Annotated in this window: 205 protein-coding genes, 4 tRNA genes, 3 rRNA genes, 1 other RNA gene and 1 pseudogene (2 of these 214 running past the window's edge); 94 read left to right on the forward strand and 120 right to left on the reverse strand. The window is 50.3% G+C overall.

What is annotated here, in order from left to right; genetic code table 11:
• From ACZ44I_RS04815 to istB, 5 genes are all read left to right on the forward strand, one after another.
• A protein-coding gene (locus tag ACZ44I_RS04815) for an IS1634 family transposase (protein ID WP_464548250.1) crosses the window boundary here: on the forward strand, positions 1 to 1,565 show its 3' portion. It extends 16 nt beyond the left edge of the window; the window shows 1,565 of its 1,581 coding nt (coding positions 17-1,581); its start codon lies beyond the left edge, outside the window; it ends in the stop codon at positions 1,563 to 1,565.
• Positions 1,562 to 3,658, forward strand: a complete 2,097-nt coding sequence (locus ACZ44I_RS04820; RefSeq protein WP_464548248.1) for a hypothetical protein — start codon at positions 1,562 to 1,564, stop codon at positions 3,656 to 3,658. Before ACZ44I_RS04815 ends, ACZ44I_RS04820 begins: the two co-directional genes overlap by 4 nt.
• A gap of 33 nt (positions 3,659 to 3,691) precedes the next feature.
• Positions 3,692 to 4,288, forward strand: a complete 597-nt coding sequence (locus tag ACZ44I_RS04825; protein WP_464548246.1) for a 3'-5' exonuclease — start codon at positions 3,692 to 3,694, stop codon at positions 4,286 to 4,288.
• Positions 4,289 to 4,558: 270 nt separating this feature from the next.
• On the forward strand, positions 4,559 to 6,043 hold the full coding sequence (gene istA / locus ACZ44I_RS04830; protein WP_464548244.1) for an IS21 family transposase: 1,485 nt from the start codon (positions 4,559 to 4,561) through the stop codon (positions 6,041 to 6,043).
• Positions 6,040 to 6,750 carry an IS21-like element helper ATPase IstB gene (istB, locus tag ACZ44I_RS04835; RefSeq protein WP_464548242.1) on the forward strand — a complete coding sequence of 237 codons (711 nt, stop codon included), beginning with the start codon at positions 6,040 to 6,042 and terminating at the stop codon, positions 6,748 to 6,750. The genes istA and istB overlap by 4 nt, the downstream gene beginning before the upstream one ends.
• A 67-nt stretch (positions 6,751 to 6,817) precedes the next feature.
• On the opposite strand, the gene ACZ44I_RS04840 is transcribed toward istB, so the two are convergent.
• The 3 genes from ACZ44I_RS04840 to ACZ44I_RS04850 form a co-directional block, all read right to left on the reverse strand.
• On the reverse strand, positions 6,818 to 7,045 hold the full coding sequence (locus ACZ44I_RS04840) for a hypothetical protein (RefSeq protein WP_464548240.1): 228 nt from the start codon (positions 7,043 to 7,045) through the stop codon (positions 6,818 to 6,820).
• Between the two features lie 42 nt (positions 7,046 to 7,087).
• Positions 7,088 to 7,255, reverse strand: coding sequence for a hypothetical protein (locus ACZ44I_RS04845; RefSeq protein ID WP_464548238.1), 168 nt, complete (start codon positions 7,253 to 7,255; stop codon positions 7,088 to 7,090).
• Between the two features lie 525 nt (positions 7,256 to 7,780).
• On the reverse strand, positions 7,781 to 8,164 hold the full coding sequence (locus tag ACZ44I_RS04850; RefSeq protein ID WP_464548237.1) for a hypothetical protein: 384 nt from the start codon (positions 8,162 to 8,164) through the stop codon (positions 7,781 to 7,783).
• A gap of 572 nt (positions 8,165 to 8,736) precedes the next feature.
• Here ACZ44I_RS04850 and ACZ44I_RS04855 point away from each other — a divergent pair.
• Entirely contained in the window at positions 8,737 to 9,804 is a 1,068-nt protein-coding gene (locus ACZ44I_RS04855) for a hypothetical protein (RefSeq protein WP_464548235.1), read from the forward strand.
• 220 nt (positions 9,805 to 10,024) lie between these two features.
• Here ACZ44I_RS04855 and ACZ44I_RS04860 read toward each other — a convergent pair whose 3' ends face one another.
• Positions 10,025 to 10,747, reverse strand: a complete 723-nt coding sequence (locus ACZ44I_RS04860; RefSeq protein WP_464576603.1) for an HFX_2341 family transcriptional regulator domain-containing protein — start codon at positions 10,745 to 10,747, stop codon at positions 10,025 to 10,027.
• A gap of 173 nt (positions 10,748 to 10,920) precedes the next feature.
• Here ACZ44I_RS04860 and ACZ44I_RS04865 point away from each other — a divergent pair, with 173 nt between their 5' ends.
• Genes ACZ44I_RS04865 through ACZ44I_RS04880 form a run of 4 tightly spaced genes read left to right on the forward strand, consistent with a single transcriptional unit; the run spans position 10,921 to position 13,775 of the window.
• A complete protein-coding gene (locus ACZ44I_RS04865; RefSeq protein ID WP_464548231.1) occupies positions 10,921 to 11,889 on the forward strand; it encodes a hypothetical protein in 969 nt (322 codons plus the stop codon).
• A 12-nt stretch (positions 11,890 to 11,901) separates the two neighbouring features.
• Complete coding sequence (locus tag ACZ44I_RS04870) at positions 11,902 to 12,411, forward strand: TIR domain-containing protein (RefSeq protein WP_464548229.1); 510 nt, start codon at positions 11,902 to 11,904, stop codon at positions 12,409 to 12,411.
• A gap of 4 nt (positions 12,412 to 12,415) precedes the next feature.
• The gene (locus ACZ44I_RS04875; RefSeq protein WP_464548227.1) at positions 12,416 to 12,820 is read left to right on the forward strand and encodes a TIR domain-containing protein; all 405 of its coding nucleotides are present in this window, start codon (positions 12,416 to 12,418) and stop codon (positions 12,818 to 12,820) included.
• A 1-nt stretch (position 12,821) separates the two neighbouring features.
• On the forward strand, positions 12,822 to 13,775 hold the full coding sequence (locus tag ACZ44I_RS04880; protein ID WP_464548226.1) for a caspase family protein: 954 nt from the start codon (positions 12,822 to 12,824) through the stop codon (positions 13,773 to 13,775).
• Between the two features lie 75 nt (positions 13,776 to 13,850).
• On the opposite strand, the gene ACZ44I_RS04885 is transcribed toward ACZ44I_RS04880, so the two are convergent.
• Complete coding sequence (locus ACZ44I_RS04885) at positions 13,851 to 15,473, reverse strand: IS1634 family transposase (RefSeq protein ID WP_464548224.1); 1,623 nt, start codon at positions 15,471 to 15,473, stop codon at positions 13,851 to 13,853.
• 476 nt (positions 15,474 to 15,949) lie between these two features.
• Here ACZ44I_RS04885 and ACZ44I_RS04890 point away from each other — a divergent pair, with 476 nt between their 5' ends.
• Positions 15,950 to 17,377 carry an IS1634 family transposase gene (locus ACZ44I_RS04890; protein WP_464576605.1) on the forward strand — a complete coding sequence of 476 codons (1,428 nt, stop codon included), beginning with the start codon at positions 15,950 to 15,952 and terminating at the stop codon, positions 17,375 to 17,377.
• Between the two features lie 114 nt (positions 17,378 to 17,491).
• Here the strand turns inward: ACZ44I_RS04890 and ACZ44I_RS04895 are convergent, their stop codons facing one another.
• The 6 genes from ACZ44I_RS04895 to ACZ44I_RS04920 form a co-directional block, all read right to left on the reverse strand.
• Positions 17,492 to 18,541, reverse strand: coding sequence for a restriction endonuclease subunit S (locus ACZ44I_RS04895; protein ID WP_464548220.1), 1,050 nt, complete (start codon positions 18,539 to 18,541; stop codon positions 17,492 to 17,494).
• Positions 18,525 to 19,232, reverse strand: coding sequence for an HsdM family class I SAM-dependent methyltransferase (locus tag ACZ44I_RS04900; RefSeq protein WP_464548218.1), 708 nt, complete (start codon positions 19,230 to 19,232; stop codon positions 18,525 to 18,527). The genes ACZ44I_RS04895 and ACZ44I_RS04900 overlap by 17 nt, the downstream gene beginning before the upstream one ends.
• Before the next feature lie 34 nt (positions 19,233 to 19,266).
• Positions 19,267 to 19,950 (reverse strand): class I SAM-dependent DNA methyltransferase, encoded by a 684-nt coding sequence (locus tag ACZ44I_RS04905; protein WP_464548216.1) that lies wholly within the window; start codon positions 19,948 to 19,950, stop codon positions 19,267 to 19,269.
• 105 nt (positions 19,951 to 20,055) lie between these two features.
• Positions 20,056 to 22,620 carry a type I restriction endonuclease subunit R gene (locus tag ACZ44I_RS04910; protein ID WP_464548214.1) on the reverse strand — a complete coding sequence of 855 codons (2,565 nt, stop codon included), beginning with the start codon at positions 22,618 to 22,620 and terminating at the stop codon, positions 20,056 to 20,058.
• 219 nt (positions 22,621 to 22,839) lie between these two features.
• Positions 22,840 to 23,367: an NYN domain-containing protein gene (locus ACZ44I_RS04915; RefSeq protein WP_464548213.1), complete on the reverse strand. Its 528-nt coding sequence runs from the start codon at positions 23,365 to 23,367 to the stop codon at positions 22,840 to 22,842.
• 247 nt (positions 23,368 to 23,614) lie between these two features.
• A complete protein-coding gene (locus ACZ44I_RS04920) occupies positions 23,615 to 23,794 on the reverse strand; it encodes a type II toxin-antitoxin system HicB family antitoxin (RefSeq protein ID WP_464548211.1) in 180 nt (59 codons plus the stop codon).
• Between the two features lie 367 nt (positions 23,795 to 24,161).
• Between ACZ44I_RS04920 and ACZ44I_RS04925 the strand changes: the two genes are divergently transcribed.
• Both ACZ44I_RS04925 and ACZ44I_RS04930 read left to right on the forward strand, forming a co-directional pair.
• Complete coding sequence (locus ACZ44I_RS04925; RefSeq protein ID WP_464548209.1) at positions 24,162 to 27,359, forward strand: DEAD/DEAH box helicase; 3,198 nt, start codon at positions 24,162 to 24,164, stop codon at positions 27,357 to 27,359.
• A 306-nt stretch (positions 27,360 to 27,665) separates the two neighbouring features.
• Positions 27,666 to 27,860 carry a hypothetical protein gene (locus tag ACZ44I_RS04930; protein ID WP_464576607.1) on the forward strand — a complete coding sequence of 65 codons (195 nt, stop codon included), beginning with the start codon at positions 27,666 to 27,668 and terminating at the stop codon, positions 27,858 to 27,860.
• 416 nt (positions 27,861 to 28,276) lie between these two features.
• Here ACZ44I_RS04930 and ACZ44I_RS04935 read toward each other — a convergent pair whose 3' ends face one another.
• The 4 genes from ACZ44I_RS04935 to ACZ44I_RS04950 all read right to left on the reverse strand — a co-directional run bounded on the left by ACZ44I_RS04935 (position 28,277) and on the right by ACZ44I_RS04950 (position 32,322).
• The gene (locus tag ACZ44I_RS04935; protein WP_464548206.1) at positions 28,277 to 30,490 is read right to left on the reverse strand and encodes a heavy metal translocating P-type ATPase; all 2,214 of its coding nucleotides are present in this window, start codon (positions 30,488 to 30,490) and stop codon (positions 28,277 to 28,279) included.
• Positions 30,491 to 30,954: 464 nt separating this feature from the next.
• Positions 30,955 to 31,356 carry a DUF3467 domain-containing protein gene (locus ACZ44I_RS04940; RefSeq protein WP_464548204.1) on the reverse strand — a complete coding sequence of 134 codons (402 nt, stop codon included), beginning with the start codon at positions 31,354 to 31,356 and terminating at the stop codon, positions 30,955 to 30,957.
• Positions 31,357 to 31,393: 37 nt separating this feature from the next.
• Positions 31,394 to 31,942 (reverse strand): helix-turn-helix domain-containing protein, encoded by a 549-nt coding sequence (locus ACZ44I_RS04945; RefSeq protein ID WP_464548202.1) that lies wholly within the window; start codon positions 31,940 to 31,942, stop codon positions 31,394 to 31,396.
• Between the two features lie 80 nt (positions 31,943 to 32,022).
• Positions 32,023 to 32,322, reverse strand: coding sequence for a hypothetical protein (locus ACZ44I_RS04950; protein WP_464548200.1), 300 nt, complete (start codon positions 32,320 to 32,322; stop codon positions 32,023 to 32,025).
• A gap of 196 nt (positions 32,323 to 32,518) precedes the next feature.
• Between ACZ44I_RS04950 and ACZ44I_RS04955 the strand changes: the two genes are divergently transcribed.
• From ACZ44I_RS04955 to ACZ44I_RS04975, 5 genes are all read left to right on the forward strand, one after another.
• Positions 32,519 to 33,220 carry a LiaF transmembrane domain-containing protein gene (locus tag ACZ44I_RS04955; RefSeq protein WP_464548198.1) on the forward strand — a complete coding sequence of 234 codons (702 nt, stop codon included), beginning with the start codon at positions 32,519 to 32,521 and terminating at the stop codon, positions 33,218 to 33,220.
• A gap of 381 nt (positions 33,221 to 33,601) precedes the next feature.
• Positions 33,602 to 33,739, forward strand: a complete 138-nt coding sequence (locus ACZ44I_RS04960; protein WP_464576609.1) for a hypothetical protein — start codon at positions 33,602 to 33,604, stop codon at positions 33,737 to 33,739.
• Positions 33,740 to 34,020: 281 nt separating this feature from the next.
• Positions 34,021 to 35,433 (forward strand): ATP-binding protein, encoded by a 1,413-nt coding sequence (locus tag ACZ44I_RS04965; protein WP_464548197.1) that lies wholly within the window; start codon positions 34,021 to 34,023, stop codon positions 35,431 to 35,433.
• Positions 35,434 to 35,770: 337 nt separating this feature from the next.
• A complete protein-coding gene (locus ACZ44I_RS04970) occupies positions 35,771 to 36,481 on the forward strand; it encodes a hypothetical protein (protein ID WP_464548195.1) in 711 nt (236 codons plus the stop codon).
• 16 nt (positions 36,482 to 36,497) lie between these two features.
• On the forward strand, positions 36,498 to 36,773 hold the full coding sequence (locus ACZ44I_RS04975; protein ID WP_464548193.1) for a winged helix-turn-helix domain-containing protein: 276 nt from the start codon (positions 36,498 to 36,500) through the stop codon (positions 36,771 to 36,773).
• An 11-nt stretch (positions 36,774 to 36,784) separates the two neighbouring features.
• On the opposite strand, the gene ACZ44I_RS04980 is transcribed toward ACZ44I_RS04975, so the two are convergent.
• From ACZ44I_RS04980 to ACZ44I_RS04995, 4 genes are all read right to left on the reverse strand, one after another.
• Positions 36,785 to 37,915: an ORC1-type DNA replication protein gene (locus ACZ44I_RS04980; protein WP_464548191.1), complete on the reverse strand. Its 1,131-nt coding sequence runs from the start codon at positions 37,913 to 37,915 to the stop codon at positions 36,785 to 36,787.
• A 101-nt stretch (positions 37,916 to 38,016) separates the two neighbouring features.
• The gene (locus ACZ44I_RS04985; RefSeq protein ID WP_464548189.1) at positions 38,017 to 38,196 is read right to left on the reverse strand and encodes a hypothetical protein; all 180 of its coding nucleotides are present in this window, start codon (positions 38,194 to 38,196) and stop codon (positions 38,017 to 38,019) included.
• A gap of 152 nt (positions 38,197 to 38,348) precedes the next feature.
• Positions 38,349 to 39,020 (reverse strand): metal-dependent hydrolase, encoded by a 672-nt coding sequence (locus ACZ44I_RS04990; protein ID WP_464548188.1) that lies wholly within the window; start codon positions 39,018 to 39,020, stop codon positions 38,349 to 38,351.
• A gap of 132 nt (positions 39,021 to 39,152) precedes the next feature.
• Positions 39,153 to 39,638, reverse strand: coding sequence for a hypothetical protein (locus tag ACZ44I_RS04995; RefSeq protein ID WP_464548186.1), 486 nt, complete (start codon positions 39,636 to 39,638; stop codon positions 39,153 to 39,155).
• Positions 39,639 to 39,794: 156 nt separating this feature from the next.
• Here ACZ44I_RS04995 and ACZ44I_RS05000 point away from each other — a divergent pair, with 156 nt between their 5' ends.
• The gene (locus ACZ44I_RS05000) at positions 39,795 to 41,282 is read left to right on the forward strand and encodes an MFS transporter (RefSeq protein ID WP_464548184.1); all 1,488 of its coding nucleotides are present in this window, start codon (positions 39,795 to 39,797) and stop codon (positions 41,280 to 41,282) included.
• A 108-nt stretch (positions 41,283 to 41,390) separates the two neighbouring features.
• Here ACZ44I_RS05000 and ACZ44I_RS05005 read toward each other — a convergent pair whose 3' ends face one another.
• The gene (locus tag ACZ44I_RS05005; protein WP_464548182.1) at positions 41,391 to 42,704 is read right to left on the reverse strand and encodes a hypothetical protein; all 1,314 of its coding nucleotides are present in this window, start codon (positions 42,702 to 42,704) and stop codon (positions 41,391 to 41,393) included.
• Between the two features lie 131 nt (positions 42,705 to 42,835).
• Here ACZ44I_RS05005 and ACZ44I_RS05010 point away from each other — a divergent pair, with 131 nt between their 5' ends.
• Complete coding sequence (locus tag ACZ44I_RS05010) at positions 42,836 to 47,023, forward strand: HEAT repeat domain-containing protein (RefSeq protein WP_464548181.1); 4,188 nt, start codon at positions 42,836 to 42,838, stop codon at positions 47,021 to 47,023.
• A 19-nt stretch (positions 47,024 to 47,042) separates the two neighbouring features.
• On the opposite strand, the gene ACZ44I_RS05015 is transcribed toward ACZ44I_RS05010, so the two are convergent.
• The 3 genes from ACZ44I_RS05015 to ACZ44I_RS05025 are packed head-to-tail and all read right to left on the reverse strand — an operon-like array spanning position 47,043 to position 50,846.
• The gene (locus tag ACZ44I_RS05015; protein ID WP_464548179.1) at positions 47,043 to 48,551 is read right to left on the reverse strand and encodes a BCCT family transporter; all 1,509 of its coding nucleotides are present in this window, start codon (positions 48,549 to 48,551) and stop codon (positions 47,043 to 47,045) included.
• A 12-nt stretch (positions 48,552 to 48,563) separates the two neighbouring features.
• The gene (locus ACZ44I_RS05020) at positions 48,564 to 49,373 is read right to left on the reverse strand and encodes a universal stress protein (protein ID WP_464548177.1); all 810 of its coding nucleotides are present in this window, start codon (positions 49,371 to 49,373) and stop codon (positions 48,564 to 48,566) included.
• Positions 49,374 to 49,415: 42 nt separating this feature from the next.
• Positions 49,416 to 50,846, reverse strand: coding sequence for a PAS domain-containing protein (locus tag ACZ44I_RS05025; protein WP_464548175.1), 1,431 nt, complete (start codon positions 50,844 to 50,846; stop codon positions 49,416 to 49,418).
• A gap of 165 nt (positions 50,847 to 51,011) precedes the next feature.
• Here ACZ44I_RS05025 and acs point away from each other — a divergent pair, with 165 nt between their 5' ends.
• The 4 genes from acs (at position 51,012) to ACZ44I_RS05045 (ending at position 56,184) form a co-directional block, all read left to right on the forward strand.
• The gene (acs, locus tag ACZ44I_RS05030) at positions 51,012 to 52,904 is read left to right on the forward strand and encodes an acetate--CoA ligase (protein WP_464548173.1); all 1,893 of its coding nucleotides are present in this window, start codon (positions 51,012 to 51,014) and stop codon (positions 52,902 to 52,904) included.
• Between the two features lie 41 nt (positions 52,905 to 52,945).
• Positions 52,946 to 54,193, forward strand: coding sequence for an L-lactate MFS transporter (locus ACZ44I_RS05035; RefSeq protein WP_464548172.1), 1,248 nt, complete (start codon positions 52,946 to 52,948; stop codon positions 54,191 to 54,193).
• Between the two features lie 123 nt (positions 54,194 to 54,316).
• On the forward strand, positions 54,317 to 55,897 hold the full coding sequence (locus tag ACZ44I_RS05040) for a DEAD/DEAH box helicase (protein ID WP_464548170.1): 1,581 nt from the start codon (positions 54,317 to 54,319) through the stop codon (positions 55,895 to 55,897).
• A 113-nt stretch (positions 55,898 to 56,010) separates the two neighbouring features.
• Positions 56,011 to 56,184 (forward strand): hypothetical protein, encoded by a 174-nt coding sequence (locus ACZ44I_RS05045; RefSeq protein WP_464548168.1) that lies wholly within the window; start codon positions 56,011 to 56,013, stop codon positions 56,182 to 56,184.
• A gap of 87 nt (positions 56,185 to 56,271) precedes the next feature.
• On the opposite strand, the gene ACZ44I_RS05050 is transcribed toward ACZ44I_RS05045, so the two are convergent.
• Genes ACZ44I_RS05050 through ACZ44I_RS05060 form a run of 3 tightly spaced genes read right to left on the reverse strand, consistent with a single transcriptional unit; the run spans position 56,272 to position 57,696 of the window.
• On the reverse strand, positions 56,272 to 56,859 hold the full coding sequence (locus ACZ44I_RS05050) for a DUF2156 domain-containing protein (RefSeq protein WP_464551653.1): 588 nt from the start codon (positions 56,857 to 56,859) through the stop codon (positions 56,272 to 56,274).
• Positions 56,775 to 57,194 carry a hypothetical protein gene (locus ACZ44I_RS05055; RefSeq protein ID WP_464548166.1) on the reverse strand — a complete coding sequence of 140 codons (420 nt, stop codon included), beginning with the start codon at positions 57,192 to 57,194 and terminating at the stop codon, positions 56,775 to 56,777. Before ACZ44I_RS05055 ends, ACZ44I_RS05050 begins: the two co-directional genes overlap by 85 nt.
• Entirely contained in the window at positions 57,178 to 57,696 is a 519-nt protein-coding gene (locus tag ACZ44I_RS05060; RefSeq protein ID WP_464548164.1) for a GNAT family N-acetyltransferase, read from the reverse strand. Before ACZ44I_RS05060 ends, ACZ44I_RS05055 begins: the two co-directional genes overlap by 17 nt.
• Before the next feature lie 731 nt (positions 57,697 to 58,427).
• Between ACZ44I_RS05060 and ACZ44I_RS05065 the strand changes: the two genes are divergently transcribed.
• The 5 genes from ACZ44I_RS05065 to rrf all read left to right on the forward strand — a co-directional run bounded on the left by ACZ44I_RS05065 (position 58,428) and on the right by rrf (position 63,428).
• Positions 58,428 to 59,894, forward strand: a 16S ribosomal RNA gene (locus ACZ44I_RS05065).
• A gap of 69 nt (positions 59,895 to 59,963) precedes the next feature.
• A tRNA-Ala gene (locus ACZ44I_RS05070) sits at positions 59,964 to 60,036 on the forward strand.
• 160 nt (positions 60,037 to 60,196) lie between these two features.
• Positions 60,197 to 63,134: ribosomal RNA gene (locus ACZ44I_RS05075) — 23S ribosomal RNA — on the forward strand.
• Between the two features lie 94 nt (positions 63,135 to 63,228).
• Positions 63,229 to 63,300: transfer RNA gene (locus tag ACZ44I_RS05080), tRNA-Cys, on the forward strand.
• Positions 63,301 to 63,306: 6 nt separating this feature from the next.
• Positions 63,307 to 63,428, forward strand: a 5S ribosomal RNA gene (gene rrf, locus ACZ44I_RS05085).
• Together the 16S, 23S and 5S rRNA genes with 2 tRNA genes alongside form the textbook arrangement of a ribosomal RNA operon.
• Positions 63,429 to 63,648: 220 nt before the next feature.
• Here the strand turns inward: rrf and ACZ44I_RS05090 are convergent.
• From ACZ44I_RS05090 to ACZ44I_RS05110, 5 genes are all read right to left on the reverse strand, one after another.
• Positions 63,649 to 64,782, reverse strand: a complete 1,134-nt coding sequence (locus ACZ44I_RS05090) for a hypothetical protein (RefSeq protein WP_464548163.1) — start codon at positions 64,780 to 64,782, stop codon at positions 63,649 to 63,651.
• Between the two features lie 185 nt (positions 64,783 to 64,967).
• Positions 64,968 to 65,924: a methyltransferase domain-containing protein gene (locus tag ACZ44I_RS05095; RefSeq protein ID WP_464548161.1), complete on the reverse strand. Its 957-nt coding sequence runs from the start codon at positions 65,922 to 65,924 to the stop codon at positions 64,968 to 64,970.
• A gap of 81 nt (positions 65,925 to 66,005) precedes the next feature.
• On the reverse strand, positions 66,006 to 67,139 hold the full coding sequence (gene dnaJ / locus ACZ44I_RS05100; RefSeq protein ID WP_464548159.1) for a molecular chaperone DnaJ: 1,134 nt from the start codon (positions 67,137 to 67,139) through the stop codon (positions 66,006 to 66,008).
• A 5-nt stretch (positions 67,140 to 67,144) separates the two neighbouring features.
• Entirely contained in the window at positions 67,145 to 68,974 is a 1,830-nt protein-coding gene (gene dnaK, locus ACZ44I_RS05105) for a molecular chaperone DnaK (protein WP_464548157.1), read from the reverse strand.
• A gap of 5 nt (positions 68,975 to 68,979) precedes the next feature.
• Positions 68,980 to 69,501: a nucleotide exchange factor GrpE gene (locus ACZ44I_RS05110; RefSeq protein ID WP_464548155.1), complete on the reverse strand. Its 522-nt coding sequence runs from the start codon at positions 69,499 to 69,501 to the stop codon at positions 68,980 to 68,982.
• A gap of 339 nt (positions 69,502 to 69,840) precedes the next feature.
• On the opposite strand from ACZ44I_RS05110, the gene purH reads away from it, so the two are divergent.
• A complete protein-coding gene (gene purH, locus ACZ44I_RS05115; protein ID WP_464548153.1) occupies positions 69,841 to 71,325 on the forward strand; it encodes a bifunctional phosphoribosylaminoimidazolecarboxamide formyltransferase/IMP cyclohydrolase in 1,485 nt (494 codons plus the stop codon).
• 142 nt (positions 71,326 to 71,467) lie between these two features.
• Here the strand turns inward: purH and ACZ44I_RS05120 are convergent, their stop codons facing one another.
• Positions 71,468 to 72,535 (reverse strand): DUF4352 domain-containing protein, encoded by a 1,068-nt coding sequence (locus tag ACZ44I_RS05120; protein WP_464548152.1) that lies wholly within the window; start codon positions 72,533 to 72,535, stop codon positions 71,468 to 71,470.
• A gap of 108 nt (positions 72,536 to 72,643) precedes the next feature.
• On the opposite strand from ACZ44I_RS05120, the gene ACZ44I_RS05125 reads away from it, so the two are divergent.
• The 9 genes from ACZ44I_RS05125 to ACZ44I_RS05165 all read left to right on the forward strand — a co-directional run bounded on the left by ACZ44I_RS05125 (position 72,644) and on the right by ACZ44I_RS05165 (position 84,964).
• On the forward strand, positions 72,644 to 72,784 hold the full coding sequence (locus tag ACZ44I_RS05125) for a hypothetical protein (RefSeq protein ID WP_464551686.1): 141 nt from the start codon (positions 72,644 to 72,646) through the stop codon (positions 72,782 to 72,784).
• Between the two features lie 303 nt (positions 72,785 to 73,087).
• The gene (locus tag ACZ44I_RS05130; RefSeq protein ID WP_464548150.1) at positions 73,088 to 73,789 is read left to right on the forward strand and encodes a DUF4013 domain-containing protein; all 702 of its coding nucleotides are present in this window, start codon (positions 73,088 to 73,090) and stop codon (positions 73,787 to 73,789) included.
• Between the two features lie 241 nt (positions 73,790 to 74,030).
• On the forward strand, positions 74,031 to 75,641 hold the full coding sequence (locus ACZ44I_RS05135) for an IS1634 family transposase (protein WP_464548148.1): 1,611 nt from the start codon (positions 74,031 to 74,033) through the stop codon (positions 75,639 to 75,641).
• A 323-nt stretch (positions 75,642 to 75,964) separates the two neighbouring features.
• Positions 75,965 to 77,455: a 2-isopropylmalate synthase gene (locus tag ACZ44I_RS05140; protein WP_464548146.1), complete on the forward strand. Its 1,491-nt coding sequence runs from the start codon at positions 75,965 to 75,967 to the stop codon at positions 77,453 to 77,455.
• Positions 77,452 to 79,125, forward strand: coding sequence for a biosynthetic-type acetolactate synthase large subunit (gene ilvB, locus ACZ44I_RS05145; RefSeq protein ID WP_464548144.1), 1,674 nt, complete (start codon positions 77,452 to 77,454; stop codon positions 79,123 to 79,125). Before ACZ44I_RS05140 ends, ilvB begins: the two co-directional genes overlap by 4 nt.
• Positions 79,122 to 79,622 carry an acetolactate synthase small subunit gene (gene ilvN, locus ACZ44I_RS05150; RefSeq protein ID WP_464548142.1) on the forward strand — a complete coding sequence of 167 codons (501 nt, stop codon included), beginning with the start codon at positions 79,122 to 79,124 and terminating at the stop codon, positions 79,620 to 79,622. The genes ilvB and ilvN overlap by 4 nt, the downstream gene beginning before the upstream one ends.
• 314 nt (positions 79,623 to 79,936) lie before the next feature.
• Positions 79,937 to 81,457 (forward strand): sodium:solute symporter family protein, encoded by a 1,521-nt coding sequence (locus ACZ44I_RS05155; protein ID WP_464548140.1) that lies wholly within the window; start codon positions 79,937 to 79,939, stop codon positions 81,455 to 81,457.
• Positions 81,458 to 81,763: 306 nt separating this feature from the next.
• Entirely contained in the window at positions 81,764 to 83,023 is a 1,260-nt protein-coding gene (locus tag ACZ44I_RS05160) for an IS110 family RNA-guided transposase (RefSeq protein ID WP_464548138.1), read from the forward strand.
• Between the two features lie 81 nt (positions 83,024 to 83,104).
• Positions 83,105 to 84,964 carry an ATP-binding protein gene (locus ACZ44I_RS05165; protein ID WP_464576611.1) on the forward strand — a complete coding sequence of 620 codons (1,860 nt, stop codon included), beginning with the start codon at positions 83,105 to 83,107 and terminating at the stop codon, positions 84,962 to 84,964.
• Between the two features lie 3 nt (positions 84,965 to 84,967).
• Here ACZ44I_RS05165 and ACZ44I_RS05170 read toward each other — a convergent pair whose 3' ends face one another.
• On the reverse strand, positions 84,968 to 86,392 hold the full coding sequence (locus ACZ44I_RS05170; RefSeq protein WP_464548134.1) for an aldehyde dehydrogenase family protein: 1,425 nt from the start codon (positions 86,390 to 86,392) through the stop codon (positions 84,968 to 84,970).
• 90 nt (positions 86,393 to 86,482) lie between these two features.
• On the opposite strand from ACZ44I_RS05170, the gene ACZ44I_RS05175 reads away from it, so the two are divergent.
• Genes ACZ44I_RS05175 through ACZ44I_RS05185 form a run of 3 tightly spaced genes read left to right on the forward strand, consistent with a single transcriptional unit; the run spans position 86,483 to position 88,576 of the window.
• Positions 86,483 to 88,000 carry an MBL fold metallo-hydrolase gene (locus tag ACZ44I_RS05175; RefSeq protein ID WP_464548132.1) on the forward strand — a complete coding sequence of 506 codons (1,518 nt, stop codon included), beginning with the start codon at positions 86,483 to 86,485 and terminating at the stop codon, positions 87,998 to 88,000.
• A gap of 33 nt (positions 88,001 to 88,033) precedes the next feature.
• On the forward strand, positions 88,034 to 88,243 hold the full coding sequence (locus ACZ44I_RS05180; protein ID WP_464548130.1) for a hypothetical protein: 210 nt from the start codon (positions 88,034 to 88,036) through the stop codon (positions 88,241 to 88,243).
• Positions 88,244 to 88,246: 3 nt separating this feature from the next.
• Positions 88,247 to 88,576: a DUF3784 domain-containing protein gene (locus ACZ44I_RS05185; RefSeq protein WP_464548128.1), complete on the forward strand. Its 330-nt coding sequence runs from the start codon at positions 88,247 to 88,249 to the stop codon at positions 88,574 to 88,576.
• A 1-nt stretch (position 88,577) separates the two neighbouring features.
• Here ACZ44I_RS05185 and ACZ44I_RS05190 read toward each other — a convergent pair whose 3' ends face one another.
• Positions 88,578 to 90,221: an AMP-binding protein gene (locus ACZ44I_RS05190; protein WP_464548126.1), complete on the reverse strand. Its 1,644-nt coding sequence runs from the start codon at positions 90,219 to 90,221 to the stop codon at positions 88,578 to 88,580.
• A 273-nt stretch (positions 90,222 to 90,494) separates the two neighbouring features.
• Here ACZ44I_RS05190 and mutS point away from each other — a divergent pair, with 273 nt between their 5' ends.
• From mutS to ACZ44I_RS05215, 5 genes are read left to right on the forward strand one after another with little or no spacing between them, the layout of a single operon-like run.
• Positions 90,495 to 93,119, forward strand: a complete 2,625-nt coding sequence (gene mutS, locus ACZ44I_RS05195; RefSeq protein ID WP_464548124.1) for a DNA mismatch repair protein MutS — start codon at positions 90,495 to 90,497, stop codon at positions 93,117 to 93,119.
• Positions 93,120 to 94,892, forward strand: coding sequence for a DNA mismatch repair endonuclease MutL (mutL, locus tag ACZ44I_RS05200; RefSeq protein ID WP_464548122.1), 1,773 nt, complete (start codon positions 93,120 to 93,122; stop codon positions 94,890 to 94,892). It begins immediately after the preceding gene.
• A 47-nt stretch (positions 94,893 to 94,939) separates the two neighbouring features.
• Complete coding sequence (locus tag ACZ44I_RS05205) at positions 94,940 to 96,253, forward strand: protoporphyrinogen/coproporphyrinogen oxidase (RefSeq protein WP_464548120.1); 1,314 nt, start codon at positions 94,940 to 94,942, stop codon at positions 96,251 to 96,253.
• The gene (locus ACZ44I_RS05210) at positions 96,250 to 97,230 is read left to right on the forward strand and encodes a glycosyltransferase family 4 protein (protein WP_464548118.1); all 981 of its coding nucleotides are present in this window, start codon (positions 96,250 to 96,252) and stop codon (positions 97,228 to 97,230) included. Before ACZ44I_RS05205 ends, ACZ44I_RS05210 begins: the two co-directional genes overlap by 4 nt.
• A complete protein-coding gene (locus ACZ44I_RS05215) occupies positions 97,227 to 97,925 on the forward strand; it encodes a glycosyltransferase family 2 protein (RefSeq protein WP_464548116.1) in 699 nt (232 codons plus the stop codon). Before ACZ44I_RS05210 ends, ACZ44I_RS05215 begins: the two co-directional genes overlap by 4 nt.
• Here the strand turns inward: ACZ44I_RS05215 and ACZ44I_RS05220 are convergent.
• Entirely contained in the window at positions 97,873 to 98,958 is a 1,086-nt protein-coding gene (locus tag ACZ44I_RS05220; protein WP_464548114.1) for a radical SAM protein, read from the reverse strand. The genes ACZ44I_RS05215 and ACZ44I_RS05220 overlap by 53 nt on opposite strands.
• A 121-nt stretch (positions 98,959 to 99,079) precedes the next feature.
• Here ACZ44I_RS05220 and ACZ44I_RS05225 point away from each other — a divergent pair, with 121 nt between their 5' ends.
• Positions 99,080 to 100,156 (forward strand): GHMP kinase, encoded by a 1,077-nt coding sequence (locus ACZ44I_RS05225; RefSeq protein ID WP_464548112.1) that lies wholly within the window; start codon positions 99,080 to 99,082, stop codon positions 100,154 to 100,156.
• A 478-nt stretch (positions 100,157 to 100,634) separates the two neighbouring features.
• Positions 100,635 to 101,879, forward strand: coding sequence for a GNAT family N-acetyltransferase (locus ACZ44I_RS05230; RefSeq protein WP_464548110.1), 1,245 nt, complete (start codon positions 100,635 to 100,637; stop codon positions 101,877 to 101,879).
• On the opposite strand, the gene ACZ44I_RS05235 is transcribed toward ACZ44I_RS05230, so the two are convergent.
• Positions 101,874 to 103,493, reverse strand: a complete 1,620-nt coding sequence (locus ACZ44I_RS05235; protein ID WP_464548108.1) for a putative manganese-dependent inorganic diphosphatase — start codon at positions 103,491 to 103,493, stop codon at positions 101,874 to 101,876. The genes ACZ44I_RS05230 and ACZ44I_RS05235 overlap by 6 nt on opposite strands.
• Positions 103,494 to 103,655: 162 nt before the next feature.
• On the opposite strand from ACZ44I_RS05235, the gene ACZ44I_RS05240 reads away from it, so the two are divergent.
• Positions 103,656 to 104,705 (forward strand): hypothetical protein, encoded by a 1,050-nt coding sequence (locus ACZ44I_RS05240; RefSeq protein WP_464548106.1) that lies wholly within the window; start codon positions 103,656 to 103,658, stop codon positions 104,703 to 104,705.
• Positions 104,706 to 104,710: 5 nt separating this feature from the next.
• Complete coding sequence (locus tag ACZ44I_RS05245) at positions 104,711 to 105,571, forward strand: mechanosensitive ion channel family protein (RefSeq protein ID WP_464548104.1); 861 nt, start codon at positions 104,711 to 104,713, stop codon at positions 105,569 to 105,571.
• Positions 105,572 to 105,618: 47 nt separating this feature from the next.
• Here ACZ44I_RS05245 and gltA read toward each other — a convergent pair whose 3' ends face one another.
• Genes gltA through ACZ44I_RS05270 form a run of 5 tightly spaced genes read right to left on the reverse strand, consistent with a single transcriptional unit; the run spans position 105,619 to position 111,483 of the window.
• On the reverse strand, positions 105,619 to 106,962 hold the full coding sequence (gltA, locus tag ACZ44I_RS05250) for an NADPH-dependent glutamate synthase (RefSeq protein WP_464548102.1): 1,344 nt from the start codon (positions 106,960 to 106,962) through the stop codon (positions 105,619 to 105,621).
• Entirely contained in the window at positions 106,962 to 107,801 is an 840-nt protein-coding gene (locus tag ACZ44I_RS05255) for a sulfide/dihydroorotate dehydrogenase-like FAD/NAD-binding protein (protein WP_464548100.1), read from the reverse strand. The genes gltA and ACZ44I_RS05255 overlap by 1 nt, the downstream gene beginning before the upstream one ends.
• A gap of 45 nt (positions 107,802 to 107,846) precedes the next feature.
• Positions 107,847 to 109,481 carry an archaeosine synthase subunit alpha gene (arcS, locus tag ACZ44I_RS05260; protein WP_464548098.1) on the reverse strand — a complete coding sequence of 545 codons (1,635 nt, stop codon included), beginning with the start codon at positions 109,479 to 109,481 and terminating at the stop codon, positions 107,847 to 107,849.
• On the reverse strand, positions 109,478 to 110,923 hold the full coding sequence (gene tgtA, locus ACZ44I_RS05265; protein ID WP_464548096.1) for a tRNA guanosine(15) transglycosylase TgtA: 1,446 nt from the start codon (positions 110,921 to 110,923) through the stop codon (positions 109,478 to 109,480). The genes arcS and tgtA overlap by 4 nt, the downstream gene beginning before the upstream one ends.
• A 2-nt stretch (positions 110,924 to 110,925) precedes the next feature.
• Positions 110,926 to 111,483 (reverse strand): TIGR00296 family protein, encoded by a 558-nt coding sequence (locus tag ACZ44I_RS05270; protein ID WP_464548094.1) that lies wholly within the window; start codon positions 111,481 to 111,483, stop codon positions 110,926 to 110,928.
• A 117-nt stretch (positions 111,484 to 111,600) separates the two neighbouring features.
• On the opposite strand from ACZ44I_RS05270, the gene rnpB reads away from it, so the two are divergent.
• Together rnpB and ACZ44I_RS05280 are read left to right on the forward strand one after the other, a co-directional pair.
• Positions 111,601 to 111,949: RNase P RNA component (rnpB, locus tag ACZ44I_RS05275), an RNA gene on the forward strand.
• Between the two features lie 46 nt (positions 111,950 to 111,995).
• Entirely contained in the window at positions 111,996 to 112,553 is a 558-nt protein-coding gene (locus ACZ44I_RS05280) for an XRE family transcriptional regulator (protein WP_464548092.1), read from the forward strand.
• A gap of 1 nt (position 112,554) precedes the next feature.
• Here ACZ44I_RS05280 and tpiA read toward each other — a convergent pair whose 3' ends face one another.
• Both tpiA and ACZ44I_RS05290 read right to left on the reverse strand, forming a co-directional pair.
• Entirely contained in the window at positions 112,555 to 113,223 is a 669-nt protein-coding gene (gene tpiA, locus ACZ44I_RS05285; RefSeq protein ID WP_464548091.1) for a triose-phosphate isomerase, read from the reverse strand.
• Position 113,224: 1 nt separating this feature from the next.
• Positions 113,225 to 113,746 (reverse strand): multiprotein bridging factor aMBF1, encoded by a 522-nt coding sequence (locus ACZ44I_RS05290; RefSeq protein WP_464548090.1) that lies wholly within the window; start codon positions 113,744 to 113,746, stop codon positions 113,225 to 113,227.
• A 54-nt stretch (positions 113,747 to 113,800) separates the two neighbouring features.
• On the opposite strand from ACZ44I_RS05290, the gene ACZ44I_RS05295 reads away from it, so the two are divergent.
• Positions 113,801 to 115,045, forward strand: coding sequence for a proteasome-activating nucleotidase (locus ACZ44I_RS05295; RefSeq protein WP_464548088.1), 1,245 nt, complete (start codon positions 113,801 to 113,803; stop codon positions 115,043 to 115,045).
• A 3-nt stretch (positions 115,046 to 115,048) separates the two neighbouring features.
• Here the strand turns inward: ACZ44I_RS05295 and ACZ44I_RS05300 are convergent, their stop codons facing one another.
• Entirely contained in the window at positions 115,049 to 115,522 is a 474-nt protein-coding gene (locus tag ACZ44I_RS05300; RefSeq protein ID WP_464548086.1) for a DUF5804 family protein, read from the reverse strand.
• Between the two features lie 14 nt (positions 115,523 to 115,536).
• Positions 115,537 to 116,718 carry a proteasome-activating nucleotidase gene (locus ACZ44I_RS05305; RefSeq protein WP_464548085.1) on the reverse strand — a complete coding sequence of 394 codons (1,182 nt, stop codon included), beginning with the start codon at positions 116,716 to 116,718 and terminating at the stop codon, positions 115,537 to 115,539.
• 44 nt (positions 116,719 to 116,762) lie between these two features.
• Between ACZ44I_RS05305 and ACZ44I_RS05310 the strand changes: the two genes are divergently transcribed.
• From ACZ44I_RS05310 to ACZ44I_RS05320, 3 genes are read left to right on the forward strand one after another with little or no spacing between them, the layout of a single operon-like run.
• Positions 116,763 to 117,173 (forward strand): DUF126 domain-containing protein, encoded by a 411-nt coding sequence (locus ACZ44I_RS05310; protein ID WP_464548083.1) that lies wholly within the window; start codon positions 116,763 to 116,765, stop codon positions 117,171 to 117,173.
• Positions 117,174 to 118,301 carry a TIGR04013 family B12-binding domain/radical SAM domain-containing protein gene (locus ACZ44I_RS05315; protein ID WP_464548081.1) on the forward strand — a complete coding sequence of 376 codons (1,128 nt, stop codon included), beginning with the start codon at positions 117,174 to 117,176 and terminating at the stop codon, positions 118,299 to 118,301.
• Positions 118,298 to 118,966, forward strand: coding sequence for a metallophosphoesterase family protein (locus tag ACZ44I_RS05320; RefSeq protein ID WP_464548079.1), 669 nt, complete (start codon positions 118,298 to 118,300; stop codon positions 118,964 to 118,966). Before ACZ44I_RS05315 ends, ACZ44I_RS05320 begins: the two co-directional genes overlap by 4 nt.
• On the opposite strand, the gene cyaB is transcribed toward ACZ44I_RS05320, so the two are convergent.
• Positions 118,929 to 119,459, reverse strand: a complete 531-nt coding sequence (gene cyaB, locus ACZ44I_RS05325; protein ID WP_464548078.1) for a class IV adenylate cyclase — start codon at positions 119,457 to 119,459, stop codon at positions 118,929 to 118,931. The genes ACZ44I_RS05320 and cyaB overlap by 38 nt on opposite strands.
• A gap of 56 nt (positions 119,460 to 119,515) precedes the next feature.
• Here cyaB and ACZ44I_RS05330 point away from each other — a divergent pair, with 56 nt between their 5' ends.
• Entirely contained in the window at positions 119,516 to 120,232 is a 717-nt protein-coding gene (locus tag ACZ44I_RS05330) for an FKBP-type peptidyl-prolyl cis-trans isomerase (RefSeq protein ID WP_464548077.1), read from the forward strand.
• Positions 120,233 to 120,295: 63 nt separating this feature from the next.
• Here ACZ44I_RS05330 and ACZ44I_RS05335 read toward each other — a convergent pair whose 3' ends face one another.
• Complete coding sequence (locus ACZ44I_RS05335) at positions 120,296 to 121,321, reverse strand: mRNA surveillance protein pelota (protein WP_464548076.1); 1,026 nt, start codon at positions 121,319 to 121,321, stop codon at positions 120,296 to 120,298.
• Positions 121,318 to 123,219 (reverse strand): ribosome rescue protein RqcH, encoded by a 1,902-nt coding sequence (gene rqcH / locus ACZ44I_RS05340; protein ID WP_464548074.1) that lies wholly within the window; start codon positions 123,217 to 123,219, stop codon positions 121,318 to 121,320. Before rqcH ends, ACZ44I_RS05335 begins: the two co-directional genes overlap by 4 nt.
• A gap of 56 nt (positions 123,220 to 123,275) precedes the next feature.
• Between rqcH and ACZ44I_RS05345 the strand changes: the two genes are divergently transcribed.
• Together ACZ44I_RS05345 and ACZ44I_RS05350 are read left to right on the forward strand one after the other, a co-directional pair.
• Positions 123,276 to 123,608: an EMC6-like membrane protein gene (locus tag ACZ44I_RS05345; protein WP_464548073.1), complete on the forward strand. Its 333-nt coding sequence runs from the start codon at positions 123,276 to 123,278 to the stop codon at positions 123,606 to 123,608.
• A 6-nt stretch (positions 123,609 to 123,614) separates the two neighbouring features.
• Entirely contained in the window at positions 123,615 to 125,396 is a 1,782-nt protein-coding gene (locus ACZ44I_RS05350; protein WP_464548072.1) for a ribosome biogenesis/translation initiation ATPase RLI, read from the forward strand.
• 21 nt (positions 125,397 to 125,417) lie between these two features.
• On the opposite strand, the gene ACZ44I_RS05355 is transcribed toward ACZ44I_RS05350, so the two are convergent.
• The 15 genes and pseudogenes from ACZ44I_RS05355 to ACZ44I_RS05425 all read right to left on the reverse strand — a co-directional run bounded on the left by ACZ44I_RS05355 (position 125,418) and on the right by ACZ44I_RS05425 (position 139,794).
• Positions 125,418 to 125,912, reverse strand: coding sequence for a chemotaxis protein CheD (locus tag ACZ44I_RS05355; protein WP_464548071.1), 495 nt, complete (start codon positions 125,910 to 125,912; stop codon positions 125,418 to 125,420).
• A gap of 19 nt (positions 125,913 to 125,931) precedes the next feature.
• Positions 125,932 to 126,552 (reverse strand): chemotaxis protein CheC, encoded by a 621-nt coding sequence (locus ACZ44I_RS05360; RefSeq protein ID WP_464548070.1) that lies wholly within the window; start codon positions 126,550 to 126,552, stop codon positions 125,932 to 125,934.
• A gap of 3 nt (positions 126,553 to 126,555) precedes the next feature.
• Positions 126,556 to 128,787, reverse strand: coding sequence for a chemotaxis protein CheW (locus ACZ44I_RS05365; protein ID WP_464548067.1), 2,232 nt, complete (start codon positions 128,785 to 128,787; stop codon positions 126,556 to 126,558).
• Position 128,788: 1 nt separating this feature from the next.
• On the reverse strand, positions 128,789 to 129,841 hold the full coding sequence (gene cheB / locus ACZ44I_RS05370; protein ID WP_464548065.1) for a chemotaxis-specific protein-glutamate methyltransferase CheB: 1,053 nt from the start codon (positions 129,839 to 129,841) through the stop codon (positions 128,789 to 128,791).
• Between the two features lie 3 nt (positions 129,842 to 129,844).
• Positions 129,845 to 130,207, reverse strand: coding sequence for a response regulator (locus ACZ44I_RS05375; protein WP_464548063.1), 363 nt, complete (start codon positions 130,205 to 130,207; stop codon positions 129,845 to 129,847).
• A 70-nt stretch (positions 130,208 to 130,277) separates the two neighbouring features.
• The gene (locus ACZ44I_RS05380) at positions 130,278 to 131,084 is read right to left on the reverse strand and encodes a CheF family chemotaxis protein (protein ID WP_464548061.1); all 807 of its coding nucleotides are present in this window, start codon (positions 131,082 to 131,084) and stop codon (positions 130,278 to 130,280) included.
• Between the two features lie 40 nt (positions 131,085 to 131,124).
• Positions 131,125 to 132,225: a hypothetical protein gene (locus ACZ44I_RS05385; protein WP_464548059.1), complete on the reverse strand. Its 1,101-nt coding sequence runs from the start codon at positions 132,223 to 132,225 to the stop codon at positions 131,125 to 131,127.
• The gene (flaJ, locus tag ACZ44I_RS05390; RefSeq protein ID WP_464548058.1) at positions 132,222 to 133,832 is read right to left on the reverse strand and encodes an archaellar assembly protein FlaJ; all 1,611 of its coding nucleotides are present in this window, start codon (positions 133,830 to 133,832) and stop codon (positions 132,222 to 132,224) included. Before flaJ ends, ACZ44I_RS05385 begins: the two co-directional genes overlap by 4 nt.
• 29 nt (positions 133,833 to 133,861) lie before the next feature.
• Positions 133,862 to 135,712: pseudogene (locus ACZ44I_RS05395) on the reverse strand (type II/IV secretion system ATPase subunit); the annotation flags it as partial.
• 3 nt (positions 135,713 to 135,715) lie between these two features.
• Positions 135,716 to 136,480 (reverse strand): archaellum protein ArlH, encoded by a 765-nt coding sequence (gene arlH / locus ACZ44I_RS05400; RefSeq protein WP_464548056.1) that lies wholly within the window; start codon positions 136,478 to 136,480, stop codon positions 135,716 to 135,718.
• Between the two features lie 10 nt (positions 136,481 to 136,490).
• Positions 136,491 to 136,943: a hypothetical protein gene (locus ACZ44I_RS05405; protein WP_464548054.1), complete on the reverse strand. Its 453-nt coding sequence runs from the start codon at positions 136,941 to 136,943 to the stop codon at positions 136,491 to 136,493.
• A gap of 12 nt (positions 136,944 to 136,955) precedes the next feature.
• Positions 136,956 to 137,456: a flagellin gene (locus ACZ44I_RS05410; RefSeq protein WP_464548052.1), complete on the reverse strand. Its 501-nt coding sequence runs from the start codon at positions 137,454 to 137,456 to the stop codon at positions 136,956 to 136,958.
• A gap of 52 nt (positions 137,457 to 137,508) precedes the next feature.
• Positions 137,509 to 138,378, reverse strand: a complete 870-nt coding sequence (locus tag ACZ44I_RS05415; RefSeq protein WP_464548050.1) for a hypothetical protein — start codon at positions 138,376 to 138,378, stop codon at positions 137,509 to 137,511.
• Between the two features lie 229 nt (positions 138,379 to 138,607).
• Positions 138,608 to 139,198, reverse strand: a complete 591-nt coding sequence (locus ACZ44I_RS05420) for an archaellin/type IV pilin N-terminal domain-containing protein (protein ID WP_464548048.1) — start codon at positions 139,196 to 139,198, stop codon at positions 138,608 to 138,610.
• Between the two features lie 11 nt (positions 139,199 to 139,209).
• Positions 139,210 to 139,794, reverse strand: coding sequence for an archaellin/type IV pilin N-terminal domain-containing protein (locus ACZ44I_RS05425; RefSeq protein ID WP_464548047.1), 585 nt, complete (start codon positions 139,792 to 139,794; stop codon positions 139,210 to 139,212).
• Positions 139,795 to 140,223: 429 nt separating this feature from the next.
• Between ACZ44I_RS05425 and ACZ44I_RS05430 the strand changes: the two genes are divergently transcribed.
• Complete coding sequence (locus ACZ44I_RS05430) at positions 140,224 to 141,006, forward strand: hypothetical protein (protein ID WP_464548045.1); 783 nt, start codon at positions 140,224 to 140,226, stop codon at positions 141,004 to 141,006.
• A 10-nt stretch (positions 141,007 to 141,016) separates the two neighbouring features.
• Here the strand turns inward: ACZ44I_RS05430 and ACZ44I_RS05435 are convergent, their stop codons facing one another.
• Both ACZ44I_RS05435 and ACZ44I_RS05440 read right to left on the reverse strand, forming a co-directional pair.
• On the reverse strand, positions 141,017 to 141,649 hold the full coding sequence (locus tag ACZ44I_RS05435; RefSeq protein ID WP_464548043.1) for an ornithine cyclodeaminase family protein: 633 nt from the start codon (positions 141,647 to 141,649) through the stop codon (positions 141,017 to 141,019).
• A complete protein-coding gene (locus ACZ44I_RS05440; RefSeq protein ID WP_464548041.1) occupies positions 141,627 to 141,887 on the reverse strand; it encodes a hypothetical protein in 261 nt (86 codons plus the stop codon). The genes ACZ44I_RS05435 and ACZ44I_RS05440 overlap by 23 nt, the downstream gene beginning before the upstream one ends.
• A 140-nt stretch (positions 141,888 to 142,027) precedes the next feature.
• Here ACZ44I_RS05440 and ACZ44I_RS05445 point away from each other — a divergent pair, with 140 nt between their 5' ends.
• From ACZ44I_RS05445 to ACZ44I_RS05455, 3 genes are all read left to right on the forward strand, one after another.
• Positions 142,028 to 144,889 carry a DUF3458 domain-containing protein gene (locus tag ACZ44I_RS05445; RefSeq protein ID WP_464548039.1) on the forward strand — a complete coding sequence of 954 codons (2,862 nt, stop codon included), beginning with the start codon at positions 142,028 to 142,030 and terminating at the stop codon, positions 144,887 to 144,889.
• A gap of 313 nt (positions 144,890 to 145,202) precedes the next feature.
• The gene (gene speD / locus ACZ44I_RS05450) at positions 145,203 to 145,625 is read left to right on the forward strand and encodes an S-adenosylmethionine decarboxylase (RefSeq protein ID WP_464548037.1); all 423 of its coding nucleotides are present in this window, start codon (positions 145,203 to 145,205) and stop codon (positions 145,623 to 145,625) included.
• Positions 145,626 to 145,667: 42 nt separating this feature from the next.
• On the forward strand, positions 145,668 to 146,312 hold the full coding sequence (locus ACZ44I_RS05455; RefSeq protein WP_464548035.1) for a small multi-drug export protein: 645 nt from the start codon (positions 145,668 to 145,670) through the stop codon (positions 146,310 to 146,312).
• Here ACZ44I_RS05455 and ACZ44I_RS05460 read toward each other — a convergent pair.
• Together ACZ44I_RS05460 and ACZ44I_RS05465 are read right to left on the reverse strand one after the other, a co-directional pair.
• Complete coding sequence (locus tag ACZ44I_RS05460; RefSeq protein ID WP_464548033.1) at positions 146,307 to 148,712, reverse strand: DNA-directed DNA polymerase; 2,406 nt, start codon at positions 148,710 to 148,712, stop codon at positions 146,307 to 146,309. The genes ACZ44I_RS05455 and ACZ44I_RS05460 overlap by 6 nt on opposite strands.
• Entirely contained in the window at positions 148,705 to 149,598 is an 894-nt protein-coding gene (locus tag ACZ44I_RS05465) for a malate dehydrogenase (protein WP_464548031.1), read from the reverse strand. The genes ACZ44I_RS05460 and ACZ44I_RS05465 overlap by 8 nt, the downstream gene beginning before the upstream one ends.
• Positions 149,599 to 149,624: 26 nt before the next feature.
• Here ACZ44I_RS05465 and ACZ44I_RS05470 point away from each other — a divergent pair, with 26 nt between their 5' ends.
• Both ACZ44I_RS05470 and ACZ44I_RS05475 read left to right on the forward strand, forming a co-directional pair.
• Positions 149,625 to 150,512 (forward strand): dihydroorotate dehydrogenase, encoded by an 888-nt coding sequence (locus tag ACZ44I_RS05470; protein ID WP_464548029.1) that lies wholly within the window; start codon positions 149,625 to 149,627, stop codon positions 150,510 to 150,512.
• Positions 150,505 to 151,272, forward strand: a complete 768-nt coding sequence (locus ACZ44I_RS05475) for a dihydroorotate dehydrogenase electron transfer subunit (protein WP_464548027.1) — start codon at positions 150,505 to 150,507, stop codon at positions 151,270 to 151,272. Before ACZ44I_RS05470 ends, ACZ44I_RS05475 begins: the two co-directional genes overlap by 8 nt.
• 2 nt (positions 151,273 to 151,274) lie before the next feature.
• On the opposite strand, the gene mobA is transcribed toward ACZ44I_RS05475, so the two are convergent.
• From mobA to ACZ44I_RS05490, 3 genes are read right to left on the reverse strand one after another with little or no spacing between them, the layout of a single operon-like run.
• Complete coding sequence (gene mobA / locus ACZ44I_RS05480; RefSeq protein WP_464548025.1) at positions 151,275 to 151,874, reverse strand: molybdenum cofactor guanylyltransferase; 600 nt, start codon at positions 151,872 to 151,874, stop codon at positions 151,275 to 151,277.
• 14 nt (positions 151,875 to 151,888) lie between these two features.
• Complete coding sequence (locus ACZ44I_RS05485) at positions 151,889 to 152,353, reverse strand: methylated-DNA--[protein]-cysteine S-methyltransferase (RefSeq protein WP_464548023.1); 465 nt, start codon at positions 152,351 to 152,353, stop codon at positions 151,889 to 151,891.
• Positions 152,344 to 154,341 carry an ATP-dependent DNA helicase gene (locus ACZ44I_RS05490; protein WP_464548022.1) on the reverse strand — a complete coding sequence of 666 codons (1,998 nt, stop codon included), beginning with the start codon at positions 154,339 to 154,341 and terminating at the stop codon, positions 152,344 to 152,346. Before ACZ44I_RS05490 ends, ACZ44I_RS05485 begins: the two co-directional genes overlap by 10 nt.
• A gap of 215 nt (positions 154,342 to 154,556) precedes the next feature.
• Between ACZ44I_RS05490 and purB the strand changes: the two genes are divergently transcribed.
• Positions 154,557 to 155,897, forward strand: coding sequence for an adenylosuccinate lyase (gene purB, locus ACZ44I_RS05495; RefSeq protein WP_464548020.1), 1,341 nt, complete (start codon positions 154,557 to 154,559; stop codon positions 155,895 to 155,897).
• Between the two features lie 26 nt (positions 155,898 to 155,923).
• Here the strand turns inward: purB and ACZ44I_RS05500 are convergent, their stop codons facing one another.
• From ACZ44I_RS05500 to ACZ44I_RS05520, 5 genes are all read right to left on the reverse strand, one after another.
• Complete coding sequence (locus tag ACZ44I_RS05500; protein WP_464548018.1) at positions 155,924 to 156,334, reverse strand: nuclear transport factor 2 family protein; 411 nt, start codon at positions 156,332 to 156,334, stop codon at positions 155,924 to 155,926.
• A gap of 85 nt (positions 156,335 to 156,419) precedes the next feature.
• Positions 156,420 to 157,589 carry an ABC transporter permease gene (locus ACZ44I_RS05505; protein ID WP_464548016.1) on the reverse strand — a complete coding sequence of 390 codons (1,170 nt, stop codon included), beginning with the start codon at positions 157,587 to 157,589 and terminating at the stop codon, positions 156,420 to 156,422.
• Positions 157,586 to 158,266: an ABC transporter ATP-binding protein gene (locus ACZ44I_RS05510; RefSeq protein WP_464548014.1), complete on the reverse strand. Its 681-nt coding sequence runs from the start codon at positions 158,264 to 158,266 to the stop codon at positions 157,586 to 157,588. The genes ACZ44I_RS05505 and ACZ44I_RS05510 overlap by 4 nt, the downstream gene beginning before the upstream one ends.
• Before the next feature lie 69 nt (positions 158,267 to 158,335).
• On the reverse strand, positions 158,336 to 158,545 hold the full coding sequence (locus tag ACZ44I_RS05515) for a helix-turn-helix transcriptional regulator (RefSeq protein WP_464548012.1): 210 nt from the start codon (positions 158,543 to 158,545) through the stop codon (positions 158,336 to 158,338).
• Between the two features lie 3 nt (positions 158,546 to 158,548).
• Positions 158,549 to 158,935 (reverse strand): DUF2178 domain-containing protein, encoded by a 387-nt coding sequence (locus tag ACZ44I_RS05520; RefSeq protein ID WP_464548010.1) that lies wholly within the window; start codon positions 158,933 to 158,935, stop codon positions 158,549 to 158,551.
• Between the two features lie 416 nt (positions 158,936 to 159,351).
• Between ACZ44I_RS05520 and ACZ44I_RS05525 the strand changes: the two genes are divergently transcribed.
• On the forward strand, positions 159,352 to 160,950 hold the full coding sequence (locus tag ACZ44I_RS05525) for a tetratricopeptide repeat protein (RefSeq protein ID WP_464548008.1): 1,599 nt from the start codon (positions 159,352 to 159,354) through the stop codon (positions 160,948 to 160,950).
• A 73-nt stretch (positions 160,951 to 161,023) separates the two neighbouring features.
• On the opposite strand, the gene ACZ44I_RS05530 is transcribed toward ACZ44I_RS05525, so the two are convergent.
• From ACZ44I_RS05530 to cfbA, 7 genes are all read right to left on the reverse strand, one after another.
• The gene (locus ACZ44I_RS05530; RefSeq protein ID WP_464548006.1) at positions 161,024 to 162,364 is read right to left on the reverse strand and encodes an ATP-binding protein; all 1,341 of its coding nucleotides are present in this window, start codon (positions 162,362 to 162,364) and stop codon (positions 161,024 to 161,026) included.
• A gap of 158 nt (positions 162,365 to 162,522) precedes the next feature.
• A tRNA-Glu gene (locus ACZ44I_RS05535) sits at positions 162,523 to 162,595 on the reverse strand.
• Between the two features lie 101 nt (positions 162,596 to 162,696).
• Entirely contained in the window at positions 162,697 to 163,560 is an 864-nt protein-coding gene (ilvE, locus tag ACZ44I_RS05540) for a branched-chain-amino-acid transaminase (protein WP_464548004.1), read from the reverse strand.
• Positions 163,561 to 163,589: 29 nt separating this feature from the next.
• Entirely contained in the window at positions 163,590 to 164,975 is a 1,386-nt protein-coding gene (cfbB, locus tag ACZ44I_RS05545) for a Ni-sirohydrochlorin a,c-diamide synthase (protein WP_464548003.1), read from the reverse strand.
• Positions 164,960 to 166,036, reverse strand: a complete 1,077-nt coding sequence (gene cfbD / locus ACZ44I_RS05550) for a Ni-sirohydrochlorin a,c-diamide reductive cyclase catalytic subunit (protein WP_464548001.1) — start codon at positions 166,034 to 166,036, stop codon at positions 164,960 to 164,962. The genes cfbB and cfbD overlap by 16 nt, the downstream gene beginning before the upstream one ends.
• 7 nt (positions 166,037 to 166,043) lie before the next feature.
• Positions 166,044 to 167,270: a coenzyme F430 synthase gene (gene cfbE / locus ACZ44I_RS05555; protein WP_464548000.1), complete on the reverse strand. Its 1,227-nt coding sequence runs from the start codon at positions 167,268 to 167,270 to the stop codon at positions 166,044 to 166,046.
• Positions 167,248 to 167,652 carry a sirohydrochlorin nickelochelatase gene (cfbA, locus tag ACZ44I_RS05560; RefSeq protein WP_464547998.1) on the reverse strand — a complete coding sequence of 135 codons (405 nt, stop codon included), beginning with the start codon at positions 167,650 to 167,652 and terminating at the stop codon, positions 167,248 to 167,250. The genes cfbE and cfbA overlap by 23 nt, the downstream gene beginning before the upstream one ends.
• A 103-nt stretch (positions 167,653 to 167,755) precedes the next feature.
• Between cfbA and ACZ44I_RS05565 the strand changes: the two genes are divergently transcribed.
• Genes ACZ44I_RS05565 through ACZ44I_RS05575 form a run of 3 tightly spaced genes read left to right on the forward strand, consistent with a single transcriptional unit; the run spans position 167,756 to position 170,284 of the window.
• Complete coding sequence (locus ACZ44I_RS05565) at positions 167,756 to 168,889, forward strand: methanogenesis marker 9 domain-containing protein (RefSeq protein ID WP_464547996.1); 1,134 nt, start codon at positions 167,756 to 167,758, stop codon at positions 168,887 to 168,889.
• A complete protein-coding gene (locus ACZ44I_RS05570) occupies positions 168,861 to 169,682 on the forward strand; it encodes a triphosphoribosyl-dephospho-CoA synthase (protein WP_464547994.1) in 822 nt (273 codons plus the stop codon). The genes ACZ44I_RS05565 and ACZ44I_RS05570 overlap by 29 nt, the downstream gene beginning before the upstream one ends.
• Complete coding sequence (locus ACZ44I_RS05575; protein WP_464547992.1) at positions 169,670 to 170,284, forward strand: DUF447 domain-containing protein; 615 nt, start codon at positions 169,670 to 169,672, stop codon at positions 170,282 to 170,284. The genes ACZ44I_RS05570 and ACZ44I_RS05575 overlap by 13 nt, the downstream gene beginning before the upstream one ends.
• A gap of 12 nt (positions 170,285 to 170,296) precedes the next feature.
• Here the strand turns inward: ACZ44I_RS05575 and ACZ44I_RS05580 are convergent, their stop codons facing one another.
• From ACZ44I_RS05580 to thiD, 5 genes are all read right to left on the reverse strand, one after another.
• Complete coding sequence (locus tag ACZ44I_RS05580) at positions 170,297 to 170,722, reverse strand: type IV pilin domain-containing protein (RefSeq protein WP_464547990.1); 426 nt, start codon at positions 170,720 to 170,722, stop codon at positions 170,297 to 170,299.
• 168 nt (positions 170,723 to 170,890) lie between these two features.
• Entirely contained in the window at positions 170,891 to 171,319 is a 429-nt protein-coding gene (locus tag ACZ44I_RS05585) for a hypothetical protein (RefSeq protein ID WP_464547988.1), read from the reverse strand.
• A gap of 40 nt (positions 171,320 to 171,359) precedes the next feature.
• Positions 171,360 to 171,635, reverse strand: coding sequence for a hypothetical protein (locus tag ACZ44I_RS05590; RefSeq protein ID WP_464547986.1), 276 nt, complete (start codon positions 171,633 to 171,635; stop codon positions 171,360 to 171,362).
• 23 nt (positions 171,636 to 171,658) lie between these two features.
• The gene (locus tag ACZ44I_RS05595) at positions 171,659 to 172,099 is read right to left on the reverse strand and encodes an Lrp/AsnC family transcriptional regulator (RefSeq protein WP_464547984.1); all 441 of its coding nucleotides are present in this window, start codon (positions 172,097 to 172,099) and stop codon (positions 171,659 to 171,661) included.
• Positions 172,100 to 172,122: 23 nt separating this feature from the next.
• Positions 172,123 to 172,950: a bifunctional hydroxymethylpyrimidine kinase/phosphomethylpyrimidine kinase gene (gene thiD / locus ACZ44I_RS05600; RefSeq protein ID WP_464547982.1), complete on the reverse strand. Its 828-nt coding sequence runs from the start codon at positions 172,948 to 172,950 to the stop codon at positions 172,123 to 172,125.
• 144 nt (positions 172,951 to 173,094) lie between these two features.
• Here thiD and ACZ44I_RS05605 point away from each other — a divergent pair, with 144 nt between their 5' ends.
• Positions 173,095 to 174,411, forward strand: coding sequence for an AIR synthase-related protein (locus tag ACZ44I_RS05605; RefSeq protein ID WP_464547980.1), 1,317 nt, complete (start codon positions 173,095 to 173,097; stop codon positions 174,409 to 174,411).
• A gap of 5 nt (positions 174,412 to 174,416) precedes the next feature.
• Here the strand turns inward: ACZ44I_RS05605 and ACZ44I_RS05610 are convergent, their stop codons facing one another.
• From ACZ44I_RS05610 to ACZ44I_RS05665, 12 genes are read right to left on the reverse strand one after another with little or no spacing between them, the layout of a single operon-like run.
• The gene (locus tag ACZ44I_RS05610) at positions 174,417 to 175,133 is read right to left on the reverse strand and encodes a class I SAM-dependent methyltransferase (protein WP_464547978.1); all 717 of its coding nucleotides are present in this window, start codon (positions 175,131 to 175,133) and stop codon (positions 174,417 to 174,419) included.
• Positions 175,130 to 176,122 (reverse strand): AAA family ATPase, encoded by a 993-nt coding sequence (locus ACZ44I_RS05615; RefSeq protein ID WP_464547976.1) that lies wholly within the window; start codon positions 176,120 to 176,122, stop codon positions 175,130 to 175,132. The genes ACZ44I_RS05610 and ACZ44I_RS05615 overlap by 4 nt, the downstream gene beginning before the upstream one ends.
• On the reverse strand, positions 176,122 to 176,841 hold the full coding sequence (locus ACZ44I_RS05620) for a phosphopantothenate/pantothenate synthetase (RefSeq protein WP_464547974.1): 720 nt from the start codon (positions 176,839 to 176,841) through the stop codon (positions 176,122 to 176,124). The genes ACZ44I_RS05615 and ACZ44I_RS05620 overlap by 1 nt, the downstream gene beginning before the upstream one ends.
• The gene (locus ACZ44I_RS05625; protein ID WP_464547972.1) at positions 176,838 to 177,632 is read right to left on the reverse strand and encodes a GHMP family kinase ATP-binding protein; all 795 of its coding nucleotides are present in this window, start codon (positions 177,630 to 177,632) and stop codon (positions 176,838 to 176,840) included. The genes ACZ44I_RS05620 and ACZ44I_RS05625 overlap by 4 nt, the downstream gene beginning before the upstream one ends.
• Positions 177,633 to 177,667: 35 nt before the next feature.
• Complete coding sequence (gene coaBC, locus ACZ44I_RS05630) at positions 177,668 to 178,792, reverse strand: bifunctional phosphopantothenoylcysteine decarboxylase/phosphopantothenate--cysteine ligase CoaBC (protein WP_464547970.1); 1,125 nt, start codon at positions 178,790 to 178,792, stop codon at positions 177,668 to 177,670.
• On the reverse strand, positions 178,789 to 179,664 hold the full coding sequence (locus ACZ44I_RS05635) for a class I SAM-dependent methyltransferase (RefSeq protein ID WP_464547968.1): 876 nt from the start codon (positions 179,662 to 179,664) through the stop codon (positions 178,789 to 178,791). Before ACZ44I_RS05635 ends, coaBC begins: the two co-directional genes overlap by 4 nt.
• Entirely contained in the window at positions 179,664 to 180,704 is a 1,041-nt protein-coding gene (locus tag ACZ44I_RS05640) for a 60S ribosomal export protein NMD3 (RefSeq protein WP_464547966.1), read from the reverse strand. The genes ACZ44I_RS05635 and ACZ44I_RS05640 overlap by 1 nt, the downstream gene beginning before the upstream one ends.
• Positions 180,705 to 180,710: 6 nt before the next feature.
• Positions 180,711 to 181,001, reverse strand: coding sequence for a DUF424 domain-containing protein (locus ACZ44I_RS05645; RefSeq protein WP_464576416.1), 291 nt, complete (start codon positions 180,999 to 181,001; stop codon positions 180,711 to 180,713).
• Positions 181,002 to 181,043: 42 nt separating this feature from the next.
• Positions 181,044 to 181,871: a TatD family hydrolase gene (locus ACZ44I_RS05650; RefSeq protein WP_464547962.1), complete on the reverse strand. Its 828-nt coding sequence runs from the start codon at positions 181,869 to 181,871 to the stop codon at positions 181,044 to 181,046.
• A 1-nt stretch (position 181,872) separates the two neighbouring features.
• Positions 181,873 to 182,196 carry a dihydroneopterin aldolase family protein gene (locus ACZ44I_RS05655; RefSeq protein WP_464547960.1) on the reverse strand — a complete coding sequence of 108 codons (324 nt, stop codon included), beginning with the start codon at positions 182,194 to 182,196 and terminating at the stop codon, positions 181,873 to 181,875.
• A gap of 9 nt (positions 182,197 to 182,205) precedes the next feature.
• A complete protein-coding gene (locus ACZ44I_RS05660; protein ID WP_464547958.1) occupies positions 182,206 to 184,326 on the reverse strand; it encodes a minichromosome maintenance protein MCM in 2,121 nt (706 codons plus the stop codon).
• Positions 184,323 to 185,306 (reverse strand): replication factor C small subunit, encoded by a 984-nt coding sequence (locus tag ACZ44I_RS05665; protein ID WP_464547957.1) that lies wholly within the window; start codon positions 185,304 to 185,306, stop codon positions 184,323 to 184,325. Before ACZ44I_RS05665 ends, ACZ44I_RS05660 begins: the two co-directional genes overlap by 4 nt.
• A gap of 83 nt (positions 185,307 to 185,389) precedes the next feature.
• Between ACZ44I_RS05665 and ACZ44I_RS05670 the strand changes: the two genes are divergently transcribed.
• Genes ACZ44I_RS05670 through ACZ44I_RS05680 form a run of 3 tightly spaced genes read left to right on the forward strand, consistent with a single transcriptional unit; the run spans position 185,390 to position 189,523 of the window.
• Positions 185,390 to 186,094 carry a hypothetical protein gene (locus ACZ44I_RS05670; protein ID WP_464547955.1) on the forward strand — a complete coding sequence of 235 codons (705 nt, stop codon included), beginning with the start codon at positions 185,390 to 185,392 and terminating at the stop codon, positions 186,092 to 186,094.
• Positions 186,091 to 186,855: a metallophosphoesterase gene (locus ACZ44I_RS05675; RefSeq protein ID WP_464547954.1), complete on the forward strand. Its 765-nt coding sequence runs from the start codon at positions 186,091 to 186,093 to the stop codon at positions 186,853 to 186,855. The genes ACZ44I_RS05670 and ACZ44I_RS05675 overlap by 4 nt, the downstream gene beginning before the upstream one ends.
• Positions 186,791 to 189,523 carry a DEAD/DEAH box helicase gene (locus tag ACZ44I_RS05680; protein ID WP_464547952.1) on the forward strand — a complete coding sequence of 911 codons (2,733 nt, stop codon included), beginning with the start codon at positions 186,791 to 186,793 and terminating at the stop codon, positions 189,521 to 189,523. The genes ACZ44I_RS05675 and ACZ44I_RS05680 overlap by 65 nt, the downstream gene beginning before the upstream one ends.
• A 21-nt stretch (positions 189,524 to 189,544) precedes the next feature.
• Here the strand turns inward: ACZ44I_RS05680 and ACZ44I_RS05685 are convergent, their stop codons facing one another.
• The gene (locus tag ACZ44I_RS05685; RefSeq protein WP_300333590.1) at positions 189,545 to 190,099 is read right to left on the reverse strand and encodes a TATA-box-binding protein; all 555 of its coding nucleotides are present in this window, start codon (positions 190,097 to 190,099) and stop codon (positions 189,545 to 189,547) included.
• Positions 190,100 to 190,323: 224 nt separating this feature from the next.
• On the opposite strand from ACZ44I_RS05685, the gene ACZ44I_RS05690 reads away from it, so the two are divergent.
• The 6 genes from ACZ44I_RS05690 (at position 190,324) to ACZ44I_RS05715 (ending at position 194,013) form a co-directional block, all read left to right on the forward strand.
• Positions 190,324 to 192,054: an AMP-binding protein gene (locus ACZ44I_RS05690; RefSeq protein ID WP_464547950.1), complete on the forward strand. Its 1,731-nt coding sequence runs from the start codon at positions 190,324 to 190,326 to the stop codon at positions 192,052 to 192,054.
• 239 nt (positions 192,055 to 192,293) lie between these two features.
• Positions 192,294 to 192,378: transfer RNA gene (locus ACZ44I_RS05695), tRNA-Leu, on the forward strand.
• Positions 192,379 to 192,583: 205 nt separating this feature from the next.
• The gene (locus ACZ44I_RS05700; RefSeq protein WP_464547949.1) at positions 192,584 to 192,790 is read left to right on the forward strand and encodes a type II toxin-antitoxin system HicB family antitoxin; all 207 of its coding nucleotides are present in this window, start codon (positions 192,584 to 192,586) and stop codon (positions 192,788 to 192,790) included.
• A gap of 148 nt (positions 192,791 to 192,938) precedes the next feature.
• Entirely contained in the window at positions 192,939 to 193,136 is a 198-nt protein-coding gene (locus tag ACZ44I_RS05705) for a hypothetical protein (protein ID WP_464547946.1), read from the forward strand.
• Positions 193,137 to 193,196: 60 nt separating this feature from the next.
• A complete protein-coding gene (locus tag ACZ44I_RS05710; RefSeq protein ID WP_464547944.1) occupies positions 193,197 to 193,451 on the forward strand; it encodes a hypothetical protein in 255 nt (84 codons plus the stop codon).
• A 79-nt stretch (positions 193,452 to 193,530) separates the two neighbouring features.
• Positions 193,531 to 194,013, forward strand: coding sequence for a hypothetical protein (locus ACZ44I_RS05715; RefSeq protein ID WP_464547942.1), 483 nt, complete (start codon positions 193,531 to 193,533; stop codon positions 194,011 to 194,013).
• A gap of 21 nt (positions 194,014 to 194,034) precedes the next feature.
• Here the strand turns inward: ACZ44I_RS05715 and ACZ44I_RS05720 are convergent, their stop codons facing one another.
• Together ACZ44I_RS05720 and ACZ44I_RS05725 are read right to left on the reverse strand one after the other, a co-directional pair.
• A complete protein-coding gene (locus tag ACZ44I_RS05720) occupies positions 194,035 to 194,355 on the reverse strand; it encodes a DUF998 domain-containing protein (RefSeq protein WP_464547941.1) in 321 nt (106 codons plus the stop codon).
• A 323-nt stretch (positions 194,356 to 194,678) separates the two neighbouring features.
• A complete protein-coding gene (locus tag ACZ44I_RS05725; RefSeq protein ID WP_464547939.1) occupies positions 194,679 to 195,281 on the reverse strand; it encodes a DUF2238 domain-containing protein in 603 nt (200 codons plus the stop codon).
• A gap of 136 nt (positions 195,282 to 195,417) precedes the next feature.
• Between ACZ44I_RS05725 and ACZ44I_RS05730 the strand changes: the two genes are divergently transcribed.
• Positions 195,418 to 196,287: a cupin domain-containing protein gene (locus tag ACZ44I_RS05730; protein ID WP_464547937.1), complete on the forward strand. Its 870-nt coding sequence runs from the start codon at positions 195,418 to 195,420 to the stop codon at positions 196,285 to 196,287.
• 61 nt (positions 196,288 to 196,348) lie between these two features.
• Here ACZ44I_RS05730 and ACZ44I_RS05735 read toward each other — a convergent pair whose 3' ends face one another.
• Positions 196,349 to 196,633 carry a DUF1294 domain-containing protein gene (locus tag ACZ44I_RS05735; RefSeq protein WP_464547936.1) on the reverse strand — a complete coding sequence of 95 codons (285 nt, stop codon included), beginning with the start codon at positions 196,631 to 196,633 and terminating at the stop codon, positions 196,349 to 196,351.
• Positions 196,634 to 196,685: 52 nt separating this feature from the next.
• Positions 196,686 to 197,654 carry a hypothetical protein gene (locus ACZ44I_RS05740; RefSeq protein ID WP_464576418.1) on the reverse strand — a complete coding sequence of 323 codons (969 nt, stop codon included), beginning with the start codon at positions 197,652 to 197,654 and terminating at the stop codon, positions 196,686 to 196,688.
• 247 nt (positions 197,655 to 197,901) lie between these two features.
• Between ACZ44I_RS05740 and ACZ44I_RS05745 the strand changes: the two genes are divergently transcribed.
• From ACZ44I_RS05745 to ACZ44I_RS05760, 4 genes are all read left to right on the forward strand, one after another.
• Positions 197,902 to 198,618 carry a DUF166 family protein gene (locus ACZ44I_RS05745; RefSeq protein WP_464547932.1) on the forward strand — a complete coding sequence of 239 codons (717 nt, stop codon included), beginning with the start codon at positions 197,902 to 197,904 and terminating at the stop codon, positions 198,616 to 198,618.
• 101 nt (positions 198,619 to 198,719) lie between these two features.
• On the forward strand, positions 198,720 to 198,986 hold the full coding sequence (gene hgcC / locus ACZ44I_RS05750; RefSeq protein ID WP_464547930.1) for an HgcAB-associated protein HgcC: 267 nt from the start codon (positions 198,720 to 198,722) through the stop codon (positions 198,984 to 198,986).
• A 30-nt stretch (positions 198,987 to 199,016) separates the two neighbouring features.
• Positions 199,017 to 199,856: an arsenite methyltransferase gene (locus ACZ44I_RS05755; protein ID WP_464547929.1), complete on the forward strand. Its 840-nt coding sequence runs from the start codon at positions 199,017 to 199,019 to the stop codon at positions 199,854 to 199,856.
• Positions 199,857 to 200,325: 469 nt separating this feature from the next.
• Positions 200,326 to 201,636: a hypothetical protein gene (locus ACZ44I_RS05760; RefSeq protein WP_464547927.1), complete on the forward strand. Its 1,311-nt coding sequence runs from the start codon at positions 200,326 to 200,328 to the stop codon at positions 201,634 to 201,636.
• A 54-nt stretch (positions 201,637 to 201,690) separates the two neighbouring features.
• On the opposite strand, the gene ACZ44I_RS05765 is transcribed toward ACZ44I_RS05760, so the two are convergent.
• From ACZ44I_RS05765 to ACZ44I_RS05780, 4 genes are all read right to left on the reverse strand, one after another.
• The gene (locus tag ACZ44I_RS05765; protein WP_464547925.1) at positions 201,691 to 202,716 is read right to left on the reverse strand and encodes a HEAT repeat domain-containing protein; all 1,026 of its coding nucleotides are present in this window, start codon (positions 202,714 to 202,716) and stop codon (positions 201,691 to 201,693) included.
• A 51-nt stretch (positions 202,717 to 202,767) separates the two neighbouring features.
• Positions 202,768 to 204,588 carry a DUF2207 family protein gene (locus tag ACZ44I_RS05770; protein ID WP_464547923.1) on the reverse strand — a complete coding sequence of 607 codons (1,821 nt, stop codon included), beginning with the start codon at positions 204,586 to 204,588 and terminating at the stop codon, positions 202,768 to 202,770.
• A 9-nt stretch (positions 204,589 to 204,597) separates the two neighbouring features.
• Positions 204,598 to 205,158, reverse strand: coding sequence for a LemA family protein (locus ACZ44I_RS05775; RefSeq protein ID WP_464547921.1), 561 nt, complete (start codon positions 205,156 to 205,158; stop codon positions 204,598 to 204,600).
• Positions 205,159 to 205,289: 131 nt separating this feature from the next.
• Positions 205,290 to 205,850: a hypothetical protein gene (locus ACZ44I_RS05780; protein ID WP_464547919.1), complete on the reverse strand. Its 561-nt coding sequence runs from the start codon at positions 205,848 to 205,850 to the stop codon at positions 205,290 to 205,292.
• Positions 205,851 to 206,034: 184 nt separating this feature from the next.
• Here ACZ44I_RS05780 and ACZ44I_RS05785 point away from each other — a divergent pair, with 184 nt between their 5' ends.
• Positions 206,035 to 207,255 (forward strand): FprA family A-type flavoprotein, encoded by a 1,221-nt coding sequence (locus ACZ44I_RS05785; RefSeq protein WP_464547917.1) that lies wholly within the window; start codon positions 206,035 to 206,037, stop codon positions 207,253 to 207,255.
• A 115-nt stretch (positions 207,256 to 207,370) separates the two neighbouring features.
• On the forward strand, positions 207,371 to 208,795 hold the full coding sequence (locus ACZ44I_RS05790; protein WP_464547916.1) for a dihydropteroate synthase-like protein: 1,425 nt from the start codon (positions 207,371 to 207,373) through the stop codon (positions 208,793 to 208,795).
• 17 nt (positions 208,796 to 208,812) lie between these two features.
• On the opposite strand, the gene ACZ44I_RS05795 is transcribed toward ACZ44I_RS05790, so the two are convergent.
• A complete protein-coding gene (locus ACZ44I_RS05795; protein WP_464547914.1) occupies positions 208,813 to 209,163 on the reverse strand; it encodes a hypothetical protein in 351 nt (116 codons plus the stop codon).
• Between the two features lie 156 nt (positions 209,164 to 209,319).
• On the opposite strand from ACZ44I_RS05795, the gene ACZ44I_RS05800 reads away from it, so the two are divergent.
• From ACZ44I_RS05800 to ACZ44I_RS05810, 3 genes are read left to right on the forward strand one after another with little or no spacing between them, the layout of a single operon-like run.
• Entirely contained in the window at positions 209,320 to 210,219 is a 900-nt protein-coding gene (locus ACZ44I_RS05800) for a PPK2 family polyphosphate kinase (protein WP_464547912.1), read from the forward strand.
• A 38-nt stretch (positions 210,220 to 210,257) separates the two neighbouring features.
• Positions 210,258 to 210,455 carry a hypothetical protein gene (locus ACZ44I_RS05805; protein WP_464547910.1) on the forward strand — a complete coding sequence of 66 codons (198 nt, stop codon included), beginning with the start codon at positions 210,258 to 210,260 and terminating at the stop codon, positions 210,453 to 210,455.
• Complete coding sequence (locus ACZ44I_RS05810) at positions 210,434 to 210,592, forward strand: hypothetical protein (protein ID WP_464547908.1); 159 nt, start codon at positions 210,434 to 210,436, stop codon at positions 210,590 to 210,592. Before ACZ44I_RS05805 ends, ACZ44I_RS05810 begins: the two co-directional genes overlap by 22 nt.
• A gap of 34 nt (positions 210,593 to 210,626) precedes the next feature.
• On the opposite strand, the gene ACZ44I_RS05815 is transcribed toward ACZ44I_RS05810, so the two are convergent.
• Entirely contained in the window at positions 210,627 to 216,890 is a 6,264-nt protein-coding gene (locus tag ACZ44I_RS05815; RefSeq protein ID WP_464547906.1) for a tetratricopeptide repeat protein, read from the reverse strand.
• A gap of 272 nt (positions 216,891 to 217,162) precedes the next feature.
• Here ACZ44I_RS05815 and ACZ44I_RS05820 point away from each other — a divergent pair, with 272 nt between their 5' ends.
• On the forward strand, positions 217,163 to 218,329 hold the full coding sequence (locus ACZ44I_RS05820; protein WP_464547904.1) for an aminotransferase-like domain-containing protein: 1,167 nt from the start codon (positions 217,163 to 217,165) through the stop codon (positions 218,327 to 218,329).
• 23 nt (positions 218,330 to 218,352) lie between these two features.
• Here ACZ44I_RS05820 and ACZ44I_RS05825 read toward each other — a convergent pair whose 3' ends face one another.
• Entirely contained in the window at positions 218,353 to 219,708 is a 1,356-nt protein-coding gene (locus ACZ44I_RS05825; protein ID WP_464547902.1) for an MFS transporter, read from the reverse strand.
• A 26-nt stretch (positions 219,709 to 219,734) separates the two neighbouring features.
• On the opposite strand from ACZ44I_RS05825, the gene ACZ44I_RS05830 reads away from it, so the two are divergent.
• Positions 219,735 to 220,352 carry a class I SAM-dependent methyltransferase gene (locus tag ACZ44I_RS05830; RefSeq protein ID WP_464547900.1) on the forward strand — a complete coding sequence of 206 codons (618 nt, stop codon included), beginning with the start codon at positions 219,735 to 219,737 and terminating at the stop codon, positions 220,350 to 220,352.
• Positions 220,353 to 220,501: 149 nt separating this feature from the next.
• Complete coding sequence (locus tag ACZ44I_RS05835) at positions 220,502 to 220,999, forward strand: cache domain-containing protein (protein WP_464547899.1); 498 nt, start codon at positions 220,502 to 220,504, stop codon at positions 220,997 to 220,999.
• A 51-nt stretch (positions 221,000 to 221,050) separates the two neighbouring features.
• Here ACZ44I_RS05835 and ACZ44I_RS05840 read toward each other — a convergent pair whose 3' ends face one another.
• From ACZ44I_RS05840 to ACZ44I_RS05880, 9 genes are all read right to left on the reverse strand, one after another.
• Positions 221,051 to 221,788 (reverse strand): PP2C family protein-serine/threonine phosphatase, encoded by a 738-nt coding sequence (locus ACZ44I_RS05840; protein ID WP_464547897.1) that lies wholly within the window; start codon positions 221,786 to 221,788, stop codon positions 221,051 to 221,053.
• Between the two features lie 68 nt (positions 221,789 to 221,856).
• Positions 221,857 to 222,303, reverse strand: a complete 447-nt coding sequence (locus ACZ44I_RS05845) for a ribonuclease III domain-containing protein (RefSeq protein ID WP_464547895.1) — start codon at positions 222,301 to 222,303, stop codon at positions 221,857 to 221,859.
• Positions 222,300 to 223,532, reverse strand: coding sequence for a methyl coenzyme M reductase-arginine methyltransferase Mmp10 (gene mmp10, locus ACZ44I_RS05850; protein WP_464547894.1), 1,233 nt, complete (start codon positions 223,530 to 223,532; stop codon positions 222,300 to 222,302). The genes ACZ44I_RS05845 and mmp10 overlap by 4 nt, the downstream gene beginning before the upstream one ends.
• 29 nt (positions 223,533 to 223,561) lie before the next feature.
• A complete protein-coding gene (locus ACZ44I_RS05855) occupies positions 223,562 to 224,725 on the reverse strand; it encodes a DUF362 domain-containing protein (RefSeq protein ID WP_464547893.1) in 1,164 nt (387 codons plus the stop codon).
• An 18-nt stretch (positions 224,726 to 224,743) separates the two neighbouring features.
• Positions 224,744 to 226,573 (reverse strand): threonine--tRNA ligase, encoded by a 1,830-nt coding sequence (locus ACZ44I_RS05860; protein ID WP_464547890.1) that lies wholly within the window; start codon positions 226,571 to 226,573, stop codon positions 224,744 to 224,746.
• A gap of 53 nt (positions 226,574 to 226,626) precedes the next feature.
• Positions 226,627 to 227,184, reverse strand: coding sequence for a dCTP deaminase (gene dcd / locus ACZ44I_RS05865; protein ID WP_464547888.1), 558 nt, complete (start codon positions 227,182 to 227,184; stop codon positions 226,627 to 226,629).
• Positions 227,171 to 227,917, reverse strand: a complete 747-nt coding sequence (locus ACZ44I_RS05870; protein WP_464547886.1) for an RNA methyltransferase — start codon at positions 227,915 to 227,917, stop codon at positions 227,171 to 227,173. The genes dcd and ACZ44I_RS05870 overlap by 14 nt, the downstream gene beginning before the upstream one ends.
• 3 nt (positions 227,918 to 227,920) lie before the next feature.
• Positions 227,921 to 228,601, reverse strand: a complete 681-nt coding sequence (locus ACZ44I_RS05875; protein ID WP_464547884.1) for a phosphoglycerol geranylgeranyltransferase — start codon at positions 228,599 to 228,601, stop codon at positions 227,921 to 227,923.
• Positions 228,598 to 230,686, reverse strand: partial view of a DNA topoisomerase I gene (locus ACZ44I_RS05880; RefSeq protein ID WP_464547882.1) — the 3' portion only. It continues 701 nt past the right edge of the window; only the last 2,089 of its 2,790 coding nucleotides appear in the window; its start codon lies beyond the right edge, outside the window; its stop codon occupies positions 228,598 to 228,600. The genes ACZ44I_RS05875 and ACZ44I_RS05880 overlap by 4 nt, the downstream gene beginning before the upstream one ends.

A 230,686-nucleotide genomic window follows, 5' to 3' on the forward strand; every position in this document is an offset into this window, starting at 1 on the left:
GGATCAAAAAGTCTGGCGACAGAGAATACTGGTACGAAGAAACACCCTATTACGACCCGGTATCAAAACAGACTCGATATAAAAACTCCAAATATCTTGGACGAAATATTGACGGAAAGCCCGTTCGTATGCGGGATGCACCACCAGAAGTCAGGGAAAAGATCAGGAAAAATACCAAAACCGTAGCTGTCCGTTCTGCCTACGACCATGGATCAGTCATGCTCCTCACGCAGATCATGCATGACCTGAAACTGGATCAATATCTGCATGAGATTCTTAATGACTCAGATGCTGCAATGGTAACTGCACTTGCACTCAACCGGATTATCAGACCACTGGCAATGAAAGATGTCGGGACATGGTACGCCGGAACCACTCTCGCTCTTGATTCGCCACAGATTACTCTTACCGGACAGAGAATCAGTGAACTGCTTGCTCGAATCGGGTCCAGCACTGTTCCCCAACAACTGATGACGAGACTCCTGGAAGAGAACAGGACGAAACGGACACTGATTTATGATATCACCAGTCTCTCCAGTCATTCTTCTCTGATGAACCTTCTTGAATATGGATATAACAGGGATGGCGTGTCACTTCCCCAGATTAATCTCTCACTCATCATGGACAAGGAACTTGGTATCCCGGTGATGTACGATCTCTATCCAGGGAGTATTACCGATGTCACAACGCTCACCGGTACACTGAAGAAAATTGCCGCATATGGCGTGAAAGAGTATACCGCCATTATGGATCGTGGGTTTTTCAGCCAGCATAACCTTCTGGAGATGCTTGATCAGCAGATTTCGTTCATTATCGCTGCAACGTTCCAGCTGAAGGATGTGAAACTCCTCCTCACCGAGGCGCAACGGGATATCACCAATGTTGAATACTTACAGAAGTTCAAAGACAAGACGATCTACGCAAAACCAGTGACACTGTCACTTGAGTCATATCAATTGAAGGGGTATCTCTTCTATGATCCAAAACGGGAACTTGAGGAGAAAGAATCACTCACCAGCCGTCTGGTTGATATCAGGGATAAACTGGCCACTGTGAGACTGAAGAAGGAAAAACCTGCATTTATCCGGTTTTATGAGATCGCAGGCAAGCTCAAGAATTTTTTCGATTGGAAAGCGGTTGATGATCGGATTGAAGCAACAATTCGGCAGAATGCTGTTGCACAACGGATGAACAGAATGGGGAAGTTCATGGTGTTTTATTCAGGAGATGTTGACTGGTTGACTGCTCTGTCTCTGTACAGGGAACGTGATGAGATCGAGAAGGAGATAGAGATGATGAAGTCGGATCTGGATTTACTCCCACTGAATACGCATAAGGACAGTACCACAAGCGGTTTCATCTTTGTTGTGTTTGTGGCTTTGATTATCCGGGCTAGGTTGTTACGGATGATGACGGAAGCAGAGTTGCTGAAACACTATTCGGTAAAGAGCCTCTTGCTTGAGCTCGATAAGCTCAAAAAGATCACTCTTGCAGATGGGCAGGTGATGATGACTGAGATGACGAAGAAACAGCGGCTCATCCTTGAGGCACTTGAGATCATGTGACTACGTTTTCCGGGAGTTCAGGTTATATTATTGATGACTTTATTGAAAAGTATTTCCTAAAAACATCTTTATTAAAAAAGCAAGAAAAAAATGGTAATAAATATTATTGTCTATGTTGTGATGAAAATCTCTGTATGCAGCAAGATAAATTATTTTTACATTATTATTCTTCCGATCAATCTCATGCTGTATTAAAAAAATTTAAACAGAAAATCATGGAAAATTCAAGTGCTTTTTCTTTGTTACCTCAGGATGAATTAGATCTTTATATAGAAAATGCTGCGTACAATTTGAATTATTTTGGTTCTACTAATAAATTTCGTAGTATTATAGGATTTGAAGAGAATCTGACTGAATTTTCAATAAAATTATCGAAAATCAATCAAACTGTAAAGCAATGTGATTTAGAAAAAGACATTTTAAAACAAATGTCTGATCAAATATTTAAATTCTACAATGGTTCAAATTTCATAAACTTTTGTCGAACTTGGGAGAAATATTTCACCTTCTTGATAATTAGTGGACAGTATTCGGACTGTGCAAAATTTTATTATACAATACAAAGCGTCATTTGCAAGATCTCTCAATTCAGACCCGAAGTTGAGAAAGAATGTGATATAGAAAAGTCTATTTTGATTCTTAGCAGGCAAAGAGAAGACTTAAAAAGATATCTCGATATCTCGTTATCAATGGCTCTTTCAATACTTGGTTCAGATATCCAATCATATGTTTTTTATCATAAAAATGAGGGGAGGAAAAAAACAATTTCTTCAAAAGGTCTAAATGCTAAAATTAGGGAATTGAAAAATATTGCTTCTTTATTAAGAGGATCGAATCTAACAAGACATTCTAATATAATTTATCCATTAATTAACTATACTGATTATGAAGGATCATTCATTGATTTTGATAAAGTTGAAAAATATTTAACTACAGTATCAATAAATTTTGATGAAGATAATAAAAAAATTAAATATTCACCTCGTTTCATTCACTATGATGAGTTTTATCTTTTTAATTTTATTCAACAACAAATCCAAAATGGCAATATTAATATGGTTGATATAAAAAATAAATATATTAATATTTCACATCTCCATGATGACACCATCCCAATCTATATTAATCAAAGAGAATTTGGTTTATATAAGCCGGAATTAAAAGAAACTTCAGAGGATAAAAACTCTAAAATTCTATCGTACCATATTGTTATTTCCAGGAATGATTCAAATAATCATAAAAATGATGAGACTATAAGAATTGGAATAGCGAATATCAAAGTTAAAGACGATTATATAAGCTCTAGTTATAAGCCATCAAAAAAACCGATGATGGTCATCGAAAGGCAGAATGAATTGTTCCAATTATTAAACCTCGCGAAAAATGAATCATGTGATTTATTTATTCTTCCAGAATTATCCATACCTCACCGTTGGTTGCCCTTTATGGTTCAATATGCACGCAATCATCAAATAGGATTGATTTTTGGAATGGAATATTGGAAAAATCAAACTGATAATTCGGCATATAATTTTATTGTAGCGGCTCTTCCAATTATTTCAGAAGATAAATATAAAACATGTTTCCCAATTATTCGTTGTAAAAATCATTACTCTCCTCATGAGAAAATTGAATTAATACGTTCTCATTTAAAAATACCTGAAATTAATCAATATCGATATGATCTAATTAAGTGGAAAAATACCCAATTTTCAATTTATAATTGCTATGAACTAGCAGATATAAACCATCGATCACTTTTCAAGTCAGAACTAGATTTCCTAGTTGCATGTGTTTTAAACAGAGATATATTATATTTCTCTTCAATTATTGAATCTGTTGTGAAAGATCTTCACTGTTATGCAATACAAGTGAATTGTTCAGATTATGGCGATTCTCGTGTTGTACAGCCAACAAATAGTGAAAATCTTAATCTGATTAGAGTGACTGGTGGAGATAATAGTACTATACTAACAACAAATCTTAAAATACAAGAATTGCGAGACTTCCAATGTCTTGGTTACTCTGAAACCGATAAACATTACAAACCAACACCTCCGGGTTATGATCATTCTAAGGCTGGAAAGCGATAATTAATGGTGATAAATTATCATTCAGGGTGATTTATGTATCTATTCTTTGATTTAGAAACAAATGGTTTAGCAAAATCTATGAATGCTCCACCAAGCCAAATAGAAAACTGGCCAAATATTGTTCAAATCGCTTGGTCGATATTTGATTGCGATGGTGTTGAGATTAAAATGGTATCTTCAATAATATTTCCGAAAGATTTCACTATCACTAAGACGTCCTCAAGTGTTCACGGGATAACTACCGAGATGGCAAAAAAGGAAGGAAAAAGTATTGATAGCATCCTTTCATTATTCAATGAAGATATAGTGGATATATCTCTTATTGTCTCACATAATTTGGATTTTGACCTTCTAACTTTGAATGCAGAATTTTTACGAAATCAAATGAAAACTGATCTGCTCAATATTAAAAGATATTGCACAATGAAGTCTCCGCAAGTTGTGGATTATTGTAAAATCCCAAATCCATTTAGACCTGGGTATAAATGGCCTTCATTATCCGAGTTACATATGAAACTATTCGGTAGCTCATTTGATAATGTACATAATGCCTCTGCTGATGTTAATGCATGTGCTAGATGCTTCTTTGAACTTAAAAAAAGAGGGGTGATTATTGATAGGACTGTCTAGACATATACAAATGACTATATATGTCGCTCCCCCTCCCCCCCCCCAAAAAAAAACACTTTCACGACGCACGGTTCATCCATTATTACCTGGACAGCGTTCTTTATGGTATGAAATCAGAAAGCAGTTCGCAGATTGTCTCACGTATGTTTTCGCCGATTCCTTTTGATCCCCCCTTTATATAGGTGCGCCGATCCAAATTGATCCCCCTTTTTGCCAAAAACCGCCACTTCCCTTTAAATAGGGTATGAGGTGGCACAAAGGGTGAAAGAAATGGTAGAAATCAAAGAGATCCTCGACTGTTATGAGAAATATGGGAGTATCAAAAAGACCGCACAACGCCTTGATGTGTCCATCAATACCGTGAGACGCTATCTTCGCCAGATGAAACAGATGGAGAATGGAGAACTCCCTGACTTTCTCACAGCCAATCCTGTGGTAATCCAACCTTCCCGCGTCCTCACCGATGAGGTAAAAGAGAAGATCCATGGATACCTCGAATCGAGTGAGTGTAATCGTGGGAAACAACGTATCACTGCAAAACGCATCCATCAGCTCCTCACAACGCGAGATGGTTACTCGATCGGCTATACTACCGTCAAAGATGAGGTCCGTCGCTGGAAAAGAGAACACTCGTTCCGTGAGACATTCATTGAACAGGAACCTCCAGTAGGATGGCGTGGCGAATTCGACTTTGCAGACGTTGTGCTGTGTATTGGGCGTGAAGAGTGCACATTCTCCTGTGGAGGAATGGTCTTACCCTTCTCTCTGTATCGATTTGGCCGTTTATTCCGGCATTCAGGACATCTGGAAGTAGTCCAGACCCATATCGACTTTTTCAATGAAATTGGAGCCGTTCCAGAGACCATCTTCTATGATCGGCTCGGTGTCGTCTATAATTCCCGGTTGAAACGGCTGAATGACAATTTCCTTCGTTTTGCAGTACATTATGGGTTTACACCTCATGTATGCAATGCTGCCTCACCTCAGGAAAAAGGCACAGATGAAGAGACTGTTGGCTATATCCGGAGATATGCGTTCGGTGAACGTGACTCATTTGACACGTTCCAGGAGGCGTGCCAGTGGTTCTCCACCTGTATTGATGAGATCAACCATCTTCCGGCATACCGCCGTGACCTGACACCGGCTGAGGGGCTGGAGGTTGAACGTACACACATGAAACCCCTTCCTTCACTTGAATATACAAACTGTCACACCAGAAGAGCCACCCTGAACAAATATTCCATGGTTCGATACGAGAACACCTTCTATTCCGTTCCGACAACCTATCGTGGCAGGAAAATCACCATGCAGGCGTATGTTGACACCGTCCGCCTGATCGATGGTGAACAGGTCATTGCCACTCATCCCCGCCGTTCAAACAGCCCGGAGCCGGTCTCGGATATCCGTCATTACATCAAGACGTTCCACCGAAAACCAAGAGCGCTTGCCAATTCAAAAGTATTCAACCAATGTGATCCACGACTCAAGCATCTCTTCACCCATCAGTGTCGAGGTGATCCAAAAGAGTTCCTCCCCATCCTTGATCTGGTCAATGACACTTCAGAAGAGGCGTTCTGTGGAGTTCTGGATCTGCTGAGTGAAGAGAATATGCCCATCACCTATGATACACTCAGATTCTTCCTCTTCCAGAATCCAGTCCAGATGATTGAACCTTTTGATTTTCAGGATGCCTTCTCTGTACCCAAACCAGATCTGGATACCTATGACGACCTCCTCAGGAGGCGGAGAGAATGAGTCTCGATTTCCTCTGCAAAGAGCTCCGTATTGGTGGCGTTCATTCGTATATCCTGGAGAATTATCCTGACAGACCTGATATTGAGGAGATATTTATCTCGGCACTCGAGGCTGAACAGGAGAAACGAAAGGTGAATCGCCAGATGCGTGCTCTGAGACAGGCAGGATTTCCAACGATGAAGAGATTTGAGGATCTGGTTGGAGAGCACCTTCCCGAGGATGGGAAACATGCGGTGCCTGGATTGAGGAATCTTGGTTTCATCCCCGAGAGAAGGAACGTGATCCTCATTGGAAATGCCGGGACTGGCAAGACGCATATGGCGATCAGTACAGGTGTTCTGGCCTGTGAAGCCGGGTATCGTGTGCTCTTTCGGACCGCTGCAGGACTGATCAACGAGATGATCGAGGCACGGCATGAGAACCGGTTGACACTCTATCTCCGCCAGTTCAAGAAGATTGATCTGCTGATTCTGGATGAACTTGGGTATGTGAGTTTTGATCTTGCTGCTGCAGAACTGTTGTTTCAGCTGCTTGCAACTCGATATGAAACGATGTCAACGATCATCACCTCGAATCTCAGTTTTTCCGAGTGGGTGAAAGTGTTTCATGATCCGGCACTGACCGGTGCGATTCTGGATCGGATCACTCAGAACGCGATTATCCTGAACATGAACGGGAAGAGTTACCGAAGAGAGAAGAAAGCATAATCATTAAATATGATTATCCAAGAGTGAGTATTTAAAGGGGGGATCAGTTCGGATCGGCGTTAGGGGATCAATTTGGATCGGCCAATACACACGTAACTTCACCTTTTCCGATAAACCGCTCTTTAAGGGCGCCGATATCCTCGAATGCGATCAAATCCCCGATCAGGTGCTCTTCCGCGATGCCGAGTTCGAGGAGATGGCATTCCTGATCAGGCCGGGGCTCCGTTGCCAGCGTCCGGCGAACATCCTCTGCCGGGGGCTCCCCGTCACCGGGAAGACAACCTGTATCCACCATCTCCTATACCTCCTTCTACGAGCAGCTCAGGTCGCTTGCCACCTATGCCCTCATCCGGATCTCGGTCCGGCAGGCGAAGGGGAGGACGAGTGAGATCACGCTCCGGTACCCGGCAGCAGATGTGAAGAGGATTTGTGAGGGGAAGTGAGGGGGGGTGGATTCAGAGGGGATATGAATTGTCTGAAGGAAAACAAATAGTTGGATTTCCAAACCTTCAACTCCCCCAATCACGATTCTTTTTCTTGTGCCTGGCCCGGAGGTATGACGAGGCTATCGAAGCTTTTGATAGGGCGCTTGCGATTGATCCTGATGATGAAGTGGTGCGCTATCACCGGAATGCTGTTATTCAGAGGCAGGATTTACAAGAGATGGCGTTTCCGGTGGGGGATGATTGGTGGGGTTGTAGTTGTGGGATATGTAGGGTATATGGTGTGGAAGCGGCGTTGTAGATCGCCGTGAGGGTGTTTGAGAATGTTTGTAGGGGATAATCGACAGTAACAAGACAGCAATACAGAATATGACGAGTGAAAGGAAAAGAAAAACGGCAGATTGATCATTGTAAAAAGCAAAATTCGCTAAGTAGCAGTTTTTTTTTATTTTCATAGTGTTACCGGTTCTCACTATAACCATCAATTCATTATTTTGTTCATCGACAATTTTATCAGGAAAAAAGTAAAAGTTCGTGCCCAGACTTTTGGGAATGTCATATGATAAACAGGAACTGACTTCACAATATTATGATATCACACACGAAAGTTCATAATAACTGCCATTCCATTCGACAAGCTTCTTATAATTACTTGAAAAAGGATCTTCTTGGCAATATTCTTCTTTAATTATTTTCTGTTCCTTACAGCTGACTCCCCGTGGATCTCGTATTAAAATTCTTGATAACGGTTTATCTCCGGTAATAATCTCCCTTAATACAGGATGTTTATTGAAATCTTCTTCTGAAAGATGAATTATTACATCTGTTCCAAAATCGATTTGATCTTTGTCAGTTATATCAGCATAAATAAAACAATTGGGCTGACTTAACAGGATAATAAGATATACTGCAAATATTATTATTAGAGCAATGAAGATTCCGATTATAATTTTTTTACCATTCGTGTTCATTACTTCTCCTTTAAGAAAAAATGGGATTGGTATAAAACTCTATGCATAACCCGCAGTAGTAGATTTTTGTATACGCAGAGCTCTCGCATTATCATGCGTCGAATCTCCATCCTTTTTTCATTTTCATCTTTTCGTCTCCATTTTTCATGCCCCTGGAGACTGGATTATCTAAGGTTTCAAGTAGTTTTTGAACCCAACTACATTATGCTCCCGGGCACGCAGGGGTCTGGCTGTTCCTGATCGTCGGGCACAGACCTCCTGCAACATCTTTTCGATGCTACATGGATAACTTACCGTTTTGCATGATATATAGATTATGTCCAGATCATGCAACTGAACACTTTCAGTTTGACGATTTGGACATAAAACCTAAATATCGTCTTTTTCCAACAGATTTATCCTAGAAATCAGGAGAGTGATTTTATGTTAAAACAGATTGCGATTGCTGCATAAATCCCGTTCTGCTACGTTTCATTTGTATCAGGCGCGGCTAACGAAGAGAAACCAGGTATGGATTTTATAAACAAATTGGGGGACTACACTATATCACCGGCATTCCGCTCAGGCGGCTGATGGATGCCATCGCAAAGGCGCTTCAATCCAGGAGGCAATCCGAGAGATCTGTTCTCCTGGTCTGCCTTGACGATATCCATCACCTGATCCATGAAGGAACCGACACCCAGATCCTCTCCTCACTCCTGCGGATCTACCTCGACTATCCCGGGTGCCGTGCCTCGGTCATGCTTGTTGAGAGCGATCTCGCACTCGATATCTCCCGCAGGCTGGATCGATCGGTCTTCTCAAGCCTCTGCATGGAAGAGGTCTTCTTCGCTCCCTATTCAGCCGCCCAGATCCGGGGCATCCTGAGGGAGAGAGCACGGCAGGCGGTCTATCCGGCGGTGATCTCACCTGAGATCCTCGACCTGATCACTGACATGACGGCATCAACAGTGCCGGGCGATCTCAGGGTCGGGATCGATCTCCTGAAAAGCTCCATCCTCAGAGCAGAGCGAACCGGGCGGCCGGCCGTCACCGAAGAGGATGTTGCCGCCGCCTTTGGGGATGCCCGCACAACCCACCTCCGGGGCCTCGTTTCGGTCCTCACGGAGAAGGAGCGGAGGCTCCTCTCAGTGATTGCCGGGATGGTGGAGGAGGGAGAAGAGGCTGGCAGGAAGGAGTATGGGGGGCATGGAGAGTATGGGGAGCCGGTGCCCCCGACCTCGGGAAGGCTCTATTCCCGGCTCCTGGAGGTGATGGCAGCCGAGAAATCGGAAAAGCAAAAGCGAGCCATGGAGCAGGGAGCGATGGGGCAGGTAGTCATGGAGCAGCGAGCCGTTGAGCCGCAAGCCGGAGAGCCAATGGCATGTGCCGAGCCCGAACCGGGATACTCCACTGACAAAGGCCCGGAAGGAAAGGTTGGAAAGGATGGAAAGGATGGCCGGAGGCAGGATGAACTCCATCATCCCGGGCCCCGGCTTCCCGCACTCACCATCTCCTATACCTCCTTCTACGAGCAGCTCAGATCGCTTGCCACCTATGCCCTGATCCGGATCTCGCTTAGGCAGGCAAAGGGGAGGACGAGCGAGATCACCCTCCGGTACCCGGCAGCAGATGTGAAGAGGATCTGTGAGGTGAGGTGAGGGAGGGTTTGTAGGAGGGTATGATTATTCCGATCGTTTTGGGGAGTCAATTTGTGTAATTATCTTAAATCTGGTGTGTGGTGCTGTTGAACTCCGATATCATTCGGTACAGAGGATTATCATTTTCTTTATCGAATGCTGGTGGGGGTCGGGGAGGGAATGGGTTTGATGGAGTTGTCTGTTTACAGAAAGAAAGGTATGTTATCATTTATGAAGATATTCATCCTAAAAACTTTAGGATATTCCTTCCTTCGTCTGTTAACATAATTGTTCTATATCTTGAAGTACCGCCAATGGAAATAAATTTCCAGTCTAGAAGGGGCTCGATAAATTTTCTGTCTAATGCACGATATTTTGCTGATTTCTCATCTTGTTCTCGTCTATTGGATTTCGATTGTAATTCCAATAAATTGAATTTATCAAGAATCTCAATTAGTTCTTTCTTTGTTATTTGCTTATCATTTACTGTCTCTTCATTAATTATTTTCAGGACTTTGATTAATTCTTCACGTGGTCGTTCAATTTTGTAACTGGGAATTGGATGAATTTGTTTGCATCCTTTAACTAAGGGTCGACCATCCTCGGCCTTTTCATCATAACTTTCTGGTACAACATAATATGGGGTTATGTCTTTGTATTTCTCCTGAAAAATCATTGATATAAGCATCCCAGCAATTGATTGTATTTTTGAGCCAGTTGATACATTGATAAAAATTAAGTTGCCTGCCTCTTTTTCCAGAATCTCTCGGTAAACCCGAAGTGTGTCAAATAAATCCCGATTAATCAAGTCACATGTCTCAATTTTTATTTCACATTTTGGCAATTTATTTTCTAAAAATTCCTCAATATCTCTAAAATATAGCCTTCCCTTATCTTTATCTTCATTTTGCTCCTTGACTAACCAAACTCTATCTGCAGCCATTTTTTCAAGTGGTATAGTCACTCGATCTGTATCATAACCGATTGGTGCAATATGGACTCTCAGGGGTGTATTGATCATAACAATCCAATATCTATTATCCTTATATACGATATTAACTTTATTAACGATAATTAAATTTATCCTTATATGGCCCAAACAACAATGTATGGCAGTCTAAGGGTGATATTTTGATAATGGACGAAATATATAAATATAATTTATCTTGCGATTTCTCTTCAAAGAATAGCTTTCAATATCCTTATTCTAATAACAATACGAATAAACCGATTTATCCAATAATCAAATTGGGTGAGAGGCTAACATATAATCCAGACCAATATATTGATTGTTCCAATGTAATTGTCAAAGCTCAACCTCTTCTCTCAATAGATGGACGATCAACTACCGGTCTTTTCAAACAAATACATGACGATGGAGGTATTCATAATCATCTTGATTATAATGGCAGTGTCATTCTATCGTCTATAATGCCTGATCGTGCAATTGCGGGATTAAGTGGTGAAAAATATGCGGAATTGATTGACGAGTTAGGTGTAGATTCTTACATTACTCCAGATGGTGAAACGTACCTTGGTGAGGTCAACCTATCTGCATGTGAACTATCTCGTATAATTTATCAGACAGAAATAATTCAACATCTATGCCCAAAACAAATTCCGATTGGTCTTGTAAAGGGGTGTACAGTTGAACAGATGCAGGGGCATATAACCTATCTTCAATCTTGTGGCGTTGAAACCTATTGTTTCCATGCAGGAGATTATTTTCGTGGATCAGAATATATTTCTCAAATCGGCTTGAGACATGCCTTTGCGATTCGAACAATGGTACCAAAATTAATGATCTACGGTGTTGGCTCTAAAAAGCATATAAATTCTTTTAGATTTGCAGATGGGTTTGCAACGCACTCACATTATGTCAGAGCATTCAGGGGTTTCAAAAATAATGGAGTAAAATGGGTTAAATGTGAAAATTCAACGGTCACAAAGGAGGTTATAATGAATAATCTATGTTTAATAAATCAATTTATAAATGATCTTTCATGGCAACAAGAATTATTGTTCCCTTACTATATTGAGCATTATGAGGCTCAAGGAACTAATGTAACGCAAATTAAACAAATTATAAATAATTCATGTACTTAGGAGGTGTTTGTAGTGGGTGGTGGAATCAGAGGAGAAAGGAAGATTTACTCAATAGCTAGTTATCAAAATGATGAAAATAAAACGCAAAAAAGAATTCAGGACTACTCAGAGGGAAGGAAAAAACCAAGAGTATTCATTAGCTTTCATATTGATGATGAAGCACAGGTGAATTTTCTTCGATACCAGGCAAAGAACTCAGATAAACTTGAATTTACTGATTATTCGGTAAAAGAGCCTTTTGATGACAAATGGAAGACACGATGTACCGAACGGATTCGGCAATCTACGGTTGTTGTTATCGCAATAGGTGAAAATACTCATGAACGTGAGGCAGTATTGTGGGAAATCAGGAAAGCTCATGAACTTGGCAAACCAGTTATCGGGATGAGAATTCATGGTGATAAAAATCATAAAATTCCTGCTCCAATGAAGGAGCATGGGGATACAGTAATCTCATGGAATCTAACCATTCTTCAAAATGAGATCAATCGAGAAATCAATAATAAAGAGAATAGGGGGTAAAAATATGTCTAAACAGTACCATTTATTTATTAGTCATTCTTGGACGTATAGCGATGCTTATGACAAGTTGAGTTCATTGCTACGGAATAAACCATATTTTACATATTCTGATTATTCTGTACCAAAGAACGATCCAATACACACAAAAGGGACTGATAATGAGCTAAATGAGGCAATTCAAAGGCAAATAAGTGCTTGTGGTGTCATTATCATATTGGCAGGGGTTTATTCAACATATAGCAAGTGGATCAATAAAGAAATTGAGATTGCAAAGAAATTGAGAAAACCCATAATTGCTGTTGAGCCATGGGGTTCAGAAAGAACTTCAGTTGTAGTTAAAAAATCAGCAGATAAAATTGTTAAATGGAATTCTGATTCTATCATTGCCGCAATTAAGGAGCTTGATTAATATGATGAGAAAAGCCCTTGTCGTAGGTATTGATTGCTACCAACATTTCAGTTCTCTTAATGGATGTGTTAATGATGCAAATTCAATTAAGGCTGTTCTTGATAGAAACAGCGATGGAACAATCAACTTTGATGTAAAATTATTAACTGCGACATCATCAAGTACAGTGACGAAAAAAATTTTAAAAGAATCTGTAATGGAATTATTTAAAGATAATAATGATGATATTGCATTATTTTATTTTGCAGGTCATGGTCATGTGGAAAGTACTGGCGGATATCTTATAACTTCAGAAAACACGGATGCAGATGCCGGATTTCCGATGAGTGAGTTAATAAAAATTGCAAATGATTCTTCTGCAAAAAATAAAATCATTGTCCTAGATTGTTGTCATTCAGGAGAATGTGGAAATAGCTCCTATGATGATGCAGCCATCCTAAAAGAAGGAACAACGATATTAACTGCATCAAGTCTGGTTCAATATGCCTCTGAAGAAAACGGGTCAGGTGTGTTTACAAAATTATTTGTTGATGCAATGAATGGAAGCGCATCAAATTTGGTTGGGGATATAACGCCTGGAAGTATATATGCTCATATTGATCAATCACTCGGACCTTGGGAACAAAGACCGATCTTTAAGACAAATGTTAAGGAATTTGTTAAATTAAGAAAAGTACAACCTCCAATCTCACTTTCCGAACTCCAAATGATAACAACTCTTTTTCCCACATCAGGGTATGAATATCCCCTTGATCCAGAATATGAGCCTGCAGAAAAACATGGAGATCTTGAAAAGGAGCAAATATTTAGAGTATTACAGAATTATAATCGTGTAAATTTGGTTGTTCCTGTTGGGGAAGATCATATGTATTATGCGGCTATTAATTCAAAATCATGTAAATTAACGATATTGGGTGAGCACTACTGGAAATTAGTTGAGAAAAATAGAATTTAAATATCGTAATATGGTGTCTCACTTTTATTTTAAATGGGAATATATTGATTAAACCCACATTCGGCAGATAATTTTTCATGCATAATATTTTTCCACTCCCTGCCCGAACAGCCGCGTTATATCCTGTAATTCGTCTGTATAATTGAGAATCCGGCACTCAACCCCTGTATCAGTTACTTCTTCTATCTGTCGAACCCGCCTGAAGAGGTGGTAGATCCGTTTTGTCGTCGGTTTGTCGGTCTGTTTCTTGACATCACGGATCGTCTTCTTCTGCTCCCTGAGGATCTCCCGGATCTGCCACTGGGTCACCGTGTATACCATCAGACTGAGGACCATCAGCATCGAGACTGCGGCTATTCTATTCGGGTTTTTCAGAAATATCTCAGAGATATGGAAGCTGTTATCCTTCAAAAACCGAAATCCGCGTTCAACGGCACCCTGCTCCTTATACCAGTCAAGAAGTGTATCAGGATCAATCTCACAATCGTTCGTTGCCAGAATGAACCGCCCAAGTCGCTCTTTCTCCCGCCGTATCTCTTCATCATTGTACATCAGCGCACAGGAGACAAAATAGATTGTCTTCATCTCTTCTCCATCCTTTGGTCGACCTTTTTTTCCGTCTACACGCCGGTTCTTTGTTGTCACCTGAATGTTGACAGGAAGGTAGCGCGGGTGTTTTCCAAACCATCGATTAAGTGCCGCACGTGCGTCTGGTTCACACGCATATTCATGCTTAAATGTCTTTTTCAGAGCGGTTACATCTTTTTTCCATTGCTTTTTGATTCGTGATGCAAATGTCTTTTCAGATTTGGTCTGCTGGTCACGGGAATGGTACAATATCCATTTCTGGGGGATCCCGGCATACTCAGAAGTGAGTTCATACGAGTGATACCGCTCATCAGTACAGGGTTGCCAAGGAACGTCTTCCTGGTGAATGAGTGTTTTTGCCTCCTTGATCGTGTTTGGGACATGAGAGATCCAGTAACACTGTGTTCCCAGGGTTTGGAGGTTTAATTTCGTATAAAACGCTGAATCTGCGATATGGTAGATTCGTTGATCGGTCACCAGATTATTCCGGACAGCCTGAATTGACCTGAGAAGGGATTTCTTATCCGAGGCATTCCCGGAGAGGGGTTCCATGAAGACGGGAATGCCATGCTGGTTGGTGACCAGGGTTATGACGAATTGGTTGAGATCGTTTCGGTGATCTTTGGAGTGGCCACGGACAATCTGAATTAGTCGTGTCCCAAAATCACTGTCATACTCTCCTGTTACCTTAAAAGAGCTTGTATCATGATGAAGTCGGGGAGAGTCCTGAGGTTTGGGAGGTTCGGGTGTGAGCTTTTTCATCATGGTGAGGCTGATTGCAGTGAAGAGCTGGGTCGGGTTAAACCGTGCAATTGCATCCAGCGTCTCACCAAAGAGAGATTCATTGAGATGATCAGGATGAATTCCCGGACCAAGGAGCCGTTCTGTTGCAATATCATCGAAGTAATCCGGCAGGATATAGAGCCGCCGCTCCACAAAGCCAAGAGAGTTGAGGAGAAGTGCTTTGACAGCGGTGCCATGGGAGACGATGTGATGCCGTTTCTTGGGTATGAGTTCGTCAATGAGATCCCCGATCCCAAGCGAGTCATACACACCGGCAACAAGCCCAAGATGGGATATTGTGACATTCGAGCCATCTACAAGAGCCATAGTAGAACAATTGAATATTAAACATGTACTCTCATATAAAACTATGTACGCAAATGTTTGATAGTTGGATCTTTACTGCCGAAGACCGGATTAAATCACTTTTTGATTTTTTGAAAATTTTCCAATGATCTCATACTTCATTTTATCATGGACTTAGGATATTTCTCCTCCTCTCTCCTTCCTCACCAACCGCCCTGAGAACGCCTGTTCCAGAATAGACTGTCGGAGCTGCTCGGTGCGTTCCTGTGCAGCAGCAACACGGGCTTCGATCTGATCTGCAAAAGCAAGGAGGCTGTCGACCCGGCGGACGATTTCGTGTTGTTCGGGGAGAGGGGGAGGGGGACTGAAAAATTTCCTACTTTTGAAATGCTAAGTGTGTATAAGCCCGATGTTGAGCTTGATACATTTGTTATCATCCCAACTTTGCCATTAACAAGAAATATATGTGTTCTTAGTGATGTTTGAATTGAACCAAAATGCAAACAAAACTAAGAACTAATCAGATTGAACCGAATGAGAATATATCCTTTCCTATCGGTACCCTTCTTCTCGTTGAAAGGCTGTATGAAACCCTGAATTTATCCTCTGTTTTCGGGAAACACAAGACAAGAGGTATCGACATCAATAATCTGCTTCAAGCTCTTGTCAGCTACAAAATGACGGATAACTTCAGCATAAAGCGGTCTCACGAATGGATCAACCGGCCTGAAGTGCTTACCGAATTCTCTCTCCCTGCATTCAGCGAAAGAACGCTCTACCGTGTCCTTGAAACCCTTGGTGCCAACCGTGAAGAGATCATCTCCGATATCCAGGACATCCTGTTTGAGAGGTATGAATTTGAGCATACAAACATCAACATGGACTGGACCAGCATTGTTCTTCATGGTACCAAGGCTCCGCTTGGAAAGTATGGCTACAGTCGTGATCATCGGCCAGATAAAAAACAGATCACCGTTGGTGTCACAGAACTTGCCGACCCGATCAATGTCCCGATTGGGCTGACAATCGAACCCGGCAATCTCAATGATCAGATCCACTTCAAGAAGACCTATCAGCAATCAAGCGGCAGTCTCAGAGAGGGTTCTCTGGTAATATTTGATAAAGGAGCGAACAGTGTCGCCAATACCCAGATGATCCGGGCAGATAATATGCAGTACATCACCGGAAAGAAGCTCAACAAGAGCGACGACAAGATAATCGCCAAATTTGAGACATATAATCCTCAGATGGTTGATGAGGAATCTGGGACCCGCGGGATTAAAATCGAGAAACCGAACAGTATCAATTATCTCTACTTCTCAGAAAAACTGCAGAAAGAGCAGCTGGAATCCAGAGCCCGAAAAGTTGTGCGAGAGATAAAAGAAGCGAAAGCCATTCAGGAGAGTATTGACAAGAATAAGGGTCTTCCAAAGCGATTCCGGATAAACAATCTTCTTGTTGATGTGGATTACTCCATCCAGACAAAGCTGATTGAACTCTCCGAAGATGATGCCGTCAGGCTTCTTGAAGATAAGTTCATCACCGGCAGAGAGGGATTCTTCTGCCTGAAATCGAGTAAGAATTTGACACTTACTGAAGCCCTTCTGACCTATCGAAAAAAGGACTCGATCGAGAAGATATTCAACTCTCTCAAGAACGAGATCGAGATAAAACCATTGCGCGTATGGACTGATAACAGCATTTACGGTGCTTTAATCATTGGGTTTCTTGCACAGTTATTCATCTCACTGGTCCGATTTGAGATCCCGGAACTAAAGCATACGTCAACGAAATTCATCAAAAAGGCGCTATCGAATTTGACAGTTACGGTTGATTCGTGGATGAGGAAGACAAAAAGGTTCATTCACTCCAATTTTGATGCCATCAACACGATGATTTTACGGCATAATTGGACGGTTACATGAAGTTTTGATGGGAAAATCGTCAACTGTCAAATACAGTTTCCCGATGAAATTCTGGAAAAATTAGATCACGATAGCGGATGCTCTCATTGGGTGGCTGAACCCAAAGTGGCAAACTTAGGTTATCATCTCTCTTCCTTGAGATGAAAGAAGCCATATTGTAACAAATTGGCGATTAATATCTTGATTTAGCCTGATTCTAATTATATGGTTCTGATGAAGGCATGGATCTACACTTCCATCCCATTGTGCAACCCTTCCAATTTGTTCTTTACTTCCATTACCTTCAACAACCAGCAAATCCCCTTGTTTGAGTAAATATCGATCCACTTCTGCTTCTCTGACACCTATTGTCTTAATTTCGGAGAGATCTAACTTATTAGAATACACATTTGCTACACGGAGGTAGGGCATTTTTAGTTCAAACTGATTTCGTGTGCTATTTTTTGTTAATCCGCCTGATACTTCTCCAATTTCAGAAATCTTAGTCCAAATCCATTTTTGTGGAAGATCAAATTGGTGGTAATCATGATGTTCTTCATAAGGTGATTGAAGTAAACCCGGATCATCTCGATCAATTATTCCTGTAAAAAAGAGCTCCCGCCAATCCTCCGTCAGCCTCCCCTCACACGCAGCGGCGAGCACCGACTGCCGGAACCGCTTCATGATCTCAGGCACCCGTGCCAGGCGGGCTTCAGTCGCATCCAGCCGGGCAAAGAGGGCTTCGATGGCGCCGACGATTCGGTGCTGTTCAGCGAGGGGTGGGAGAGGGATAACTAATGATTTTATAATTTTTTGTGTTATTAGTGGCTGTGAACTACCTGTTCTCAGAGATAACCAGTCTACTGTTCTGAAAAAGAGTATTAACCACTTGAGCATTTCACTTTGTATTGGCTTTACAACGAGTGTGTTATCAGTTACCCAAGCGTTTGTGTGATATACGTTTAGAGAACCTGCCGCCCCAACCCGGCCAAGAGCAACTATGGGTGGATTAAAGTTGTATTTATCAGTCCACCCAATTGGTCCTCCTGCACCTGCAACGGGATATGGTTTCTTAGGTTCCTTATCATAATCGGTTGCTTTTATGAATTTACCACTGGATATTGTGATAATATCCTTTAATTCCTTTGAAACCCACCCCTCCGGCAGCTCACTCCTCTGTTGCATAGCCATTTCCTATCATGTCGAGGATCGCCTTCAGCTCTTCCACTGCTTCCTCCAGCTCGTCTATCGCCTCGGCGGCGAGTTCCTCGGGGAGGGGGAGGGCCTCGCCGGTGCCGAGGGAGTCGTCACGGAGCCACTTGAGGGAGTCGATCTTGTAGTTGAGCTCCTTCAGCTCGGTGATGTGGAATGACCGCCAGCGATCCTCGGCGGAGTCGCCGGGGTCGCGGGGGGCCCGGCCATTCGGATCGGGGCCATAGCACTGCTCGAAAGCGGCGAAATAGCCGGGGGTGAGTGCCCGGTCCTTCTTGGTGATCTTTGGGACATTTGTCCGGGCATCATAGACCCAGGTCGTTTCGGTCGGGAAGCCCTTTGTAAAGAAGATGACGTTCGTCTTCGTGCCGGGGGAGTACGGGGTGAAGGTGCCGTCGGGGAGCCTGAGGACGGTGTGGAGATCATTGTCTTCGCAGAGGAGCTCGAATACCTCCCCTGCCTTATCGGCGAAGAGGACATTGTCCGGCACCACAATCGCCGCCCTCCCGCCGGGCTTTAAGATCGTCATCACGTGCTGGATGAAGTTCAGCTGCTTGTTGCTCGTCTCGATGACGAAATCCTCACGCTCCGGCGATTGGGCCGCCCCCTTTGTCCCGAAGGGGGGATTGGTCAGGACAAGATCGAACCGCCGGGAGTCCGGCACCTGGTAGATGGAATCGCCGAGCTTGATCTCGGGTTCAAGTCCGGTGGAGGAAGAGGTTCATCAGGGCGAGCCGCCGGGGCCGTTCCACAAGCTCCTGCCCATAATAGGTACTAAACTTGATCCGCTTGACAAGATCGCGGTCAAGTGCCCCGCCCTCGGTCTGTGCTTTCAGCCATTCATACGCACAGACGAGAAAGCCGCCGGTTCCGCAGGCCGGGTCGATGATGGTGAACTCCCGGTGGTTCCGGGGGTCCGGCTTCATGCATCTGACGATCGCCTGGATCAGAATCCTCGGCGTGAAGTACTGGCCGGCTCCCTTCTTCCCCTCGCTTGCCGCCTTCTGGAGGAGCCCTTCGAATGCAGCCGCCTTCACATCGACATCGAGGGCCGTCCATTCGGTCTCGTCGATTAAGCCGATCAGCTTCTTGAGGGCGACTGGGTTATTGAACCGGGAGAGTGCACCGGCGAAGATATCGCCGAGGAGGCCGTCTGCTTTCCCAAGCTGCCTGAGCAGATCGAGATAGTGTTCGGTGAGCTCGGTGCCGGACTTCTCCTTGAGGGTGTTCCAGTCACAGCCATCCGGCATCTCGACCTCGCGTTCCGTTGCCATCTTGAGGAAGAGCAGGTACGTTATCTGCTCGATATAGTCGCCATAATCGATACCTTCGTGCCTCAGCGTATGGCAAAAGCCCCAGAGTTTTTGAACAACGTCACTCATGCTGCAACTGCCTCATTAAATTCCTTCAGAAGTCCGGCCAGTTCATATTCAAATATCCGGTCGGCCGGCCTCCATCCCCCGTGATCTGCAAAGACCGGGATGATATCAAAAGTCCTCTTTATCTATGGAGAGGTTTGCGGTTAAATGTGCCCGGATGCGATCCAGCCAGACCTGCTGTTCAGTAGTGAAGGTCTTCCCCGCAGCCACCTTCTCAAAGGCACGGGAAACCCGCTCTTCTGCCGTCAGCAGCTCCTCTTCTTCATGGGCGGCATGTTTCACCATCGAGATGATATCCACAAGCGCCTTCTGATACCGAACCGAGTGCGCCCGCTGGAGATTTTCGAGGGTGAACCGCTGCGGTGTCGTCTCAAGCTTCTGTTTCAGCTCAGAGAGTGCATCGGTTCCCCATTCCTGAGGGCGGTCGAGGAGGATGCCAATCGCCGCAATTTTTTCAGGGTTCTCCTTCACAAACTGCGAGAACTGGGCGAGATAATCCCCCGGCTTCAACTCATTGCCGGAGGCATCCCGGACCACCCAGGTGGAGGTGACAGTATCCTGGGTGGTGTAATCAACGATGAAGGTCTTCCTCGGGCGGGGATAGTCCTGAAGCAGCTCCTGGAATTTCGGATCCCGCAGAATTCTCATCGTGGCGGTGAACTCCTCTGCAAGCCGTCGATCAAGAGATACTGCGAACTTCGCAAGATCACCACCTTCTATATACGCACTGAAGAGATCGCGGGCCTCGCCTGACATCTCCTTGTCGATCCTATGCAGCCGCTTCACAAGAATCCGGGTGTTGTATGCCCGATCCTGGTTGTTCCAGATCTCCTCGATGATCCGGGTGATCGGCTTCGTCTCCCGCTCAGGAAGCTCTGCGGTGATCCCGGTGACGGTATTGAAGTAGGCGAGGAGCGATCCCCCGAAACAGTCGAAGACGACGAAATGCGATTTGTCCGGGTGATGTTCCCCTTTGCGGGTGCCCCGCCCGAGCATCTGTTCGAAGAGGATACGGGATTTCACGGCCCTGAGGAAGACGATATACTCAAGATCAGGGATATCGACCCCGGTTGAGAGGAGGTCAACCGTCACCACGATACCGGGCATCTTCCGGTTTCTGAAGAGGCGGATCTGCTGGAGCGGGCGATCCACTTTCCCGGTGATCTTCTGGACAAAGGAATCGCCTCTCCCGAAGGTATCACGGGCGAGATCCACCAGCTGGTCGGCATGGGAGATATGCGGGATATCCTGTGCAGCAAAGATGAGGGTCTTTGGGAACCTGCCATACCGTTCCTCGTGTTCCAGTGCAAGGGTCTTGATCTCTTCAAGGATCTTTCTGTTCGAGTCTATTGAGGTGATCTTTCGTTCTATCGTATCGACATCAAATTCCCGCTCGTCTTCGAGTACATCGATGATTCGGCTGCCGGTTTCAGGATCGATCTGATCGATCGTCTCGCCTTCTCTCAGGAAGATCCCTTTCATCCGCACATCGGATTCGATGGCGACAATATCGTAATCGACAAGATAGCCATCCAGAACAGCCTGCTTATACCCGTATTCGTAGATCTTCTCCTTGAAGTACCCCATCGTGTGTGCTGCCGGTGTGGCGGTGAGGCCGACCTTGACCGCATCAAAATGATTGAGGGTATTTCTCCAGATCGAGAGCTCCTGCGAGGAATAGCCCCGGTGGCATTCGTCTGCGATGATCAGATCGAATGCATGGATAGGAATGTTGAGGGTGTCGGCATCACCGTCTTCATCATCCACACAGGAGAGGGCGGCAGATCTGCCGAAGAGGTTGATGATCATCCGCTGGATCGTCGAGACATACACAAAACTATGGGCGGGCTTGGGATCGGTCAAGTAGGAGTTCGGAAGCAGATTTGATGAAAACGCCTCCTTCTCATCAAAATCCTCCTTCTGGAACTGCTGGCTGTAGACCTCATAGGTCTTATCAAACTTCAGGCCCTGCTCAGTCTCAAACGAGGCAAAGGCCCGCACCGCCTGTGCAGCCAGTGCCCGGCGATCGACAAGGAAAAGCACCCGTTTCGCAACCCCGGCCTTCATCAGCCGGTAGACAAGGTTCACCATCGTGTAGGTCTTCCCGGTGCCGGTCGCCATTGCAAGGAGCATCACCTGCTTCCGGTCTTTGATTGCCCGGCCGATCGCATCGCAGGCCTCCCGCTGGTATGGCCGCATCATGGCATTGTCCGGGGTCTCGAAGAATCTGGATACTGCCTCATTGAAACGCCCTCCAAGGAACTCCTTCAATGCATCAGGTGTATGGAAGGTAGCTATCTGCCGGGAACGGTTCAGAGAATGCCGGATATCGTGGTACCAGATCACCTCGCCGTTTGTCGAATAGAGGAACGGAACCTTGAGGCCATTGAAGTTAAATGGACTTCCGGAAACCCCGGCAGCATACCGCTCTGCCTGGGTGAGCACGTTCTGCGGCCCGAGTGTCAGCTTCTTCGCCTCGACAATCCCGAGGATCACGCCATCAAGGACGAGAGCATAATCGGCAGGGCCGTTTGTGGTCGGAAACTCCTCAATGGCACACCGTGTGTACTGGCTGAGGGGCGTTCCCTCCCTGTATGGCACCACATCCCACCCGGCAGCACGCAAAAGGGGGTCGATCCGCTGCTTCCGGGTCTGGCGTTCGGTAAGATCCATGGTGGGTGTCCTCTATCGTTATCGGTATTCTGGTCGGGGGGGGAGGCGAGGTGATATCTCTGAGGTTGCTTTGCTGATTGCTTCGCTTTATTGTTAAGTAGGAGTGGCGGTTACGATAAAGATTGTGAAAAGGGGTTGAGGGGGGAAGGTGTAGTTTTGGAGAAGAAGAGGTTTTGAGTGTGAGATGAGTGAATTTCAAGAGGTGTTGGGGTCTTGTCCTTATCTTTTTACAGTATCAAAGAAATTCTGATTCATCTCAAATCTCTCGTCAACAGATGCAAGAAGCTCATCGTGGATGGATTTTTTTGAATAAACCAATCTAGTTATGACACCGGCATCCTTGGCAGCTTCGATAGCTGGAACAAAATCACTATCTCCAGCGATAATCACCGCATAACCAATCTGATGAGACCAACTTAATCGGACTAATTCGACGGCCATTAGGATATCAACTCTTTTCTGTCTGAATGATCCATCGTCAGTTCTTTGCAACTTCCCAAATCTCATCTGAAATCGAGGAAGGCCTTCTATAATGTCTCTAAACTTACAATAATTGCTATATCTCTCTTTTTCTTCTACAGTAGGATGGTTGCTTTGATATGGCATACAATCATAGAAATATGTCCGTAGTCTTTCGTTCCCATCACTAACCTTATCTGAAAATAATTCGAAATTTATCTTCAAGCCATTTGGAACGATTTTAGATAGATAGCCATTATCAATAAAAATAGCGCACCTATTTGTCATAATAGTAAAAGGAGCAATAATAAGAAGAAACTATCGTCCCAATAAAGGAACGATAGCGCATATAACAATACACAGTACTCTCTCAAAACTTAAATAACTTCTCCTAAGTCAGATTGAGGTGTCGATTCAATATCTACAGGTGATTCCGTGGAAGAAGGGTTTTAGAAATCAAGGCAGTTCCCGGTTTTTGAGGCTCATGTTCTAAGGGAAATGATGAGTGTAACCTGGTGGACGAATAGATCCCATATCAATCAGAATTGGCGGCACAATCCTCAAGATACAACTCAATGGCTTCTCGTGCCATCGTTATGGCCTCCTCAATGGTCTCCCCGAAGGTGACGCAGCCGGGAAGCGTCGGCACGGTGACGGTATACCCGCCTTCCGGCTCTCTTCGGAGGTGGATACGATAATTCAGGCTTCTCATCATAATGCACCCTTGCATGTGATGGTACAATATCGATTGTACCGATGATGTATAAAGGGTATCCGTGAGGGTGTCATCCTGTTTTCGCTCACCCAAAACTGATCCACTTCTCCACACCTCAATTCACCTTCAAACCGCCACAGGTGAGCCATTTGTTCCCGGCATTGACAGGTGTGATCTTGTGTGTGAAGCAATAGTAAAACGGGACTATCGTCCCAATAAAGGAACAATAGCGCATATAATACTCCAAAATAATTCTTGAAAGGATGTTCACCACTCCTTTCCTTTGTTCCACCTATTTCTTCCCGCACTCTCCTCTTCTCACCTCCAACACCAACAACCTTTTCGTGATTTCCAGTCATGTTCTAATATGGCTCTCCCCTCCTCCCTCCCTCCGGGCATCTATGAGCAGCTCATCCATGAATATCTCTCATCCAAACTCAATCTCCTCGATAGAGATCGAATTGACATCCAAAAGGAAAAACTCGAAAAATATGATCCACAGGTGATCCTCTCTCGGTATCTTCATTCATTAATCCTGAAGATGCTCAGGATCGCTGATGAGAAACATACATCTCTCGACAAACAAATTCTCATCTGTAACGAGATCATCCAGCTTGTTTCATCTCAGATGGATTTTGCACCTGCTGAACTCTGCAAAATAACGAGAGATGCTGAGCTCCTCCTTGCTATCAAAGAGAGGGAACAGACTGGTGTTCATTCTGAGGGGATCTCTCCCATTGGAGATTGGGGGGTTGATCGGCCACGAACCTCGATAGCACAGACCAGTCTCTTTACCGGATCCCCAAATGAGCCAAGTCTGGCAAGTGAATTCAAACACGAGATCCAGTCATCTGACAGGATTGATCTCCTCATCTCATTTATCAAGTGGAGTGGAATCAGGTTAATCATCGATGATCTGAGAGACTTTGTGAGCCGGGGGAATAAACTCAGGATTATCACAACCTCATATACCGGAGCAACTGATCTCAAAGCCATCGAAGAACTCACAAAACTCCCAAATACAGAGGTGAAGATCTCCTATGATACCGATCGTACCCGTCTCCATGCGAAGACCTATTTATTCCACAGAAATACTGGTTTTTCAACTGCCTATATCGGATCTGCCAATATCTCAAATCCCGCAATAACAAGCGGCCTTGAATGGAATGTCAAAGTAACCGAACAGGATTCATTGGATATCATACGGAAGATTGAGGCTACATTTGACTCATATTGGGATAATCCGGAGTTTATCCTGTATCGGCATGAAGATCAGGATCGATTGAGACGGGCTCTTTCAAAAGAAAGGCCAAAATATGATGAACTGGTGCCCGTCTTTGATATCCAACCCTACTATTTTCAGAAGGAGATACTTGAGAAACTTCAGGCTGAACGACAAATCCATAACAATTACCGAAATCTGGTTGTTGCCGCCACCGGGACAGGGAAGACGGTTATCTCTGCATTTGATTACAAGAGCCAGATCGCCCGACCAAGGCAGTACCCACGCCTCCTCTTTGTTGCACATAGGGAAGAGATCCTCAAGCAGAGCCTGTCTGTTTTCCGGGGGATCTTACGAGATCCGAATTTTGGTGATCTTATGGTTGGAGGACATAAACCCTCACAGATTGATCACCTCTTCATCTCCATTCAGAGCCTGAATAGTGCCGATCTCCCTGCTCGTACTACCCCTGATTACTATGATATGATCATCGTGGATGAATTCCACCATGCTGCTGCTCCATCGTACCAGAAACTCCTCACCTATTATATGCCACAGATCCTCCTTGGTCTGACTGCAACTCCCGAACGGATGGACGACCTTGATATTCTGGAGTACTTTGATGGGAAGATCAGTGCAGAAATTCGATTGCCAGAAGCGATTAACCGGAAACTCCTCGCCCCGTTTCACTATTTCGGAGTAACAGACATCATTGATCTATCGGGTGTCTCGTGGAAACAGGGGAAGTACGACATAAGGGAGCTCTCACAGATCTTTATCGCATCTACGCAACGGGATCAGAGAGTAGATCAGATCATTCTGGCAATTGAGCAATATACCACAGATATTCATGATATCATTGGCCTTGGATTCTGTGTCACTATTGATCATGCGGAGTTCATGGCAGCATCATTCAATAAAGCTGGTATCGCTTCTGCTGCTCTCCATGCAAACAGCTCAAGAGAAGAGAGAGATACGGTTCAGGGCCGGTTGAAATCCCGGGAGATTCACTTCATCTTCATCGTTGATCTTTACAATGAAGGCGTTGATATCCCAGAAGTCAATACCATTCTTTTCCTCCGGCCAACTGAGAGTCTCACCGTCTTCCTCCAGCAGCTTGGCCGTGACCTTCGCCTCCATGAAGGAAAGGAGTGCCTGACTGTCCTTGATTTTGTTGGCAGACATAATACACGGTATAGATTTGGTGAAAAGCTCATGGCCCTCCTTGCACCGGGTGGGAAGAACCTTTATGACCAGATTAAGAGGAATGACTATGTACTCCCGAAGGGATGCCATATCCATCTCGAAAAAGTAGCTCGGGAGAATATCTTAGAAAATATCAAGGCAAATCTGACGAATAAACGGTATCTGATCAAACGAATAAAGGCATTTGAAAGAGAGACCGGAAAACAACTGTCCTTTAAAAACTTCCTTGATCATCATGCACTCAAACCACTCGATGTCTATCTGATAGGAACATTTACTGACCTTGCCTCTGAGGCAGGTGTCTATCCAGAGAAATATCAGAGAGAGAAACTCTTTTCTAAAAAATCTGCTCAACGCTTATCTTTTATTGACTCCCCCTTCGCAATCACATGCATCCAGTCATTCCTGCATGATCCAAGAACGTTCTCCTCCCGCTCACTTTCCCCACAGGAGGAGCAGATCATCTCTCTCTTCTATTATTCTCTCTATGATGAAGCACTACATGAACAGGCTATGATAGGAGATGGTCGCCATCTGGAACGTGCCTTTGCCGATATCCTTCAAAACAGTGAGATCAGGGATGAAATAGTTGATCTCCTAAGCTACAACTATGAACATATCGATTTCATCCCAAAACCAATCGATCTTGGGTATGAAACGCCCCTTGAACTCCATTGTACCTACACCCGCGATCAGATCTTTGCCGCTCTCGGCCACCATACTCTGACAAAACGAGCGAGTGCAGGAATGCGTGAGGGTGTCGTCTATCTTGCCGATAAGAAGACGGATGTCTTCTTTATCACCCTGAACAAGACTGAGGAAGCCTACTCTCCCTCAACAATGTATGATGATTATGCAGTGACTGACACTCTCTTCCATTGGCAATCCCAGAGCACCACATCTTCATCATCGGGGACCGGCCGCCGGTACATTGAACATCAACGATTGGGAACAACAGTCCTCTTCTTTGTCCGGGAATACAAGAAGGTAGGCGGCATAACTCAGCCATATATCTTCCTTGGTCCGGGCCGCTACATCTCTCATGAGGGAAGCCGGCCCATGAGCATCATCTGGGAATTGGACTCACCAATGCCGCCAGCCCTCTTTGCAAAGGCGAACAAGGCAGTGGGAGGATGAATAACAATTTTTCCCAAAAAAACTATCTGCACATGTCGTCACTTAACCTTCTCCTCTCTGTTTCAACAGATGGGAACTAAACGAGGCACATATTTATCTGGGTTGATTAATCGTTTCAGGTAGGCCTCTGATAATTATGGACATAGTATGGACATAGTATGGACATGTCCATAACTTTCGTTTCAGTTATGGCTATGCTTATATGTCCATTTTCATTTCTTTCTTTTCTCCCTCTCCATTCCTCCGCCCCCTCCTCTAATGCAACACTGTTAATATAATAACTACTCCAATACCTGTATGGCTGCGATGAAAAGGATCCCAGTATCGGAAGAGGTCTGGGCCGCAATCTCCGATCTGAAGCAACCCGGCCAGACCTTCGACGACCTCCTCTCCTCCATGGCAGAGCAGGAGAAGAAGCGCCGATTTATTGACGATATGGATCGAATCGAGGTCAACCGGGATTTTGTGGAGCTGGACTTTGACGCTCCTGGTACTGATTGACAAGAAGACCCTTGCGAGTATCCAAAGCCTCAGTGAAAAGAGCCAGCGTATAGTTGTGATCCGCCCATTTGATTGTGCTTCATCTGGCTCAACCAAACATGTTCCGCCCTCTCCCCCTCCTCTCCTCTCCAAACCCAAATTATCACTGATACCTTTATATGCTATCACTGAAATGTGATAGCCCTCCCCTCCCCGCCATATTCATTTCTCACGATAGTTGATCTCCACGAATCACAATCTTCCCTTCTCTCCCTCCCCTCAACGCCCCCGTCCTGCTCATCTGAGGAATATACATCTCCCTCCTTCCTCCAGAATGGATCTTCTCAAAGATCTCCTGGATTGCTGATCCGCGTTTATGTGAAGCCGGATCCGACATATAAGATCCGGGTGCCTTTGATCGGCACCCTCTCTCCTCATCACAACCCATAATCCTCCCGGAGATTCACCCGCCGGAGCAGCTGGGCATTTGCCGCGACGATGATGGTACTTGCCGACATCAGGACGGCACCAACCGCCGGGGATAGCATGATGCCAACAGGTGCAAGGATGCCTGCGGCAAGCGGCAGTGTAATCACATTATATCCGGCGGCCCAGACCAGGTTCTCCTGCATCTTGCGATAGCTTCTCCTGCTTAAGTGAATGAGGGCGACCACATCACGGGGGTCATTTTCCATTAATATGACATCCGCAGACTCGATCGCGACATCAGTCCCAGAACCGATCGCAATACCAACATCGGCACGGATCAGTGCGGGGGCATCGTTGACACCGTCGCCGACCATCGCCACAAACCGCCCCTGCTCCTGCAGTTCGCGGATCTTTTTATCCTTGTCTTCGGGCAGCACTTCGGCAAAGACGATCTCAACACCCAGTTCTTCTGCAACCTTCTCTGCAACGGCACGGGAATCTCCCGTCAGGATGGCAACCGTGATCCCCATCTTCCGGAGTGAGGTGACCGCCTCATAACTCTCCGGCCGAACAATATCGGCAAGTGCTGCTGCTCCGATCACCATACCATCCACGATCAGATACATGACTCCCTCTCCTCGTGATGCTGCCGCATCAGAGAATGCCCGGATCTCTGCATTCGGTGTCAGTTCAAGATGGCTGAGAAGATTGGGACCCCCGACATAGACTGTGGACCCCTCCGCCGCTTTTGCATGTTTATCATCTCCCCGCTCTCCTGCACCTGCGCTGAGTGTCGCACGGATACCTCTGCCTTTCAGCGTTTCAAATCCAAATACAGCCGGGATTGAAACTCCCCGGCGGCTGGCTTCGTTGCGTATAGCCCGGGAGATCGCATGTTCGGAATCCCCTTCAGCCGCCGCCATAAGGGCAATAACATCATCTTCGGTCTTTGAACCATCTGATACAAGATCCACCACACCCTGTTCACCACGGGTGAGGGTACCTGTTTTATCAAAGACAATGGTATCCAGTCTCCGTGCCTCTTCCATTGCAATACGGTTCCGGATCAGCATACCGTTGCTTGCTGCAAGTGAGGTATTGATCGCAACCACAAGCGGAATTGCAAGACCAAGAGCATGGGGGCATGCAATCACAAGAACCGTGACGACCCGTTCAATAACGATAATACCAAATCCAAGAGCGATCGTCCAGGCAACAGCGGTAATCACTGCAACAGCGATTGCCGCATAAAAGAGCCAACCTGCGGCCCGGTCTGCAAGTATCTGTGTATGGGATCTGCTCTGTTGCGCTTCATATACCAGTCGCATGATCCCCGATAACGTGGTCTCGTCACCTGTTGCGGTGATCCGAACACGGAGGCTTCCGTCCTGGTTGATGGTACCGCCGATGACCCGATCCCCGGACTCCTTCCTGACAGGTATTGACTCACCCGTAATCATTGCTTCATTGACATCGGACTCCCCTTCCTGGACAATGCCATCTGCCGGAATGTGGGCTCCCGGTCTGATGAGAACCAGATCATCAGTCATCAGGTCGTCAACGAGGATTTCTTCGGTCTCGCCTGAATCGGTCAGGCGCTCTGCGGTAGATGGGATGAGCCTGGCCAGTTCATCAAGTGCCCCGGATGCCCGCCGGATACTCCGCATCTCAATCCAGTGCCCGAGCTGGAAAATGACAATCAGTGTGACAAGTTCCCAGAAGAGTGGCTCTCCGATACCAAAAAACGCTGCTCCAAGGCTGTAGACAAATGCAACAATGATTGCAAGTGAGATCAAAAGCATCATCCCGGGCTTGCGGTTCTCTGCCTCAACCGCACCCATCCTGAGGAAAGGAACACCTCCATAGAGGAATATGATTGTTCCAAGCACTGGCGCCAGATATACACTTCCAGAAAAAGCAGGTGCGGTATAGAAGAACCACTCCTGCAACATAGGGCTGTAATAGAGGACAGGCAGAGAGAGGAGAAGAGAGACGAAGAAACGACGCTTAAACATCTCCTCATGACCGGAGTGATCGATATGTGAACCATGGTGTTTATCTCCGGTATGTGAACCCCGGAATCGCGGTTTTTGATCTGCAATGGCCCCCTTGTTCCCTTCACAGATCCTGCATCCCGGGCAGTGACAGCTGGTGGGTTCTCTCCCCCGGGACTGCTCTTCTCCTGGCTGGTTATGAGTATGATCGTGCTGCTTTTCGCTCATCTCTTCATCCTCCGGATTATGGAATGAGACTGGCTTGGTGCAGATTCATAAAAAAGTATCTCCTGCATCAACGATCATGGAGCCGGTGCCTCCTCCTCACAAAGGATACGCAGGGGACTGATGAAATGATTCAGTATGCCCGCTCCGGCAATCGGCGGCGGCATCGGGGATGGAGAGGACGAATCCCAATCATTCTGAAAGGAATGAGGGTATAAAGCAGCTGTATAATCCGGATTGATACGCACAACCTCGATATGCTGCCTGATAGCCTCATGTGCCAATGCATATGAAAGGGGGATGGTTCCCGGAAGCTGGCACAGCAGGGAGGAAGAGTACAATGGGGGTATACCTGCCTAAAGCCCTCTTCTGATGAGAGAATGATAAATTCAGGAGATTCTTTCTCCAGATCAAAATCTCCATTCTGCAATGGATTCGGCTCGTATTTCTCTTGTCCCTCTCTCCTCTCAACGCTCCCCATCCTGTTCCTTATGAGGAGTATATGCCTCCATTCTTCCTTCAGAATGGAGCTTTTCAAGGATCTCCGAGATTGCTGATGCGAGTTTCTGTGCAGCCGAGTGCGACATAAAGATCCGGGTGCCTTTGATCTTCATTCTGCCATCCTCTCCCCTGATTCCGGGCATCTGCAGGAAATCTATTGAGATATCTCTGTGGCTGGCCTGAACATAGGCTAGATTTGAATATGCAGTTGATGAGATATCGATACCCGGATCCTCCTGATTGAATGTGTAGAGCCTGCTGAGATCGAGTGTTGTTCCGCCATCACTGGTATGTCTTTTATCTTCTTTCAGGGTCTCCCCGTTTACCCTCTCCCCTCTCAATTCTTCTCTTCTCTTCTTCTCAGTCATCTCTTCCTCCTGCCGAATCTGCTTTCCTCTCTGGCTATCATACAATCACGGAGATGAGAGTATGTCTCCTTCTCCTCTCCTCAGAATCATCGTCTGTGATGATGCCCTGCCCTGTTTTCCACCCATCTGAGGTGGCAATCGCCTTTGGCTCGTACTCTTCCCTGAGCCTTGAGTTGTAATAATCGGCAACTGCCATATCCATGCAGCCTGTTCCATCCCGATCATCCAGCATTGCATATGCAAGGAAGGAGAGTGCGGCAAACTTCTTCGACTCCACCCGTACTCTGTAGACTGGATGCTTCCCCTCGACACTCTTCTCGATGAGCCCGAGTTTCATCAGCTTTTTGAGGATAAGATAGATCGATGCCTCGGACTTCCCGGTGATATCAGCGAGATATTTTGGCCGGTAATCCATTGTTGGATCGGCAACCAGCTCTTCGACTACCTTTGCGATGGCAGTATCTCCAAACAGTCCGCCATAGGGCTCATCAAGATATATCTCATCATCCTGTGAGAGTATCGGGGGGCTATTATTTGTATTCCCGGCAGCCTCTTCCAATGTATCGGTTTTCTTCACTCTCTCCATCGTATTTCTCCCTCCTCTCCCGTCTTTTGTATATAGTGTAGATTGTTTGCAATAAATAATTATTGGTAACCCTTAAAATTTTAAAGTTTCTTCCAGTGCCTGTGGTGAGGGACCTCCACATCATAGTACGTCATCCATCGATCCGCCCATGGAGTATCAACCAGTTTTATCACTTTCCTGCCATTTCCCATCTCTCCAATGCGAATCCTCTCAACTCCCATACTTTTGATGAACGCCTTTGCAGTGAAGCCATTCTCTTCGCATTTTCGCTCACAGTCTGAAATCCTTCGAATAGCTCCACGCTTCTTCAGCCATCCAAGAAAAATAGCTCCGGCAAGCCCGGGATCCGGTCCCTGTGGATAATTATCAGATCGGTTCAATGTGTACAATTAGTTCTTTTGGAGAATTATCTGCTTTGTTTTCGTTCCGTGAGAAGCAAATGAACATTCTCATGATTACCCTACGCCTTCATGGAATTGCTCCTTCACATACAGCACCTCCCACCCGCATGTTTTTATCCTCCCGCTCCTACAATCCTCTTGAATAGCTACAGAGCAGATACTTCAGGTGATATCCATGAAATGCATCTCCTACCAGATCATCATCGGCACAATCCTCCTCATACTGGGTGTGCTCCTCCTCCTCAGGGCAGCAGGCATCTATGACACCGGTCAGCTCCTCGTCTATGCCCCCTCGCTTATCGTCCTCTTCGCACTTATCGCACTCATCAAAAGCGGCTTTCGCTCAGTATCAGGCCCCCTCATCCTGATTGTGATCTTCGGCACAATCCAGCTCGTTCTCCTCGGGCATGCCTCGCCTGACGTAATCCTCCCGGTGATCATAATTGCTGTTGGGCTTGGCTTCATCTTCAACCGGATCAGGCGCCCGTCTATCCGGGAGCGGGTGACAGACAAGGTTGAGATGATGGCAATCCTCGGCGGCGTCGAGAGCCGGAACTCCTCAAAATCATTCAGGGGCGGGGAGATGCTCGCCTTCTTAGGCGGTGCCGAACTCGATCTCCGGGACGCACAGGTCGATGATCCGCCCGCCGAGATCCAGGTCTTCACCCTCTTTGGCGGAACCGAGATCAGGGTACCTGAAGGCTGGAATGTCCGGATGACCGTGCTCCCGGTCCTCGGCGGTGCAGAAGATGAGCGGCGGCGGCCGCGTGCCGGGGGAGACGGGGCAGCAGGCGGCTCATTCCAGGGCACCTCAGGCCAGCCGGATCTCATCATCACCGGTTTTGTCGCATTCGGCGGAGTTACGGTGAAGGATTAACATCTACCCTCCTGGTTTTCAAGCTCTGAGCACCCACTCTCTCTATTACGATCATAACAGCAGAAAGCCCATGACTTTAGTCGTGGGATGAATGCGCCTAAGATTATATATAATTTAATTTCTAATATAGATATATGCTATCGTACAGTTAGTATACACTAAGCTGCGTAGCATTTAAGTACTCCATATAAAGAGAGTACGTTATCTGCATAGATGTAGATACTGCATTTGATATTGTATATACATCGTGAGTGCGGTTAATCGTATGCAGAAAGAGATGTGTACGAAGGGAGCACTGATACCCCACGACGCAATACTTGAAAAATGCCAAGTAACGTCAGAACCCCACATACTTTAGTAGTGGGAGTATGTCAGATCTGGATGATCCCTGAGAAGAACGGGATCTATCATAAATCAGCCTACTTTAAACTGATTGAGGGGAGTGATACCAATCAGTATATTGTCATCAGCGGACTGTATACTGCGAACCCCAATCCTGCCCACCAGGATCGGGATTGAATAAAAAGAAGAATATTCTGGGAGTGTATTTCCCTCCATATAATCCTTTTATATGAAAAAGCATGGGAACACCCCATCATTTTCATCTTGTATCCCTGTTACGATGTCAGTCTTGGTGGCATCATAAGCGTTTTTCTCCCTTCCACATGGTATGCAGGGTTATACTCCTGCACAAAACCGATCATTTGCATGAGTATAACCATTCAAAATAAGTACTTTTTGAAGGATTACAATCCATCAAAAACATACCTTTATGCATGAGTATAACCATTCAAAATATCATGGTACCTCTCCCTCCACCACGCTCTGGCTCCCCCGGTTCCTCCACTAACTCCGGGTATGATGGATCTCCCGGCTCCTCTTTACCTTCCAACTTCCCTCCTCTCCTTGATATCCTTACAGCCCATAACCCCTGGTGGAACGATCGGGATTTTTCAGCCATGGCAGGTGTCTGCCGTGGCCGCTACTTCAAAAAGATCCGGGCATATTACGACTCCGGCGAGATCATTGTTCTCAATGGGGTGCGGCGCTCCGGCAAGACCACCCTCCTCATGCAGATGATCCAGGATCTGATCAATGAGAGGGGGGCAGATCCACGCTCGATACTCTTTGTCAACTGTGATGAGCCTGCAATTGCCCAGCTTACAAACCCGCTTGAAATGGTGCTGGATACCTATAGGAAAGAGGTATACAGCCAGGAGGGGGCAACACTTGTCTTTGATGAGATTCAGACAATCTCCGGATGGGAGCGATGGATCAAGGCTATCTATGATCGAAAACAGTTCCGGTTGGCTATATCGGGCTCATCCTCCTATCTTCTCGACTCACAGGTCTCACAGTTGATCAGTGGCAGATACCTCTCTCTCCAGGTTTACCCACTTGATTTCTCAGAGTATCTCCACTTTCATGGAATAACCGGGATAGCCGATCCCGTCACACTCGCCAGTAAAAAATATGAGATTCTTGAATTATTCCATCGATATCTCTACGAAGGTGGGTTTCCACAGGCAGTCCTCCAGAAAGATGAATTGGTAAGGGTGGATCAGCTCAGTGCATATTATGACAGTATTGTCTACCGTGATATCGTTAAGGGGAACAATGTGAGGAACCAGCGGGCATTGGGTGATCTTATTGCGTATATGATGGCGAATATTACCTCCCCATATTCGTACCGTAAACTGGTTGATCTGCTCGGAATTGACACAGCTACGATAAAAGAGTACATCCGGTATGCAGAGATGGCACAGATCCTCTTTGAGGTTTTGCATTTCAGCTACTCGCTGAAGGTACAGGCAAGAAACGATAAAAAGATATATTGTATCGATAATGGACTCAGGAACGCAGTTTCGTTCTCATTCTCAAAAGATACAGGACGTTGTGCCGAGAATCTTGTCTATATCGAACTGCGGAGGCGCGGGTATACGCCCTATTACTGGAAGAAAAATGGTGAGGTGGATTTTATCCTGAAGATGCGTGACTCCAGCTTAATGGCGATCAATGTAACCTACACCGATCAGATACACAGACGGGAGACAGACGCCCTGCGTGAGTTCGCAGAAGAGTTTGGATCGAAGGTGAGCCGGTGCCTCCTCCTCACAAAGGATACACAGGGGACTGATGGAATGATTCAGTATATCCCGCTCTGGAGATGGCTGCTCCCTGGGAATGGAGAGGACGGATCCCAATCACTCTGAAAGGAATGGGGGTATAAAGCAGCAGTATAATCAGTATTGATACGCACATCCTCGATATGCTGCCTGACAGCCTCATGTGCCAATGCATCTGGTGGGGGGGGGGTGGTTCCTGGAAATTGGCACAGCAGGGAGGAACAGTACAATGGGGGTATGCCTGCCTACAGCCTTCTTCTGATGAGAGAAGGATAAACTCAGGAGCTTCTTTCTCCAGATCAAAATCTCCATTCTGCAACGCGTCCGGGTATCTCTTCCCCCCCCCCTCTTTCTGATACGTATCTTAGTTTCATGCCTTTTATTTGAAGACCGCCCATATACCAATAAGCTGGTGAATGCCACAATGGAACAAACAGCATTCAAACGGTTCAAAAGCGAAGTCGGACACTTCTTCCGCGTATCGGTCTTGAACATCGCCTTTGCCGCACTCCTGATGGCCTTTGGGCTGACGGTTGTTGTAATGGAGGTGGTCTCGATCTATGAGACATTCACAACTGATCTGTACCTGATCTACTCCCCGGTTGTCCTCTTTGTTGCCGTCTCTGCGATGCTCATCGGATTCTCATGGATAATTGCAAGTGCGAGAATCCTTGAGGGTGTCGAGGAGATACAGGATGATCTCAGGAAGCTCGAAAAGGAGAAGAGAAAGGAGCGAAAAACAAACGCACATCTCCGGGATGTACCTCTGGAACCTGACATCCCGGACGAGGATCTCACCCGCCTCATCGTCAGGATGCTCTCACATTACCGGGATAATCATGCAACCATCAACCGGATGATCTATGTCTGCATGCTCGGCAGCGCCAGCATCTTCCTGCTTGGAACCCTTGCGAGCCTTGAGTTCTTCAAGCTCACCTCAACCAGCCTCACCTTCACAATCGGCCCGGGGATCCTGCTCCTGCCTTCCCTCCTCATAACAACAGCAATAGCGATTGTCAGCCTGATCTCCTCGATCTACTTCCACCGGTTCGCAAAAGTCTGGGATGAGCGGATCGGCGAGATCGATCACTCGGCAGCTCTCCTGAAACAAACACTGGAGAATGATGGACAATGATCCAGGAGGCCTCAGAATGACGGGACGGCGGACAGCGTACGAGATCTACTGGGAGATCCTGGTCTTCTGCAGAAAGCCGCAGTCATTCACCGGCATCATCAACCGGTGTGACCTGAACTCAAAGACCGGACAGGAGCATCTGGCATTTCTCATGGAGAAGAGCTACATCACCGAGGAACATGATGGGGATAAGCGGCGGTACCTCTCCACCGACAGGGCAGAAGAGTATATCTCGCTCTTCAACTCGCTCTACCGGAAGCTCTTTGATTCTGCTCCGGCTTTCAAGCTGTGAATACCTCACCCTCAGAATTTGCAGATCCCCTCCACCTCCTCCCTGCTGTACCTCGGCAGGATCACGTCTGTTCTCCCCTTCGCCTGCCTGACCCTGAGATCGATAAGCCCGAGATCTGCCAGATTTTCAAGACGATCCATGAAGATCGAATATGGAATCTCCTCTTCTTCAATCAGATTGCCATACAGCTCACCTGAGATCAGGGCTTCGCCGCCGGTCTCTTCCAACAGGTGGATCCGCAGGAGGATGGAGCGTTCCTCTTCAGAAAGCCTCTGTACCGCCTTCTTCAGGTGCAGCAGCCGGAAATTGCCATAGGCAAGGAGAATATCCTCCCTGAGCACCGCCCCTCTCCCCTCGTGTTCAGCTCTCAAAACCGACCTTTTCAGGAGATCGAGGCCGACCCTGAGATCGCCTGCCATCTCCGTCTTCCTGACGATCTGATCCAGCACACCTGATGAGATCACGCCGGGGAGAACCCCCTCACTCACCCGGAGAGAGAGGATCTCATGGATCTCCTCTGCCGTGTAGGGGGAAAAGAAAATCTCCTCGGAGCAGAGGGTTGAAGAGACAACCAGATCAACTATCCGCGAAAAGTCCAGCTGCATATCGCTCGTGGTCGTGATCACAGTGATTTTGCACTCCGGGAAGTCCAGGTGCATCCTGAAAAGCGAAGACAGGACCTCACCCACAGCATCATGCTGTACGAGGTGCTGGACATCATCAAGACAGATGAGAAGGATTCTGGTTCTGTCAGGAACAGCCTGTGCGATCGCACTCACAAGCTTTTCTGCCTGAATACCCGTTCTGGGTGGCTTCTTCCCGAACAACCGGGCATAGATTCCTGAATAGATAGCAAACGGTGTCTGATCGGTCTGGCAGTTCAGGTAGATCGGCACGATTCCATCTGTCTCCTCCTCAATCTCCCTGAAGAGATGCTTCACACTTGTTGTCTTCCCGCTTCCGGGCGGCCCCCGGCAGATAACATGTACCAAAGACGCCTCCTCCTGTCCCTGGCGGATCCGAAAAGCGAGCTCCGCAAGCTGGCTCTCCCTGAAGAGCACCTGATCCGGCATATAGTCAAACTCGAAGAGCTCAGGGTTTGTAAAGAGGGTCTGGTCGGAGAAGATAAAGTGCGGTACCATCTGGATCAAGGATGGTGAAACAGGCATAAGAATTGAAAGGGGTGGAGGGCGAAAGTGAAACGCAGATCACCCTGCCCGAAACGATACCGGAAGATCCCGGATCACCGGATCTGGCAGAGATGCCAGTGTGCAATGATCACACTGACGATGGTGAGCAGAATGGCGAGGATAACCACTCCTGTCCAGTCGACGGATCCGATAAAGCCATAGGTAACCAATGCCCAGAGCATGCCGCCGAGTATGCCGATGATGCAACCTTTACACCTGACCGGCTTTCGCATGTGGCTACATTCCGTCTCCGTATATATATATATCTCCTTGCCATCTTTTGATACACCAGTTAACGGTGATTCAACAAGATGACAGAATCAGCCAGTATTGGAGGTTATCACTCTCGGGCAGCGGATGAGACCACCCTCTGCCGTTCACCTGCCTACACCCGTGAGAGCCTCAGGATCAGCACCCAGATGATCAGAAAGAGGCAGAGGGAGATGGCGATAAGTACTGGGTGGCTGATCGCATACGTGATCCCGGCAACAACCACCCCCGCAGCAACAAAGATCAAAACCGTTGCATAGAACCCCGGCCGTATATCAATCCTGCTCCCGGTATTGATGCTGCCTGCATATTTTTTATCACTGAATGGCTTGAATGGCATCAGCCCGCTCCGGGTGCAGCAGTCTTCAAGGAGATGGAAGATCCCCCCGGCAAAGAGTCCGGGGAAGAAGAAACCGATGATGATGTTCCAGAATCCCATGAGATAGAGGACGGATCCGATCAGGAGGGTGATGATCAGAGTATATACGATAACGCCGAACAGCGTATGCATCGACCCACGGTGAGCGGGGTTGAAGGGTTTTTCGAGAACCCTGTACACCAGCTTTGTTATCGGGATTATGATCGGCCGCATGATGAGGCTGAAGATGCGTGCAATACCATCCATGTAGTGGAGTTTTGAATCTGCTGCATCGGTATCGGGGAGGAGTGATCCGATGATCACCCCTGCGGTGAAGATCGCTACTGCCACCGGATGGATGAGCAGCCATGGAGCGGCAAGAAGGAGGGCACTCCCTGTACTGATGGCGATATGGTCTTTTCCACGCATTCGTATACCAGAATGCTCTTGTATTTAATAAGGGTGCACGCCCGGAGGGTGAAAGTATTCCGATCAGATAGAAAAGAAGGAACCTGGCTGTTCCTCACAGGAAAACCCGGCTCATGCGATCATCTTTCTCCACTACTTCTGTCCGAGGGCACCGTGCAGGAACCGGGATATTTTGTCAAAGATTGAAGGCTGCGGTTCGGTATGGGTTATAGCCTCATTCTTCTGCACCACATTCTCTTTTGGGGTGCTCTGCGTGGCCGGTCTATCTGCTGTGTGCATGTAGGAAACATGCACAGGAGCCTGTTTCCCAAAATCTCCACCCCTCACATACTCACGGCTATAGATGTCGGGTTTTCCTGTTCCACGAAAGCTCAATTGAGATCCTGATTTTCCATATTCACGGCTGTAGATATCCTGTTTTGGGGTGCTCTGCATGGCCGGTCTATCTGCTTTGTGTGTGTAGGGAATATGCACAGGAGCCTGTTTTCCAGATCCTCTGCTCATCACATACTCCCGGCTATAGATATCCGGCTTACCGCTTCCACGAAAGCTCAATTGAGATCCTGATTTTCCATATTCACGGCTGTAGATATCCTGTTGTGATCCGCTCTTGCTCATACGTGTTACTGGACTTCATTATTTATAAATATTATGCGATATCTTATCAAAATGCTGTTCACGTATTAATAAAAATAGATGTATCGTCTCAGAAGGTAATTGTGGAGATGTGGGTTTTTCAGAATGATTATCTCCGGTGAATAGCAAGAAATGGGTATGCAGATCAGGACCAAAGATGCATCAGTACCAAACTATACCCTCCTTCTCATCTCCATCTCCCTTGCAACGTTCATGTCGGCTCTTGACGGCACCATCGTCAATATCGCCCTTCCGACGATCTCAGAGATCTTCTCTCTTCCGATGACGTCAGTGAGCTGGGTCGCAACGATCTACCTCCTCGTCCTGACGGGTTGTGTCCTGATCTTTGGAAAACTCGCAGATCGGATAGGCTTTAAGATCGTCTTCATCACCGGATTTTTCATCTTTACCATCGGATCGTTCGCCTGCGGTTTCTTCCCCGAACTCTTCAACTCATATGGCATCCTGATCGGATCCCGCATCATACAGGCAATCGGGGGGGCAATGATCGTATCGATTGCCCCGGCACTTGTTGCAACATTCTTCCCGATGAAGATGAAAGGAAAGGCCCTTGGGCTGATCACGATGTTTGCTGCACTCGGGGCAGCAGTCGGTCCTGTCATGGGTGGGATGCTGACCCAGTACCTCTCCTGGAACTGGATCTTTTATATCAATCTCCCGGTAGGATGCCTCGCGATCCTGCTTGGCATGTATTCAATCCCGGCAACACCTCCTGCACAAAAGACGCTCTCTGCCTTTGACCGCCTCGGTGCAGTCCTGGTCTTTATCGGGATCGGCTTTTTGATCTATGCCGTAAGCCAGGGGGCATCGGTTGGGTGGACCAATCCAAATATCCTCGGTGCAGCAGCTATTTCGGCAATAGCCCTGATTTCTCTCCTCTTCCATGAACTCAGGATACCAGATCCCCTCATTGATTTTGGGCTCTTCACAAAACGCAACTTCCTCATTGCCAACCTGATGCTTGCCCTGACATATTTCCTCTTTGCGGGCGTCAACTACATCCTTCCGTTCTTCCTTGAGATCGTCCGCGGCCTCGATCCATCCCGGAGCGGGATCATCCTCACTGCACTCTCAGGTGCGTTGATGGTAAGCGGCATCCTCTCGGGGATATTGATCAACAGGTATGGCAACCGGAGACTCTGTATCATCGGGGCCTTCATCGTCTCTCTGGGTTACATGATGTTCGTCCTTTTCTCAACCGAAACCTCGATCACATATATTGCCCTCTCGCTGGCTTTCCTTGGATTTGGGCTTGGATTTGTGGTATCTCCGGGAACAAACATGATTATGGGCATGGCATCCCGGGACAGGCACGGCATGGTCTCAAGCCTCCTCAATGTCGAGCGGTTCGGCCCGATGACCCTTGGGATCTCCTTTGTCAGCATGCTCTTCATCCAGGCGATCGTGTCAGTCGGGAAATACCGCCATGTCACCACCACCTCTCCAAAGGATCTCGTTATCGATGCCGTTTCCACGGGCTTTGATCTCGTCTTCCTGGTGATCTTCCTGGTATCACTTGCAATACTCGCACTCGCCATCCTGAGCAGGGATGAGGTTCACCCTGATAACGTGGATAGCGACGAACCGGTCATCGTCGGGGTCTGAACTTCCCCTCCCTTCCCCGACGATTCCTGTCGGTGCTTTTGGCATCTCCCCTAAAGCCGTCTGGTGTTTAGGGTGTACGTGAGTAAAAGGTTTACAGGGCGAAAACCGTCAATCGGCAGCAGACCGTATCTCTTCAACATCTCCAGCCTGGTCCCTGTCCCGCAGGCTGATATTCGCTGCAAGCAGGCTGAGAAAGAGGGATCCGGTGATCCAATCGTCATCCATCTCTCCATTTGCTGCCATTGAGAGATCCCTCTCCATCAGCTCGCGGATCATGGCAACCGATGGGTGTATCCGATCCATGAAGGAGGCGAGATCATAGATCTCCTCAGGCTCCATTATCAGAGAACTCACAATCAGCCTCCTGCCTGCCCGTCTCAACTGGCTTCTCCGGGTGGGACGATCGATCAATCCCATTTCAGCAGCAGAATTGATCTCTTCTGTTTCTTCGCCAGCAGATCTGACATCCTTGAAGAGATATGTCATCAAACCGCCGGTCTCCTCAGATCCGGATAAGATGAGGCGATCTCCCCGGATAAAATGATCGGTGAGATAGATGGGTGTGTCATACCTACTGCTCTCATAGGGCAGCGGATAAATAAATGGTAATCCACTCTCCTGCAACGGGTCGAGCCCATCACAATCAGCATCCCCACAACCGCCCATCTGCATCATCTCCTCAGGGTTGATGAGGAGGATGATCTCGTGCGGCTCCTCTTCACGCATCGCCACTGAAAGCACTGTCAGCCCAACCATGGATAAATCACAGGGCGGTTTTGGCAATCTCTGTACCATAATGGGGATGCCTGAATCTTCCTCGATGATGAGGATCGCTCCATGTATCCTGAGTGGATCAGTGGGAGTGCCTGCCAGAGTAAATGGATAGGCGATCCGGCGGGCACCTGTTGAGAGAAAAGAAAAGATCGCCTGCTGCCCGCCGGTATTGCTGCCGATGAGCGAACGTGCCCGGATGCCCTCTCCGGAAGATTCGGTTTTGCTCGTAACCGGGGGTTTATGGCCAGTTATTGGAATGAGTGCTGCATAGATCTCCTGCCCGCATTCCGGGAACGCTTCTTTCAGGCTTAAAAGAAGCGCTTCTTCTTCCTGAAGTGGCTCATGTGGTGGTGCAGCATCCGGGTAACCCTCGTCTGCTTCCAAGGGGATGTGCTGAATGGGAGCATCTGAAGGTTCCACGATCCACGTTACTGCCTTCCTCTTCTTCGAACCTTTTGGGATCAGGCCCTCATCCTCGGTCAGTCTCCCGATATAGCTGCTCACTTTCCGGGGGGATTTGGTGGTGCGATCATATCTGCTTGTTGAATGGTAGACATAGGGTTTACCTGAGATATACTTGATCTCAAGGCATTTGACTCCCTTCTCCCGCTCTCTTCTGAGCCAGGCAGATACCCATTCATCCATCATCCTCTCTTTAGGGATTATGTGTATATAGATCTTTCCTCGTCCACGCAGGGGGGCCTGCATCCGGTATCTCTGTGAAAATATAACGATTGAGGAGGATTTCCCCATCCCTCCTGCAAAAACCGGGAGCAATCATGGGAGTTTCTTCTCAATCCCCATCGGGCATCTATGTATATATCAATGATGAGGATCAACTGTACCGTGAAGGCATCCCGGGGAGCAGCTCACATATGGTATTCAACCGCCTTTTTGGAGTAAATATTCAGAACCTCGCGGAAAGGGGAAAATTCGATCGGATCTCCGCAATGATCAATCAGGATGATCCCGAAATAAAACTGGAAGCTGTCTCAGTCCTTGCAGCCTTTGGAGGCGAAGCGTACGAACACCTCGCTGTCGCCCTCTCGGAACTCATATCTCCAACCGAACAGACGCAGCTCGTGCGTGAAGTCTACTTCATGCTTGCAGACGATCCCGAGGCGATTGTCAGGTTCATCCTGGTCTCCCCTGAAAATGTCCGGACTATACTGAGGAAATATATCATATCCGAAGGGAAACCTGACCTCTTCACCATCTATTCACTCTCAAGGAGAAAAGATCCGGATCTCAGGCGGGCGGCTATTGCCACCGCCGACACCCTTGGAAAGGAGGGGTTCGATATTATCTTATCCGGGCTCTTTGACCGTGACCCGGATGTTGCAGCTGAATCTGCATCCATTCTTGAACGTCGCGATCTTGTCCCTGATACTCCAAAAGAAAGGGCACAGTACCTCTATGTCAGGAAGAAGTGGAATGAACTGGTCCATATCGGGAAGGCCGGCACACCAATCCTCCTCCGTACACTCAAAGATGGGGATCAGCTGACCAGGCGTGCTGTCATCAAGGCCCTTGGAAAAGGGCATAACCCTGAGATGTTGCTTGTCCTCCATCGGTATCTTGGCGATCCGGATCCCCTGATCGTCGGTGATGTTGTTGCGGCAATAGCAGAGATTGGCGGTCCTGAGGCTGAAAGTACACTTGAAAAGTGCCTCAATGCCCGTTATCCACTTATCCGTATGGAGGCGAGCTGGGGTCTCCAGCGGATGGGCTGGAAACCAAAGAACGATCAGCAGCGGGTCCTGTCTCTCCTCGCACGTGAGGACTGGGCCGGGCTTGCTGCTATGGGAAAGAACGCAATTCCGGCACTGATCAATGCACTCAGGGAGACTCACTCTGCGGTTCGTGCAGGTGCAACCGAGACTCTCAGGAATATCGGCCCGGTAGCTATCCAGGCACTCCGCCAGGTGGCAGCCTCATCTGATCCAAACCTCGCAAAAGTTGCACGGAATGCACTGGCAGAGATTGAGAAGAAGAACCAGCAGTTGATGGCAGATTCACATGCAAAGCCGGTCGACAACAGGAAGTACCATGATGAACTTGCCGCCTCCCTCAAGGCACGTGAAAGCTTCAACAAGGTGCGAAAAAAGTCTGGGCAACCCCAACCGGCAGTGCGTGAGGAGGCAGTCAAACCTCCGGCACCGGATCTCTCAAAGAAAAAGTATGCCGAAGAACTCGCGGCATCGGTAAAAGCGCAGGAAGAGTTCAGGAAACAGGTTCCGCAGAAGCCGTTTCAGGTTGCCGAAAAGCCGGCTCCTGTTCCGGAAGAGGCCAAAAAGGATCTCGAAGTCAATGATATCATCCTCAAAGGCCTCAATGAGGCGCTCAGGAAGATGTATGGGGATATTGGTCCCCGCATCCCGACGGGTGATGAGGATGAGCTCAAACCAAAGAAGAAGGTCGACGATGATGTTGCCCTGACAGAGAGTTCGATCAAAGCTGACCCCGCTCCGGTACCTCTTCCCATTCCAAAGAAGGAAGAAGAGGAGGAAGAGCCCGAAGAGATGGATAATTTTGAGAAGCTTGTCGCCTCTCTCTCTGATCGCGATACCAATATCCGTATCTCTGCCTGTTATGCCCTGCGGCTCTACCGGGAGCGGGCGGTTCCCCCGCTCATCCGGGCTCTCCACGATCCCATTGCCTCGGTGAAGGTTGCCGCGATCGAATCTCTGGGAGAGATTGCCGATCCCGAAGCCAAAGAATCCCTGATGGGTTGTATCAGGGATGATGAGCCTGATGTCCAGATTGCCGCTGTAACAGCTCTTGGTGGCTATATGGATGATGACGTCATCCGCATGCTCGTCTCTCTTCTGGGACACAATCACTACCGCATCATTACCGCAGCCTCCGATGCCCTGGTGAAGATCCGGTATCCGGCTCTCCCGGCTCTCGCTGGCGCATTGAATCATACCTTCATGCGGATCCGCACCAATGCCGCAGCCACCCTTGGGAAGATGGAAGATCAGGATGTCGTCCCGATCCTGATGAAATTCCTTGAGGATCCCTCTGAGGAGATGCGGATTGCCGTTGCAAAAGCGCTTGCACGTATCGGGTACCCCGCACTCCGTCCCCTTGCCGGGATGGTCGTTGGCGGCTCCCGCCTCCAGAAGCTTACAGCCCTCGATACACTCGGCAGGATGAGCGAGGATGAAGCAACTGCTGCTATCCGGCCGGCACTTGGAGACCCCGATCAGGGTATCAGGATCTTTGCACTCCAGATGATCCGTAAACGGGAATCACTTGCTCTCTGGAGGAGTGCATGGGCAGAACAGCTTGGAGGGGCGGTGCCAAAGCCAAAAGGCATCCCCAGGCTGAAGAAAGATGACAAAGAGCTGTATGAACAGAGCGGTGGAGAGCAGGATGTCCACACTCTCATTCAGGGGCTGAAAGACAGCAACCGGAATGTCCAGTTTGCAGCAGCAATGAAGCTCACGGTTATGGGGAGGCCCGCAATCGAGGAGCTCTTAAAAGCAGTCAAAGGTGAATCTCCGGAGATCAGGGCCCTTGCAGAAGAGGTGATCGGTGAGATGCGGGATGTTGCAGTTGAACCGCTCCTTGATGCATTATATGATGAGAGCTCGGTTGTCCGTGCGATAGCAGCACGGAATCTTGGGCGTATCGGTGCAAAGAAAGGTTTTGACAGTCTCCAGAGGGCATTTGAGACTGAACAGGATACCGAGGTCCGGGCGATCATCGTTGAGGCACTCGGCTATATCGGCACCGGTGAGGTGGTGCCGACACTGAAGCGGGCACTGCATGATCGGGATGAGGAGGTGAGGCTGGTTGCAGCACGTGCACTCGGATACATCAATGACAGCTCTGCTGTGGAAGCACTCATGAGCGCTCTTGATGATACCGACACCCGTATCGCTGATGCTGCACTCACCGCCCTGAAAGATCCGGATGGCACCCCTCAGGAGCACCTTGTCAATGCGATGAGGGATGCTGGTGGTTTCCGGAACAAGAGCATCTCAAGTGCGCTTACATCGATCGGATGGGAACCTGAAACGAAGGAGGAGGAGGTCTGGTTCCTCATCTCCGAGAACCGCTGGTTTGATATTGAGAAGATGGGTTCATCTGCCATCCAGCCGATTGTGGATACTCTTCAGGGAGGGACACTTGAGGAGCGGATCGAGGCGATCAAGACGATCTCCCATATTGGCGGCGCCGAAGCCGTCAGTGCACTTATCCCCCTCCTCTCTGACGAGCATATCATGGTTCGGAAGAAGGCCGAGTACGCACTGGTTGATCTTGGTGAACTCTCAGTTGAGCCCCTGAATGCCTTAATCGGCGAGGAGAAGGGCCCTCTTGATAAAACCATTCAGAGGATTCAGAAACAGATCGAGTCAAGGCGCCTTACTGAGGGTGGCATTGCTGGTATCGGCGAGACAGACTTCGATATTGCAGAAACAGGAACAATCGAATCTATCCTGTCAGGCACTCCTGTCTCCGAAGAATCATACCCTGAGCCCGGCTCATCTGATGAGGCTGCCCCCGGGTATGCTGATGCCGAAACTCCTGAAATCCAGGGTGATATGTCCGACGAAACTCACAGAATCGCTCCTGAAGAAATGTCCATATCTGCTCTTGATCTCCCGCCTGAAGCGGACGACTCATTTGAATCGTCTCCTGACGATGCCGCCAGAGAAACCCCGGAGATCACTCCCTTCGAAGATGACGATGGCATCCCCTCTGTTGACGACATCTCCTTTGAGATGGATGAACCTCTTGAACTCTTTGACACCCCCTCTGCCGGGGAGGGCTATGATCCCCTGAGTCCGGAATCACCTGAACGCGACACTCCTATTTCCACTCCGGATGAGTTCTCTTTTGCGATGGATGAAACTCCTGACGCCTCCAAACCTTCTCCTGAGTCAGAAAAACCCTCTATCGGAGTTCCTGAAGGGAAGAGAAAGAGTTCTCCTGAAAATGAACGCGAAGAGGAATGAGTGAGGGGTAAGGCCCCTCTTACCTCTCCTCTTCTTGTATCGACTCCTCCTGCGAAAGCCCGATCCAGAGCGTATAGCAGAGGATGATCATCACTATCATGAAGGGGAAGGCGGCGGTGATCGCCATCTTCTGGAGGGCATCAAGTCCCCCTGTCAGGAGGAGGATGATCGCAACCGCAGAGAGCGAGAGTCCCCAGATAACTTTCTTATAGAGGGGCACTGCCAGGCTCCCGCCGGTGGTGAGGGAGCCCAGGACAACCGTTGCCGAGTCCGCCGAGGTGACAAAGAAGATCGAGAGGAGCAGAATAGCAATCAGGGAGAGGACTCCGGCAAGCGGGTAGTGTTCAAAGAAGACAAAGAGTGCAAGCGACACATCCTCTCCGGCAACTGATGCAAGATCGACGCCTCTGTTCAGCTGAAGGTAGAGGGCTGATCCTCCAAAGACAGAGAACCAGATGAAGGTAAAAAGGGTTGGCACCGTCAGCACCGTCAGGACAAACTCCCGGATCGTCCGGCCCCGTGAGATCCGGGCTATAAAGAGCCCGACAAACGGCGACCAGGAGATCCACCATGCCCAGTAGAAGACCGTCCAGTCGCGGCTCCACTGATATCCTGCGAACGGATAGGCCTGGAGGCTCAGGTCGATGACATTGTTGATGTATCCGCCGAGTGTTGAGGAGAAGATATTCAGGATATAAGGGGTTGATCCGAGGAGGAGGATGAAGCTGAGAAGCACGATCGCAAGGAGAATATTGAATTTTGAGAGTACCTGAACGCCCTTTTCCACCCCGAGGATGGCTGAAGCCATGAAGAGTGCGGTTGCGATTATGATGATTCCGATGGTAACCGAGATGGCCGACGAAATGCCGTAGAGGTGCGAGAAGCCGGCATGGATCTGGAGGGCGCCAAATCCAAGCGATGTCGCAGTTCCAAAGACGGTGGCAAAGACTGCCAGCACATCAACGATCTTTCCGGGTATCCCATAGATCCGATCCCCGAGCACCGGATAGAAGCAGGAGCTGATCAGTGCAGGCATACCCCTGCGGAATGAGAAGTATGCAATCGAGAGGCTGACAACGGTATAGATCGCCCATGGATGGATCCCCCAGTGGAAGAATGCATACCGCATCGCAAAAGCTGCAGATTCAGGAGAGAGCGGCTCAAGAAACGGAGGGGGTGTGAGGAAGTGAACCAGTGGCTCTGAAACTCCCCAGAAGAGGAGGCCAATCCCCATCCCGGCTGCAAAGAGCATCGCAACCCAGCCGAAGAATGTATACTGCGGCCGTTCGGCATCATAGCCGAGCCTGATCGTTCCATACTTCGATAAAGCAAGGGAAATAACAAATATTAGGAAGAAGAATGCGGATATCAGGTAGAGCCAGCTGAAGTTGTCGAGAATCCCTGCATGGATGGCTGATGCTGCTGTATCCAGAAGATCCGGCAGCAATACCCCCCCGATAATAAAGAGGAAAATGATCCCTGAAGAGAGGAGAAAGACTGTTTCCTTTCTGAAATATGCCCGATTCATCTGATCATCTCCTTATGGTACAAGAAAGATTGATGCCTTCGATCCGGTGACGATTCGTTCAGCCGTATCTCCCATCGGTGATGAGAGGAATGCCGGCCTGCTTCTGCCAAGGACGATCACATCGGCCTTTATCTGATCTGATACAAAGAGGACTTCGTTTGCGGCATTGCCGATCCGCTCTTCTGAAGTGACACGTCCATAGTACGGCCGGAGCTCCCCCTCAAGAATGGAGAGTTCCTCTTTCACTTCAGAACTTTTCCTCTCCTCGGATCTCGGGTCTGCCCGCCTTCCCCGGACATGAAGAATATGGCACCAGCTACCCTGGAACTGCATCACAAAGGGCAGTGGCCGGTTGGATGCCTCATCAAAGTCGGTCGCATAGAGAATGATCAGATCATCACGGGTGATCGTCCCCTCTCCTTCTCCCGGCAGGATCGGCCTGATCTTATGGACGAAGACGGGGGTGTCAGCAAGCCTGAGGAGATCCCGTGAAACGCTTCCAAGGAGTATTGAGCGGAGCTGCCAGCGCCGTTTTGCCTTCAGGTAGATCTCATCTGCGCCTTCCCGGAGTGCCGCCTCTGCAATAGATGAGGCGATATGATCGGTTCCTGTCCGAATCTCAACAGAGAAGCCGATCTCCTCAAGTGCCTCCTTTAAAAGCATCAGCCATGAGAGATCTGATCCGCCGAAGAATGAGTCGGCGTCACTTACGTGGAAGAGGCAGATCGATTCAGAGCCAAGGCTTTTGAGTAAATTACCGATCTTTCTCAGCTCATCGGGCCTCTCTCCATATGCAACCGGTATCAGTGTCTTCTCAAACATCTCTTATATCCCACTTTTTCCAGTTAGTGTCATCCCATGGCTTTATGAATCTGATGGCATCGTCAGATCCCCATTCCCGTCCTTCTCCTCAAGCGGCCGGGCAATAGAACAGAAGTACATCTGATCAAGGAACCGGACAAAGGTTCGCGAGACATCGACATGCAGGATCCTGCCGTTCCGCATCCGGTGGATGGAACGGGTCCGCATCCTTTTCCCCGGATATCCATCTGCCCACATCTCCTTCCAGATGCTCCTCGTGATTGATGGGTTGATGGTTTCGACATGAAGTGCCTGGAGTTCTTCAGTGGTGTAGCCAAGAAGGGTGGATGCAGTCTGGTTTGCCTTGATGATCCGACCCTCCTCATTGAGGATAAGGATCGAATCCGAGGCATGATCGAAGGCAAACTGGATGAAGAGCAGTTCCCGTTCAAGCTCCTCTTTCTCCCGAATTGTTGCCATAAGCATCCTGTTTGCCTCCTGAAGTGATCGGGTTCTGTCCTCGATGAGCTCCTCAAAATTCTTGTGGTACTGCTCAAGCTGCTCCCTGCACCGGTAGAGCTCGGTGATGTCCCTGCCTGTTGCATGGTATGCGGCGATCCCTCCCTGCTCGTCAAAGATGGCCCGGAGATCCCATTGTTCGCGGCCGACGGTTCCATCGTTTCGGATCATCATCAGATCAGCTGAAGCTGATTGATTGGTAATTGTCATCTCCGAAAGGAGATGCTCTATCTCATGGAGGATCTGTGCCGGGAAGAGTGTGGTAAAGGGTATTCCTTCTGCCTGCTTTTCGCTCCTCTGGATACGGTCTGCGAATGGTGCATTGATGTAGGTGATACGGAGCTTGTTGTCCAGATGGGCGATATATTCTCTCTGTCCTGTCTTGAGAGCTGTATACTGCTGTTTCAGCAGATCAAGTTCCCTTGATGTGGACTGGTGTTCTGTTTCATCAAAGAAGGCGAGTGCCGCTCCATCCCGTCCCGTATCAAAGACGACCGGAATCCCCTGGATCCGAAGGAGCATCTCCTTCTTTCGTATGGTTGCCCTGAACGTATGCGTCTCTGTCTCCCCACAGACGGCATTATAGCAGATCTCCCGTATCCGGGGATCTTTAAACAATGAGATCGGGATCTCATCGATTAAAACGCCATACATCACATCCAGTGAGCACCCAAGGAGGGAGAGTATCCCCTCTGTCACCATCACTGTATTCAGGCGAAGATCGCAGATGATCAACGGGGCTGGCCAGTATGCGAGCAGGGAAGAGACCGGAATTCTCTGTACGAGAAAGTAATTCCGTGCAGTCCCGATCTCTTTTCTGTCGACATCACCTCTGAGTTTGAGCGTGTCAAGGTATTTGGCGGCAGTGTTTCTGTGGAGATGCAGTGCAGAAGAGATCTCTGTTATGCTCATCCCGCGTGGATTTCTCTTCAATAACTCCTTGATCTGGATCATTTCCCCGGATTGCCCTGTCATTTTCCATAATCTCCTGTGCTGGCATCTCTCTGCTTATGCAGTGCATAGGTGTTCAGCAAATATAAGATTTATCTATGGTGCGATCCAATTTGTGTATGTAAAGCACTGCATAAGGGCCTTCGGGTTCTGTGGTTCCATGCATAATTCTGCATGGAGGAGAAGATTATGTCCGAATCTTTCGATGTAAAACTCGAAGCTAAGACCTATAAGCCCGATCCCTCCTACAGGGAGAATTCGAATATCGGGGACTGGGAGACGGCGTACAATCGCTATCTGAAAGATCCCGATGGCTTCTGGGATGGAATTGCAAAAGAACTGAGCTGGTTCAAGCCATGGGATGCCGTTTTGGAGTGGAAACACCCCTATGCAAAATGGTTTGTCAATGCGAAGACGAATATCACATTCAACTGCCTTGATCGGCATGTCAACAGCGAACTCAGAAACAAGGTTGCGTTGATCTGGCGTGGAGAGGAAGAGGAGCAGGAGAGGATATTCACCTACCGCCAGCTCCACCGGGAGGTGCAGCGGTGTGCAAATGCCCTGAAGAACCTGGGCATCAAAAAAGGCGACACTGTCTGTATCTACATGCCCCTCATCCCTGAGCATATCGTTGCGATGCTCGCCTGTGCCCGGATCGGTGCAGTTCATAGTATCGTCTATGGCGGCTTCGGAGCAGCAGCCCTGAATACCCGTATCCGTGATGCATCGGCAAAGGTCGTCATCACCGCCGATGTCGGGTATCGCCGTGGCAAACACGTCCCCCTGAAATCGATCGTCGGGGATGCGGTTGTCAATGCCCCGAGTGTCGAGAAGATCGTCGTCGTCAGGCGGACAAGGCCCCAGGTCGAACTCGTCTCCGAGATGGAGATCGACTACTATGAGCTCCTGAATGAGGCTGGCAGAGAATGCGAACCCGAAGTTATGGATGCCGAAGATCCGCTCTTCATCCTCTATACCTCAGGTACAACCGGCCAGCCCAAAGGTATCGTCCACACAACCGGCGGATACATGGTCGGGACCTATTACACCACAAAGTACGTCTTCGACTTAAAAGCCAATGATGTCCACTGGTGTACCGCCGATCCGGGCTGGATCACCGGGCACAGCTACATCGTCTATGGGCCGCTTGCAGCAGGTGCCACCATCCTGATCACGGAGACCGTGCCGGATTATCCTGATCCGAGCATCTGGTGGAAGATCATCGAAGAGTTCGGTGTAACGATCTTCTATACTGCACCAACAGCAATCCGGATGTTCATGAAGTTCGGTGAAGAGTGGCCGAACAAGGCAAATCTGGACTCGCTGAGGATCATCGGATCGGTCGGAGAGCCGCTCAACCCCGAGGCGTTTGAGTGGTACCACCGTGTCATCGGCAAATCTGTCTGCCCCGTCCTGGATACCTGGTGGCAGACCGAGACCGGGATGCACATGATCACTACCCTCGTCGGTGAGCCGATGAAACCCGGGTTTGCCGGGCGGCCGATCCCCGGTGTCCAGGTTGATGTTGTTGACAAGGATGGTAACCCTACTCCGCCGAATGTCGGTGGACTGCTCGTCATCAAGGAGCCCTGGCCGGCGATGATGAGGACGGTCCATAAGAATGATGAGCGGTACCGCCAGTACTGGTCCACGATCGAGCCCTTCTATACTGCAGGCGATCTCGCCGTGAAGGATAAGGATGGCTACATCATGGTGCTGGGCCGATCTGACGACATCATCATCGTTGCAGGGCACAATATCGGAACCGCTGAAGTTGAGAGCGCCCTCGTCTCCCATGAGGCGGTCGCAGAATCTGCTGTCATCGGCAAACCCGATGCGATGAAAGGGCAGGCGATCAAGGCATTTGTCATCCTCAGGCTTGGGTATGAGCCAAGCGAGAAGCTGAAGAACGAGCTCATCTATCATGTGAGGATGAGCATCGGGCCGATCGCAATGCCATCTGAGATCGAATTCGTCTCCTCGCTGCCAAAGACGAGGAGCGGAAAGATCATGCGCCGCGTCTTAAAAGCACAGGAGATGGGAATCGACCCGGGTGATATCTCCACCCTGGAAGAGTAACCTTCCCTTTCTCCTTTATGGAAGTACACTCTGGTTTCATCATGAAAGAGACACACATATTCGGGCTTCCTCTGGAAAGAGGGCGCTGGATCTTTGTACTGCTCGGCCTGATCATCAACATCTGTCTTGGGAGTATCTATGCCTGGAGTGTCTTTGTGACACCCCTTACAGAGTACTTCGCGAGCGAGCTTGGAAAGGCGGTTACTGCCAGCGAAGTACTGATGCCCTTCTCCATCTTCCTGGCCGCCTTCGCATTAGCGATGCCGCTTACCGGGAGATATATCGATGAGTGGGGTCCGAGAAAGACGACGATCGTTGGCGGCCTGCTCACCGCACTTGGCTGGCTGCTTGCATCGACAGCAACCTCTGTGGAGATGCTCTATCTCGTCTACGGGGTGATCGGTGGTGCGGGTGTTGGTATAGCCTATGGTGTTCCTGTCGCCCTTGCCACCCGCTGGTTCCCTGATCGCAGGGGATTTGCTGTTGGTCTTGCGTTGCTTGGGTTTGGGTTCTCGGCCTTCATATCGGCAAACATTGCAGGATTCCTCATCCCGGCGGTCGGGGTTATGGATACCTTCAGGATCTTCGGTGCAGCATTCCTGATCATCATCCTGATCTGCTCGATGCCGCTTAAGTTCCCTGAAACGGGCTGGGTACCGCATGGCTGGACTCCTCCGGCATCGGCAGCATCAGAAACCTGTGAATGTGACCGTTCCAGAATGATCAGGACACCGACCTTCTATGGTCTCTGGATCTGCTACTTCATCGGGTGCCTTGCAGGCTTAATGGCAATATCCATCGCCCAGCCGGTGGGGGTTGAGGTTGTGGGCATTACGCCGGTACTTGCAACTGCGCTTGTTGGGGTATTTGCGATCTTCAATGGGGGTGGCAGGCCTGCCTTTGGCTGGCTTACCGATCTGCTCAGGCCGAGGAATGCAGCGGTTCTCTCGTTCCTGCTGATTGCCGCCGCTTCGTTGATGCTCTGGCAAATTCCGTCTCAGATCACCTATGTTGTGGCGTTCTGTGTGCTCTGGGGATGTCTCGGCGGGTGGCTGGCAATAGCGCCAACGGCAACCGCACAGTACTTCGGCACCTGTGATTATCCGCGGTGCTATGGTCTTGTCTTCCTGGCATATGGTGCCGGTGCAATCGCAGGCCCCCAGCTTGCCGGTTTCATCAGGGTATCTACCGGCGGATATATCGGTGTCTTCCCCTACATCGTGGTGTTGTCACTCGTTGGAGTGGTGATTGCTTTCTTCCTGCTCCATCCGATAAAGAACCGGGACTAAAACAAGACAGGTTTCACCTGTCACTTTTTTATTGAATTCTCTCTTCAAAGCCCAATGTTTTCTCTTCGTCTCTCATGGTGTTGACCCAAGATGCTAAGTCCTCAGAGAACAATATACTAGAGAATGGTTGAATCACAAAAATTTTCAGATTTTTCAATATCCGAAGACCTCCTGAAGGCGGTAGCGGATATGGGCTTTGAGGAGGCGACCCCCATCCAGAAGATGGCGATCCCCGCAATTCTTGAAGGAAATGACATAACTGGGCAGGCACAAACGGGAACCGGGAAGACTGCTGCTTTTGGCATTCCTCTCATCGAGATGATCGATGCAGGAAGCCGGGATGTCCAGGTGCTTGTTCTTGCACCTACCCGTGAGTTGGCAATCCAGATTGCAGAAGAGTTCTCACGCTTTGGTAAATTCAAAAAGGGGCTCGCTATTGTCCCCGTCTATGGCGGCCAGCCGATCGAACGGCAGTTCCGTGCCCTCCGCGCAGGTGCCCAGATTGTGATCGGGACACCGGGGCGGATTATGGATCACCTCGAGCGGAAAACCCTCTCGCTTGACAAGGTCCGGTTTGCAGTCCTTGACGAGGCAGATCAGATGCTCGACATGGGCTTTCGGGATGATATCGCCCGGATTCTCAAGATGACTCCTGAAAAGAGGCAGACACTACTCTTCTCTGCAACGATGCCTCCGGCAATCCTTGACCTCTCGAAGAGATACCAGAAGGATCCGAAGTTCATCAAGGTCGTTCACGGTGAGATGACGGTTCCCCAGATTGAACAGTGTTATCTCGAGGTCAAGGAACGCGAGAAGCTGGATGTCCTCTGTAAGCTGATCGATATTCATAACCCGGATCTGGCGATGGTCTTCTGCAACACAAAGCGTGCAGTCGATGATGTCACCTCGCGCCTTCAGGCACGGGGCTACTTTGCCGATGCGCTCCATGGAGATATGAAACAGACCCAGCGTGATCGTGTCATGGCAAAGTTCAGGAAGGGATCGATCGATATCCTTGTTGCAACCGATGTTGCAGCACGAGGGCTTGATATCAGCGAGATAGATTGTGTCTTCAATTATGATGTTCCGCAGGATGTTGAATACTATATCCACAGGATAGGAAGAACTGCCCGTGCAGGAAGGACGGGGACTTCATTCTCCTTTGTTGCTCCAAAAGAGATCTACAAACTCCGGGAGATCCAGCGGTTTGCCAAGGTGAAGATCACCAGGATACCGATTCCATCCACATCAGATGTTGAGGAGTCGCAGGCACGCCTCCTTATCGAGAAGGTTAAAGAAGTGAATACGACTGGTCTTGGTGAGCGCTACATCCCCTATATCGAGCAGGCACTTGAGGAAGGCATCACCTGTATCGAGATCGCAACTGCCCTTATGAAGATCCACCTTGGTGGCCGGGATACTGAAACCAAGAGTTATGAGAATGAGGGTGGTTTAATTGAGCCGGGAATGGCACGGATACGGATATCGATCGGCCGTGACAATCAGATCCGGGCAAAAGATATCGTCGGTGCTATCGCCGGTGAGACCGGGCTTCCCGGACGATCCATCGGTGCAATCGAGATCTTTGAGCGTTTCTCCTACGTGGATGTTCCGGCAGACCGGGTCCATGAGATCATCGAGATTATGAAGGACCGGACGATCCGGGGCTTCACTGTCGAGATGACAAAAGTCGAGAGCAAATAATCCTCATTTTTTTTCTTTCGCGCCTATGCAAAGAGATGCGAGTGTAGCAGTGAACCAAATCATTATTATCATACATTGATAAATATCTCAGACAATGAGTCCACAAACTGTGCATGGATTCGCATTCATCAGAGTGGATAACAATCTCTCTTGATGAATACGAATCCATGAAACGGACAATAGAGATTCTCTCTAATGCCGACCTGATGGATCAAATTAATAATGGAATGAGAAAAGAAACTACATCCAGGGATTTTGAGGAATTGGCAGAGGAATTGGGTATTTAATCTCCTATTGTGTCTCTTCTCCTCTCTCCTCATAAGGGATATCAAAGGGTTAGGGTGAGCATCATCCTGCCCGGTTTTTTCTGGATATTATCTACAGAACTGCTCTCTTCTGGCATCCATATCCGCTCTCCGGACTGACCAGACTGGTGCCATGTGGTGGGGGTGATATCGCCTTTTTGCCTCACGGAGGCCCGGTTCGCCCATATCGGACTCACGGTTGATGAACCTGTACCTTGCCTGGACGGCTTTTGCTGTCTGCATATTGATCGCCTTGTAGATCCCCTCATATCCGGGAAGTGCTTTTTCGAAATGTACGACAATGGTATCATCGTTGAGATGACCCCAGATCGCAATTGCGCCGATCCCCTGATCGGTTCGAATGAGGATGCCCTGACAGTTTAGTTCATCATAGTGGTGCACGGCATAGAGGACTGCGTCTTTCTCATGGGCAAGGACCGGATACTCATCACAATGTTTCCATTCGCACCACTCCTCGAGAAACTCAATGATCTCCCCGAGGAACCCGGATCGGATCGGTTCAACAGTGAAATTCGTTGTCCTGTTGAATTTATTGAGATGGCCGCGGATCGTCAGGTATTTCCTCCCTGGAAGGCCTGCAAGGTCTGTTGAGAGGTAGACATAATCTGCAAAGTCAGGTTCTTCATAGAGGGGGATATCCGGATAGAGGCGGAGAAACCTGTCGCGCCCTGTCTCATCCAGATCTGGAAGGGGGTGCTCCCTCCCTCCTCATATGCAAGACAGAGGAGGTCTGAGAGGAGTGCGTCATCCTCTTCTCCGATCGGAGGTCTGAAGGTCCGTTCCCCATCAACGATCGTCATGATGATGAGGGAGTTATTCCGGATGGCATAGTGGTAGTGCGCATAGTGGTTCCAGGTGAGCATCGTAATGATGGTGTTATCGCTGTGCGCTTGTGGATACTGGTGGAAATAATCTTCCAGGATATTTTTATTGTCGAGTGTTACCGGAGAAAAATCATTCAGGGAGAGCATCTGATATCATCTTTCTGTAGATCATCGGTACATATTGTTCCATCGGTTGGAAACCGATTTTTTTATAAAATGGGGTGGTTCCCGGCTCTGATATGAGTCCTACCCACGATATCCCGTCTTCCGCGCAGAGTTCAGTGAGAAACTGTACGATCTGGAGTCCGATATAGCATCTCCTGTACTCTTTCCGGACAACCACATCCTGTATATATGCATCCGAGACACCATCTGAGATGGTTCTCCCCATGCCGACCGCAACACCGGTGATCTCATCGATTGCCACGACAAAGCGGTGGCTCCCCCGTATCAGGTCCGGGATCTTCGCCTTTTCGGAGTTATTCTCCCACCATCCGGCGACACGATAAAGGTCGACGATCTCCTCTGTTTTCCACTCTGTAACGATATGCAGCGAGATCGCCTGTGTCTTACCCTGCTTCTGGCTGTTTGTCATGGTATCTTCTGCCTCTCTTTGATCGATCACTTCAGAGCAGATTATTTCTTTCATACTCTTTAATCCTATTTTTTTATCTGCGGCGTGGTGCTATGGCTCCCATCCGGGATGAGTACGCCTTCTGGTGCCGGGTGCGCGATCCGGCTAATATGTGATGGCATTCTCTGCGCGATCGCCTCCGGGACTGGTATGATCGTTAGCTATCTCCCCTTATTGTGGTATTCCGGGGGTCGGGCATCGGTCTGAATGCCAGTTTTCTGGTGATCAAAAGAGAGGGTATAAATGGGACTTCTGCGTATCTAATTAGGTCGCAGGGCAACGGGGTGCAACGAATCCGGGAACAATTCTCCCAACGATTCGCGTACCCGGCCATCTCGCCGAAAAACCGGTCTGGTGGTGACATGCCCGTGTGGGGACAGCTGCTTCGGATATGGCAGCAGTTCCCGGGGCCCGGTATCAAGGTTGCCGTGCCTCAGAGAGGATGGTTGCAGGGGGTTGTTGCCGCTGAATGAGAACCTATATAACTCTTCAGAGACAATGATTATAGCTTGCAACGAGACACAGATTCGGGGTCAAACCCGTTGTCTGTGGACGCAATCCGCAGTGTATAAATAGGAACACTGCGAATATGATAACTCCAAGATTCTTTCAGTGGAGGACCAACGCACCCGGATTTGCCGGTGTTGGTTCTGACGTTGGTATTGGCAATGCGGACATTCATTGAATGACCGCTGATTCCGAAAAGTTACAGTCAGTCGAAAGACAAAGTGTGCTTAACAATTTACATTCTGGTTGATCCTGCCAGAGGCTATTGCTATCAGGGTTTGACTAAGCCATGCGAGTCGAGAGGTGAAAGACCTCGGCATACTGCTCAGTAACACGTGGATAATCTGCCCTCAGGTGAGGAATAATCCCGGGAAACTGGGGCTAATGCCTCATAGGAGACGGGTGCTGGAATGCTCTGTCTCCGAAAGGTCCGCCGCCTGAGGATGAGTCTGCGTCCGATTAGGTTGTTGTTGGGGTAACGGCCCAACAAGCCTTTGATCGGTACGGGTTGTGGGAGCAAGAGCCCGGAGATGGATTCTGAGACATGAATCCAGGCCCTACGGGGCGCAGCAGGCGCGAAAACTTTACAATGCGAGCAATCGTGATAAGGAAACCCTGAGTGCCTGTCAATGCAGGCTGTTCTGGTGTCTAACACACACCAGGAGAAAGGGCGGGGCAAGACCGGTGCCAGCCGCCGCGGTAATACCGGCTGCTCGAGTGATAGCCACTTTTACTGGGCTTAAAGCGTTCGTAGCTTGGTCGTTAAGTCTCTGGGGAAATCTTTTGGCTCAACCAAAAGGCGTCTCAGGGAAACTGACGATCTTGGAACCGGGAGAGGTAAGACGTACTTCGGGGGTAGGAGTGAAATCTTGTAATCCCCGAGGGACGACCGATGGCGAAGGCATCTTACCAGAACGGCTTCGACAGTGAGGGACGAAAGCTGGGGGAGCAAACCGGATTAGATACCCGGGTAGTCCCAGCCGTAAACGATGTGCGTTAGGTGTGTCAGTGACCACGAGTCGCTGAGGTGCCGAAGGGAAACCGTGAAACGCACCGCCTGGGAAGTACGGTCGCAAGGCTGAAACTTAAAGGAATTGGCGGGGGAGCACCACAACGGGTGGAGCCTGCGGTTTAATTGGATTCAACGCCGGACAACTCACCGGATACGACAGCGGAATGATAGCCGGGCTGAAGACTCTGCTTGACTAGCTGAGAGGAGGTGCATGGCCGTCGTCAGTTCGTACTGTGAAGCATCCTGTTAAGTCAGGCAACGAGCGAGACCCACGCCAACAGTTGCCAGCATAATCTCCGGATTGATGGGGACACTGTTGGGACCGCCTCTGCTAAAGGGGAGGAAGGAATGGGCAACGGTAGGTCAGCATGCCCCGAATTATCCGGGCTACACGCGGGCTACAATGGATGGGACAATGGGTTTCGACACCGAAAGGTGAAGGTAATCTCCTAACCCCACCCGTAGTTCGGATTGCGGGCTGCAACTCGCCCGCATGAAGCTGGAATCCGTAGTAATCGCGTCTCACGATGGCGCGGTGAATATGTCCCTGCTCCTTGCACACACCGCCCGTCAAACCACCCGAGTGGGGTCTGGATGAGGCGGCAGTTTATGCTGCTGTCGAATCTAGGTTCCGCAAGGGGGGTTAAGTCGTAACAAGGTAGCCGTAGGGGAATCTGCGGCTGGATCACCTCCTAATGATCACTTTTCGAACCATCAGCGGTCGTTCAATGAACCGTACAATTGCCAATATCAACAGGAATTAGGGCTCATAGCTCAGCTGGAAGAGCGCGGCGTTTGCAACGCCGAGGCCAGGGGTTCAAATCCCCTTGGGTCCACTCCCCTCACATCTGTTTAACAGAGATGTGAAGGGTTCCAATGCACCCGGAGATGCGAGTCACCGGGGAAGGGCTGAAGGTTTTCGCAAAAAAACCTGACGATGCTGTGTATAGGTATTGCATCTGGACGTTAAATGGGTTCAACATAAAACGTAGTATCTGAACCTGGTCTATATGCCGGTTAGTGGATGGCTCGGTTCGAGAGCTGATGAAGGGCGTGCCAAGCAGCGATATGCTCCGGGAAGATGCATGGAGTCTGTGATCCGGAGATCCCCGAATAGGACATCCCGATACTTCGGTATCAATCCGTTGAGGATGGGGAACGCCCCGAATTGAAACATCTTAGTAGGGGCAGGAAAAGAAATCAACCGAGATGTCGTGAGTAGAGGCGATCGAAAACGACGGAGTTCAAACCGAATCCCTTTGGGGAGATGTGGTGTTGTAAGCCTCCCGTCTGGTGCAGATATCTCAAACGGAAGTCACCTGGAATGGTGTTCCTGAGAGGGTGAAAGACCCGTACGTATACCGATATCTGTTCCTGGGAGTGTCTTGAGTAGTGCGGGTCGGAATTCTCGCATGAATCCGGGGGTCATCAACCTCCAAAACTAAATACTTCTCGAAACCGATAGCGAACTAGTAGCGTGAGCGAAAGCTGAAAAGTATCCCTAAAAAGGATGTGAAAAGCGCCTGAAACTAACCGGTGACAGTGTGTTATGGCATGCAAGGAACTTCTGCGCGAAAGAACCCGTCGCGAGGCGGTAGTATGGGCGACAGTTGCCGATGTCATAACGTACGTTTTGAAGAACGGGCCAGAGAGTTTATTCTATAGGCGAGGTTAACCCGGAAGGGGAGCCGAAGCGAAAGCAACAGGTTCGTAGCATTTATGCATGGAACGGCGTATTCAACGTGCGTGGAGTCTATAGGGTAAGACCCGAAACCCGGTGATCTATGCGTGGGCAGGTTGAAGCGTGCCGAAAGGTGCGTGGAGGACCGCAGGCGGTTTTGATATGCAAATCATTCGCGTGACCTGCGTATAGGAGTGAAAGATTCATCGAACCGGGAATCAGCTGGTTCCCCTCGAAACATGCCGCAGCATGACCTCGTCGGAGATGGTTGGTGAGGTAGAGCACTGATTGAGGATCCCGGGGGAGAAATCCCTCGCTCTTCTGTCAAACTCCAAACTCCCCAACGTCTGAGATGACGGGTAGTCCGGACTACGGGGTAAGCTTGTAGTCCGTAAGGGAGACAACCCAGACCGTGGTTGATGCCCCCCAATGTAGGCTAAGTGTCAACACTGAATGAGGTCCCAGGCCGAAGACAACTGGAAGGTGAGCTTAGAAGCAGCTACCCTTTAAAAAGTGCGTAACAGCTTACCAGTCAAGGTTTGGGGCGCAGAAAATGGACGGGGCTAAAGCCTACTGCAGAGACCACGGCGCACCGGTTAACCCGGTGATCGCGTAGAGGGGCGTTCTGCATGGACAGAAGCAGGGGCGTAAGGTCCTGTGGACCGTGCAGAAATGAGAATTCTGGCAGTAGTAGAAGCATAGAACGGTGAGAATCCGTTCCGCCGAAAGGGCTAGGTTTCCTCGGCAATGTTCGTCAGCCGAGGGTTAGTCGGTCCTAAGATGTGCCGTAACTCGAGCATGTCAAATGGGAAACAGGTTAATATTCCTGTACCATACATTCGTAGTCGTAAGACCCTGACGCTTCGGGATATACCATGCGAAATTGTCGTTTCGTTCAAGCGTTCAAAGCGGTGGAGTACCGTCATGGTGAGAAACCGCAGAAGACGTGATGAGGTAACATGGTCAACTCCTGGAGCCCGTGAAAAAGGGAGTGTATGTCCGTACTGAGAACCGACACAGGTGCCCCTGGTTGAAAAGACCAAGGCGTATCGGAGCTAATTGTGGTAAGGGAACTCGGCAAAATGGCCCCGTAACTTCGGGAGAAGGGGTGCCTGCCTGGTGATCAGGCAGGTCGCAGTGACCAGGGAACTCCAACTGTCTAATAACAACACAGCAGACTGCAACTCCGTAAGGACTCGTATAGTCTGTGAATCCTGCCCAGTGCGGGTATCTGAACACCGAGTTCAATCGGACGAAGGACCCGTAAACGGCGGGGGTAACTATGACCCTCTTAAGGTAGCGTAGTACCTTGTCGCTTAATTGGCGACTTGCATGAATGGAACAATGAGAGTTCTACTGTCCCTACCACAAATCCGTTGAACCTTTTATCCTAGTGCAGAGGCTAGGGACTCCTGATGGGAAGTGAAGACCCCGTGGAGCTTTACTGCAGCCTGTCGTTGTAGTACGGTATTGCATGCGCAGAGTAGATGGGAGATGTCGATCCGTTCCTTCCGGGGAACGGGGAGTCAACAATGAGACACCATCCTTGCTCTGCTGTACTACTCACTCTTCTTCAATGAAGAGGACATCGGTAGGTGGGCAGTTTGGGTGGGGCGCCACACCCTCGAAAAAATATCAAGGGTGCCCTAAGGTCAACTCATGTGAGTCAGAAACTCACAGAAGAGTGTCAAGAGCATACGTTGGCCTGACGCTATGACGCAAAGCAAGTCATGGCGAGAGGAAACTCGGGTCTAACGAACCAATACGCCCTGTTGATGAGGGCTATTGACTACAGAAAAGCTACCCCGGGGATAATAGAGTCGTCGCCGGCAAGAGCACATATCGACCCGGCGGCTTGCTACCTCGATGTCGGTTCTTTCCATCCTGGCTGTGCAGCAGCAGCCAAGGGTGAGGTTGTTCGCCTATTAAAGGGGATCGTGAGCTGGGTTTAGACCGTCGTGAGACAGGTCGGTTACTATCTATCAGGAGTGTTCGGAGTCTGAGGGCAAGAAAGAAATAGTACGAGAGGAACTTTCTTTCGTCGCCTCTGGTGTATCGGTTGTCCGACAGGGCAGCGCCGAGCAGCTACGCGGCAAGAGATAAAAGCTGAAAGCATCTAAGCTTGAAACTCAGCCTGAAAAGAGACTCCGTTATAGGGCACGGGTAAAAGACCCGGTTAATAGGCCCGGGATGTACGCACGAAGGCAACGACGTGTTCAGTCCGGCGGGTACTAACGCCCAAATCCAGGAACAGTTACAGACCGTTACTGTTGAACCCAGACGAAATCCAGATGCAATACCTTAACTATCTGCAGAGTATATACTAATACTCCACAGATTACACAGCGCCAAGGTGGCGGAGCGGCCACGCGGCTGACTGCAGATCAGCTACACCCCAGTTCAAATCTGGGCCTTGGCTTGTGGTAATGGCGGCCATAGCGGTGGGGATACACCCGGACTCATTCCGAACCCGGCAGTTAAGCCCACCTGCGTCGAATACGGTACTGAGGTACGAGAGTCCCCGGGAACTATTCAACGCTGCCAATACCACCCCCCTATTATGAAACAACTCTTCTCACATGATTACACACAAGACGCCTGCGTCTCTTTATTCTTCTCTCTCATGATATCAGTCATGTATTATTCCTGATACTGTATCCCGGATGACGGATACAGTATGCCGGATGCAATACCTGGGACTCCAATACTGTAGGACTTACGGAAATACTGTAAAAAAGAGTAAGAGACGGGGATGAATAATTTCGGATTATTGTCTGTTGCTGAAATCGAGGAGTGAATACATCATCTCTCTTGAAACAGCCGGTTTTGCAGACTCGAGCCAGAGATAAAAACCAACCCTTCCCGGTGTCTGGCGTTCGTACTTGAACCCTCCCGTCTTCTCAGGGACCATCTTATAATACATCCGCTTCTTCTTTGGTTTGAGATAGACAACAGGCGAGGGATCGGGGAGATCCATCGCAAAGACCACCTTTGAGTAATCACGGCTGAGCGTCTCGAAATCAAGGATGGTGCTCTTTACCCGAAGTCCCAGATCATTGACAAGGGCTTTCCTGGCATCTGTATGCATGGCTCCAAAGATCACCTTCTTGACAAGTGGTGAGATCTGTGGATCTGCTAACGCCTGTTGTTGTTTTGTTCCATTGTTTGCATGATAGAGGATACGTGCAAGTGTCTGATCGTGGAACTGGAGGTAATCGAACGGGCGTGTCCGGAGTGAGAGGGCGCTGATCAGTTTTGGATTATTCACTGCCTGCCGTGAAAGCGATGCAAGCCGGAGTGACCGGATTGAGGCTTTCAGCTCCTCGCAGGAGAAGGTACCAACATATGCGTTCTCTTCTTCCCGGCAGAGCCGCTTGATCACCTGGGTATTTGAGATATCAACGGCAGAAAAGAGAGAGAACTCAACTTTCTCCTGGCGGAAAAGATATCCAAAGAGTTTCTTTTTATAATGGATCTCAGCTTCAAGATCCTTTAAATCAGATGGTGATGTGATGATCTCGGCAAAAGAGACCTGGTTATTGGAATCGATTAAGAGGAGATCCACTTCCGCAAGATCCTGTCCATTTCCCCGCACCCTGATATCACCCTTCTCTGCATAGTACATGCCGTTCTGGCCAAGTGCGATCCGGATAGGGCGTCTTGGCGCATCGGCACCCTTCTTCACGATCTTCTTGATAGCAGGGGTGTTGGTGGCTGTTTCGAGGAGAAGCTCGTAGATAAGCGCTTCATACCAGTATCCCTCAACCGTCCGCATCTCCATGATCTCTTCCGAGAAGAGTTTGATATGGTCGCCTTTCTTCATGTGGCGGAGGGCTCGGATGGCCAGGGCTCGGTTCGGCTCAAATGATGAGCAGTTCTCTCGTAACCAGTCTAATACCACCGGACTCCTCCCGGCAGCAGGGAAGTAATCTTTTCTTCACATGCAATTGATGCCATAGCTTTTTCCTGATCTGAAATCTCATCCCGGAAGCCGCAATCTGCTTTTTGCCTTCTGGTATGCAATTTCAATGCCCGGATCAGTGGATGATGCTGGCAGGCTGATACCGGTATTCCTGTTATTGCTTTCTATTGTGCGAGGACTAAGATCTGACGTGTCAGGCTTTTGTGTACCCGCTGAGAGAATGAATGGACGATCTCAAAATATTCTCCTGCCAATCCGGAGACATCCTGGTGGGTTACGATCACCGCACGACTCTCTCTTTTAAGTATGCGCTGGATCTCTGATAATGATTGGGTATACAGCCTTTCAAGGCTCACTGCTTTTATCGCTGTGGATTGCCCGTATGGGAGATCTGTTGCGATAGCGTCAACTGATTTGTCTGCTATCGGAAGATTGCAGGTGTCTGCTAAAAAGCAGACTGAATGAGGCAGATTTACCCGTGCCCCCTCAATCATTGCCGGATCGATATCTGATCCTGCTATTGTAGCGCCGATACATGCTGCTTCAAGCAGGATCCCCCCCGTTCCACAGAACGGATCATAGAAGATCCCGCCCGGCTGGATCCTGGTAAGATTGACCATGGCACGCGCCATGAGCGGCATCATAACGCCTGGATGGAAGAAGGCTCGCCGCATCGGGTTCCGGTATGCATATGATCCCCGGTCGATATGGTGAAGCACCCGTCCAAGATAACAGGTTCCGTCTGAGAAGATGGCACGGTATTCGATACGTGGATTCTTCAGGGAGACAGTACCCTCGATATAATGCCCCATCATCTTCTCCAGCTCCATCTTTGGAGCAGGAAGATCAGCAGGATGAATCCTTTTGATCCGGCAGGAGAACGGCTCTTCCGGGGCCAGAGCGAGATCCCTGAGAAGTGAGGCAAATTCCTCTTTATCTGAAGCACATTCGCCAAGATACTCCATTACGACATGTGTCTGGGAGAGTCGGAGCGTATCTTCCGGAACCGGGCAGCTCGCAATGGCTACCTGCGGAGCGGTTGCAAGCACCGTCCCGACACATCCAATCTCAGCCGCAGGCAGGTCCGGGTGTTCTCCGGAGAGTTCAAAAAGCAGATTCATCCGTATATATATTGGCAATATGAGAAGAAATACCTGTGCAGGGTGAAATCAAAAAAATACAAAAGTGAGGGATTTAAAGGATTATCTGCCCATTACCTTCTCAAAGAAGCCTTTCTTCCCAGATGTTCCTTCTCCACTCTGTTCGGTCTTCATCTCAAGATCCCGGATCTTCTGATAGAGCTCTTTTACCTCGGCTTCAGGGTTCTTTGGCGTTATGATGAGCACCCGCACATGCAGGTCGCCCGGTCTCCCACGCCTCCGTACCCCTTCGCCGGGGATCCTGAGGGCGGTTCCATACTGGATGCCGGATGGAATTTTGAGACTGACTTTGCGGTCGTCTATCGTCTCTATCTCTACCTCTGATCCAAGGACTGCCTGTGCCGGCGTGATCTGGACTGCGGTTTCAAGATTGTCGCCTTTCCTGTCAAACCGCTTGTCGGGCTCCACTAAGACTTCAATATAGAGATCGCCAGTTGGTGCACCATAATCGCCGACCTCGCCATATCCTTCCATCCGAAGCCGCATGCCCGACTCAACACCTGCGGGAATATGGACAGTGATCGTCCTCTGGACCTGGGTGTGCCCGCTCCCGTTACATGATTTGCAGGTCTGTTCGGGCACTTTTCCCTTTCCATTACATTCGGTACAGGTTGTCATCCTGACAAACTGGCCGAAGAGGGACTGGCTGACAGATCGCATCTGCCCGCTTCCACCGCACCGGGAACAGGTGGTCTGGCGCTTGTTGGCACTCCCGGTTCCGTCACAATCAGCGCAGGGTTCGGCATGCATCACCCTGACATCCCGGTCTGTCCCAAAGACCGCATCACGGAGCGAAACCGATACTCTCATCAGGAGATCGGCACCCCGCTGTGGACCGCCCCTCGCTCCACGACCCCCGAAAAAGGAGTCGAAAATGTCTCCAAAGCCTGAGAAGTCTGAAGAGAAGCCATAGTTTGCATTGCCCGCTCCACTATAGCTTCCCTTCGAGGCATTGGTATATGCCTCGTGGCCGAGCTGGTCATACTGGCGGCGCTTATCGGCATCGGAGAGGATGCTATAGGCCTCGTTGATCTTTTTGAAACGCTCCTCAGCACCCTCTTCTTTGCAGACATCCGGATGATATTTCCGGGCGAGGTTGCGGTAGGCTCTTTTTATATCCTTCTCCGGGGCATTCCTGGGAACGCCAAGAGTGTCATAGTAGCTCTCCGCAACCATTCAACTCACTCTTTCCTGACTTCGTAGTCGGCATCGACGACGGTATCGTCTTCAGGTTTTCCTGCCTCGGGGCCTGCACCTGCTTCCTGTGCCGCCTCACCAGCCTTCTGGTAGAGTTTTGTGGTGACTTTGAAGACGGCTTCCTGAAGGGCATCCATCTTCTCCTTGATGGCAACGGTGTCTTCGCCCTCAAGTGTTGTCTTGAGTGCTGCCACAGCCTCTTCAATGGAGGTCTTATCCTCATCATCAATCTGGTCACCGCTCTCCTTGATCAGCTTCTCGGCAGAGTAAGCTGCCATATCGGCATTGTTTCTGATCTCGATCTCCTCGCGCTTCTTTTTGTCCTCCTCTTCATGGAGCTGGGCGTCTTTGACCATCTTCTCGATCTCGTCGTCTGTGAGATCTTTCTTTCCGTGTATCGTAATCGACTGCTCATTCCCGGATCCAAGATCCTTTGCAGAGACATGGACGATACCGTTTGCATCGATATCGAATGTCACCTCGATCTGCGGAACTCCACGGGGTGCCGGTGGGATTCCGGTCAACTGGAACCTGCCGAGAGAGAAGTTGTCACGTGCAAACTGGCGTTCTCCCTGGACGACATGGATCTCGACACTCGTCTGGCCGTCTGCTGCGGTTGAGAAGATCTGGCTCTTCCTTGTCGGGATTGTTGTGTTCCTCTCAATGAGCGGGGTGGCGATATTGCCGAGCGTCTCAATGCCAAGCGTGAGCGGTGTCACATCAAGAAGGACGACATCCTTTGCTTCTCCGGAGAGGACTGCTCCCTGGATTGCTGCACCGAGTGCAACACACTCGTCAGGATTGATACCCTTGTCAGGCTCCTTGCCGGTGATCTTCTTGACAGTCTCGACAACGAGCGGAACACGTGTTGAACCGCCGACCAGCAGGACATGGGTGATATCTTTTGCCTCAAGGCCTGCATCTTTCAGTGCATTCTTTACGGGGTCGATCGTCTTGTCAACGAGGTCCCCAATCAGCTGCTCAAACTTCGCACGGGTGAGATCGGTGTCGAGGAATTTCGGTCCCGAGTCGGATGTGGTGATGTAGGGGAGGTTGATATTCGTCTTCTGAAGCGTTGAGAGCTCGATCTTGGCTCTTTCTGCTGCATCCTTTAACCGCTGAAGTGCTACGGGATCCTTCCTGAGATCGATACCCTCCTTCTGCTTGAAGTCATCGATTAAGAAGTCAATGATCCGGTCATCAAAGTCATCTCCCCCCAGATGGTTGATACCGTTTGTTGAGAGAACCTCGAAAACACCATCACCCAGGGTCAGGATGGAGACATCGAATGTACCGCCGCCAAGGTCATAGACGAGGACTGTGGAGTCACCCTCTTTGTCAAGGCCGTATGCAAGGGAGCTTGCAGTCGGCTCGTTGATGATTCTCATCACTTCAAGGCCTGCAATCTTGCCGGCATCCTTTGTTGCCTGGCGCTGTGCATCATTGAAGTATGCAGGGACGGTGATGACGGCCTTTGTGATCTTCTCACCAAGATAGGCTTCGGCATCGATTTTGAGTTTCTGAAGAATCATCGCCGAGATCTCCTGGGGAGTGTATTTCTTATCGCCGATTGTGACCGTCTCATTTGTCCCCATCTTTCTCTTGATCGAGGCGATGGTTCTGGTCGGATTCGTTACAGCCTGGCGTTTTGCCACACTCCCGACAAGGCGCTCGCCATCTTTTGAGAATGCAACAACCGAGGGGGTTGTCCGGGCACCTTCGGAGTTTGGGATCACCTTCGGGGTTCCCCCTTCCATAATCGCCATGCAGGAGTATGTCGTTCCAAGATCAATTCCAAGAATTTTTTCTGCCATTTTTATCACTCTTTGTTTTGTTTTCCCTGCGATACTACCACTTTGGCGCAGCGTATCACTTTATCATGCATGCGATACCCGCGGCATACCTCATCGACAACCGCCCCCTCTTCCTCTTCTGAGGGGATAGATGCTATCGCTTCATGCTCGTTTGGGTCGAAACGGGCATGTGCACACTCGATGGGGGTGATGCCGTTCCTCTCAATGATTGAGAGGAATAATTTATGAATCTGTGAAAGCCCTTCTTTGAGATCAGAATCTTCTGCTTTGAGTGCCCGCTCGATATTATCGAGAACTTCAAGAATCTCCAGAGCAAACTGTTCATTTGCAAACCTGATGATCTGTTCTCTCTCTCGTGCGGCTCTCTTTTTAAAATTCTCAAAGTCGGCGGCGAGCCGGAGGAATTTATTATTGAGCTCATCATATGCTTCCTGAGTCACTTGAAAATCTCCTTCATCTCCAACATCGCCCGCTTCACTCTCATTGTTCATAATCTCTTCCTGTCTCTGGGTCTCATCATCCTCCATAGAAGATCACATCGAAGTGTTACACTATCTATTGCAATGCAGTTCTATATAAACTTAACCTTTACCTTACGTAAATGAGTATGAAATGCTCTCCTGAGAATGATTCCTATGAAGAGGTGAAATAGCCGGATTTTCGTTTTTTGAATAATTGATCGGATTATGGCGTTGAATAGGTCTGGTGGATGAACGATAGGCAGATCAGGGGGCGCAGGTGGATGAAAACCTTTCCTGATGAGAGATCTGCGAGATCATGCACGCCCCTATATTCCGTTCTCACATTTCCCGGAGGATGTCTGGTATGGGTGAGTTCTAATAATCCTGACGATCAATAGTTCTCACATGAGAACGGCTCTCCTCTCTGTCTGGGATAAGACAGGAATTGTTGCATTTGCCCGTGTTCTTCATGAATCAGGTGTCAATATCCTGAGTTCAGGTGGTACCGGCAAGGCACTTAAAGACGCTGGCATACCCTTCACCGAGGTCTCCGCCTACACCGGCTCTCCTGAGATGATGGATGGCCGGGTAAAGACCCTCCATCCGAAGATCCATGGCGGTCTCCTCGGCAGGCGTGGGATCGATGATTCTGTTATGGCGGAGCATGGTATCCCCGGAATCGATCTGCTGGTTGTGAACCTCTATCCATTCGAAGCTATGTCTGCACAGGATCTCCCTCTTGAAGAACTGGTTGAGTTCATCGATATTGGCGGTCCTGCTATGATCCGGGCCGCTGCCAAGAACTACAGGGATGTTCTTGTCTGCTGCGATCCTGATGATTACCCGGCGATAGAAGCTGCACTGGTAGAGGGAACGGTTTCCGCTTCATTCCGTCTCTCCCTTGCAAAGAAGGCCTTTGCCAGGACTGCTGCCTATGATGCTGCCATCAGCAACTATCTAAACAGCTTAGACTCCGCCTTCCCCTCAGTCCTGACAGTCCAGTTCCAGTCCGGACGAATGCTCAGGTACGGGGAGAACCCCCACCAGCAGGCAGCTGTCTATGGAACCGTCGGGATAGCCGGGGTTGAGCCGCTGCAGGGCAAGCAGATGTCCTATAACAACTATCTCGACTGCAACTCCGCAGTCGGCCTTCTCAGGGAGTTTGATGATCCCGCATGCGTCATCGTCAAGCATAACAACCCCTGCGGTGTTGCAACCGGGAAAACACTCATCGACTCCTATATCCGGGCACGGGATGTCGATCCTGCCTCAGCATACGGATCTGTTGTTGCGATGAACCGTGAGGTCGGATCTGATGTGGCAGCAGCTATCTGCAGCACCTTTGTCGAGGTGATCATCGCACCCTCATTCTCAGCAGAGGCTCTGGAGATGATGAAGACAAAAGAGAATATGCGGGTTCTGATTATGCCTGAACCCTCACTGGCTGATGAGCTTCGGTCCATCGACGGCGGTATCCTCTGTATGCGGACACCCCCGTACTTAGAACACTGGGAAGTGGTATCCGAGCGTGAGCCGACTGCCGCAGAACTGGATGCGATGCGGCTTGCCTGGCGGGTCTGCAAGCATACAAAGAGCAATACGATCATCTTTGCAAACAACGAGGAGACCCTTGGGATCGGAGCCGGCCAGATGAGCAGGGTTGATGCGGCAAAGATCGCAATCGAGAAGGCAGGAAAGTCTTTGAAGGGATCGGTCGTCGCCTCCGATGCCTTCCTCCCCTTCCCCGACACTTTAGAGGTGGCAGCAGATGCCGGTGCAACCGCCCTCATCCAGCCGGGCGGATCAATCCGGGATGCCGAGGTGATCGAGGCGGCCAACAAGCGGAATATGGCGATGGTCTTCACCGGAGTCAGGTACTTCAGGCATTGATATAATTAAGAGAAAAGCTTCTCGATAATAATTTTGTCATATTTTATGAAAAGGAGACTCGCTTAACTATAGAAAATAAAGATTGGCGCGAAAAAGGAATAATCGCGCTTATCTTGAATATTATATTTATCTCTTTTCAGGATTAGGATGGACCTCTTGGCTTTGCTTCAATATAATCATCATATTTGATTATTCTCTCACCATCTCTGCGAATGAAGGTAACAATAACGTGATCTTTTCCTTCACCTGGTTTTGAACCTGGGACTGTAATTTTTGTTGTAGCAGGGATACTTCTCTGTCCTGATTCTATTGAAAATGAATCGATATTTCTTATCCCATCTGATTGGATTACCTCAACCTCAATTGTGTGTATCATCTGAGCTTCAGGTCCACCGTTGAATGTTACGCCGATATCCCCGCTTAGGGGGCTTTTATCAACACTAACGGATGCCATAATGTCAAATAATTTCCAGACACTTAACTCAGGTCCCAGACTTAATGTAACATAGGTATCTTGATTAACAGTAAGGGTATCAGGAACTTCAAAAATTAGCCATCCAGAAATTGCACCTGAACCTTTAGCCTTGTTTAGCGAGCCAAAAAAGGCTTGTTTAACGTATATTTCACCCTCAGATAATGCATAACGATCTTTTATTGATTCATCATATGTCCGAAGATTTTCTATTACAACATTCATTTCAGGACAAATATTGAGTTTTGGAGAATACGAATTTATTCCATCGACAAGTTTAAAGTCAGAAGCATATGGTGAGGTGTATCGTTCATTTGTTGTTATTGGACCCACTGTAACACTTACAAAGAGAAATCGTTTTCCTGATGGGGAAGTAACCCAAACCTTATTTCCTGTTTTTATATCTGTTACATAATAATCGTTTTTATACTTGAAATCATTCACAATGATTGAGAAGTCAGAGTTGCTAACCCTCTCTTTTGATTGTGATAATGTGTTATAATCGTAGAAGTAGCGATCTCCACGACTAATGGCATTTGGATAGGGAGAAATATATGAAACAGGTGGACTTGAAGATTCAATGGCTTCATGTTGCTGGGAACTGTCCACATCATTACTTGAATGCTGAACAGAACTTTCTGGTGATTCGATATTAGGATCTTTTTCTGAACAACCTGCTGCGCCTATAAAAAGAACAATCAACAATGCAAGAGAAACTACTTTAAATATATGTTTCATAAAGTGGTCATTTATTTTCAACAACTATAAAGTTTATTATTTTATTTTTATGTTATCGTTAGAAATCAATTGTTATTGTGAGGTGTTTATGCGAATTGCTTACTTTTAATGCCCTTCAATCAATATTCTAGATCTGCAACCGCCCTCATCCAGCCCGGTGGTTCAATCCGGGATGCCGAGGTGATCGAGGCGGCCAACAAGCGGAATATGGCGATGGTCTTCACCGGAGTCAGCTACTTCAGGCATTAGACTGGGTCATTGCTTTTCCGGTTTCTGATCATACCTTTTTATAAGTGCTTTAATAACATGTTCATAAATATGATCTATATTTTTTTAATATATCAAATTGAATTGGAGGTCGTGGTTGTATCCCCGAATCGCAGAATCCTGCAATTTTAACCTTATTGCTGAAAAAGACCGATTTTCAATTAATATGCTATTAATCTCAAAAAAATAATGTGCGAACTGTGGGATAAGCTTGATTCTGGCGAATCATTTAGTGACGTTTATATATAATGAAGAAGGAAGGACAATTACAACCAGGAGGTTAGTATGTCTTACATGAATTGGATTAGCGACTCTTTAGAGTTTACGAAGGAATGCTTAATAGGTAAGTGGGTTAAATGGATAATGTTAGCCATAATTCCTATATTATTACCTGGATATCTAGTAAAAGTTTACAAAGGCGAGTCTGCTTCAACCGGACTTGATCCTGTTGAAGATGTCTTTATAAATACGATTAAATTATTCCTTATTGGTTTAGCATATCTGTTGATACCGCTGATTCTTCTGTTTATATTCGCCTTAAGTGGTGGCTTACTTGGTGCAGTGGCTGGTTCTACAGGCTCACCTGATGCGGTCATTGGTACATTGTTAGGTGCTGGTCTGCTAGGGCTACTTGTTTTCTGTATTATACTACTCATATTAATGCTTATACTCCCCATTGCCGTGATCCGGTTTTCACGAACCGATTCAATGCGTGAAGCATTAAACTTCAGCGCTATATTCGGACACATGAGTAAGATCGGGTGGATCCGATATATTATTGCATTAATTATACTTTTCCTTGTATTGGTACTTGCTACGGCTGTAGTGATGGTAATCTTCGGTATTATCTCCTTCATTCTGGCAATCACCATTATAGGTATCATTTTACTACCTGTCGTATATTTAGCGTATTTAGCATTCTTTGTAGCACTAATCATCTTTGTAGCACGGTATTACACCTTGATCTACGATAGCGCTGCTGCTTAAGGTTAAAACCCAAATCTTTTTTTTTTTGTCAAGGTCAATTCACAGGCTTTGGATAAGTCTTCTAAGAAAACCATCAATCACAGATCTGAAAAGATGTATCCTATATTCCCGGAAACACCTAACTAGCCCAAAAATCTAACCTCATAATTTTCTTAGATTCTCAATATATTCTCTCATGTTGGAGCGAAAGTTTTATCATCGTTATGTGTTATATATTATACATAACGATGAGTGAGCTACATTGGCGGCAATTGTCTACCAAACAGATAAACGATCGGGGATCACCTATGCCTATGAATCCGTATCGTACTGGGACAAGGAGAAGAAACAATCACGTGCCAGACGTACCCTGATCGGCCGGGTCGATAAGGCAACAGGAGAGATCGTCCCCACTGACGGAAGAAACCGAAAAGCAAAGGACGATTCTATGTCAGGTAAAGCTGTATCAAAGTCAGCTGCAAAGGTACAGCGTTCCTTTTATGGCGCCACCTATCTGCTGGATGCCATCGGTGAGAAACTGGGGATCACAGATGATCTGAAACAGTGTTTTCCCAACACCTACAAACAGATCTTATCTATCGCATACTACCTGATCCTTGAAGATACAAAACCGCTCTACCGTTTTGAGAAGTGGGGGCTCCTCCACAAGCATCCCTATGGCGCCACGATCACCTCACAACGCAGCAGCGAGCTGTTTGCCAGTATCACTGAGGAGAATAAACAACAATTCTTCACTCTCCAGGGAAAGAGAAGGCTGGAAAACGAGTTCTGGGCCTATGATACAACAACAATCTCCAGTTACTCAGAAACCCTCAGGCAAGTACAGTATGACCACAATAAGGAGCATGATCGACCACCCCAGTTGAATCTGGCTCTGGTCTTTGGCCAGGAGTCCAACCTGCCATTCTATTACAGAAAACTTCCAGGCAATATTCTTGATAGCAAGACGATCCGCCGTTTTCTTGAAGAACTGGATATCCTTGGGTATTCACGGGTCAAACTGGTGATGGACCGGGGTTTTTCTACAAAGGAGAATATCAACCACCTGTTTCAGAGCCATGTGAAGTTTCTTATGTCCACCAAGATGTCTCTCGTCTATATCCGGGAGAAGCTGGATGCGATCTACGATGCATTCCGAAGTTTCGAATATTACAGTGATGACCATGAACTCTATTATCGAACGATTCGAACCACCTGGAATTATACACAAAACCGACCATATAAGGGCGATACTCTTGAGGAACCTCGTCGCCTGTACATTCACTATTACTACAACATCGACCAGGCAGCCGAGGATGAGAAGGCATTTGATTGCCTGCTGATCACACTGAAACAGGAACTGGAATCAGGAAATCGGGAATCTGAACATCAGAAGCTGTACGAGAAGTATTTCACGATCAAGACAACACCCGTGCGAGGTACAAAAGCACAGGTACGGGAAGAGGTCATTGCCAAAATCAGACGGTATTATGGATTCTTTGCGCTGATCACCAATGAGACGATGGATGCAGTGACCGCTCTTGAACTCTATCGGAACAAAGATGTTGTTGAGAAGGCCTTTGGAAATGCAAAAGAGCGTTTGAACATGCGACGTACTCTGGTTTCGTCAGAGCAGAGTCTTGACGGGAAGCTGTTTGTCATGTTTGTGGCGTTGATCTATCTCTCGTATATCAAGAAGCAGATGCAGGTGAAAGGTCTTCTCAAGGACTACACTTTGCCGGGTTTGTTGGATAAGCTGGATGTGATCGAGTGTTTCGAGCAGCCGGGGAGATCACTTCGAATAGGTGAGATGGTTGAAAAACAAGAGGGGCTGTATCATGCTCTGGGCGTGAAGCCACCAGCCTCGTTATGAGTGGGCGGGAATGTAGGTTGTTTCTTTGGCAAGTTCATGCAGTCTGAGGTAGGGGAAGAGCCCCTCCACCCTTTTCTCAACAATTTGGCCCTCTTTGTCGAATTCATGCGACATATGACCATTTTCTTGTAACTTAATAAGGGTATCGAATTGATGTGCCGGAGGCGGTCGCGAAAAATTATGAAGAACTTTTAGAAAAGTGTGAATTCAGGGGTTGTTGATCTTAACCTGACATCAATACAATCGTTTCCCAATCTTTAGAAAAGAAACAACCTATTAAATAACCAAACGTCCAACAATTAATTTGGTGCTTTCCACTATGAGTGATTGCTTTATTTGTTAAAAGCCCACGCTTTTTAGACACGACACTGCGTGACGGGGAACAGACCCCCGGTGTATCGCTGAAACCCGATGATAAGTTAAACATTGCAACACTTCTCTCAGATATTGGTGTTTCTGTCATCGAGGTAGGATCAGCTGTTGCATCTGATGGAGAACGAGAGTCTCTCAGGCTGATATCCGATGCAGGACTCAAAGCTGAGATCTGTACCTTTGTCCGGGGTGTCCAGCTTGATATCGACTATGCAGCAGAGTATGGTGCTGAATCCATCCATCTTGTCATCCCGGTATCTGATCTTCATATCGAGAAGAAACTCCAGAAAGACCGGGAGTACGTGATGAAGATGGCATGGGATTCTGTCGAATATGCAAAGGATCGCGGCTTGATCGTAGAGCTCTCCGGCGAAGATGCATCAAGAGCCGATCAGGCATACCTGTACGATCTCTATGCAGGAGGAGTTGAACGGGGTGCGGATCGAATCTGCTTCTGTGATACGGTCGGTGTAATGACCCCCGAGCGGGCGGGTGAGATCATCCCGCCTCTTGCCACACTCGCCCCTCTCTCGATCCATTGCCATAACGATCTGGGGCTTGGCCTCGCAACGACCCTATCCGCCCTGAAATCCGGTGCATCATCCGCCCATGTGACGGTCAACGGCCTGGGGGAGCGGGCAGGCAACACGCCACTTGAAGAGCTTGTGATGTCGCTTGAGGTCCTGTATGGTGTGAAGACCGGTATCAAAACCGAAGAGCTCTACCACCTCTCCACACTCGTATCCAGGCTTACCCGTGTGCCGCTTCCGACAAACAAAGCGATCGTCGGGGAGATGGCATTTACCCACGAAAGCGGCATCCATGCACATGGCATCCTCCGTGATACTGCAACCTATGAGCCGATCATGCCTGAGATGGTCGGGAGACGGCGGCGGATCCTCCTTGGAAAACACTCGGGCAGCGCCTCTGTTGAAGCAGCCCTGTCAGAGATGGGATACAGGACAGAACAACGGCAGCTCCAGGAGATCGTCTCGCGGGTGAAGCAGCTTGGCGATGAAGGAAAGCGGGTCACCGACTCGGATCTCCATGCAATCGCAGAAGCGGTGCTGGATATCTCCTGCACGCCGGTGATCCGGATGAAACAGTTTACGACGGTCTCTGGCAACAGTGTTATGCCGACGGCATCGGTTACCCTGACCGTCAATGGCGAGGATATCACCCAGGCATCCACCGGAACCGGCCCGGTTGACGCGGTCATCATGGCCCTCAGAAAGGCAGTGCAGGATGTCGGCGATATCACCCTTGAAGAATACCATGTCGATGCGATCTACGGTGGAACTGACGCTCTCGTAGACGTCACAGTTAAGTTAAGGAAGGACGGAGAATTGATCACCTCACGCGGCGCCAGAACGGACATCATTATGGCGTCGGTTGAGGCGATGATATCCGGAATGAACAGGTTATTGAGGAAAAAAAGATGAAAACCGGGGCTAAAATTCTCATTGAAGGACTATTGCGGCAGGGAGTGACGACTATCTTCGGCTACCCCGGTGGTGTAGTACTCCCAATCTATGATGAGCTGTACGACTCACCTCTCCGCCACATTCTTGTGCGGCATGAGCAGGCAGCAGCCCATGCGGCAGACGGGTATGCACGTGCTTCCGGCAGGACAGGTGTATGCCTGGCAACATCCGGGCCGGGAGCATGCAATCTTGTGACCGGGATTGCAACAGCGTTTATGGACTCCGTTCCGATGGTGGCACTGACCGGACAGGTTCCAACAGCCCTGCTCGGAAATGATGCCTTCCAGGAGTCGGATATCACCGGCATCACGATGCCAATCACAAAACACAGCTACCTCGTCAAGAGGGCTGAGGATATCGACAGGGTCCTTGCTGAGGCATTCCATATCGCCGGCACCGGCAGGCAGGGTCCTGTCCTGGTTGATCTTCCAAAGGATGTCGTCACCAATGAAGCGCCTGATCCGGGACCCCTGAAGGAGGTCTCCCTCAGAGGGTACAACCCGACATTCAAAGGGCATCTCAGGCAGATTGAAAAAGCCCTCTCCATGATAGCAGAGGCAGAGCGGCCGGTGATCTATGCGGGCGGAGGCGTGATTGCATCAGATGCATCACCTGAGCTTGTCCGGTTTGCTGAGATGACCGGGATTCCGGTGACGACCACCCTGATGGGGATCGGAGCAATCCCCTGCGATCACCCCCTCAACCTCGGCATGCTCGGGATGCATGGTACAAGATATGCAAACTATGCCATCACCGAATGCGATCTCTTAATCGCCATCGGAGCACGGTTTGATGATCGGGTAACCGGCAGGGTTCAGTCTTTTGCCCCAAATGCCAGGATCATCCATATCGATATCGATCCTGCCGAGATCGGAAAGAACAAGGTGGTTGATCTCCCGATCGTCGGCGATTCACGCCAGGTTTTGATCTGCATGCTCGACCGTCTCACCGGAACAACCGACAGGTCTGTCTGGAACGAGAAGATCAGCCACTGGAAGGTGCAGTACCCGATGGCCTGCCCGGAAGACGGGGTGCTCAGGCCGCAGCTTGTCATTAAAACCCTCTCCGATCTCCTCGATGGAGAAGGGATCATCGTCTCCGAGGTCGGGCAGAACCAGATGTGGACCGCACAGCAGTTCTGTTTCAAACATCCCCGCACCTGGATCACCTCAGGCGGTCTTGGCACGATGGGATATGGCCTGCCGGCTGCAATGGGAGCACACTTTGCCCGTCCCGATCTCCCGGTCTTTGATATTGCAGGAGATGGGAGTATCCAGATGAATATCCAGGAGTTTGGCACCATCGTCCAGTATGATATCCCCGTCAAGGTTGTCATCCTGAACAACATGTACCTTGGAATGGTCAGGCAGTGGCAGGAGCTCTTCTATGACCGCCGCTACTCCTATACCGAACTGCCGTCTGTGGACTTCGTCGGTATTGCCGCAGCATATGGGATCGACGGAATGCGGGTTGATTCTGCAGATCAGGTGAAAGAGGCGCTCACTGCTGCCATCGATTACGACGGCCCGTTCGTCCTCGACTTCAGGGTCGAGCGGGAGGAGAATGTCTTCCCGATGGTGCCTGCCGGTGCTGCCATCAATGAGATGATCGGGGGGGAGAAGAGATGAAGGTCCATACACTCTCGGTGCTTGTCGAGAACCGTGCCGGTGTCCTATCACGGGTTGCCGGTATGTTCTCCCGCCGTGGATTCAATATCGAGAGTCTGGCTGTCGGCACCTGCGAAGTGCCTGAGATGAGCCGGATCACCATCACCGTGCATGGGGATGATACCCGGATCGAGCAGGTGAAGAAGCAGCTGAACAAGCTGATCGATGTCATCAAGGTCTCGGATATCACCTATCACGAGCATGTGCGGCGTGAACTTGCGCTCATCAAGGTTGTTGCAAACCCTGGGAGCTCCCGTGCCGAAGTGATGCAGATCGCAGATACCTTCCGTGCACAGATCATCGATGTCGGTGCAAAGACGCTAATCCTTCAGGTGGTCGGCCCGCCAGAGAAGATCGATGCACTCGAGAAACTCCTCCGCCAGTACGGGGTGAAGGAGCTTGTGAGGACCGGAATGATCGCGGCACTGCGTGGCTCAAAGACCACAGCCGGAGAGTAGGACTCCTCTCCCCTCCATTTTCCCTATCTGTCATATCAAGTACACCTGTGTATCAGCCTCCTGACTATTGAGAGGTTCATTCAGTTTTTTTATGCGCTACAACCGTATTTGATCACAGCACTGCTGTATCCGGCGCCAATGTGTTTTTCATCGATGATCAGAATCGAGTATGTTATATGTTAGCATGGTGCACATTAGCATTATATGATATTTGGATTGCCTGACCACACGGTGTATGCCGTTCTTGGAACGATACTGGTTATCATCATTCTGCTGGTTATATGGGCGCTGCGATTCCCGGAGGGTGACTGAGTATGGCAGATGCAATGACGTTTGTCATCATCATCCTCTACTTCCTTCTCCTGATCGGGATCGGTGCCTGGGCATCACGGAAGATTATTAATACCGAGGATTACATCCTCGCGGGAAGATCACTCGGCTTCTGGGTCTTTACGATCCTGATGGTCGCTTCCATCTGCAGCGGGATGACGCTCCTCGGGGTGTCGGGGCTTGGGTATGCCTCCGGCTGGCCGACGATCTGGGAGCAGATCTTTGTTCCGGCTGCTGCTGCCTTCTGTATCACGATCTTTGGGATGAAACTCCATACGGTTGGGCGTGAGAACGGGTATCTCACGCTTGAAGATTATTTTGCCCACAGGTTTGAGAGTGTGAAGCATCTCCGCGGCCTCTCTGCAATCGCCGGGATCACGGTCTCCCTGATCTATCTGGTCGGCCAGTATACTGCAATCAGCATCGTCCTGATCTGGCTCTTTGGGATAGCCCACTGGCAGGCCCTTATTATCGCGGGTATCATCATCACGACCTATACGGTGATCGGCGGTCTCTACGCGGTTTCATGGACGACTCTTATCCAGGGGCTGATATTGATCTTTGGTGTTGTTGCGATTGCTCCGGTTTTGATTGTGCGTGCGGGCGGCCTCGCTCACATCAACGAGGTGCTCAGCACCATTGACCCGAATTTTATCGAGCCATGGTATCCATCCCCGGTCTATGCCGGGTATGCCTTTGCAACACCGGAGTTTCTCTTCTCGTTTGCCATCCTCCTGATGGTCGGGCTTGCCTGTGCTCCGCATGTCATTAATAATGTACTTGCTGCCAAAGAGACGAAATACTTCAAATGGTCTCCCCTGATTGCGTTTCTCATCTACCTCGTGGTAATGCTCCTTGTGAAATTCGTCGGATTTGCTGTCCGTGTCCTCGTCGAAGAGGGCCAGATCATTCTCCCTGATGCCATAAATGCTCAGGACTTTTCATTCATCCTTGGAGTCGAGTTTGCCGCACCAAATATGCTTATCTGGGCGTTCTTTGCCGTGATCGTTCTGGCTGCTGTGATGTCAACAACCGATCGCCTGATGCTCACCATCGGCACAATCTTCTCATGGGATATCTACAAGAATATCCTTCATCCCGAGGCATCAACAAAGAAAGTCCTGACCGTATCAAAACTCTCTGTCTTCTTCGCAGCTGTTATATCGCTTATACTGGCAATAAATCCCCCTGAAATGCTCGCATGGCTGATCTGGATGGGAATTGGCGTTATGCTCTCAACCTTTGCCATACCGATCCTTGGTGGACTCTACTGGCGTGGGGCAACAACAAAAGGCGCACTTGCAGCAATGGCTGTTGGACTTGTCGGATCCGGCATCTTCGGGTACTATCATCAGTTCGTGGCAAAGCTGCCTGTTCATTTCAGCCTCTATTCGGTGACACTCGCACTGATTGCCCTTGTTGTTGTGAGTCTTCTCACCGCAAAGAACAGCCAGAAGGTGCTTGATGAGACGATGACCGGCTGGTATATTTTCAGGAAGAAATAGGATGTGATAGTTAGATATCGGATAGAATAAGAACCTTTATCGTTCTCCCCCTCTTTCCTTTTATTTAAAAAAAAGTCACTCATGACCCTATAGGGGTCACATGCAATAGATGAAAACTGGTGAGTAATCATTAAGTTTCCTGGGTTGTATCACCTCATGGGGATGACAAGACCTATCTTTCCTTGGGCCTTCTGAACCCGTGAAAAAGTCTGGTCTTATTTCTTCGAACATGCAATTGTGCTTCGAGCACGTATATCAGAGTGACCACATATTCTGTCATCCCCACACTAATGGAGGTGATACACAATGTTTCCTCGGGTCGATAGCGCCTGTGGCATTGATGTCCATCGGTCAAAACTCACGGCCACTATCATTGATGCTTCTGGTTCTTATGAGACAAAAAACTATTCTACCCAACTTCCTGATCTGATCAGGTTACGTGATTGGATTGTTGAGAATAACTGTTCTCGTGTGCTTATGGAGGCAACGGGCGTCTACTGGGTGCCGGTTTACACCATACTTGAACATGCTGTACCAACGTTTGTTGCAAATCCATACTTCATTAAATACGTCCCCTCTTCAAAGACAGATACTAAAGATGCCGTATGGATTGCTGAAATCTGTTTGGAAGGGCACTTCAAAGCTTCGTATATTCCTGAAGAGAGAGTTCGAGATTATCGTGATCTCTGCCGTTCCTATAAGAATTTAGTGAAAGAACGAACACGATATAGAAATCGAATCCACACCATTCTCTCACGGGCAGGTATTCGGATCACCCCAGTCATTTCCGATCTCTTTGGTAAGAGTGGTCTCATCATTCTTGACGGACTGGTCAAGAGAAAGACATTTGATGAGATATTTGCACAACTCTCTCATCCCGGCATCGTGAAGAAGAGAGAGAAGATTGAAGCTGCTATTTGCGGGGAATTAACGGAGAACGATATATTTGGCATTCAGTCTGCACATCGCATGCTTCAGCAGATTGAGAAGGAGATAGATATCCATCTGTCACGTATGGTTGACCTGTTTGAGAATGATCCAGAGCAGATCAATATCCTTCTCAGCATTCCAGGAATTCAACTTCAGTCAGCATCGATGATACTTGCCGAAATTGGTGATGTAACCCGATTCCACTCAGCCAAACAAATAGTGCGTTATGCAGGTCTTGATCCACGTGTTTCTGAATCTGCCGGTAAAACACGGATGGGATCCATCAGTAAACAAGGGAATAAACATCTCAGAACATATCTGGTCGAGTGCGCTTCAGCGTTGTCCAGAAGCAAGGATAACATGTTTCGTCAGTTCTATGAGCGGATTAAACGGAAGAAAGGACATAAGCAAGCAGTCGTAGCGGTGGCTCGAAAGTTGCTGACCATCATCCATCATCTGCTGACAAACAAGGAGATGTACGAAGATCCACTTATGACAAAACCAAAGCAGATCAAAATACCAAAACTCAAAACACGCCAACCCATCAACCTTACCAATGCATCTCAGATGCTCAAGAGTGTGATGGCAGGGATTGCAGTAAAGACAAAAACAATTGATGTATATCCACACACTTAAGTGGCAGATGACATTGATTTAAAAAAATAGGTGATGTTTTCATATCAGGAACGCGTGTGTATGGTGGCAGAAGAGACTATAATGGGAAGAGTGCCCTTCAGATGGCTTCTTTTCGGTAGCATAGTGCTCATCATCCTTATTGTCACCGCTGTCGTCATCAATGTCAACTACAACAATTCCCGCGAGCAGCTCGGGAAGACCATGCTCCTCCAGCAGGAGCAGAATGAAGAAGGGCTCATCCAGTCGATGCTCCTTGTCGATCAGGGGCATCTCCTCTTTGACCAGTCTCTTGATTACAAACTCAAAGCTTCAATGGATTCTTTCCTCTCTGCATATGAAGAGAGTGGAGGAGATCCCGGGAAAATCGATCTTGAAGGGCTGAAAGCATCATTTGGGGAAGGCTATGAGCTCTATATCATTAATGATACAGGTGTAATCGAGTATACTACGTATGCTCCGGATTATCTTCTGGATTTTTCCGAATATCCACAATTCTATCGCCGCCTGACGAAGATCCGTGAAGGGAATATCTTTGCCTCGGATCGGATCGTCAAGGATCTCTCATCTGGTATGTTCCGGAAATTCGTCTATCACCCAACACCTGATCACCGTTATATCCTTGAGATCGGCTATATGGATGAAGAGATCCAGGAGATGCGTTCGGCACTTCGGTACACTGAGGTAGCTGAACGAATTCACAGGATGAATCCATTTCTCACCTCAATAAAGCTTTATGATTATATGAAGGAGGAGATGGGAAACTCGAGCTACATTCCTGAAGAGCAGCGCTCTGAGATCATCGGGACGGTGCTTGAGACCGGAGAGTCACTGGAAATTGAGAATCCGGATTCTGACACCTTCACCCGCTTCCTCTTCATTGATCTCTCCTCACATGGCAACCCGCCTGAGATGAACCTCGTTGCAGAGATGACCTATACGACTGCCCCCATTCAGCAGCAGCTGCATAATCTCCTGGTGCTGCATCTCCTCATTGCGACCATTGCCATTCTGATCGGGGGCATTCTCGCCTATGCAGTCACCCAACGGATCACCGGGCCCATCCACCGGTTGGTCGATGATACACAGGTCATCTCCGGTGGCAATCTCGATCACCCGATTGAGATCGCGGGACCCCCGGAGATCAGGTCGCTCTTCCTCTCGATCCAGCAGATGGTCGATCGGCTAAAAGAGATGATGGCAGCCCTGCAGGCATCCGAAGAAGAGCTGAGGGTGCAGAACGAGGAGCTGGAAGCGCGGGTGCTTGAGCGGACCGCTGACTTAACAGAAGCCCACGCGAAAATTGGCTTCTATCTTGATCTGATCACCCATGATATCAACAACACAAACCATACCTCATTGCTGTATCTCGAACTTCTTGAATCAGAGGCTGATGCGTCGCTTGCTCCTTACGTTGAAGGGCTCAGGAATTCCCTCAGGAAGAGCGATGAGATCATTGAAAATGTGGCGACACTCCGCGAGATTCAGGATGCAGAGGCATCCCTTGTGCCGGTCCGGCTCGCCCCAATGCTCAGAAAAGAAGCCGAAGCAGACAACCGGATCACCCTTCTCATGGAGGATGAAGAGGTCGCTGTCTATGCAGATTCACTCCTCTCGCAGGCGATCTCAAATATCATCGCAAACAGTCTGAAGTTTGGGGGTGACGATGTCCGCATTACCATCTCTGTAACCACAGAGGACGATTGTGTCCTGATACGAATCGATGATACCGGACCTGGTATTCCGGATGCGATAAAACCGGTAATCTTCACAAAATATACGCGGGGAGCCGAGAGGGTACGGGGGAAGGGGCTTGGCCTCTTCATCGTCCATACCCTGATAGTTGATCGCTATGGCGGTTCGATCATCGTTGAAGATCGGGTGCCTGGCGATCCCACGCAGGGTGTATCATTCGTTATCAGGCTGAAAAAAGTGGAAAAATAGCCTCTACCGGGAGATGAGAACCGTCTTCTCCTCGGTATAGGAATCAATAAATGACAGGCCGTTCTCACGCCCAAACCCGCTCCCCTTCACACCGCCAAACGGCACTTCCGGGGGGAGCTTCATATGCTGGTTCACCCAGACGATACCCGCTTCAAGCTCCTCTGCTGCCCGTTCAGCAGTATTGATCTGTTCTGTCCAGATCGAGGCGCCCAGTCCATAGCGTGTACTGTTGGCAATATCTATGGCTTCATCCAGATCATCTGCCCGGATCACCGGGATGACGGGACCAAAGATCTCTTCAGAGAGCACTTTTGAATCTGCGGCACATCCGGTGGCAAGGGCAGGCGGGCAGAAGAAACCCTTCTGTGAGAGCCCTGCAGAGAGTTTTCCTCTCAGAATCCTGGCTCCCTCGTCCTCAAGCCTGAGGATTGCATCTTCAACGCCGTTTTTCCCGGCTTCGTTATTCAGGGGGCCGATCCGGGATGCGGGATCGCAACCCTCACCGATGACAACCTCCGGGATCGTCTGCTGAAGCCGTGAGACGAATGCATCATGGATCTCATCCATGACAATCATCCGCTTTGGCGAGGTGCAGATCTGGCCGCAGTTATAGAGCCGGAGTGCAAGAGCAGCATCGGCGGCTGCAACCGGGTCAACATCCGAACAGATGATCATCGGATCGTTTCCACCAAGCTCCAGTGTCAGCCGCTTCATGGTGCCGGCTGTTGCCCGGGCAATCGCCTGGCCTGTTTCGATACTGCCGGTAAATGAGATCTTCTTCACCGCATCATGACGGATGAGGGGATCGCCTGCATCCGCACCATTCCCGGTGACGATATTCAGCACCCCTGGAGGAAGTCCTGATCGCTGCATCACTTCGCCGAGTGCAAGAACGGCCATCGGCGCCTGTATAGAGGGTTTCAGGACAAGGGTGTTTCCTGTCACAAGGGCTGCCCCGATCTTCCAGGCGGCGATCAATACCGGCATATTCCAGGGGATGATCGCGGCGCAGACCCCAAGCGGCTTCCTCTGTACCACGCCATACCCGTACCGTGGCAGCCTCTCGGAATATCCGGCTGTGATGAGGGATGCCGATCCGGCATAGTACTCAAAGACTGCTGCTGCACCGAGCACCTCATCCTTTGCTTCACGAAGTGGCTTGCCCTGTTCTGTTGTCAGAATGAGGGCGAGCCGGTCTACCTCCCTCCTGATCAGTTCAGCTGATCGGAAGAGGGCGATTCCCCGGTGGGAATTGGGAAGCTCGCTCCACCTCAGAAATGCCACTCCCGCAGCCTCCACCGCTAGCCTGACATCCTCTGCTCCTCCTGATGGAACCTCGCCAGCAGGGGTGCCGTCTGCGGGGTTTGTAATCCGGGTGCGCTCACCCGAGACTGATTCAGTGAACTGATCGCCAATCATCATCTGCATACAAAGAGATCAAGAGTACGATCAGATAATAGTGGTGATCGGAACCAAAGGAGAAGATATACGTTGAATACAATCGAACAATAACGTGAGATGGAAGTGAAACATTCATTCATCGCCAGAATGCCGGATGAGCCGGGCTCGCTCCTGAAAGCGGCCGATATCATCAGACAACATAACGGCAATATCAACCGGATCCAGTTCAACCGGAGGATTGATAAGAACACGGTCTTCTTTGAGATGACAGCAACCGCTTCAGACTACCAGCTTATCCGGGATGCGCTTCGTGAGATCGGCTACCTCCAGTCGAATATCCCTCCGGTGAATATCCTCCTCTTTCATATCTATCTCCCCACCCCGCACCGTCCCGGAGCCCTCTATGATGTCCTCACCGCCTGTGCAGAGGCAGGGGCAGATGTGTCAGAGATCGACTTTGATGATACCGGCAGGCACCCTGACCGTCTGACCATCCGCCTGAATGTCGTCGATTCCCCACGGGTTGAGGAGGTGATCGATTTCATCAAGAGCCGCTACCGTCTTGAGATCCTCGAATATGATAGCCTCGGGGGAGCTCTTGACGAGACGATCTTCTATATCTGCTTTGCAGAGAAGATCCGGCCATTCATAGGAGAAGCAAACGATGAGTTCCTCCTCTCATTGCTTGGTGATCTGAACCATGTTGTCCAGGAGCTGACCAATCGCGGCGAAGATCCAAAGTTCGTCTTCAACCAGATCGAACGGATCGGGACATTTCTCACGGAAACAACCGGGGAAGGGTTCTATGCCGACTATCAGCAGATTGAAACCCCGGATGGCTCCTCGCTCATCTGTATCCAGCCTCCGGGAGGAGGAAGCGTCTTCATCTTTGATGCCGGATCTGATCGGCTGATGATCGATACCGGATATGGGATCTACCATGACGATATCGAGCGGATGCTCCATGAGATCGGCCAGTCCGGGTACAAAGGCATCTCCCGCATCATCTGCACCCATGCAGATGCCGATCACTGCGGCGCTGCCGGGTTCCATCCGGTTCCCTCGTATCTCCACCACGGAACTGATGCGATCATCGAATGCAATAACCGGGGATATGGCTCACGAAGCCAGGATCTCATCCTTGAAGCTGTCTATACCGTGATCATCAACCTCTTCTCACGCTGCACCCCGCCTGTGGAGCGGCATATCTTTCCGAAAAATGAGATCGGACGACGCGGCATCTTTCCGGTCATCGATACCTTCTCGATCGGCGGCTTTTCCTTCGAGGTGCTGGAGAGTCTTGGGGGGCATATCTATGGCCAGGTCTTCCTGCTTGCAGCCGATATCGGCCTCCTCTTCACCTCTGATGCCCTGATGAACTTCAGAAGCCTCACTCCTGAACGCCAGGAATATAACTCGATTGCAGACTTCCTTGTTACCTCGGTGAATGTCGATTCTGATCTGGCGAGGCAGGAGCGGCATGCCCTGATGGCACTTGCAGAGGAGATCGATTCTGATATGAAGAAGATGGGGACACGCTGTCTCATCTGCGGGGGCCATGGTGCGGTATCTGTGCTGGAAGATGGAAAGCTGGTTGCGTATGGCGATATCCGCCATTACCAGCACCTGGCATAAGGCTTTTTTTATCAGAGATGCGATGGATATATCATGGCATCTCCCATACTGGCAGTGATCCTGTCGTTCTTCATCCCCGGTCTTGGACAGTTCTATACCGGGCAGCTCGTAAAGGCCATTGCTCTCTTTATTCTGGCTGTGATCTTCGGATATCTCTCGATCATCGTCATCGGGATTCCTTTCTATCTCATCGTCTGGCTCTACAGTATGTACGATGCTTATGTTGCCGCACAGCAGGGCTGAGTGATGATCGGTGATGCTCCACTCATCCTCCTGCTTATAATTGAGTTCATTGCAGTCGTCTTTCTGGCACTTGGGTACCTGATCAAATACCGGAAGCAGACGAACATCATTGCCGGATTTGACAGAAAGACCTGTGCAGATCCCGAGGGGCTGATCGCGTGGATCGGAAACAGCCTGCTCGCACTTGCTGTGGCTGCTGCGGTGATATTCTTCCTCATCCTGCTTCGTCCAGCGTATGCACTGATTATATTCTTCGTTTATACAGCAGGTATTGTTCCGGTTGCGGCAATATTTGTCGCTTTTCGGGCACGAAAGTTCGATAAAAATGAGTGATTCAGCTGGAGTTGTACTTCTCCAGCTCCATCTCCCGAAGTTCTTTTCTTTTGATCTTCCCTGAGATCGTCTTTGGGAGTTCCTCGACAAACTCTATTGCACGGGGATATTTGTATGGTGCTGTGACATGCTTCACGTAATTCTGGATCTCACGGACGAGCTTATCTGATGGCTCATAACCGTCTTTGAGGATGACAAAAGCCTTCACGATCGTCCCCCTCACCCGGTCTGGGACACCGATAACCGCAGACTCTTTCACAGCCGGATGTTCAAGAAGTGCAGATTCAACCTCAAATGGACCGATTCGGTATCCTGAACTCTTGATAACGTCGTCGTCTCTGCCGACAAACCAGAGATACCCATCCTCATCCATCATCGCCTTATCGCCGGTATAGTAGTAGCCACCAACAAAGACCTCGTTAGTTGCCGCCTCATTATCCAGGTATCCGGTGAAGAGCCCGACAGGATGGGGCGTTGTCTTAATGGCAATCGTTCCAACCTCCCCAACCGGAACCTTCTGATGGTTCTCATCATGGAGTTCGATCTCCCAACCGGGTGATGGGCGTCCGATAGATCCCGGCTTTGCCTCCATGCAGGGGAAGGTTCCGACACAGAGAACTGTCTCGGTCTGTCCGTATCCTTCATAGATGGTGACCCCGGTCGCCTCTTTCCAGACCTTGATCACTTCAGGATTCAGTGCCTCACCTGCACTGACACAATGGCGAAGCTGCGAGAGGTCGAATGCGTCCAGATCTGCGAGGATCATCATCCTGAAGATCGTCGGGGGTGCGCAGAAGGTGGTGATCTCATATTTCTCAAGCAGGGGAATGATCTCGGTCGGGTTGAATTTTGTCCTGATGTCATAGACAAAGACACATGCACCGCAGATCCATGGGCCAAAGAATTTACCCCAGGAGGATTTTGCCCATCCCGTATCTGCAAGGGTGAGGTGCAGGTCATTCTCCCGGAGGTCGTACCAAAACTTCCCGGTAATCACATGGCCAAGGGGATAGCTGTGATTATGGATCACCATCTTCGGCTCTCCGGTAGTGCCGGAGGTGAAGTAGATCACCATAGGATCGGTTGATTTCGTCTTCTTTCCGCCAGATAATGGGGCAAGGCGGTGGGAAGCCGGTGCCGGATAGTTCAGTTCCACCGGATAGCTGATCCAGTTGGGGAGCTCTCCGTCAACAACAAATCTCAAATTGAGTGAGGGACATTCCTCGCAGATCTCATCCACCTTCCATGCATTCTCAACATCGGTGACGATCATCCTGAATTTGCCCAGGTTCACCCGATATTTCAGATCTTTTGGAGTGAGCATCGTCGGGCATGGGCAGAAGATCACGCCAAGTTTGATTGCGGCGAGTGCAAACGTCCACCATTCCGGGACCCTTGGGAGCATGATGAGGATCCGATCTCCCTTCCCAAGATCCCGTTTCATGAACATATTGGCGATCTGGTTGGAGAGGTTCATGAGATGTCGGAAGGTATAGTACTTCTCCTCCCCGTTCTGGTTCACCCAGATCATGGCGAGTTTGTTCCGGTCTTTCTCTGCCATTGCATCGATGGCATCGAACCCAAAATTATAGTATTCCGGAACATCGATCCGGAAATCACGATAGCCCGCCTCGTAATCGGGCATATTTGGTTCCCTATTCAACATGAACAAATATGTTGGTTATTATTCATCTTGAATCAGATGGTTTTTGATCAACGCCTGTCAACGACTCTTTTTGGTCTTCCCTGTACTTTATAGAGTTCCAGCTCTCCTGGTCCCGTGAAATGGAAGAGCATCTCAAATGTTCCATTTATATATTGCTTGCGGAGCTCAGGCTTGAATTGTTCGCATGGGATCCAAAGATTGCGATCACCGATCGTTGATTATTTCAGGAGAGAGATGAGATCAGGTACTTGCATGTCAAAACCCGGAACGCTGACACCTGCCATGCAGCAGGTGGAGGATATGAAGAACCAGTACCCGGGCTGTATCCTCTTTATGCGTATGGGAGACTTTTACGAGACATTTTATGAGGATGCGGAGATCTGTGCCCGCGAACTCGGGATCGTCCTGACTTCAAGGTCAACTGATCCGTCCGGGAAGCCTATTCCGCTGGCGGGCATCCCCTATCATGCCGCTGAAGCCTATATTCCCCGCCTTGTCCGGCGGGGGTACCGGGTTGCGGTCTGTGAACAGATCGAGGATCCCAAAAAGGCAAAAGGGGTGGTGAAGCGGGATGTCGTCTGTGTCCATACACCCGGATGCGCAGTCGATCCATCGATTGTGGATGCTCCTGATTCCCGGTACCTGATGGCGCTCCTCCCTGACCGGAAGGCCGAATCCTTTGGTGTCGCGATCCTTGAGATCACAACCGGGGAGTTTTCCGTCCGCGAGATTTCAAAACGCGAAGGAACCGAGGGGATTGCGTCTGTCATCGAGTCCCAGCGCCCGGCAGAATGCCTGATCCCGGAGAGGACAGATCCGGAGATTCTCCGTCTCCTCGAATCATATTTTGTTCTGATAACAGAACGGCATCCCGGAGAATTTGATCCGACAGATGCAAACTCTCTTCTCTGCCGCCATTTTGGTGTGGCAACCCTTGAAGGCTTTGGGATTGTGGAGATGCCGCTTGCTGTTGGAGCGGCGGGTGCTGCCCTCTCCTATGCGATTGCCACCCAGAAGAACACCCTTCCCCATCTCTCCGAAATCAGGCTCATGCATGCGTCTGACCGCATGATCCTGGATGCTGTCACCCAGAGAAATCTTGAGATCACCCGCACAATTGGGGGGGAACGCTCAAAAGCAACCCTGATTTCAACCCTCGACTCAACAAAGACTCCGATGGGGAGGCGGGCACTCTCCTCTGAGATCACCGCCCCTCTCACCAGCAAACAGGCCATTAATGATCGGCTTGATCTGGTTGCATGGCTCCTTGACTCACCCCTTACCAGAACTGATATTCTTGAGTCTCTCTCGGGATGCGGTGATATTGAACGGATCTCTGGCAGGATTGCAATCGGGAATGCCTCTCCACGGGATCTGATCTCACTGGCTTCATCCCTTGCTGCTGTCAGGGGGATCACAGGCTCTCTGGAAGGTGAAGTACCTCCCCTGATGGAAGAGCTTGCCGGAGAGATTGGGAGCTTTGATCCGACAATTGCCCTCATCAGATCTGCCATTGCCGACGACCCACCCCTTCTTGTCAGGAACGGGGGAGTCATCCGCATTGGATATGATCCGGATCTGGATGCGCTGAGGGATACGGCAGGATCCGGGCGTGACTGGATCCTCTCGCTCCAGCAGTCTGAGCGTGAACGGACCGGGATCAAATCACTGAAGATCGCCTATAACCAGGTCTTTGGGTACTATATCGAGGTGACAAAACCAAACCTCAGCCGTGTTCCACCGGAATATGAGAGGAAACAGACGACAGCATCAGGTGAGCGGTTCACCCTCCCTGCTCTCCGTGAATATGAACGGACGATCGCTACAGCAGATGAACGGGCGCTTGCCCGTGAGGCAGAGCTCTACCTCGATCTGATCGGGAAACTCCGGCCGCTGGTGCCTGCATTTCAGGCAGCGGCAAGAGCTGTCGGGATGATCGATCTCCTCCTCTCCTTTGCCGATACAGCTGCCAGGAGAGGTTATGTCCGTCCCCTGCTCACTGACAGCTCCTCTATTGTGATCCGGGGCGGGCGGCATCCGGTGGTCGAGGAGAGTGTGCAGTCCGGTTTTGTTCCAAATGATACCGAAATGGATAGTGAAGGCGATCAGGTTCTGATCCTGACCGGTGCCAATATGGCAGGAAAATCGACCTATATGCGGTCGGTTGCCCTCATCTGTATCATGGCGCAGTCGGGATCCTTTGTCCCTGCGGATTTCGCAGAGATCGGCCTCCTTGACCGGATCTTCACCCGTGTAGGTGCATCAGACGATCTTGCTGGCGGGCAGAGCACCTTCATGGTGGAGATGGTTGAACTTGCATACATCCTCAGACATGTAACCGACAGAAGCCTTGTGATCCTGGATGAGATCGGGAGGGGCACAAGCACCGTTGACGGGTACAGTATTGCACGATCCGTGCTTGAGTTCCTCCATGGCAGGCGCTCATCAGGTCCAAAGACCCTCTTTGCCACCCACTTCCACCGGCTTGTCGAAGTGGAGAGCGAGCTGAAGCGGGTCAGGAATTACCATTTTGCGGTGCGGGAGACAGATGATGAGATCACGTTTCTCAGAAAGCTGATCCCCGGTGCAACTGATCGGAGCTATGGTATCCATGTCGCCCGCCTTGCAGGAGTGCCCGAGAAAGTGCTCACGAGGGCCCGCACCATCCTCCGGGAGACATTAGCCGAAGAAGAAAGAGGCGAGGTGCCCGGAAAACGAAAACCCCGGTACACACAACTTCTCCTGATGGATTCCGGTTCAGTTGAGAAGCAGAATCATCCGGTAATCTCTGAGCTTTCGTCCCTTGATATCGACACGATGAGCCCGATCGAAGCATTGAACACGTTAGCTGAACTGAAGAAGAAGGCTGGTGAGTAGATGGCAGACCCGACAATCCATCTCCTTGATGAAGAGACGATCTCCCATATCGCCGCTGGCGAGGTGGTGGAACGGCCGGCATCTGTTGTGAAGGAGCTTGTTGAGAATGCAATCGATGCAGGAGCAACACGCATCCGTGTCCTTGTGAAGAGCGATAGTGCGGAAATTGGGCGAATAACCGTGATCGATGATGGCAGGGGAATGTCGCCGGAAGATGCACCCCTCGCATTCCGCCAGCATGCAACCAGCAAGATCAAAACTGCCGGGGATCTTGCGGAGATCAGCACTCTTGGATTCCGGGGTGAGGCGCTTGCAAGTATTGCGGCAGTTTCAGAAGTCACGCTCACGAGCAGGAGGCGGGAAGATATCGCCGGGATCAGAATCACGCTCTCCGGTGGGATGATCACCGATCTCTCTGAATGTGCCGCCCCACCCGGTACCATGATCGAGGTCAGGAGTCTCTTCTTTAATACTCCTGCACGCAGGAAATTTCTCAGGACTGTCTCAACAGAGCTTGCGCATGTCTTTGACCTGATGGAGCGATCCGCACTCTCTCATCCGGAGATCTCGTTCCAGTTGATGCACCAGGAGAAGGAGAAGTTTGCCACTCCCGGCAGAGGGGATCTGCTGGAGACGATCCAGAGCCTTTTTGGTGGCGATCTCGCACGCACACTTATCACCCTCTCCCCACTCAGGGGTGAAATGCCGGTTGTGGGATATGTTGCATATCCACTCGGATCACGGACAAACAGGAATCAGATCTACATCTCGGTGAATGGACGGCAGATTGCATCGCCATCCCTTGTGAGGGCGATACGGGACGGGTTTGGGACGAGCCTTGCGAAGGGCGAATATCCGTTTGCCGTTATTGACTGCCAAATTAACCCTGGGGATGTGGATGTGAATGTGCATCCAACGAAGCGTGAGGTAAAATTCTCATCTGAGCGGAAGGTGATGGATGCGGTGAGGACGACTGTCTGGTCTGCTGTTACGGAGAAGGCTCAGGAGCAGCTGATCCACACTCCGGCCGTTTTAAAGCCGCTCCCCGTTTTAAGGGGTGAAGTACCGGATCAGCCGTCTCCGGCGCCTCCAGGGCAACATGTCGTCTCCGAAGGAGCGGCGACATACGGACGATCTGATCGGCAGCTCCGGGTGACAGAGCCTGCCGGAATGTCTCTCTCTCATGCTGATAAGGGATCGCACCTGCCCCGTCTGCTTGGACAGGTGAACGGGACGTATATTATCGCCATTTCAGATGAAGGGGAACTTATGCTCATCGATCAGCATGCAGCACACGAGAAGATCGCCTTTGATCTGCTCTGGAAGAGGGAGGAAGATGCTTCTGCTTCACAGCAGCTCCTCGTCCCGGTGATGGTCACCTTCTCAAGAAAGGATGCGGCTCTTGTTCTTGATGCAATCGGAGATCTCCGGGCGGCAGGTTTTGTGATTGAGGAGTTTGGCGGTGATACCTTTGCGGTGCAGGCGGTGCCAGCCGGAGAAATGAAGCTGGATGATCCAGGCGAGATCGAGTCACTTCTCCTTGAGGTGATCGAGGGCATCAGAGGGCCTGCAAGTGAGCGGAGGTTGCGTGTGTTTAAAACTATTGCATGCAGGACTGCGATCAAGGGAAATACACCCCTCTCACACGAGCAGATGGAGCGGCTTGTACAGCAGCTCTTTTCTGCAGGACCGCCCTATACATGTCCGCATGGAAGGCCTGCGATTGTCAGGTTCGGACATGCCGATCTTGAGCATCTCTTCAGGAGGCGATAGGTGATTTCGGACAAATCCATATTAGCGATCTCATCATATGATATAGTGTGAGATGGGCTATTCTCGGTGGTGGGCTCACTGGAGTCACACTCGCCCGGCTCCTGCATCAGGCAGGGGAAGAGGCAATCGTTCTTGAGAAAGAGGATCGGATCGGCGGTTTATGCCGCTCGGAATCAGCGGATGGATTTACCTTTGATATCGGCGGATCGCATATCATCTTCTCGCGGAATAAGACTGTACTCTCGTTTATGAATGATCTCCTCTCCTCAAACAAGGCAGAGCGGAGACGGAATACCAAAATCTTCTATAAAGGCCTGATGGTCACCTATCCATTCGAAAACGGCCTCTATGAACTTCCAAAAGAGGATCTCTTCACTTGTATCAATGAATATATCAGGACGATCATCGCCGCGGAGAAGGGTGAGATACCGCCTCCAAAAAACTTCAGGGACTGGATTCTTGGCACCTTCGGACGAGGCATCGCCGACTGCTACCTGATTCCTTATAATGAGAAGATCTGGAACTATCCAACCGAACAGATGTCCGCACACTGGATGGAGGGGCGGGTGCCCCGGCCGCCAGTTGAAGATATCATCAGATCGGCAATCGGCATCAAAACAGAAGGGTATACCCACCAGTCGGTCTTCAACTACCCGATTATCGGGGGAATCGAGTCAGTTGTGAAGGCTACCTCTGAGCCTGTCCATGATTCTGTTGTAACCGGCTATTCTGTCTCTTCCCTTCAGAAGAGGGACGGGCAGTGGGTGATCAGTGATGGAACAACCAAATATTCGGCTGATCGGGTGATATCCACAATCCCGCTCCAGCACCTGCTGCCATGCCTGGGTTCTGTCCCCGCAGAGGTGCAGACAGCCTGCGATGCGCTGAGATATAATTCGCTCATCAGCGTCTGTATCGGATTTAAAGGTTCAGCACCGCCACTCTCCTGGGTGTATATCCCGGATGCTGCCACCGGAGACTTCAACCGGATCTCATTCCCCTCAAACTACAGCGACGCTGTTGCCCCGGAAGGGCATGCCTCGGTGCTCGCTGAGATCACCTATAATGAAGGAGATCCGATCTCCCGGCTCACCGATGATGAGATCCTTGACGATACGATAAAAAGCCTCAGGCAGATGGGTATCATCCCTGAAGATGGTACAATCGCCCATGGTTCGGTGTATAGATCCAAATTTGCGTATGTGGTCTATGATCTCGATTATCTGGAGAATATCGGGATTGTCAGATCCTGGCTTTCTGAACAGGGGATTGATCTCGTCGGGCGGTTCTCCGAGTTTGAGTACCTGAATATGGACGGCTGCATCCAGAGCGCCTTTTCGTTTATGGAGCGAATTTCATGAGAGCAAATATCTTTGTTGAGGATATCTTCTTCTTTAAATACATCGGCTGTTCGACGCTTGCAAAGACATTATACCGCCAGATTCATGAGAAGCATCCCTATGATGTGGCCTGGAACTCCTATCAACCGGATTTTGATGTGGTGCATTACCATAGTTTCGGCCCGATGGCACTGACACACCGCTCATATAGCAAAGGAGTGAAGATCTTAACGGCACACTCCACTCCACGGCTGAATGACGGGAATGTTGCCTTCTCGACGATCATCAATAATCAATATCCAAAGATCTATGGAAAATTTGACCATATCATCGCAATCACGCCCCCGAGCCTCCGTGAGATCGAGGAGATGCTCCCCGATATGCCGACCACCCTGATTCCAAACGGTGTGAACCGTGAGAAATTCTGTCCTGATGAGCAGAAGAGAAGACGGTTTAGGAACTGTATCGGGGTGGCTGAAGAGGCAACGGTTGTCCTGACGGTTGCCCAGGAGACACCACGGAAGGGGATCTATGACTTCCTGAAGCTCGCAGAGATGATGCCTGATGTTACCTTCGTCTGGGTGGGTGGCTATCCATACAGCGTGCTCTCAAAAGATTATGCAAAGATCGAACTGATGAAGAGGAAGTCGGGGGAGAATGTTATATTCACCGGTTTTGTCCCTGATATCACCGAGGCATATGCAGGTGCCGATATCTTCCTGCTCCCCTCGTATGCTGAGATCATGCCGATGGTGCTCCTCGAGGCGCTTGCAACCGGTGTGCCGGTTGTCGCACGGGACATCCCGGAGTTTCGTGAAGTCTTTGGGGATGCCTCACTCCTCTTTTCTGATATCTATGAAGCTGAAGGCTTCATGAGGGATGAGAACGCTCTTCGGCGTCTCAGAGGCATCTCCCGTCCCTTTACCGAACGCTTTGATATCAATCGAATTGCCGAGGAGCACATGAACACCTACAAGCGGCTTGCGGAGGATGCATGATCTCGGTTATTGTTCCAACCTATAATGAAGAGTTAAATATCGAGCAGTGTTTACAGAGCCTCGCAAACCAGTCAATCCCCCGTTCGGAATACGAGATCATCGTCGTTGATGGAAACTCAAAAGACCGGACACGGGAGATTGCAGAGAAGTATGCGGATCTCGTCTTCATCCAGACAAGAAAAAAGGTCGGAGGCGCACGGAACGACGGTGCAGAGGCATCAAAGGGCGATATCATTGCAACCACCGATGCCGACTGCATCATCCCACGGGACTGGCTTGCCAGGATCGAGGCAGGCTTCTCTGATCCGGCTGTTGTCCAGCTCTATGGGCTGGTTGAGCCGATTGAGCCGGGGATCAGGCACAAGATATCACTTGCCCTTGCAAATACCTTCTCACGGGTCGGCTATTACACGCATACCCTCTACTACACCCTCGGCTGCAACACGGCATTTAGGCGGCAACCGTTCTTTGATGCAGGGATGTACCGCACCATCGATGCCGGAGATGATCTTGAGATCGCACGCCGGATGCGGCAGATCGGCGTCGTGAAGCTGGATGGGAAGCTCAGGGTGAAGTTCTCGATGCGCCGGTACGTGCAGTTTGGGACACTGAAGTCGCTCTATGAGTGGCTCTATATCACCATCAGGGGCGGGGATGACGAGAAGTACCAGTACTCGAAGCGGGAGTATAAGTGAGGGGGGAGATCCTCTCCTGCACCCTCCCCCCGATCACAAGATACGCCCCAGCCCGTTTCATCACAACTCCTGCTTCCCTGAGCATCTTTTCTGTAACCGTCCGCCCGGCACTCCTCATGCAGATGATCCGCTCAGCTGCCTTTGGACCGATCCCAGGCACCCGAATCAGCTCCTCCCGTGTGGCGGAAGAAGGATCTATCCGGACTGATCCGGCAGCATTGATCTTTGGATCCCCCGGCAGGAGCATCCCCTCTTCGTCAAGTGCGGCTGTGGTTTCATCCGGCGAGTAGCCATAGTCCCGCACCAGTGTATCGACTGCATAGAGCCCCTTTAAGCGTGACGGGTTTGCCGGGGCTGCTCCGGCAAGCGGTGTGCCGGGGAGGGGGATGAGCCCCGAATAGTAAATGCTGGCAGGGGCAAACCTCTGGTATTCACGGTGCATGAAGGAGAGGATCTCGCCATCTGTTTCATCTGCCGCCCCGACAACAATCTGGGTGGTGTGTCGGCCGGGGGCGGCTTCGGCTACCCATGTATGCCGCCGCAGCAGATCCGACTCATAGTTTTTGACAGACGCAATCTCCGAGAGCCGGTCTTTATCGACTGCTTCGAGGTTGATGCTGATCCGGTTTGCGAGCCGGGCCGCTTCATTGATGTCTGTTCTGAGGGCGCCCGGCACCACCTTCAGGTGCAGGTATCCGGTGAACCCTCCCCGCCGCATGAGGGTGGCAGCCTCGATCAGGTCGTCCATGCTCTCCCCGCAGTCACGCGGAATCCCGGTTGAGAGGAAGAGGCCGGTGATCCGGCTCTCTTTCCAGAGGGAGCAGATGAGATCAGCGAGCTCCTTTGGGGCAAATGCCGGCGCATTCTCCTTCCGGCAGATCCCGCAGTATGCGCAGTCGAAGCTGCATCTCCCATTGAGCAGCATCTTCAGGTACCCTCCCTTCACCATAGCGGACTCTCTCCTGGAATCTGCTGCCGCCAGATCAAAACAGGATCGTGAGAGTGATCTGAGTTTTCGGAGCTGTTCTGACATTTGTCTGCATCTTCATTGAAGAGATGCGGTAATAACCCCGGCGGGCGGGTGGTGAAAGTGTCCGGGATCAGATCAGAAAAGCTATCATACACTATTCCTGAACCGTTAAGAGATTAGTACCATGCCTACGATGAAGATCCGTGGGGGTGACCTTGACCTTGTCGAGTATGAGTTCATGGCATTTGCTCCCGGCGAAGAGATCAGGACATGCGGTCTTGAAGGGACGGTGACTGCAACACCACAGGAGGGCACCTTCACCGCGGTAGCCCCTGCCCGGATCCACCTGACCGTCTTTGATATGAACCGGTTTGCACCCGGCCACCCCGGTGGCGGGGGGCTTGGATTTGCACTCAAACTCTACTGCGAAGCAAAGATCGCCTGCCAGAAGGACGGAATCACTGTGAACCACCCGCGTGAGGCGATCATCCGCCACTTCCTAATCGCGTTTTCAAAAGCAATCGGCTATACCGGTGGATTCTCGGTTACGGCAACCGATCATGGAAAGGAGCATGTGGGGCTTGGCTCGACAAGCACGCTCCTCACCGTCGTCGGCCATGGGGCAAATGCCGCCCTTGGTTCTCCATTAACCGCAGACCAAATCCGGCTATTAATAGGGAACAACTATGTCGAGGAGACCGACACGGGCGATGTCGTCTATGGATTTGAGACCGGTGTTGGGCCTGCCGTCTCCACGCACGGCGGAATCGGCGTGATGGGAGACTGCCTCACCCTTGTCTATCATCATTCCTTTGCAGCGGATAAGAACGTCTACATCGTCATCCCGCCAACTGGCGTCTCTAGTGCAGGCGAACATGAGTTTGATCTCCTGATGACAAAAGCCCGGACCCTCGACTACCGGGACCGCGAACTGAAGTCGTACATGATGCTGATGGACTTAATCCCGGCAGTTGAACGGGGTGACTTAAAGGCGATCGGCGATATCATGTGGGAGATCGAGTTCCGGGGCTCAAAAAGAGCTGAGATTGAACACCACAGCTTCGCCCTCTACGAGTACATGAGCCGCCTCCGCGAAGCCGGGCTTGAGTTTGTCGCAATGAGCTCGGTCGGCCCCGCCGTTGCGATCATCACCGACAGGACAGAAGAGGAGATGCAGGCGATTGTCAGGAAGATCGGCCTTGAGATCGCAGTAACAACCAAGGTTGATAACGAGGGTGTGAAGGTGATCCCCCCGGCGTAAGGTGGGGATCTGGATCTCTTTTTACCCTTTCGTCAGATCGGGAAGAACCAATCTAAGGATCTCTGCTGAGGATCATTACACAATTTTTTAGTTAGATTGTCATACGAGGATTGGAATGGGATATACTCATTTAGAAAAGGTAATCCTGAGTGAAATAAGAGACTTGCCTCCCCACTATCAGAGGATACTCCTGGATATCATCCGATGTATGAAAACTGGGTGTTCATCGATCAGAAAGAATCGTGATATTCTTGAATTGAAAGGTTGCGGAAAAGAGCTCTGGAACCAAACCGATGCCCAGAAATACATATGCCGTTTACGGAATGAGTGGGATTGAATCTGCTCACGATGTAGAATGAAGAGTACCACGTAAATCTACCCAATACCGATTCACATCATCCAATACACAACCCCCATCTCCACACAACCAGATCCCCCCACCTTATATCCTCAGCCTTCCATCACTTTCATCTGGTAGATGGGAATGCGAATACTGATTCCAACCGACTTTTCAGAGTATGCAGATGCGGCTCTGGGCATGGCCTCTGAGATCCCAAATGTCACAGAGGCGATCATCCTCCATGTGACTGAAGGAAAAGCAAACGGAAAGGTGAAAGAGTGGCTCGAGAGGGATCAGCTGCTCCTCTCATCCCATGGTATGAATGCCCGTATCAGGATCGTGGAGCAGATCAAAGAACCAATAGAAGCAACGATCAGGTCAGTTGCCGAAGAGGAGCGGATCGATTGCATCATCGTTGGTGCACGGGGCAGGGGTAAAGTCGGAAAACTCCTCCTTGGATCGGTATCAGACAACCTCCTCCTCAATGTGAGCCGGGATCTCCTGATCATGCAGTATCCCCGTTATGTCAAAAACAGCCATCATCCGGATATCTTTGATAATCTCCTCATTCCAATTGAGCTCTCCACCATCTCATATGAGATCCTGGCATTTGTCAGGAGCCTGAATATCAAAGGGCAGATCACGCTCCTGCATGTGACCGATTCCACCGATTATGCTGTTATCCGAAAACTGCGGGAAGAGCTGAAGGACGCTGCCGATCAGATCAACGACGGAAGCAGCCGGTATTCCATCTCTCTTCTTGTCCTGCATGGAGAGCGTGTCAAAACTATCCTCTCAGTGGCAGAGACACTTCAGGCAACCATGATACTCATCTCACGATTTGGGCATCTCGATTATCTGAAGAAGGCGAAGATTGGATCAACCGTTGCAGGTGTTGCTGCAGAAGCCAGTGTTCCCGTGTATATCCGCTACCCCGAGTTTACGCTCAGGATGGAGGGGCGAGAGCTGATGGCTTCAGAATTCCCTCTTGCTGAAAAACTATGGGAGACGTACCATCAACAGAAGGCTGATCCGAAGACAGACCGGGTATTTGGAGCCTTCGCCGAGGGTGTGCTCGTCTCTGTTGCGAGATGCCGCCGCCACCCGGATGGCTTTGAAGTCGACTCAGTCTTCACACCCGAGGCATACCGGGGGCATGGGTTTGCAAAATATGCGATGGATGCCCTGGTAGATGCATGCAAAGACGAATGGCTGTACATGCACTCGACAGAGGTGCTTGTCGGCTGGTATGGCAGATATGGCTTTGAGAAGATCTCCGAGGATGCTCTCCCAAAGACGATCCGGGAGCGGTATGCTTTTGCCCTTGGCAATCTTGAAGGATCAGGTGTTGTCCCGATGGTGCGGAAGCCGGGGAAGTTATAATTCCCTGATCAACTGGCCAAACTCCGGGAGATAATCCTTCTTTCTGGACATAACACCCTCAAGACGGACCGGCTGATTCAGGTAACCCAGCCGCTGGAGTGTGGTATCGTCAGCTGCTGCATAGAGATCTGATCCATTCTCAAAGACACTCGTAATAAGCACGACAAAGATGTCAACCTCCATCAGTCTCCGGAGGTTCTCGATGGTGGATCGGATCTCCTCTTCATGCTCTCTGGCAAACTCGGATGAAGGGGCCATCACCTGTGAGATTGCAACATCCATCGAATAGAGGCTGTAACGCTTCAGATCCTTCTTCACCAGCTCCTCAATCGAGAAGCTTGAGAGCTCCATCCCCTCCCTGAAGAGCGAGATCCCAAACTCCACCGGATCAATCCCGGTCTTCTCTGCAAGCCAGGCGACCATCTCTTCATCCTTCTTTGTGGTCGTTGACATCTTCAGGCCGAGGGTGTCGGAGAGGATGCCGGCAAGGAGGAGTCCCCCGACTTGTTCAGAGAGGTTTCGTCCACTCTCCTGGTAGATTGAGGCAACGATCGTTGAGGTTGATCCGACCGGCTCCATGATGAACCGGATCGGCTTTAATGTCGTCATTGCACCGAGCCGGTGGTGGTCGATGATCTCAAGAATTTCGGCATTCTCAATCCCATCAACCGCCTGGCTGTACTCATTGTGGTCGACAAGGATGACGGATTTCTGAATGTCATAAACAAAGGTGTTCCGCGAGATCATGCCGAGGAGCTTTCCCTCCTCATCAACGATACAGGCTGTCCTGTACCTGGAGTTTGTCACCAGCTGTTTCACATAATCCAGACCGTCATCCATGTGGATGATCGGAACATCGGTTGCCATCACCTCGCTTGCAGGCAATGAGAGGTTGATCATCTTGGCAACCCCGAATGCATCGAGCTTTGTTGATAGGACAGAAACACCCTGTGATCTGGCGGCATTGATCGCCCGCTCTCCAATGGGAGCGCCATCTGCTATGATCAGAAGGGCAATTCCTGCCTGTATGAGGGCAAGCTGTGAAGGCTCGTTATCTCCCACAATGGCGATATCATCCTTTGTCAGGCGGGAGAGGGTGACATGCAGGGCATCTATTGAGATGTAGACGTTTCCCTCAAGGAGATCGCGGTTCCGTACAACCACTTCAGCCTCGAGGATCCGTGCCAGCGTCTCGATCTTAATCGGGAGGACAGAGAGGGGCTCGATCCGGGTACGGCGGACATATGCCCGCGCCAGTCCGTGTTCGGAGACAAGGCCGACAAATTTTCCTTCAGTATCGGTAATGGGTATATTCCTGACATCCTGCTCCTCCATCATATCGACAACATCGATTGTGGGGAGATCCTTCTGTGCACGGTGGGTATAGGTGAAGGGGATGTCGGCAACGGTGGGTTCAACTGACTCGATTAAGATCGGCGCCTCAACTCCGAAGTGGGAGAGGACATAGGCTGTTTCTGCACTGATCTCACCGCAGCGTGCAGGTATATACCTGCCGGGATCCTGCTGGTTCAGATATGCAGCATATCCGATGGCACTGCATATACTATCTGTATCCGGGTTTTTGTGCCCGATCACATAGATGCTGTTTGTCATTGTCTCCAAATCCCTCCTTCCTGAAACCGGCGCCCTTGGTTTTTATAAGAAATCTGTAGATCCTTTCTCATTAATGGTGATATGTCTTGCCCTGATCGGGAGATCTGGAGCCAGAGAGGAAGCTTTATCTTGATATCCCCTGATATTCTGGCGTGTGGTCTGATGACAGGTGATTCGGCTGATTCTTCAAAAGCAATGAATTCTGCATCATGTACGGTGTTTCAGGATCAGTTTGCAGAGATTCAGGGAGTAATCGATGCATATCGCTCGCATAAAAGGGAGAATGTTGCTATCATCGGCCTTCCCTATTCTGGTAAAAGTACCCTGATATCCGCAGTTCATGATACATATAAGGACGATACCTATCTTGTTGAGTATGGATCACAGATAACCAGTAAACGGAATCTTCTGGATTACCGTTCATCAAAGCCGATCTTCCTTATGGACGGCTGCCAGTACCTCTTCTCCCGGCATATCGGTGGTTTTTCGGTACTGGATGATTTCCTAAACGATGTTGTCACCTCATCTTCCCTCTTCATCACAACCTGGAACCTCTATGCCTGGAATTATCTCCGGAGGATCAGGGAGGTGGAGCGGATCTTTCCCCGTACAATCTTCATCCCCCCTCTCTCGGATAGCGAGATGCGCCAGTGCATTCTGCAGGAGTATACCGATGCCGAGCTCCAGTTCATCGGCGGAGTGGAGGTCGAGCTCCCGTCATTTGTCCAGACCAAAAAGGTTGAAGTGCATCTTCCCTTCAAAAAAGAGCCTCTCAAGCTCCCCTTTCCGAGCTTCAGTTTTGACAGGCTGGCATTCAGACGGCGCAACCATGAAGAGAAACTCTCTGATGAAGAGATGGTATTTAAAAAAATAACAAAGATGGCCGAGGGAAATCCAGGTGTTGGAAAGGCGATCTGGAAGCGGAGTTTTGAATATCCGACGGTAAACCTGAAGGACTACCAGCCGGTCAGGGTCAACGATCCCCTGATCCGAAAGGATGCCTTCATACTCGGGGTGATTGCGATGACGGGTGTCACATCAAAGGAGTACCTGGAGGAGGTTGCTGCTCTCGAATATGATATCAACCCGATACTCTACAGGCTTCAGACACTCGGCATCATCACGGAAAAAAATGACGGATACCAGATCTGCCCTGAGGCGATCATAGGGGTGCATGATCTCCTCAGAAGACTGAGGATCATCTGGGAGTGAATTCTATGGTGGATGGCAGTACAATCGATACGACTCTCTCTCAGGGAAGTCTGGTGAATGGTCCGGTTTCGGATATTTATAACGAAATCCTCTCTCTCATACTGGATGCCGTTATTATATTCATAGGTGCGTATATCCTCGCCAGAGTCATCAGTTTTCTCTTGATCCGGTTCTCGGAACGCTTTGGCCACGCAAGGATTGCGGTGAAGATGATTGTTCCGATCTTAAATATCATCATCTACACAACTGCGATACTGCTCCTGCTTCATCAGGTTATAACACTCTCGACAATCGAAATTGTTGCGTTCTCCGGTTTATTTGGTGCTGCAATAGGCTTTGGGCTGAAAGATGTCTTTGCAAATATCATCGGTGGCGTGATCATCGCATTTGAGAAGCCATTCCGGATCGGGGATCGTATCATGATGGGTGAACATTATGGCGAAGTGGCTGAGATCGGAATGCTCGATACCCGCATCGTCACACCGGATGACAATTATGTCACCATCCCAAACTACAAGATCATCACCCAGAGCGTAGCAAGCGCTAATGCGGGCCTCACAGAGATGATGGTTGTCATTGATATCTACATCGATCATTCAGCAGATCTCGATCATGCCATAACTATTTTCAAGGAGGCCGTTGTCACATCCCGGCATGTGTACATCTCAGATAGATGCTTTTATACCATTCTTACTGAAAACCAGCTCCATGCTGTCCGGCTCAGGGCACGTGCCTATGTCTGGGATCTCCGTGATGAGTTTGAATGTATGGCAGAGATCTCACGGAGAACAAAAAGGGCATTCCAGCAGGAAGGAATCCTCCCACCGAGGTTCTATATACCGGGAGATCTGCCGGAGGCTTCCTGAGAATCAGAGAGTGATATCTTACAAAAAATAGGGGAAAGCAACCTTTCTTATTCCCCATCAAACATCTTTCGAACTGACTCTGCTGCGACCTTCGCCGCACCCATAGCAAGGATCACCGTTGCCGCACCGGTTGCGACATCACCTGCTGCAAAGATCTTCGGAATAGTTGTTCTGCCATCCAGATCGACCTTCAGGTTTCCTTTCTTCTCACGGACAAGCCCCTCGATCATCCTGATCAGGAGCGGGTTCGGGCTCTGGCCGATCGCCTCGATTACGACATCAGCCGGGATGATCTGTTCGCTGCCCGGAATCGGCTTTGCACTCGGGCGGCCTGAATCGTCGGGCTCGCACATATCCATCGAGACGACCTCGACCCCGGTGACAGTCCCCTCACCAAGGATCCTGGTCGGGTTTGTGCAGGTGAGGAAGCGGATCCCCTCCTCTTCGGCATGATGCACCTCAACAAGCCGGGCAGGCATATCCTCCTGCCTACGCCTGTAGACGAGGGTCACCTCCGCACCCATCCGGCGGGCGACACGGGCTGCATCCATCGCGACATTCCCGCCGCCGATGACAACGACGTTTCCCCCGCGCTTTACGGGAGTATCATACTCCGGGAAGGCATTCGCATGCATCAGGTTCACGCGTGTTAAAAATTCATTTGCTGAATAGACGCCGATCTGGTTCTCTCCGAAAATTCCCATGAATCCCGGCAGCCCGGCACCTGTTGCGAGGATGACTGCATCATAGGAGAGCAGCTCTTCAACCGGCACACTCCTCCCGACAAGATGGTTGGTTTTGATCAAAACACCGAGCCGCTTCACCTCATCGATCTCAGCAGCCACCACCTTTTTTGGGAGGCGAAACTCGGGAATCCCATAGGTGAGGACGCCGCCTGCTGCGTGGAGTGCTTCGAATAGTGTAACTGAGAACCCATTGCGTGCGAGTTCTGCTGCTGCTGTCAGCCCGGCAGGTCCTGAACCGACAATGGCGATTTTCTCCTTCCTCTTCTCTGAAACTGCCGGGGCGGTGACACCATGTTCGCGCTCCCAGTCTGCAAGGAACCGCTCAAGTGCGCCGATTGCAATCGGCTTGTCCTTAACGCCAAGGATACACTCGCCCTCGCACTGCACCTCCTGTGGACAGACACGGCCACAGATCGCAGGGAGCATATTGCTCTCCTTGATGATCGCAATCGCGGATCGGAAGTCTTCCTCCTCGATATACTTCAGGAATCCCGGAATGTCGATTCCGACCGGGCAGCCATCGACACATGCGGGCTTCTTGCACCTGAGGCATCGTGCCGCCTCAATAACCGCCTCTTCTGCGGATATGCCGCAGTCGACTTCAGTGAAGTCGTTGATCCGTGCTTCAGCAGAACGATCAGCCATCAGCACTTCCCCCCGCAGCCGCATCCGCCGGAATGATAGTGTTCACGGGATTCCTTCTCCTCGGGATGGTAGAACCGCTGGCGGTTCATCAGGAGATCAAAGTCCACCAAATGGGCATCAAACTCCGGGCCATCAACACAGGCGAATTTCGTCTCGCCATTCACGACAACCCGGCATGAACCGCACATCCCTGTTCCATCCACCATGATCGGGTTCAGTGAGACGAACGTCCTGATCCCAAACGGCTTGGTTACACCTGAAGTCACTTTCATCATGATGGCAGGACCGATCACCCAGACCGCATCCGGCGGACGGGACTCGCAGATCTCTTTGAGGGGACCAGCGGCAAAACCCTTGATCCCGTATGATCCATCATCTGTGGTGACGATCAGCTCATCACAGGCCTCTTTCATCTCGTCTTCAAGGATCAACAGGTCCTTGTTCCGTGCGCCGATGATCCCGATTACACTGTTGCCTGATGCCTTCAGCGCCTGTGCAATGATCGGAAGGCACGCGATCCCGACACCGCCGCCGACGAGGACGCAGCTTCCAAAGTGGTGCACCTCACTCGGCTCCCCGAGGGGTCCGACAACATCAGAAATGGTGTCACCTGCTTTCAGGGCAGCGAGTTTTTCAGTGGTTGTCCCGACTGCCATAAAGATGACGCGAACCAGATCCCCGTCCACCCCTGATATGGTGAGGGGAATCCGCTCTCCTTCCTCATCGATCCGGAGCACAAGAAACTGGCCCGCCTCAGCATTCCTGCTGACATGGGGCGCCTCAATCCATGTTTCATAGACGTTATCTGCTAACGTTTTTGCTGATCGTACTGTATACACTCACTACCACTCCGGATATCCCAATAATCTCGTATGCGTTTGTAACTAGGATCTCTTTACTTTACGCACCTTCACAGCAACTCCGCGTGAAGACCGCTGCATCTCGTCAGCGGACATCATCGCTCTCCCGGTTGCACGCACACCTTCACCGGTGACAAGCACCTCATCACCCTCGCGGATAGCCGGATCCGCCTCTGCGACGCCCGGTGCCAGGATATCACCCTGCGGAACAAAACCCTCTATCCTGACGCGGTAGCAGTCCGGTATGAGATCCCAGCCTTCAAATGTCGGCCGCAGGAGTCCTGTTTTCGGATCAAAGGAGAAGAGCTGCTGCCGCCCCCGGTACACCTTCTTCTCAGGCCCTTTCCCTTTGATGATCATCCCTTTTGTATCGATTGTGATACCAAACTGCCACTGGATCGTCCCGCCAACGATATCGGGAGACCGCTTCCGCTCACCCGCCAGTGCATCATAGAGCTGGTTTAATGATTCCCGTGATGTCGGGCGGCCATCGATGCAGCTCTCTTCAAGCACAATGCCCGTCTCCTCAGCTGCGGCACGCGCCACATCGCGGGCACCGCCTTCGAGATGCGAGATGACACGGCGGTATGGGTGGCAGCGGAGATATTCTGCCAGATATCGGGTGAGGATATGCATCTCCTCGCGATCCCAGTACCCGGTGACGGGAACATCATAGTGGGCTGCCGGATAGATCAGCTCAAGCTCACGCGGCACAACACCGAGCGGGGAGGTGACGATCACCTCATGTGCTCTCCCGGCAACTACCTCCTGGAACTTCCTGTGGCTTTGCGAGAATGAGTAGGGTTTCCGGGCAGCACAGGGGAGGAGGACGCATGTATCCCATCGATCCTGTGAGAACCTGCTCTTCACCCGCTCTTCAAAGCGATCGATCTCGACCCGGTTCATCGACTCTGCTGTATATGCCTTGAATGGGCTCGTCCGGGCGATAGGGGAGTTCACTTCCATGAACGCCTTCTTCGCATCAAGATGGCGGAGTATTCCGACAAGGGCGGCATCTGATCTGCATCGCGACTCGATCAGCTCCCGCAGTTCTCCCCGTTTCAGGAGTGCTGCTGCCAGCTTAATCTCGGATGCAAGTGCCTGCCGGTTATGCTCTCTCAGATCGCCACTCCGGCATCCAGGGCAGGAGCAGACGCCCTCGTTGATCCATGAGCCGGGATAGACCCCTTCAGTGGTGCAGAAGAGCCCCTGTGCAGCTCTCAGGTCAACTGCGATCGTATCGAAGAGGTCAAAGCCGGTGGCAACCAGCATCGCGGCATTGGATGGGAGTGCGGATGCAGGTGCGTACCGGGCGGCATCGGGGGGGAGGGAAGAGATGAACTGCTCCACCCATTCCGTATAGGTACGGGGGTTTGTGAGGGCAGTATGCCAGCAGGAGATGATCGCAGCATCACCTGAAGCAATCCCCCCGGAGAGAACCGGATGGACAGGGATCGGCTGCTCCCCTGCTGGTTCAAACCATTCTTTCACAAATGCGAAATCGGCCTGGAGCGGTATATTGGAGAAGGGGCGTGATGCAAGATCAGGGAAGACTGCAATCGGGTCGATCACTGCCGGGGTCTCGAACATCAGATCACCGATTGTGTAGATCCCATATCTGGCAAGCCCGTCACGGCGGCGGACCTCGAAGGTGCTCATGAGATCACCTGGTGTGCCGGGAACCTTTTTTGGATCAGATCGACGAGATCAGGTGTTACCGAGAAGGTCACTTCGGTATCGGAGTTTGCGGATAAAAGCGCATCCACCCCGGCAAAAGCAGATGCAAGCATCGCATCATCCCACTCCGGAACCTCGGACTGCCCCATCGGTGCGGTCTCGGAGAGTTCAGTCGGCACAGCCCCAAAAGGCGGCCGAAGCTCAAGCACCTCGTCAAACTCCTGGGGGCGGGGTCCGCCGCAGAGGATTAACGAGCGTTTTGAAAGCTGTATCCGGGGGATCATCTCCTGGAATTTGATCACCTCGGTCCGCTTGCAGGATTCATCGCCCCGGTAGAAGAATCTCCGTTTTGTTGCCCGATCCGATCGTTCGAGGAGGTGGGCGTGCTTCAGCAGTTCCCGGTACCCATCGAGCAGCCTCGGGTGAGATCGGCACCGCTCATCAACGAGATCCCAGAGGGTGCCTTCCTGAATGGAGAGGCGGATACGGGAGATCTCAGCCTGTGTCACCGCAAGGTTATGGTAGGCGAGGAGCCGCTCCTTATCGGGAGCGGATCGGAGCTCATCAGCGGTATGGGATCGGCAGACAGAACAGGCACAGGGAAGTTCTGCTATCTCGGCGAGCTTCAGGGTGCCGGAAGGGGTGATGTAGCGGCCTTCCCGTGCATACAGGGCATAGGCGGCAGAATCAAAGATATCGCAGCCCATTGCGACTGCAAGTGCGAACATCGAGGGGTGTCCGGCACCGAAGAGGTGGACACAGGCAGCAGATGAGAGCCCTTTCTTGGCAGAGATGACTGATCTGACGAGTTCCTTATACCGGTACCCTTCCAGAAGGGGAACAACCGCCCCGATCGGGCAGAAGGCAAACCCAAGTTCACTCGTCTCACGGCCTGCCTGTTCTCTCAGATCGGGATGGAGGCCACCCTGAACAGGCCCTGCGAGGGGTGCATCATCCCCGAAGATCTCCTTTGCCTCACGGAGGCGGCTCATGGTGACTGCAAGATCCGCCTCGACCGTCTCGCGTGGTGAATCCGGGTGGGTCGGTATATCAAGGGGCACCCAGATGTCGCTGCCGATATCACGCTGGAATGAAATCGTCGTCTCATTTGTGGTATCGACCGAGCCGTACACCGATAGCTGGAATGATCCCGAATCCGTCATGATCAGCCCGTCAAACCCAAGCACCGAGTGGAGTCCGCGGGATAGTGCCTCCTCGCGAAAGTCAGCACTCTTTGAGAAGATATAGGCGTTTGTGATCAGCCCTTCGATCCCCATCGCCGCCATCTCGGCAGGGGTGATTATCTGGATATGCGGGTTTACCACCGGAAGGAGGGCCGGGGTTCTGATACGTTTATCGCCGACGGTGAGCCTTCCGACCCTCCCGGCGATGTCCTTATGCATCACTTCAAACTGTATTGACATGGTTACTCAGAGAAGATCTGGCCCTCAAACCTGAGGACGGATACCTGTTCGTCCCGCCAGCATCCCGGCGAAAGTCCTGCTTTTCTGCAGGTATGATCGAGGAATTCAACTGCATTCCATCCGTATTCTGAAGCAACCTGCGGGAGGAGGAGGCCGGATCGCCCTCTTCCCTGCACAATAAGGCCGTGTTTGCCGACTTCAACCTCATCAGCCCGGTTTGAGGGGGGAGCGGGGACCTCTTCAGGAACACTGAGGATCGTCACCTCCAGTGTAATCAACGGGAGCTCCTCTGGTCTGACCGGGGTAAACCGTGGATCCCGGAGTGCAGCTGATGTGGCAGCTTCAATAATTCCCTCAAAAAGGGGCATCACCGGGAGAGGGATGCCGATACATCCCCGTAGCTCGCCATCTCTGTTCAGGGTGACAAAGACCCCACGTTTCTCAGAAAATATCGGTGGAAGGGGGGGCGGCGTGAACTCTGTATGCAGCACTGCCGCCCTGAGAGCCTCTCTTGCGAGGGAGACTCCAATCCTCCCGTCTTCCTCGGACAGAAGCATCATAGTAATCAATCAACTCCGGAGAAGATGATGGTATCTCCCATGATACGAGGTTTAATCTCTGTATACATCGATAAATCTATACTGTACATAGTGCATTTCGCCCTATCGTACAGCGATGAGAGGGAGAGTGCGGCTGACGGTGGTCCTTTTGGGCTGCTGAGGAAAGTCCCCCCACCCTCCGGGCGCGCAGCCCCGGTCAATCGGGGATGGCGAGAGTCATGGCAATGACACAGAAACGACACGTCCTGCCGCCAGCAATGAAACGATCGAGCACCCCCGGTCTTTTGGTGGTGCGATACTCTGCATTCTGCAGTGCAACTCGTTGAGCGTATCGGCAGGGATCGATGGAACGGTGAATCCCTGCGGGTGCAAGCCAAACAGGGCAGAAGGGATGCCCGGATCCCGCCCGGGTACGGCGCTTAGCTGAATGCCGCAATGAACAGAAGGGGGCTTACTCCTCCCACTCATCATTACCAGGGCAGCTTTTTTCTTATATGCTTGTGAGTAATAGTATGCATATTCCTGCCGCAGATGAGATCAGATCTGCACGCCGACGGATTGGGATGACGCAGGCCGAACTTGCCAGGAGATCCGGGATCAGCCAGTCGATGGTTGCACGCATCGAACGGGGTTCGGTTGACCCGCGTGTCAGCACCCTTCGCAGAATAGTTGATGTACTCACCGTTTCTGAAATGCCCGTCATCACCGCGTCAAGCCTGATGCACACCCCTGTAGAGAGCGTCTCACCTGATGACTCAATTTTATCGGCAGTTGAGAAGATGGACAGAATGGCCTTCTCACAGCTCCCTGTTCTGCTGGACGGGGTGCCGGTCGGCTGTATATCAGAATCTGCTATCCTCACAGCCATTGCCGAGCAGAGGCATCAGAAGGGCCATCACCCAACAGTCCGGGACTACATGGAATCCAGTTTCCCGACAGTTCCACCAGAGATTGAGATCGAGACCGTGGTCGGCATATTGGAACAGCACCATGCGGTGCTTGTGATGAAAGAAGGGCGGGTTGAAGGGGTCATCACAAAACATGACCTCATCTCCTTAATTGTAGAATAGTTCAGATCTTTGAGACGAGATCCCGGAGCACCGCCTCGGGATCATCTGCCTTCACCACGCTTGATGCGAGCAGTACCCCCGCACATCCGAGATCAAGGGATATCCTGACACACTCCCCGGACTGGATCCCGGCACCTGCAAGCACCTTCACCTCACTATTCTGTTTTAGAGCAGCCTGAACAGATCCGGCGATGATCTCCGGATCAGCCTGTGCAACCGAGATCCCAGAGCCAATCAGCTCCGGAGGTTCGATTGCGACATAATCGGGGCCAAGTGCAGCCGCTGCTGCTGTTGTCCTGATATTGTTTGTGCAGATAACTGACGTCAATCCCTCTGCCTCTGCGGCGGTGAGCGAAGCTTCAATATCTGCAAGTGTCAGCCGCCGCTCAGAGTGGTTGATGAGCGATCCGGCAGCACCCTCCATCTTCAACATGTATGCAGGAGTATGTCCGGTAAACCCTCCTGCCCCGACACCGTCGATATGCTGGGCAAAGATAGGAATCGAAAAATGTTTTGCCATCTTTCTGAGGTCGGTGTAGGATGGGGCGATACCGATTGTTACGCCCGTATCCTCCATCACCGCACTCGCTGCCCGTGCAATACGATCTGCACCATACCCGGTTCCTTCCCGGTATGTCTTGAAGTTGATGAGGATGAATGGCGAGTCCATCTCATTTCCTCTTGATCTGGATGACATCGCCGAGGGTTGTCCCGCTCGTCCCTGCATGTCCGCCGCTGTCATCCGGAATACCATCCGACTCGATCAGGCGAATTTCGAGCGCTGCTTCAAGCTTCTTCCGGACAGAATCCTCAGGGATCAGATCCCCGTTCTCAATCTTTCTGATGAGATGCTCTTTCTCTTTCAGCTCAAGGGCAAGATCCTTCTGGCTCATCCCTTTTTCGAGGCGTGCATCCCGTATCCGATCGGCATAATCCTCAACGATATCGCCCCCGATGAGATCAAAGACATCACGCCTTCGGCGGACAGGAGGGGTGGCGCCCCGGCCGGACGTAGGCACCGGCTTTCCCCCTCCCCTGCCATATGATGGCCGCGGCCCTGTCTGGACCTGCACCTCCGTTCCATGCCGTGCGCATCGTTCGCAGACCTTCATCGGCTGTGATCCTTCAATCCGTACAATCTTTGATCGTCCTTTGATAAGCTCTCCACAGGCTTCACAGTGTTGTGGTTGCATACATATCCCAAACAACTTTATAACTTTTTTTCCTATATATCTATTTGAAGAGTTATGGCCGTTAAATCCCGCACCCCTGACGACACCCTCCATTCCGATGATTCGTACCGGATGGTGCTTGAGCGTCTTACCGAGCTTGAAGGCCGGAACCAGGAGTTGCGAGAGGAACTCCGGCAATCGAAGACCGATCGCCAGTACCTCGAAACCCAGAAGGTCAGGTATGAGCGTGAGGTCCGGAAACTACGGTCGGAAATCGAGCAGATGAGGAGTCCACCCCTGATTGTCGGAACAATTGCTGATGTCATCGACAACACCCGTGTTGTTGTGAGGAGCAGTGCAGGTCCGAAGTTCCTTGTGCGCACATCTCAGTTCATCAATCCCGGGGATCTGAAACCCGGTGTCAGGTGTACAATGAACCAGCAGACACTCGCAATTGTCGAGGTGCTCCCATCAGCCTATGATGCCCAGGTCTATGGTATGGAGGTTGATAGCCGCCCAACCGAGAGCTACAGCGATATCGGCGGGCTTCAACGGCAGGTTGCCGAACTGCGTGAGGCAATCGAGCTCCCGCTGAAAAAACCCCATCTCTTTGAGCGGGTCGGAATCCTTCCTCCAAAAGGTATCCTCCTCCATGGACCTCCAGGAACCGGAAAGACGTTGCTTGCACGGGCTGTTGCCCATGAGACCGACGCAACCTTCCTCCGGGTGGTTGGATCAGAGCTTGTCCAGAAGTATATCGGTGAAGGGGCACGCCTTGTCCGCGAACTCTTTGAGAATGCGAAGAAGAACGCCCCCTCCATCATCTTCATCGATGAGATCGATGCAATCGGTGCATCCAGGGGCCAGGAGACCTCTTCCGGAGATCGTGAGGTTCACAGGACCTTAATGCAGCTCCTCGCCGGGATGGATGGTTTTGAATCACGTGGCGATGTCAAGATCATCGGGGCAACAAACAGGATCGATATCCTTGATATGGCACTCCTCCGTCCAGGTCGTTTTGACAGAATCATCGAGATCCCGCTCCCTGATACAGAAGGACGTCTCTCGATCCTGAAGATTCATACCAAGCGGATCACCCTTGCAGAGGATGTTGATCTGAGAAAGGTTGCTGGGATCACCGAAGGGAAGAATGGTGCTGATCTCGCCGCCATCTGCATGGAAGCAGGCATGTCTGCAATTCGCGAGGAGAGGACTGCTGTTACCCAGGATGACTTTGAGAAGGCAGCCAGAAAGGTCACATTGGATTTCGAGCGGAACAGGATGACGTACTCCTCTGGCACAGGAACAATGTTTGCCTGAGGGCTACTCCGTATCCTCCTCTTTTTCATCCCAAGCGCGAGGGATCTCATACTCTGTATCACCAGATGATGCATCCGGTGACTTAGGCATCTCTCCCTCTTTTCCAGCCTCATCATGGGTACAGAGAACCGGCAGGGTGGTGATCCCCTCAACCCCTGATATCCTGCATATATAGGAAAATTCCCAGTCCTCTCCCGGATAGGGGAGATTCCGCTCATAGATCTCTTTTGCAAGCCCAAGAGAGATAATATGGCCATCCCCGGTCTTCATCAGAAAATCCCGTGTGTATCGTCTGATATACCAACGGAGTTCTGAAGCAAGTGAAAGCCCTGATCCGAGTGTTGCAACAGGGACCTCAACCCCGCCGCCCGGGAAGCGTTTAGGTGCATAAAACCTGAGGATCAGCCTGCTCGTCTCGGATTGCAGAAAAGTTTGATAGAGATCGATGCCGGGCTTTGGGATGAAGATAACCCGCATAGAGGCGACCCCTTTTACAGGTACATGCGTGTGTCCGGCTCTACCTGCTTATGCCTGACTTTATCAACAGCCGCCTCGAAGTGCGGCATCGCAACAGAATCTGCATTCTGCCTGACTGCGATCATTCCCGCTTCACGGCATATTGCCTCAAGTTCTGCACCGGTTGACCCCTCGGTAAGATTAGCAATTGAATCGAAATCGACATCTGCAAGGCTGAGGTTCTTTGAATGGATCTTCAGGATCTCCCTGCGTGCCGACTCATCAGGGAATGGGATCTCAATCAGCCGATCGAACCTCCCCGGTCGGAGGAGGGCAGGATCAAGCATGTCGGGCCGGTTTGTTGCGGCCATGATCCTGATCTCGCCGCGATTATCAAAGCCGTCCATCTCGGCGAGGAGCTGCATCAGGGTCCGCTGCACCTCGGCAGATCCGGATGTCCCGTCATGGGTCCTGGTGCTGCCGACCGCATCGATCTCATCGATGAAGACGATCGCAGGCGCCTTCTCACGGGCAAGCTGGAAGAGTTCACGGACAAGCTGGGCGCCTTCCCCAATGAACTTATGGACAAGCTCAGATCCCGACATCCTGATGAAGGTGGCGTTTGCATTATGGGCGATCGCCTTTGCGATCAGGGTCTTTCCGGTACCGGGTGGTCCATACAGCAGGATGCCCTTTGGAGGCTCGACACCGAGCCGCTTGAATACCTCCGGCCGGGTGAGCGGATACTCCACTGCCTCCCTCACCTCCTCGATCTCATTGGTCAGGCCGCCGATCTCACCAAAGGTCTGTGATGGTGATGACTCCAGCTCCATAACCCTGACACGGGAGTCGAAGGTTGTTCCAACGACCTTAACGATGGAGAGCGCGTTATTCACGGCGACTTTTGAGCCTGCCTTCAGGAGGGGATAGATGTCATCTCCGGCATGGGTGATGTACTCCTGGTTATTACCCTGCTGACGAAGGTAGACCTCACCACCTGGCAACTTTTCGATAACAACTGCAACAAAGAGTGGAAGCCGCTTTAACTGCGTGTTCTCACGCTTCAACTGGCTGTTCTCCTCACGGAGCTTTGTAACCTCTCTCTGCTGTAATTCCAGTTTTTCGCGAAGCTCAACCAGCGTTTCATAGAGCTCTTTCAACTGCTGTGACTGAAGTGTCGAGTCATTACATGGGTTGTCGATGAGGGATTCGTCCATGGCTATAATATACTCTATGCTCCCACCACTTATTAGGTGGTATTGTGATAATCAAAGGACGATCCATTGCAAAAGGTGAAGCAAGCGGGGAACTGATCATAACCGACGCCCCGATATCATTCCTCTCCGGTGTTGACCCGGATACCGGGATCATTATTGAGAAAGGCCATCCCCTTGAGGGTGTTTCAATTGCCGGAAAGGTCCTTGCATTCCCCTTTGGAAAGGGCTCAACTGTCGGATCCTATGTGATATACAGCCTGAAGAAGAATGGGTGTGCACCTGCCGCCATGATCAACTCCGAGGCAGAGGCGATTATTGCTGTTGGGGCAATTATTTCAGGAATTCCGATGATCGACCAGCTTGAAGGCGGTCTCTCTTCCCTGAAGAATGGGATGGCTGTCACCGTCGATGGTGATCGCGGCGAACTCATCTGTCATGATCAGGCGAATGCATAGATGAAGGTCGTCTGGCGTGACATCAGGGCTGCCCGGAATACTTATGCGGTTCTGTATGCAGCATGTGGCCAGTCCGGCTATCACCTCTCCCTCTCCGAAATCCCCGAGGGGGATGTCACCTGCTACAGTCTGAACAGTATCAACGAGCCTCAGTTCAGATCCGAGATCCGGGATGCACCTGGAATTACGATCGTCGGGGGTCCGCATGCCTCTGCATGTCCAATGGAGGTTGCAGAGTATGCAGACTTTGTGATCGTCGGTGAAGGGGAGAAGACCCTCCCCCGACTCCTTGCAGCAATCCGGTCAGGATCAACTGAGAAAATCCCCGGCGTTGCGACCAGTGCAGGGTACACCCCCACAGACCACACCGTCCTCCTTGATGGGTACCCCTGTTTTCTGGAGGTCAAAGGCTATCTTGAGATCACCCGCGGGTGTCCGCATGCCTGTGCCTACTGCCAGACCCCACGGCTCTTTGGAAGGCTGATGCGGCACCGGAGCATTGATGCGATTGCAAGGGCGGCAGAACGGGTTTCAGATGCACGTTTTGTCACTCCCAATGCGCTTGCCTATGGATCAGATGGGAGGATTCCCCGCCTCGACCGGGTGGAGGCACTCCTGAAGCGGCTCTCTGCGATGAACCGGATCTGGTTTGGCACCTTTCCCTCTGAAGTCCGCCCGGACTGGATATCGGATGAGGCGCTTGAACTGATCGGCAGGTATGGTGCGGGAAGAAAGATCCATTTTGGGGCGCAATCCGGAAGCGATCGCATCCTCACGGCAATCAACCGGGGGCATACCCGGGAAGATGTTGAGAACGCTCTTGATCTCTGTAGATCCCATGGTTTTCTGCCGATTGTTGATATGATCGTCGGGTTTCCGGGCGAGACAGAAGAGGATCTCGGAATGACGATGGATCTGATCAGGTCAATAATCAGGAATGGTAAAGTGCATCTCCATTATTTTCAGCCGCTCCCGGGAACTCCCCTTGCCCGAAGAGATCCAACACCCCTCCCTCCCCATATTGAGAAAGCCTTTGGATCGCTCGCACTCTCCGGTAAGATCACCGGGTACTGGATGGAACCCGGAAGAAGGTTTTTGAATGTTCCGCGTGATAATGAAGATATATGATGAAAGCACTGCTCCTTGCAGATCTCCACGGCAACTACGATCATATCGATCAACTGTTGGCAACCGATCCGGACTGCCTCTTTATTGCCGGCGATGTCACCCAGATGGGTCCGGTTGAGGATATCTCTGCTTTAACCAGAAGGCTCGGCCTTCCGGTTCTGGCCGTTCCCGGCAACTGCGATCCCCGCGAATCACTTGCCTGCCTGGATAACTCGGACGCCGTCTGCCTGCATGGATCGTCGATCACCTTTGGATCAGTTACTATTGCCGGAATCGGCGGATCGAATCCGACACCCTTTGATACGCCGTTTGAATGCAGCGAAGAGGAGATCGATTCCACGCTGGAAAACCTTCTGAAGAGGATGCAGAAGAATAAAACAAATATCCTCATCTCCCATGCACCGCCATTTGGGATCCTCGATGAGGTCACTCCTGATGTCCATGTCGGATCAGTGAGTGTCAGAAAACACCTGAATGCCTTTGATCTTATCTGCTGTGCCCATATCCATGAACAGCGGGGTGTTGTAAAGGAGGGCAATACCCTGGTGGTGAACCCGGGACCCGCCTCAGAGGGCTATGGCGCCCTGATTCAGATAGGAGACGGTGATGGGGAGATTGAGATCGAACTCATCTCTGTTCTTCCAGCAGAAGCTCAAGATAACTGAGGGTGAGCCGCTCTCCAATAATCCCATATTCTTTTGCAATTCTCTCGATCTCTTCTTCAGATTCATCCTGCGAGAGCCCTGCTGCTGCTTCGATCTCAGCAAAAGTACCAAGCCCGTCCACGGAATCAAGCGTCACCGTCGCCTGTCCTATTCTGTAGGATTCCCTATATTTTTTGACAGCAGCAGTCTTCTGAAAACCGATCCGCTGAAGGAGCAGATCCATCGTCTCAAGGGATTCGACCCTGAGATTTAACTCTTCACGGGCTTTGAATGAGCCTGATCCGATCTTTGGTCCTTTGTAGGTGAGGAGGACATAATCATCCGCCTTCCTCAGGCGGAGTGCCTCGTCTGTCTCTGCGAAGTTTCTCTCAGGGCTGTTGTAATAGGCATCGAACTCATCACCTTTTTCAAGGAGTGGAGCGCCGGATGCGAGGATCCGCTCCCGGATTGGTTGGAGATCCGCGACTTTCACTTTAATCTCTATCTCAAGCATAAGGTACCTCTTCTTTAAGTATTATTCGGGCGCAGTAATTAAGACAAGGTATCATTATGGCAATCGAGAATGGAGTTTTTATCCGGCTCTCCTATACCGGATCGATCGAAGGCATGCCCTTCGACACGACCAGTGAAGAGGTAGCAAAAAAAGCAGAAATATTCAATGAATCGGCCCGCTATGGGCCAATGGTCATCAAGGTTGGTAGCAACCATGTTATCCCCGGCCTTGACGAGGCACTGAACGGCGCTGAAGTCGGTGTTGAGCAGTCCGTCACCGTCGAACCGGAGAAGGGTTTTGGACCACATGACAGAGAGAAGGTGAAGGCATACCCGGTAAAGGCATTTGAGAGGAAGCCTGTTGTCGGCATGAGAGTCAATATGGAGAAGCAGGAAGGTGTCGTTGTCGATATCATCGGACAGCGTGCAATCGTTGACTTCAACCACCCGCTTGCAGGCAAGACCCTCGAATACACCTTCACCATCGAAGAGATCGTTGAAGATGATGAAGAGAAGATGAAGGGGATCATCCGCCTCTTCTCAGGCAGGGATATAGATCTGACGCTTGAAGAGAAGAAACTCACTCTTCACCTGCCACCCGGAATCAACTATGACCAGCGGTGGTTCCTCTGGCGAGCAACGATCATCCAGGAGTTATTTGCGATCAGCGAATCTGTTGCTGAGATCGTCTTCATGGAATCGTTCAAGCGGCCCGAAGTGCCCGCAGACGTTTCTGAAGAAGTACCAGAAGAAGTACCAGAAGAAGAGAACTGATTGCCTCTCCGGCAAATCCACTTTTTCCCCAAAACCACAATGAGTTGATGGAAAAGGAAATTCTTATGCGATTTTATACCTGAGCAGAGCGGCTATCCCGCCGAGCCCTTCGATCCGTTTCCCCGGCTCAAACTCTGTTGAGAGGACAAGGACTTTTGCATTCATTGCTTCTGCCTCTTCCATCAGGGATGAGATCTCCGGTCTCCTGATAGCAGAATCTGCAACGATCACCTCTTCTGCCGCCCCGAATGCAACTGCTTTTTGCACCTCTTCGGTTCCGTAACTGACGGGATCATCCCGTGCGATCCGCTTAAATATCTCATCGGCTGCCCGTACCTCATGTGCAAGCTGGAGATCTTCTGCCACCCGTTCAAGAACGCCATCGCCGATCGCCTGCTGGATGGCGCCATACCCGCTCCTCTGGGTATCGACAATTGCCATCCTGGCAAAGAGATCCGGTGCACGTGACCGGACATAGGTGCCAAACTCCTCTTTGATGAATCCGGGACCTGCAATGACGATGGGTCCGGTGACCTGCAGGAGGAACAAATAAAGGCTCTCAAAGAGGGCCTGCCGGGTGTTTTCGCCCCTGGTCTTCCCGCTCCCCTGCGTCATGGTGGTGATCCGCTCGGGCCCGTACTGCCGGACACGACAGATCTCAGCCTCACCTTCCTCAAGGGCAATGATATGAATCGCATCATAGAGTGATGCCTTCACCGCACGGTCGATCCGTGCGAGATCTGATCTCCTCCACTGCCGTATAACCGAGATCTCATATCCTGTCTCGACATTCAGGCTGTGGTGGAGCCCGGGATCCGGTCCGTCACGGATTACTCCTGCTATCCTCAGTCTCCGTGATTCCGGTACAAACTCGGTCCGTTCCACCTCAAGTCCGATCCGAACCGGCCTCTTCTCAACTTTGTCGGGCCTGATCTTATCGGATGACTGTTCGACAGACCGGAGTGTGGTGGCATACACCAGATCAGATGGCTCGATTAGGTGGGAGAGGTGCCAGAGATCGTCAAGTGACTCCGGAGTCAGTTTAATCTCGCCGGTATTTCTCCTGAGGTCACAGAAGGTGGCTTTCATGATTCCTCAATGATATCGGATCCCCCGGCCGGTATGAAGGCAGCAACCGCTTCGGTTGAGAGGATGCTCCTGAGAACCTTCGCATCGGTTGCCGGGAGATGGTCACGGAGCATCCTGACCACCTTCTTTGCGATATCGTTTGGCTCAAAGGTCCCGGGTGCAATCCTGACCATATGTTTTGCCTTCTTTTCAACAGCAGCAACAGGACCCCCGATAACTGCAACCTCCGGCTCTGTCACAACACCAATAGCAACTGCAAGGGGGGCGTTTCGGTAATATGTCCGCTCTCCCCTGATGACAAATGCACCTCTGGCAACAAACTCACCGGACTCAGGGGTCTTGCTCACCTGTCCCGGTGCTGCTGCATAGACATCTCCGGATCCATACCCGCCCTTCCAGAAGTTCGAGTACGATGCGGCAAACTGTGCCACCTCATCCATTCGTTCTGTCTTCCCTTTCACGATGACGACACTCCCTCCATGCAGATCAGCGTGAACAAAGGTATCGCCTCCTTCCATGTATTTTTTCACAAGCTCTTCGTTCTGGTCTGCATCCCTGCCGCCGATGACGAGTACGCCGTCACTTGTCTCAAACCAGCGGAACCGGTGGTACCACTTCGGCTTCTGCCTCTTTGGAACAGTTGCCCGCTCTTTCTGTTTTGGCGGGGACCGGTTCATCGCCCGGATCGCACCCTCACGCTTTGACCTGAACTTCTTCATCTGGTCATAGTAGACGCCGACATTCCCCTCAACACTCTTATGAACAGATATTGTCACCTTCATTCCGAGATCCACAACCACCGATGCATCTGCAGGGTTTACGGAGACGATCATCTTTGCAGCCGGATGATCAGATGATTTGATCACCTTCGCAATCTCCTGCCAGGAGTGCTTCCCGGATGCGGCTTTGAGGATATCTATCAGCTGCTGGATGTCGGGGTAGTGCTCGTAGATCAGCTCTGCTGCCCTTTCGGAATCACGGATCTTCTCCTCGAACTTCAGAATTGCTCCTTCCTGCTGGCGCCGGATCCGCTCTTCCCTTGAGAGAACTACCCGTTTTGCCTCCTCCTTCTCCTCCATCTTCGGGAGCGGATAGTATGCGGCGAGTGCATCCGAGAAGGTCGGATATGAAATAGGGTCTTCTGATCCTGAGAGGGGAAATGGCCAGCATCCTTTTGTGTCGATCACCGGATGTGTCGTTGATCGGGCATCATGGATGATGCTTCTGTAGGCATCATACAGCCGCAAGAGTATCTCATCAGTCAGGTACTGTGTCGGGAATGCCTTCTCAACACCTGCACGGAGGCAGAGTTCCTCTGCCATCACGCCTCCAAACATCAGGCCAACGGCAACTGCCCTGACGAGATCCTTCTCCTGGGATCTCAGGATCTCTTCGAATGCCTCTTGGGTCAGATCAGCGAGATCAACGCCCTCAATTTCATATCTCTCTCCGGATACAATCTCCCGTTCCCGGAACCGGCGTTTCTTCAGGGCATTCTGGATGACGAATTGTTCGTTGGTAACAATGAGGTTCCCCTCATCAAAGAGCTCGATTATAAGATTGAGTGTTCCCCCGCCTTTCCCGATCTCGAGGATGATCACCCGCTCGATGCTCTTCTGGGTGATTGAGAGTATTTTTCCTCCATCCAGGAACTTCCTGAGGTACATTGAGTATCCTGATGGGTTCTTCGGGGCGGGGGGAAGTGTAGGAACACGATGTGCACGCCTGCCGATCTCGATAAAGAAGAGGTGGCGTGCCTTATCCTCTCCATTGAAACGAAACCCAAACTGGGTATTATCGTACTGATAAATCTTGCCGACCCAGAGAGGAAGAAGGCTCTGTAACTCCGCTGTTAATGCGGTCAGATCAAGCCCGCTCATTCCTTTGTCTGTTGCCATGTGAATACCAAGATACATAAGATGCGAAGACTAAAAAATACACCACTGGTGCGAAGATGAGTAAGGATACTACAGAGAAAAGAATTGAGAAGAAGGATCAGCATAAGAAACGGGTGAAGCGGACTCTCATTGCCTGCCTGATGGGTCTAATTGCCGGTATCCTCTCGTTTATGCTTGGAGGAGTCCCTGATGCTTCAGGTATACAGCCAAATACGATGCTGACCATTCTGCTTCTCCTTGCCGCAATTGTCTTTCAGAAACATGTCATCACCATCATCGGGATTGATATCACTAAACTTGGCAAGAAAGACTGGTTTTACCAGGGTTTCATGACATTTGCCATCTGGTTCATCACCTGGACAATCCTCCTGACAACAAGCCTTCTCTGATCATCCATGCGTCTTGCAGTCGTCCATCGGGATCGGTGCCACTCAAAGAAATGTGGCAACGAATGCATCATCTACTGTCCGCGCGTCAGAACCGGTGATGAGACTGTCATCATCGGGGAAGACGGAAAAGCAGAGATCTCTGAAGAGCTCTGTGTCGGGTGCGGCATCTGTATCAAGAAGTGTCCTTTTGATGCCATTGATATCATCACCCTCCCTGTTGAGCTTGATAATCCAACCCACCGGTATGGAAAGAACGGCTTTGCCCTCTATGGCCTTCCCATCCCGGTTGAGGGGAAGGTCTCCGGTATCCTTGGTCCAAACGGGATTGGGAAGAGTACCTCTGTTGCCATCCTCTCAGGACAGCTGAAACCAAATCTCGGAGAAGAGGAGGAGAGAGAGGGAACCTGGGATCTGATCCTGAAACAGTATGCAGGAACCGAGCTCTTTGATTACATCAAAGCAGTAGCAGAGAGGGGGGTAAAAGTTGCGGTCAAGCCCCAGTATATCGATGGGATACCAAAGGTCTTCTCCGGAAAGGTCGAGGATCTCCTCAGAAAAACTGATGAGACCGGCCGTCTTGAACACTATATCAGTGAACTTGGTCTTGGGACGATCCTCGATAAGAAGATCGATACGCTCTCTGGAGGCGAACTCCAGCGGGTGGCGTTTGCTGCCACACTCTCCCGCGAAGCCGACTTCTATTTCCTTGACGAGATCACCCCCTTCCTCGACATCTACCAGAGGATGGCAACTGCCCGGCTTATCCGGGAACTTGCCCTCTCCCGCCCGATTATGATCGTTGAGCACGATCTGGCCATCCTCGATCTCTTGGCAGATACCGTGCATATCGGCTATGGAAAACCTGCCGTCTTTGGCGTCATCACCCGGCCAAAGGGGGTGCGTGTCGGGATCAACCAGTATCTTGAGGGATTCCTCCACGAGGAGAATGTCCGGTTCAGAAAGAACCAGGTGGTATTTGAGACGAGATCGCACCAGAAGACGGTTGAGCGGGAGAAACTCCTCACTATCCCCCGGATGACAAAGACCTATTCGGGATTTTCGCTCACAATTGATGGTGGTGAGATCCGCAAAGGCGAGGTGCTTGGCATCGTCGGTGCAAATGGAATCGGAAAGAGTACCTTTGCAAAACTCCTTGCCGGTGTTGAGAAGCCTGATCCGGGTTCACAAGATGTAAAAGAAGGAATCAAGGTATCATACAAGCCCCAGTATATCAAGGCCGGTTCAGATGCAACTGTTGAGGAGCTCCTTCGCTCAACTACAAAGCGTTTTGATACCTCATATTACCAGCACGAGATCCTTGAGCCGCTGGTGCTTGAACCGATCCTCCAGTCTCCAGCAGATACCCTCTCCGGTGGTGAACTCCAGCGCCTGGCAATCGCACTCTGCCTCTCTCAGGATGCCGATCTCTATATTCTCGATGAGCCAAGCGCCCATCTTGATGTCGAACAGCGGATGAATACCGTCTCGGTCCTGAAGCATTTTGCCGAAGGGCGTGAGGTGGGGGTGCTCGTCATTGACCATGATATGTACTCAATCGATATGCTCTCTGAGCGTCTTCTCGTCTTTGAAGGAGAACCAGGGAGAAGAGGCGCAGCATACGGCCCCTTCTGGATGAAGGAGGGAATGAACCGGTTCCTCGAAAATCTTGGTATCACATTCAGGCGGGACAAAACCGGCAGGCCAAGGATCAATAAGATTGGATCATTTCTTGATCGCGAACAGAAGTCGCATGGAGAATACTACTATGCAACCACATCTGATGATTGATCAGGAAAAATAATATAAGTATCAGATCTCAGAACGTGTTCCATCCGCACGCCGGATGGTGATTGTAAAACCTTTTGCCGGGCAATAGAGGACTGTTCTTCCTTTTGTTCCACCGACATCCTCTCCTTTTATCGGGATTTTATTTTCCTTCAGTTTTGCCCTGACCGCTTCGATGTTCCGCTCGCCAATAGAGAGGTTGCCGCTGAAATTCGTAAACATCTGTGCTCCGCCAACAATCTTTGCCTGAAGTGTCTTTGGCGAACTCCCTTTTTTCCTTAATTCAGCAAGCAGGATCTCAATGGCGGTATCGGCGTACTTCCCGAGGCGATCACGCTTCCCTCCGCTCTCGGGAAGCATGATATGCGCCATCCCGCCGATACCGAGTTTTGTATCATGGAAGATCAAACCGATACAGGATCCAAGCCCGATTGAGGTCATCGGCTCCGCTCCGGTATGGTAGTCGCCGATACCTATGACGATTGCTTTTGAATTGTATCGGTTTGATTCTTCATCCATTTAATATCTCCAGAGCCATTTAACTGGCATGTTCTTTCAGGAGGTTATCCATAAGCTCAAGGATCTGTGAGAGGGTATTCATCTCTGGCAGCATCACAAGATCGCCATTGATGGAATACTGGTCGCATGACAGTCTTGTGTGGAAGAAGACGACCTCATTCACATCAAAGGCAACCTCGGCAAGGAGCTGTTCGATCGCAGCATGTGCCATGTCAATGACGAGAACAGGAGGTGAGGGGAGCATCACAACACCAAGGAGCTCTGCCGTTGCATCGAGGAATGCAGAGACCATGATATTGCCGACCTCGTTCAATGCACTCTCATCCATCTCATTCAGCTCACGTTCCTCGTCTCCCATGCCAAGCATCGTATTGGTCATCCGTTTTGCAGACGAGAGCGGCATGATAAATATTACATATCCTCCCTGCTCAAGCTCGCCCTGCATCTGGAATATGGAGAGAGCCGCTGTCTCGTCAGTTACGTGTTTATAGATATCAGCCAGATCGACAACCTCTACAAGAGGCACTGTCATCTCTATCTGGCCCATTAACATCTGCGAGAGCGTTGTTGCTGCATGGGATGCCCCGATGTTTCCAAGTTCACCAAGCGCGTCCATCTGTGTGGGTGTCAGTAATGCCATAATCTACACCATTGTATTTACATCTAATACCGGAACAACATGCCCGTCTCCGAGGATGGTGATGCCGGAAATTCCCCGGATTACTCCGATAATCTTGCTGAGTGGTTTTACCACCACTTCCTGCTGCCCCTCGACAATATCGACGGCTATGCAGCATTTCTGTTTGTTATACTGTACAACGATGAGAATCTCTGATGAATCAGATTCGCCAAACATCTCTTCAAGCATATGAAGCGGCAACACCTCATCCCGGAGAAGGATTGAATCCTGTGTCCCGATCCGGTGGATATTCTCCCGCCTCATGCTGGCCACCTCAACAATGGCACTGATGGGGATTGCTATCCTCCGGTTATTTAACCGGACAATCATCACCTCAACAATCGCCATTGTCGGTGGGAGAAGAAGTTCAAAGATTGATCCCTTGCCCTCATTGGTTGTTACACGGATGGTTCCCTTCAGTGATTCTATCGCACCCCTGACGACATCAAGGCCGACGCCCCGGCCGCTGATATCGGTGATGGTATCGGCGGTACTAAAACCAGGGTGGAAGAGATAACTGATCGCCTCCTCCTTTGTGAGCTGATCCGCCTGATCCGGGGCAAGGAGACCTCTTTCAATAGCTTTTGCCTTCACCTTCTCCACATTGATCCCGGCACCATCATCTCTGAGTTCAATGATGACATTATCACGGTCACGGCGTGCAGAGAGCTGTACAAGCCCCTTCTCCGGTTTTCCAACCTCCTTGCGGCGCTCCGGGGATTCAATGCCATGATTGACGGCGTTTCTGATGAGATGGAGGAGGGGATCATTTAAGCCGTCCATCACACTCCTGTCAAGTTCGGTCTCACCACCCTCCATAACAAAATTCACTTCCTTTCCATCATAGTGGGCGGTATCTCTCACAACACGTGGAAGGCGGTTGAAGATGTGATTTAAGGGGATCATCCGGATATCCATCATCAGGACCTGGAGATCAGAGACCGATCGATCGATCATGCTGATCGCCTCATCCATCTCTTTCATCTTGTTCTTCTCAGCAATCTGCTTGAGGCGGCCACGATTGATCACCAGATCCTCGATCAGGTTCATCATCCGATCCAGTTGATGGATATCGACCCTCAGGTTCTTGATCTCCCTGTTCCTGGCGTCATCCTTCTTTTTCGGTATCGGATCGCCGCTTTTTGTGGGCGTGGAGGCTTTTTTGCTCTTCTGCTTATCAGCATCCAGCGGGATGATATCGACTGACCGGATCTCCGGCACCATCGCTGCTTTCTTCAATGCCTCGGGATCCCTGTCTGTTGCGATCGTCAGCTGGAAGTTCGAATCAAAGAGGCCGTCCTCGACAGCCTCACGCGGGGGATCGCAGCTGACGATCGTCCCGCACTCTTGAAGGCGGTCGAGGGAGATGCAGGCACGGAGCCCTTTCATCGCCGATTCTTCATCGACACTGATGATCATCTGGTAGAGAGGAAGGTTTTGTGTATCAGCCTGTTCTTCTGTTGGAGCCTGGGTGACAATCTCCTCGATAGAGACATTGGCAACTTCTGTTCCTGATGCGGCTGATCGGAGTGCCTCTATGCCTGCATCACTCTCAATCACAAGGGTCAGTATGCCGTCAAAAGGAGCATTCTCATCTTCCAGCTGGGAGAGCGGGGGGTTGGTTCCGAGGATGGTGCCAAACTGTTCGATATTTCCAATGGCAATCAGTGCCCTGACATCCTTCATCTGGGAGGATTCATCTATCTCTATTCGTATCGTATATTGAGGATAGCCATTTATACTCTCCAGGGAGGGAGGAGCATGGGTTTCCCTGACTGTGCTCTCTTTTGGAGGCTCATTTTTTTTGCCATTCCCTGTTGCATGCCGGAGCGAGTCAACTATATCGTCAACATTGACAGACGAACCATCCCCGCCCTCTTCGATCTCGTCGATCTGCTCCTCGATGATATCAACTGTGCTGAGGAGGAGATCCATAAGATCCTGGGTTACCGTCAACTCGTTATTTCTGATCGCCTGGAAGACATCCTCCATTGCATGGCAGAGATGTTCCATGGTATCAAAGCCCATCGAGGCTGAGGCACCTTTCAGGGTATGTGCTGCCCGGAAGATCTCATCGATTGCACCTGTGTCTTCGCCCCCTTCAAGGATGAGGAGGTTTCGTACAATCACCTCATGATTCTCCCGTGATTCGGCGACGAAGAGGCCCCGGTATTGTTCAAAATCTGACTCTACCATATTATCCTCCAATCTTCCGGACCGCCCGGTGAATCTCGTCAGCCATCTTCTTCAGGGAAAATGTCTCCTGGACGGCGTTATGCTCAAGTGCTGATCTTGCCATGCCATAGACGAGGCATTCATCTTCACGGACAACAAAAGTTCTCCCCCCCGCCTCTTTTATTGCCAGCATGCCTGCACCCCCGTCACTTCCCATGCCTGAGAGGATCACTGATACGATATTTTTTCCATAGACTTTTGATGCAGATATAAATGTCTTATCGACTGCCGGTTTTACTCCATGGAGTGGCTGGCCGCTTGAATGGACAACCTTTCCGGTGATCCTCCCCGGGGTTGTCTGGGCACTGGTAATGATTGTATGGTATCCTGCCTTTGAAAGGAGGATATTATTCCTGGTAATGATATCTCCATTTTCAGTCTCTTTCACATCCAATGGACAGATACGGTTGAAACGCTCGGCAAGTGCGGCGGTGAACCCAACCGGCATATGCTGGGTGATAACAACACCTGCACCGAGATCTGCCGGAAACATCGAGAGGAGCGTGTCAAGCATCTGCGGCCCGCCAGCCGAGGACCCAATCAACACAAGGGTCTCTGCCTTATCATTATCGGTAACCGAACCCGTTCTCGGTGTAGTCTTCTTCACTATTGCGTCCGGGAGTGTTATGAGATGTTTTATCTTGCCGACAACATCCTCTTCAATAGCCCTGACTTTCCGGAGATCAGTTGGCTTAAGGATAAAATCCGATGCTCCGAGTCGGATCGCTTTCAGTGTCATCTCGGCTCCCTCGGCAGTGAGGGAACTGAGCATCAGAATTTTTGGCTTTTTTGCAAATGGTGATCGCCTGAGCTTCTGAAGCAACTCGATCCCATTCATCCTTGGCATCTCAATATCGAGTGTGATGATATCTGGTTCAAGACGTTCTATCTTTGCCAGTGCGTCAATCCCATCCACTGCGGTTCCCAGGACCTCAATCTCAGGGTCTCGTCCGATGATATCCTTTAGGATCGTCCGCATGAAGACGGAGTCATCCACAATGAGAACTTTTATCATACACTAAGACGCCAGCACATTCTTTACCTCATCAAGCACTTTTGGTGCCTGGAACGGTTTCACAACATATCCTCTTGCCCCGGTTTTAATGGCAAGTTTTACCATCTGCTCCTGTCCAACAGCTGTACACATGACGACTTTTGCACCGGGATCAATTTTTTTGATCTCCTTGAGTGCTTCGATACCGTTCATCTTCGGCATCACAACATCCATCGTAACAAGGTCAGGTTTGAGAGCCTCGTACTTTTCAACAGCTTCAGCTCCGTCTCCGGCTTCACCAACGATCTCATGGCCACCTGAGAAGAGGATGTTTTTGAGAAGGGTTCTCATAAACAACGTATCATCAACAATCAGTATTCTACCCATTCAGCATCCATCCAGATATGTGTGTGGGACGATATTTAGAGTTTTGTCCTGCCCCGGGGTATATCACAAATCAGTTTGCCCCGGATTTGGTTGCATCAGTGATATACCGGACACCTTTTGCAGTGAGCTGAACTTCTCTTCGTATCTCTTTTACTTCTGCCATATTAAGGTTGATTAATTTGTCATAGACGTGATCGATCTCCTTGAACTGAATCTGGAGCATATTCTGAATCGAGGAGGAATCCATTCCTGAATAGACGAGCATGGCAATCTGCTGATCCATTGCACTAAGTTCTGTTCCATCCATCTTAATGCCTTCAGTTGCTTCCTGAAGGAAATTGTGGAGGATCTGGAGGGTTGAGATCTGGGTGAGGATGAAACTTGATACGACATCATGGTGCTCGAGGTGATCGATCCTGACAACATCTGTCGGTTTTTCACTGACCTCCCTTTTGGTGAGCTCAATGTTTGTAACATCATCGATCTGAATACAGATCTGTTTGTTCTGGGTGATACACCAGATACCTGTTTTCAAGACGATAATGGCACCTTTCTCCCAGATGGCGTTTGTCACAAGCACGCCTCCGCGTATTGCAGGCGACATGAACTGCACCATCAGCCTATATCCGCTACATTTCATCAGGATTTTATGCTTCAGAACGAATCTGACCTTTTCAACCGAGACAAGATCGATGACTGAACCATCTTTTCTGATGATGGTGAGGGTGTTCTTCTTTTTTTCTTCCAGATCGACGATATGTTTAAGAGGGATTGTTATATTGACAGGTGGGGGTATGACAAGTTTTTCATCATCAATTGTTATCTTGCAATTGATCCATTCATCATTATGCTGTATTTTGACCGGTGCACTAACCATGATTCTTCACCCCATCTATATTATTTCTACCGGATATTGATTAATTATCCTTTTTTCCTCCTAATATAGTGAGTAGATTGGATAATTCTTCTTCAAGCTCCTCGGGTGAGACATCAACATCCTTTAACTCCCGGACAAGGCTGAGATCCTGTTTTTTCCTGATATTCTTTGTGCCGCTCTTCAGTTCACTGAGGAGATCGCTCTCCCCCATACCCCCTCCGCCGGATTTGGAGAAGAAGGAACTCTTCGTCTCTTTCCCTGTTGCATCGGAAAAACCTACATTTGAACTGATGGTTTCAGCAGATTCACTAAAGCTGAATTGATCCTTATGCTTCTCTTCCCAGCTAACTTCCTCCTCAATCGTTGAGTCGTCCAGCGGATCCTCGATCTCATCCAAAACCTCAAAATCATCCGGCAACTCGTCTTCATCGCCTGTCTCTAATTCATCAAGATCAATTGCGTCGAGATCACCATCAGCAGAGAGGAGATCATCACTGAGAGAGTCCCCAAAGGAATCATCAACCGGCGTGTCCACCGGCTGATCGAAGCCTCCCTCCGGTCGATCGTCATCCAGATCCCCGGCCTGGGCAAGGATCGAGGCGACATCATCTGCCATATATGCGTCATCCTGCCCCATGTCGATGACTGCTGCATCAGCATCAAAGTCATCAAGCCCCTCGTCATCCAGTTCATCCAGGTTGATGTCCCCGAAGAGATCATCATCTTCCAGTTCGTCGTCAATCGATTCGCCACCGTCTGCTTTGATCACACCGGATGAGGAGGCAGGTATCGCCTTCTCCTTATCATCCTTCTTTTTCCTGCCAAAAAGCCCCCCCTCTTTCTTCTCCTTTGGCTTTCGTGCTCCGCCAGTGAGCTTCTTATAGAGATTATAGAAAGATGGAGCCTTCTCAGCAAATCTTTCACCAAATGTCGGTCCTTCCTGCCTGACAGGCTCTTCTGTTTTATCCTTCTCTCTTCTCAGGCTCTTCAGGGAGATTGCCCCGGTGACAAAGAGTAAGAATATGCCAAAGAGTGAGACGATCAATATCAGATAGAGAAATGGCAGATCGATGAAGAGGAGTATTATTCCGATTGCAACGATCCCAAAAAAGAGGAGCATCCTCCGCACTGAATCCTTCATATAATAGTCCCTCCTGTTGAAACAAGCCCTTCCATGCTGAAGAAGATATCAACAACCGGCGGTATTACCAGGAAGAGCATTCCGGTGATGACAAACATTATTGCGATAAAGGGGTAGGCGATGGTCCGATCTCCGCCCACTGCGAGCTGCCCGACTATGACATTGGAGAAGCAGATGATCACGAGGATCTGAACCACATAGGCACCGATTAAGGCTTCAGGAAAATCGATGAACATGCCGATCATCCCCCCGCCCATTGCACCCCCGATTACATCTCCTGACGCTGCTTGCGACGCTGCTTCAAAACTTGTCATCACAGCTGTTATGGATTGTGAGAGGGTGCTCAGAATCTCATACAGAGCGATGAAGATTGCGCTCATCGCAGCATGCATCGGGATTAAGAGAACGACAAAACCCATGCTTGCAAGCTCACGCCGTTTTCTCATCAGCACCTGCTCAAGCATAGAGTCTGCAACAACGGTGCCAATCTTTTTTGCATCGCCACCCATCTTTGCGGTGTCACGGAAGATGCTGAAGTATTTATAGATAAAATTACTCCCGCATTCGCCGATGAATCGTTTCCATGAGAGCTCTTCATCCAGTCCGAGGTTCAGTTTGGAGTAGACTGACAGAAGAAGGGGGGAGAGGGTGGGCATCGATTTTTTATCGACCTGGGCGAGTGCCTGTGACATTGTGATCGATTTTCCTCCCATCATCGCTCCAATGCCCCGGATAAAGTTTGGAAATTCTTCATCACGGGCAATGACATTGCTATTGTCAATATATGCCAGGATCGCAAGCGGGGCGAGCATGATGCCAACAAGGATAAAGACGACTCCCGCCGGAACACCAATTGCCCAGGTGACAAGCCATGCGATGATCGTTACCGGGATGATGATCTTCTCCAGTTTCTTGATCATCGCCTGCTCTTTTGAGGACCAGTCTTCAGATTTATAGACACGATCATCGGTTGGAACCGTCTGAAACATCGTTCCGATACCAAATGCCGAAATCAGGATCACGATTATATAGGTGATCCGAAGTGTCTCCTCAACCGAACCCGGCGTATAGATCGCAACCGATATCATGAGCGTGATGGCAATCACAACAGAGGAGAGGAGCATGGCGATGTAGGCATCCGCCCATTTCTTCAGGAGTTCATATCCTGCCTCCTGGTTGTTCCTGAAGATCTCCATTGATGAGGAGAGCTCACCATTCAGGAAATCTATATCGGGCACCCCGGACTCCATTGCGTTTCCAAATCGCTGAAGCAGGGTCTTCAGAATTGCATTCTCGACCCTCTCTGCGACGATTGTTATCGCCTGGACATAACTGTACCCAAACCGCTTGACAAAGAATTCAATCTTCTTGATCGCCTTTGCCGGTGCATACTCCTTCTTCTCAGCGGTACTTGCAAAGATCTCAGGACGTGTTGCCTTTGCAATGGCAAGTGAATCCATGTACGTAACCATAAGAAGGATATCTGATGCCATCCTGCGGTCATCAAAGACTCTGGTGATCCGTTTGTATATCTTCTGAAAGAGATCTTCAAAGGGGAGTTTCCCCTCATTACTCTCCCGAAGGCGTTCAACAACATCCTCAAACATCTCTTCAGTCGCCTCCGATATCGATCCTTTAAGAGACCCTGCTTCCTGACTTTTGTCAGCATGTTGAAGAGATCATAGTACCGGGTGAATCCTGCCTCATGGAGTTTCTCTAAGATTTTGGCACGTTTTTCGATCTCAAGGTAGATATCGGCTTTCCTCCGCTCAGGAATTCCAAGCAGTGTTGCAATTTTGTATTCGAGGAGGAAACTGATTCCTTTCGCATTAAACGTGAAGGTGTCGGTCACGGGCTCCCATGAGAATGCCTCGACAAAGGAGAATCCCTGGCTCTCAGGATCATATCCGACAAGCTCGGATATGGAGAGGACCCGTCTCACAGTCTCCCCTGTTGGGCGTTTGACTGCACTCTGGATAACAACCACATTCAAACTGTCGACGAAGGTTTTTGGGATGAGGATGGGATCACCTGTTAAACGCTGGATCAGTTTTTCGACACTTGATGCGTGGAAGGTGCTCATGACCGGGTGGCCGGTCTGCATCGCACTAAATGCAACTGATCCCTCAACACCACGGATCTCTCCGACCAGAATCTGGTTTGGCCTCTGACGGAGAGCTGCCCTGAGGAGATCGAACATCGTCACCTCGCCGCCTTCACCCTCGCCTTTGCCTTTGCCTTTTGCAACCTCGCGAGTCCAGTTTCGGTGGGGGATATTCAGCTCCGGAGTGTCCTCAATGGTAACAATCTTATTCTCAGGAGGGAGGAATGCAGTGATGGCATTGAGGGTTGTCGTCTTCCCTGATGCCGTCTCCCCGGAGACAAAAAGAGACATTCCATATTCAATTAATATCCAGAGATATGCGGCACACATGTAATCCATACCGCCGCTGTCGATGATATTTAAGATCGAGAGCGGCTCTCCCATTGCTTTTCGGATGGTGAAGTTGCTTCCATGCCTGCTGATCTCGGTTCCATAGACAATATTGATACGGGATCCATCAAGGAGTGTTGCATCGACGATAGGGCTCTTATAAGTGATTGGACTTTTGATACGCTCTGCCATCTTCAGCACAAAGAGATCAAGTTCATCGGATTTTTTGAATTCGATGACGGATTTCAATCCTTTAAAGATCTTATGCTCGATGAAGATTGGCCCGACACCATTGCAGGTGATATCCTCAATATAGCTATCCTGGAGAAAGGGCTTTAAGACTCCCATGTCGACTTTGTCCCGTATGAGGACGTACTCAAGTGCGGTATATTGGGCGGGGGTGACAATCACTTTTCCATCAGCAGTCTGGGGGACTCCTGGAAATTTACGTGCAACCGAGTCCTTCTTTGTATCCCCGAGATCCTTCTGGAGGAAGTTCATGACTTTATCTTTCAGGGATGTTGAGACTTCACTTTCCCCGGATTCGATGAGTGCGGTATCTGTTGAGGTTTTGATGTAGGTGATCTCTTTTAAGAGTTTTTTGAGGAGATCGGCTCGTTCTTTCTCGGTAACCGGGTCATAATCGAGGGCATCGAGGAGATCCACGAGCTTACATTCGATTGCGGCGTTGAGGTAGCCAACACTGTGAAGAAACGAGGGCTCTATTGGAATATAGTATTGCCTGACATCATTTGGGTCAGGGAGGATATGAACGAATGTCTCGTTTCCGACAGGGTAGATGACATTTGGGCTCTCCATCTTTTTGAGATCTCCTTTCAGCTCAGAGAGGAAGAGCGGGATGCCATAGATATCAACAGGGAATATTAAAAGGTATTCGAGGAGGTGTGGGCTCTCACGGACATACTCCCGGGCATTTTCGGGGAGCATACGGTATAGTGCGGATGACTCAAGATCCCCTTCATAGATCTCTTCGACATCAGCTGTCTGGGGCTGAAAGGGGAGGGTTACGTCCACTGAGAGTGAGGATGCCATAATCTATACTTTTGCTACCGACATTGGGATGATCTTCATGCCATACCCCGGGTGAACCTCAAAGGATACCAGGTTTCCTGTAGTTTTTCGTGCACCCCGGACTTTTCCAACCTCCATCACCATGACGTACTTATCCCCGATAAGTGACTTCTTCATCACCAGGTGAGCATCACAGGTTGAGCGGATCCGAACAAGCGAGTCTTCATCAAATGCATAGGTGTGGAGTGTGATCAGGATGGTTTTTCCATTATCAACGAGGGTCTTGCAGTTTGTGAAGAAGGTCATAACCATATCCGTGGATGCGTATTCAGAGAAGAGTGTGAGGGAGTCGATGATGATGACTTCTGCCTTGCTACTCTGCATGTGTTTCACAAGCCTTCCCAGGATGCCCTGCATATCACCTTCATCCCAGTCAAATCCAACGACATGAAGGGGGAATACCCGAATGTATCCCCATGCATAGTAATCCGAGATGTCCAGGCTCATCGACTCCATCTGTTTCAGGAAGCTCTTGACGGTGCTTTCAGTTGTAAAGAGGTCAACTGTGAATGAATTCTTCATCGCACCCCACATGATCTGCTGGGTGATGACACTCTTGCCGGTGTCGTTCTCGCCCTCGATCAGTGTCATCGAGTAGAGTGGAAGCCCATCAGCAATCTTTCTGTCAATCTCGGGGTTGCCTGTCGAGAGGATCTCCTTGTCTGATCCCCCTATAAGGTCATTTAAGTATGAGTTGCCTGATTCATCCTCATCATCATATACGCCCATTCTTATCACCTCATAGATATGAAGATGCAGCGGTGCCTGTTGGTGTTGCCACCTTCACCCAGATGGGGGGGCTCAGTTCATCAATACTCACACTCATATTCAGCACCTCGCCCGGATCAAGGAATCCGGGGTTGATGAGATCCGGAGTGATTCCGATTTTTTGCCATTCTTCCCGTGTCTGGGTGCCTATGTCGGTGGCAAGAAACAGATCCATCTGAAGAGGATTCATGATCACCGTTGTTCCATCATTTTTTACCAGAATAAAGAGAGTGGTATTATCAGCGATATGATATCCATCGATTGCAATCGAGGTTCCTGTTTTATCTGTCTGCACCTCTGTCATATCCCGCTGTGCTGTCATCACGACTTCAGCGGTGATCAGGGAGGCTCCGATCAGAAGGTATGCGACAACAAGAAGAAGAAAGACCCCTACAATCGCTCCGATTATGGTTGCAAATCCCATCTCAAACACCCCCTAGACGACAGTAAATTCAATGTTTCTCCGAACTCCATTGAGAAGGACGATCTGGAAGGTCATCCGGTCTCCTTCCGCAACACTCCCACTATTTGCTACGATCTCAAGCGTCTCTCCACGATCCCAGAGTCCGTTACTGTTGTCGTCGTAGAGTTCAAAATTCCATCTCCCCGCCATAGGAGATTTTTCCGCGGCTGAATCATATTCCATCCGCCTGATCTCACCCGTCTTTCCAAGATAGATATCAAAACGGGGTATGAGGCTGTCGCCTATCGGGTTTACGCCGGTATTTTTAACCCAGATATAGGCTATGCCCGTTTCATTTATGACGGTATTTACAATTGCAATATCTGTCCGCAACCGATCGTCCATCTCATGGGAGCTCGATACGAAGGTCTCGGATGCAAGGTAGATGGAGGGGAAGACGGCGTTGACGAGCACACCTGCTGCTATGATGGCAGTGATTAGAAATATGGCAGTGACGAAGGTCTCCGAACTCATGATGGCTCATCTATAGAGTTGTTGTTCCTGATATAGTATGGTTTGTATAGTGTTATATCTTATCGATCAGATGTGCCCATTCCTCGCCAGGTTCTTCCTTTGGTAGTTTTGGACGTTTTGTAAAGCCTTTCCTGGTATCCCGCTCCATCATGACGGTGATCATGTCCCGGTCAAGGGAGGTGTCTTCGGGATCCAGGATCTGGTTTAGGACGTAGAGCTCTGAAACAAACTCATCCGCCCCAACCTCATGCTCTTCTCCAAGCGAGGCAGGCATGATCCGGGCGATCTCTTTTACTTCGTCTGCTGCCTCTTTTGTGATGTACCCGATGGACTGGTATGAATCGAGCATGATATCCAGCCTATCATGGCCGTACTTCGTGATGGCAGCCTTTGTCCAGTTGAAGAGCTGGTATACTTTGTGGAGGCAGAGTTTCCCATCCCCCTCCTTCTTCATCGGGAGATCTGCCGGGAGCCGTGTATTGGGATCGACTGCCGGAACCCGTGGGAGTGCGTAATCGGCAGGCATCTCCGGGATGAACTCATCTTCATATATTTGTTGAGGACGTGTATCTCTCTTCTCAGGCAGCGGCTTCTCCCTCTCTCCGATTGGACGGGAGAGGAGCTCTTCTACCTTCTCCTCAAGCTCCTGGATCCGGGCTGCATCTTCCAGGGTTCTCTCTTCGAGCTCCTGGATTTTTGCTGCATCAGCGGGGGTGAGCCCAGCAACTATCTCGCCCCCCTGTGCAAGGACGGTCAGCGGATTATCGGCTTCGTTCAGACGCTCACGTATATCGATCAGAAGCTTCTTGATCGATTTCTTCATGAGGTCGACTTCCTGTTCCAGATTCTGCAGTTTAACCTCGGGATCGTCGGCGGAGGCGGTCGCCAGAATGTTATCGACCTGAGATTGGTTTACTGCCATATGCTAAGTATATTATTTGAGTGATATATAATAGTTTTGTTTAATTCAGAGGGATTGGAGTATTATGTGTGGGGGATGGGGGGATTCTGGTATGCCGGGGTTCCCTGTTATTGGTCCGGTGAGAGATGAATAAAACCCGCTCCTGAAGGAAGGAATCAATCATATTGTTGGCTCAGGAGCCTCAGCGTATCTGTCAGGATTTCAAAAAAAAAGGAGAGATTAAAGTGGTTTACCTGAGAACGTTCACTGGTTTGATATCGGCAGGAGTTGTCCGAACCACAGTTGTCATGGCACCAACTTCTGGTTGCATTGAGATGGTGAAGCGTGTGTCTGGTCCAATAGCTTTGTTATTTGGAGCTCTCACGGTAATCTGGAACTTCTCATTCGGGTCAAGAACCAGATCGCCGGGATTGACTTCATCATAGATGTTGGTAACTGCCCATTGTCCACGGTCTGGATCTCCTTTAGCAGTATCGTTTGCCAATTCCAGAATTTCTCTGTAATCAGGTGTTGCCAATGTAACACGCATTCGAGCAATATCCATCGGCTGGTTACCGGAAGTTAAACCAATGGTATAGGAGATGTTCACAATAGAGCTATTCTCAGTAGTAGAAGTTCCATTGAACCCATAGACGTCGCCAAGTACTTCTATACTTGATGCTGCCTGTCCCATTCCAGTGTGGACGACTGTCTGTGCCTCCTGGGCCGTGAAGAATCCTGCGCCGAGCATCACATACGAGAATACTGCGGCGACGACGACGAAGGCGATCAGGACGATCGCAGCCTCAAGGCCTGTAAATGCATTTTCATTCTTCTTCATGATACATCACCTCAGTAGACCTCGTATACTTTATTATCCGCAAGCGAGAGTGGTGCATGACGCTTGATCGGGAGTGAAGCACCAACCGGGGGTTTCACCTCAATCGTGAACGGTTTGTTAGGTTTCACGATGTCAGTAAGATTATTGGAGGTACCACGCTCTATTGTAATTTCCAGAACATCTCCCCGTTCAAGAAATGTCTTACTATCAATTGCTTTTCCCTCACTGTACCAGGTTTTGTTGATCGCAGTATCACTATCCGAAAGTTCATAATACTTTTCTTCAGACGATAGAATATACGTAAATTTACTGGTATCCATTGGTGCTCCGCCAGCGGCAAGCACCACTGTGAATGAAATGTTGTTGACCTTGTTTGCAGGAGTGGTATCGGTCATTAACACAACCGGTCCCGAGACCTCCATGTTAGCAGTGGCAGTGCCAACTGCGCCATACACAGTCTCCTGGCTCTTCTGGGTTGTGAAGAACCCGGCTCCGAGCATCACATATGAGAAGACCGCAGCGACCACGATGAATGCGATTAAGACAATCGCAGCCTCAAGGCCGGTGAAGCCGTCCTCTTTTCTTTTAAGACTCATTTTAAAAATCACCTTCTTTTCCTGTTTAGAATACTGGAATCATTCCTATCGGAGCGAATCAATATTCATAGTTTCCTAGTGTATTCAATAATATAAATAGATATGTATCATACCTATCCTGAGGGTTCGTATAGAGGGATTGATAAAAAGGGATGGATAAAGAGCGATGCTGGCAACAGGTACTACAAATGAATGTATAGAGATGCATAAATGAATATGTAGAGATACTGCAGATGGAGCATCTTCCCCCGACTATCCAGGGGAAGATACACGGGATAAATCTGGAACAGAGTCATCCTGCCCATTAGCTCTCTTCTCAAAATATATATGGGGTGATGACATACTAGTAGTATTATTCCATGGATCAGGATGGAATCTATATGCAGACTGATATACAGGATGATATACAGGATTGATGGGTGATGACTGATGGATAAGAAAGATGGGATGATCTTCCTCACCGGGATCTTTATCATTATCATTGTAGCTCTCGTCATCAAGCCGATGGCAACCGGCGAGAGCCCGGATCTGGGCATACCGGAGATCCCCTCATTACCCGGTTTCGGAGACGAGCAGGCACCGGCACCGACTGCACCCCCGACACCGGTGCCGCTTGGCCAGATCCGGATCCCTCATCCATCAACTGTTGAAGGTGCCGGGATTGGCGATCGTCCTGTTCAGGTCTGGGATGGCTCCCCGATCCAGCTCGGGTATGTCGATCCGGGCACCTATCACCTGACACGGGATGATACCTATCTTCAGGCAAATGCCCCCTTCGACTCAGGGCCCAGAACACCTGAACTTGCAACCTATGCCACATTCAGCGCCGGTACAGGCGATGGGTTAACATCCGGAACCCCCCTGACGACCGAAGTCTTTTATATACCATTTCCCCGGTGGGAGATCTGGTATACTCTGGAGACATCGGTTGATCCTGCAGACTCCGGAACTGTGAGCGAGGGTATGATATCCGGTGTAGTTGGATATCCCCGGTTTACCATCACCGTAATGGATGCAGCAGATCCCAGCAGAACGGTTGCCACCATCAGCCCGACAAGCGGTGGCATTCTTGACAGTAGCCTCTGGGAAGGAGATGATGATCCCCGCCCCTGGAAACATAAGTTCTATGAAGGGGGACGGAGCTACTACATGATCATTGAACGGCGGCTCATCGACTCCTATGAGATTGATATCAAGGTGCCGGTGGGATAAGCCGGTCCCCTTATTTGATCTCTATTCCTTCCATCCTTTCAACAACAAGCCTTGCAATCGCCAGATCCTGTACCGCAAGACCGGTTGAATCAAATATCGTGATTGATTCTGCCGAACTCCGCTCTTTCCGGCCAATCACCACCTCCCCGGAATGGATCGCCTGCTCATAATCATCCACAAAGACCTCGGCACGGGCCAGCAGGGCAGGGTCAAGCTCCTGCTTGCCGGGGGCATCGGCTCCGATGGCATTGATATGGGTTCCCGGGCAAATCCATTCTGATCTGATCAGCGGCTCCCGTGATGGGGTTGTGGTGACGAGGAGATCGCAGTTGCAGGCTTCTTCAATTTTCCTGACGCTTTTTGCCGGAGACTGCTGATATGCCCCGCCAAACCGATCCGCATTCTCCTTTCTCCTGCTCCATACGATCACCTCTTCGATATCACACTCTGCTGCGATTGCATGCAGCTGGGCCTCTGCCTGCCGCCCGCTCCCGACAAAACCTATTGTGAGCGGCTTCTTCTCTGCAAGGTATTTCGCAGCAACTGCCCCGGCTGCTCCTGTTCTCATATCGGTGAGGGCGGTTGCATCGATTAAGGCGATCTGTATCCCTGTCGCGGGATCAATCAGAATAATCGTTGCCATCACCATCGGCAGGCCATGTGCAGGATTGCCGGGGTGGACGTTTTACGATCTTGACACCGGCAAGATTCTGTGAGGGGATTGAGGCGGGCATCGTCCGAAAATCACCCTCCGGGAAGGTGATATCGATCTTTGGAGGCATCTGGACATTGCCCCGTCCATGCTCGGCAAAGACGCCCTCGATGGCATGGTTCACTTCGGGGTAGGTGAGGTTCCCGCCTGCATCGGGATAGTATTTCATAGATGAGTAATGAAGGGAGGGAGTATTTTGGTCTGTTGGTTGTGGTAGGGGGAGGAATTATTTTCAATTAGTGCCCTCTTCTGTGTAATCCTCTCCTCCCCACCATCACCTTTTACCTTCTCCGGATCGAATACTTTCCCATGCCTCCGCGATTCCGGTACTTGCGCTCAGACTTTACCCCCTCCCCCGTTGATGTCATTCATATGGATCTCACCTTTGCCATCTCGGATACCGAGACCCGCGTTTTAGCAGAAACCCTCTTCAGGACAAAGGCTGCTCCCATCCGCTCCCTCCGCCTGAACGCAAAGGGACTGGAGATCCACTCCCTCTCATGCCGGGGACACTGGATTGAATATGTGGTGGAGGAAGATGGCATCATCATCACTTTTGGAGATGAAATCCCTCCCGAGACCGAATTTGTCATCCGGAGCGAGACGATCTGCTACCCATCCCATACGCTCCTCGAAGGCCTCTACTATGATGAAACTCCGAAGGGTGCGCCGCCCACCCAGATCACCCAGTGCCAGCAGTGGGGATTTCAGCGTCTGGTCCCCTGTATCGACGAGATGACAGCCAAATGCAGATACAGGACAACCATCATCGCCGACTCGCGGTATACCCACATGATCTCAAACGGCGATGTTGCGATCCCCCGCCACCGGCTCACAAAAGGGCATTCACTCTCCCACTCCTCACGGTTCCTGCACCCCCACCCTGCCCCGGAGGAGCTTGATTCAATCACCTATGAGAATATCACGACACCGATGGCGCCATATCTCTTCTTCCTTGGTGTTGGCACCTATGACTCCTTCCAGCGGACTTTTGAATACCCTTCAGGAAGGGCATTTCTCCTCGAAATCCTCTGCCCTCCGGGATCTGATCCGATACGGGCAGAACAGGCGCTTGATATCCTTGAGGATGGCATCCTCTGGGTCTATCTCTTCACCGGCCCCCATTGTTATGAACAGGTTGAGGTCAGGCATGAGATCTACCGGCTCTATAACAAGCGTGCAAAACTCAGGAGACGCGGGGCAGATGAAGAGGATCTCATGCGGATATCCCGCCAGATGGAGCACCTTGATCAGGAGATCGTCGGGGGGTACATCTATACAGGTTCGGTGTACCGGGAGATCGGGATGCAGAACTCCGACTTTGGTGGAATGGAGAATGTCGGCAATACCACCATATCGACAAATCGCCTGATGCCGTTTGCCGGTATGACTGATGCGGGCTTTGAGTACCTGATGCGGGTTAAACTGCATGAGTACTATCATAACCTGAATGGCTCCGAAGTCACAGGAGAGACGCCATTTGAGATATGGCTGAATGAAGCCGTCACTGTCCATATCGAACAGCAGTACCATGCCTTCCACTTCGGCGAGGAGTATAGCCGCCTCCAGACAGTCCTCTCTCTCCTTGACCCAGCGGATGGAACGTTTGCACGGGATTCCGGGGCGGCTGCAATGCCGATTGAGCCTGATGGTTTCAATGATCCAAATGACCTGATCACCTCGGTCACTTATGTGAAAGCCCCTGAATTTGTCAGAATGGTTGAGTTGATCCTCGGAAAAGAGCCTTTTGTCTGGGCTCTCTCGCTGTACCACAGGAAGTTTGCACATTCAAATGCAAGCCGTGATGACTGGATCAACCTGATGGGATCAATCGCCGGTATGGATCTCGGACCGATGGCAGAAGGGTGGTTGAAGCGGGCAGGCTTCCCCACAGTCACTGTTCTTCCATCATATAATCCCAAAGACCGCTGCTGTACTCTCCGCCTTCGCCAGTCCGGGGGCGATCCTCCCTGGTGCTTCCCCTTTACGCTTGCCCTGATGAAGGCTGATGGCACAGAAATTGCTTCAAAATGCCATCTGGTTCAGGATGCAGAGGAGGAGATCATTCTTGAAGATGTCGATAATCCCGACTATTACTCATTGAACCGTGGGTTCTCCTTCTACGGACTCCTTGATTATCATCCTGAAGAGGATCTCCTGTATCTTCAGGCACGGACCGATCCGGAGATCACTGCCCGGTTCCTTGCATATCAGTCTCTTGCCTCTCTTGAGATCCTCCGTCTTATGCAGGACCCGGGAGCAGAACCCTCTCAGGAATTCATCACCCTCTATATCGATCTCCTCTCGGATGCCGAACTGATGGAAGGGGCCGGTGCGCATTTCCTGACAATCTTTGAGGATGGAGGTGATCCCGCCTTTGCCCATCACTATCTGGCTGCCTATCATGCACGGCGAAGCTTAGAACTGGCGATTGCAAAGGCACATGCTCCGACTCTTCTGGCACTGTACCGGGCATACCACCAGACTGATCATACCTGGGAATCAATCGGAGGTCTCGCCGTCTTCATCAGGAACCGCCAGGTGAAGAACCTCTGTCTCCGCCTCCTCGCCCGGCTTGACACCCCGGACGTCCACGAGATGATCAGAAACCAGTATCGGAATACGCATGTTGCAACCGATCGTATGCATGCATTCTCTCTCCTGATCGCCTCATCCGTCCCGGATCGACTGGAATTATTCCGGGAGATGATGGATACATCAAGAAAGGACCCGGTTGTCTGGGAACAGTTCCTTGCTGCAACAACAAGCGCAGATGCCGATGATCTGGTCTCTCTTCTCAGAGAGATTGAAGGCTCAGGCTATCTCAGGATAGAGCAGGCAAATGATCAGCGGGCGCTCTATGGGTGTTTTGCCAGGAATCGTAAGATATCCCTTGAGACAGATGAAGGGAGATCATTTTTAGCAGATGCCCTGTTCCGCCTGATGGATGTCAATGAATATACAACAACCGGACTTCTTACCACCTTCTCGCATATTGACCGGATGGATACAAAAACCCATATACCTTTGATGGCGATACTTGTCGATCTCTTAAACCATGCCTCCTCCTTATCAATCCGACAGACACTAAAAAGGATTATCCTTGGGAATCCTACTGCACTTGCCACTTATCAATCACTGAAGGGTCATGTTCCTGATCTGGAACCCTGAAGCAAGCCTGATGATCTGTTGTCAGATGTGATTCACTCCCTCCTATCTTTATATACTCATATCAATTTCAAAAAGCGCATGACCTGAAATCTCCTCTTTTTTTTATCGATGTCAAAATTGAGCTTTTTCAAATTTATTCGATTTTAAATGCTTATTTTTAGATTGGCTATTGTAAAACTTAAATCAGTCGATTTTGACCAAAATAAACTCTCTGGTTACGTAATTGAATGATTATAATCGTTTTCCAACTGGGAAATATTTATATACTGAATTTTGAAACCTATTAGTATCCAAAGAGGGAGATTGTAAGACTTTGACCCAGACTATGCAGATACCAAAAGAACTGTCCGACAGAGAGATCATGAACCATTTCAAAGAGGAGAACATGTGGGGCCTCTGCACAGCAATTGATCTGAAGAATTGCAACCCGGATACGATCCGTGACCCGCAGAAAATTCATCAGTTTGTTGTAGAAGTCTGTGATCTCATTGATATGAAACGCTTCGGTGAACCGGTCATCGTAAATTTCGGTCCAAATGAGCGGGTTGCCGGTTATTCATTAGTACAGCTGATTGAAACCTCCTGTATCACCGGGCATTTTGCAAACGACACAAACGGTGCATACCTTGATATCTTCAGCTGCAAGGAATACCCGCCGCAGATCACCGCTGAATTCTGTAAGAAATTCTTTGGCGCAGAGGAGATCAGAACAACGGTCTTCTTCCGCTCCATCTAAACCTTCAAACACCTTTATTTTCAATCCCTCCCAATCCTGATTGTGGATATACCTGATGAGTATCCCCTGATCGGGATTGTCGTTCCATTTCTGCTCATTCTGATCTATGTTGCCATCTCTTCTCTGTTCCTGCCCCCGTTCCTTCTCATCACACTTCTATCGGTGGTTCTTGCCTACCTCGCAACTCCGATAGGCAGATGGATCATTCCTGTTGCCATCGTTGCGGGATTTCCCTGGTGGTATGCCGGTCTCACCGTCCTTGTCCTTGATGCCGTCGGAGCCCTCTTTATGGCGTGGAATTTCCAGCATCTCTTTGCCATTCCACGAATCGGGGTATATATGGAAAGGCTCATCTCGGATGTTGAAGCCATGATTGCTGAAAAACCCTGGATGGAGAGGTTTACTGCATTCACCCTCCTCCTCTATGTGACGCTCCCGATACAGGGTGCCGGCTCCCTGATGGGATCCGCAATCGGGAGATTGATCGGAATCGATCCATGGAAAGTCTTCTGGATCATGGTTTTTGGATCAGGAATCGGATCATTTGGGATGGCTTTTGGATCCGATGCCCTGAGGATCTTTTTGATCGGCAATATCGCAACAGGCATCACTATACTGCTCATCATGCTCTTCTCCGCCGTCTTCACCTACCTCTCGTACCGGGCACTAAGGCGGCGGAGACTATGAGATCCCAAACATCGCAAGTGTTGTGTTCCGGGGATCAATCTCATCCCAGTCCCATCCAAGACCTTCAAGAATTCGTGAAATCGGCCCTTTTACCGTCTTCTCAAGCATCGTCTCCCAGTCGATGACAAACTCCGGCGGCACCTGATCGGGATATTCAAAACAGATGACATCAGTCTTTGGGTAGGTGCTTGTGACATTTTTGATATAGACACGCTTTGGCTTGCTGCCTTTCTTAAAATCTGTCTTCAGGTAGGTATTTGAGTAGATTGCACCCCTGATATGTGCATCTTTTGTATCATAATCCTGAAGATGTTTGCCGATGCCGCCTGGGATACCGGCATCCTCAAGCGGACAACGTCCCGCACGGTAATGCCGGATTACCTCTCTGAGGTACTCCTTCACGGAATCGAATCCGGCACCCTGGAGGATCATCTCCATCACGGTCTTCTGGACGATCTTTGTAATCTGGGGTGAATCAGATCTCCTCATCTCAAAGCCGACGATATCGATCTGGTCAACCGTTGCCCCTTCCTTCCAGATGAGATGTCCGGCATACCGTTTCTTTCTGCCTGCCTGGAAGAACCGGCGATAGACTTTCTCGAACTTTATCGAGAAGTAATGCGTATCTGCATTCAACACCTCCTCTGCAAAGGCACGGAAACTCTTATTCAGCTCTTCCTCGATCTCACGGGCGATCAGTATGGTCTGTTTTAGATCAGATGGCGGTAGTTCGACAAAACAGGAATCGGTATCGCCATACAGGACAAAGTATCCTTTCTTGTCAATGATATCCCGTGTATGCTGGATGATCGCCCGTCCGACAGAGGTGACCGCAGATCCGATCTCCCGATCATAGAGCCGGAAACGGGAATACCCTGAGACACCATAGTAGGTGTTCATGATCACCTTCAGGACATTCTGCTGGAGATCGTAGAGGATGTACTCATCAGATCCATATTCAAAGGTGTTCCTGATCCGCTTCTTCTCATCCCGCTCGGCGAGCAGTTCCGATATGATGCTCCGGGTAAGTCCGTCAGGAGATCGTTTGAACCGGATTCCGTTTGGAGCCTTGATCTCACCTGAGGGATCTTTTGTCTCGGGAGAGGCATTCAGGGTCATCATCGCCATCGGGTAGAGGGATTTCAGATCGAGAACAATGACATTCTCCCGGACTCCTGTTGCAGGTTCAAAGACGGTTGCCCCTTCAAACTCATCCCCTGCTGCATTCCCCTTCGAGGGCAGGACAAACGTGCCTGATGCTTTTCTCAGGATATAGATATCAATGACATTTGATGAGTTCAGGGTCCGATCGAGCGGGCATCCGACATAACGTGCAATCTCCTGGTAGAACCGGATAATCGTGTTCTTTGCATCGATCCCGACACAGAGCTCCACATCCTTGTAATTGTACTCGATCAGCTTCACCGGATCCATCTTCCAGAGATCAAAGACTGTTCCGGTGTACCTGACTTTCCGCTCTCCGAGTTCATCCTCTGCAATTGCGTCAAGACGGTAAGACTCCTTCTGCGACCCCTGCATCTTCTTGTATGCAGTCAGGAGATCGAAGACAACACGGCCGCGGATCGCATTCCGGTCGGTCTGGCCAGGCAGACGGGAGAGATCAGCCGGGTTCAGCCCGAGTGTTGCCATCCTCCGGGTAATATAGGCGATATCAAAGTCGAGGATATTCCAACCGCTGATGATATCCGGGTTTGTATCCCTGATATGTGCAGTAAAGGCAGTGAGCATCGCTCTCTCGTCAGGATAGGAGCAGATCGTATGCCGTCCCTCGGAGAAGCAGCCGTTTGCGTACCCGCCGTTTTGTACTTCCCCCTCAGGTGATGTCTTCGCATCAGGTGATCTCAGCAGGAAGGTTGTGTACCGGGTATCAAAGGAGTCATAGCAGGTGATACAGAAGATCGGCTGCTTTTCCGGCTCAGGAAAACCATCTGAATCATCGCATTCGATATCGAGGAAACAGACGCGGGCAGGCGCATCAACATCGGCTGGACAAACCTCGGTATATTCGACGGTTGTTCCCGGCACCCTCACCCCGCCTGTTACATTGCAGTCGATCATGAACCGTGTGGCAAAGGGTATATCTGCCTCGAAATGGTGATAGCGTTCACGGACATCACGGATATCTCCCGGCCGCCGGGTATAGAGCCGGACAACCTCTTCGCCCTTGATCGTCTTTGACCGGATATCCGAGACTTCAACGGTGTCAGGATGGTTCTCCCGTGCCGCCTCACCTGCCGGGACATAGAAATACGGCCGGAACCCGGAAACATCCACCGCCACAGCCGATCCATCCCTCTTTCGCCCGAAGATATGGATCAGGGGACCGCCTGGGGCATTGCTGTACTCAACCTGGATGACTGCTATCTCAAGTTCAGACATCAAGCCTCCGGCAGAGGGACTTTAGGAATGCTCCGGCTTCATCAAGCTGCCCCCTCTCCCATGCATCAAGCGGCCAGTTTGGGATCACCTTCGCACCATTCGAAGAGACACGAACCGGAACTCCCATCGCACAGTTTGAATACCCGTATTCACCATTAAGGGAGAGTGCAGCGGTTATTGTATCGCTCTTCTCACCCTTCAGCATCCGTACAAGATCAATGATATGGGATGCCGGTCCAAAGGCGGTTCCGCCCTTGCCTGAGATAACTTCCATGCTTGCTCCCCGTAGTTCTGCGAGGATCTTCTCCCGCTCTGGAAGTGGCATCTCCCTGCCCAGATGAGAGAAGAGGGGTACCTGATGTTCGCCATGCTCTCCAATCACAAACGCAGGTCCGTCAATCCCGCGGCTTCCGAGCGCTACCTCAAACCGCCGGGAATCGAGCTGCCCGCCAAAACCAATGCAGTCCTCCTGCGGCATCCCGAGTTTCTTCTGGAAATAATAGCAGAAAACATCCATTGGATTTGAGACAACAATCAGTTTCCCACCAAATCCTCCCAGATGTTGTATACATGCCTCGGCAACAGAAAGGTTTGCATCGAAGAGGTCCGCCCTCGTCTTAATAGAGGGATTGCGGGGTGATCCTGCTGCAAATATGCAGATGTCCGCATCATGAATCCTGCCAGTCTCTGTAGAGATTGGTATATCCGTATTCGTATGGAGGAGATCGAGGGCCTGGGCGCGGAGGAGTGGCTTGTAGACATCTGCTAAAATCAACTCATCGATAATACCGAGGGTGGTAGCTGCAAAGGCACATTCTCCCCCGATTCGCCCGACGCCAAGCACTGCAAGGCTCGTCATAATACTGGTACTATGGGGTATGCTCATTATTAAACAGCACCAATTCCCTCTGGATGATTACATTACAAAAGGATCAGGTCTCTGTCGGGGGGGTTGATCTTGATAACCATCTCATCCTGGCAGCAGGAGTCCTTGGAACAACCGGAGCATCCCTCTTGCGTATGCGCCGCCTGGGTGCCGGGGGAGTGGTTACCAAATCAATTGGTCCGGTCCCAAAAGAGGGGCATGCCGGCCCCTGCCTGGTTCCGCTTGAAGGGGGGCTCATCAATGCGATGGGGCTCCCAAACCCATCAAAGAATTTTGTACCTGAACTGGAGACTCTCTCCGGGGAACCTGTTATTGTCAGCATATTCGGGGGAACACCCGCTGAGTTTGGCGAGGTTGCCTCCTGGTTTGAGGGAATTGCAGCCGGATTTGAACTGAACCTCTCCTGCCCCCATGCAGAGGGGTACGGTGCTGCGATCGGATCCGATCCCGCCATGGTCCGTGCCTGCACCGAGGAGGTGGCAGCATTTGGGAGGCCTACATGGGTGAAACTGACTCCTAATGTCACTGACATCGGTGCCATCGGGCGGGCTGCAGAAGAAGGCGGGGCAACTGCCCTTGTTGCAATCAATACCGTCCGGGCGATGCGGATCGCAATCGATCTCAGGCGGCCGGTGCTTGGGAACCGGTTCGGGGGTATATCGGGTCCGATGATCTTCCCGATTGCGCTCCGGTGTGTCTATGATCTCTATGAAGCCTGTTCGATCCCAATCATCGGGTGCGGCGGCGTCTCCTCTGCTGCGGATACAATCGAGATGATGATGGCGGGTGCGTCTGCGGTGCAGATCGGATCTGCCGTCTATGATGACTGTTCTGTCTTCAAAACCATCGCAGACGAACTCTATTCGCAAGATGGAATTTCTGCCGCCGAGCTCGTGGGGTGTGCCCATGCGTGATGGGATGCCGGTTGTGGTGACGGTGACTGAGGTCATCGACGAGACTCCGACTGTGAAAACACTCCGTTTTGATCGCGAATTTGCCATCCTCCCCGGCCAGTTCTGCATGGTATGGGTGCCGGGAATCGATGAGGTGCCTATGGGTTTCTCGTCGCCTGATTCGATCACCGTCCAGAAAGTGGGGGAGGCAACAGCGGCACTCACCTCGCTTACACTAGGAGAGATGATCGGCATCCGGGGCCCCCTTGGAAACGGCTTCACACCGAAGGGGCGGGTCCTTGCGATAGCAGGCGGTGTCGGTGTCGCCCCGCTCTATCCGCTGGCTGTAAACGGGTCCGTTGATACCTTCATCCTCGGTGCACGGACAGAAGCAGAACTCGTCTTTGCCCGTTCGCTTGCTGTTCTTACCGATCTCAAAATCGCAACTGATGACGGGACTGCCGGGTACCATGGTTTTGTGACCGGGGTGCTGGATGAACAGATCGATCCCCTCTCCTATGATACGATCTGTGTCTGCGGGCCTGAGATGATGATGAAAGGGATTTTAAACCGCCTTTCAGATGCTGGGATTGCCGATCGCGGTCAGTTCTCGCTTCACCGGTACATGAAATGCGGTGTCGGGGTCTGCGGATCATGTGCGATCGATCCGGAAGGTCTCTGTGTCTGCCGGGACGGTCCGGTCTTTACAGGGGATCGGATCATCAATTCTGAATTTGGAACGTACGCACGGGATGCAAGCGGCCGGAGAAAACGGGTCTGAACCTATTTTGACCCATTAATTGCTTTTAGATCTCCCAGATCATTGATATTTGTAAAGGATTTCAGGTCCGGGTCAATCTCCCGGATCTCCTGAATCTGAATAAATTTTGTATTGATGCTCCTGATCATCTCACGGAGTGAGTACGAGGCATGGGTGGCGATGTATGCCTTCAGTGCATCCTTTCTATAGACGGCATGCAGGGGTTCGTACATCTCTTCATTCCAGTAGGGCACTGCAGAATCGGCATCTTGTATTGAAGTGAAGAGTAACTCGACAACGTCAGATCGAATACAGGGCATATCACAGGCAGTAATAAAAATAAGATCGCCTTCTGCCTCTTCGACACCTGCAATGATCCCGCCAAGCGGTCCGATTCCGCGTACCTGATCACAACAGATTTTTATGTCCGGGATATCCTGAAAACGGCGGCATTGCTCCTCGTCGCGGGCGACGATGATGATCTCGTCTGTAGCCTTTGAGAGAGCAGAGATCAGATGGGAGAGGAAGGATTTCCCTCCGTAGGTGAAGAAATACTTCTCCATTCCTCCCGATCGCCGTGCCTCGCCACCGACAAGGATCAATGCAGTCCTCTTCTCATTCATGGTGAATAATAGGTTTATTTGATTTTCTCAAATTTATGGATGTTCTTTTGTCTCTGGCTTTCAAGCCTGAGAAGGTCTACCTTGATTCGGATATCCGGTGTAAAGCCCCCGACATCCTTCTCTCCAACGACACGGTGACAGGGGATCACAAGCGGTGTCGGATTCCTCCTGAGTGCTCCTCCGACTACCCGTGGATGGGTGCCTGATGCGTCTGCTACCTCACCGTATGTCATCGTCTTCCCATAGGGAATGCCTCTCACAACCCTGTAGATTGCAGCAGATGTCGATTCCCCTTCATCTGCCGGGGAGCGGAGTTCCGAGAGATCAGATCGTTTCCCAGCGAGGTATTCGGTGATTGCCGGATGAAGTCCGTCTTCCCCATCAGAATGTCCAAACCAGACCCGATAGATATACTCATCATCCCATGCAGCAGAGACCGGCCAGAGACCGAATCTCCCGCTACCTTCCCTCATCGCCATCGGGAGAGCACCCCGGGTATCATATCGGCGGTAATGGCAGTCATCTCCTCCTGCATCCAGGGTGGGAGGCCGCTTTTTACCTCGGTATCGAGAAACCTGCTGTCTCCGAGGATGAGCACCCCGCGATCATCCGGCGTCCTGAGCACGCGACCGAGTGCCTGGGCGGCTTTGTTAATGGCGGGAAGTGTATAGGCGATGAACTCCCCGTCTTTTCCAAACTTCCGTCTGAAATACTGGATGCTCATCGCCCTCACCTGGGTATAGGGGGCAAGAGGGAGCCCGACGACCATCGCACCCGAGAGGAGTTCGCCCCTGTAGTCGAGCCCCTCACTCCATTTGCCGCCGCAGACAGCAAAGAGGATGCCGGATTTTTTCTTTGCAGGGAGTCCGAGGAATTCTGCCAGCATTTCTGTTGCCTCACCTGCATCACGCGGCTCTACAAATACTTTCTTCTTTCTGATGGCGCACCGATCTGCATATTCGCTCATGATCTGGTACGAAGGGAAGTAGACTGCGAGGTTGCCGGGCACCCCGGCAAAAGCCGTGATCGTCCGGACAGTCCGCTCGATGTTGCCTGCATCCTGCCTCATACGAAAGGCGGTCGTGATATCCCCTGATGTGAGGAGAAGGCGGTTCTCTTTTGGAAATGCATTTGGTATTGAGAGGGTGGCAACATCCATATCCTCAAAATAGTACTGCCTGAAGCTGTTGATTGGAGAGAGTGTGCCGCTGATGAAGATCGAGGCGTGGTGGGATCCAACAATAACCTTGAGTTTCCCGGCAGGATCGATATTCCTGACCTCAAGGATCACCGAGTCCTCCTCTTTCCGAAAGACAGTCAGGTATGCCGGATCGGTTGCCGAGCAATGGATTCGGTAGAGGAACTCGCAGAGCCGTTCGATGGAGGTCTCCTTGAACTCGCCTTTCTGGAGGCTCTTTTCCCGCACGACATCACTGATTGCAATGATATCCTCAACAATTGCCGCCATCGACGGGTAAAGGGAGCCTTTTGTCAGTATCCGATCGAAGATTGCCGGGTCAAACCAGTCCTCGGTCTCATTTGAGCGGCGGAGGCCGTCCATGAAGTCACGTATCCTCGGCAGCACATGCCTGACAGCTTCTGCACCCTTCACCTTCGACTTCAGGGATGAGAGTTCATGAGATGCCTGCTGGATGTCCCGCTCCTGGAGGGAGACACTCTGGATCCCCTGTACCACATCCCCGACATTGTGTCCTTCATCAATGAGAAGGATGATGTCCTGCGGCTCAACATTTAGCGAGACGAGCAACTGCTCCCTGATATCGTCATTAAAGAGATGATGGTAGTTTACGATGATGACATCCGCATGTTTTGCCGAGGTCATCATCAGATCATAGGGGCAGAGGCTGCCAGCATATGCATGGAGATTATCGGGGTTCACGACATTCAGCGCGGCTTTCTCGGCTTTTCTCCGGATCTCCTGCGATGGCACCAGCCTGAATCCTTCATCCCCTTCAAGAAAGACCCTGCTGTTGACGAAATACGGGCAGATGAGCGGATGGTCACGGTCCTGGCGCTTGATCTGCCTCAGAATCTCCGGATCCTTTGCAGGCACAAGCGATCCCTTTATCGCCCGCTCCCGCATCAGGGCGCTGGTGAAGTTCTTCACTCCTTCACATTGCCGGTACACATCCCCGATCCCGCCGAGCGGGCACATGCTCCGTTTCCCGATCAGGTAGGTGAACTTCAGCCCCGGCTTCTTCTGCCTGATCAGATCAAGCTCCCTGATGAAGGTATTCAGCTGGCTGATCGTCCTGACAGCAACAAGAATTGTTCTTCCCTTTGATTCTGCAAGGAGGGCAGAGATGACACTTGATTTCCCGCTCCCGGTCGGCGCATCGATCAGGAGTGTGCCGCCGTTTCTGGTTGTCTCTGCTGCGGCATTCAGCATCTTCTCCTGATGAGGGCGGTAGCGGGTATAGGGGAACCAGTCGTCAATAGAGCTCATATAATTCTCTTATTTTGGAATGTTGGATATCCTGTTGTTCAGGATCATTGGGTAGCAGATTATAAATCGGTGACGTTTTACCCCTATCCCATCTTATGCCCTCATAGTTTTTTTGTCAATACGAAACTGCTCACATTCATCAAAACACCATCTCTTTTGTTTTTTCTGAAGGGTGATGGATCGATTTAATCCTCCCAGAGTCCCAATATAGATCCATGGCGATCCACCCGATAGACTTCCGGTACGGCACAACCGAGATGCGCCGCATCTGGAGCGAAGAGGCGAGATTTAATGCAATCATCAGGGCCGAAGTGGCACTTGCCGCAGCCGAGGCTGAGATCGGCCTCATCCCGATGGAATCGGCAGAGGCGATTGCTGCTGCAGCACCGAAGGCATCTCTCCGCCGGGCAAACGAGATTGAAGCCGAGATCAACCATGATATGATGGCTGTTGTGAAGGCGCTCGCCGAGGTCTCCGGCCCCGCCGGACGCTGGGTGCATTACGGGGCGACCTCAAACGATATCCTGGATACGGCAACCGCCCTTCAGATTAAAGATTCCCTCGACTGTATCGAAGAGAAGCTGAAGATCCTGCTCAGGGTTCTCATTGAGAGGAGCACTGCCACAAAGACGCTCGTCTGTGCAGGGAGAACACATGGCCAGATCGGTGTTCCCACAACCTACGGCCTCCGCTTTGCCATATGGGCAAGTGAGATCGGTCGCCATATCATCAGGCTCCGTGAGATGCGCCCACGGGTTGTTGTAGGGCAGATGACCGGCGCGGTCGGAACGCAGGCTGCCTTTGGAGAGGACGGGATGGAGGTGCAGGCGGCGATGATGCGCCACCTTGGGATCGGCTCAGTGGATGTTTCGAACCAGGTGGTTTCCCGGGATCGGTATGCCGAATACTTCTTCCTCCTCGCAAACATCGCAACCACCCTCGATAAGATCGGGATAGAGATCCGTTCTCTCCAGCGGACAGAGATTGCCGAGGTTGAAGAGGCTTTTACCAAGAAGCAGGTCGGATCCAGCACGATGCCGCATAAGAGAAACCCGATTAAGAGTGAACAGGTAGGTGGTCTTGCCAGGGTGATCAGATCCGCAGTTGAGCCTGCACTCCTGAATAACACCCTCTGGGATGAGCGGGATCTCACGAACTCCTCCTGCGAGCGGGTGATCTTTCCAGAAGCAACCATCCTCTGCGATCACTGCCTCAAGGTGATGGTGCAGGCACTTGAGGGACTGATCATCAAGGAAGAGAATGTGGCAAAGAACCTTGATCTGCTCCATGGCATCAATCTTGCCGAGTCGGTGATGATCGAACTCACAAGGCGCGGGATGGATCGGCAGGCAGCTCATGAGGTGATCAGGGCAACCAGCATGAAGGCGCTTGAAGAGAAGAGGCCGCTTGCTGAGATCCTCTCTGAGATCCCCGAGGTGACTGGTTTAATCTCCTCTGCTGAGATCGAAGATGCACTCCTGCCGAAACGCTATATCGGCACCTCGGTACAACAGGTAGAGCGGGTGATCAAGAAGCTCGCCCCGCTCACCTCTTAATCTCCCCATTTTCTATAATCCAAAGATCAGGCCGGAAAAGATCTTCCTTCTGCCTGACCCGCTGCCGGCTGCGAGATATGCATCTGCACAATCTCCCACTGGTGTCCGGTGCCCCGGAGTACCATCGTGATCCGGCATGGGATCTCGTTTTTATCTGCTGTGAAGGTGAGATCTCCCATCACCCAGGCGATCGTCCCTTCAGCTTTTATGGTGCAGTCTGCCATCCTGACAGAGATGGTCTCAAACTCTTCAAAATCGTGGCTGAGCTGCCTCTCCATCTCCTCATGGTTTCGTACAATCTCATCTGCACCCGTTCCAAATCCCATCATGTCAGGCGCAGTGATTGCGAGGATCCCTTCAAGATCCTTCTGTGAGTAGAGATCACAAAAACGGGTCAGCAACCCCTGGATCTGATCTTCTGTCTGTCTGCTGAGCATCGAAGATTATTGGTGATGTTGGTTGATAAGGGAGGATGGTGATCTGGTGTGGAAGAAAAAGATTGGGTGTACCTGCGGAACTTACCTAATCATTCGAAAGCGCATCAATCGGGTTCATCTGTGCTGCCCGGTGAGCCGGATACACCCCTGCTGCGATACAGATGACTGTTCCGATACACATCCCATAAAATATTGTGAATACGGTGTTGAATGTCATCAGGTACTTGATATCCTGCATGATGAGCAGGATGAGAAGCCCGCCGCCGATGAGGCTCATCACCCCTCCGCAGACCGATCCGATCAGGCCAAGAATCGTTGCTTCGTACAGGAACATCTTGCTGATATCACTCTTCTGGGTACCGATACTCCGGAGAATCCCAATCTCCTTGATCCGCTCGTTCACCGAGATGAGCATCACATTCAGGATGCTGACTGCGGCAACGACAAGCGATATTCCGCCAATTGCCATGACAAAGAGTGATATCTGGCCGATTGCATCCTGTATGGATGAGATCATCGCCCTGAAATCCATTATATTGACGACATCCTCACGCCGGTTCAGCCTGGCATCGATCTGATCCTTGATACGGTCGATCTCATCGAGATCTTCAACGTTGATGACAACCTGATCGTATTTACCCTTCCCCCCATACTTTGATTCATACCACCGCTCGGATGCGATGATGGAATTGTCAGTCTGGATGCCGCCAGAGAAACCGGTATCTTCAAGGATTCCTACAACACGCATCCGTTGTTCATGGCTTCCGATGCCGATTGTAATGAAGTTGCCTTCTTTGATATCGTACTGTCGGGCCAGACTCTGGCCGATCATCACACCTTCTGTTCCCGAGACGTACTTTCCTGATACCAGGGTTGTTATTGACGGAAGTTCTCCTGGATCAACACCGTACACGGAGGCATACCTCCGGTTATCTCCGACTTTGATCTGGTCATAGGTATTGTAGAAGGCGATTGTCGGGTGCCTCCCCGCGATCAACTTGATCTGCCTGATGTCCCGCTCATCAATTCCTGCTTTCTGATCTCCAACTGAGGGTCCTGCCGGGGTGATGATTATTGAGTTGCCCATGTTCATCAGCTCATCAGATACAGACTGCTCAAGGGCACCGCCGAGAAGACCCATCGAGGTGATCGCAACAACGCCGATGATGATCCCAAGTGCCGCAAGAATTGATCTGAAGAGATGGAGCCTGACATTTCTCTTTGCCAGTTCAAATGTCATTCCGAGGCGGATCACTGGATCACCCCGTCGCGGATGGTGATGATCCGATCTGCAAAGGATGCAATCTCATCTGAGTGGGTGACCATCACGATCGTCTTCCCCTGTCCGTTCAGATTGGTGAGAATATCCATAATCTGTTGCCCGGTCTTTGAGTCGAGGTTGCCTGTTGGTTCATCGCAGAGGAGAATCCGTGGATCATTGGCAAGGGCCCTGGCAATTGCAACTCTTTGCTGCTGGCCACCTGAGAGCTGATTTGGGGTGTGGTGGATGTGGCCTCCATCAAGGCCGACGAGTTTTAAGAGATCAGCTGGCTTTCCGGTGGTATCCCGTGCACCGGTCTTTAGGATAAGCGGATATTCGACATTCTCAAATGCCGTCAGGAGGGGGATTAGATTGAATTTCTGGAAGATAAAGCCGATTGCATCTCTGCGCAGATCTGTAAGCTCAGAATCTGAGAGTTCACGGGTATTCTTTCCTTCAATATAGAGGTCGCCGCTTGTCGGCTGATCCAGGCAACCGATCTGATTCAAAAGGGTTGTTTTCCCTGAGCCGGACGCTCCCATTATTGCAACAAATTCACCAACGCCGATATCAAGAGTGATGCCGTTTAGTGCGTATACATCTCCTGCCTCCATCGGATAGATTCGTTTGACCTCTTCAAGCCGGATACAGATCTCCATTATCTTCTCCATGTGTGGTGCAGGAATCCTGCCTGATGTAAAATATATTGTACATTTTTGTATTTATGGATTGTGAGCCGTTCAATCCGGCTTCATTTCTTCATCATACAAAAAGATCTCATCGATCAAAACTCCAAAATATCGGCTGATCTTAAATGCAAGTTCAAGTGATGGATCGTACTTCCCTTTTTCAATAGCCAGGATCGTCTGCCTGGTGACGCCAAGCGCAGTAGCTAACTCCTCCTGCGTCAGGTTGTGCGCGGTCCGATGGAACTTGATGGTATTATTCATCTCTTATGCTCCAAACTTTCTGGAATAGTACAGCCAGAAGAGAAGGTAGATGGACATGATCAGGACGATGTTCTGCATGAGTGCATATCCCCAGACCAGGAGATTTGATGCACCTGCATAATACCCCATGAAGAGGATAAATAATGAGAAGAAGAGGAGAAGCAACACTGAAGTCTCAAGTGTCCGGACCGCTGTCTTCTCGTAAATTGCCACCAGCCGTTCATCAATGATGATATTCAGCCTCCTCCATATCCAGAAGAGATAGAGCATAAGGGCAAGGAGCATAAAAGAGAGCAGGTCAAGGTTCCCGGAGGAAGCGGCTACCCAGATACCTCCTGCCAGCAGGATGGCGATGAGAATCATTGCTGCTTTTGAAACGATCCGATTCATCCTGCAAGTAGTTGAGTTCATCCTTCTAATAATGGTTCTTCCCCACTTCTCTGAAGGTCGATATTATTCAAAAGAGATAATAATTGATGAATAACCTCCAATTGTTATTGCGTACTCAATATAAACAACAAATGGAAGGGTTGTATTCCTGCATTCAGATCAACATAATCATTTGTTGGTTTTAACTGGCGGGGTGAAGGGGACGGAGCGGGAAGTCTTTGGTCTTCAGGCCGGAGATGAAAGCAGAGCTGCCCTTTCAACTCTGCGATAGATATATCTTCCTGGATGTACTATTTTTTCTTATCCCATATGAAGTATAACGTACACTATCCTACATACATGATCCACGCCGGTTTTTATGAGAGGGTGCTGATCATCAGAAATAAACAAATCCATAAACATCTTACCCTCTGTATATGAGCAGATCCTTCTTCAGTGATCCCGATCACTTTCACTTTTTTGGGCCCGCATTTGATCTCACCAATGATCATCTCACCTATGACGAGAAGAATAGACTAATCGGGATCATCACTGAAACCTTTGAAGAGTATCCCGATTGCCGCGAAGTGACTCTTGCCCTTGCATCACTCTATGAGTCCATCGGGGATCATATGTCAGCACACAGCACATTGATTGATGATTACTTCTTTAGGGACTCGTCCCTCTGCATGATGCGACAGGCATTCCTTAATCGTTCATGGGATAAAAAGCATGATAAAAAAATATTAGCAAACCTCACGAAACGGCATAACGATCCACAATTTATGCGACGGCTCTATGCCTTCCTTGGTTTTACCCTCATGGAAGATGATAAGAGGGCAAAAGAGCTATGGAATAATCTGCTAGCGGAAACATTGTTTCGTCCATCTTCTGGAACAAACGATATCCTGGACCATTCATATAGATATTCTGTCTTCCATAATCTGTCATTCCGTGAGCAGATCGAAGGTATCAGATACCTTCTTCGAGCAAAAATCTCTGATAATCTGGAGGTAGAACTCATCAGTTTTACTGAGGCCATACCAGCGTATCTCCATAATCTCCTTTCATTGGTCATGCTCTTTACATCTGATACTGAAGATGCGGAGATAAGGGATCCCCTCAATGTTGTGATTGCTGCTGCTTTTGGGAGTGTCGAGATAATTGATGGCTTTCTTGCAGACGTTGAAAAGAGGATTGATGAGGTGTTTGTGGAATATATCGATTTACAGAAAGAGGAGGCGGTTACAATTGGTGAGGAGGCAATTGCCCTCATTCACCTCCTTAACTGGGTCGATGATCCAATATTGCATGAAGAAGGGTTCTATGATGAGTTTGAGAGACTCATGCAGAGTACAAACTCCAGTGTCCTTATAATTGCAGATTGGATCATTCGTCAGATTCCTGCTGAGAGATTAAAGGATCTGCCCCCAGAATATCAACCGGAATATTTCAGGAAGAGAGCTGAGCTGCTCGAAGATTATTATTATGATGATGAAACTGATGACGAAGATCTCTATTTAGAAGAACCGGAGGAGAGGATACCCGATGAGATACTTGCACTTTCCCCCGAAGAAGTGCTCGAACATGATGATATTGAACTCTTCTTCTCCTATCTCAGAGATCATATCAGTGACGGTAATTACCTCGATATGAGCGTAACCTTCATTGAACTGGGTCTTGATCTTGACCGGATGGACGAAGTCTTCGACCAAAAAGCTGTGTTTCTGGAACATAACTGCAAACAGGCACTGACTCTCATCAACTCATACCTCTTTGTTCTGGACAGGAATTACAAACGAGCAGAGGCACTCATACATCAAGGTGATATGGATCCGGACGAGGCCGCACTCTTCCTGGCAAGGATCTATCTCCAAACAGAATCTCCGAAGAAGGCAGTTAAAATCTGTGAGAAGCTTCTGAAAAAGAAACGTCTCGGGGTTGATCCCTACCCGGTCCTGGTCCTGGCATACAGGGCAGCAGGCAGTGAGAAGAAGGCACAGAAGGCTGAAGCTGCATGGAAAAAGCAAGCGTAGAAAGGCCTTTTCTGAAGAGAGGTGCTGCTTGTTGCACCTCTCCCCCCGTACATTTTATTGGAGAAGGAAGTATTCAGATATCCGGCAAATTCATGCCCCCTGTCTTTTCCTCTGTTAGCAGCCAGAACCAGAGGGGCAGGTAGCGGATTCTTTTTCCGGATACTATCTCTTCGTCAAAAAGGTCTGAGGTCAGTATCAGTCCATGAGAGATCCCAAAATGATCCATGGCAGAGAGGAGCCCTTGTATCTCCCTCTCCCGTGTCGATGGGTCGGAGATGTCGAATGAGACCTGGATTAATTCAAACGATTTCAGGCCCAATTTCAGAACAAAATCCACCTCTAGCCCTTTGTCATCCTGCCAGTAATAGATCTCACGGCCGCCCCGATAAAGCTGCAAAAAGACCAGGTTCTCTAGCAGCCTCCCTATATCTTCAGAGAACCGGAATGAGACTGCATTCATCATACCGGGATCGATACAATAGAGTTTCCTCGGCTTATTCACCTGTTTTTTGAGCGAGTCATCATAGTGCCTGACAGAGAAGAGCAGGAATGCATCCTCCAGATAGGAGAGATAGTTGATAATCGCATCGGTACTGATGGCCTGAAATCCGGAGAAGAGCTTTCGCAGTGAATTATAGGTATGCGGCTTTGCTACATTTGATATGCAGAATATAGCCAGTTCCTTGAAAAGAGCAGGGTTCCTCACCCCATGCCGGGTCACGATATCCCGAAAGATGATATCATCAAAATATGATTGGAGCAGGAGGGTTTCATCAACTGTGGGGTAGACAACAACCTCAGGGAACCCTCCCCGTGTAAGGTATTGTTGAAAGAGCCTCCTGATTTCGATCTTCCTCTCAGAAAACGGGAGGGTTTTCAGATCAAGAGGGATCTGATGATGTTCTACATATTCCCTGAAGCTAAATGGATACATTCTGGTTGTAAGGTGCCGCCCGGTGAGGCGGTTTGCAACCTCCTCTGAGAGGAGTGATGCATTCGATCCGCTTATAACAATCCTGAGGTTTCGCTTTCTGTCATAAATACCCTTGATCCACCGTTCCCATCCGGGGAAATTCTGGATTTCATCCAGGAAAAGGTATAATCTCTCAGTCTCTCCAGACGGATAGAGTTCCCTGAAGGTGTCTATTAATCGATCGAGCTCATCGCCATTCAGCGGCTGTAGCCTGTCGTCATCGATATTGAGATAGAGGATCCTTGATTTCGGAACACCATTTTTCATCAGTTCCTCGATCTGTTGAAACATGAAGTACGTCTTTCCGCATCGCCTCACGCCGATGATGTCGTTGATATGAGGAAGTTCAAGCTGTATGCTGGTTCGCCGGGGAGAGAGCGTGGGGAGATCTCTCTCCTGCCACTCGATGATCGCAGCCTTCAGTTTGGCACCAGTATCCATGATCCAGAGTTGACCTGGTACTTCATATACCTATCGTCTATAAACGATAAAAAAAGTGAATTTTATCGTGTGTAAACGACAGATAGAGAGGTGAGCATGAAAGGTATATCTTTTACCAGGCTGAAAGAAGAAATGAAACTGATTTTAAAAGCAGATGATGCTGATATGGGGATTCGAACCCCAGTCGTCGGCGTGAAAGGCCGACATGATTGGCCACTACACTATATCAGCCATGCAACAAAAGTGCTATACAAGGTAGACCTTTTGAAATAAAAAGATATTGATATGATTCTATCCATCAGGCTGCTTTTTTCTCCAGTCCGACACCCGGATCAGACCGGAGTGCCTTCGGTCTCGGTGATGGTTTTGAACGCGGCCATGATCTGTTTGGTGATGGGGCCGGGCCGCCCGCTGCCGATTGCCCTGCCATCAACTTTCACGATCGGAGCAATCTCAGCAGCAGTTCCTGTAACGATCATCTCATCTGCGGTATAGAGATCAAAGAACCCAAGCTCTATCACTTTCAACTGGATGCCAAGTTTCTCTGCAATCTCAATGAGGACATCCCGGGTGATTCCCTTCAGGTTCGTCAGGGTATGAGGGGCATAGATGATCCCATTCTTAACAAGGAAGATATTATCGCCGGATCCCTCTGATATCCTGCCCTGTGCATCGAAGAAGATCGCCTCATCCCCGCCCTTGTAGTTTGCCTCAATCTTGGCGAGGATATTATTGAGATAGTTCAGGCTCTTCACATTGGGTGGCAGGGCATCCGGTGCATTCCTTCGTATGGAAACCGTAACGGCAGTCAGACCCTTTTCATAGAGATCACCATACATCGCACCCCATTCCATTGCAATACAGACGATCGTCGGCTTTGGACAGTGGCGGGGATCAAGTCCCATCGTACCGGCTCCACGGCTGACAATCGGGCGGATGTATCCGTTCTTAACCCCGTTTCTCCTGACCGTCCCGATGATAATTTCGGCAAATTCGTCTTTTGAGACAGGCACAGTCATATCGATCATTTTGGCAGAATCATAGAGCCGGTCGATATGTTCCTTTAATCGGAATATCCGTCCATTATAGCTGCGTATCCCTTCAAAAACACCATCACCATAGAGGAAACCATGGTCAAAGACCGAGACCTTCGCCTCCCCTTCAGGAAAGAATTTTCCATCGATGTATATTTCCATGTAAGAGTATTGGAAAGAGGATCAATGTATTAGTTTTGCTTCGTACCTGATCCGCGGCAACACTCAAGAAATGTCCCAATCATATCAGCACTTGCAACAGGGTGGAGATGGGCATAGCTGCCAACCGAATTATTCACAAGAATCCCGTCATTTCCAGAGGTTATTCCCTTCCCACGTGATAGCCTGAATGCATACTGTTGATTGGAGTCCATCTGGATCTCACTATAATGGAACTCATGACCCCGAAATACCGCTCTTCCAAGGGGACCGGCAAGCGACTCTCCTTCAACGTATCCAAGCACCCGTCCTGAAGGAATCAGGGTTATTCCCGGAAAAACACCACACATCTCATGGGTTGATGATGTTTCCTGCTCCTGCCATCCTGCCTTTCTGGTGATTGATCTGGTGAGGTACATCAGACCGCCGCATTCCGCATAAAACGGGATGCCATTCTCTGAAGCACCAGCTATTGCACTCCGCATTCCGGTATTTTCTTCCAGTGCTTCAGTATAGAGTTCCGGATAGCCGCCACCGATTATGTAGCCATCAGCATCGGGGAGGCGGTCATGAATCGGGGAGAAGAAGACGGGGTCTGCTCCCCGTGCGCGGAGGAGATCAAAGAGATCCGCATAATAAAAGGTGAAGGCTTCATCATAGGCGATGCCAATCGTAAGATCCATTTCATTGTATGGATGAAATGCCGGATGAGGGGTTCCGGGGTGGAGGGGTTCCTCTGCAATCTTCAGGAGGGCATCAATATCGATATACTCCTCGATAACACGGGTAATTGTCAGAATCCGATCCTGGAATGTACTGTCCTCGCTCCCTTCCCGAAAGGGAACGAGACCGAGGTGCCGCATTGCAAGCTCCATCTCCGGCATATTCGGGACTGCCCCGATGACAGGTATTCCGCAGAAGTGCTCGATTGCACCTTTGGCCTTCTCAAGGTGTCTTCCCCCCGACACATTGTTTAAGATCACACCTTTGATCCGCACATCCGGATCAAAGCTCTGAAACCCCCTGACAATGGCAGCGGCACTCCGGGTAATACTCTTTGCATTGATGACAAGGATTGTATTTACACCAAGTGTCTTTGCAATCGATGCAGTGCTCCCTGTATCTCCAAGGACTTCAGATCCTTCATAGAGCCCCCGCACGCCTTCAATGACGCCGATATCAGCACCCTGTGCGGCATGCGAGTAGATACCCCGGAGACTTTCTGCATCAAGGACATAGCTATCGAGATTTCTGCATGGCCGTCCGGTGACACCGGTCAGGTATGAGGGATCAATGTAATCCATCCCCACCTTGTAGGTCTGGACGGACATTTTTTTTGCGAGGATTGCAGAGATTGCAAGCGTGATACTCGTCTTCCCGCACCCCGAGCGGTCACCAGAGATCAGGAGGGTACGCATCTCATGCTCCTGAGCACCGCTCCAAATTCACTCTCCACAATTGAACGTACACCCAGGGTCTTTGGATGGAGATCAATCTCCACCAGTACATGCTGATGGCCGAGTTCACGCAGTGGTGCCACCTGCCGGGGGCCGTTTGTAATCGAGAAGATGGTGATTCCTTCTGTATATTCTGCCGGGACTGCATGAGGAACACCCACGATGAAGAGAAAGTCAGGCTTCTTCTCCCGGATCAGGCGACCAAGATCGTCTCCAAGAGCTCCATATTCATCAAGAGAGCCGAGTATCGAGAGTGGGAGACCTCGTTTCTCTGCCTCAAGACGAATTCGCTCCGCATCGCCCCTTACTTTCGGAAGACCGCGATCTTCGAGATTTGCATAATAGATAATATCCGCATCCGGTGCAGCCTCGTGGAGTGCACAGAGTTCATCCATAAACATGTATGCCGTCTCCTTCTTGGCATTCATGATTGCCATCCCTTTCTTCCCCCCGCATGCACAATCCAGGAGAGCCTGTGCGGCGATATGTTTCAGATCCCCACGTTCAGGCTCGATATACTTCCGGGATGCCGCACCACGAAGCCGTTCAACTTCATTTGCCTTTGCGAGGAGGTGGCGCTGCCGTGTCAGTTCGTCTTCGCTGATCCAGCCTGCTCTTGCAGCCGGCTCAAGTGCAGCGATGACCCCGTCAATATTCTCGGAAAAACCTGCATGGATATCTACTGCTATTGCCGGAGTGGTGATACCCGAGGAGTCGATTGCCGCCTGCATATCCTCCCCGATGATCATCGAGACACAGGTCCCGATAACCGCGATTCTCCCTGGCGAGAATGTCTTCTCGGCATATCTGAGAACATCCTCGAGGAGCTGCTGCCCCCCGAAGATAAACTCGTTATCGGCAAGGGATGTGGTGATCACCCTGAGCCCATCCTCTTCAAGGAGACGGGCATGTTTGAATGAACACCCTGAAGGACCATGGAGGATAGCGACATCGACTCCGAGATCACGGGCGGTATACAGGGCGGCTACAATGGAACTTGGGCGTGGCTGAATGTACTGCATAGTGGTTTTACCTCCATGTTTTTACTGCCAGGAGAAGAATTGTTCCCGGCGTGCGGGGTGCATGACGTTGTGCTTCTTCAAGTGAAGAGCAGACAGTGGCATCGGGATAGAGAGAGACAATCTCCTCATCGGGATTTAAAACAACGAGTGTGAGTTTATCTGGTTTGATCTCTCTGATGGCACATTCGATATCAGATGCGGCAAAGTTTTCACAGACCGCATGCTCATCCTGTCCTATGATAAGATGGAACGGGGCGTCCGGCTGTATCCGGCGTGCATAGGCTGCTGCTTCAATGGTTGTGTCTGCTGTCGTCCCACTGTTTGAGGCATCAACGATCAGGCATCCGTTCTCTCTCCCGGTCTGCATTCTGCCGGGAAGGGCTTCAAATGATGAGAGAGGTGAGGGATCGATGCCGAGAAGACAGGCAGCGGCAGCGGCGTTCATCAATGGTATACGGTATCCTTTCAGTGAGAGGAGCGGATGATCAAATGAGCCGCTGATCCCGTCATACTCATAGGTGATCGATTCTCCATCTGAAGAGACGATCTCTCCAACAGTATGCTGATTTGGGTGATGATCCAGCCTGATTCCATCGGGGAGGAGAACAGTCCTGCACGTCTTTAATGATCCGCATTTTGCAGCAAGAGCTGATCTCTTCCCACCAGCGATTGGGTAGTCATCTGCCGAGGTAAGTATCCCAAGATCTCCTCTCCCTGAGACACCGAGCGAGCACTCACCTATCAGCCAGCCATGAATCGAATGAGCCATTCTGGCAGGGGCGATAAGACTGGCAGGGGTGATGCTCGTTCGGCCAGGCATCTCTTTTTCAGGATAGCGAAGGGTTCCTCTTGATGTATGCAGGATACCGGCGCCTGCCATCAGGTGTGCAAGTGCATAGGCTGTTGTTGTCTTTCCGACTGCACCAGTTATTTCGATCAAAGGGTGCGGCAGATCAGATCCCATCAGAATTCCAGCTGCCTGGTGATGGGTGATCACCGGTATCCCTGTATGGAGCAGGGGGTATGCTGGATCAAGATGAACCGGGGCAATACAGCAGGAGTATGATGTTGCCATTGCCTTTTCCGGAGTGATGCCTTCACTGCCCCGGTAGACATCAACAGAATCAACTCGATAACCCTGCTCACGGAGGGCGGAGGCGATCACCCCTCCGCCATGAATAGTATCGAGCGCGAGCAGGCGCATAGATCGATCAGAGGTGATCGCGGATGGCATTCTCCGCATTCTTCAGCATCAGTTCTGCAAGGAGCGGGTCACCGCCGATCGGATCGGCATACACGAGTGGGAGATCTTTCCCATTCAGTTTCACAACTCCCCTCTTCTTTCCTTCTTCAAGACCAAGGATACCCGGGATATCCTTTAGTATGTGAACGCCCTTTGCGAGGAAGAGAGGAACAACAACGAGAAGATCGATATCCTCCTCTGAGAACGCCTGTATTGATTCTTCTACAGAGGGTTCATTCATGCTCATAAACCCTGCTTTAACGATATAGTCATTATTCTTCGCGGCGATGAGAGCGGCGGTGCTCTCGACAAGTTCCTTGTTGTGCGGGAGTTTGCTCCCATGTCCAACCAGTAGTAAGCCTTTCTTAGCCATTATACTAGAGTTGTACAATTATAGGTAAAAAGTATTATCGATTCGGTATCGTGGAGGCAGATCCAAACTACTATCCCTTATCATTTCTAATTATAGTGAATCTATGATGGAGGCATACGAACGGTTTGAGCTCCTGATGAACCAGCAGATCGTCAGGACACCCATTGCACTGGCATCCATGGCCGGAATGGTGGATGCTGCATATGCACTTGAGCGAGGTGGGCATATCGGTGCTGCGTTCCTTGGGGGTTTCTCCATCGATGAAGAGACGGTGCTCGCAAGCCATGATCTCGCCGAAGCCGGGAGAGCCGAGTTCTTCTTCCCCGATCCGATAGAAGGGATCCGGGCAGAAGTCTTGAAGCTGAAGGGATCAGACATTGTGCCCGGTATCAATCTCCGGGGATCATCTGCTGCATCATTTGAACTACTCGCAGATGAGCTTGGGGATATCGCAGTCTATGAAATAGATGCACACTGCCGCCAGTTGCCGATGATAAAAGCAGGTGCTGGCGAGCATCTGCTCACCCACCACCATGATCTCTGTGATCGTATCAGAGCCCTCAAGAAATTTGATGTCTCTGTCTCGGTGAAGATCAGGACCGGACTCACTGACGAGCGGGCTCTCTCCCGTGCGCTCTGGAAGGCGGGTGCTGATATCATCCATGTTGATTTAATGGATGATGGATACCAGAAGATCCGCCAGATCAGAAACTCCTGCCCCCTCCAGATAATCGCCAATAACTCAATGCACTCATATGATCGGGTGATGGAGCAGTTCTCCCATGGTGCGGATCTCATCTCTATTGCGCGGAAGGCGGATCTCCATACCCTGAAAGGGCTGGATGCCGCAATACGGAGGAATGCTGATGAGATCGGATGGTACAATGCACCCAAGCAGCTCTGCAGGGGCGGGGATCTCAGGGCTCTTGCCTTCTGCTGTATGCCGGTGAAGGAGTGCCCCCTGCTCCCGGTTCTGAAAGGAATCGACATGGAACGGGAATCGTATGTCCACTTAAAACAGAGAGCCACTGTCGGCACTCCTCTTCAGGAGGGGGCACATACCTGTTTTGGGAGTCTTGCCTGGTGCTGCAAGTCGTCAACCCCCTGCATGTTCCGCGATATGACACTCAAGAATCTGAATATCCAGAAGACTGAGTATATGAAATATAAGCGGAGGCTTTCAGAGAAGATAATGGAGGAGATCTTCCATGAAGTGCCCGCCGACATCCCGTGCTGAGCTTGCACAGCTCGCAATGATGCTTGAAGTAACGGCATATCCAAAACCGGGGAATGTCGATCGCTGCCATGATTATGAGGACACCCGGCTCGAACATTTTCTTGCATCGGTGATCGCCTGCCGCCCCACCCTTGATGCAGTCGAGGGGGGAGAACTCGGTATCGGTGAGGGGATCTATGATGCAGTCGTCAGGACCAACTGCCATTCCGGCGGCAACACCCATTTTGGAGCATTTATTCTTCTTCTGCCGCTTATCGCCGGAGGAGATATTCAGGGCGCTCTCCGGCTGATCAAGGAGACCACCGTTCACGATGCTGTACTCTTTTACAAGGCTTTTTCTGAGACACAAGTCCGGGTGATCGAAACTGACGGGCTGGATGTGAATGACCCCGATTCGATTGAACAGATCAGAAGAGACGGGATGACGCTCCTCGATGTGATGGCATATTCTGCACCAAAAGACATGATCTGCCGCGAATGGGTGGAAGGCTACACTCTGACCAGAAGATTTGCAGACCGGCTCCATGATACAGGCGGCGGTGCAAAGGCGATAAGCTCTCTCTTCATCCGCCTGATGGCAGAAGAGATGGACACCTTCATCGCCAAGAAGTTCAATGCAAAGGTTGCAGAGGAGGCGATGGCGATGGCACAGGAGGTGCAGGCGGGGCGGCGGACGGTCACCTCGATGGATGAGGAGTGTATCCGCCGCGGCATCAACCCCGGTTCACTTGCGGACATCACCATCGCCGGGATCTATCTCGCACTCACCGAGGGATGGCAATGGGACCAATAAACAATAATCCCACGGATGCAAGCACCCGGATGGAGAGCATCATGCAGGATGGGATTCTCCAGGAAGGCATCAACGAGGTGATCGGAACCACACGCATGAATGCCGCACCGATGGGTGTGATCCGGAGGGGCAGGCGCTACACCCTCGCCCTCTTCAAAGGGAGCCATACCGCAGCAAATATCATCCGGGACGGCTGGTTTGTCGCAAACCTGATCCATGATCCGGTGATCTATGTCGCGTCTGCATTCGGTGACCTCCCGGATGATGCATTCACTACAGAAACAATCAACGGCACCCCGATGCACCGCCTCGCTGCAGCCGAGGCATGGATTGCATTCCGGGCAGAGATAATCGGCGAGAGCAGCGAGGCATACAGCATCCTCCTCACCCCGATTCGGGAAGAGGTGCTACAACACCAGATCCATCCGGTGAACCGGGGCTTCAACGCGATCATCGAGGCGGCGGTACACGCAACCCGGTACATCATGAACCACGATCCAAAACTGGAGTGGCTGATCCGGCATCACCTGGCGCTTGCAAGGAAGTGCGGGGGAGAGCGAGAGAAGAAAGCAATCGTTCTTTTAGAGAAAATTCTGGAATGAAAAAAAGAGGGTTTAGAAGTTCTTGTCAACAAGAATCTGCTCAGCACCATCGTTGAAGGTGGCTACGAGGACAAAACGTTGTCCAGCAACATTATCTTTAAATTCAAAAGTCCAACGCTCACCGACTTTTGGAACAGTAAAATTATCAATCATATTAGAGGTACCATCAGCACCATAAATTTTCTCCGCTGGAGTTCCACCGAGAGTTCCAGTTATATTATTTATAGATGAAAGATCCGCTCCGCCCTGCCAGGTCACAGAAACATTCTTTGTTCCATCAACACCAGTCGTCAACCCAACAACCTTCGCGCCGCCGACATTGCCAACAAGCCCGAAGACAAACGCTGCAATGACTGCAGCAAGGATCACCGTGATGGCGACCATCAGGATAACACCGATAACCGGTGATACCGCATCGTCATTCCTTTTTATAGACATAATCATTCACCTCACATCATCGGATAAACTACTGAATTCCGATGTGCATGTAGAGAAAAAGGTGTATGAACTATATAAAAACTGTGTCAGAGAAGGTAGAGAGAAAGAAAAACCATTCGGATGTCAATGAAGGAAATAATATTTCCTGGAACGGAGATTAATGACCATTCATTTCATCGCCCGGTACCGGATTTCACCATCTGCCTCCTCAGAGACCCATTCCGGGAGGAGCCCGGCAAGGAGCCCCCGCAGGTAGGCGCCGGCAATCAGGGGAGAACAGAGGGGGTGATCTACCGGGATGGAGAACTCAGTCCTGATGATTATCTCTGTTGTTCCTTTCCGCTCATAGGGAACCCCGATGGTGATTAAGAAGCTCTCGACAATAGTGAGGATATCCTCAGCCTGAACCCGCTCGCGGAATCCACAACCATGATCCTGACCGAGTGAATAGGTATGCCGGGCAACAGCCTTACGGATCTCAGGAGATGGATCTTCGGCAAGACGGGTAAGGAGGGGATCGGCGATCCGATTCTTTCCAAAGAACCTGGAGGTCTTGCTGATCGTCCAGTCCCGTGCAAATGAAGATCCAAGCCCCATCCTCTTCCAAACCCCCGAATAAAGTGCCCCTCAGACACCCCTATCTGACAACTCCGGTGATCATGCACCCGATTCCGGCAATCTGGAAGAGACGGGCAATCACAATCGACCAGTACGAGATGGCCGTCTCCCCCTGCACAATCGCCACAATATCCGAGAAGACGATCCCGATCACGAGCAGAAACAAACCCAGGTTAAAGAGAAGGAGCGTTCTATCCTTCACCCGCTTATAGCTGAGATATACAAGCACATTCAATACCGCACCCATCAGGAGGGTAATGATCGCAAGTAATCCATGAAGTAGTTCAAAAGCCATGCCAATCATCCAAACAGAACGCCTTAACCAACATATGTCTGCTCCTTGATCTTCTTCACTGCGAGGATGGTATTTACCTCCCGAACCCCCGGATGTGCCTGGAGCGGCTGAATGAGATCGTTCTTAAGCTCCGAAATATCCGCTGTCACCGCTTTTATCAGGTAATCATTTGGCTCAAGCACCTCAAAGACCTCCCGCACAATCTGTTTCCCTGCAAGATAGGTGATAAGATCCCCTGCGGAATCGGGATCAACCTTGATCGAGAGGAACGAGACCAGTCGCCGGGGAAAAAACTCAGGATTGACCGCAATCGTAAACCGCTCGATCACGCCTTCCTGCTTCATCCGCTCGATCCGCTTGAAGACCGTCGAAGGAGCAATGGAGAGCCGCTTCCCGAGATCTGCAAGCGGGATTTTGGCATCCCCCATCAGCGCGTCAAGGATGGCATGATCGGTTGCATCCATTATGGTGAAGATGGTTAATTAGATCAGATTAAAGAATCGGTTTGTCTTTTGGAAATAGACCACTCCCAGAAGGGATTTGGAACCGCCCCCCCTGAAGGAAGGTGGATCGCATGCCGGATTGCACCATCGATGAAGCGTTTGGCACCTGCCACTCCCTCACAGAGATCCCGTCCCAGGGAGAGCTCTGCGGCGATCGCAGATGCAAAACAGCATCCCGAACCATGAACTTCATAGGGATATCTCGGGGCAGAGAACGCCTCTTCTCCGTTTTTGGTGATAAATAGATCGACCGAAGCATCTCCGCTTCCCAGATGCCCGCCTTTCAGGACAACCGAATCTGCGCCATATGAAAGGAAGACCGAGCCTGCCTCCCGCATATCATCGAGCGAGCGAATCGGCGCAATACCGCTTAGCATCTCCGCCTCAGGGATATTCGGGGTGATGACTGTTGCCCGCGGGATAAGCCCGTCTGTCAGGAGTGAAAGAGCCTCTTCTGTGAGCAGCCGGTGGCCGCTTGTCGAGACGATCACCGGATCGAGGACAAGCGGAGTGCCCGCCGGGAGTGAGTCAATGACAGCCTCTATGACAGTTGTATTCCCAAGCATCCCGGTCTTCCAGGCAGATACTGTAAACTCCTCACAGAGGGTGGTAATCTGTGCCGAAACAGAATCAGCTGACTGCACCCATGCCCCTGTAACTTTCCGGGTATTCTGGGCGGTGACTGCGGTTACGACAGAGAGACCATAGACTCCATATGCGGCAAATGTCTTCAGATCAATCTGAAGCCCGGCGCCGCCGCTCGAATCCGAGCCGGCTATTGTACAGGCAGTGGAGAGCAGTTGAGCAGTCATGATCTGTAAAACTCTCATCCTCCGCCTTCATCAGGTTTGCGATTCAGGTGCGTGCGCTCCAGGCTGGCTCACCTCTGTTCAGTTATCCCCGGAGATGTATCAGGATCACGCCTTTATTGCCGTCTGCGATCAACAGAATCGTATATGGATATAGAGGGATATGTGCGCAGGCATCTGGCTGAAGGATGCAGGGATGATGAACTGCGCATCCGCCTCAGGGACAGGATCCTTGAGATAAAAGATCTCACCCCGGAGTATGCCAATGCATTTGCCGCTGCCGCAATCGAGGAAGTGAGGCTCACTGAGGGGCTGACGGGAGATCTCTTCACCTATGAAAAAGCTGGCGTCTCCATGGGTGAGTTTGGCGTTGGATCCCGTGGAACAGGTGACTTCTATGCGCACCGAAAGATCGCTCAGATCATCGGAGATACGGGGGCATCGGTCGGCGTCTCAGAGATGGATGATGGCGGAGTGGTTCGGGCAGGGGGCCAGTACATCATCGCAACCGTTGACGGCATGCACTCCCGTCTCTCTGATTATCCTTTCCTTGCTGGCTTTCATGCAACAAGAGCCACCCTCAGGGACGTCTATGTGATGGGAGCAACACCGGTCGGCCTCATCTCGGATATTCATGTGGCAGATGATGGGGATGTCGCAAAGATCTTCGATTATACCGCTGGCATCACAACTGTCTCAGAGGCACTCGGGGTTCCGCTGATTGCCGGATCAACCCTCCGTATCGGGGGCGATATGGTGATCGGCGACCGGATGACCGGATGTGTCGGTGTCGTCGGGGTTGCAGAACATATCACTGCCAGAAGAAAGATCATGCCGGGCGATCTCTTCCTGATGACGGAAGGATCCGGCGGCGGCACCATTGCCACCGCTGCGATCTATTCCGGCAATGCGGAATACGTTGAAGAGACGATCAACCTCAATTTCCTCAGGGCATGCGATGCACTCGTCCGGGATCCAGTCTTCACAGAGATCCATGCAATGACCGATGTCACCAATGGGGGGCTCAGGGGTGACACCTATGAGATGGCAGAGACTGCTGGCTGCCGGATCGTCATTGAAGAAGAACATATTCGGACGCTTATCAACCCCCGTGTTCTCGCTCTCCTCGACAAGCTTGGAATTGACTACCTTGGCGTATCCATCGACTCGCTCCTTGTCGTGGTTCCACCAAAGGCAGCAGAACGCGTCATCTCAGTAATCAGAAAAACAGGAGTTGCCGTTGCAATCATTGGCCGGGCAGAAGAGGGACCAGCAGAATCAATCCTCTTTTCTGGCGGAGTTGAGACCGACTTTTCCCCGCAGTTCCGTGAAGCCGCATACACACCCCTTAAAAAGGTCGTTGAGAAGCAGGGCGGGGATTTTGAGGAGATGAAAAGGAAAGTTGACCATGCAGCAGATGCGGCACGGGAGAAGAAGCAGCGGATGCTGAAGAGACTCGGATAATCTCTTTACTCCTTCTTCCCACTCACAATTACATTGAATGCAAGATAGGGGATATGCGCCTCGATAAATGGCTCCAACCTCTGAGCTAAGGAAAATAGCCGGGGGGAGAGGGTATAGTGTGCGAATGAGCAGCGGGCGGATTGAACATCAACAAACCCAGCCTGAGAGAACATATCCTCCATCTCTTTTCCGGTATAGTAATGCTCCCCAAAATCACCAACGCCGATCTTATTGAATCCAAGACGCTCACCAAGCCTGTAGAAAAAGGGCACCATGCAGGTGAGCGTATTCCAGGAGAGCGTGCAGACAGCGATCTGCCCGCCGGGTTTTAGAATGCGATATGACTCACGCAGCATTGCTTCTGGATCATTCAGATAGGTGAAGGCAAGAAGGCTTGCAATGCTGTCAAATGTCTCATCCTCAAATGGGAGAACATCAGCTGTTCCAACAATAAATTCAGAATCAGGGCACCGGAGACGCCCCATCCTGACCATGCCGGGAGAGATGTCAAGCCCGATTGCCTTTTCACCGGTTTTATTATACTGTTCGATAAAGATCCCTGTTCCACATCCAAGATCCAGAAGGAATCCCCGACTTTTGAGTCGATCAAGAACAAGTCCGCTCAGATGCTGGTGGTACAGCCGTCCCTGCCTGAGATCATACCGCTGATCATAGACCCCGGCAACCTCATCATAATGTGCCTGTACTTTTGCCCTGCTCATATCTTCAACTCCTCCAAACGCGCCAGAAAGGCATTTACCTGGAGATATTCATTCCCGCATTGCCCGAGCATCGCATCAGCCTCCGCGAGGAGAAGCGTTGCATATGGATCATTACAACAGACTTTCAATGAATTCCGGAGCATCACAATAAATTCCCGTCCCGAAAGCCCATATTCTATCATCAGGCTTTCTGCACTCTTTGTAGCTGCCAATTGATCACCCCGCCTGATTGCATCCAGAATCACATCCCCAAACCTCGAGATCTCGGTATCATCTATCTCCTCCGGACGGATGGGAGTGCCAAGCTCCACTGCCACCTGAAGATTCATGATCGCTTTTCTGAGATCTCCCCGCACTGCAATTGCGAGTAATGCTATATCATCATCAGGGATCTCACCGGTTCTTCCTTCCTGATCAAGGATCTCACGCAGACGGGCTTCTATGAGACTGCTTTCAATCGGTAGGAAAGAGAGGGGAAGGGTACGGGATCGAATCGGACCGATGAGGGCTGAGGGTTGTGTTGTTACAAAGATGAAACGGCAGGTGGCGCTGAACCGCTCCATTGTCCGGCGCAGGCCGTTCTGGGCATCATGGGAGAGTGCGTCTGCACAATCAAAGACGATCACCCGGAATTCACGGTTGAGTGGCTTGAGGGAGGCATGCCACCGGACGATATATTTAAAATTGGAGAGAACACTCTGGCTTTTCTGGTACAGAGGAGTAAATTTCGGATTAGCCTCAAGATAAGCACGGCCCTGTGAGAAGAGTGTTCCGGATGGGATCACCGTTACATTCTCCGCCACATGATCCTGGTAGATGAGCTCGAGAAAGGAGTCAAGCGCAGTAGTCTTTCCCGACCCCCGGGGACCGGAGAGAAGAAGATGAGGAAACGAACCGGAATCGGCAAAATATTTCAGCTGCCGTTTTATATGCTCCTCTCCAAGGATCTCATCGAGACCATCAGGCCGATACTTCTCTATCCAGAGCATCAGGCTAACCTCTCTCTCATCTCTCTCAATGCATCTGCAAGGAATTTCTGGTTATCGATCGAAGCCGCTAATGTGTGTAGATCTCCAGCCATCTCAGTTCCACAGGCTTCTGTGATCGCAGGGAGTGTACGGGTCAGTTCATCGATAATCGGCAGTGTGGCAAGCCGGGCGGTTCGTGAGAGCGGATTTAGGTCGATTGCAATGACGACCCTTCCCATCTTCCGGAGCGCCTCGCACCGGTCTCCATCCTCAAGCGCAACCAGAATGAGATCGGCAGATCCTATACCCTCAGGCAGGCAGAGGCCGCGATCATGGGCAAGCGGAACAAGACGCTCACATTCACCCATCAGCACCTCCACACCATGAGCGGCAAGGTGATCTGCAACCTGCTGCATCCTCTCTTCAGTCCGGTGAAAGAGATTCACCTCAACTGCCACTCCCGATCTCTTCTGAAACAATGCTATCTCCTCTGCTGCGAGTGCAGCGCAGTTCCCGTTCACCGAGAAGACCGGGCGAACTGCAGAGAGGATCAGCCGGGCGGCGAGACGCTCTGCTTCGGCTGCACTTGCAGTCGTCCGCTCCCCAATCAGGTAATCAAATGCCTCGCCCCGCCCATGTGCCGCAAGACCCTCAAGCGAGACAAGACCGCTCCGGGCAGCCGCAGCAAGAGATTCCCTGACCCTGAGTGAGTGGTATCGCGGATGGTTTTTGGGGATCATCCCTTCACCTCACGAATTGTCGGACCATCATCAGCAACGGAGGTGATATACACTTTTCCAAACTGCGAAAGTACTGATTCTGCCTGTTCCCCAAAGGCAAAGACACCCTCCCCCAGCATCGTCATGGATGCAGGAAGATTCGCATCATCACAGGCAGAGAGGATGGCTCGGACCGGATCGGTGATCAGACCGGATGATTCAGCAAACTGCCGGGAAATTTTAAAAAAATCCTCAATATCTGCCGGACACCTGCCGGGATATGCCAAGGAAACCCGTTTCATGGATTCAGGAGAAGAGAGCACCTGTTGTGTGGAGATTGGGGAGAGGCTGATTATCGCAATCTGCTCATCAGGAACAGGAAGTCTTTGTGTAAGTGCCTTAATACCTGGTGCTGTACGGCAGACGAGTCCTCCGCCAAGTTCTGCTGCCACATCGCCAAGTCCGTTTCCATGCATAACTTCAATCTCATGGGAAAGACCGGCAATCTCCGGCATTCCCATTGAGAGAGAGAAGAGTTCATCTGCTGCAATGATTGTTGCCAGAAGAGAGGCAGCAGAGAGGCCAAAACCCGATCCAATTGGAAGGATTGACTCTGTTCTGACCAGAGCAGATACACCCATCCTGTCAAGGGCTTCCTCAATCGGGGGGGATCCGATCGTCTCCACCCCATCTGCAACAACGAGAACCTCCGTCTCTTTTGACCGCTCCACAGTAGCAGTCACCCCTTCTGCAAGGACAAGTCCGGCACCGATGCTTCCGGTACACTCAGGCGTCTCTCCGATTACCTTCAAGAAATATCCGGATATATGGCCTGGTGAGAAGGCTTTCACAGACGCCGGCATAGCTCGAAGGCAACCTCCTCTTTTGTTGAAACAGAAACATCAGGACCATCTCCCATGATCAGAAATGATCCTGTGGTAGAGCCCATAACAGAGGGCGGATTGGCAACAACCAGTGACGCCCCGCGTCTTAGAAGCTCACGTCCTTCAGCTGCGGCATCATCACCGAGCTTAAACCCGATTGTCGTGATATCCGGGTTTGATAGCGCGAGATCGATTATTTTGGGAAGAGGATGGAGCGCGATCTCCTGTTCTTTGCCTGATGGGATCTTGCCTCTAATCCGGTCAGGTGCATAATCTGAGATCGCAGCCGCACTGATGTAGATATCAACCCCAAAATCTAGTTCGGCCCTTACTGCCGCCATCATCTCACCAGCTGTTTCCACAGTCACATTCCGGACACCAGGAAAGATACCTGAGTGAATGACGGTCACATCAGCACCAAGCCTGAATGCTTCAAGGGCAATTTCCCGCCCCATCTGACCCGTTGAACGGGTGGTCAGGACACGGACATCATCAAGCGGCTCGCGGCAGGCACCGCTTGTGATCAGCACCTTCTTTCCGGCAAGCGGCCTGCCGAGCACCGCCCGCTCGGAGCGGAGAACAATCTCGTCGATAGTGGCGATCTTTGCCTTTCCTTCTTCGATCCGTGGCGGAATAACCTCAATTCCATATTCTTTCAGGATCTCAAGATTCTTACATACCGCGGGGTGGCGGTACATCGAATGGTGCATTGCGGGAGAGAGAACCATCGGCTGGCCGCTTCCAAGAGCAGTGGTTACAAAGGTGGTAACAGGCGTATCATCGATTCCACAGGCGATCTTTCCAATGGTATTTGCCGTGCAGGGTGCAATCAGGAGGAGATCGGCCTGTCTTTCATCACCACAGTAGATGACATGCTCGACATGCCCTGTGATTGTGGTGATCGTATCCCGTCCGGTTGCATAGGTGAGTGCTTCAGGACTGATGATTCCAGCAGCAGCCTCCGACATAACCGCCTGCACATCAGCCCCTTTCCTCCGAAGTTCATGAACAAGCCGCACACAGTCAACTGCGGCAATGCTTCCGGTGACAGCAAGTACAATCAGTTTCCCTTCCAGTGTCCTTCTCATGCAATCACTAGATCCATTACGCTATGCCATATTTTGGGGGCATATTTCTTTATTCTATGCACAGTTATGTCGGCACAGAATCCGGATTCGGATAGAACATTTCGAATAATCGTTTCATCGGGCTTCAGTGTGTGGAGATGGATGATACTGCCGACACCTACATGAGGGAGAAGGAATTCAAGATACCCTGCTGCATCAAAATGCCCCATGATCACCCGATCATACCTGCCGGAGAGGAGATCCCGGCAATCACCGCAATCAGTAGTGATCCGGTGCACAAGATCATTCTCCCGGATATTTTTCAGGAGGTATCCATAGGAATCCGGGTTAATCTCCATCGCATGCACACACCCGCCACCAGCAGCCGCCGGGAGAGTGAAATATCCAATACCGGCGAACATATCTGCAATCCGCTCTTCTCTCCCCGAGGATGATATAAGAGATCGTATCCTCTCCTTCTCTCCCCTGTTTCCCTGTGAGAACATCACTTTTGTGGGATCAAGGCGGTATGCAATCCCGCATTCGCGATGTAACACCTCATGGGGAACGCCTGCAATCACTTCACAGGAGGGTATTCTGAGTGATCCCGCATGCGCTGGAATAAAGAGAATACATGAGGGATCTTCACGGGATCTGAGATCGGCGATATCCTCAGCTGAAGGTCGTTTTCCATGGAAGACGATCGTATCGCCAAGCCGCTGGTATCCCCGCCCCCTCCTCTTTCTATCCGGGATAATGGTATCATATTCCTCACCCTCAAGGACTGGGGCATAGACGAGATCCCCGTCCCGATACGGCCGCTTTGTGGAATCAACCCAGGAGAATTCGGATAATAAGGGGAGATCCCCGGGAGAGAGTATACGTGCACGCATCAGTACCCAACCACAACCAGCATCTCGCCATCGCGGAGAATGGTGACGGCTCCCCCAGCCTGTGTATGGCATCCTTTTGGGGATGGGATCTCTAAAGGGAGATGTGTCTTTGGATCGAGGATACCTATGGTATCACCCTCATGGTATGTCACCATCGCCTCCTCGGCATCCCTGATATTCCCGATGAGCTGTACGGCCTCCTCGTCACGGAAACTTCGTGGCTGCTGGCTGAGCAGATGTTTAGTCCTGAGTGTAGTCCCATCTGATCCCGAGACCAGATAGTAGTCATTTTTTAGCGAAACGACATCTCCACGGACGATCCGGGGAAGCCTGACGGACCATGTCACACGATAGAGCCGTTTCCCCTCTTTCTCCCCGACAAGTTTTGGATGTGATGTCGAACGTGCACCGAAATAGGAGGAGATATCAGTCACAATCGACTGCCCGATCCCAAGAGAGGAGACGATAATATCGATTCCATCCTTTGAGGAGTCGATAGATGATACAAACGAGAGGCGATCGCCTCCCTGCTGGGCTGCATCTTCAGCCTGCCAGGCGATTTCAGCTGCCCGCCTGCTCTCCCATTCGGTCAGTCGCCTGCCCTCACCCCTTACCTGGATGATTCCCTCATAATAACTACCGGAGATCCGGCAGCATCGGTCACACTGCTCCCTGCCAAGGACAACCAGCACCTGATATTCACCCTGAACCGGGATTCCATAACATTCCCCGGATATCTTCAGGAAGGCTTTCGAGCGATTCGAACTAATTTCGCGGATTGACATCTCCATTGCATGATCAGCCACATCGGGGTGGAATACAATGCCATCAATGACAAGAGATCGTGCAAGGCTTTCCTTATCACTCTCCAAATCAGCCCAGCTACTGCCCACTTTGCGGGATCCGCAGGTGGGACAGAGGATTGTTTCAACACGGGGAGAGACGGTTACCCATTCGATCTCATGCAGCCTGCATGGGCCACAGAGTCCTTCCTCAGAGGATTTTCCGCAACGGGGGCAGATAGTGTCTTTGATACTCATGATCTCTTATTGTACAAACTGGGCATGCGGGACAGAATCGATCATCAGGCATGATGAAGGTTCGATACAGCCAAGTGAGATTGCAATCTCAACGACTCTCGTCCCGATGATATTCGCATTACTTGCATCTGCAAGAGCATACCGTACCTCCTCCTCGGAGGCGAAAACATCTCCATAAAAATACTCGGAGATGGTGAACTCTATATTGCCTTCGGTGAGCGTTCTTCCCAGAAGTTCCCGATCGCAGACGGCAACAACCGTTCCTCCACCCGGCTCCTTATGGATCTTCAGGTACATTGCATAGTATTCGGTGTCATGGTGCAAAAAGGATCGTTTCGATCAGATGGAGATCTGAACACCATAAACCTCTTCTGGCACCTGAGAATGAATACGCCAGATATCGTCTTCTGTGAGACTGCCTGCCTCAAGATGCCTGAGCGTGAACCTTGGAACAGACCGGGGGCCGAGCACCGATCCGGGCCGGTCACGTTCATCCATATAATCGCTCTCCATCGTGAATGACCTGCCATCGGACGCAGCAGCGGCGATACAATCATTGTTTGCGATGAATGATGGATGAAGTTTCGTATCGGGGGTGGCGAAATGTTTCACCACCCGATTGAGAGGAACACCGGCTCTCTCTGCCATCTCCACAACATCATCACAGGGGCCACTCTCGGCATGCAGCTGTATCGCACATCCGCAATTGGCGGCAAATTCAAGTGAGGCATTCAATACCCGGTTTGAGGCATCCCACACAGCTGATTCCACCTCATAATGAGGGCGGCCGCTCTTCAGGGCAATGGCTGATCCTTCCTTCACATACCTGGAAGCCAGTTCAAGTGCTCCGATCATCAGGGATTCGGCTTCAGAAAGGCTCATTCGCTCGTTCATGCGCGATATCTCAGCCGGGTGAACCCCAAGAACCGGAAATGCCACCACTCCCTCCCTGCAACATTCGGCAGCAAGGTCTATCGTCTTTTCAAAGACCACCCGGAAATCTTCCGGGATAGAGGGTGTGATTCCATATGACCATGAGGGTTTTGTCACCAGAAAGATATGGGTTCCACAGGACCTGGCAAACTCTCTGACTGCCTTCATGCCAATCCCCAAAACCGGATCGATATGGATATGGTCGTCTGTTATTGGAAAGCGTGGTTTCTGCATATCAATCGATGATGGACATCATCGGATACCCATTCTCATACCTGAGTGCGGCAGTACAGGTTGCATCCCCCACCTGTGTTGAGATGGTGACATTGAACATCCTTCCTGAAACTTCGGAGTATCCAAAGGGGTTCTCAAGCATGACAGATCTATCGAGCCTGACACGCACGTTTGTCACATATGGCTGAAGGCTGATTGCGGACTCGATCGCTCTTTCAATCACATCTGCTGTCTCCGGGGAAACCGGAGTGCCGACGAACTGGTGATAGAGTGCACCGAGTTTTATCGCCGCTTCAAAGACTGCACGTTCCCTGTCTGTTGGCATATACATCACCTAAATTAGTTTTATGAGGCCGTTTCGTGGAGAGAGAGCTTCTCCACCCCTGAGAAGCACCTCGATCTGCTTCTCGACTGTATCTCGGGCAAACCCTTTCTGGACCAGGCTTTCAATGATCAGATCGATCCGGGCTGTTCCGCTCTCATCCCCGGACTGACGGATCGTCTCCTTGATACTTCGGATCAGATCCCGGCTCTGCTTTGAAACACCGGTGACGATCTTATCGATATCAAAGGATCCTGTCTGGGGATCATAGGCAACCTTCCGAAGACAACCATCGACAATACGGATCACCCGCACCGCATCGTCCCGCTCAATCGACATCGAGAGACGGGTACGTGCGCTCGCTTCAGCCAGCCTGACAAGCGCTTCGAGCTGCCGGGCGGTTACCGGGACAGGCTTGTCAGCAGATGCGAGGTTTCTGAGTTTCATATAATAATCGACAAGTGTCTCTCTGGCTTCTTCAGTAATAATGGGAAAGCAGTTCCGTTTTGCATATGCGATATACTTCCGGAAGAGCAGAGGATCGATCTCGGGAGTGACCGGTTCAAGTTCACGTCTGATATATTCATCATTGACGCCTTCGATCGGGTTCTTCTTGTGCTGCATGATCAGCTCGCCGACTGAATGTGCTTTCAGGATATGCTGGGCAATTGCTTCATCACGTTGTTTCTCCGGCTTATCAGTCATGATAAAGATGAGATCAAAACGCGAGAGGAGGGAAGGGGGCATATTGATCTGCTCTGATATGCCGACATACTCGTCAAATCTTCCAAGTTTTGGGTTCGCAGCCCCAAGAAGCGCACATCGGGACTTCAGTGTCGCAGTGATCCCGGCCTTGGCAATTGAGATCGTCTGCTGCTCCATAGCTTCATGAAGGGATGATCGATCATCTTTTGCCATCTTATCCATCTCATCGACAGCCGCAACACCCATATCTGCAAGTACAAGTGCACCTGCCTCAAGGGTCCATTTTCCATCCCCAAACTCATCCTTCACAGCAGCTGCTGTAAGTCCGGCTGAGGTGGCGGATTTGCCGGAGGTATAGATACCACGCGGAGAGAGTTTCACCACGTACCTGAGCAGCTGGGATTTTGCAATACCTGGATCTCCAACGAGAAGAACATGGATATCCCCACGGAGCGTGCTCCCATCCGGCATCTCCTTGGCAATGCCGCCAAAGAGTTGAAGGGAGACTGCCTCCTTGACTTCATCGTTTCCATAGATGGTCGGAGCAATGGAGTGGGCGATCTTTCGATAGAGGTTTGGATCCCGCGAGAGTTCAAGGATCTGTGCCTCATCATCCTCGGTGATGTTCACCTCTTCAAACTCTTTCTCACCAAACTCAATGGAGTTGCAATCGAGATAGATATCAAACGTGGTGCTCTTTGTCCCGGCATTCATCCGCTGAATTGAACGGAGCACCCCGTTTACGATGACACGATCCCCGGGAGCAGCAAGTCCGGTCAGATCATCTGTTGCGTCAATATCGAGGATCTGAGGCTGCTCACCACCACGGAGCCCTTCGGGAATCTCCTGTATCCGAATCTTCTGTGCATCAACAAATTTTGATTTGAGATGGATTAATTCCAGACGCTTGTGAGTGCATTCACTCATGCCACAACTTTCAGGTTCGACAAATTTGCCATATCCCTGTTCCCGAAGTGTCATATGGCCCGATGGACACCGGAAAACAGCTTCAACGATCCGGGGGCGGACTTCTGTTGTCTTTCTGATAATTCCCTCGACTGAGACGAAGGTATTCATCTGTTCAGACCTGATATCACGGACAAGTGTTTTACGCGGGAGGTTGATGAACCGGATATTCATCCGTGGGATGATCTCATGGGCATCTTTTCGTGTAAGGAGATTATGTGCCCGCAGGGCATCCCTGACCTCTGCAAAGACCTTGTTTGGATACGCAAGGAGTTCGTCGGCAAGCCTGACACCACTCTTTCCAAACTTCTGAAGCGTCTCATAATTGATGATCAGGGATCGTTTATAGGGATATTCACGGCTGATGGTCCGGAGTTCCTGTTTGTATTTCTTCGAGAGAAAATCTGCCCATTCTTTTGATTTATCGACAACTTCGATGTCGAACTCCTCGTCCTGATTCAATGCTGATCAATCCCTCTCTTCTTCAATGCCGACAAGACAAACCGTGCGATCATCGCTTCCATCTGAAGCTCGCTCTGCGCCCCTTCGGAGATCCTGAAATCCGCCTCGCCAATATGATCGATCAATTCCACCTTCAGCATCCGATCAAGTTCCATTGAGACAAGATGCCTATAGCACTGCCCGAGAAGTTCGGTAGGCGCAATCCCGCGATCCCGTGTGAGTGAACTGAGGTGCCGCTCTGCACCTTCGAAATCCCCTGAAAGCGAGAGGGTGATGAGATTCACAATCTCCGAGGGTTTTGCGGTTGCACTGATTGCATAAATCTGCTCTTCTGTGATATCCTGTGCAACTACCGCTGCACCCTGAAGCGCGTTAATCGCTTTTCTCATATCACCCTGGGCAATGTAGACGATTGCATCCTCCGCCTTTTCAGTGAGGGTAAGTCCCTCTTTCGCGGCAATTCGTCGGATCTCTTCCCTGACATCCTCAGGGGTGAGCGGGCGGAACCGGAAGAGGGCGCACCTGCTCTGGATCGGATCGATGATCTTTGACGAGTAGTTGCAGGAGAGGATAAAACGGCAGCTTTCAGCATAACTCTCCATTGTTCGTCGCAGAGCTGCCTGTGCATCGGTAGTCAGTGAATCAGCCTCATCCAGGAAGAGGATCTTAAATGATGCATCTCCCATCGGGGATGTACGGGCAAACTGCTTGATCTGATTTCTCACAACGTCAATTCCTCTCTCGTCAGAGGCATTCAGTTCACGGAAGTTCATCCTCCAGTCCTCACCGAACAGTTCGCGTGCAAGGGCAACAGCTGCTGTCGTCTTCCCGACACCCGGGCTTCCGGTGAGGAGGAGATGAGGGAGGGTTCCCTGTTTGACATAACTCTGCAAGCGCTCAACGATATCCCTGTGGCCGACCATATCGGCTAACCGCAGTGGGCGGTATTTCTCGATCCAGATCCCGTGGACATCCTCCATACATGATCATTAGATCCCACCTGATGAAAAGGATACGTCCTATCGATACCCTGATGCCTCACCCCGACAGATACGATCAGACAATGGTACATGCAACTGATCCTGTCGGGTGGGTCTTCGCAGATGAACTGCACCGTGCAGAAAGAGGAGATAATGGATTTATCACTCCAACCGGAGGTACTTTTCATCGTATATTTCTGATCGGTGTTTTAACCGAAGTGCATGTGCAGACCAGCCGTGCAGTGGATGCACGGTTGAGTGATCCAACCGGCGGTCTCTCGATCTCAGTGAACCGTTCCTGCCCGCGTGTTGCCGATCTTCTCACAGCAACAGAGCCCCCGGCATTTGTCGCCATCTCAGGTGAACTCTCCCAGCGCGGACGCGAAGAGATCAGGGTCATTGCAGACTCCTGCCAGGTGGTGCGTCGCGAGGATCGTGATCGCTTCGTTCATCTCTGCGCGGAAGAGACGATTCAAAGGCTGGAGTCGATTGGGAAACTCTCTGAGGAACAGAGAGAGATAGCAGAGATGGTTGTGGAGGCTCTGAATGTTGTCGGCGCAGAGCCAGAGAGAAACCTGAGCGTTCAGGCTGATGTTTTGGATCTGACCGGGAGGATGATCAGCATCATCGAAGAGTGCTCAGGACCAAAAGGCGCTCTTCTTGAGGATGTACTCCAAAAAGCGGGTGAAGGAGGGATTGGAGAAAGCGAGGCAAAAGCAGCATTGACAGTAATTCTTGAGGAGGGAGACTGTTATATGCCGACGAACAGCACTATCAGGCTCTTATGATACCCCGGTTCCTCCCCGAAGGCCCGGCACTCCTGTTGAAACGCTCAATCTCTGTTCTGGTGATTGCAGATATCCACCTTGGTGTTGAGAGTGCACTTGATACCGCGGGATGGCATCTGAAGAGCAGTTCGGAGAGCCGGCTTCAGCGTATACTCACCTGTATTGAGGCAACGGATCCAAAACTCCTTCTTATCCTTGGCGATCTGAAACATTCGGTGCCTCGCATCACCTGGCAGGAGCATACGGAACTGCCAGAGTTTCTGGATGCAATAAGACGTGAAGTTGATCTCCGGCTTCTTCCCGGCAACCATGATCCCGGGATAGAACGGTATATGGAGGAGGAAGAGATCCTGAACAAGACGGGTGAGATTATTGACGGGATCGGATACCTCCATGGCCACACCTACCCCTCTCCGGATCTTGCCGGCCACCTCATCATAGCAGGACACCACCACCCGGTCATCCACCTCTATGATGAGGTGGGCTGTTCCCTGAGGGGAAATCCCGCCTATCTCTTATCTGAAGTTGATGAGAATCAGCTCAGAATGGAAGAGGCAGATACACCCACCCGCCTCCTCTTCATGCCTGCCTTTTATGAGTATGCAGGAGGGATTGATATCAGAACGATCCCGGAGAGTGGAATATCCCCTCTTTCACGGAGTATCAGGATAGAAACAGCCGAGGTGTTTCTTCAGGATGGAACCTATATCGACACCCTCGGATCCCTCAGATCCGATCCATATTATCGCTCTTCTGCATGAGCGGATCAGGGATGCCCTTGACAAACGGGGTTTTAATGATCTCTCTGAGATCCAGCTCCGCGCAATCCCTCCCCTTCTTCGTGGTGAACATCAGATCCTGATCGCTCCAACTGGCACAGGAAAGACCGAGAGTGCGATGCTCCCGATCTTCCACTCGCTCCTCACAATGAAGGAGCGGCACGGGTTCTCTGCCCTCTATATCACCCCGCTCCGATCACTAAACCGGAACATGCTCTCCCGGCTCACCTGGTGGTGCGGGGAGCTTGGGTTATCTGTCGGGGTGCGGCATGGGGATACCACCATGGCGGAGCGGCGGAAACAGGCACTTAAACCCCCGGATCTTCTGATCACAACTCCTGAAACAGTCCAGTCGATGCTGATGGGATCCCGTCTCCGGCAGCATCTTGGGGGTGTGAAGCATGTGATCGTCGATGAGATCCATGAACTTGCCGATGGTAAGCGGGGAGTTCAGCTTGCTATTGCACTCGAACGTATCTGCGAATATGCAGGCGAGTTCCAGCGGATCGGGATCTCGGCAACGGTTGGTAATCCGGAGACCGTCGGATTCTGCCTCTGTGGAGAGCGGCCGTTTTCAATCATTGAAGTGCCGGTTGCATCCCGGCTCCAGCTTCAGGTGCTCTTTGGCGGAGACCGTTTTGATCGTCAGGTGGAGAAGATCGAGGAGGCAATTGAGAGTGCCGGCTCATCACTTGTCTTCGTCAATACCCGATCAGTAGCTGAAGCTATCGGCCATCACCTCATACCACGCGGCGATGTCGAAATACATCATGGGTCGCTCTCTAAGGAGGTCCGGATCGATGCCGAGGACCGGTTCTCAAAAGGCCAGATCAGAACACTTGTCTGCACCAGTTCGATGGAGCTTGGAATCGATATCGGGCATATCGATCATGTGATCCAGTTTGGATCCCCCCGTGATGTCGCACGCCTGATCCAAAGGGTCGGGAGGGCCGGACACCGGATCGACCAGATCTCCAGGGGGACGATTATTGCGACCGGTTTCGACGACCTCCTCGAATCTCTCGTCATTGCAAAGCGGGCAGTTTTGAATAAGACCGAGCCGGTTATCCCTCCCCGCTGTCCGGCTGACGTGATCGCAAACCAGGTTGCGGCAATCGCTGTTGAGCGGGGTGAATGCGAAATTGAAGTGATCCGCAGGATCTTTTCACGGGCATGGCCCGTATCTGATTGCGGTGGCCTGCTTGAAGACTGCATCAGCCGGATGGAAGAGCACCGCCTGATCCGAAGAGAGGGGGATGTTATCATTAAAACCGGCCGTGCCCGGAAGTACCTCACCACAAACCTCTCGATGATCACCGATGAGCGGAAGTTCCGGATCATCGATTATGTGACACGGAGGACGATAGGCACCCTTGACGAGTCATTTGTCGTCGGGTGGATTCATACCGGCGCCATCTTCATCACCCGTGGCAGGCTCTGGCGGGTGCTTGAAGTACTTGAAGATGCGATCACCGTCGAACCTGCACCAAAGAGTATGGGGGAACTGCCATCATGGGAGGGGGAGCAGATCCCGGTACCCTTTGAGGTTGCAGATGAAGTAGGACAGCTCAGGAGAACCCGGTGTTTTGCCGAATATGGAGCAGATGCAGAATCAGTTGCGTATATCAACAGAATCCTCTCAGAGATGGAGAAGAACAGAACCCCTGTTCCAACCGATCAGCTGGTGATGCTCGAACATTCCAAAGAGGGGGTGATCGTGAATATCTGTGGAGGCCATAAGGCAAATGAAGCACTCGGCCGTGCCCTCTCCATCCTGATATCCGCACGGTATGGAACAAGTGTCGGGATCGAGGTGAATGCATACCGGGTATTTCTGCGGCTGCCAAAACATATCGGAGCGCAGGATGTCAGAGAGATTCTTTCTTCTCTTGAAGGAGAGCATATCGAGGCTATCCTGAGGATTGCGATGAGGAAGACCTCACTCTATAAGTGGAAGCTGGTTGGTGTTGCAAAGAAGTTCGGGGCGATCGATTCCGATGCCGAATATGACAAGATCAGCCTCCACCGCTTAAGCGAACATTTTGATGGGAGTGTTATCGAACAGGAAGTATACCGTGAGCTCTTCAGCAGGTACATGGATGCGGGGGCAGCAGGCAGGCTCATCTCCCGGATGCGGTCAGGGGAGATCGAGGTGCGCATCGGGCCACTCTCCATCATCGGTTCAGAGGGGCTTTTTTCATCACGGGATCTGATCGCTCCGCCGGATATGGATCAGGCAGTTATCGCTGCATTGAAACGGCGGCTGGATGCACAGGAGGTGATACTCGCCTGTATGAATTGCCGGGGGTGGAAGAAGAAGACGATTCTTGAACGGGTTGAGGAACACCCGGAATGTCCAAAATGCGGAGCCCGACTCATCGCTGCCGTCAAGCCGTATGAAGAGGAGAATATCCTGATCACCAGGAAAAAGAAGAAGACAGCTGAGGAGAGGGAGGTTGAGAAAAAAATGCTCAGATCCGCAAACATGGTTCTCTCCAGCGGGAAGACTGCCATCATCGCTCTTGCCGGACGTGGGGTCGGACCCGATGCCGCATCCAGAATCCTGGCTACCCATGCAAAAGGAGATGGGTTCTATAAAGAGATCCTAAAAGCCGAGAGGAAGTATATTACAACCCATCGGTTCTGGTAATAATTCAGGTAAAAAATAAAATCAGAGGATATCCGCAAGGTGCTGTTCAAGGACTTCAAGACCCGCCCTGACATCCTGGAGGTTCTTGCCACCTGTGAGGATGACTTTTCCGGATGAGAAGAGGAGAGCAACAATCTTTGGATCAGCTATTCTGTAGACGAGACCCGGGAACTGTTCGGGTTCATACTCAATGTTCTCAAGCTGCAATGTAATGACAACTTTATTGAGGTTGATTGGCTTGCCCATATCATATGAACAGACGATATTGGTGACGTTGACATCAGGAACCTCATGCGTGGTGATACCTGCACCCTTGAGTGATGCAATAATCAGCTCAAGGCCCCGGCCAAGATCGCTTTCATTCTTGATCCCGGTAAGCACGACTTTTCCGGATGAGAAGATGAGTGATGCCATCTTCGGATCCTTAATCCGGTATACCGCTCCAGGGAACCGCTTCGTATTCAGCTCGCACCCCTCAATATGCTCGGAAATTGCCAGAAGATCGATGGAGTCGGCGATGACACCGGAAGCCACGATATTTTCGATCTTTAATGAGTCGTACTGTTGATCTGCCATCCTCGTACATTTAAAGGTGTCAGACCATAATGATGACGGAGAAGCTTTATGGCATTCATTCTTCCATCGTCTTCTGCCGCCCTGTATGCGGGCATTTTTACATGATGAGACAAAGCACGCATATAACCTGTGCATGGGAGATGGGAAGGTACTGCCCGTCCCCTCTTTTCAGAGATTCAGATCGATTCCCATATATGGATAGAAAACCAAATATAGCCGTTTTTATGACGGAAGGTGTTGGCAATACTACAGAGGGCAGGCAGACGGTCGCTGACTGGATACGAAATCTGCCAGAATATGCTCATGCAACGTCTGATTTTGCAATTCATGTGCCAGAGTACTTTAATTTTGCATTCGATGTTGTCGATGCGTGGGCTGAGAAGGACAGGAATAAGCTTGCGCTGATCTGGACGAACCAGAAGGGTGAGGAGAAGAAGTTCAGTTTCTGGGATATGAAGACCCTCTCAAATGAGGCGGCAAATATTCTTCTGAAATTCGGGATTAACAAAGGAGATCGTGTCTTTGTGATGCTCCCGCGAATCCCCGAGTTCTGGATCCTGACCCTTGCACTGATGAAACTCGGTGCGGTATATGCACCTGCTCCGACGATGCTGACGACAAAGGATCTCATCTACCGTATTAATGCGGGCGACTTCAAGATGATCATCACAGATTCTGAAAATGCTCCGAAATGTGATGAGTTATCAGATAATTGCCCGTCACTTGTGCAGAAGATGGTCGTTGACGGGAACCGTCCCGGATGGATCAGCTATCCTTTTGAGCTGAATTACCCGGCACCGGTGGCACGCAAACTCGTTCATTTCAGAAGCCTCAGGAGAACCCTCCCCACCGATCCGATGCTGATCTTCTTCACCTCCGGCACAACCGGGGATGCAAAGATGGTCATCCATGAACAGAGCTATGCCCTTGGGCATATCATCACTGCCCGGTTCTGGCATGATCTCCGGGAGAACGATCTCCACTTCACCGTCTCTGATACAGGTTGGGCAAAGGCGGCATGGGGGAAGTACTTCGGCCAGTGGGTCTGCGGTTCCGCAATCTTTGTCTATGATATCCGGGGCAGGTTCAAGGCAACCGAACTCCTCCCCTTAATCGAGAAGTACGGGATCACCACGTTCTGCTGCCCCCCCACAATCTACCGGATGCTGATTATTGCCGATCTCAGGAAGTTTGATTTTTCTGAGCTCCGCCACTGCTGTTCTGCGGGCGAGCCGCTAAATCCAGAAGTGATCCGCATCTGGAAAGATGGAACCTGTCTTGATATCTACGAAGGATACGGCCAGACCGAGACGGTCTGCTGTATCGGGACTTTCCCCGGCATGAAGCTCAAGCCCGGTTCAATGGGAAAACCTGCGCCCGGCTGGGATATCCAGCTGCATGATGATGACGGGCAGGTGGTGCCTGATGGAGAGGAGGGGAGGATCGCCATCTCCCTCAATCCCCGGCCGGTCGGGCTCTTCCGCGAGTACCTTGATAACCCCGAGGCAAATGCCGAGTCCTTTTCGGATGGGTTCTACTATACAGGAGACAAGGCGTACAAGGATGAGGACGGTTATCTCTGGTTTGTGGGCCGCGATGATGATGTGATCAAGAGCTCAGGATACCGGATCGGCCCCTTCGAGGTGGAGTCTGCGATCCTTGAGCACCCGGCTGTGCAGGAAGCAGCGGTCGTCGGCACCCCGGATCAGATCAGGGGAGTTATTGTGAAGGCATTCATCGTCCTCCATAAGGATGTGAAGCCGTCTGAAAAGCTTGTGAAGGAGATCCAGAACCACGTCAAGGAGACGACTGCCCCCTACAAGTACCCGCGTGCAGTCGAGTTTGTGGATGAGCTCCCAAAGACGATATCAGGCAAGATCCGCCGGTCTGAGCTCAGGGAGCGCGAGATGGCAAAGGCCGCCGATCAGGGCGAAGATACGATCAGAAAGAAGTAGAGATAAGAGGGAGTGAGGCGGGGAGAGAGGGGCAGAGCAGTAGAGAGGCAGGGAGATAAGCAGAGAGGAAGAGAGGGAAAGAGAAGGAAAGAGCCCTTCTCTCATCACCTCTCATTATCTTTCACCATCTTTCCTTATCGTCCACCTTTTGACCACCTTTCATTGTCTTTCATCGTCTGTTTTCGATCGAAAGTGGACATATTTATACCCGATGACGTCCAAGAGGTAAGAGCACAGGAGCGAGGGTTGCCGAGCCAGGTCAAAGGCGATAGGTTCAGGGCCTATTCTCGTAGGGGTTCGCCGGTTCGAATCCGGTCCCTCGCATTTATCTTTTTTCTTGATTAATCCAGATCCATCTTTATAGCCCATGTTATGGGGATAGATCGATTAAATTAAATCCCCCATTAAACTTTTTCATCAAACAGGAGGGATGCTGTTCTAATGATCACTGAACATTTTATCAGCACAATAACTAATACTCCACAATGTTATAATTTCTACTTACTTCATAAAAGAGTGTGGAAGAAAAATGAAATTTCAAGTCGTTGTTCGGGAAGATCCGGAAGATGGAGGCTATAATGTCAGTTGCCCGGCAATCCCCGGATGTCATTCACAGGGTGAAACGGTTGAAGAGGCTCTCGACAATATAAAAGATGCCATTGTTGCCTGTGTTGAGGTTCATAATGAAGACATTCTTCGAACAAAAAGCTCCCAGGTTGTGGAAGTGACACTCTGAATTCAACTCGCCTCCCGGTCATTTCCGGATGGCAGTTCTATTATTTCTCATCTTTTGCATCTATTTTTCATCTTTTGCATCTGATCCCCCTACCTGACGAACAGCGGCATCTATTCTTTGACCCGAATCTGAGGCAAAGTATTATCCCATGGATACAATACTGCATATGGACTTCAAAAAATCCGATCTCATCATCATCGCGGGCAGCGTCATTGTAATTCTGGTGAATATCTACAAGATTGCAACAGGAGTCACCGGAATTGGATTCTATATCTCGGTCTTTGCAATCGTGGTATTCTTCATTTTCCTCATCAATACCGTGTACAGAGTGACAAGATTGACCTGAGTGACAGAGAATAAACAGCGTTACCAGTGTAAACAGGGCAGAAGAGTGGTGTGACTGTAAATGGCGGAATATTTCGCCATCATGACGACGGACGCCCGGACACTGCAGTACATCTCCGGAGCAGTCATCTCATTCATCATCTTCCTCTTCTATATCGGCCTTCGGATCACCTCGTACCCGGAGATTCCACAGTGGTGGTTTGGCACAGCAGGAATTGTGGCGCTCTTCATCGCACCACTCATCACAAGTCCGGCACGGGCATGGGTGCAGGCGAGGATGAATGAATATTCAGATAGAAAAGTTTGGGGAGAATAGGGAGAAACACATTTTCCCAATCCAGATACTTTTTATCAACAGCAATTCTTATCACCCCCAATTGCAGATCAGGTATACCATGAAGAGAGAGGTTGCCAGTTTCCTTGCAGGAATCATTATCATTGCACTGGTCTGTGCTGCCGGATGTACAGATGAGGAGAAAAGCCAGACCCCACCCGGAGTGATAGCCGGGCCCGACCCAGTCCTCACCCATGAGGTCACCTTCAACTATGCTCCCGGAGTGGTGCAGGCGGATCTGATCGTCAGGGGCACCACCGATCTTGCGGATGGATCGATTGTCGTTGTTGAGATGAAAGATAATTTCCTCCCTGCATCCATCCCGGATGAGCCGACAATCATGCCGGATGGACGGGTGATCACCATCACCGAAACAGGAACGGTTACAACACGTGAAGTCAGGGTATCGGATGGGAAATATCAGGCGACATTTACGATCATAGACATCCTCACCGGAGATCAGTTCTGCATCCGGGCAGGGTATTATCCGGTGCAGGGAGGAGAGCCGCGTTTCCTGGATAACGAGGTCTGTGTGAGGAAATAGTATCCTGTTTTTTCCGGCCAGTCACACCATTTCTTCTGCTTTCCCCGCAAGCCACCCGGCAAACGCAATCTCCCGGATGATGATCGGATACGCGATCATCCGCTCCATCCCTCCATGCCCAAACCCTGGCATCAAACCGGCGATCTCAAGGACAAGTGCCAAAAGTGTGACCGCCCCAAGGAGAATGAAGAGAGGGGCAATCGGCATCCGGACATGTTGTGAAGAAACGATTGCCGCAAATCCCTCAAAGAGAAATACAGTCGGTGCCGAGAGATAATGGGGAAGGCCGAGGGTTTCAGGAAAGAGCCCGACACAGATTGCCCCGATACCTGCGAGTGCCATGCAGCCGCCTAAGCCTCTTCCTGAACAGATATGCGGCTGCAAAATTTGTGGAACCGAAGAGAACGATGGATGAATATAAGATGATTTACCGTCTCCCCGACACCGAGATCACTTATCGTATTCGTTCCAACACTGTGGCCGGGATAGAGGCCCCCTCCTGCCACCAGCAGGAGGAGGAACCGGGCTGCTCGAGGAGGAGAGCGGGGGCAGGATTAAGAGCCCGATCCCAACGATTTTGTCCAACATCCACTTCATCATTTGTATTCGCTGACATAATCTCACCTATCTGGTTCTATTCACAATTCGTTTCGAACTCCTGTAATTCACTCTTCCTTTGCCATAATTGATTCTTTTGTGTTGTTTCTGAACCATACAATCCCGTAAATTGCAGTAATACAGGATCCCATCAGGACAAAGATCATATCCCACATCGTATCATTCAGATCAAACTGCATTGGTCCTGAGAAGGAACCGCCGAAGGTCTGGTCAATTGCAAATTCAAGGATTTCCCAGAAAGCACCGAGTGCCATTCCGAAAATGATCGTAAAGAAGATGATAAAGACAGGAGTGATCCTCATTTTATAGTAAAAATCAAGGAAAATAACTCCAAGAAACCCGAGCAGGGCAACTGTGATGCCAGAGATAAGGTGGGCTATTTTATCGTAATAGGGGAAGAATGTAAGATAATATTCCTGGACATGCCCGGTGAGATGAAACCAGAGTGAAAGTGCAACCAAAAAGAAGAGAAACCAGGGAAGCTGGAGCTGCAACCTCTGTGCAACAATTGTCGGAACAAACGTGAGGATAAATGCCATGGTGGCAAAGAAAAGCGCCTGATATTGTTGGAAATAAAAGGCATAGAGGGCATTTGCAGCGATTAATGCCTGAAAGAAGAATGTGAGATACATTCCTGAATGTTTCTGCATACGTAAACATTGGCACACATGAGAATATATCTCTATCCGGATTCTGTCATATTCCAGAAAGAGGCGAGAAGAATCAGAACAAATGGATAGACAACACTTCCCTATATTCTTATACTATTCATCACTATCATGTGGTATGCAAAAACTATTCCTGCTTCCTGCTATCCTGCTTCTCTTTACTGCCGGATGCACAACCGCTGCCCCGGCAGTGGCTGATGAGCCGGATATCCTGCTGATTACACCATCAGATCCCTTCCCTACCGTCAGCGGGCAGGGGATGTATGTGAAGATCATCACAGCAGAGACAGCAGTCCTTCCGGTGAGCTATAACCTTGGGCATGTCACCATCCCTCCCGGGAATGCCACACCTCCCCATCGGCTCCTCGGCACCTCCGAACTCGTCTATATGATCGACGGGGTTGCCCGGATACATTGCGATTCGAGAACGGTTGAGGCAACCGCAGGGGAGATCATTCTCCTCCCTGAAGGGGTCCTCCAGTCTATCGAAAGTATCGGTAAATCAGATCTCCGGTACCTCTCGATAAACCAACCCCAGTATTCATTTGATATCGATATTCGGGATGATGACCTCATCCCACTCCAGAATTCCACCAATGCAGATCCGATCATAATCTCAGATCCGGCAGGCGGGATCGAGTGGGATTTCGATACCGGGACGCTGATCTACACCCTGATCAATCCCGTGCTGATGCCTGAAATGGATATTCCAATCGATTACAGCGTAGCATATGCACAGATACTCACCGGCGGTCAGATTGTTGGGAACAAGCTTTTAGATTCAACCGATCTGATCTACGTCCTGGAAGGTGGGATCGTCATTCGTGCGGGTGACGGAGTGGATTACACAATTCCCGCCGGATATGCAGCACTCTTCCCCCCAGGTAAGCCAAAGGAGATTAAAAATGCCGGCACCACAAATGCAGTCATATTGAGCGTTGTTGATCCCGCATGGCGGCCGGAGATCTTTGTGATGATGGAAAAATAAATACGGGAAGTTGTTCTCCTGAACAATTCACCCATCTTTCAAACACTCATTTTCTGTGCAATTATCCGGTTAGAAAGGGCATGAGATAATACCAAATCAACAGGATGTGCAGGAGGAGGAAGAGATATACAACCTTGAATTTGATCTTCTGCGTCTTGTGCCTGAGCAACTTCATCCCTGCAAGTGCACCAAACGGCCCGACAAAGGCATAGATCAAAAGCCGCTTCTCGCTCGTCCTCCATGAATTGCTCTTCGCCTTCAGCTTGTCATCTGCAAAGGTAAGGAACGAGAAGATATTCAGCACCGCATACAGAACAAGATGGAGCAGGGTGGTTTCGGGGATCATAATGCAGCTCCAATCACAAAGATATCGATTCGGGATATTGATGAGCCCAACTTCATCCCCTGCCAGGAATTCTTTTTCCAATCCGAACCTTCTTCTCAGGACCGGTGAGGATCTTTGCCTTTATCAGCTCGGTCACAATCAGCTTCACCATGATCGGTGAGAGATGGATTTCAAAGCCCGGTTCGGCATTATCTGAAGATGAACGGTATTTCGCCATCTCAGCGCTGATCTCTGTCAGAGAGAGTGTATGCTTTCTGCCGATCAGGTCTATCAATGAAAGAACAATCTGTTGTTTTGTAGTATAATTCTCATAGAAGAGATCAAGGGACGACTCATCCACCGCAAGGGTATCGAGGAGATCAAAAATTGTGTTTTCATTCTCCAGCAGATAAATCCCAGGTCCGGCGGTCACAACACATTCGGAATCGATCGAGTAGTTTGCAGAAATGATCGCACCATGTGTTCTGCCAGCCTCAAAAAATGCATCAGCATATGATGAGGGGGTATTCTGGTAGAGGAGCTCGCCCGGCTCAATTATCTTCTGCAGGCGGTATCCCTCAGGAGATTCAAAAACAATCTGGTTATCCTTCAGCATGATCTCAATTGGAATCCAGACATCATTCAACTCAGGCAGATCACCGAGTGCCTCAGCATCCTTCTGCGGGAGCGAAAGGAGGGAGAGGATTGCTTTCTGGACAGTCTCCCGGGTATAGATGACATCGCCCATCTCTTTTCCTGAAAGGATCTCTTCCAGTTTTGCCCGCGTCCTGGTCAGAAGATTCACCTGTCTCTGGAAGAGGGAGATCTCATCATCGGCAAAGAGTGGATTCTCTTCAGAGTTGGCATCAATCATCTCCGAATACCAGTCGATAAAACCATCAAGGCTGCAGGTGATGATATCCTCGGTTATCGCAACCCCCCGGAATGACTTTTTTACACCAATCCCATTCTCTTTAGCAAAAGCACAGAATGCATCCGCATCCTCCTCTGAACCAAAGATGAGCGTCTCCTCAAGGATCATACAAGTACTTTCGTCACAGGGCATTATGAATCCCGCTGACTTGCGATTCCACGCTTCGTTTCGAAATGATCAATTCATCAGCCTTTCAAAAGAATGTGCCATGAATATCTGGTATCACTTTGGGATCAACACTTTTCCACAAATATTTCAAAAGGATTCGAAATATTTATTGCCACAGAGCAGGTAGAGGAGGGTTGAGAGCAGTCGCTTTTTGGCACCAGATGATCTGAGTACCTGGAGAATCAGAATGGATCGGGGTGAAGCGGTGAAGATAGGAATTGTGAGTGATGGAAAATACGGAGATCGGGCATTTGAAATTATTGGAGGCTCTTTTCCTGTTGAATGGATTGATGCGCCATTTCCACAATCACCCGTCATTGACGATCCGGTGATCGACATCCCAGAGTGTGATCTGTATGTATCATATGCACGGCATCCTGATATCGCAATGGCAATTGTATCGAAAGGAGTTCCGGTAATCCTTGGAATCAGCTTCGGCATAGGTTTTCTCAGGCAGGCACAGGAGATCAATCCTGCTGTTGTGGCGCCTGTCACCATGTGTTCGCTAGAGGTAAATCCCGGGGGATCTGAGATAATAAACACATTTGCCCGGCATTTTGGGAAGCCTGAATTTTTCATCGAACTACGTGATCAATACTTCAAACTGGTGAAAGTGATCAGGGGCTCGCCATGCGGATCGACAGCAGAGGCATCAGGAGAGCTTATAGGACAGCCGATCTCTCCGGAAACACTCCGGCATTTCGGTCTCAGGATCTGCCATTTCTGCAGGGCACCACGGTTTGGCCGAACCTGTGACAAGGAACTCTCAGGACTTTTGCACATCAGGGAGTTACTCCATGCCATCGATATGATCGGATATCCAATCAAAAATTCTCTCTCTTCTTTTTCTGATGAGATCGAAAAAGTATACAGTGAAAAGGAGATAGAGCTTCGATTGACATAATACACCGTTCAAATGGATAATTCATCAAATTATTTCTAGATAATTTTTGGATAAATGTGAAAATTCAGAAGATTCATATATTACTGAATCAAATCAGATATATGCAAGGGAAGAAGTCACAAGAAATATGTCCGGAAAATCCCTGCGACTGCTCGGTTGAAGGGATCGTCACCATCGACGCCCGCGGCCAGATGGTGCTCCCAAAAGAGGTGAGGGAGCGGGCAGGGATCACACCAGGTGATCGCTTTGCAGTTGTCTTTTCTGAAAGGAAAGGATCAGTCTGCTGCATTACCCTGATCAAAAAAGATCATCTCGACAGCTATATCACCTCGCTTGTTCACCCGGAACAGGCAGACAAGCGGAACTAAAGATCAAAAGACACTGAGGAGTTGAAAATCATGACTGACATGGAAAGTACCAGAAGGCAGGTTCGTGAGAGATATGGCAGGGTCGCCCGTGAAGGAGGATTTGGATGCGGATGCGGTCCCGGGTGCTGTGATGGCACACAGGATCCACAATCAGTCTCCGCCTCAATGGGCTATTCAGAAGAAGAGCAGCAGGCAGTGCCTGAAGGGGCCAATCTCGGGCTTGGATGCGGGAACCCGGTCGCGCTTGCATCACTGAAAGAAGGAGAGACTGTGCTTGATCTCGGATCAGGTGCAGGCTTTGACTGCTTCCTCGCAAGCCAAAAGGTGGGTGCATCCGGCCATGTCATCGGTGTCGATATGACCCATGATATGCTTGAGAAGGCCCGGAGAAACGCTGAAGAAGGAGGATATACCAATGTGGAGTTCCGGCTCGGGGAGATAGAACACCTGCCGGTAGCAGATGCTTCAGTTGATGTCGTCATCTCAAACTGCGTCATCAACCTCTCTGTCGACAAGCCACAGGTCTTTGCTGAGATATTCCGGGTGCTCCGCCCGGGCGGCCGCCTGCTCGTCTCAGATATCGTCCTCACCGCCCCGCTCCCGGACGCGTTCAGAAAATCATCCCTCCTCTATACAAGCTGTGTATCGGGAGCTCTTCTGAAGGAAGAATATCTAAAATGTATCCGCGATGCCGGATTCTCCACCATAACCATTCACGGCGAATCCGTCTTTCCCCTGAATCATATCATCAGTGAACCGGAACTGATCAGCACCATTGGATCTGCTCCTCTTGATGAGGCTGAGCGAAAGAGACTCAGAGAGAGCATTGTATCAATAAAGATCGGCGCAGAAAAGTCAAATTATCACTGAGTAAGAGTTACGAGACAACCGTGAGCAGATAGAAACATGCATCTAAGATTATATTGAGAAACATATCTGTATGTCGTCAGAGAGAAGACAGGGAATGTGCCTCCTCTGCCGTAAGGAGATCAGCTTAGACGAGGCGGAGCCACATCTTAGACACTGCCTTGAAGAGTCGACATTGCCGACGAGAGATGCCTCTTCTCTCCTTATTCTCGCAGAATCGGTAAGATACCCACAATACTGGATGGTACTTATTCTCAGATGCAATGCAGAAATCTTCGATCTTGAAAGCCTTATCCGGGATATCTGGTTTGAATCCGGTTCAGATGAGGCGTATTGCAGGATCAAAAAGAGTTCATATTTCACACATCCGGATATAAACCAGCTGGATATGTATCGTCTGATCCGTGATCTGGTGCAATCAGGAGATCAGATCACCTATAGGTACGGGAAGTGGTCAGATGATACCGTGCATATGACAGTGCTTGGTGAGATTGGAGTGGCCCCTCAGAACAGCATTGCCTATGTTCTAGCAAGAAATAACCTTCCTGCTGAAAAGTGTATGATATGTGGAGACGATGCATCGTATGGCGTTGACAACAGCAGAGTGCTGGGTGGACCGCAATATATCTGCACAACCTGTATACTCACAAATGAAAGAGGAATGAGAGAAAACGATATTCAGCCTCTTTATAACTCTCCGAGGATGACCTTCTGTTATGAATCCGAGGATCTTCGCTCAGCACTCTGTTGGTACCCTCCAGGATATGCTATCGAAGACCTCTATCCACTTAAGGATAGCCTCATATTATCACTCGTGCTGAATATTCCCACGGATACAAATAAGACGCAGTATGAATCGCTGTTGAAGATGATCATCGGCGAGAGGATCTATACAGCGATTGGTGAATTATCTGATGCCATCAGTGAATTTGCAGGCGACGAATACTGTGAATACGGAAGAATGACCGCCATCAGATCGACGATGATCATTGTGAGTACTATAATAGCCATATACCGATGCTCTTGCCGTGATTATCATGATTGGGATGCAGAATCTGTTGCAGATTGTTTGGAAGAAGAGTTAGCAGCCCTTCATTCAATCCACCCCTCCTGGAGATCGGAAATTCTGCCCACCCTTACGCGTTTCTTTATCCATCTCGATAAAGAGGAGATCATCCGGAATGCTGATACTCTGATCAAGTCGATAAGCCACAGAGAGGCAGGCATTCTCCGTCAATTTATAGGGATGCAGATTGAGATGAGCAGATTCAGAGAGTTCCAGAAGGCTATAATCACTGAGTATGGACGTGTCTTCGATGTAACCAGTAGTACTGGCAGGGTTTTACATGCTGCATCTCCTATATGTCAGGTAGGACCACGTACTCTGAAGGATGTGCTCAGGCAGATCGATGAGATGATGATCCTGATGGAGGAGAATGTAAGTATGAGCTTTGATGACGAGCATTTCTTCCCCTCAATCGTCATTAAAATAAAATGCTCAGCATTCCTCAGTCATACCATATATTTCCCTGAAAACGAGATAACAGAGCACTGCAACAACATTATTGAGTTGCTTACATTCCATCCCAACCTGCCATTGACACGGGGAGATCCAGATCTCTGGGCGGCCTCAATCGTTTATTATGCATGCAGAAACCCTGGATTACCAGGATTTGATCGAAAGAAGAAGGAAATTAAAGAGATCATTGCAGAATTCTATAAGAAAAAACCGGAATCCATCCAATCAAAACTGAGGGCCATCCTTCAATACCTTCCAGGGTAGGAGAGGACTCGTGCGGATACATCTTGGATTTTTCCTCCATTTAGCAAAATGATGTTACGATCGGCCTGCCCTTGACCTGATTGCATCAATTGCCCTCTGTGCAAAGTACGGAACATCCTCACCCGGATGTGTCAGAAGTTTCTGAATATCCGGGATTATCGCTTCATTGCTTGAACTCCCAAGTACACAGAGAGCACCTACGATATGCTCACTATTATCAGCCGAAAACTGTTGTATCATTTCGTTCTCAGGGAATGGTTCAAGATAGCTGAGAGACTGATATGCCCCTTCCCATCGGTAATCAGATCCACTATCAAAGAGAGGGATAAGATCGGCAATTCCCCTCTCCCGTTCAATTCGGGGCAGGATATAGGCCACCGCACAGATCAGATAAGGATTGTCTGCATAAAGATTTGGGAGAAGAGCATCATATACAGAAGGACCAAGATTGATGATCGCCTCTCTTGCTCTCCAATGGAGATCTTTATTCGGATCGTCAAAGATTGCGATCAGATCGGGGAGGGCTGATGCATCCCTGATATCTCCCAGAATATCAATGATTGTACCCTTCATTTTGTCATTACCGGACTGAAGGGCCCTGCAAAGGAATGGAACCGCCGGGGAGCCTATCCCAACGAGGGCTTCAGTGGCGGCATAGCGGATATCGTATGGGTTTTCAGCATCCGGATCATACAAATCCAAATCCTCAGAATCCTCCATTTCGTCAGTTTCTTCTGCAATTTCTTGATCCCTTCTAAAGGACATTTCGATGAGAGGGATGAGATAGGGAACAGATTGTACTCCAAGCATCACATAGAGATCGGCGACATCATTCCAGAAATTCTCGGTCTCATATTCTTTCTTCTCTATTGCTGCCTGAAGATAAGGGAGTACGGTATCTGCACCATAAATTGCAAGTATCTCTTTTGACTGTTCGACGATATCAGGAAATATACAACCAATATTATAGATACATTTTTTGATGATGTATTCTTCTCTCGTCACTGCCGAGAATCCTTCAATGACACTGAGAATTTCATTTCTCTTGACTTTTGAACGTGTACGTCTCTGTCTAACCATACTGCACCTTCCGGTTATTCATTCATAATTATGTAGTGGAAGAATGATGAATCATCTCCCTCCTGCCCCTCCACCACCAAAGCCGCCACCTGCACCAAACCCTCCGCCACCTGAGCCTGCCTGTGAGGGCGGGGAAAATGTGCTGATCGAATAAAATCCCATGAACCAGAAATAGGTTGGGACATAGTACCCGTACTCAGAAACATCCACCTTCAGCTCCTTCATCGCCTTCTGGACGTTATCGCCAACTCCAAGCGCTGTGCCATAAATAAGCCAGATTCCCCACATATTCATATCATCGGGGCTGTACTTCCGGATCATGCTCATATCAGAGAGGAATCGCCTGAAGGCACTCCATTCAAGCTTCGTCTTATAGTAGTCATCTTTCCAGTGGCCAAAGAGGGTTGATGGCATTGCAACAGCAACCCCCGCCTGCACCGCCATAATGACACCAGGGACGATTGCTGCCAGCAGCATTCCTTCGGTATCGGTTGCAAAGAGGAATGCCAGTATGACAATGAGGATATAGCCGATTGCGCCGAAGAGGAGAAGAGCGGGAGTTCCCCTTCCATCAACAGCATAAGCTCCTGAGATCCGCTCATCACTCATCGTCATCAGGTCATTTATGTTCTCTTTGAGACGGATGGCAATATGCTCATCTGCGGTGGAACTTTTTGCCCGTTCTGCAACTGCTTCGAAGTAGCCGGTATCAAGAACCCCGGATTCATCAGAATTCAGGCTGATGAAGTTCATCACCTTCTGCTCGTATTGATCATCCCCTTCCTCTTCAAGAAGCCGGATTTTCACTCCTTTCTGATCGGGATTCTCCCTTATCTCGATCTTCTTCTTCCGGTGAAGATCAAGGAGGGTTGCATAAAACCCGTTCTCATCTGAGGAGAATGCATCCTTATTGAAGACCAGATTCACCTGCCAGGGCGGCATCTTTTCATCCGGGACTGTGCTGAGGTATTCCGGGACAGTGTAATCCTTCTCCCTTCCATACAGGATGTACAGGAGGAGAAGCAGAAAGGGCGTCAGAACAACCAGGACTTTTCCGATCAACAGAAGGATATCAGCAATAAATAAGCCGAAGAGGTACGAGTTGTTTGCAGATTCGGTCTTCTCACGGACCCCTTCAACATAGGTTTTAATCCCGGCAACAGAATCTATTGAATCCGGGCTCATCAGGAACTCAACCTCGATCCGCTCATTGGAAGGGGAACTTCCGGTGAGCATAATCATCCCATCGCCACGGGTTATCTCGTAGCTTGGGGGATGTGTGAAGACATCTGTTATCTTGTCGGAGACGAGTGTAATGGTGACGTCCTTATAGGGAATGTGCTCGTCTGCAAACATCAGGTTGATATGCACAGAATCGCTGTCGTACTCTACCGGCGGCACCATCTGGTAGGTATACTCAACAACATAGTCGCCCGGAACAAAGTAGTCTGGATTGACAATGCCAACCTCATTTAGATAAGCAAGATCAGAGACGAGCGATCGGGCACGGGGATTATCCCCTTCAAAGAGATGGATGCGGCCAGTACCCTCCTTCAGGTACAGAACAGCTCCATCCGGTGCCGATCCCTCGATAAAGCGGATGTGAGGGTAGCCGGACTCTGGCTCTCCAAAGATAAGGGCAGCGTTCCAGTTGCGGTACAACATCCGGTATTCCTGGGTTGAGCGGACCGAATAGACGTACCGCTCTGTGAGATCCCCATTCTCCTGCCAGGTCACCTCATATGACTCGACGATGAGGTCGCCGCTATAATCAAATGCACCGGCAGGAAAGAGCCCCATTACGCCAATGACAGAGAGGCCAAGCAGCAGGGTTCCCGCAAAGAGGAGTGCAATCAGTCTCTTCTCTTCCATGAAGAAACCTCAGAACTCGATCTTCGGGGCCTTTTCCAGATTCTCATCCTGGAATTCGAGGTAATCAAGCTTGACCATGCCGATCATATTCCCGACGATATTCGATGGAATTGTCTGGAGCATTGTGTTGAACTGCTGTGAGATATTGTTGAACGTATACCGGTGGCGGGCGATCTCATCTTCCAGCCCTTTGATCGATCCCATCAGATCCTTTACAGTCTGGGATGTCTTCAGATCAGGATAGTTCTCCATCACCGCAAAGAGGCGGCCAAGCACACTCCGCGACTCTGCTTCGATGGCGTTGAGATCCCCTGCCCCGGCAGATCCAACAGATGCACGCATCTTAGTCACCGATTCAAGCGTGCTCTTCTCAAATTCTGCATAGCTCTTCACCGATCCGAGGAGCTGGTCGATCATATCGAGCCGCTTCTTCATGGCAACCTTGATCTGGCCGAGTGTTGCCTCGGATGCGTTCTTCAGACGATAGTATTTGTTGTAGATACTGACAAACCAGAGAACAATGACGATGGCAAGGAGGACAAGTATCCCGCCGATAATGAGTTCAATCATCTTATTTCACCTGTACTCACATTGATCTGAGAGATAAAAAGACTGATGCGCCCTGCTGAACAGGAGTTGATGAATCTGAGTCAGTCAGGTCATCAATCAGGGCACCCCTCTGGACAAAGTACCGGCATCAATCATCTGTAATGTTTATTACCAGAAAAAACAGAAAAACCGGTATGAATGAGATCCCACAAGGACCATTCTGCCAGAGTTGCGGCATGCCGATGAGCGAGCAGGACAAATGCCGACAGTGTAAGGAACTCAAAGAAGAGATATAGGGTGAGGAAATCGCCGGAAAGAAGAACACCAAGGTCCGCTGCGAGTGAGAGAAGCCAGAAGAAGTAGAAACGGTTCGTCCGTATCTCTTCTTTCATATATCTGGTTGCATAGAGAGAGGCGAGCATCCAGACAAATATCGAGATGAGAAGAACAGCATATGAGAGAGGATGGATCGAGAGGACTGGAGTATAGAAGAAAAAGGCGTGTTCAAAGGAGACACTCGCCGTGAGAGTTGGTATCTGAAGCGGAATAAGGATGCCAACGACCAGAAGCGTCAGACTTGTAGCAGACACAAGAGTAAGATCGCGGAGAGATAGGGAGATTCGACCCAAGATATAGGAGAGAAATGCTCCGATGAAGGGAATGGCAATTATCGAGAGGAGAAGAAATGCTGGGTATAAATCAGTGACAGTCATCTGCATATACTCCCTGATACCTGATGAGGATCCAAACCCCTGTGTACAGACCCAACAATACGCCAGATACCGTTTTTGATGGGAAGCGTGATAATATTCTCTGTTTTACCATGGGAACAATTTCGTAATCCTTATAAATGTTCGTAACAAATAGAACATTCGCAATAAACCGAATCAAGTGATAATGATGAAAGCAAAAGCAGAAAAGATTGCAGAGGGAGTCTACTGGGTAGGCACCCTTGACTGGGATATCCGAACATACCATGGATACACCCTCGATGGAACATCATACAATGCATATCTGATCTTCGGTGAGAAGACGGTGCTGATTGACAACGTCTATCCGGGACAGTCTGCCCAGATGTGGGGACGGATAAGAGACGCATGTGCCGCTGAAGGAAGATCTGAAACAATAGACATTATCATCCAGAACCATGCAGAAAAGGACCATTCAGGGGCACTCCCCGAGATCCACAAAAGGTTCCCAAATGCGCCGATTTACTGTACCGAGGTCTGTAAGAAGGGACTTCTGCGCCATTACCCCACCCTTGAAGGGGCAGAGTTTAGGCATGTGAAGACCGGGGACACCCTCGATATCGGGGGGAAGACACTGGCATTTGTACAGGCTCCTCTCCTGCACTGGCCGGATTCGATGTTCACGCTCTATGCAGAAGAGGGGATACTCTTCCCAAATGATGCCTTTGGCCAGCACCTCTGTTTCACCGGCAGGTACGATACCGACATTCCGGATACGATCCTCATGGATGCAACTCAGAAGTTCTATGCCAACCTGATCGTCCCCCTGACGCCCCTCTTCCTGAAGAAGGCAAAGGAGCTGACAGATCTGGATCTCCTCTCCAAGGTAAAGATAATAGCACCTTCACATGGCCAGATATGGACCGATCCATCGCAGGTGATCAATGCATATATCGGATGGGCAACCGGGAGTGCAATGAAGAAGAAGGTAACCATCATCTATGATACCATGCATGGATCAACCCAGAAACTTGCACATGCCCTCGCAGAAGGGGTTATGGCAGGTGGAGCTGATGTAAAGATCTTCAACCTTCACGAAGATGAGCGATCTGAGATCGTGAAGCATATTCTTGAGTCAAAAGCGATCATGGTCGGCGTTCCCGCAATCAACGATATGCCATATCCAAGTATTGGAGATCTCCTCTATTATCTCAAAGGACTCCGGTTCGACAGAACCGGAGAGCGGTATGCCCTCACCTTCGGATCCATGGGAGGGCGTGGAGGTGCAGCAGCCTTCGTCGCTGAGGAACTAAAGGCTGCGGGATTTACAGTAACCGAAACATTTGAGGTCCAGTTCGTACCTGATGAAAGCGAAATGGATTCTGCATATGATGCAGGGCTCACAATGGCGAAGAAGATCTCTTCCTAATTAGACCAAATACACCATCTCTTTTTTAGCCGCCATACCAGCCGTATCATCAATTGGAGAAAATCAGGATGAAGATTTCGCCACCTTCAAGTAACCTCACGTCAACCATACCGCTATGCGGATCCTGCTTGTAACCGGCACCCAGACAGAAGGAATTGTCAGGGAAGCTGCCGAAGAATCCGGTCATGACTGTGATATCGCTGTTATCGGTGAGGTGGCATCGTTCATTTCACCAAAGCGGCTCACGGAACTGATCCAAAAAGACCGGTATGACTTTGTAATCGTCTCCGGGATGTGTACCGCAGATTTCTCCTCAGTCGAAAAGGAGACCGGGGTCTTTGTCTTCCGTGGCCCCCGCCACGCCGCCGATCTCGCCATGATCCTCCCCGCAGTCGGGCAGATCCAGCTCTCCCGGACGATTCCCGCAGATGACCTTATTACAACGATGAAGCGCGATAAAGCACTTTTAATGCTGGAGGAAAGAGAAGCTGCTGCCGATCCTGAATTCTACGTCAGGGGAGTGAAGATCGGCGGCGGGAGCAGGATGAAGGTCGTCGCAGAGATAATGGATGCCCACCGCCATCCGGATATCAGATCCGCTGTTCTCCGCTTCTTCTCTTCAGGAGCGGATATCGTTGATCTCGGTTTTGGGTTCGATGCCACACCGGAGGATGTTGCTTTCACCTTCTCTCTTCTTGAAGGAATTGACGGACCGCTTGCAGCAGATACCCAGGATCCTGAGTTGATAAGAGCAGCACTTGGGAGAGCTGATCTGATCCTCTCTCTCCAGGAAGAGAATATTCCCCAGATAGGGACTGAGATCGCCGAGGCGGGTATTGCTGCAGTTGTCGTTCCCGGAGAAGCAGGGCTTGCTGCAAACTGTGCAGCTGTCAAAGCCTGCGGAATTGAGTGCATCATTGCAGATCCACTCCTCCCACCAGCCGGATCAGGACTGGTGAGGGCACTTGCGACAATGGCAGAAACAGAAACATCTTATCCCCTTTTCTTTGGCGCAGGAAACGTAGTGGAACTCCTGGATGCCGACTCCCCCGGTGCCAATGCACTCCTTGCGGCAATGGCACAGGAGCTTGGGGCAGATCTGATCTTCACCAGCGAACACTCGGATAAAACACTTGGATCGGTTGCAGAGATGAGAAGAGCGACGATGATGATGGCATTGATGGAAGGCTGGCCATATCCAAAAGATCTCGGCCTTGACCTCTTTGTCATCAAGGAGAAACGCAGACGGCAGGAACCGCCTGTTCTGTATGAAACAATACATGAGGCTGGCACACCAGAAAAAGCTCTCACATATGACCCCTGCGGAAATTTCAGGATAGGAATTGACGAAAAGGAGATCATTGCAGAAAGAATGGGGGTGGCAATAAAGTCACAGGACTGGAACTCACTCTTCTCGATGATCGAGAAGAAAGGATGGGTTTCACTCCTCGATCACGCTGCATATCTTGGCAAGGAGCTCTATAAAGCAGAGCTCGCCATCCGTTTCAACAGAAGCTTTGAACAGGATGGCGATTTCTGATCCGAGGCAGGGTATCTTCAGAAGAGACCAAACCAGACAATAAATGAACTGATGACCATGATGACCAGAATGACGATCAATGCCTTATAAAGACAGCTGCTGCATATGTTGGCGACACCACTTTCGTGACGCCTGAGGCAAAGCCTGCATGGGTGGCCGGTGGTAATATTCGGGTGATCTTTTTCATAGAGCGCCCGAATCTTCTTTTCCAGATGAGGGGAGTTGTGAATCTGGTGCCATTCCTCTTCCGAGATGCCCATGAAGAGACTACAGGTGCTGCACTTGATCCAGATCTCATTGTCTGATGGCTGCTCGACATTCAGTGTTTGCTCGCCACACTCAGGACAGTGCAGATGGTTGAAATCCATGGAGACTAGAAGGGAGATTAACCTTATAAAGGTGTGTATCTCTCAAAAATTGAGAGATCAAGTCCGTCAGAATAACCACCCTCTCACCCATCACAATAACGATTCTTTATTTTCTATGAGGTAGAGTCTGAATGCCAGAGGGGATGATGAAAGAAGATGATAAAAGAGAAATACCTGGAGCGGATGCTCGTAAAGCCGGAAAAAAAACTCAGGCTCACAGATTTTAACACGGGATGGGCACAGAACGATACACTCAGGGAAGCGGGGAAAAATGCGGTGAAACAGCGGGCTGCCGAACTCCTTGAAGAGAACAGGGCGGCGCTTGCAGAGGCTCAGGAGTTGCTCTGGGCAGATAAACGGTACTCGATACTGGTGATTCTCCAGGGGATGGATACAGCAGGAAAAGATGGAACAATAAAGCATGTGATGTCGGGTGTAAACCCACAGGGCTGCCACGTGATGAGTTTCGGTGTCCCGACGAAATATGAACTCGACCATACCTTCCTCTGGCGTTTCTGGAAAGCCATGCCCCGTCGTGGGGAGATCGGGATCTTTAACCGTTCCTACTATGAGGATGTGCTCGTCCCAAAAGTCCATCCGGTGATCCTGGAAGGACAGCAACTCCCACCAGGATATGGATCAGATGCGTTCTGGGAAACGCGTTATGAAGATATCAGGGCGTTTGAACGGCACCACCATGTAAACGGCACGATTATTTTAAAATTTTTCCTCAACATCTCAAAGGAAGAGCAGAAAGAACGGCTACTATCCCGGCTGCTGACTGAGAAGAAGCAGTGGAAATTCTCCCTCTCTGATCTGACAGAGCGGCAGTACTGGAACCATTATCAGGCAGCATATGAAGAGGCGCTATTTCAGACAAGTACAGATGATGCACCGTGGTACGTGATCCCGGCAGATTACAAATGGGTCGCCAGGACGCTGGTTGCAGATATAATTGTCCGTGCAATCAGCCGCCTTGACCTCAGGTACCCTGAAATCTCAGCAGAACAGATGAAGGAAATTGAAAAGGCACGAATCCATCTGGAGAGTGAGTAGATTGATACCAGATGATTTCCTGAGCCTGTAAAGGGAGGATGCTGATATGCTATTCAGACTCAATCAACCTGATCATCAGGGTAGTCAAAGCAGAGAAGAATACACTCATCACCACATACCTCGTCCTCTTCCTCGTCCTAATCGCAGCTGCCACTCTTATGTATGAGGTCGAATTCCCAGCAGAGCCTGAAGCGTTTTCGAATATCCCCGTAGCGTGTACACGCTCATCGGAATAGCCATCTTCACCCTTCCGGCAGGTATCCTTGCTTCAGGCTTCTCAAAAGCTCTTAAGAAAGAGATCAACGAGGATGAAGAGTACCTCTGTCCCCATTGCAAGCAGGAGATAAAAGGCCGCGATCTCTGGAAGAAGTGATGCTTGGATAATCTGGAGAGAGCAAAAAGAGATCTCAGGCGGTTTTCTGCCTGCACCGCCGAATCTCTTCCATATACGCACGTTCAGGCTGTAGTTCATAGGCTTTTTCAAATGAATGGAGAGCCTCCTCAAACCGATCAAGCGCAGCAAGAGCCTTCCCCTTCGCATACCAGAGCCTGTGGCGATCAGGCACCCCTTCCAGTGCACGATCCAGCGAGACGAGTGCCTCTTCATTTCGTCCAAGACGGAGAAGTGCATGTGCATGAGCCTGCCATGCTGAATACAAGCCGGGATCAATACTCAGAGCCTCCTCACTCGATTCCACAGCTTTATCGAATCTGCCGAGCTGATGCAGCAGTACTGCACGTGCATGCAGTACAGGGGCATTCCCGGGATTAATATCCAGAGATCGGTTAAAAGAGAGAATAGCATCCTCAAACCTGCCCAGGCTCCCAAGTATAGTCCCTCTGATATACCAGGAGCCGCTATCCTCAGGAGTGAGTGAGAGAGCCCGATCAAGTGAACGGAGGGCCTCCTGGTATTTCAGAAGACGGTGGAGTACTGTCCCCCTGAGAACCCAGGCATCCGCATAGGTTTCATCAAGAGTGATCGCCTTATCGGCCGAGGAGAGTGCCTGCTGGAACCGGCCGAGCCTTCCCTGGATAACGCCCCGGAGATACCATGCCTTCGGATCGTCCTGTCTCCCGGAGAGAGCCCGTTCAACAGAGAAGGAGGCGTCATCATATTTTCCAGCCTTGACAAGGAGCCTGGCATGCCCATACCACCCCTCAGGATCATCGGGATGCTCTTCAAGCCAGCAGGTGCAGTATCGGAGTGCCTCATCATAACGGCCGACATGGTAGAGAGCTGAGGCATATCGGCGAAATAGTTCAGGATCACGTGCATTCCGGTGGATTGCCCTTTCATAACAGGATACTGCCTCGGTGTATCTCCCAAGATGAGAAAGTGCGGTACCACACCTGTTAATGAGCGCAGGATCATCCTGGGAGAAGTGAAGTGCCCGCCTGAATGCTGATAATGCTTCATCATACCTTCCCAGACGGCAGAGGAGATCACCCATCTCTCTCCACCCATCGGGTTTCCCGGCTAAGACTACACGATCATATGAAGAGAGTGCATCCTCAAGACGACCGGCTGCTGCCAGAAGATCTGCATAGAGGAAGCAAATTTCGGGGTCATCAGGTATCTCTCCGATCAGCTGATGAAGCAGATCAAGTGCTTCTTCTTTTCGTCCGACTGCATTAAGGGAAGTGGAGAGGGCCTGGAGAACAGCTGCCCTGAATGATGGATCTTCAGTTGGGGGAGAGAGGAGGAGGATTGCATCATTATGTCTGCCAAGGCGGGAGAGAAGAAGACCCCGCTCTGTCGTAGTCTCATCTGGTGCGTGCTCATAGGCGAGGAGTGCTTCATCAGGACGATCAAGCTGCTCGAGAACAAATCCATACAGAGACCAGAGATCCGGATCATCGGGAATCTCAAGGACCAGTCTTGAGATGATCCCATGAGCTTTGGAAAAGCGATTGAGGGCGATGAGGGACCGGGCCATACCAAGAAGCGATTCGGTATCGGATGGCTCCTGTAGAATTGTTTCTTCAAAGGAGAGAACCGCTTCTTCATGACGGCCAAGCGATTGGAGGATCAGACCCCGTTTTCGAAGAATTGAGGGGGCAGGATCGCCAGTCCTTACCAGTCGTTCATAGAGGGCAAGGGCCTCGCCTGCCTTTTTCAGGAGAACAAGCATATCAGCAGCCTTTCCAAGCAGGATTGGGTCATCCGGGAGGGCCAGGAGGGCACGCTGGTAAAGATCATATGCCTCCTCTGCCCTGTCAACTTCGAAGAGCGCATCAGCATAGAGTTCCAGAAGAGAGGGGTCATCCGGGGCAAGCGGCAATGCCTGTTCATAAGCATCAACTGCATCCTGATACCGGCCGGAACGGAACCGGCAGTCACCAATCTTCTTCCAGATAACCGGGTCACCATCCGGGACATGCGCAGATGAAGCCAGGTATTCCTCCTCAGCTTCATCAAATCTGCCTGTCCGGAAGAGGGAATCAGCATAGAGCAGGCGCTGCTCAGGCGTTAGGGTATCGAGCTGATCAAAAGCAGATACCGCTTCCTCATGACGGCCCAGAAGAGTGAGCAGACTGGCACGCTCGCCGATCAGATTGCTATCATCGGGGCTGATCTCAAGACCCCTGTCAAGTGAAGTGAGCGCCTCATCGTAGCGGCCAAGATGATTGAGTACAAATCCAGACCTGTAGAGGAGAACGGGATCATCAGGCGTGAATCGGAGTGCCTGCTGATATGCGGCATCTGCATCATCGAAGCGTTCAAGCTGACAGAGGAGATCGCCCATCTCTCTCCATCCATCCGGCATATCTGGTGAAACTCCCCCCCGATAAGCAGCGAGAGCCTCCTCGGGGTGGTCGGCGGATTCGAGGAGTTTCGCATAGAGGAGAAGAATCCCGGTATTATCTGGCATTTCATCGATCTGCTGCCTGACAATAGCAAGAGCCTCTTCCTCCTTTCCGATTGCAATTGAAGATCTGGAGAGGGCTTTGAGTGCTGCCGGATGGGAAGAGAGCCTTTCAGGAGTGGAGGAGAGGAGAGAGAATGCCTCATCATGACGGCCGGCTTCAAAGAGCAGGACACCCCGCTCTATAGTAGTCTCATCAGGTACATGCTCATAGGCAAGAAGCGCCTCATCAGGTCGGTGAAGCAGTTCAAGGACAGTACCCAGCATCTGCCATATCTGTGAATCTCCGGGAATCTCAGCAACCAGTTTCGAGAGTATCCCGTGAGCCTCTTCAAAACGGGAGAGGGGGATCAGGCAACGGGCACTTCCGAGCATGGAGGCACTATCGGAGGAATCCAGATACAGTGCCCCTTCAAAAGAGGTAAGAGCCTCCTCATACCGCTCAAGCTTTACGAGAAGTTCCCCCCGTCTTCTCCAGAGTGTTGCATCCGCAGTTTCTCGCCCGGTGAGCCTGTCATAGAGAGCAAGGGCCTCTGTCTTCCTGTTCAGAAGGGCGAGAGTATCAGCAGCCTTTGAGAGGAGAGCCGGATCATCAGGGGATGCCAGAAGGGCACGTTCAAATACAGCATATGCCTCTTCTCTTCTCAACACCTCAAGAAGTGCATCGCCGTATGATTCAAGCAAGTCTGAATCTTCTGGTGAAGATTGAATGGCCCTCTCATACCCGGAGATTGCCTCTTCATAGCTGCCCATGGAGAAACGGCAGTCGCCGATCTTTTTCCAGATGGCAGAATCGTCATCCGCACCATCAAGAGAGGCAAGATATGCCTCTTCTGCACGATCAAATCTGCCTGTCCTGAAGAGCGCATCGGCATGAAGCAGATGCTGATTTCGTGAAAGAGTGTCGAGCTGATCGAACGTTTCCAGCGCCTCATCATATCGCTCAAGAAGCGTGAGCAGACGGGCACGCTCACTGATCAGATCAGAATCATCCGGACTGAGTGACAATGCCCGGTCAAGATAGCTGAGTGCCTCATCATGCCGTTTCAGCCGGGAGAGAAGCATACCATACTGAAAGAGTAAAACGGCATTCTCAGGATCAAGGTTGATTGAACGCTCAAAAGAACGGGCCGCATCTTCAGCACGGTTCAGTGAAAGAAGAGCCGACGCATGATCAGACCAGACAGCTGGCTGATCCGGATTCAGATTGAGGGAACGATCAAACGAAATGAGTGCGTCCCCAGGTCGGCCAAGTGAGAGGAGAGCACGGCCATGATCACGCCAGACAGATGAGTCGGAATCATCAAGAGAGAGAGAACGGTCGAATGAGGAGACAGCTTCTTCATGACGGCCAAGTGAGAGGAGAGCACGGCCATGATCACGCCAGACAGATGAGTCGGAATCATCAAGAGAGAGAGAACGGTCGAATGAGGAGACAGCTTCTTCATGACGGCCAAGAAAGAGGAGTGCAGAGCCACGATCACGCCAGACAGATGAGTCGGAATCATCCAGAGAAAGAGCACGGTCGAATGAGGAGACAGCTTCTTCGTGACGGCCAAGAAAGAGGAGAGAAGAGCCACGAATCTGCCAGTATGATGGACTATTCTGCTTATCCGGATCGATTCTCTCAAGTGCAGTCAGAGATTCTTCATACCTGTGAAGCCGATGAAAGAGCGCTCCCAACTCAAAAAGTGCCTCATTATTATCCGGATCAATCTTCAGCAATTCCTTAAAGGATTGAACCGCACCTTCATTCTGGTGAAGTGCCATCTGGGCACAGGACCGGTTTAGCCAGACACCAGGATCGGCTTTACCTGATTCGATGATCTCATCAAATGCAATGAGAGCTTCCCGGTACCGCTCGAGGCGGAGGAGGAGGGGGGCAAGCCGCATACGCGCTGTAGAATCCTGCGGACGAAGAGTACGAACCCGTTCATATGAAGAAACCGCCTCCCGATAACGGCCAAGGGCCTCAAGAGCGGATCCATGGTAGAGCAGTGCAGTCGTACTATCAGGATGGGTATCCAGTATCTTCTCAAAAGCCTCCAGAGCCTCTTCATATCGCTCTGATTCCATGAGAAGCTTTCCCTTGCCTAGATTTGCTTTCAGATCCGATGGATTGAGTGAAAGTGTCTGCTCAAGAGACGCAAGCGATCCATCGGTCCTGCCAAGATGATTGAGTGCCAGTGCACGAAGTGACCAGGAGTCGGGATCATCATCACGAATGGCAATTGCATTATCCAGGAAGGTAAGGGCATCCTGATCCCGGCCAATTGCAAGGGCAGCTGAGCCGCTGTTCAACCATGCTTCATAATAATCAGGCCGGTCTTCGAGAACCTTCGCGTACGCATCCAGTGCTTCTTCATTCCGTCCCTGAATCTGGAGAAGCGTCGCCTTTGAAAACCATGCCTCAGTATCATCTGGGTTATGCTGGAGTGCTGTATCAAGTGACTGGAGAGCCTCCTCATACCTGCCCAGATTCCAGAGACATATTCCGTGCCTTCTCCAGACAGCTCCGGTTTGGGGATGCAGGGTATCAGCAGACTCATCATCCCCGCCATTACGAAAGAGAGGGATGGCCCGTTCATAGCTCTCGATCGCATCATCATATCGCCAGAGTTTATCAAGTGCTATCCCACGTAGAAACCAGGCAACAGGATCCTTTTGATTGAGGGTGATTGCTTTCTCATATGAGATGATTGCATCATCAAAATTGGATAGGCGACACTGGATGGCGCCTTTCATGCACCATATCTCAGAAACACTGAATGCTGAATCAGATACATCATCGTTCTCCAGTCTGAGTGCCTCGTCAAATGAATGAAGGGCATTATCAAAACGAAAGAGCCGATAGAAGCAGACGCCCTGTAAAAACCAGGCTTTTCCAGATGAAGGATCGATTTCAAGTGCCCGGCCAAAGAGTGTTATTGCATCTTCATATTGTTTCTCTGAGAGGAGATATTCACCCATTGAGATAAGACCAGGGAGATCATCGAGATGGCTGGACTGGTTCAGGATACCAATGGCCCGATCGGTTTCTCCAAGCCCGAGAAGAGCAAAAGCATATCTTCGTCTGGTATCCCGGTCACCTGATTGAATTGCGAGTGCTTTTTCAAAGGAATCAGCTGCATCCTGAAATTCATGTAAAGAGAGTGAAGCAATCCCTTTCCCCTTCCATGCGAGAAAGGTATCAGGATGTATCTGGAGTGCCGTTGAAAAAGACCGTATGGCACCCCGGAGATACCAGACACCCGTATCATCGGGATAACCCGGCTGGATTCCCCCGGTTTCTTCACCTTGATCTGATCGGGATAACCGGCAGAGGATCATTCCCCTCAGACACCAGAGCCGGGCATCGCCGGTGTCAAGAGCTGTCAGCCTGTCGACGAGATCAAGGGCTTCGGGATACATCCCTCCCGAGAGCAGCTCATCCACCATCTTTTTCAGATCAGGGAGAGCATCCGGGTGTAATGCCAGATTCAGCATTCGTATTGCATCGTCTGTTCTCCCGATTGCAAGGAGCGCAGATGCATATGCCTCTCGAACCTCCGGATCATCTGAACGAATTGCGAGGGCTTCCTTATAGGCGAGGATCGCCTCCGGATAGTTCTTCATCCGGAGATATGCATCACCTTTTCCAACCCAGGCTTCATGGTAACCCGGGTCAATTGCAAGGGCATCATCAAAGAGACGTACAGCATCTCCCAGATCTCCTTCTGCCAGGAGAGAGCGGGCTAAACGGATATATCCGTCTGCTTCCTCCTGTTTATTCGGCTCAGGCTCCCTTTTCCAGATTTCCATTAGACCTCAGTCCGGAGATTGCACATTCTTCTTCTGTTCCCTTCATCATAGTGGTTTTTCAATAAGATTAGATTGTTGATGCTGTCTTCCTTATAGAGGAGGCAGAAAGAATATAAATAGAAGACGACGGTCAGAACAAACCGAACTATAATACCAGATCATAAATCCTTTGTGGGATTTATCCACAAATTTTATATAGAAAAAATTTGCATCAGGATCCTGCCGGGCAGCAGAAGAGAGAGCTTTTCGCTCTGCACCCCAAATAGAAATGCATGCAATTCTCCTTCTCAGACAGATACACAAGCACCCCAAAATCCTTTCTGGACGAGTTATTCAGGATCTCCCGCGACCCATCAATCATCTCATTTGCAGGCGGGCTGCCCGATACCAATCTCATCGATCTTGATGGAATCAGGGCAGCTGCCTCCACTGTTTTTGAGGAAAAAGGACGAACAGCCCTCCAGTATACAACCACTGACGGGTACCTGCCGCTCCGGGAGTACATTGCAGAGCGTTATCAAAAGCGGCTTGGAATTCCGGCAAGCCCGGATGAGATCCAGATAGTGAACGGCTCCCAGCAGTGTCTAGACATCATCGGGAAGATCTTCATATCAAAAGGAACGCATATCGGGATGGAATCACCCGGATATCTCGGGGCAATCGATGCCTTCTCTCTCTATGAACCACAAATCCACACCGTTCCCCTCACCGAAGGCGGTCCTGATCCCGATTCTTTTCAGGAGCTGATTGAGACCCGGCAACCCTCCTTCTTCTATGGGATTCCCAACTCCCAGAACCCATCCGGAACCAGTTACTCTGAAGATCGGAGAAAAGAACTGGCTGAGATACTGAGCGGTTCAGATTGTGCCTTCTTTGAGGATGACGCGTTTGGAGAGCTCTTCTTTGATGGGAAACCCCGCCTTCCAATGAAGCACTATCTCCCGGATCAGACGATACTCTCGGGATCATTCTCAAAGATCATTGCACCGGGACTTCGGATTGGATGGATCTATGCACCTGCTCCGGTTCTTGAGCGGTTCAATCATGCAAAACAGGCAGCCGATCTCCATTCCAATCTTCTCTCCCAGATGATTCTTCACGAGTACCTTCAGAGAAACGATCTTGATCATCATATCAGACAGATAACCCGCGTATATAAGGAGAAATGCAGGCGTATCTGTGAGCATCTCGATGTTCTCGGACTTGCCCATACCGAGCCCGCGGGTGGCATGTTCCTGATGGCAACACTGCCGGAAGGACTCTCCTCGATGAAGCTCTTTGCAGAAGGTGTGAAGGCCGGGGTTGCCATTCTCCCGGGGGTTCCATTTTATCCAGAAGGGGGAGGGGAGGATACGATCAGGATCAACTTCTCAAGCCCATCTCCTGAAGAGATCGATTGCGGTATGGAACGGCTTGGAGCAGCGCTCAGAACTCTCTGAAGCCGGGTTATCAAAGGTAAAATTCACGGGAGATACCGCCTTATTCCTGCCGACTGGAAGAGGATGAGCGCTGATACCCCAAGTACCACCAGGAAGATCACGGTGAATGCCTCCTCCGGCGCATAGATCGTCAGGGCGGCTCCGGCAACAATCGGGCCCAGTGCGCCCCCGATACTCTGGACCGTATGCAGAAAGGCACTCGCAGTCGCAGTATTGCCAGGTGGTGCGGAGGCGACAACGATCATATTGTCGATTGTCAGGAGAACCGACATGCCTGCCGAGAATATCATCCAGATACAGGCGATGAGGAGCGGGCTTGTCGGGAAGAGGAAGAAGATCCCACATCCAAGGAGGAGAGAGACCGATCCAAGAATGAAGGGAAGAACAACACCTTTTTTCGCGACCATATATCCGGCAAGGGGACCTGATATCATATCTGTCAGGGATCCTGGCATCATGAGAATCCCCACATAAATTGCAGAGAGGGCGAGACCGGCAGGGGATGAGATCAGGTAGGGCATCACCTGAAGAAGAATGAAGAATGAGAAGACGACCAGAAAGGCATTTATCGTGATTGCAGGAAAGGGTGGATCACGAATCATCCCGAGATCGAGGAGGGGGAAAGAGGTCTGCCTCTCATGCCTGAGAAAGAGAGAGAGCGAGGCGATTGAAACACCGGAACAGAGCCAGACAAAGGGATCGCTGATTCCTGCAAGGCCAATCCAGGTTATCGCAATCATACCTGAGAGGATCGAAAGCGCAAAGAGCACCATACCAATGAGATCGATCGCTACTTTCTTCCGCTCTCCATGATCAGGGATGATGAACCATGCCGAGATGATCAGGAGAAGAACGATCGGCATCATCACCAAAAAACAGGCACGCCATCCGATATGCTCGATAATAAACGCTCCTGACATGATCCCGACAAAGCTCCCCGCTCCATAGGTTGCAGCAAGAACCCCGATTGCTGTTGCCACCCATTCCACTGGTGTCTCCTCTGCAACAAGTGCATATGCAAGCGGTGCAACCGCAAGCCCGAGCCCCTGAAGCATACGGGAGAAGAGGAGGGTTGGCATATCTGGCGCATATCCGGCAAGGGCTATACCTGCACCATAGACGATCAGGCACGCAAGAACAATCCGGCGCTTACCGAGGATATCGCCAAGCGATCCGATGGCAAGGAGGAGAACAGCACCGACAAGCATCACAGCAGGGAGTATCCAGGCGATGATCACAGAAGAAATACCAAACTCTTCTTCGATCCCCGGAAACGCAGCGATGATCATCGCTTCTGTTGCCATCACTGTTGCAATGATGAGACCAAGGAGGATTAATAGATGGTGATACCGTTTTAGCCCGAACATGAGAGTGATCATATCAACCCGGAAAACCATGAATCTATATGGATCATCAGTCTCCCGTATCCCACCGCGATGCATGGAACGCGGAGTACCGGGAGCGGGGGAAACTCTATGGCGGAGCGCCGTTTCCACTCCCCGACATACCACGGGGAAGCTGTATCCTCGATCTCGGGTGCGGCAATGGAAAACACCTCCATCCAATGGAGGCGCGTGGATGGAGGGTTATCGGAATCGATCATGCCGAGGAGGCAATCAGGCTCTGCCAGGATAAATCTTATCTTTTAATAGGAGATGCCTGCAGACTTCCCTTCAAAGACCGATCATTTCATGCGATCATCGGGATTCATATCCTGGGGCACCTACCAGAGCAGATGCGTTCCCTGCTGATCAATGAAGCTTTTCGAATCCTGAAATCCGGGGGGATATTTCAATGCACGGTCTTTTCCAGAAGGGATATGCGGTGTGGAAAAGGGGAAGAGATACACCCGTTTACGTACCTGAGGCGGGGAATAATTACCCATTATTTCACTGAAGGGGAGGTTTGTGAGATGAAAGGGCCATTTCAGGAGGCAACAGCCTCACTTGAGAGCTACCCGGTCCGTTTCTCCGGGGAGTTATACACCAGGGAGCATATCACATTCACTTTCAGGAAATTATAAAATATCATACATAAAAACAAAGATTAATTGAATATATTTATCAATGAACTACATTCAGTATCTTTAATAAGGATGGATGAACGGATGGAGAATAGAAGAGTAATCGTTGTATTAATGCTGGTTTTCTGTTTCCTCATTGGAGCAACAGGATGTACCGACAGAGAAGGGGACTCTTCTCCGGAACCCCAATCATTGGTACTCTGATCACTGATCCTGTGACCGGACGCGAGGCTGCGGTTGTTGCAGTTCCGGTTTTGAGCGGGGATACGTTGATTGGAGTCATTGAAGCCATGATCGATCTCGGATCATTTTCAGAATCATTAGCCTCGGATCTCTCACTTGCCGGGACCGCCTACTTCGTCGCATTCAATGAAGAAGGTGTCGTTGCCCTCCATTCACATCCGGAGAAGATCGGTGTTATATCCCCAGGCGTCACAGATACCTTCTCAGAAGCAATACGGACGATCATTTCCGGAGAAGAAGGCGAAGTAGGATTCTATGAGGATGGCATCTATCATCAGGCTGCCTTCAGGGCATCAAAAGTCTCAGGCTGGAGATATATCATCGCAGAACAGGGCACACCACCCATCCCGCCAAAGACACGGGCAGAAGAAGAGCTCGAGAGCCTGATCGAGTCAAATGACTGATCTTCTGCAGAATAAAGAGCCGTGAGATCCGGCTCAACACCTTTTTTATGATCAGACGGGATGGCGATAGATGACTGCGGTTGCGTTATCTGGTGTGATCATCAGCACTTTCTGCATTAATCGTTGGAGAATATCGGCAGGATCCAGACGGAGCGATTCACAGACAAGAGTATCCTCATCAATATATTCATAAAAACCATCAGTTGCCAGCAGGAGTACATCACCCGGATGCAGGATATCCATGGTCAGATTGACGGCAAAATCACCTCCGATACTCCGTGTGATATATGATCGAAGCGGATGGTGAGGAATCTCACATGGATCAATAAGACCATGCTCAACCATATCAGAGACAAGTGAATGATCCTTTGTAACCGAAATAACCTGCCCGGAGAGATGGTATGCACGTGAGTCACCGGTATTGGCAATGATTGCAACCCCCCGCCTGATTAAGGCTGCAACAAGAGTGGTGCCCATCCCTTTCGCATCCCCTACAGCTGCTTCTTTTACTGCGCAATCGGCAGCTGCAAAACCATCACGGAGGATCTGATGACATTCGTCATTTCCAAGTCCGGCCGTGTATTTGTCAGAAATAAAATCCTTCAGCGTCGATATGGCAAGTGACGATGCCCTATCCCCGGCCCGTTGACCGCCGATGCCATCGGCCACCGCAATCAGGTACCCGGATGGAAGCGGGAGGATGGTGTATGAGTCTTCATTTACCGTTCTACCCCCCCGGCACGTGATTCCGGCAACCTCTCTTCCGACCGTCACCATCTGCCCGATCATATCAACAACCCTGCTACCTGAAAAAGCATTCAAAGCTTTAGTACAGTTTTATCGCAGGCGAGGTTACTTCAATCTTTCTTATCAGCTACGATAAGGGAGGCGTTTAGTACTGATTTCACAGCATCCATCCCATTATCAAGATACAGGGCGCCGATCAACGCCTCATAACATTCTGCAAGCACCCGGCCCGATGTCCAGATCTCCATCAGCCTCTCCCCCTTCCCCCAGAGGACATAATCGGAGAGATCAAGAGATTCTGCGGCATTTCTGAGCCTGACCATATTCACAGTGTTTATCTTTTTGTTTGTTATTGTGCCTTTATCGGACTCCCCCTGAAAAATAATTGCTTCAAGAACAGCCAGTTCAATAACCGCATCCCCAAGGACTGCGAGCGCATCCATATGGCCTGCTGCGTCTATGCCAGCCTCACGGGCATATGCGGATCTGGTGAGGGCACGGGTGAGAAGGTCAGGATTCTGAAAAGTGTAGCCGAGTGATTCTTCAAGGGATCTCATCTATCACCATACAGATTGATCAACCGGATCAGATCGGAAAAACCGGACATTTCCATCTCAAGCACACCGGCACGGGTCATCCCCATGCTCGTCTCGGCATCCGCGGTCAGGCATTCCGGTCCCCGAAGAACCCTGCGTTCGGTTCCATCTGCCGAAAGTATCGATTCAGCCTCGGGAAGGTGGACAAATGAACGTCCAGGTATGATCACAGTATCGGCAAGGCAACTGAGATCGACCTTCCGGAGATCGTCAGCTGTGATCAGGCAGGCAATCTCTTTTTCAACGGCGATCACATCGCCGCCGCCACAGCTCTGAAGAATGTCACGGATAAACGGAGCCGCAACGCTCCCCGTGATTACACTTGCGGATCCCTGGATTCGTGGGAGTCTTGTAAGCAGATCGGGTTCATTTCTGATCGCAAAAGGAGAGCCAAACTCAGGATCAAAGACCGGGGTGCCTGAAACCTTCATCGAACATCTCGATGCGATAGATCTGATCATCTCTGCAAACTCGTTCACCGTCTGGACAGGATGATCAGGTATGATTGGTGCGTTCCCAAGAATAAGACCCTGCTCTGTTGCATTGGCAAACCGCATCAGGATATGCCCTTTCACCCCTCTCTCCTGAAGCCAGTGGCATGTCTCTTCCAGAACCGCCCCGTCATTGACACCGGGAAGAATAACAGATGCTGCATAGACATCGATCTTAGTTGCCAGACGTTCCAGAACTGCAAGCGATGCCTCGGGTGTCGGATCATGCATATGCGCCCTTCTCAGTTCCGGATCGGAGGCAAAGACAGTGAATGAGATCTCTGAGAGACCTGAGTCTATAAGGATATCAGCTATAGCCGGATCGTCAAAACCCTTGCCGCTTGTGTATCCGATATGGAGCGGCGCCTCAAGGGTGGCCAGAAGCTCGACCAGATCGATGAATTCTGGATAGCAGCTTGGGTCCCCCCCGCCGCTGATGGTAATCCGGGAGATATCTCCCCTGACAGACTGAATATCAGCAAGGACGGAGTCTGCCACCTCACGAAGCGGCTTGAATCCGGAGTACTCCTCTTTCACGCCGCGGCTGCAATAATCACATCCCTTGATAAAAGGAAGGCAGTATCGGCAGCCAAATGGTGGAATTTCATGTTTACCCGTATGCCTGAAGTAGCAGTACGAACAGAACCCACGGCAATCCATACCCGGGCGGCCACCGATATCAACCGTCAGCTGAACCATTCAGTAGCGTTTGGTGCGGAAGGTAATAATTACTGCCGATTGCCGAGGATGATACGTGAGAGCAGCCCCTGCCTGAGCTGAATCGCCGCTGCCTCACAGGATTCATGACAGCAGTAACACCGGATGCAGAGAGCGAGATTGATCTCTGCCCGCCTTTCACGAAGAGAGGCGGCATCTGCGGGGCAGATCCTGACGCATGCACCGCATCCTATACAGGCAGAGGGCACGACCACTGGATAGGGGAGAAGAAAACGGCCTTCTCTCTGGAAACGGGCAAGTATCTTCCGGGAGATCTTCATAAGAAGCCCTGCGGGGCGGGCAGTATCCGGAAGGCGGAACGCGGGGATCGTGAGAGACGCCGGATCATCACCGACAATAACCGGCTCTCCATCAATCAGGCCACGCTCCTCTGCCGCTCGTTGTGTCGGAACAATATTCCCCGGAATCCCGATGATCCGGCAGGCAACAGAATCAAGTGCATGGGGGTTCCGTGATGCTAAAATCAGGCCGACAGGTGCTGGTGTTCCTGAGAGAGGTCCGTTTCCCTCCATCCCCACAACTGCATCCATCAGGTGAAGAACCGGGACAACCGCACCATGCAGATCGATGAGCATCGCCGAGAAGGCATCTGCATCAGGGAACCGTGAATGAAAAGCGGACTTTTCATGTCCCGGAACAACCCCGAAGAGGTTCTTGACAGCACCGGTATAGGTCGTCAGAAGATGGGTCTTTGGTTTTGAGAGGGAGATGATCGCGTCAGCCTCAACTGCCGGGGTGATGACAAGAAACCGTTTCACCACCCTGCCCTCAGGAGATGAGATTGTTGTATGCGATACATTCTCATTCAAACTGACACCCGAAATCGCAGCAAGTGGAGCATAGCCTGATCGCTCATATGCCCTCTTCAAAGCAGCCGGAGTATACCGGGTGCCGGCACCTGGACTGTCACCGATGATAACCTGGCACCCGTGAGCGGTCAGAATACGGGCAACAGATCTGAGAACAGATGGATGGGTGGTGACTGCTTTTTTCGGATCTGCCCCGGTGAGGAGGTTTGGCTTGAGGAGAACAGTCATCCCCGGAGAGACAAACGAGCCGATACCGCCGAGATGATCGATCGCCTGCAACACCGCCGCATCCACTTCTGCTTCATCATAGGTGGAACAGAGAACAGATGAAACGGTTGCAGTCATAAAAAGAGAGTGTGAGAATTAGATATACCGGGGCTTCATCGAGAGGAGTTTCTGGGTATAGAGCGGCCTGAAGGGCATTCCTTTCGTCTCGGAACGGACTGCTACAATCAGATCATCAACAGTGAGCTGCTCCTTGTATGGCTTTTTGGGGTCGGATTTGGAACGTATTGTTACGGTCAGTACACCGGATTCTTCCTCCTGATCCCCGACAACGACCACAAAAGGCACCCAGTCCATACCAGCCTCACGGATCTTCTTGCCCACAGACTCTTCCCGATCATCGAGATCGGTCCGGATATCCGCCCCATTTAATGCAGATGCAACCTTCGCGGCAAAGTCATTATTTCTGCTTGAGACGGGGATAAGACGAACCTGGGTCGGAGCAAGCCAGACCGGGAATGACGGCACCTTCATTTTTGCCGTTCCTTCCAGCATTGCACAGATCACCCGTTCTATAGATCCGGTTGGCGAACAGTGCAGGATCGGGGGATGGACAACATTTCCATCCCGATCAATATAGGAGATACCGAACCGATCTGCACTCTCGACATCAATCTGGACTGTAGGATTCTCAATAGGACGATCCTGGCTGTCGATTGCGGCAAGATCGATCTTTGCCACCCAGTAATGAACCCGGTCAGAGAGGATCTCAACCAGGATCGGTCTGCCCGAGATCTTCGCAACCTTCTTCACCCAGTCTGCATGTTCGTCATAGAAGTCCCGCGTGCACCGGAATGCAGCTTCAAGCGGAGTTCCGAGATCCTCACCGCTCTTCCATCCCATGAGAAGCTGTTCTTCAAAACAGGAGAGTGCATTATCCATATCCTTTGTGAGGGTATGCATATCCGGCATGGTGAAGGTACGGAGCCGCTTTAAGCCGATCACCTCTCCCTTCTGCTCATGGCGGAATGAGTAGGTGGAGAGCTCGTACATCTTCATCGGGAGATTATTTGGAGAGATATGCATATCATGCATAATCGAGAACATGCCGAAACAGGCGGCAAACCGAAGCATCATATTCCGGTTATTCGACTTGAAGCGATACTGCCGCTCACCAAATTTCCCTGCATGCTCAAAGATAGCAGGATCGCCGAGATCGTACATCACCGGTGTCTCAACCGGGGATCCGCCGTACTCAAGAACTGTCCTGAGGCAGTAGTCTCCCAGAAGATCACGGATCAGCTTGCCCCGCGGCATCCACCTGAGATTGCCAACATCGGATTTTGCCTCGTAATCGACAAGCTCCTTTGCCCGCATCAGCTCCACGTGAACCGGATCTCCGCCTGTTGGAACAGCAGAACCCATCTCCTTCTCGATTAAGCGGCTGAAATTTGAGCCATCGATATACTCGCCGATATCCTTCTTCTCTCCATCAGGAGTGAGAACAAACCATTCGCGGGAAATTTCCTTCTTTGCCGGATTATTCTCTGATCCTCCGGGAAGAAGGGTTCGGGAGAGTTCGGAGAGAGGATGCCCTTTGCATGAGAGTTTGAATGATTTGTACCACCCAAACGGAGCCCTCTTCACTTCAACACTTCCCTTAAGCATCTCTTCAAGGGCTTTTAATGCCGCTACTGCCTGTTTCGGCTGCGCGAGATCATGTGAGAGATGGGCATAGGGGTAGATCATCACCCGCACCGATCCCACCTTCCCGGCAGTTGCCAGGATCTCATCTGCCGCCTGTCTGACGACATCCATGATATCTTCCTCGTCGACCGACTCAACTGCACAGAATGCAGCAATGGCATCATTGAGGGAATCTTTATCGATTATTTCCTCTTCAGCCACTGCTGTCTTTTTCTGTGCCTCATACTCAATAAAATCCGAATGTATCAGAAGAAGCCGCATTATTAACCTTCCCAAATCCAGTACGTATGCGTATCAATAAGTTATATAACAATTCAGTCATGCCGTTTGTTCCCGGCATACCGGGAGAGCGTTGCCTGCCGCTGATCCATATATTTGGCATCGGGCTTTTTGTCATACGGGGTTGCCGCGCGTTCGGTTGTATAGAAGACCAGTTGTCCGATAGGCATTCCCGCATAGACCCTGACCGGCCTGACATTCACATTACACATCTCAAGTGTGATGGTGCCGCGGAACCCGGCATCGATCCAGCCCCCGGTCTGGTGCAGTTCAACGCCGAACCTGGCAATACTGCTCTTGCCTTCAATAGATGCCACAATATTGTCGGGAAGACCAATCACCTCAAGCGTCTCGGCCAACACAAACATCCCCGGCAGGATATCAAAATAATCGGCAAAGGTCTCCTCAGTCTCCGATTCTATGCTCTTTTTGTCATAGGGATCGATGACAGAATCTCCCGGACGGTACCAGACAAAATGGTTACCAAGCCGGATATCAAGGGAGTTTGGTTGAACCAGCTCAGGCTTGTATGGGTCAATCAGAATATGCCCATGATTGATCCGATCGCTGATCTCCCAGTCAACAAGAATCATCACTCTTTTGTGGCACCTGATCAGACTTATCGCTTCCTTCTGGATTGTCAAGGTGCCACTCGGTTCTCCGTAAAAGACCATGAAGAGTACTTGCCTCGCGTGCAGTCAACAGGGTTCTTCCGAGGATTCGTCTCACCAGAAGGAGTGTTGTTGCCCGTTTTTCAGGAGGGTGGGAGATCCGATCGAGAAATGAGCTGATATGGGAGAAGAGGTAATCCATCTCGAATCGTGATGCAAGCTGGTATTCGCCACGGGGAAGATGTGCCAGCTCATAACAGAGGATTCCAACTGCATGGGAGATATTGATGATCGGATAGATCTCTGAAGTCGGGATGGTGCAGATGATATCTGCCTGCGAGATCTCCTCGTTGTTCAGCCCCCAGTTCTCTCTTCCAAACAGAATGGAGATCCTGCCATTGATCGGAGCGATGATATCACGGAGTTCGGCAGGAGAGTAAAACGGCATCCGCATCGGGTTTGTCACTGACTTTCCGAGTGTCCCGGTGGTGGCGATTGTGACCGCACTCCGTTCAAAGACCTCATCAAGGGTGATTTGCTCTGCAGATTCCAGCACGTCACGGGCATGTGAGGCGCGGGCTTTTGCCTCATTCCCGAGTTCACAGGGGTTGATGAGAACAAGGTTTGTGAAACCGAAGTTCTTCATTACTCGTGCTGCAAACCCGACATTACCCTCATAGAGGGGTTCGACAAGGACGATATCAACCTCGGGCATCCTCTACCGGACCGCCCGGACCGTTGCCTTCAGCGCCTCGATCCCCGCCTCATACACGGCATTCCCAACAATGATGGTATCTGCATACCTGCTCATCTCGGCGGCACGTTCTGCACTGTTGATCCCGCCGCCATAGAAGACCCGGGCATCTGTGACTACTTCAGAGACTGCTTGTACAACTGCCGGATCTCCATAGGTACCGGAATATTCGATATACACAACCGGGAACCGGAAGTATCGATCGGCAACAGCTGCATATGCAGCGACATCGGCAGGAGCGAGAGTGCAATCAGATCCGGTCACTTTCGCAACTGAAGAGTCGGGATTTAAGACGATATATGCCTCAGGAACAACCCGCTGCCAGTCAATTGGATAATTCCTGACCCACCGCTCATGCTGGCCGACGATCCAGCGGGGATGGGATGCGTTCAGGACACTCGGTACAAAGACGAGATCCATCCCATCAAACCGTGCACCACCGGGTTCAGCCGGTTCAACGACGATCGGGAGGTTATAATCCCGCACACAATCGTACAGGACTGCAAGCTTCTCAGGGGTGACATCGAGTGTTCCTGAGAGCATGATTGCATCGGTCCCGCTTGTTGCGACTGTTTCTATGGCATCCCTGTCAAGGGAGCGATCGGGATCCAGCTTTGTTATATGAACCCATTGTTTCCAGTTCATGGTTTTGCCGCCTGTTTTTTCAGTGTTGCCAGCGCCTCATGGGAGATGCCGGGGATTTGATCTCCTGCATCGAGGAGTGTTTTCCGATTGTAAATGCCAGCAGCTGCAAGTTTCTGAAGTGTTGCCTCACCGACACCCGGCATCTCAAGGAGTTCGGCCTGTCCTTTCCTGAAAGTGGCATTGGTGATCTTCTCAGGATTTTTCAGGTTATAATAGTCGCATACCCGTGATACATGTTTGATCACTGTCTCAATGGTAACTCCCGATGCAACCGCAATGCCGGCAGGATGTATCCGGGTAAAATCCTCAGGAGATGAGATGCCGGCTGCCAGGTATTTCTTCAGGGATGCAGCAGGGATGCCCAACTCCCGCAGGACTTTGGTATCGCTCTCCATCTTTGCTTCTCTGATGAGTGTTTCAGCTTCTTCTGCGGAAACACCGGCTTTTTTCAGCAGGGCGGCATCAGCCCGGCCGAGTGCGGCGATATCACACACCCCTGCCTCGATGAGCATATTGGCAACCTTTGCCGGGCTCCTTCCTCTTCGTGGAGTAATATGCGAGCGGATGAACTTCTTCATCTCGGTCCTCCGCTTCAGCAGAGCGATCACCTCTTCTGCACCCTTCTGAATGGATATTGCTTTCTGAGGAGAGATTCCAAGAATCTCTGCGAGAGTATCGGTATTTTGGCCGATAAGATCAATGATCGAGTATATATGGTGGGCATGCAATGCGGTGATCATATCCTCACTACATTCGGGGATCATTCCAAGCGCCTCTTTATTGGAGGCAATATGGGAGCAGAGAGGGCAGCCAAGATCCCACGGGCGGGCACCTTTCCTGACGAGGCTGATATGATGAAGGGAGTGTTCGGGGCAGATCTCTTTTTTCCTGACCGCACCCCCCCAGGTTCCGGGTGGAAGGCTGATATTGAAGGTGCAGTCCGGGTAGTGCATGCACCCGATGAACTGGGATGAACCCATCTTCCGTATCCTGAGCGAATGGCCGCAGACCGGGCAGGGTCCGACGATCGACTCCTCAACCGTCATCTCCATGATATCTTCCCCGATCATCTCCTGGTTTACCTCAAGCTGGTTAAAGACGCAGTTGAGCATCTCCCGTGATTCAGTAAGCACATCTGACGACTGTTTCTTTCCCACCTTGATCTGGTTCATATGATCTTCAAGCGATCGCGTCATCTCTGGCCGTGTGATGGTATCGGCATGGGTGGAGAGTGTATCGGTCACAGCACGTCCGACAAGTGTCGGGCGCAGTGGATTGCCTTCGATATACTTTCGTCCGATGAGTTTCTGGATGACTTCATGCCGGGTACTCTTTGTTCCAAGGCCAAGTTCCTCCATCCGCTGAATCAGGCGGCTCTGGGTATAGCGTGCAGGAGGTTTTGTCTCTTTCTCATCGAGGTGGACGGCGATTATCGGAAGGATCATCCCGGCAGCCAACTCAGGGAGGATGAGCTCTTTTGCATCGGAGTAGGGGTAGATGCGTCGGTATCCCGGTACAACAAGCCTGCTTCCGGTTGTGGTATAAGGCTCGCTTCCCGCAGTCATGTTCACCTTCAGCGTCTTCCATTTCGCATCAGGGGAGAGGGTTGCAAAGAAGCGTCTGACAATAAACTCATAGAGCTTCCAGGCACCCTCACCAATCTTGTCAGGACTTCCATAGCTTGTGGGGTGAATCGGCGGATGATCGGTCGTCTCTTTCTTTCCACGGGTCGGGTGTGGCCGCATGTTGGACATGACCCATCTTCCATCCTCTGCAAAGACGCCATGCGAGAGATCCTGGACAATACCTTTCAGATTAAGGCTTTTCGAATAGACGGTATTGTCGGTTCTGGGATACGAGATGAATCCGTTCATATAGAGATCTTCTGCAACCCGCATCGCGTTAGCCGCCGAATAGCCAAGTCTCCCTGCGGCAACGATCAGTGTCGTCGTATCAAGCGGGGAAGGGGCTCGATCGTTCTTCTCCCCTTCGATCACCTCGGTGATGGTGAGGGGTGAAACTGATGCGGCAACAGCGGCTTCTGCATCGGCCTTCTCTTTGAATCTGCCATGGGTATGGCGAGCC

It is taken from the genome of Methanocalculus pumilus (assembly GCF_055382585.1).

What these genes read in the sequence shown, in the direction of transcription:
- ACZ44I_RS04825 (WP_464548246.1), top strand. Translation starts at nt 3,692, where the DNA reads ATGTATCTATTCTTTGATTTAGAAACAAATGGTTTAGCAAAATCTATG.
- istA (WP_464548244.1), top strand. Translation starts at nt 4,559, where the DNA reads ATGGTAGAAATCAAAGAGATCCTCGACTGTTATGAGAAATATGGGAGT.
- istB (WP_464548242.1), top strand. Translation starts at nt 6,040, where the DNA reads ATGAGTCTCGATTTCCTCTGCAAAGAGCTCCGTATTGGTGGCGTTCAT.
- ACZ44I_RS04840 (WP_464548240.1), bottom strand. Translation starts at nt 7,045, where the DNA reads ATGGTGGATACAGGTTGTCTTCCCGGTGACGGGGAGCCCCCGGCAGAG.
- ACZ44I_RS04850 (WP_464548237.1), bottom strand. Translation starts at nt 8,164, where the DNA reads ATGAACACGAATGGTAAAAAAATTATAATCGGAATCTTCATTGCTCTA.
- ACZ44I_RS04855 (WP_464548235.1), top strand. Translation starts at nt 8,737, where the DNA reads ATGGATGCCATCGCAAAGGCGCTTCAATCCAGGAGGCAATCCGAGAGA.
- ACZ44I_RS04865 (WP_464548231.1), top strand. Translation starts at nt 10,921, where the DNA reads ATGGACGAAATATATAAATATAATTTATCTTGCGATTTCTCTTCAAAG.
- ACZ44I_RS04875 (WP_464548227.1), top strand. Translation starts at nt 12,416, where the DNA reads ATGTCTAAACAGTACCATTTATTTATTAGTCATTCTTGGACGTATAGC.
- ACZ44I_RS04880 (WP_464548226.1), top strand. Translation starts at nt 12,822, where the DNA reads ATGATGAGAAAAGCCCTTGTCGTAGGTATTGATTGCTACCAACATTTC.
- ACZ44I_RS04885 (WP_464548224.1), bottom strand. Translation starts at nt 15,473, where the DNA reads ATGGCTCTTGTAGATGGCTCGAATGTCACAATATCCCATCTTGGGCTT.
- ACZ44I_RS04890 (WP_464576605.1), top strand. Translation starts at nt 15,950, where the DNA reads ATGCAAACAAAACTAAGAACTAATCAGATTGAACCGAATGAGAATATA.
- ACZ44I_RS04895 (WP_464548220.1), bottom strand. Translation starts at nt 18,541, where the DNA reads ATGCAACAGAGGAGTGAGCTGCCGGAGGGGTGGGTTTCAAAGGAATTA.
- ACZ44I_RS04905 (WP_464548216.1), bottom strand. Translation starts at nt 19,950, where the DNA reads ATGAGTGACGTTGTTCAAAAACTCTGGGGCTTTTGCCATACGCTGAGG.
- ACZ44I_RS04910 (WP_464548214.1), bottom strand. Translation starts at nt 22,620, where the DNA reads ATGGATCTTACCGAACGCCAGACCCGGAAGCAGCGGATCGACCCCCTT.
- ACZ44I_RS04915 (WP_464548213.1), bottom strand. Translation starts at nt 23,367, where the DNA reads ATGACAAATAGGTGCGCTATTTTTATTGATAATGGCTATCTATCTAAA.
- ACZ44I_RS04920 (WP_464548211.1), bottom strand. Translation starts at nt 23,794, where the DNA reads ATGATGAGAAGCCTGAATTATCGTATCCACCTCCGAAGAGAGCCGGAA.
- ACZ44I_RS04925 (WP_464548209.1), top strand. Translation starts at nt 24,162, where the DNA reads ATGGCTCTCCCCTCCTCCCTCCCTCCGGGCATCTATGAGCAGCTCATC.
- ACZ44I_RS04930 (WP_464576607.1), top strand. Translation starts at nt 27,666, where the DNA reads ATGAAAAGGATCCCAGTATCGGAAGAGGTCTGGGCCGCAATCTCCGAT.
- ACZ44I_RS04935 (WP_464548206.1), bottom strand. Translation starts at nt 30,490, where the DNA reads ATGAGCGAAAAGCAGCACGATCATACTCATAACCAGCCAGGAGAAGAG.
- ACZ44I_RS04940 (WP_464548204.1), bottom strand. Translation starts at nt 31,356, where the DNA reads ATGACTGAGAAGAAGAGAAGAGAAGAATTGAGAGGGGAGAGGGTAAAC.
- ACZ44I_RS04945 (WP_464548202.1), bottom strand. Translation starts at nt 31,942, where the DNA reads ATGGAGAGAGTGAAGAAAACCGATACATTGGAAGAGGCTGCCGGGAAT.
- ACZ44I_RS04955 (WP_464548198.1), top strand. Translation starts at nt 32,519, where the DNA reads ATGAAATGCATCTCCTACCAGATCATCATCGGCACAATCCTCCTCATA.
- ACZ44I_RS04960 (WP_464576609.1), top strand. Translation starts at nt 33,602, where the DNA reads ATGATCCCTGAGAAGAACGGGATCTATCATAAATCAGCCTACTTTAAA.
- ACZ44I_RS04965 (WP_464548197.1), top strand. Translation starts at nt 34,021, where the DNA reads ATGGTACCTCTCCCTCCACCACGCTCTGGCTCCCCCGGTTCCTCCACT.
- ACZ44I_RS04970 (WP_464548195.1), top strand. Translation starts at nt 35,771, where the DNA reads ATGGAACAAACAGCATTCAAACGGTTCAAAAGCGAAGTCGGACACTTC.
- ACZ44I_RS04975 (WP_464548193.1), top strand. Translation starts at nt 36,498, where the DNA reads ATGACGGGACGGCGGACAGCGTACGAGATCTACTGGGAGATCCTGGTC.
- ACZ44I_RS04980 (WP_464548191.1), bottom strand. Translation starts at nt 37,915, where the DNA reads ATGGTACCGCACTTTATCTTCTCCGACCAGACCCTCTTTACAAACCCT.
- ACZ44I_RS04985 (WP_464548189.1), bottom strand. Translation starts at nt 38,196, where the DNA reads ATGCGAAAGCCGGTCAGGTGTAAAGGTTGCATCATCGGCATACTCGGC.
- ACZ44I_RS04990 (WP_464548188.1), bottom strand. Translation starts at nt 39,020, where the DNA reads ATGCGTGGAAAAGACCATATCGCCATCAGTACAGGGAGTGCCCTCCTT.
- ACZ44I_RS04995 (WP_464548186.1), bottom strand. Translation starts at nt 39,638, where the DNA reads ATGAGCAAGAGCGGATCACAACAGGATATCTACAGCCGTGAATATGGA.
- ACZ44I_RS05000 (WP_464548184.1), top strand. Translation starts at nt 39,795, where the DNA reads ATGCAGATCAGGACCAAAGATGCATCAGTACCAAACTATACCCTCCTT.
- ACZ44I_RS05005 (WP_464548182.1), bottom strand. Translation starts at nt 42,704, where the DNA reads ATGATGGATGAATGGGTATCTGCCTGGCTCAGAAGAGAGCGGGAGAAG.
- ACZ44I_RS05010 (WP_464548181.1), top strand. Translation starts at nt 42,836, where the DNA reads ATGGGAGTTTCTTCTCAATCCCCATCGGGCATCTATGTATATATCAAT.
- ACZ44I_RS05015 (WP_464548179.1), bottom strand. Translation starts at nt 48,551, where the DNA reads ATGAATCGGGCATATTTCAGAAAGGAAACAGTCTTTCTCCTCTCTTCA.
- ACZ44I_RS05020 (WP_464548177.1), bottom strand. Translation starts at nt 49,373, where the DNA reads ATGTTTGAGAAGACACTGATACCGGTTGCATATGGAGAGAGGCCCGAT.
- ACZ44I_RS05025 (WP_464548175.1), bottom strand. Translation starts at nt 50,846, where the DNA reads ATGACAGGGCAATCCGGGGAAATGATCCAGATCAAGGAGTTATTGAAG.
- acs (WP_464548173.1), top strand. Translation starts at nt 51,012, where the DNA reads ATGTCCGAATCTTTCGATGTAAAACTCGAAGCTAAGACCTATAAGCCC.
- ACZ44I_RS05035 (WP_464548172.1), top strand. Translation starts at nt 52,946, where the DNA reads ATGAAAGAGACACACATATTCGGGCTTCCTCTGGAAAGAGGGCGCTGG.
- ACZ44I_RS05040 (WP_464548170.1), top strand. Translation starts at nt 54,317, where the DNA reads ATGGTTGAATCACAAAAATTTTCAGATTTTTCAATATCCGAAGACCTC.
- ACZ44I_RS05045 (WP_464548168.1), top strand. Translation starts at nt 56,011, where the DNA reads ATGGATTCGCATTCATCAGAGTGGATAACAATCTCTCTTGATGAATAC.
- ACZ44I_RS05055 (WP_464548166.1), bottom strand. Translation starts at nt 57,194, where the DNA reads ATGCTCTCCCTGAATGATTTTTCTCCGGTAACACTCGACAATAAAAAT.
- ACZ44I_RS05060 (WP_464548164.1), bottom strand. Translation starts at nt 57,696, where the DNA reads ATGAAAGAAATAATCTGCTCTGAAGTGATCGATCAAAGAGAGGCAGAA.
- ACZ44I_RS05095 (WP_464548161.1), bottom strand. Translation starts at nt 65,924, where the DNA reads ATGAATCTGCTTTTTGAACTCTCCGGAGAACACCCGGACCTGCCTGCG.
- dnaJ (WP_464548159.1), bottom strand. Translation starts at nt 67,139, where the DNA reads ATGGTTGCGGAGAGCTACTATGACACTCTTGGCGTTCCCAGGAATGCC.
- dnaK (WP_464548157.1), bottom strand. Translation starts at nt 68,974, where the DNA reads ATGGCAGAAAAAATTCTTGGAATTGATCTTGGAACGACATACTCCTGC.
- ACZ44I_RS05110 (WP_464548155.1), bottom strand. Translation starts at nt 69,501, where the DNA reads ATGGAGGATGATGAGACCCAGAGACAGGAAGAGATTATGAACAATGAG.
- purH (WP_464548153.1), top strand. Translation starts at nt 69,841, where the DNA reads ATGAGAACGGCTCTCCTCTCTGTCTGGGATAAGACAGGAATTGTTGCA.
- ACZ44I_RS05120 (WP_464548152.1), bottom strand. Translation starts at nt 72,535, where the DNA reads ATGAAACATATATTTAAAGTAGTTTCTCTTGCATTGTTGATTGTTCTT.
- ACZ44I_RS05125 (WP_464551686.1), top strand. Translation starts at nt 72,644, where the DNA reads ATGCCCTTCAATCAATATTCTAGATCTGCAACCGCCCTCATCCAGCCC.
- ACZ44I_RS05130 (WP_464548150.1), top strand. Translation starts at nt 73,088, where the DNA reads ATGTCTTACATGAATTGGATTAGCGACTCTTTAGAGTTTACGAAGGAA.
- ilvB (WP_464548144.1), top strand. Translation starts at nt 77,452, where the DNA reads ATGAAAACCGGGGCTAAAATTCTCATTGAAGGACTATTGCGGCAGGGA.
- ilvN (WP_464548142.1), top strand. Translation starts at nt 79,122, where the DNA reads ATGAAGGTCCATACACTCTCGGTGCTTGTCGAGAACCGTGCCGGTGTC.
- ACZ44I_RS05155 (WP_464548140.1), top strand. Translation starts at nt 79,937, where the DNA reads ATGGCAGATGCAATGACGTTTGTCATCATCATCCTCTACTTCCTTCTC.
- ACZ44I_RS05160 (WP_464548138.1), top strand. Translation starts at nt 81,764, where the DNA reads ATGTTTCCTCGGGTCGATAGCGCCTGTGGCATTGATGTCCATCGGTCA.
- ACZ44I_RS05165 (WP_464576611.1), top strand. Translation starts at nt 83,105, where the DNA reads ATGGGAAGAGTGCCCTTCAGATGGCTTCTTTTCGGTAGCATAGTGCTC.
- ACZ44I_RS05170 (WP_464548134.1), bottom strand. Translation starts at nt 86,392, where the DNA reads ATGCAGATGATGATTGGCGATCAGTTCACTGAATCAGTCTCGGGTGAG.
- ACZ44I_RS05175 (WP_464548132.1), top strand. Translation starts at nt 86,483, where the DNA reads ATGGAAGTGAAACATTCATTCATCGCCAGAATGCCGGATGAGCCGGGC.
- ACZ44I_RS05180 (WP_464548130.1), top strand. Translation starts at nt 88,034, where the DNA reads ATGGCATCTCCCATACTGGCAGTGATCCTGTCGTTCTTCATCCCCGGT.
- ACZ44I_RS05185 (WP_464548128.1), top strand. Translation starts at nt 88,247, where the DNA reads ATGATCGGTGATGCTCCACTCATCCTCCTGCTTATAATTGAGTTCATT.
- ACZ44I_RS05190 (WP_464548126.1), bottom strand. Translation starts at nt 90,221, where the DNA reads ATGCCCGATTACGAGGCGGGCTATCGTGATTTCCGGATCGATGTTCCG.
- mutS (WP_464548124.1), top strand. Translation starts at nt 90,495, where the DNA reads ATGTCAAAACCCGGAACGCTGACACCTGCCATGCAGCAGGTGGAGGAT.
- mutL (WP_464548122.1), top strand. Translation starts at nt 93,120, where the DNA reads ATGGCAGACCCGACAATCCATCTCCTTGATGAAGAGACGATCTCCCAT.
- ACZ44I_RS05210 (WP_464548118.1), top strand. Translation starts at nt 96,250, where the DNA reads ATGAGAGCAAATATCTTTGTTGAGGATATCTTCTTCTTTAAATACATC.
- ACZ44I_RS05215 (WP_464548116.1), top strand. Translation starts at nt 97,227, where the DNA reads ATGATCTCGGTTATTGTTCCAACCTATAATGAAGAGTTAAATATCGAG.
- ACZ44I_RS05220 (WP_464548114.1), bottom strand. Translation starts at nt 98,958, where the DNA reads ATGTCAGAACAGCTCCGAAAACTCAGATCACTCTCACGATCCTGTTTT.
- ACZ44I_RS05225 (WP_464548112.1), top strand. Translation starts at nt 99,080, where the DNA reads ATGCCTACGATGAAGATCCGTGGGGGTGACCTTGACCTTGTCGAGTAT.
- ACZ44I_RS05230 (WP_464548110.1), top strand. Translation starts at nt 100,635, where the DNA reads ATGGGAATGCGAATACTGATTCCAACCGACTTTTCAGAGTATGCAGAT.
- ACZ44I_RS05235 (WP_464548108.1), bottom strand. Translation starts at nt 103,493, where the DNA reads ATGACAAACAGCATCTATGTGATCGGGCACAAAAACCCGGATACAGAT.
- ACZ44I_RS05240 (WP_464548106.1), top strand. Translation starts at nt 103,656, where the DNA reads ATGACAGGTGATTCGGCTGATTCTTCAAAAGCAATGAATTCTGCATCA.
- ACZ44I_RS05245 (WP_464548104.1), top strand. Translation starts at nt 104,711, where the DNA reads ATGGTGGATGGCAGTACAATCGATACGACTCTCTCTCAGGGAAGTCTG.
- gltA (WP_464548102.1), bottom strand. Translation starts at nt 106,962, where the DNA reads ATGGCTGATCGTTCTGCTGAAGCACGGATCAACGACTTCACTGAAGTC.
- arcS (WP_464548098.1), bottom strand. Translation starts at nt 109,481, where the DNA reads ATGAGCACCTTCGAGGTCCGCCGCCGTGACGGGCTTGCCAGATATGGG.
- tgtA (WP_464548096.1), bottom strand. Translation starts at nt 110,923, where the DNA reads ATGTCAATACAGTTTGAAGTGATGCATAAGGACATCGCCGGGAGGGTC.
- ACZ44I_RS05270 (WP_464548094.1), bottom strand. Translation starts at nt 111,483, where the DNA reads ATGATGCTTCTGTCCGAGGAAGACGGGAGGATTGGAGTCTCCCTCGCA.
- ACZ44I_RS05280 (WP_464548092.1), top strand. Translation starts at nt 111,996, where the DNA reads ATGCATATTCCTGCCGCAGATGAGATCAGATCTGCACGCCGACGGATT.
- tpiA (WP_464548091.1), bottom strand. Translation starts at nt 113,223, where the DNA reads ATGGACTCGCCATTCATCCTCATCAACTTCAAGACATACCGGGAAGGA.
- ACZ44I_RS05290 (WP_464548090.1), bottom strand. Translation starts at nt 113,746, where the DNA reads ATGCAACCACAACACTGTGAAGCCTGTGGAGAGCTTATCAAAGGACGA.
- ACZ44I_RS05295 (WP_464548088.1), top strand. Translation starts at nt 113,801, where the DNA reads ATGGCCGTTAAATCCCGCACCCCTGACGACACCCTCCATTCCGATGAT.
- ACZ44I_RS05300 (WP_464548086.1), bottom strand. Translation starts at nt 115,522, where the DNA reads ATGCGGGTTATCTTCATCCCAAAGCCCGGCATCGATCTCTATCAAACT.
- ACZ44I_RS05305 (WP_464548085.1), bottom strand. Translation starts at nt 116,718, where the DNA reads ATGGACGAATCCCTCATCGACAACCCATGTAATGACTCGACACTTCAG.
- ACZ44I_RS05315 (WP_464548081.1), top strand. Translation starts at nt 117,174, where the DNA reads ATGAAGGTCGTCTGGCGTGACATCAGGGCTGCCCGGAATACTTATGCG.
- ACZ44I_RS05320 (WP_464548079.1), top strand. Translation starts at nt 118,298, where the DNA reads ATGATGAAAGCACTGCTCCTTGCAGATCTCCACGGCAACTACGATCAT.
- cyaB (WP_464548078.1), bottom strand. Translation starts at nt 119,459, where the DNA reads ATGCTTGAGATAGAGATTAAAGTGAAAGTCGCGGATCTCCAACCAATC.
- ACZ44I_RS05330 (WP_464548077.1), top strand. Translation starts at nt 119,516, where the DNA reads ATGGCAATCGAGAATGGAGTTTTTATCCGGCTCTCCTATACCGGATCG.
- ACZ44I_RS05335 (WP_464548076.1), bottom strand. Translation starts at nt 121,321, where the DNA reads ATGAAAGCCACCTTCTGTGACCTCAGGAGAAATACCGGCGAGATTAAA.
- rqcH (WP_464548074.1), bottom strand. Translation starts at nt 123,219, where the DNA reads ATGGCAACAGACAAAGGAATGAGCGGGCTTGATCTGACCGCATTAACA.
- ACZ44I_RS05345 (WP_464548073.1), top strand. Translation starts at nt 123,276, where the DNA reads ATGAGTAAGGATACTACAGAGAAAAGAATTGAGAAGAAGGATCAGCAT.
- ACZ44I_RS05350 (WP_464548072.1), top strand. Translation starts at nt 123,615, where the DNA reads ATGCGTCTTGCAGTCGTCCATCGGGATCGGTGCCACTCAAAGAAATGT.
- ACZ44I_RS05355 (WP_464548071.1), bottom strand. Translation starts at nt 125,912, where the DNA reads ATGGATGAAGAATCAAACCGATACAATTCAAAAGCAATCGTCATAGGT.
- ACZ44I_RS05360 (WP_464548070.1), bottom strand. Translation starts at nt 126,552, where the DNA reads ATGGCATTACTGACACCCACACAGATGGACGCGCTTGGTGAACTTGGA.
- ACZ44I_RS05365 (WP_464548067.1), bottom strand. Translation starts at nt 128,787, where the DNA reads ATGGTAGAGTCAGATTTTGAACAATACCGGGGCCTCTTCGTCGCCGAA.
- cheB (WP_464548065.1), bottom strand. Translation starts at nt 129,841, where the DNA reads ATGATAAAAGTTCTCATTGTGGATGACTCCGTCTTCATGCGGACGATC.
- ACZ44I_RS05375 (WP_464548063.1), bottom strand. Translation starts at nt 130,207, where the DNA reads ATGGGTAGAATACTGATTGTTGATGATACGTTGTTTATGAGAACCCTT.
- ACZ44I_RS05380 (WP_464548061.1), bottom strand. Translation starts at nt 131,084, where the DNA reads ATGGTTAGTGCACCGGTCAAAATACAGCATAATGATGAATGGATCAAT.
- ACZ44I_RS05385 (WP_464548059.1), bottom strand. Translation starts at nt 132,225, where the DNA reads ATGAAGGATTCAGTGCGGAGGATGCTCCTCTTTTTTGGGATCGTTGCA.
- flaJ (WP_464548058.1), bottom strand. Translation starts at nt 133,832, where the DNA reads ATGTTTGAGGATGTTGTTGAACGCCTTCGGGAGAGTAATGAGGGGAAA.
- arlH (WP_464548056.1), bottom strand. Translation starts at nt 136,480, where the DNA reads ATGGGCGTATATGATGATGAGGATGAATCAGGCAACTCATACTTAAAT.
- ACZ44I_RS05405 (WP_464548054.1), bottom strand. Translation starts at nt 136,943, where the DNA reads ATGGGATTTGCAACCATAATCGGAGCGATTGTAGGGGTCTTTCTTCTT.
- ACZ44I_RS05410 (WP_464548052.1), bottom strand. Translation starts at nt 137,456, where the DNA reads ATGAGTTCGGAGACCTTCGTCACTGCCATATTTCTAATCACTGCCATC.
- ACZ44I_RS05415 (WP_464548050.1), bottom strand. Translation starts at nt 138,378, where the DNA reads ATGGCAGTAAACCAATCTCAGGTCGATAACATTCTGGCGACCGCCTCC.
- ACZ44I_RS05420 (WP_464548048.1), bottom strand. Translation starts at nt 139,198, where the DNA reads ATGAAGAAGAATGAAAATGCATTTACAGGCCTTGAGGCTGCGATCGTC.
- ACZ44I_RS05425 (WP_464548047.1), bottom strand. Translation starts at nt 139,794, where the DNA reads ATGAGTCTTAAAAGAAAAGAGGACGGCTTCACCGGCCTTGAGGCTGCG.
- ACZ44I_RS05430 (WP_464548045.1), top strand. Translation starts at nt 140,224, where the DNA reads ATGGATAAGAAAGATGGGATGATCTTCCTCACCGGGATCTTTATCATT.
- ACZ44I_RS05435 (WP_464548043.1), bottom strand. Translation starts at nt 141,649, where the DNA reads ATGGCAACGATTATTCTGATTGATCCCGCGACAGGGATACAGATCGCC.
- ACZ44I_RS05440 (WP_464548041.1), bottom strand. Translation starts at nt 141,887, where the DNA reads ATGAAATACTATCCCGATGCAGGCGGGAACCTCACCTACCCCGAAGTG.
- ACZ44I_RS05445 (WP_464548039.1), top strand. Translation starts at nt 142,028, where the DNA reads ATGCCTCCGCGATTCCGGTACTTGCGCTCAGACTTTACCCCCTCCCCC.
- ACZ44I_RS05460 (WP_464548033.1), bottom strand. Translation starts at nt 148,712, where the DNA reads ATGTCTGAACTTGAGATAGCAGTCATCCAGGTTGAGTACAGCAATGCC.
- ACZ44I_RS05465 (WP_464548031.1), bottom strand. Translation starts at nt 149,598, where the DNA reads ATGAGCATACCCCATAGTACCAGTATTATGACGAGCCTTGCAGTGCTT.
- ACZ44I_RS05470 (WP_464548029.1), top strand. Translation starts at nt 149,625, where the DNA reads ATGATTACATTACAAAAGGATCAGGTCTCTGTCGGGGGGGTTGATCTT.
- ACZ44I_RS05475 (WP_464548027.1), top strand. Translation starts at nt 150,505, where the DNA reads ATGCGTGATGGGATGCCGGTTGTGGTGACGGTGACTGAGGTCATCGAC.
- mobA (WP_464548025.1), bottom strand. Translation starts at nt 151,874, where the DNA reads ATGAATGAGAAGAGGACTGCATTGATCCTTGTCGGTGGCGAGGCACGG.
- ACZ44I_RS05485 (WP_464548023.1), bottom strand. Translation starts at nt 152,353, where the DNA reads ATGGCGATGAGGGAAGGTAGCGGGAGATTCGGTCTCTGGCCGGTCTCT.
- ACZ44I_RS05490 (WP_464548022.1), bottom strand. Translation starts at nt 154,341, where the DNA reads ATGAGCTCTATTGACGACTGGTTCCCCTATACCCGCTACCGCCCTCAT.
- purB (WP_464548020.1), top strand. Translation starts at nt 154,557, where the DNA reads ATGGCGATCCACCCGATAGACTTCCGGTACGGCACAACCGAGATGCGC.
- ACZ44I_RS05500 (WP_464548018.1), bottom strand. Translation starts at nt 156,334, where the DNA reads ATGCTCAGCAGACAGACAGAAGATCAGATCCAGGGGTTGCTGACCCGT.
- ACZ44I_RS05510 (WP_464548014.1), bottom strand. Translation starts at nt 158,266, where the DNA reads ATGGAGAAGATAATGGAGATCTGTATCCGGCTTGAAGAGGTCAAACGA.
- ACZ44I_RS05515 (WP_464548012.1), bottom strand. Translation starts at nt 158,545, where the DNA reads ATGAATAATACCATCAAGTTCCATCGGACCGCGCACAACCTGACGCAG.
- ACZ44I_RS05520 (WP_464548010.1), bottom strand. Translation starts at nt 158,935, where the DNA reads ATGAATCGGATCGTTTCAAAAGCAGCAATGATTCTCATCGCCATCCTG.
- ACZ44I_RS05525 (WP_464548008.1), top strand. Translation starts at nt 159,352, where the DNA reads ATGAGCAGATCCTTCTTCAGTGATCCCGATCACTTTCACTTTTTTGGG.
- ACZ44I_RS05530 (WP_464548006.1), bottom strand. Translation starts at nt 162,364, where the DNA reads ATGGATACTGGTGCCAAACTGAAGGCTGCGATCATCGAGTGGCAGGAG.
- ilvE (WP_464548004.1), bottom strand. Translation starts at nt 163,560, where the DNA reads ATGGAAATATACATCGATGGAAAATTCTTTCCTGAAGGGGAGGCGAAG.
- cfbB (WP_464548003.1), bottom strand. Translation starts at nt 164,975, where the DNA reads ATGCGTACCCTCCTGATCTCTGGTGACCGCTCGGGGTGCGGGAAGACG.
- cfbD (WP_464548001.1), bottom strand. Translation starts at nt 166,036, where the DNA reads ATGCAGTACATTCAGCCACGCCCAAGTTCCATTGTAGCCGCCCTGTAT.
- cfbE (WP_464548000.1), bottom strand. Translation starts at nt 167,270, where the DNA reads ATGCCATCCGCGATCACCTCTGATCGATCTATGCGCCTGCTCGCGCTC.
- cfbA (WP_464547998.1), bottom strand. Translation starts at nt 167,652, where the DNA reads ATGGCTAAGAAAGGCTTACTACTGGTTGGACATGGGAGCAAACTCCCG.
- ACZ44I_RS05565 (WP_464547996.1), top strand. Translation starts at nt 167,756, where the DNA reads ATGATGGAGGCATACGAACGGTTTGAGCTCCTGATGAACCAGCAGATC.
- ACZ44I_RS05570 (WP_464547994.1), top strand. Translation starts at nt 168,861, where the DNA reads ATGAAGTGCCCGCCGACATCCCGTGCTGAGCTTGCACAGCTCGCAATG.
- ACZ44I_RS05575 (WP_464547992.1), top strand. Translation starts at nt 169,670, where the DNA reads ATGGGACCAATAAACAATAATCCCACGGATGCAAGCACCCGGATGGAG.
- ACZ44I_RS05580 (WP_464547990.1), bottom strand. Translation starts at nt 170,722, where the DNA reads ATGTCTATAAAAAGGAATGACGATGCGGTATCACCGGTTATCGGTGTT.
- ACZ44I_RS05585 (WP_464547988.1), bottom strand. Translation starts at nt 171,319, where the DNA reads ATGGGGCTTGGATCTTCATTTGCACGGGACTGGACGATCAGCAAGACC.
- ACZ44I_RS05590 (WP_464547986.1), bottom strand. Translation starts at nt 171,635, where the DNA reads ATGGCTTTTGAACTACTTCATGGATTACTTGCGATCATTACCCTCCTG.
- ACZ44I_RS05595 (WP_464547984.1), bottom strand. Translation starts at nt 172,099, where the DNA reads ATGGATGCAACCGATCATGCCATCCTTGACGCGCTGATGGGGGATGCC.
- thiD (WP_464547982.1), bottom strand. Translation starts at nt 172,950, where the DNA reads ATGACTGCTCAACTGCTCTCCACTGCCTGTACAATAGCCGGCTCGGAT.
- ACZ44I_RS05605 (WP_464547980.1), top strand. Translation starts at nt 173,095, where the DNA reads ATGGATATAGAGGGATATGTGCGCAGGCATCTGGCTGAAGGATGCAGG.
- ACZ44I_RS05610 (WP_464547978.1), bottom strand. Translation starts at nt 175,133, where the DNA reads ATGAGCAGGGCAAAAGTACAGGCACATTATGATGAGGTTGCCGGGGTC.
- ACZ44I_RS05615 (WP_464547976.1), bottom strand. Translation starts at nt 176,122, where the DNA reads ATGCTCTGGATAGAGAAGTATCGGCCTGATGGTCTCGATGAGATCCTT.
- ACZ44I_RS05620 (WP_464547974.1), bottom strand. Translation starts at nt 176,841, where the DNA reads ATGATCCCCAAAAACCATCCGCGATACCACTCACTCAGGGTCAGGGAA.
- coaBC (WP_464547970.1), bottom strand. Translation starts at nt 178,792, where the DNA reads ATGAGAAGGACACTGGAAGGGAAACTGATTGTACTTGCTGTCACCGGA.
- ACZ44I_RS05635 (WP_464547968.1), bottom strand. Translation starts at nt 179,664, where the DNA reads ATGCGTGCACGTATACTCTCTCCCGGGGATCTCCCCTTATTATCCGAA.
- ACZ44I_RS05640 (WP_464547966.1), bottom strand. Translation starts at nt 180,704, where the DNA reads ATGAGTATCAAAGACACTATCTGCCCCCGTTGCGGAAAATCCTCTGAG.
- ACZ44I_RS05645 (WP_464576416.1), bottom strand. Translation starts at nt 181,001, where the DNA reads ATGTACCTGAAGATCCATAAGGAGCCGGGTGGAGGAACGGTTGTTGCC.
- ACZ44I_RS05650 (WP_464547962.1), bottom strand. Translation starts at nt 181,871, where the DNA reads ATGCAGAAACCACGCTTTCCAATAACAGACGACCATATCCATATCGAT.
- ACZ44I_RS05655 (WP_464547960.1), bottom strand. Translation starts at nt 182,196, where the DNA reads ATGCCAACAGACAGGGAACGTGCAGTCTTTGAAGCGGCGATAAAACTC.
- ACZ44I_RS05665 (WP_464547957.1), bottom strand. Translation starts at nt 185,306, where the DNA reads ATGGAGGATGTCCACGGGATCTGGATCGAGAAATACCGCCCACTGCGG.
- ACZ44I_RS05670 (WP_464547955.1), top strand. Translation starts at nt 185,390, where the DNA reads ATGGTACATGCAACTGATCCTGTCGGGTGGGTCTTCGCAGATGAACTG.
- ACZ44I_RS05675 (WP_464547954.1), top strand. Translation starts at nt 186,091, where the DNA reads ATGATACCCCGGTTCCTCCCCGAAGGCCCGGCACTCCTGTTGAAACGC.
- ACZ44I_RS05680 (WP_464547952.1), top strand. Translation starts at nt 186,791, where the DNA reads ATGGAACCTATATCGACACCCTCGGATCCCTCAGATCCGATCCATATT.
- ACZ44I_RS05685 (WP_300333590.1), bottom strand. Translation starts at nt 190,099, where the DNA reads ATGGCAGATCAACAGTACGACTCATTAAAGATCGAAAATATCGTGGCT.
- ACZ44I_RS05690 (WP_464547950.1), top strand. Translation starts at nt 190,324, where the DNA reads ATGACGGAAGGTGTTGGCAATACTACAGAGGGCAGGCAGACGGTCGCT.
- ACZ44I_RS05700 (WP_464547949.1), top strand. Translation starts at nt 192,584, where the DNA reads ATGAAATTTCAAGTCGTTGTTCGGGAAGATCCGGAAGATGGAGGCTAT.
- ACZ44I_RS05705 (WP_464547946.1), top strand. Translation starts at nt 192,939, where the DNA reads ATGGATACAATACTGCATATGGACTTCAAAAAATCCGATCTCATCATC.
- ACZ44I_RS05710 (WP_464547944.1), top strand. Translation starts at nt 193,197, where the DNA reads ATGGCGGAATATTTCGCCATCATGACGACGGACGCCCGGACACTGCAG.
- ACZ44I_RS05715 (WP_464547942.1), top strand. Translation starts at nt 193,531, where the DNA reads ATGAAGAGAGAGGTTGCCAGTTTCCTTGCAGGAATCATTATCATTGCA.
- ACZ44I_RS05720 (WP_464547941.1), bottom strand. Translation starts at nt 194,355, where the DNA reads ATGGCACTCGCAGGTATCGGGGCAATCTGTGTCGGGCTCTTTCCTGAA.
- ACZ44I_RS05725 (WP_464547939.1), bottom strand. Translation starts at nt 195,281, where the DNA reads ATGCAGAAACATTCAGGAATGTATCTCACATTCTTCTTTCAGGCATTA.
- ACZ44I_RS05730 (WP_464547937.1), top strand. Translation starts at nt 195,418, where the DNA reads ATGCAAAAACTATTCCTGCTTCCTGCTATCCTGCTTCTCTTTACTGCC.
- ACZ44I_RS05735 (WP_464547936.1), bottom strand. Translation starts at nt 196,633, where the DNA reads ATGATCCCCGAAACCACCCTGCTCCATCTTGTTCTGTATGCGGTGCTG.
- ACZ44I_RS05740 (WP_464576418.1), bottom strand. Translation starts at nt 197,654, where the DNA reads ATGATCCTTGAGGAGACGCTCATCTTTGGTTCAGAGGAGGATGCGGAT.
- ACZ44I_RS05745 (WP_464547932.1), top strand. Translation starts at nt 197,902, where the DNA reads ATGGATCGGGGTGAAGCGGTGAAGATAGGAATTGTGAGTGATGGAAAA.
- hgcC (WP_464547930.1), top strand. Translation starts at nt 198,720, where the DNA reads ATGCAAGGGAAGAAGTCACAAGAAATATGTCCGGAAAATCCCTGCGAC.
- ACZ44I_RS05755 (WP_464547929.1), top strand. Translation starts at nt 199,017, where the DNA reads ATGACTGACATGGAAAGTACCAGAAGGCAGGTTCGTGAGAGATATGGC.
- ACZ44I_RS05760 (WP_464547927.1), top strand. Translation starts at nt 200,326, where the DNA reads ATGACAGTGCTTGGTGAGATTGGAGTGGCCCCTCAGAACAGCATTGCC.
- ACZ44I_RS05765 (WP_464547925.1), bottom strand. Translation starts at nt 202,716, where the DNA reads ATGGTTAGACAGAGACGTACACGTTCAAAAGTCAAGAGAAATGAAATT.
- ACZ44I_RS05770 (WP_464547923.1), bottom strand. Translation starts at nt 204,588, where the DNA reads ATGGAAGAGAAGAGACTGATTGCACTCCTCTTTGCGGGAACCCTGCTG.
- ACZ44I_RS05775 (WP_464547921.1), bottom strand. Translation starts at nt 205,158, where the DNA reads ATGATTGAACTCATTATCGGCGGGATACTTGTCCTCCTTGCCATCGTC.
- ACZ44I_RS05780 (WP_464547919.1), bottom strand. Translation starts at nt 205,850, where the DNA reads ATGACTGTCACTGATTTATACCCAGCATTTCTTCTCCTCTCGATAATT.
- ACZ44I_RS05785 (WP_464547917.1), top strand. Translation starts at nt 206,035, where the DNA reads ATGATGAAAGCAAAAGCAGAAAAGATTGCAGAGGGAGTCTACTGGGTA.
- ACZ44I_RS05790 (WP_464547916.1), top strand. Translation starts at nt 207,371, where the DNA reads ATGCGGATCCTGCTTGTAACCGGCACCCAGACAGAAGGAATTGTCAGG.
- ACZ44I_RS05795 (WP_464547914.1), bottom strand. Translation starts at nt 209,163, where the DNA reads ATGGATTTCAACCATCTGCACTGTCCTGAGTGTGGCGAGCAAACACTG.
- ACZ44I_RS05800 (WP_464547912.1), top strand. Translation starts at nt 209,320, where the DNA reads ATGATAAAAGAGAAATACCTGGAGCGGATGCTCGTAAAGCCGGAAAAA.
- ACZ44I_RS05805 (WP_464547910.1), top strand. Translation starts at nt 210,258, where the DNA reads ATGCTGATATGCTATTCAGACTCAATCAACCTGATCATCAGGGTAGTC.
- ACZ44I_RS05815 (WP_464547906.1), bottom strand. Translation starts at nt 216,890, where the DNA reads ATGGAAATCTGGAAAAGGGAGCCTGAGCCGAATAAACAGGAGGAAGCA.
- ACZ44I_RS05820 (WP_464547904.1), top strand. Translation starts at nt 217,163, where the DNA reads ATGCAATTCTCCTTCTCAGACAGATACACAAGCACCCCAAAATCCTTT.
- ACZ44I_RS05825 (WP_464547902.1), bottom strand. Translation starts at nt 219,708, where the DNA reads ATGATCACTCTCATGTTCGGGCTAAAACGGTATCACCATCTATTAATC.
- ACZ44I_RS05830 (WP_464547900.1), top strand. Translation starts at nt 219,735, where the DNA reads ATGGATCATCAGTCTCCCGTATCCCACCGCGATGCATGGAACGCGGAG.
- ACZ44I_RS05835 (WP_464547899.1), top strand. Translation starts at nt 220,502, where the DNA reads ATGTACCGACAGAGAAGGGGACTCTTCTCCGGAACCCCAATCATTGGT.
- ACZ44I_RS05840 (WP_464547897.1), bottom strand. Translation starts at nt 221,788, where the DNA reads ATGATCGGGCAGATGGTGACGGTCGGAAGAGAGGTTGCCGGAATCACG.
- ACZ44I_RS05845 (WP_464547895.1), bottom strand. Translation starts at nt 222,303, where the DNA reads ATGAGATCCCTTGAAGAATCACTCGGCTACACTTTTCAGAATCCTGAC.
- mmp10 (WP_464547894.1), bottom strand. Translation starts at nt 223,532, where the DNA reads ATGGTTCAGCTGACGGTTGATATCGGTGGCCGCCCGGGTATGGATTGC.
- ACZ44I_RS05855 (WP_464547893.1), bottom strand. Translation starts at nt 224,725, where the DNA reads ATGACTGCAACCGTTTCATCTGTTCTCTGTTCCACCTATGATGAAGCA.
- ACZ44I_RS05860 (WP_464547890.1), bottom strand. Translation starts at nt 226,573, where the DNA reads ATGCGGCTTCTTCTGATACATTCGGATTTTATTGAGTATGAGGCACAG.
- dcd (WP_464547888.1), bottom strand. Translation starts at nt 227,184, where the DNA reads ATGATTCTTGTTGACTGGGAGATCAGCGATCGGATCAATCATGGGCAT.
- ACZ44I_RS05870 (WP_464547886.1), bottom strand. Translation starts at nt 227,917, where the DNA reads ATGCCCGAGGTTGATATCGTCCTTGTCGAACCCCTCTATGAGGGTAAT.
- ACZ44I_RS05875 (WP_464547884.1), bottom strand. Translation starts at nt 228,601, where the DNA reads ATGAACTGGAAACAATGGGTTCATATAACAAAGCTGGATCCCGATCGC.